The organism is Paucilactobacillus suebicus DSM 5007 = KCTC 3549 (assembly GCF_001434475.1).
Lineage (GTDB): Bacteria > Bacillota > Bacilli > Lactobacillales > Lactobacillaceae > Paucilactobacillus > Paucilactobacillus suebicus.
In genome coordinates, this window is the sequence record NZ_AZGF01000001.1 from 1 (window position 1) to 195,973 (window position 195,973).

The following is a 195,973-nucleotide window of genomic DNA, read 5'->3' on the forward strand; positions in this document are numbered from 1 at the left end:
GTTCAGTTTTCAAAGGTCTACCATGTCGCTCAATCACACGAGCAACGTTGATAATAATACTAAATACTAATTAACTTGTCAATAAGTATTTTTAAATTATTATGTTTCTAAACGTTGACGTATCAGTAATTGACAACAGTAAAAATATTACCAATATCGATAATGATTGTCAACATTTTTTTCAAGATAAATGAATTAAATTAGTTTTGGTATACATATCGTTATATATAATCTAATACCTAATTTCGCACTTCAACCATCTCGCGTCTTATCCTTATTGACTATTCACACGTTAATACGAATTTGCTTCACACATAAACGTTTTTAAATAGTGTCAAACCAACAAACGTCAAATTAGAGTTTTACAAGTAATCATTAATAGACCAATACACTATTTGTATTAATAATTTTAACTTAATTTTCATATATAAATCGATAAATACAAAAAAGAGATGGGTAATTATTACTTCCATCTCTTTTAAAGTATTAAAAAGTTATTTTGTAAAGCACCAAAACAAATCTATTCTTCCGATTCAGGTAACTCTCCTGCTTCATAAACATCAGAAACATCATCATTTGATTCTAATTCGTCAATCAAATGTTGATACTGAGACGCTTTATCTTCAGGCACCTTTGTGGTGTTTTCTGGAATCATTGTTAATTCAGCTGTATCCAGCTCATATCCCTTATCCTGCAATGCATCACGAACGCTTGCAAGATCACTAGGATCAGTAAAGATTTCAAAAGCACCATCTTCGGTATTCATGTCTTCAGCGCCTGCATCCAGCGCATCCATCAGCATTGTGTCCTCATCAGTATCAAGATCTTCTCTAAGAACAACAATATACCCACGACGATTAAACATATATGACACTGAGCCAGTCGCACCAAGCGATCCACCAGAATGTGTAAAAGCTGATCTCACAGCAGCAGCGGTCCGGTTCTTGTTGTCTGTTAGAGCTGAAACCATAACAGCAATTCCACCAGGTCCATATCCTTCGTATGTTATTTCGTCAAACTTGGCACCACCGGCACCCGTTGCCTTGTCAATAGCCCGTTGAACGTTGTCTTTTGGCATATTAGCAGAGCGCGCTTTTTCCATCACCAGTCGAAGTTGAGGATTGTTTGCTGGATCAGGATCACCTGCTTTAGCGGCTTGATATAAGTCACGTGAAATTTTTTGAAAAATCTTGCCACGCTTGGCATCTTGGGCGTTCTTTCGTCCTTGAATGTTATGCCATTTTGAATGTCCTGACATAGTAACTCCTCTTTTCTATATTTTTTCAAGTAAAACACATGCACGAAAATTGTAGCAAAATAGCTTTACAATTTCAAGATTTATTAATCAACTTCTTCGCGCTTATTTCTTAAACAAACGTGAAACAACTAGTAGTACAGCTCCAACAATGATAAACCCTAAACCATAAACCAATCCATTACCAAATATACTATTCGGTAGATCAGGTGATAGTGAGGATAGGGAACTTTGTGAACTCAGGATATCACTTCCAGTAACAGTGGCTACTTTCAGAAATAGTAAACTAAAAACACCGCCGATTAAACTAATCCATCCTAGACCTTGTAACAGAAAACGACGAATTAGTGCATAAATTGCCATGATCACTAATAAAATACCACTACCAGCCCATAAAACAGACAAGATTGTCTTAGCACTAGCCAATTCTCCCTCGAGATTAGTTAGTTCACTCGTATTCATTTGTTGATTAATAATCGAATTGAGACCGCTTTGCAACTCAGATTTCAGTGAACTAGACAAACCTGTACCAGAATATCCAACATCACTTAGTTTGTCGTTAACAAGCTTGTCAACACGATTGTAAACAGGCGTAAAATCTATACTGATTTCACGATCTGCGTATACATCCCCCACAGCATTCTCAATTAACTCGTTAGCAATTTTTTTAGTCATGATCTTTTCATCAAGACCATATTGCGATGCACTATTATTAACATCTGTAACAATTTCAGTGCCAATATCTGACTTTGCAATTTGCTTTGCTACGAATTTTTCATTCATCACCGTTTGATTTGCAACGCTTGCTAGCAAAAATATTGTCAGCAAAATAATCCCAATAAAGTTAAACAAACGATGATGTCTTGCAGGCTGCGATACCTGCTTTGTTTGATGTAGGCTCTCTCTTGATTGCAACTGTTTATCTACCTCGCCTATTACTTAGTTGAATCTCGTTTAATTAACCCATAAGGTAAAATAATATTGCGCTCATCAACTTCTTCACTATTCATTAATTTAGTTAACAAACGCATCGAAACAGCACCAATATCATATAAAGGTTGTGTAACTGAGGACATCTTGGGACGTGTTATCTCTGTGTACTTAGTATCATTAGTGGTTGTAACTTCAAAATCACTTGGTACCTTAACTCCTCGATCAGTCAATCCGTTAAGCAGTCCAGCAGCCAATTCATCATCACCAACAAAAGCAGCTGTGACATCTGAATCCTTTAAACTTGCGGCTAAATCATAGCCGGCCTTATATGAGCCATTCGTTTCAAATACAAGTTCTTCATCATAAGTCTGGTTGGCATCTTCGACAGCTTGTTTGTATCCAGACACACGGTACTCTCCATTGATTGCCTGGGACAATGGACCAGTCACAAGTGCAACCTTTTGACCACGATTTAGTAGGTTTGAAACTGCCTCCTTAGTGGCTGCAACGTAATCGATGCTAACACTTGGTAAATTATCAGAAATCCCCATCGATCCAGCAACTACCACCGGCATCTGTGCACGCTTAAACTCGTTTTTAATATCATCCCCAATTTTATTACCCATGAAGATAATACCATCAACTTGCTTTGCTAAAAGTGTATTGACCACTTGTAGTTCTTTACTACCGTTTTCATCCGAATTAGCAAGAATAATATTGTATTTGTACATCGAAGCAATATCATCAATACCAAGAGCTAACTGAGCAAAAAAAGCATTCGTAACATCCGGGATAATAACCCCAACCGTTGTTGTCTTTTTACTTGCTAGCCCACGTGCGACTGCGTTTGGACGGTAATCAAGACGTTCGATTACTTCAAGAACTTTTTTACGAGTAGCAGGTTTAACGTTGGGATTACCATTAACAACCCGCGAAACTGTCGCCATTGAAACGGCTGCTTCCCTAGCCACATCATAAATTGTAACTGTTTGTTTTTCCATTTTGATTAAGCCCTTTCTTTATTGATCTAATCAGTTTTCATTTTCTTTCATAACTCAAACAATATAGCAGATAAATGAAAATATTTCAATCCGTTTTCACTAATTTTCGTGAAAATGAAATATTTTATTTATGCTACAATAGAAAAGATTAAATTTAAAGGAGCGAGATACATGACACAATTAGAAAAAGTGCAACAAACAGTTGCTGACCTGAATCTGGACGTCGCTTATCTCAGCGATCCAATGACAATCAACTACCTCACCGGATTTGGTAGTGACCCAATCGAACGGGTTTTAGCCTTATTAGTTTTTCCTGACCACGATCCATTCATTTTTGCACCTGCTCTAGAAGTTGAAGCAATTAAAGATACGGGATGGAAATACCCTGTTTACGGCTATCTTGATCATGAAAAACCATTTGATATCATTACAACTCAAATTAAAAAACGTAATCCAAACCCCAAAAATTGGGGAATAGAGCAATCTCAATTGACGGTTGATCGTTTACACTCACTGACTGACCAATTTCCAAAGGCAGATTTCAGTCGTGATTTAACACCCAATATCCAACAACTAAGGTTAATCAAAACCGAAGACGAAATTAAAAAATTGGACGAAGCTGGTAAATGGGCTGATTTTGCTTTTAAAGTTGGCTTTGAAGCTGTCAAAGTTGGCCAATCAGAACAACAAATTGCTGCCACCCTTGAATATGCATTAAAGCAACACGGAATTATGCAAATGAGTTTTGAAACTCTCGTCCAAGCGGGAGCTCATGCTGCAGAACCACACGGTGCAACATCTGTTAACAAAGTTAATGGAGACGAGCTAGTATTATTTGACCTTGGAACTGTCTATGAAGGTTACATTAGCGATGCATCTCGCACAATTGCAGTTGGCAAACTGAATGAAAAGCAACAGGATATTTATAACGTCTGCCTAGAAGCACAATTAACTGCCCAAGCTGCTGCTAAACCCGGAATTACTGCTGCACAACTTGATAAAGTGGCGCGAGACATCATTGATAAGGCCGGTTATGGCGAATACTTTATCCATCGTCTTGGACATGGTATGGGTATGAGCGAACATGAATTTCCTTCAATCATGGAGGGCAACGACTTAGTGCTCGAACCAGGAATGTGTTTTTCAATTGAACCAGGCATATATATACCTGGCGTGGCCGGTGTTCGAATAGAAGATTGTGTTCACATAACTGACAATGGCTGCCTACCATTCACACATACTTCAAAAGATTTAACATTTATCGGATAAAATAAAAAAGCACCCGTGGGGGTGTTTTTTTATTTACTCTTTATTTTCGTTTTCAGAATCGTCATCCTCAGTTTTATCAATGACAATATCATCATTGCTATCACCAGTGTGACCAGCAGACGCAAGCTGTTCGCGAATTGATTGAGTCTGCTCATCAAAGTTATCATTGTTAAAACGAGAAATTGCTTCATCTTTTTTCTCGCCGATTTTTTCGCCGGTTTCTTGAACTTTTGATTGAATACTTTCTTTGTATTCATCAGCATTATCAAACAAATCTTCTGCACTGTCTTCAGCTAACATCATGTAGTCAATTGCATTATCCCTAAGATCCTCTAAAGTATCCTTAGCAGTTTGACGCAGTTGTTCTTTTCTACCTTCCGACAGTGTGCGATATGCCGCATATGCGATGGTCGATCCAATAAATAATCCAGCCAATGTTTTTTTCATTGTACTTTGTCCTCCTTAAAGTAAATGTGGACTAAATTTCACTCTTCTTTGCTTTTTTGGCACGATGATGCTTCCAAATGCTTTCAACAACCGTCTTACCAACCGTGGCCGCAATCCCAGTGCCCGCAGTTTTCTTACCACTAGACTTAAATCTGTCAGTAACTTTATGGGTAGCATCATTCAACTCTGAAACGCTGGTTCCTAAATCAGCTACAGCTTGGAACGCCGGGTCAACAGTTGCTACTTTTTTATTAACATCTTCTAGTAATTCGTTAGCATTACTTAAAATTACTTCGACTTCCTTGCTTAACGCGTCTGCGTCACTTGTAAGAACCGCCACACTACTCTTGGTTTCCTTAAGCGTGGCACTTAATCGAACTAAAAATACACCGATAAAAAGCACTAACACAAAAAAGGCAATTGCGGCAATTAACCCTGCCAGTTGTCCCATTGTCATGTATGTTCCCTCCTTAAAAATCATGTATTTGTATGGTTAAGCATATCACGTTACAAATTTCACCGCAATTAAATATAAAATGCTGTAAGATATCATATAGGAAGAATAACTAAATCAAAAAATGACCACATTAAAAACGGAGGTTCGTTGTTTTGAACGACTTATTTTTAACATCGTTAAATTCTAGCATTACAAAACAAACTAACAGTTTTACATCATCAATAACTAGTATCAGATGGCAAACAATTGGTGAACATTTGTTAAGCAAAATTCTTATTATTATTGGCATCACGATCGCTTTTTTTATCATACTATTGATCGGTCGCCTACTAATCAACCGTACTTTTAAACGCTATCTGGCGAAAACTATGCTAACTACAAATCGGACAAATACAATCAGATCGCTCACCCTGAATATTTTCCGATATACATGTTTTTTCTTCTACCTGTATGCACTTTTATCAGTAATCGGCGTGCCCGTCGGAACTTTAATCGCCGGTGCAGGAATCTTTAGTATCGCGTTAGGACTTGGTGCTCAAGGATTCGTTAGTGATGTAGTAACAGGATTTTTTATTTTACTGGAACAACAAATTGACGTTGGCGATGTAATTCAAATTGGTACAATCAAGGGAACTGTCACTGCGCTGGGTATTCGGACAACTCAAGTAACCAGTTCTGACGGAACACTTAACTTTATTCCCAACCACAATATTACAATTGTTAGTAACTTTTCACGTAATAACATGCGAGTGCAGATCGACATCAGAATTGATTCAAAAGCACCACTTCAAGAAATCAACGAAACAGTTGAACAAGTTAACGAACAATTAATTGACAAATATCCAGAAGTTAAGAGTGAGCCAGAAATTGTTGGTACAACCATGAATGAAAACAATCAATTAGTATTCAGAATCACAATGACAGCTGCTAGCGGTACTCAAGAAACCGTCAGGAGTGGCTATCTAGCGGCGTACTTGAATGAATTAAGAAATAAAAATATTACGTTGATGCAATCAATCAATAAAAATCAAGATCAGTAATCAAAAAATCCGCCTCCACAAGAGCATAAGCTCAGTGAAGGTGGATTTTTTTATTTAATGGTTGTAAATCGATGCGTTAAATATCCTGTAATAGCTTCAACTCCTGGTTCAATTGCATCAGTGTTGGGAGCCATCCGTTCACTATGAAGTGAGTAAGGACTATCAACACCTAACCAAAACATAGTACCTGGAATTTTGGAAATTAAATAACCAAAATCCTCACCTGTCATTGCTGGCTTTGTTTCAATGAAATTAACACCTTCAGCGTGACTCATATAATCAATAAAATCAGCTGTAATTTCTTGATTATTTTCCACTGGCAAATAACCACCTTGGTGTAAATTTAAATCGACTTGACAACCATACGTCAAGGCAACCCCTTCAGCAATACTTCTAACACGTTTTTGCATCAACGCATTATTTTCTTGGGTCAATGCCCTGATTGTTCCATCAATGTGAGCGTGCCCCGCAATCACATTACCGGTTTCTCCAGCGTTCAAATGTCCGAGTGTCACGACGCCACCCTGAATTGGATCAACGCTACGACTAACAACTGTTTGAATTTGCATTACGAATGCACTAGCGGCAACAACCATATCGTTAGCGTTATGTGGATATGCTGCATGACCACTCTTGCCGTAGAAATCAGCATGAATTTCACAAGTTCCGGCAAATAGTGTCCCGTTCAAACAACCAATTGTACCAGCAGGTAACTGTGGATTGTCATGAAACGCATAAATTTCATCTGGCATCCATTCATCTAGTGCTCCACTTTGGTACAACTGCATTCCACCACTATGGTTTTCTTCCGAAGGTTGAAAAATGAATACCAAATCGTAATCAGGTTGATGAGTGGCAAAATAGCTCAAAACACCCAACGCAACCGTCATGTGAATATCATGTCCACATGCATGCATTTTACCCTCATTTTTGGACTTATAAGGTAATCCAGTTTCTTCAGTAACTGGTAACGCATCAATATCCGTACGATACCCAATTCTTTTGCTGTGATCATGACCATTTACCTTTACCAACAAAGCAGTCGGCAATTTTTCGACATTTTTAACTGTCAAAAATTCTTGTGGCATTTTTGCAACAACTTCACTTAAATACTCATGAGTTTGATACTCCTCGAGTCCAAGCTCAGGATACTGGTGAAGATGACGGTAAATTGATAATAAATTGTCTTTTGACAACGTCATTTTTTCACCACTCCTATAGTTTGCGAAGTTCATCCATTAATTCAGTTTTACTCTTAGTTTTGTCATCGATATCCTTAATTTTACGAGCTGGAACCCCCGCAACAACAGTGTTTGCAGCAACATCTTTGGTGACAACAGCGCCGGCACCAACCACAGCACCCTTGCCGACATGTACTCCTTCAAGCACAACACAGTTAGCGCCAATCAAAACATCATCTTCAACAATGACCGGTGTTGCCGAAGGTGGTTCGACCACCCCTGCTAACACCGTACCAGCGCCGATATGACAGTTTTTACCAACAATTGCACGACCACCTAAAACAGCACCCATATCAATCATTGTTCCATCACCAATTTCAGCACCGATATTAATTTGAGCTCCCATCATGACAACAGCATTATCGCCAATAAGAACTTGTTCGCGAATCACAGCACCCGGTTCGATTCGCGCATTAATTTCTTTCATATCAAGCAATGGCACACCAGAATTCCGACGATCGTTTTCAATTTCGTAATCGTCAATTTGACCCTTGTGGTCTTCTAAGAACGGCTTAACATCCTTCCAATCACCAAAGATTACACCACTCTGATCATTAACAAATGGCCGAATGGCAGCCGGAAACTTAATGTCTCCTAATTTACCACGCAGGTATACCTTAACGGGTGTCTTTTTTTCTGAATTACCGATGTAGTCGATGATCGCTTGGGCATCTAATTTAGCCATACTTTTACTCCCTCTCAGTTATCATTTTAGAATCTTTGCTTATAATATCATATTCCTCGTCCATATCATGAACAAGGTGGTTAATAGCTTTAAATAGTTCTCTTCTTGTAACTATACCAGTAAAATCGCCATTTTCTGCAACCACTGGTAAGAATGGTTGATCAGTTAGCAAATGCAAATCCTGCTCGACATCGTATGGATCCGCTATGGTTGGTGCATCTGTCTGCATAACGTCAGCAACCTTAATACTTTTTAATTTTTCAACATCGATTGACTCTGTTTCAAACATCTGTTCTGTAATCATTGGTAGTGACAACAGGCCACGATATTTTCCGTCATTATTTAAAACAACAATTTTGGCATACTTAATCTTTGTTAATACCAAAAATGCGTGATACAAATTGTTCGATTCTAGAACATTGGCCACTACTGCTGCCGGAATCAAAAATTTTTCTTGATTCTCTGTCAACATTCCTTTAATCGCTGAGTTAATCATTGAGAACTCTCCCTTCGATAACTCTATTGTAGCTAAATCATCGTCAGATGAATACTAAAATCATCGTATTAATATAACTTTTAACTTTGCCACCAATTATCAGTTCTTTAGACGTTTAAAATTAAATTTTAATTCACTAATTGGTCTCATGACACGATCGTAATATTGCACCGAAAAATTATTAGTATCAACAGTCACAATGCAAAACGTCCCGCCAATTGATGCGTACTCGCCTCTTGGCAGACTAATACTGCCAGGATTAACAAATAAAATGCCCTCATGTTCTGTAACTGCTAACCTATGCGTATGGCCAAATGCTACAATATCAGCCTGCTTTTCCTGTGCCAATAGCGACAGATTGTTCATCGTAAAATTAACATTTTGTAAGTGACCATGTGTAACCAACACTTTGACATCGTTGATCTCACGTTCCTGCATTTCAGGAAAATGTTGACCATAGTCATTGTTTCCCTGAACACTTGGCATGATTTTAAATAGTGGATCATCTGTCGCCATTTCAGAGTCGCCACAGTGAACCATTAAATCAACTTGCTCATTGTAATGTGCAACGATATCTTCGATAATTGTGCGATCTCCATGGTTATCACTGACAACCAGTAATTTCATTAAGCATTCCACCAACTTTCAAAATTAATCATCAGTTGGCGCATGGCTCGGCCACGATGGCTAATCGCATTCTTTTGTTGGTCAGTCAATTCAGCCATGGAACTTTCTGTTTCTGGAACGTAAAAAACTGGATCATAACCAAAGCCATTTTCACCATGTCGTTCCATTAAAATGCGACCACTGACATTACCATCTGCGACTAATTTACTACCGTTTGGTTTCAACGCCACAAGGGTTGTATGAAAGTGTGCCGTCCTTTTAGAATCAGGCACACCACGCATGTTAGTCAGTAACTTATCAATATTAGCTTCGTCATCGTGATCGCCTGCATATCTGGCAGAATGAACTCCCGGTTCTCCATCCAACGCATCAACTACTAGCCCTGAATCATCAGCAACCACAGGCAATTTGGTGGCATTAACAACGGCTTGTGTTTTAATCAGGGCATTTTGCTCAAATGTTGTCCCATTTTCATTAATGTCAAATGGTATATCAAAATCAGCAAGTGTCTTAACGGTAATATTCCATGGCTCAAATAGTTCACGATATTCGCGAGCTTTATTCTGATTATTAGTTGCAACGACAATCGTATCCATTATTTAATCACCTAATTTAATATTTGAAACATCAAGCATGTCATTTTCAAGCCATTTGCTAGCAACCGCACGAAAATCATTAGGATTGCCAGTTGTGAAATAAACTGTTTTTGATGTATTTGCGTCAGATTCAGCATTTAAATCTATTAATTTACTTTTAACATACTCAGCTGTTGCTGCACCCGCATCAATCATTGGTATATCATAGTCAAGTGACCGCTTAATTTCATTTGCCAATAGTGGGAAATGAGTACAGCCAAGAATGAGAGCATCCACTCGGTGTTGATTGAAATATTGCATTTTCTGGGTAATCACCGACTGAGAATGTTCCGTGCCCATTTGATTTTTTTCAACCAAGGTGACAAACTCTTGCGTTGCTAATCCAATGACGTTAACACTTGAATCAAGATCGTTAATCTGGCGACTATACGCCTTACTTTCAATCGTCTTATTAGTTCCAATAACACCAATTGTTTGATGATGTTCTAACTTTAAAGCTGCATGACTACCAGGACTGATTACACCAATTACTGGAATTGGTAATTGTGCACGCAAATAATCAAGTGCAGCTGCGGTCGCAGTATTGCAAGCAATAATCATTAGTTTAATATCGTAGGTCTGTAAAAAATGAGCGATTTGCAGGCTAAATTGTTGTATTTCTTCTGTTGAGCGCGTGCCATAAGGCAACCGTGCCTGATCTCCCACAAATACAATGGATTCATTTGGCAGTTCCTTTTGAAGTACTTTAACAACCGTTAAACCGCCAATTCCTGAGTCCATTACGCCAATCGGACGTTTATCCATTCTTAATGTCCCCTCTCGAAAAATCTCTGAAACTTAATTATTACGTTCTATTCATTTTTTTTCAAGCAAAATCATCTAATTTAATCTTTAACGTTTGAAAATTACCTGTATAATAGTGATTGATAAAATAAAGGGGTGCACTTATGTCTGAACCATCATATGCAAAATTACTACACAGTAACGCTGGTCTTCCACTGGAAGTGCTTAGAGATATTTTAATTCCAGCCATCCTGGGAAAAGAAACAGATGGTATTTTATACTGGGCCGGCAAAGATTTAGCCCGCCAATTTCCTGTTGAGACTGAAGATGATGTCAGCACCATTTTTAGTCAACTAGGATTTGGTGATATCAAGCTGCAAAAGAAAAATAAAAAGCAACAGGTATGGATAATGTCAGGAGGTTTAGTCACAGACCGCCTAGCACTGGACAAAAACAACTTCACCTTAGAAGCTGGCTTTTTAGCACAACAGATCGAGCTACAAACAAATGCTACATCTGAGGCGCAAATTACGGAAAAGAAGAAAAATAGCGTTGAAATACTAGTTCAACACAACTTAAAAGATACTTTAACTGATATTGAACCTACAAAATACATCACAGTAGAAAACAGTACTGAAGAGTCTGATAGTGATGATCATGACAAATAAATAACAAAAGAAGTACCCAACAACAATTCAACTCTGAATTCTTATTGGGTACTTTTAATTAAGTCTATTTTATTTTACAAGTATTGGTCTAAAATCTTTTGTAATTGTTCTTTAGAGTGATACCCCACGATAGAATCAACAACCTCACCGTCTTTTTTTACAAGTAGAGTAGGAATACTCATAATACCAAATTGCTGTGCGGTGTTAGGATTTTGGTCAACATCCATCTTATTAAATGTAACGTTGTCCATTTCCTGAGACAATTGTTCTACAACAGGAGACTGCATCCGACAAGGACCACACCATGTTGCCCAAAAATCAGTTAATGTTACACCTTTTGCTGTATCGTTTTCAAAAGTTTGATCTGTAGTCACTGCGACTGCCATATCAAGTACCCCCTTATTAATGATTGTAACCAGTGTACCAAATGTTAATCAAAATACAAACATTTTTGCTTACTAAAAATCAGCTAACTTACAAATTATAAGAAAACAATCGTTGCACCATCACCACCAGCATTAGGTGCAGCGTATTCAAATGATTTAACCCGTGGATTACTTTGCAAGTACTCATGGGTACCCTTGCGCAATGCGCCGGTACCTTTACCATGAATAATCGTCACTGATGGCAGATTATTCAAAATGGCATGGTCAATAAACTGTTCTACTTCATTCATAGCCGCCTCATAGCGATGTCCTCGTAAATCAAGTCTAGCTGACGTTTGCCGTGTTTGTTGTGTCCGAACCATTGGTCGTTTAGGCTGCTTAGCCTCTTGTTCCGAAATGTTTTTTCGATCCGTTCTTTCCAAATCGGACTCGTTAACTTTCATTTTCAAAATACCAAGCTGAACTTCCCAGTCATCCTTACCCATTTTCCGGGTTAATTCTCCATATTGCCCATATGATTTAACTAGTACGGCATCCCCAACTTTTAGATCATGTTTACGTTTTTCACGCTGTAAGACTTTATTCTTTTTCAGTTTAGGATCGTTCATGTGCAAAGCATTCAACTGTCCCTTTGCATCAATTAATTGATTTTCTTTAACGTTAGCACCCTGTTGTCTTTCTAACTGACGCAAATGACTAATAATCTGATCCGCTTTTTGTCGTGCTTGTGCAACCTCATGATTGGCTTGCACTCTGGCTTGATCTTGCATTTGATCGCGATTAGCCTCAAACTGGTCTAGCTTTTGTCTCAATTCTGTTTGCAAATCTGTTGCATCGGCCACCTGATGTTCCAATTCCAGTTCATGCTCATGAGCCTTTTTACGTTGCTCGACCAAATCACCGATCATCTTATTTAGATCCTGTGAATCATCATCCGTTAATGATCGAGCCTCACTAATGATCTCTGAACTAATACCAAGACGTTGTGCAATTTCAAACGCATTTGAACGCCCTGGAATTCCCAATAACAAACGATAAGTCGGCTGCAATGTTTCTTGATCAAACTCCATGCTAGCATTAATTGTTTGATCACGATCGTAGCCATAAACTTTAAGCTCTGGGTAATGAGTGGTGACCATTACGTAACTATTTTTCACACCAATTGCATCAAGAATCGACATGGCTAGCGCAGCTCCTTCCTTCGGATCAGTACCGGCGCCCAATTCGTCAAGTAATACCAAGCTACGACTGTCTATGTGATCAAGAATTGATTTGACATTTTCCATGTGGCCAGAAAAAGTACTGAGATTTTGTTCCAGTGACTGTTCATCGCCAATATCAGCAAAAATATCACCAAATACGCCGATTGAACTTTCTTCTTCTGTTGGGATATATAAACCAGATTGACCCATTAATTGAATTAGACCAATTGTTTTAAGCGTAATGGTTTTCCCACCGGTATTTGGTCCAGTGATAATAATTGCTTTGTATGCATCGCCAATTTCGATATCATTAGCAACCATTTTTTTAGGATCAATCAACGGGTGGCGTGCACGCTTTAAATTAACATGATTTTGCTCACTTACGATTGGTTTAGTAGCATTCATCTCGTGAGCAATTGCTGCTTTCGCATTTAGAAAATCCAAGTGGCCCAAGATTGTCTCATTGTGTGCAATCTCAATTCTGTACGGTGCTAAAGTTGAAGATAATTCGGCTAAAATACGACGTTCCTCGTGACGTTCATCAATTTGTGCTTCTCTAAGTCGATTATTTAATTCCATTACTGCTTGTGGTTCAATAAATAGGGTTAAGCCACTTTGACTTTGATCATGAACGACACCGCCAAAATGATTACGATAGTTTGCCTGAACAGGTAAAACATAGCGATCATTACGCATGGTGACAATTGAATCACTTAAATACTTAGACTCCTTGCCACGAGTATAATTTTCCATTCTCTGCCGAATTAGCGCTTCAGTCTGTGTTATCTTTTCACGCAATCCATGCAATTTTGTCGATGCTTCGTCCTTTAAACGGCCATCATCCTCCACAGATGATACTAGCTGCTTTGTAATCGATGGGATAGTGACCAATTCATCAACATAATGTTCTACTGCCTTAATATCAATTTCTTGTTGCCGTAGTTTTTCGAAAAAATCCTTAGTACTAGCAGACGCCCGAAGTACGCGAGCAATTTGTGCTAGTTCGGTCCCATTTAAAGTCGCCTTAATCTTCAACCGTTTAAGTTGTTCAGATATATCACTCAATTGTGGAATTGGCATACCACCATTCAAACGCAATATTTCAACACTAGCCGTTGTCTCCCCTAGCAGTTCGTTAACGGTCTCATAATCAGATGCTGGAGTGAGTGATGCCAATTCTTTTTTTCCAGCAGCAGAAACCAAATATGGAGCAATTTGGTCTTTAATTCTGTCGAACTCCATTGTTTCTAAAATTTTTTTATTCATTATCAATTTCCTTTATACATTAGTGACCTGCAAGCCAGTTGCCAATCATCTGAGTTAATAGTGGCGTGTTATTAATAATCCACTGTGCAACTACAGAATTTGTAATTTGATCTTGCCACCATTGATTTGGAATAATTTGAAAAACCGTCAACAAAAGAAAAATTGTGACATAAACTAATGCCAAACTAATTAATCCACCAGCAAATGCATTAGCTTGATGAATTACGGGTAGCTTAGTAATCAAATTAAATTTTCTAACGATGATGCGACAAATGGCCATAATCAATATAAAAATAACTAAAAAAGCGACACCATGGTAAAAAAATAAATTGCCATCCGTGCCTACACTAGTATTGTTGCCAGTTTGTTGATTTGAACTAATAATTGGAAAAATATTGGCCAAAAACGAGCCAACCGAAGTTGCAAAAATTTTGGCTCCAATAATTGCAATTAAATAGCTAACTAAGTTTAAAACCATGCGTAAAAGGCCACGACGAGAACCATAATGGTAACCTAAAATCAAACAAACGCCAATTAAAACTGTTACTACCATTTCATCATTCCTTCTGCTGTTTTTTCACATTATTTAATTCTTTTTGCTTATTAATTCGGTCAGAAACCGCATTAAACGCAAGCAAATTAGCACGTTGAAGCGGTGTTAAATCGGGATTATTATTTTTTAGAAAATGAAGCTGTTCATTTACTAACTGTTCAGCAGCACGTACTTGTTCAAGAGAACCCGGTCCGGCGATTGTGTACTCTTCATTATCAATTTTTATTTTGTATCGTTTTTTTTCGTTATCACTCATTGTGTGCCTCCTACAAAGACTATCTGTCATATTCTATCATTATCGTTTTTTAATTACTATCGTAAAGATTATGCTACACTTAGTACATCAAACTTAAAGGGTGTTTATTTACTTATGCAAGCTGTTATCAATGTTCCTACATCTCAACTAACCGTCTTAAAAAATGCTTATGAAGGCTACTTAAGTGGCGCACCAGCTGGCGCCGTCTTTAGAGCCAAAATCCATGGAACAACAATTACAGGTTACAGATCTGGAAAGGTTATGTTCCAAGGATCTAACATTGATTCGCAGCTAAATCGCTGGCAGTCAATTTCAGTAGTTTCAAGTTCGAAAAAATCGAGCAATCATCGTAAAGTCCCCGTCACAAGCTTGCCCACTGATTTTGAATCATGGTCGGTACTCGGTTCCGATGAAGTGGGTACAGGTAGTTATTTTGGCCCATTGACTGTGGCTGCCGTGTACGTGGATCAAAATCATTTAGAAAAAGTAAAAAGTCTTGGCGTTCAAGACTCCAAAAAATTAACTGATCCTGAAATTATCAAAATGGCCAAACAAATCTTAACATTTGCACCGTACCACGTTGTAAATTTGATGCCCGATAAGTACAACCAACTAATGAATCAGTACCATAATCAAGGGCAGTTAAAGGCCTTTTGCCACAATTTAGCACTACAAAAAGTCCTCCAAAAAATTAGCCCCACAATTCCTGACGGGATCCTAATTGACCAATTTGTAGCACCAAACACTTATTACCGCTACCTTAAGGGACAAAAAGTAATCGTTAAAGATGGTGTCTATTTCAAAACTAAAGGCGAACAGGCCCACCTATCAGTGGCAGCTGCGTCAATTGTCGCCAGGTATGTTTCATTGCAAGCTATGGATGAATTAACTCAAAACGCAGGCATCACATTACCAATTGGTGCAGGTAATGCTGTCGATCAAATCGCAGCAAAGTTGATTCACCGCGGTTTACCACTAGGAAATTTTGCCAAAATCCACTTTGGTAATACTGAAAAAGCAAAAGAAATTGCAGCTCAACTATAATTTAATTAAAAAGAGGACTCACGCCATTAATCCCGGTGTGAGTCCTCTTTTATTGGGTTTGGCTATGCGTCAAAGTTACCATCATCATCTAGGAACGTGTTTAATACTTCTTCAACCATATCCCATTCAGCATCGTCCTCGATTGGTTCTAGTTCTCCTTCACCCTTGCCATCTTCGTCATGGTAAGCATACGCTTGAATATCGACCTGATCATCGTTTTCGGCACTTGCAGGATACAACAATATATACGACTTGCCGAAGTCTTCAGAATCAAAAGTAAAAAGGACTTTGTAGAGTTCCTCATTACCTTGATCGTCAACTAATGTGATAAAATCATCGTTTTGTGCTTCTTCGCTCATATAAAATCCCTCACAATTCTTTTGTTAGTTTGCCATGTCGATCAAGATAATTTTGTAAGATCAAACTGGCTGCCAGCTTATCAATCACTTTTTTTCTTTTTTGACGTGAAGTATCAGCCTCTTCAACTAACATTCTTTGGGCTTCAACCGTAGTCAGCCGCTCATCCTGATAGTCAATCGGCAATCCAAATTTATCAATCAGTAAATCACCATAATGGTGCGATGCATCGACACGTGGGCCCTCAGTATTATTCATATTTTTGGGTAATCCTAAAACGAAGCCACTAACTTGATTTTTTTTAACAAGTTCAGATACCCGTGACAATCCAAATTCTTCATTTTCTTCATCAATCGGGATAATTTCAACGCCCTGCGCCGTCCAACCAAGCGGATCACTTAGCGCAACGCCAACCGTCTTTGAACCAACGTCTAAACCCATTAATCGCATTTACTACCCCTCGTTTGTCTTCAAATATGATCGTACTAATTCCTCGATAATTTCGTCACGTTCATGTTTCCGAATCAAATTACGCGCATCATTTAAACGCGGAATGTATGCTGGATCGCCGGAAAGAAGATAACCAACAATTTGGTTAATCGGATTATATCCCTTTTCCTCCAGTGCCTGATACACCGTATTCAATGTATCGTGAACATCCTTTTGATTCTTATCACTAAAATCAAAAAACATTGTTTTATCAGTCGCCAATTAGTACACCCCCAGTGTTACAACTATTCTCAGGTTAATTTTACTAGAACAACACAGAAAGTACAATCAATCTAGACTGATGTAATTGATTCGTAATAGTCACAATCTTTTCTTAAGTTAACTGTTTACTAATTCAGAAAATCAGCCGCCTGACTTAATGCATCCTCAATACCCGCTGGATTTTTACCACCTGCTTGGGCCAAGTTTGGTCGACCACCACCGCCACCGCCAATTGACGGAGCAATAGCTTTAATCAAATCTCCAGCTTTAATACCTTGTTTTACCTTTTCATCACTAACTGCCACAAGTAGGTTAGCTTTGCCATCCACAGCTGTCGCTATAACAAGAACATCCGATAATTGTTTGCTTCTCCAAGTATCAGCTAGCTGACGCAGTTGTTGCATTCCTGGAACCTTCACTTGCGCAGCAATTAAAGTACCTTTGCTTGTATCTAAAACATTACCAAACACGTCATTTGCTTGTTGAGAAGTTAACTTACCTTGCAGACTTTCGTTTTGTCTTTCAAGTTCCTTTATCTGTTCTTGAAGCAACTCAACTTTATGTGGAATTTCTTTTACTTGTGGTGCCTTTAAAATATCAGCAGTCTGTGCCAAAAGTTCTTCTTTTTCATGAAGCAGATCATATGCGTCACTAGCAGTAACTGCTTCAATTCGGCGCACCCCGGCGCCAACTCCACCTTCAGAAACAATTTTGAAGATTCCAATTTCGTTCGTGTTTGTTACGTGATCACCACCACAAAATTCAGTGTTAAAGTCGCCAATCTTAACCACACGAACTCGATCACCATACTTCTCGCTAAACAGCGCAATCGCACCCATTTCTTTGGCAGAATTAATATCAGTTTCCACTGTTTCAATTGGGATCTCACGCCAAATCTGTTCGTTAACCATCTGTTCGACCTTTTTTAAGTCTTCATCCGTAACCGAGCCAAAATGGTTAAAATCAAACCGCAGATAATGATCCTCAACAAGCGATCCAGCCTGTTGCGTGTGCCCCCCGAGAACATTTCTCAATGCTTGGTCGAGCAAGTGAGTTGCAGTATGATTTTTTTCGATTTTGAGATGTCGTGTCCGATCAACAACCAGTTTATAGCGAGCGCCCTTCTTCAATGGTTTAGACAACTCAACGGTGTGTAAGTTCTGACCATTTGGCGCATGTTGTACATCCGTTACTCGGCCGACTTTAGCACCGTGATTATCAATAATATCACCAGTATCCGCAACTTGGCCGCCCATTTCAGCGTAGAATGGTGTTTCACTAAAAATTACGGCACAAAGACCACCATCAGGTTCTGCCGTATCGACAATCTGATTATTCTGTGCAACAGCCAGCACTTTACCACCGTCAATCGACAACTGATTGTAACCGACATATTGGCTATCTTCCTTAAAGTCTGTCCATAGATCACTTTGAACACCCATCGACTTAGCAGAGCTGCGTGCCTGACGAGCACGATTTTGCTGCTTAGTCATTTCGGCTTCAAAACCAGCTTCATCAATTTCAATACCAGCATCTGCAGCATATTCCCGTGTAAGTTCAATTGGAAAACCATAGGTGTCGTATAGTTTGAATGCTGTTGCTCCATCAACTTCGCCGTGATTTGCTTTCTTCGTGTCATCAATTACTTGGTTTAAAAGGGCCAATCCATCGTTGAGCGTGGCATTAAAGCGGTCCTCTTCAGATTTAATAACTGAAGCAATATAGTCAGCGTTCTGCAACACTTCTGGATAATAAGATTGCATGATTTCTCCGACAGTTTTGACCATCTCATACAAGAATGCATGATTAATACCAAGCTTCTTACCGTTAACAACGGCTCTTCTAATCAAACGACGAATTACGTATCCACGACCAACGTTTGAAGGTAATGCACCATCCCCAATGGCAAAAGTAATTGCACGAATATGGTCAGCAATAACTTTAAAGGCCACATCATCTTCACTATTATCATTGTATTTTTTTCCATCGCTTAACTGTTCCGTTTGCCTGATCAGGGGTAAAAACAAATCAGTTTCAAAGTTGGTACGAGCATGCTGGAAAATCGAAACCATTCGTTCTAATCCCATCCCCGTATCAATATTTTTATGTGGCAGGGGTTCATAGGTATCTTCAGGAGTATGGTTATATTGAGAAAATACAATATTCCAAACTTCCAAGTAACGCTCGTTTTCACCACCAGGGTAATTTTCAGGATCATCCTCTGATAGGTTGTTCATTTCTTGACCACGATCATAAAAAATTTCTGAATCAGGACCTGAAGGACCTTGGCCGATATCCCAAAAATTATCTTCATCTTCATAAATATGATCGGCTTTTACACCTAATGACTCCCAAATTTTCCTAGTTTCCTTATCTTTTGGATAAACTGTAATATAAAGTTTTTCTGGATCAAGGCCAAACCACTCATCACTTGTTAGCAACTCCCAAGCCCAAGGAATCACTTCTTTTTTAAAGTAATCACCGACGGAAAAATTACCTAACATTTCAAATAACGTGTGATGTCGAGCGGTCTTACCAACATTTTCAATGTCGTTTGTTCTAATACTCTTTTGGGAACTAGTCAGTCGCGGATTTTCAGGGACCACTGATCCATCAAAATATTTTTTCATGGTAGCAACACCAGAATTTATCCAAAGCAATGTTGGATCATCTACCGGAACAAGTGATGCACTAGGTTCAATTTTATGTCCGTGTTGTGCAAAAAAATCTAAAAACATCTGTCGAATTTCACTACTAGATAGTTCTTTCATTCTTCTTACCTTTACTTTCCGTTTAAAATACAAAAACCACCATTGCTAGCAAAGACGCCCTGAAGCGCGGTACCACTTTGCTTGCAACGATGGATTTCGTTTACCACTTAATCTCGATAATGCTGAGTCGCATGTGTCCATTTACTTGCTGAGGAGCACTCCAAACCAACAGTCGTTTTTTTCACCATCCAAAACGTCTCTATAACCAGTTAGTTTTAAAGCATATCTCAGTTAAACCACAAATATTATAGTCGATACAGTCTTCATAAGTCAACGCGATGATTTTTTCTTGTTACGTTTAGCCTGTCGCACTTCGTGACGCTTTTCTAGTTTACGCTTCTGACGTTCCTGTTCTGAAATAGCACCTCGAATTTTTTTCTTGTAACCAGGCTTGACTTTTTTCTTTGTTTTTTTAACAAATCCCTTTAACGTTGGATCAAGTTCTGCTTGCTTCGCTTTGCGATGATCCCTACGATTTCGATTGTAGGTATCTGCAATTTCACCATTCTTAATTTCTTTTGGTTTAAAAGCAATGCCCATTTTTTCAAGTTCAGAAACCTGCTGATCGTTATCCGGTTCGTATAATGTGATTGCTGTTCCAGACATTTTATTGCGTCCCGTTCTGCCAACACGATGAATGAAAAATTCTAGGTCAGTTGGAATGTCATCGTTGATAACAAGTGATACTCCCTCAATATCAATTCCTCGCGCTGCCAAATCTGTTGCCACAACAAATTGAAAATCTAAATTATGGATTTGACGCATCACACGTTTTCTCTCACGTGGGGTCATTCCTCCGTGAATTTTAGCAACCTTGAGATTGTGCTTTAATAAATAATCGGTAATTTCGTCAACTCTAGTCTTAGTATTCGCAAACACTAACGCTAAATAGGGCTCGCCCATTGTCAACAGTTGGTAGATGATATGTTCTTTACTTTTCCCCTTAGTTGACAATAACCAGTTATCAATCGTTGGACTAATCACAGCAGATGAAGGAATTTCTTCAATCACTGGATTACTCATATACTTTTTCAAAAATGGTCTCAATTTTTCAGGAATTGTAGCTGAAAAGACCAGCATTTGCACATCTTCCGGGAGACTGCCGGCAATTTTATCAACTTGATCCAAGAATCCCATATCCAGAGTCATATCAGCTTCATCAATTACAAAGTGTTGTGCTTCATGAACATCCAGTGCCTGTTCCTTAATCAAATCCATAATTCTGCCCGGTGTTCCAATCACAATCTGTGGTTGTTGGCGTGAAAGTTGCTCAATTTGCCTTTTTTTATCCGTCCCGCCAACGTAGTTATGAACAATAATTAAATCATCTGAAAAACCAACAATTTGCTTTGTGGCATCATATATTTGGTACGCTAGTTCACGACTAGGCGTTGTAATAACAACCTGAACACTTTTTTTATAAAGTTGTAATCCATCAATCAACGGAAGTAAAAAAGCATGCGTTTTGCCACTACCGGTTTCAGATTGCCCAACCACGCTATTGTTCTTTCGAATAATTGGAATCAATTTTTCTTGCACTGGTGTTGGGGTGACAAATTGCAAATCTTCGAGTGCTTTGTTGATAAACGGCTGAAAGTTATAAGTTGTAAATTTCTCAGTCATCAATTTTCTCCCTTACTGCTATCCTTAGTTAATTGGTCTAATTCACTAATAATTTGGTTGATTTCAGCCTCATCTTTGGCCTTGGCACCACTTGCCAATGGATGACCACCACCATCATGAAGCTTAGCAACCTCGTTGATGGGATCAGTCTTAGAACGCAAGCGCACACGGTATGTGCCATCATCTTGTTGAACAAAAATCGCCCATAACTTAACGTCTTTAATTTTTCCTGGAATAGGAACAACTCCTGACGTTCCAGCTTCCTTCAAATCAAACTTGGCTAAAACATCCTTAGTCAGTTTTAAGTACGCTGCACCATGATCTAAAATTGTTAAATTTTCATACACGTACGCAGATAATCGAGCAACTGGAAGGCTCAGTTCGTTTTCATGCTGACCAATTGCCGCATTATCTGCACCCAAATCCATTAAGCCAGCAACAACACGCATTGTATGAGACGTTGTCGCTGGGTACAAATAACGACCTGTATCACCAATAATGCCCGCTAACAAAGCGTGGGCCGCATGCTTAGGTAATGTAAGTTCGTCACTGAATTTTTCATAAAAATCGTAAATTAATTCAGAAGAACTCGAGGCCTCGGGTTCTACCCACATGATGTCACCGAATGGTTCATCATTTGGATGGTGATCAATCTTAATCAGTTCTGCACCCTGATCAAAGCGGCGATCATCAATTCTAGGAGCATTAGCAGTATCGACAACAATGACCAATGCATCATCAAATTCCGCATTGTCTATTTCGTCCATTTCACCAATCCAGTCGAAACCTAGAATATGTTTTCCCACAACGTGGATTGTTTTATATGGAAATGAAGCCCTTAAAATTTCTGCCAGCCCAATTTGTGATCCAATTGCATCTGGATCAGGGCGTTGATGACGATGAATAATAATTTTTGAATATTTTTTTATTTGTTTAAAAATTTCGTCCATTTCGTTCATAATAAAGTGTCCCTTCTAGTATGGATCTTACGTAAACCGTTCCTTAGTATACAGGTTATGATCCTGACTTTCAAACGCTGAAAATCTCGTTATTAACTACGGTTCCATAATGGTAGTGTAATGTTTTCAAAAAGTAACGGATCAAGATTGGTAACCGTAATTCCAAGTAATCGGACCGAACTTTGTTCATGATTTAGTTCGTCCCTCAAAGAATTCGCAGCTCCAAATAATGTTTCAGCATTATTTTCAAAGTAATCAACTTGGGTCAATCGTTTAGTAATTGTCGTAAAATCCTGATAACGCACCTTCAAAACGACCGTTTTACCATGTTTTTGATTTCTTTTCAAAGTTTCTACAACTAACCCGGCCAAATAGCGTAATTGATTTGTTATTTCTTCATCACTGGTTAACGCCTTATTATAAGTACGTTCCTTGCCAATTGATTTACGATCGCGTTGATATTCGACAGGGCGGTCGTCAATCCCCCTCACTCGTCGATAAAGTGTGTAACCAAGTTTACCAAATGATTGCATTAATTCTGCTTCGCTTCGATCAAACAAATCCTGTCCGTTCATGATCCCTATATCATGCATTCTAGGAACCGTCTTTTTACCAACACCTCGAAACTTTTCAATTGTCAGTCGCATCAAAAATTCATGTACATCCGATGGATTAATAATAGTAACACCAACAGGTTTGCAGTAATCAGATGCTAATTTGGCCAAAAACTTGTTGTAAGAAATCCCGGTTGAGCACGTTAAATGAACTTTATCATATATTTCCGCTTGCATCTGATGAGCTAATTGAACGGTATTTTTAATTTTTGGCTTATTTTCTGTTACATCTAAATATGCCTCATCCAAAGCCACATATTCAATTTTATCGGTGTATTCATGAAAAATTTGATGAATCTGGTTAGAAATTTCACGATAATGAGGAAAATCAGGTGTTTTAAAAACTGCTTTGGGTGCTAATTTAAGCGCTTCTTGCGCACTCATCGCGGAATGCACACCAAATGCACGAGCCACGTAGTTAGCAGTTGTTACAACGCCATGACCACCATTTTTTCGTGGATCATGTGCAATTACTAATGCTTGGTCACGTAATTCAGGATGATCACGCATTTCAATGGACGCATAAAATGCATCCATATCGATATGAATAATATTTCTAGAAGCATCGACCTTTAATTGTTCGGTCAAGTAATCCACCATAATCATCCCCCTATCGTCAAAAAAACACAGCCCGATTTCAGTCAATGAAATCAACCTGTGTTTTTAATTTAATTACTTAGCTTCTTCGTCCTTTGATTCAGCATCATCGCTAGCTGCATCATCAGCACTTTCCTCAGAAAAATCATCAGCTGATTCACTTGTTTCTTCAGCAGATTCTGATTCAGCGACTGGAGTGGTAGTTGCTGGCTGGTTGGCATCAGGTCTAACAACTGATGCAATAGCACTTAAATCAAAAGTAAGGTAAATACCTTCACAGTCTAATGTAACTGTGCGTTTGGCTGAGTTAACTTCATCAACGACACCATGAAGACGACCAATTGTAATCACTTCATCGCCCTTTGATAACTGACTAACCATATCTTGGTGTTGCTTTCTTTGTCTCTGTTGAGGTCTGATCATCAAGAAATACATGATGGCAATCATACCTACAATAACAATAATTCCTGAGTAGTTCATCTACATTGACACCCTTTCAAATTTGCTAACTATAACTGTATCAAAAATCACACTAAATTGCCAATGGATTAGAAATTTCTGGCGTTTTCCTTGTTAAAGCCATATTTTTCAAATACCATCTCACGAAAATCGAGGACACGATCTTCCAAAATAGCTTCGCGCAAATCTTGCATCAAATGAATTAAGAAGTATAAGTTGTGGTAACTAGTAAGCCTTAATCCAAATGTTTCGTTCACATGAAGTAAATGACGAATATAAGCTCTACTGTAATTACGGCACGCGTAACAATTACATTCAGGATCGATCGGATTAAAATCATGTGCATATTCTGCATTTTTGACAACCAATCGTCCGTGAGAAGTCATACAAGTACCATTTCTTGCAATTCTAGTCGGTAAGACACAGTCAAACATGTCGATTCCGCGCATGACACCATCAATCAGTGAATCGGCAGTCCCAACTCCCATAAGATAACGGGGCTTATCCTCTGGTAGGAACGGTGTGGTCATCTCAAGAACCCGATTCATCTCTTCTTTTGATTCGCCAACAGACAAGCCACCTACGGAATATCCGGGAAAGTCCATGCTAACCAAATCGTGTGCACTTTGCTGACGAAGTTTCTTAAATCCAGCGCCCTGAACAATTCCGAACAAGCCCTGCCAGTCCGGATTCTGATGAGCCTTCAGTCCACGTTCCGCCCACCTACTAGTGCGCTCAACGGATGCTTTAATGTAATCGTACGTTTCAAAATACGGCGGGCACTCATCAAAGCTCATCATAATATCTGGACCGAGAGCATTTTCAATTTGAATGGCCTTTTCCGGCGACAAAAACATGGTAGATCCGCTAACTGGATCTCTAAACCGAACACCATCTTCCTTAATGTTACGATGCTCAGCCAGTGAAAAGACCTGGAAACCTCCTGAATCAGTCAAAATGCCCTTATCCCAATTCATAAATTTATGCAGTCCACCGGCTTCTTCTACCAATTTTTCCCCAGGTTGAAGCCACAAATGGTAGGTGTTGGCCAAAATAACACCGGCACCCATCTCATCAAGTTCCTCTGGAGCAATACTTTTGACAGTTGCTTGCGTGCCAACCGGCATAAACATGGGTGTCTTGAAGGTTCCGTGCGGTGTAATCAATTCACCCGCACGAGCACCAGTATGCTTGTCCTTCTTGATTAAACGATATTTTACTGCTGGTTCCATACATTCCTACCCTTCGTAATATTACTTGATAAACATTGCATCCCCAAAACTAAAGAAACGATACTTTTCTTCAATCGCGTGTTTGTACGCATTGAGAATTGTATCACGTCCAGTAAATGAAGCAACTAACATGACTAATGTTGACTTTGGTAAATGAAAGTTTGTAATAAATGCATCGACAACTTTCCAGTCATATCCTGGCTTAATAAAAATATCCGTCCAGCCTGAATCAGCCTTGATTTCACCGTTGAATTTCGTGCCAATTGTTTCCAACGTGCGAATTGATGTTGTACCTGTTGCTACAATTCTGCCACCGTTCTTCCGAACGTCATTCAACACTTTAGCTGACTCTTCATCCAACCGATAAAATTCGCTGTGCATTTTGTGGTCTTCAATTTTTTCTTCATCAACCGGTCTGAACGTTCCCAAGCCAACATGTAAAGTTAAGTAAACAAGTTTAATCCCCTTGTCTTCCACTTTTTGCAATAGCTCCTTAGTCCAGTGTAATCCGGCTGTAGGAGCAGCGGCTGAACCATTCTCCTTAGCATAAACCGTTTGATAACGTTCTGGATCATCAAGCTTTTCCTTGATATATGGTGGTAACGGTGTTTCTCCAAGTTTCTCCAAAATTTCCAAGAAAATTCCATCATAATGAAACTCAATCATGCGGCCACCATGTTCAAGTTCTTCCGTAACTGTGGCAGTTAATTCACCATCGCCGAACTTAATTACCGTGCCTGGTCGAATTCTTTTGGCAGGCTTTACTAATGTTTCCCATGTGTCACCTTCAGTGTTGTTCAGTAGTAATACTTCAACATGACCGCCAGTGTCTGGCTTGATGCCATATAGGCGTGCAGGCATAACACGTGAATTATTCATTACTACTGCGTCGCCTTCATGCAATTGATCAATAATATTATAAAAATGTTTGTCTTCCATTTCACCGGTTTTGTGGTCTAAAACCAATAGACGAGATGCATCTCGTTCCTTAATTGGTGTCTGAGCAATTAGCTCATGTGGTAAATCATAGTCAAAATCATCAACAGTCAGTTCAGTCATTATTTTTCTCCTCTTTTATCTGGATATTCTAATCCTAAATGAGTATAGGCAGCCTGAGTGGCAACCCGTCCGCGCGGTGTCCTACTTAAAAAGCCAATTTGAAGTAGATAAGGCTCATACATCTCTGCAATTGTATTTGCCTCCTCACCAATATTAGCCGCTAATGTGTTTAGTCCAACGGGTCCTCCACCATAGTAATTAATAATGGTCGTCAATAATTTATTATCGACTTCATCCAAGCCACGTTGATCAACTCTAAGCATTGTTAACGCAGACGATACAATCCCCTTATCAATTGAATCATGTCCACCAACTTGGGCAAAATCACGAACTCGCTTAAATAATCGATTAGCAATTCTGGGTGTTCCGCGTGAGCGCAAAGCTAACTCCTTTGCCCCAGCCGTTTCAATCTCGGCATTAAATATGCCAGCGGTTCGCTTAACAATCTGTTCCAACTCAGCGGGCTCATAATAGTTCATATGTTCAACAATACCAAAGCGATCGCGTAATGGTGCTGATAAAACGCCTGCCCGCGTTGTCGCTCCGATCAGTGTGAATGGTGGTAACGGAAAATGAACTGGATGTGCAGTTGGTCCCTGTCCAACCACAATATCGATATAATAATCTTCCATAGCTGAATATAGCATTTCCTCAACAATTTTAGGTAACCGATGAATTTCATCGATGAATAGCACATCACCGGCCTCTAACTCATTCAAAAGTGCAACTAAATCTCCGGGCTTTTCAATTGCTGGTCCACTAGTCGTTTTGATATTAACGTGCATTTCATTGGCAATCACCATCGCCAAAGTTGTTTTACCTAATCCAGGTGGGCCATAAAGCAAGACATGATCTAATGCTTCCTCACGTTCACTGGCAGCCTTGATGTATACCGATAATTCACGTTTAATTCTTGATTGACCAATATACTCACTCAGCAAGCGGGGCCTTAAAGAAACCTCAAGAGACTCCTCTTGCTCATCATTGGTTTGCGAAGACATAATTTGATCGTCATCCATTCAAGTCCCCTCCTTCCTACTTAGTTAGCATTACCAGTCCTTGTCTCAGATAATCATCCGTAGTTGTCGTTGAAAGTTTTCTCAACTGCTTAGCAACCTTTTGAACTTCTTTTTCTCTATAACCAAGAGCACTCAATGCTGCCAATGCATCTGCTAATTCAGGCTGATCATTAGTAGTTTTTTGAGGTGTATTAAACAAATCTGGTTCATTAAGCTGCTTAATTTTATCCTTCAGGTCCAAGATAATTTGTGAAGCAGTCTTTTTACCAATTCCCGGGAATTTTGTTAAATAAGCAACATCGTTACCAGCAATAGCATTGATTAGACCGCTATGATCAGTATTTGCTAAAATTGCCAATGCACTTTTGGGCCCAATACCAGAAACATTAATGAGTTTTTCAAATAGCTCTTTTTCTTCCTGATCATAGAATCCATACAAAGCGATATCGTTATCACGAACCGCTTGGTATACAAAGATTCGAACGGTTTGTTCACGACTTTCCTGATATCTATATGGATTTGCCGTCATTAACTTGTAGCCAACACCATTAACATCAATCACTACAAAACTAGGATTGACTATTGTGACATAGCCTTCAAAATATTCAAACACTGGTTATTCCCACCTTTTTTATGCATCTTTCTAATTGTATCATATGAAAACACAGCGACCTAACCATTATTACAATTAGAATTCGTGCTCGTCAAAATCACCAGCATATGGGTCATGGCTATCTTGAATTCGCTTGAACATTCGTTCAAGTTCAGTGTTATCAAAGTGAATAAGAACCGGTCTACCGTGAGGACAATTAAACGGATTTTCACAGGTTGGTAATTTTGTTAATAGCGCTTTGGCTTGCTGATCATCCAAGTAATGATTGGCTTTAATTGCACGCTTGCAGCTCATCATGATAGCTGTTTTTTCTCTAAATTGAGCAACTGTCAAATGACCATCTTTAATAATCCAGTCAATCATTTCACGAATTGTGCTTTCCTCTTGACCTTGTTTAATCCACGTTGGGTGTGAATGAACAACGAAACTATTTTGTCCAAACGACTCCAAATGTAACCCAACATCACTTAATACATCCAGGTGGTCACTGATTGTTAGAACGTCCGTGGTCGAATAATCAAGAACTAGCGGAATAAGCAAATTTTGCTGATCATCACTAACTTCTCCAATTGCTTTTCGATAATATTCATAGTTAATACGCTCTTGTGCAGCATGTTGATCAACCACATATAATCCGTCGGAAGATTGAGCCAACAAAAAGGTGCCGTGCATTTGTCCCAAATATTCTAAATTTGGAAAGCGCGGTTTATCCTGTTGTTCTTGACGTGCTAAATCGAGCTCCTCACTAACCAGTTTGTCCGTCGTTTGCTGATTAATTGCTTCATTTTTTTGATACTTTGCATCAAATGCCTGCATCATCGGTGTATTTAACTGGTTTCGATTAGTGATAATAATCGGTTCAACTTCTGCATCACTTTGAGCTTCATCTTCTGTTGTTGGATCAGGAACAGTTCCCGATAAGTGTGGTGAACTCCCGTCATACGTTGTTGATGCTTCGTTCAAGTCACGTTGCAGTGCACCGAAATCAATTTGATCGGCGGCTGGCATATCTTCCAATACATCAGGAATCAGATTTTGTTGTGCCATTACTTTTCTGATTGCACCAGCAATCAACTGTTGCAACTGGCCTTCCTTACTAATTCGCACCTCTTTTTTGGCAGGATGTACGTTAACATCTATAAGAACCGGATCTAATTCAATCAGCAAGACGCTTAAAGGATAGCGACCAATCATTAACTTGGATCCGTACCCCTGAATAATTGCTTTTGTTAACTGAAAATTGCGAATATACCGATGATTAATAATAATCGAGATATATTGACGAGATGATCTAGTAATCTCAGGAAACGAAGTGTAGCCACTGATTGAAAAATCTGGGTCTTCATCGCTGAACGGTACCATTTTTCTAGCATTTGTAATTCCATAAATTGCCGCGATAACCTGTTGTAAATTTCCATTACCAGGTGTCCGCAATAACTCTTTTTCATTGTGAGTAAATGAAAACGCAACATCGGCGTGTGCTAATGCCAGTCGATCAATGATATCAGAAATCTGTGCTAGTTCTGTTTGAGGTGACTTCAGGTACTTTAAACGCGCTGGTGTATTGAAAAACAAGTCACTCACAGTGATATCAGTTCCTGGCCTCGCAGCAGCCGGTTTAGTACTTAGAATCTCTCCACCTTTAATATGGATCATCGTGCCCCTGTCATCATCGGCTGCTGTCGTTAAGACAACGTCAGCTACGGAAGCAATACTTGGTAATGCTTCGCCACGAAACCCCAATGTTTTAATTCTGAATAAATCATGCGGATCAGCAATTTTACTGGTGGCATGTCTTTTAAAAGCAATTTCGACATCATCGGGTAAAATTCCGTCCCCATCATCAATGATTCTAATTTGGCCTAACCCTGACTGAGTCACAATGATATCGATTCGATTGCTGTGGGCATCAAGTGAATTTTCAACTAACTCTTTAACAATGGATGCCGGTCTTTCAATCACTTCGCCAGCAGCAATTTGATCAGCTAATACATCGCTTAATTCGTGAATTTTACTCATGAGTGAATTCCTTTCTTTTTGATTTATTGTAATTTTTGTTGCCACTCATACATCTTATTCATAACATCCATTGGTGTCATGGACATCAAGTTAAGACGTTTTAACTGATCCAGCACTTGATCAACATTTGGGTCAACATCAACTGGATCAAAAAGCGCTAATTGAGAAGCTTCTGTTTTACCTTTAGGATCCTCATCCGACTTTTCTAAATCAATTTCTCGACTAACATTTTCAGCCTGTGATTCTACATGGTGAACTTGCTGATTATCTAATGAAGCTGCTCTGCTTTCCAAACCAGTTAAAATCTCATTAGCTCTTTTCAGTAATGTTTCTGGCATGCCAGCTAGTTTTGCAACATGAATACCGTATGATTGATCAGCGGCCCCGTCCTCAACTTTATGCAAAAATACTAGTTCGCCATTTTTTTCGACCGCACCGACGTGAACATTTTTTAACTCAGCCAAAGTATCTTCAAGAACCGTTAATTCATGATAATGCGTTGAAAATAACGTCTTTGCGTGGACACGATTATGAACAAACTCAATAATTGCTTGTGCTAAAGCCATTCCATCATATGTGGCAGTTCCACGTCCGATTTCGTCAAATAGAATTAGACTATTTTCACTCGCGTGAACTAGGGCATTATTTGCTTCCTGCATTTCCACCATGAAAGTACTTTGACCAGAAATCAAATCATCAGCAGCTCCAATACGAGTAAATATTTGATCGAAAATTGGCATTTTTGCTTTTTTCGCAGGAACAAAACATCCCATTTGAGACATAATGACCGTCAAGGCTAACTGTCTCATGTAGGTGCTCTTACCTGACATGTTAGGCCCAGTGATTAACAGAATATTAGTCTTCGGGTTCATTGACACGTCATTTGGAACATACTCTTGGTGACCCATGAATTTTTCAACTACCGGATGTCGTCCTTCAGTTATTTCTAAATCATGAGACTTAGTATATGTTGGCCTAATAAAATGATACGTTTCACTAACCACAGCAAAACTTTGTAATACATCTAGTTCAGCAACCCGTTTAGCCAGTCTTTGCAAACGATCAATTGATTCTTTAACTTGATCACGCACATCAGCAAAGAGTTGATATTCGAGGGCAGTCGATTTATCCTGGGCCTCTAAAATCAAAGTTTCTTTTTCTTTGAGTTCTGGCGTTGAAAATCGCTCTGCATTGGTTAAGGTTTGCTTTCGCTCATAGCGATCGTCTGGTAACTTATCTAAGTTGGCTTTGGTGACCTCAATGTAGTATCCGAAGACATGATTAAACCCAATTTTCAGGTTATTGATTCCCGTATTTTGCCGTTCCTGTGCTTCAAGTTTAGCAATCCACTGCTTACCATTTTTCATTGCATCACGATATTCATCAAGCCGATCGTTATAGTGATCCTTGATCACTCCTCCATCCGTTACAGAGATTGGTGGTTCCTCCGCAATTGATTGATCTAGCAAGCCAACAATGTCTTCTAGTGGGTCCAGTTGTTTCATTAGTTCATCAAAAACCGGTGAGTTAAGAGATTCCAGAATATAGCGGACCTTAGGTATTTGTTGCAAAGACGTTTTTAATTGAATCAGGTCCCTGCCGTTCACGCTACCGTATGCTACTCGACCAGCCAGACGTTCCAGATCGTACACCTTTGTCAGTTCATCTTGTAAGTTACTTCTTTCAAAGTAGTGATCTAGTAGCTCCTGAACTTTATCCTGTCGTCCTTCAATCGACTTTCGATCTAGTAACGGGCGATCCAACCACTGTTTAAGAAGACGACCGCCCATTGCAGTTTTAGTTTCATCAAGAAGCCACAATAATGTTCCTTGTTTCTTACCACTTCTGATGTTATTCGTTAACTCTAAATTATATTTAGAATAATGATCCATCTTCAAAAAATATGACGGTTCATATGCTACTGCTCGTTGCAAATGAGCCAAGCTCCGTTTTTGTGTGACGGTCAAGTATGTTACTAATAGACTAACAACCTTAACTTCAGACGAACTATCTAAATCTTGCGTTAAGTAACTGACTTCAGAAGATTGCACAGTTTCACCTTGATGTGATATTAAAATCCCTTGTTCGTTAAAAAAGTTCAACAATGAATCTTCAAGTGTATCATCAACCACAACTTCCTTAGTTCTGAGGTTAATCATTTCGTTAATAAGCGAGTCACGATTGTCTAACACACTAGTTTTTAATTCACCAGTTGATAAGTCCGTGTATGCCAAGGCATAACTTTGGTCCTCAATCACCAGAGCAGTCAGGTAATTATTATCTTTTGCTTGTTCGCCAGACATATCCATTTGCGTTCCTGGCGTTACTAATCGCGTTACCTCTCTTTTGACCATTCCCTTTGCTAATTTAGGATCTTCCATCTGTTCGCAAACAGCAACTTTATATCCCTGGTCAATCAATATATCAATATAATTTTGAACCGCATGGTGAGGCACCCCGCACATTGGGATTGGAGTTTGCGAGTTTTTATTTCTTTGGGTTAGTGTTAACTCAAGTAACTGTGAGCCCTTAATCGCATCATCATTAAATAATTCATAGAAATCGCCCAATCGATAAAACAGGAACGCGTCTGGGTACTGATCCTTAACTGCTTGATACTGCTTCATCATTGGTGTCTCTTTCGTCGCTTGTGCCACTTACTTCACCCCACAAAATTAATACAACAATTTTACCACGTTTTGACTTAAATTTTAGTTATTTAGCACTTTCAGTATTTAATAACAAATAAGGATTGAAAGAGGTTCTCACCCCTTTCAACCCTTATTTTGCATAATCTACAGCTCGAACTTCACGAATAACGGTAACTTTAATGTGACCAGGATATTCAAGTTCTTTTTCAATTTCTTGCTTAATATCATGCGATAATTCTGTAGCTTGTAAATCAGAAATCGTCTTTGGCTTAACAATGACCCGAACTTCTCGTCCAGCTTGGATCGCGTAACTATGATCAACACCCTTATGACGGTTTGCAATGCTTTCTAGCTGTTTCAACCGTTGGATGTAATTTTCTAAGGACTCACTTCTAGCACCTGGTCGTGCACCAGAAATTGCATCAGCCGTTGCCACTAACACAGCAATAACTGATTCTGGTTCAACATCACCATGGTGAGATGCAATTGTGTTAATTACAACTGGATTTTCCTTATACTTAGTGGTTAACTCTACCCCAAGTTCAACGTGTGAACCTTCTACTTCATGATCAACTGCTTTACCAATATCGTGTAATAACCCCGCGCGCTTAGCTAATGTAACATCTTCGCCAAGTTCAGCAGCTAATATTCCTGCTAACTTAGCAACTTCAATTGAGTGATCCAACACGTTCTGACCATAACTGGTCCGGTACTTCATCCGACCAATGATCTTAATTAAATCTGGATGAATGGAATGAACTCCTAAATCAAAGACAGTCTGTTCACCAGTTTCACGTAATTGCTGATCCATCTCTTTTTGAGCCTTTTCAACGGTCTCCTCAATACGTGCCGGATGAATACGGCCATCTTGAATTAGTTTTTCAAGAGCAATCTTGGCAATTTCACGACGAATGGGATCAAAGCCGCTTAATACAACGGCCTCTGGAGTATCATCAATAATCAAATCAATTCCAGTCAGTGTTTCAAGGGTCCTAATGTTGCGACCCTCTCGACCAATAATGCGCCCTTTCATATCATCGTTTGGTAGTGTAACAACGGATACTGTGGTCTCTGAAACCATATCAGCTGCACTACGTTGTATTGCACTAACTATCAAATCCTTAGCCTTTTTATCGGCCGAAGCAGCAGCTTCCTGCTCACTATCACGGATCATGACTTCCCGTTCATGCTTTAATTGTTTCTTCATGTCGGTCAAGATTTCGTTCTTGGCATCCTCTTGTGACATTTCTGCCACTTTTTCTAATTCCACCTGGCGTTGGTCAATTAATTCTGTTACTTGTTGTTGATCTTTTTGAATTTGCTCCTCGTGCTTACTAATTTTAGTTTCACGTACACTTAAAGCATTTTCTCGTTTTTCAAGGGCATTATCCTTGCGATCAAGTGTCGTTTCACGTTGTAATAACCGGTCTTCTTGCTTTTGAACTTCTGCACGACGACCCTTTAACTCATCTTCAACGCCTTCACGATACTGATGACTTTCTTCCTTAGCCTCTAGAATTGCTTCCTTTTTGGCAGTCTCAGCTTCTTTTTTCGCATCAGAGATAATTCCTTCGGCACTATTGCGAGCCTGGTTAACTTGTCGTTCATACGAAGTCTTTTTAACCATGTAGCCCACAATCACTCCGACAACAATAGCGATCACGGCGAGAATTATGCTAATTGCATTCACTTTTTCACCTCCGCATCAACTATAAAATTGCTGTTGGTCAAATAATCTTTTTAATTTAACGTGTTAATTGATTATTTACACTGTACCAATTCTAATATTGCTTGTAAATCATGTCAACTAATTGTCAATTCAATTGCTACAAAAAAACAGTTAGCAATTAATAACTTGCCAACCGTTTATCTTTTTTAGCTCTCTGCGTCATCAAGATTTAATTCACTCGGATCCGATTCAACAGTGGTATCGGCATCCATGCCGTACGCAACACGAACTTTGTTCATTAATTCGTCCATTGTATCTGGGTGATCCGCTAAATACTGTTTTGCATTTTCGCGACCTTGACCAATTCGATCATCCCCGTATGAGTACCAGGCACCACTCTTATTAACCAAATCTTTTTCAACGGCCATGTCTAGCAGTTCACCAGTCTTAGAAATCCCATGACCATACATAATATCAACTTCAGCACGACGGAACGGAGGCGCAACCTTGTTCTTAACAACCTTTATTTTAGTTCGGTTACCAACAACATCGGTGCCGTCTTTAATTTGTTCAGCGCGACGAATTTCTAGTCTAATCGTTGAATAAAACTTAAGTGCGCGGCCTCCGGGTGTTGTTTCAGGATTACCGAACATAACACCAACTTTTTCACGAATTTGGTTAATGAAAATTGCAATTGTTTTAGTCTTATTGATTGATCCTGAAAGTTTACGAAGTGCTTGAGACATTAATCGAGCTTGCAGCCCAACATGCGCATCCCCCATCTCACCTTCAATTTCAGCACGTGGCACTAAGGCTGCGACCGAATCAACAACAACAATATCAACTGCGCCACTAGTAATCAGTGCATCCGCAATTTCAAGTCCTTCTTCACCCGTATCTGGTTGAGACAACAGTAAATCATCAATATTTACTCCAAGTGCCTCAGCATATTGAGGATCCAATGCATTCTCGGCATCAATGTACGCAGCTGTGCCACCTTGATGCTGTACTTCAGCGACTGCATGCAAGGCAACCGTCGTTTTACCTGAACTTTCAGGGCCATACATTTCAACAATTCGTCCACGAGGGTATCCTCCGACACCCAACGCATCATCTAATGCCAACGAGCCGCTGGAAACTGTGGCGATTTGCATATCAGCTTGGTCGCCCATTCTCATAATGGACCCCTTACCGAAATTTTTTTCAATTTTTCTTAGGGCAGCATCAAGCGCTGCCTTACGTTCATCAGCCAATTGAGTTCCTCCTTAAAATAGAAGCTTTATCCTTCATCAATAATATCAGTTATGTTTCAAAAATCAAGAGAAAGTCGAACAAAAGTTCGTATTTTTCATTTTAATTCTAAATAAAGTAAGTACAATACTTGCCAAACACTTTTTTCTCTAATCGTTTGTCGATCATCGGTGGCCGGTAGTGAAAGTTGCTTAGTAATGGTGTGTCCATCTTTTTTTGAAATACCAACCCAGACAGTTCCAGGAACTTGGTTCTCCAAACTATCTGGTCCTGCTACACCAGTAAAAGAAACACCATAATCGGCATCCATAATTTGACGACTTCTTTCAGCCATCTCGATAGCAACGGGTTCGCTAACAACTCCATATTCCGAAATAATGGAGTGATCTATGCCTAGTATTTTTTCCTTTACATCATTAGCGTAGGTCACAAATCCACCATTAAACACGTTTGACGCACCACTAATTGTACAAATCGTTGCCTGAAATAACCCAGCCGTCAAACTTTCAGCCGCAGTGATGGTTTGCTGATGCTCCTTTAATTTGTCGACAACCAACTGTGCTAAATTATCTTTTGCATCATCACTTAAATAGAAATTAGCATATTTGTTTATTAGCTGCCGCTCAATTGAGGTAATTTCATTATTCATTGACGCATTCGTGGCAGTCAATCTTATTTCAATGGCATGAGCTTGTGAGTAGGAACCAATTGAAATTAAAGGTGTCGCCATTGCAATTTTTTCCGCACCATCCATTAACTCAGATTCGGAAATTCCTGCAAAGTACAACGATCTAGAAACTATATGCGTATTCAATGAATACTGCTTTATCAACGCAGACTTTAACGCAGTTTCAAACATTGCCTTCATTTCTACCGGAGGTCCTGGTAAAACGACAACATCTGCACCATTTTCATTTATATAAAAATCCCCAATTGCCAACCCAGCTGGATTCTGAAGAATCATAGCACCATCCAAATATTCAGCTTGTTTACGATTTGTGTCTACCATCACACGTTTCTGTTTATCAAAATAATTGGTTATTTTGGCCATTTGAGACGCATCTGTTAGTAGCCTTACATTCAGTGCTTTAGCGACTCCTTCTTTTGTCTGATCATCGGTTGTCGGGCCAAGGCCACCACATAAAATGACGATATCTGCCCTATTAAGTGACTTTTTTAGTGTTTCAGAAATCCTATTAATATTATCTCCAATAACCGTCTGATAATGGGTATCGATTCCCAAATCAGCCATTTGACGTGCCAAATAGGTGGCGTTAGTATTGTTAATTTTACCAAGCAGTAATTCTGTACCAACAGTGATTATTTCTCCCTGCATTATTTGCCCTCCTAAATAATAATTACGAGACAACTTAAATTCTACCTCTAAAAACAAAAAAAGGAAGGATTGCCGCTCAGCGTCATCCATCCTCTAAAGTAAAAATTATTTTAATCCATCTGAAAACACCGATCGACCCTTAATAAAGTAATCGATCCCGGAATAAACAGTGAAGAACAAGCAAATATACAGCATGATTTGACCAAAAGGAATATTAGCCCATGCAAAGAAAACATTGTGAAGAAGTAAAAACGAAATTGCGATAAACTGGCTAACGGTTTTGATTTTGCCTGGCATTTTTGCTGCCATAACTTCCCCATTAGTCTCAACAATTAACAGTCTAAGTCCGGTAACTGCAAGCTCACGCCATATAATCACAACCGATACCCAAGCTGGAACAACACCCATTGACGTCAACACAATAAATGCCGTCATCACTAAAATTTTATCAGCTAAAGGATCAGCAAACTTGCCGAAATTAGTAACCAGATGATTTTTACGGGCAATGTGCCCATCTAAATTATCAGTAATACAAGCAATAATAAACAAAACTGCCGCTATCAATTCAGCAACTGGGATGGTTGCTCCACCAAATGTAACGCTTCCCCAATTAAGTGGCAAAACCAGTAATAGTAGGAAAAATGGCACTATGCATAAACGCATGACAGTTAATTTATTTGGTAAATTCAAAAAAAAGCCTCCTCATTATTCCCATTAATTTGATTGTGTACTAGAAGATGAACCTGCACTTGATGAACTTGCACTTGATGAACTTGAACTAGTCGTCGAAGATGTAGAACCATTTAAGTTCAAAGTAACCTTGCTGACGTTTGGATACTCATTATCTTTAGTAGCGTTAATAGTCTTACCATTCAATTTCAATGTTGTGTATTGAGCGTTTCCAAGGGAGATAACAACCTTTTTGGCGGATGAACTAATTTTAACGGTCTGGGACTCATTAGCACTCAATGTCTGACTTAGTTGAGGCGTACCATCAGTTGTGACCGATATCCACGCACGCTTAGTCGGCGTAATCTTTAATTTTAGATCACTTGAACTAGCACCTTTAACTGTGAATACAGCAGCACTAGATGTCTGTGAAGTTGCATTCAAGCTCAGCTTACTACTCTTCGAAGAGGTTGATTCCTTCGTCGAAGAAGAATTTTTACTGCTCGTTTTACTACTCTTTTGACTACTTTCACCAGATACAGATACTGAGCTACTGTCAATATTGTTGTTATCAGAACTTGAACTACGCCCATGCAAGGCGGTTAACCAAATCACACCCAAAATAACAAGAATTACAACGGCAATAATAATTGTCGGCAAATATTGACGAACTCGGTCAAGGGAATCGGTATTTTTCCTCGTTTGTCCCGCCCGTGTCTCAATTGCACGTGACATGTGTTCCGAATACTCTGTTGACTTACTTTTGGGTAATTCATCGTCGTAGTCACGCAGCAACTCATCCCCGTTTAGTTGAACAGTGTCTGCGTATTGCTTAACGAATGCACGAACATAAAAATCTCCAGGCAACTCATTAAAATTTTCATCTTCAATTGCAATTAAGTATCTCTTTTGAATCTTAGTTGCCTTTTGAAGGTCGTCTAACGTATACCCCATGGATACGCGCGCATTACGTAATTTCTTTCCAATTTCAATTTTAGAATTTTCTTCTGCCATGAACACTATTTCTCCAATACTTTTATCTTGTGTACGCCGTCGACAGTATAGCATATTTCAGCCATTAATTATTTAAATTTAGCTTAATTTGAATGCCGTGGAACAACTTGGTAAACAGAAATTCCCTGTGATTGAATGAATTCTTTTGCAATTACATATAGATCATCAATCTTAATTGATTCTAGAACTGTAATTTCATCAAGTAGATTAGTTCCACCAAACAATTTACCTGCATATCTATTGGCGATTGCTTCAGGTGAGTCAAGTAATGCAATCATTCTGCCAAGCATGGCACGCTTAATATTGTCAAATTGTGAAGCAGCCGCCTCGATTTGCTGATGCGCACTCTCCAAAATACCAATGATTTCATCAGCAAATCGTTCAATATGATCAGTATCACTACTGAAATACGCAAAATGAAAACCTCTTTGCATTTCAAAATTGTAGCTGAAAGAATCATCAATAATTTCGTTATTATATAGGCGTAAATAATTATCTACGGTATCGTCAAATAAGATATCAAGCAATAGTTCTACCCCAAGCCGATATCTAAGTCCCGCTTCACCTGCCGCAATTTGTTCTAATCCACGAACACCAACCATCACTTTGGGCCTAGTAACATCCATCTCCAAGGTTCTGAAAGGAATGACATCCTTTCCGCTTGGGTCGTTTAATTCAAATCTGACTTCAGGATTACTTGGTTCATCAAAATGTTTCTTACTTTGATTGTCTTTAACGCATTCAATAGCTTCTGCGGGATCAACGTTGCCAACAATGAATAGATTCATATTATGTGGCTGATAGAACGTGTCATATGTTGAATACAGTGTCTCCGAGCTGATTTTATCGATTGATTCCACGCTTCCAGCAATATCAACATGCATTGGATCATGGGGATAAAGATTACCAAGCATCCCGAAATAAAGTCTCCAATTGGGATCATCATCATACATCTTGATTTCTTGGCCAATGATGCCCTTCTCTTTTTGAACAGTCTGAGAAGAAAAATATGGTTGTTGGACAAAATCAAGCAACACATCCAAACTTTCGTGAATGTGTTCCGTCGTTGAAAATAGGTAGCTAGTTTGAGTAAAACTAGTAAATGCATTGGAATCTGCACCTAATTCTCCAAATAAATCAAATGCATCATGATCAATTTTTTCAAACATTTTATGTTCCAAAAAATGTGCAACTCCATCAGGTACCGTGACAACCTCATCACTGCCGGTAGGCACAAACGTCTGATCTATCGAACCATAATCAACAGTTAAAATTGCATATGTTTTATGAAAATATTTTTTCGGTAAAACTTGGACAACCAGCCCATTTTCTAACGTTTCATCATAAATTGTTTCATCGTACTTTGAATACGAGTGCTCATTCATTTTTCAAATCTCCATTTAAATAATACACTGCCTGCAGCTTTAGTTTAGACGCAACTCTCACCACATCTGCACTCGTGACTTGATTAACTTTTTCAACTACATCATCTGGTTCCTGATGTAATAATGAATCCGTCAGCTTCCGTTCAACAATGTTACCAGCCGTGTCCAAACTGGTTTTGTATTGATTTACTAATCCTTCTTTAACTTCTCGCATCAATTCATCACTAAATTTACCAGCAATGATATCATCAATCTGCTCTTTAATTAGCGTACGTGCACGATCATAATTAACGTTTTGAATACCAGTTTGAATTGATAACATCCCACTAAAACTATGATATTGGCTCGATGCATAATAAGCCAAACTTTCCTTTTCTCGTACATTTACAAATAATTTAGACAGAGGTGACCCGCCTAAAATACCGTTCATTACAACAGCAGCGTAGTGGTCTTTATCCAAAAAACAAACTGGCAACTCATATGCCAAGTTTAGCTTTGATTGGTTCAACGCTTGAGTCTCTTCTTCGTTAACAGCCTCATCTTTTGGTTCCTGACGATACATCAACTTATCATTATCAAAATGACGGGGTGCGAATTCAAACTGTTTAAACTGGTCGATTACGTGATTTTCATCAACATCACCTAAAACCACAATATTAATTTTGTCGTGACTAACCATATTATGATAGACTTCAACTAATTTTTCGGCAGTTAACGATTCAAGATCGTCTAGCCTACCAAAGCTGGGAATCTGCATAACAGAATTTTTATCAAAGTAAAGTTGACGAAGCTTAGTTGCAGCGTAGTACTGCTTGTCATCATCTAAAGATTTAATTGCACTATAAAGATTAGCTTTTTGTAGGTTAAAGGTTGGTTCATCAAACGAACCATTATCAATTAGTGGATTAAACAGCATTTCATGAATTAAATCAATCGTTCGATCCAATAAACCATCAAACGCATACTGATCATTAATAAAACGAGCTTTTAATCGAACTGTATGCATCGTCCCAATTCGTGCTACTCCAGTTCCAACGTCAGCACCATATAGCCGTGACAACTGTCTTGCTAATGCCGTTTGCGTAGGATATTTATGGGTACTGGTTTCAAGCAGGTCTCCAAGTAAACTCCTAGCTGTCGTGTTATCAGCAGTTTGAGGTGTCCCAAAGTTGACAATAATTTGGTTATTTTTGAACTGTGATGTTTTGATAATATGTAACTCAACACCATCTGTTAGTCGAAAATCCAATACAAATCCTCCATCTACATCTCACTACCTTGTATACCATCCCGGCAGGAAAAAAATCGTCGATTATTCACCAAATAAGCGGTGGTTCAACTACATTAAAACCGATGTCTCACATGTTAAATAATGATACGTTACTTCAGTTAAAAATACAAACCAAATTTAAAAAATGAAATTTTGATTAAAAAAATCGGTTCCACAGAATTGTAACTACGCCGCCTGTTTGCTATGATGTTAATTAACGAAAAGGAGAGAGTGAATCGTGAAGGTTATTAAATTTGGCGGAAGCTCATTAGCTAGTAGTCAACAATTAAAAAAAGTAATTGATATTGTAAAAGATGACCCAGCAAGACGCTGTGTGGTCGTATCGGCACCCGGGAAACGCAATCCTGCTGATACCAAGGTAACTGACCTGCTAATTCGTTATGCGGAACACGTTATCTCAGGTAGTGATTACGAAAAAATTCAGGGAGAAATTATTTCGCGATATCAGGAAATAGCACTTGGGTTCTCATTAACACCCGAAGAATTTGCACCAATTAAACGGGCAATCTTGAATCTTCCCCTCAAAAAATATAAAAACAATACATACCTGATGGCGGCATTTAAAGCCCATGGTGAAAAATTAAATGCGCAATTAATCGCTCGTGTATTTAATATCGTTGGCATTGCAGCTCAGTATCTTGATCCAAAGGACGCAGGTATGGTAGTTACCGACGTCCCGGATGACGCCCAGATTCTACCTGAAAGTTATGCAAACATGCGTAAATGGCAGAACAACGCTAATGTTCTAGTAGTACCTGGCTTTTTCGCTTACAACGAAGAAGGTGCGATATGCACATTTTCACGTGGTGGATCAGACATCACAGGAGCAGTGATGTCTCGTGGCCTAAATGCTGACTTATATGAGAACTTTACCGATGTTGATGCCATCTACTCGGTTAACCCAAACATCGTCTCGCACCCCCACGCCATCGCTCATATGACGTTCCGAGAAATGCGTGAATTATCATATGCAGGATTTTCGGTCTTCCATGATGAAGCATTAATTCCTGCAATTCAAGGAGACATTGCGGTCAACGTTCGTAATACCAACCACCCTGAAGCTCCTGGAACAATCATATCAGCACGAATCAAACCGAATAAGGAATATCCAGTTCGCGGTATTACAGCTTCAAAACATTTCTGTGGCCTTTATATTAGTAAATATTTATTGAATAAAGAGGTCGGTTTTACCCGTAAGGTGTTGGATGTATTGTACAAATTCAACATCAGTTACGAACACATGCCGTCTGGAATTGACGATATTACAATCATCATGTCTGAAGACAATTTAACTCCTGAATTAGAGCAATCACTAATGTCTGAACTCCAGACAGCAATTCATCCAGACGAAATGCACATGATCCATGATTATGCAGTTGTGATGGTGGTAGGAGAAGGAATGCATGACACAATCGGTATCATGGCTAAGGCAACTAAGGCTTTAGCTCAGGCCGGTATTAGACTTCAAATGATTAACCAAGGCGCATCAGAGATTTCAATTATGTTTGGTGTTGCTCAGGATGAGGCTGATAGGTCTGTGGCAGCCTTATATGGCGAATTCTTTCAGCACGATTAAAAGAAATAAAAATATCTAAAAAATCATCACGTAATCTTCGTAAGCAGAAGATTGCGTGATGATTTTTTTTAAAGGATTGGTGCCACTAAGCGTGACAATTTTTGTTTTATTTTAATATACCTAGATTGATTTCGAAAATGTTCTTTCGTCAAAAAATCAGATTTTTGTTGATCGTGCAAAAAAATCAACTCCGTAGCATGTGCAAATTCTCGATCATATAAAAATGCATTTGCTTCAAAATTAAGCTTAAACGATCTAATATCCATATTGGCGGAGCCAATAGAAACAATCTTTCCATCAATAACGATCATCTTAGAATGCATAAATCCGTTTTGATAGGAGTAAATTTTACCACCTGCATTGATCAGTTCCTGGCAATAATACTCAGTTGCTCGATAAACAAACGGATGATCTGGCTGATCCGGAATAATCAGTCGGACATCGACTCCCGCAGTCGCTGCGATGGACAAAGCTTCCAAAACACTCGAGTCTGGAACGAAATACGGTGATTCAATGTAAATTTTTTTTGTCGCAATGGATATCATTTTGACGTACCCTTGTTTAATCTTTTCGCGATCGTCATCCGGGCCACTGGAGACAATTTGCATGCTGGTGGATCCCTTAGCAACTGTCTGTGGAAAATACTTTGCATCAAAACGAACCTTGTCCTTTTTGGTTGTCGCATTCCAGTCTAAAAAGAATCGACTTTGTAGTGACAAAACGGCATCCCCGACAACTCTCAAATGAGTATCTCGCCAGTAGCCAAATTTTTTCTTGCGGTTAAGATACTGGTCCCCTACGTTAAAACCTCCAATATATCCAGTTTTGCCATCTATAATAACTAACTTTCGGTGATCTCTAAAGTTCAGTCTAAGTGAAAACGGCAAAAATTTGGAAGTTAAAAACGGTTCAACCTGACCACCTAATTCAACCAAATGCTTAAATAACTTACGCTTAGAACCGTGAGATCCTAATGTATCGTAGATAACTCTGACGTGAACTCCATGCCTGGCCTTTTTTTCTAGTATCTTAACAAATTCATTACCAATTTGATCGTTATACCAGGTAAAAAACTCAATATTAATATGGTGTTTAGCTCGTCTGACATCTTCAAAAATGCTGTCGAACAATTTGTTACCATCTGTATATATTCGAACTGCGTTACGCTTTGTGAGCACGGCATTGTCAGTTTCTAGAAAAAGTCGTACCAGTTCACGTGCAGAGTTTGTCACTTGGTTTGCCGGCAATAATTCATGTTCATCGAATTGAAGCTTTTGGTTGGCAACAATCTGATCGATACCCAAACGCTGCTGCGCCTTCAAATCAAAAATTCGGCGATGAGACAATTTACGACCTGCAAATAAATACAACAAAAAGCCCACTACTGGAAGTACTAAAAGTACCAGCAGCCAGGCCCAGGTTGCGGAAATATCACGTTTTTCTCTAAATACAATAATGAATGCCGTAATCGTGTTAATTGCAAACACAACATCAGCCAAGATCCAAAAATCAATCACCACGATGACTGCCCCCGTCAATTATTAAACTTAGCATAACAATTGTCGCTGGATTTGTCACGGCTTTATGGCTTACCCAAGTAGTTACTTGAATCACCAAACCATTTTTCATTAATTTTCTTTAACTGTCCATCCTTTTGCATTTTTCCTAAAGCAGTATCAATCTTTTTCTTCATTGTGACGTCACCTTTACGCATCCCTACAGCAAAGTTTTCAGATTGAATTTTATTACTAAAATACGTTGAATAAGCTGAACTATTAGACTGGTGCTTAATATAGTATTCAGCGTAAACCTTATCCATCAAAATACCTTGAATTCGGTTAGCATTCAAATCAATAAATGCATCAGGAAATGTGTCGTACAAAATTGGTTTCTTCCCTTTGATCAAATCTTTAAGCATCTTAGGATTTTTATCCAGAACGTCGGAACCTGTTGATCCATTTTGAACGCCAAGCGTCTTACCCTTCATATCGGCAAAATCTTTAATATGACTCGATTTTTTTGTCACCAATATCTGTTTATTTTTCAAGTATGGTCGACTAAATAAAACCGCCTTCTTACGAGCACTGGTAATGGTATAACCATTCCAAATTAAATCAATCGTACCATTGTTAAGTTCCGTTTCCTTCATTGACCAATCAATTGTTTGAAAATCAACCTTAATCCCGTACTGTTTAAAAACGGCACGAGCTAAGTCAATATCATACCCAACCAACTTACCATTTTTTTGACGAAAGCCCATCGGTACGAAGCTATCATCCAATCCGATAACCACTTTACCACGACGTTCAATTCTGCTCCAAGTATCTTGCGTGTGTGCCTTTTGTGTGACACTCTCACACCCTGTCAGCATCAAACTAGGTACCAGCAACACAATTAAGAGAAGCCAAGTTTTCCACTTCTTTAACATTTTCTCTCCCCCTTAATTGCGATTATTTTTGGTTTAATTTATCAAGTGAGCTGACTTCTAGAATGTCATCAGCAATATTTTTGGCAAAGTCCATATCATGAGTAACAACCAGTTGCGTCATGCCATCTTCTTTTAAACCAAGAATCAGTTTTTCAACCTCACGCCGCAAGTTAGGATCAAGAGCAGAAGTTGGTTCATCATAGCAAAGGATTTTAGGATGCATTGCAAGAGCGCGGGCAATGGCAACACGTTGCTTTTGACCACCTGATAGTTGATATGGGAAAAGATCACCTTTCCCTTTTAATCCTAACTGTGCCAACAATTGTTCTGCCTCATCAAGTGCCTCATTCTTATCCTTTTTAAGAACCATAGTTGGTGCCAAAGTGATGTTATCAAATACCGATAGGTGAGGAAATAGGTTGAAATCTTGAAAGACAACACCGATAACACTATCAGTTGTATCGGTTCCTTGCGGATCAAATGACTTACCATCGATCAAGAATTCACCAGAATCAGCCTTTTCAAGTCCAGTTATGCAACGCAATAAAGTAGTTTTCCCGGCTCCTGATGGTCCAACAATACTCAATACTTCGCGGTCCTTAACGGTAACGTTCATGTTGTTTAAAATGACACGACTGCCAAAACTCTTTTTCAAATTTTTAATTTCTAACATTCTGAACCCTCCCGTTTACTTGTAATATGAATAGCGTTGTTCAACCTTGTGAAGTAGGTATGTGCAAATTCCAACTAATATTAAATAAATCACACCAACTAGCACCAGTGGGACCAAGGTAACATCACGTGATGTTGCAACATTACCGGCACGTAATAGATCACCAAGGCCAATCACGTAGACTAATGACGAATCTTTAATTAGGTTAATCACTTCATTACCAACTGACGGCAGAACAATTTTAACAACTTGTGGTATCACAATTTTTCTAATCGTTTGCCAGTAACTTAATCGTAGAACACGTGCACTTTCGTATTGACCATTATCAATCGATTGAAGTCCGCCCCTAAAAATTTCAGCGAAGTAAGCTCCATAATTAAGTATAAAAGCGAAGACAGCAGCATCATATCTTTGAAAAACGATGCCAATTATTGGTAAACCATAAAAAACAAATATTAATTGAAGCAGTAATGGCGTTCCCCGCATCAGCCACACATAAAAATCAAGTACCCATTTTAAAGGTTTAATCTTTGACGTGAGTCCCAAACTGACCACAATTCCCAAAGGTAACGAACCGATCAATGTCCAGAAGAATAATTGCAAAGTCAGGCTAGCACCTGAAAGAAGCGATGGTAGTATTTCAAATACATAATGTAATGACATCTTTTAACCTCCCAGTTAATATAACTTCTTATAATTTATAACAAAAGCGTTCTCTCGAACAATTAAGTTCAAGAGGACGCCTTACCGTGGTTCCACCCCTATTTATGACCATTTCACAACAATCACCTCAGCAAGTTTGATAAATAAAAAACGCCCTCACAATTCATAAATTGAATTGCGAGGGCGATATCCGCGGTTCCACCTCAACGTTACTGCACTTTCACAAGCACAGACTCAGCAAGTTTGTTCATCAAACTCAACGTGTTAACGGGGCTTCCCGAGTCTCCCTACTAAATTCAGGAAACTAACTCACAGATGTGATTCCATTCATCAGTCATACCTCGCTCTCAGCAACCGAAGCTCTCTGTCTTTAACCAACCAACGTACTATTCTGTTCATCGTTTTTTAACTTTTTAATTAACGTGTATTATCCTAATACACCGCAATTTAATTGTCAATCACTTAAATTAGAAACTATGATCTAGCTTCCTCATTATACCTGCTATACAGCAAGTAAAGTGGATAGTACAGAACAACAAAATAAATTAAATTTAGTGCCAGTGTCGGTGCCAAAGTGTACAAAACAAAGCTGCTAAAACTTGCGGAAGCAATCCCAATCACGGAATATGCAGCGTAGTTTAAAAACTCAAACACCGCAACATCAATAAAGAACACCATGAATGCCGTTAAAAAGCTGGGTGTAAAGTACTGGCCAATTACTCTGGTTAACCAAACGATTAGCGGAAATAAAACCATATACAGTCCTAAAATGCCAGAATAGTACAGGTCAAAACAAATGCCTGTTGCTACCGCAAAACCAGTTAACGGGATATGGACATCGTTTTGAAAGAAATACCCCAGCGCCAGCCATAATAATACTAGATGACTAACCATCGAATATGGGTAGCTAAAAAACACACCACTAAATATTTTGCTGAACGAACCATCCAAGAAAAAAGTAATGAATAGTCCAATTGGAAAAACAAATCTCAGTTTTGATAATCTATACATTCGTATTACCCCTATGAATCGAGTTCAGCAACCGTAACGATATTAATGTCGTTAAAGCTGGTGGCCGGTGTAATGTAAATCTTCTTTGCTAGTCCATAATCATCTTCACTGACTTTTGCAACTTTACCAACATACAAGCCTTTTGGAGTAACTCCACCCATTCCGCTTGTAATAACCTTATCGCCCTTCTTCAGACTAACCTTAGAAGTAACGTCACCCATTGTTAGCAATCCGGTAGACTTTTGATAGCCGGAAATAATACCGTTAACTGTCTTACCCGATTTATTTGTTATTTGAATGGCAAACCTGTTTGAAGCCTCATTGCTGTCACTAAGCAATTCCACTTTACTGTTTGTTTTGTTAACCTCTGAAATTCTACCAATTAAACCTGAGCCAGACATGACAGCCATATTTTTGCTAACTCCCGAAGTTTCACCTTTATCGATAATAAGTTGGTTTTGCCAAGATGAAGGCGTCCTAGTCATTACAGCAGCTGTGACAGTACTATAGTCTGTTAGTGAATGATTTAATTTTAGTTCTTTTTTAAGTTGTTTGTTTTCGGTAGTCAACGTTTGGTTTCTAACCTTAACCTGCGCTAACCCCGTCACCTGTTGTTTTAGTTGACGATTTTCTTGATAGGTATTTGTTAACTCAGAAATTGAATTAAAACCTGACTGCAACCCATTTGCAGGTAAGGCAACAATTGTGCTTGCAAAGCCAACTATGTCGTTACCAAATTGTTGAATCAAAGGTGGCGTTGCCCGCTTATTTCTCAAAACAACTGACCCACCCATTAAGCCAAAGCACACAACCAGAATAACGACAATTATTACTAGTCTCTGATTTGAAAAAAACTTACGCATTTTTATCCTCCAATGAAGTTACGGATTAATATTAACGGGGTTGGACAAAACATTAGTTTTGTGACCAACCCCGTCCCTAAATACCTTTATATCGCACGTTTAACACGTACAACTTATAGGCTATTTTACTTTTTCTTCATTACATCAATGCTCTTTAATGATTCTCCAGTTCCAATTGCGACACAGTCTAATGGCTCTGAAGCAATAAATACGGGAACCTTAGTTTCATTAGCAATGACTTCTGGTAAATGTTTCAATAATGCGCCACCGCCAGTAAGGACGATGCCGTGATCAATTACATCAGCAGCAATTTCAGGAGAAGTTTCTTCTAATGTTTCTTTAATTGCTGTAATGATTTCGGATACTACATCCTGAAGTGCCGTAGCAACATCGGTAGCTGAAACTTCAACAGTTTGTGGTAATCCAGTCACTAAATCGCGACCCCGAATCTCAGTACTGCCCATTTCACCAGCTGATTCAACAGAAGCAGAACCTTCATCCCACTTAAGCTTTTCAGCAGTTCTTTCACCAATCATCAAGTTCATGTGTTGGCGAACATATGAAATAATAGCCTCATCCATCTTGTCACCAGCCATTCTGATTGAACGGCTTGAAACAATTCCACCAAGTGAAATTGTGGCAACATCGGTTGTTCCACCACCAATATCAACAACCATGCTACCTGTTGGATCCATAACGGGTAATCCAGCACCGATAGCAGCAGCAAATGGTTCTTCAATTACATATGCATCGCGTGCGCCTGCTACACGAGTTGCATCAATCACAGCACGTTTTTCAACTTCGGTAACACCGCTTGGCACACACACCATTACATATGGTTTACCATTGTTTTTACCAAGTGCTTTTTCAATGTAATACTTCATCATTGCGACAGTTGTATCATAGTCAGCAATGACACCATCTTTCATCGGTCTAATTGCAACGATACTTGATGGTGTACGACCAATCATTTCACGCGCAGCCTCGCCGACGGAGATTACCTCTCCAGTTTTAGTATTTTTAGCAACAACTGACGGTTCGCGTAAAACAATTCCCTTACCATCAATGTACACAATCGTATTGGCAGTTCCTAAATCGATGCCAATGTTTTTTGTTCCGATTCCAAGCACGTTGTTTCTTCCCTTCATCATTTCAATCTGTTATATTCTTGCAATAATATCAGTATTATACCATAGTGAACTAGATCAGTCATAGATCTTTCTTACACAAGATACCGCATTTTGGCAAATTTCAAAATGAATGGTTGAGAACTTAACGAATTATTTACCATTTCAACTCATAAATCCTACAACATTTTCGATTCTTTCATGCTTAAATAATCCTTATCTCCAACGACAAAGCTGTCTAGAACCTCAATGCCCAGTAATTCACCACATTCAACCAATCGTTTCGTAAATTCGATATCATTTTCAGACGGTTTAGTCATACCACTGGGATGGTTATGAGCAATAATTATGGATTCTGCATGAGCCTCAATTGCTTCAGCGAAGATTTCTCTTGGGTGGACTGGACAAGTTGTTAAAGTTCCACGAAACACAACTTGTTGTCTCACAATCATGTGACGCACGTTTAAGCAAAACAAACACAAATTTTCTTGGTAATCATCTTGAAATTCATCAACCAAAATTTGACCAAGTTGGCTACTTGAATATATGTGCCCTAATATCGGTCTAGAAGCCTTACATACTCGTCGCCCAATCTCGATGCCTAGCATCAACTGCTGTAATTCTGTTGGCCATTTTTCTGCCACAGCTAAACGTTCTTGAGTATTTGCTGTTTTAAACTCTCCAAGATCAGCAAATGAATTCCAAAAGCAATCACTGAGTTTTTCCTCTTCACCAGGATATGCCGCCTTAAAAAATTTCTTAACTACAAGTTGATCACTCATTGATTTAAAATTTATGGTTTCATTCATTTAATATTCCTCCCGTATATAAGTTAATATACGAAAAGTTATTTACTAATCCTTGAAAAAATGACGAACATCCGAAATAAAATACAGTGATCCTGTAATAATTAAAATGTCATCCGCGGACAAATTATTGGTTAATTTTACTAACCCCTCTTGCCATGATGATGCAGTTTGAATTGGATTTTTCGGATGCTGTTTTGCAATTAATTCCTCAATATTGGCACTTGGACGTTTAGCCTTAGGGCCTGCAAATGACGTTACCACCAAGTGTACATTACTGATACCAGCTAATTCAGCAATCATGGCGTGTGTCTGTTTATCTGCTAAAATTGCCACCAATAAATACACATCACGATCACCAAAATCTCTCACAATTGTCGTTTTCATTGACTGCATTGCCGGTAGATTATGGGCCCCATCTAAAATAATTGTTGGCTCATCGTTAATTAATTCCATTCTACCCGGCCATGTGGTTTGTTTAAGCCCCTCATTTATAGATTTAACACTTAATTGCCAACCCATTTGATCCATAAATTGGACAAATGCAGCAATCGCCACACCGGCATTATTAACCTGAAATTCTCCAAATAAATTGATACTAAATATTTGCTGATGAATTTGATCATCGCTATATCTAATTTTCATGGACATCTCTTTGCTCGGTGCACGAGTAATTTCATATCCGTTTTTTGGCTCTATTAAAGGGACTTTTTGCTTGCTTGCCGTATGCCTAATCACCGTTAAGGCTTCATCAGGAAGATTGCCAATAATTATTGGGGCGCCACTTTTAATAATACCAGCCTTTTGGAATGCTATTTTACTCAGTGTGTCACCTAAAATATTCATGTGATCGTATCCAACAGTGGTTATCACCGAAATAACTGGCTGAATAATATTAGTTGAATCGTACAGTCCGCCTATTCCAACCTCCACAACAACTACATCAGGTTTAACATCCGCAAAGTACATAAACATAATAGCTGTCACAATTTCAAATTCAGTTGGTCCACCTTCAGGCAAAGTTTCATCCAACTGATCAACAATTTCTTTGACACGATTAGTGTAGTTAACCAAATCATCGTCATCAATTGGCTGATTGTCCAAACTAATTCGTTCGTTAAATCTAGTAATAAACGGTGACGTAAACGTGCCAACGCTGTACCCGTGCGCCATTAATATGGACCGTAAGAATGCGACGGTTGATCCCTTGCCATTCGTTCCAGTCACGTGAATCATTGTGAGTTTGTTTTGTGGGTTTCCCAACATTTCCATCAACTTGCGCATTCTTTTTAGAGTTGGAATTTTTTTAAATTGAGTTCTACCATGAATAAAATTCAATGCCTGCTCATAAGTATCGATCGCCATTGTTAAGCTACTCCTTTAATTAAACTAGTGCCTACAAACGTTAATAATACTCTTAAAACACGATTTTTTTACAAGTTTTGATAATATTCAAAAGGAGCTGAGTATCTTGGGTACCCAGCCCCTAATTTAAAAATTACAAAAATCTGATTATGCTTTATTAATTGATGCAAGTCGATCCTTTGCTGCACTTAGCTTCTGGTTCCATTCAGTTTGTTTATCACGTTCTGCATTGACAACACTTTCTGGAGCGTTAGCTACAAAATGTTCATTACCAAGCTTCTTAGCAGAACGATCAACTTCCTTGTTAAGCTTTTCAATTTCCTTATTTAAACGATTTTTTTCTTCGTCTAAATCAACCAATTCGGCCATTGGAATATAGACCTCTGCGCCAGTAATAATTCCCGTTAAAGCTAACTTAGGAGCAACCACATCGGTGCCAATGGTCAATTCTTCTGGGTGACAGAAACGATCGATATACTCGCGATTATCACTAAACACTTTTCCAAGATTTTCATTGTCCACCTTGATTTGAATATCAACAGGAGTTGACATTGGTGCGCCAGCTTCATTCCGAATATTACGAACAGCCTTGATTAACTCAATCAAATGTTCCATTTGTTCAGAAGCAGATTCATCAACAAAATCGTCATGAACAACCGGATAATCAGCGGTGACTAATGAGTCACCTTCATGAGGCATAGTTAACCAAAGTTTCTCAGTCACAAAAGGCATAATTGGGTGCATCAAACGAAGTGTTTGATCCAAAACGTAAGCCAAAATATTTTGCGTATCTGCCTTCGCTTGTGCATCCCCACTATTTAATTTTTCCTTTGACATTTCAATGTACCAGTCACAGAAATCATTCCAGATAAAGTTATGCAGAGCTCGACCGGCCTCACCAAATTCAAAGCTTTCAAAGAGTCGTGTAACTTCCGAAACTGTGTGATTCAACTGATTCAAGATATATCTATCTGCCAAATCCCACTTACTCTTATCAGGAAGAACTGGTTTTTCCATGTCACCGAGATTCATAATTACATATCTGCTGGCATTCCAAATCTTGTTAATAAAATTCCAGGCTGAATCCATCTTAGTGTAACTGAATCGAACATCTTGCCCTGGAGTTGACCCAGTAGCCAGGAACCAACGCAGTGCATCAGCACCATACTTCTGAATCACATCCATCGGATCAATTCCGTTACCTAATGATTTACTCATTTTACGACCCTGCTCATCACGAATTAAACCGTGAATTAAAACATTCTTAAATGGCCGACGACCAGTGAATTCCGTACTCTGGAACATCATTCTGGCAACCCAGAAGAAAATAATATCATATCCGGTAACAAGTGTATCTGTTGGGAAGTAGCGCTTGAAATCTGGGCTTTCAGTATCTGGCCAGCCCATTGTTGAAAATGGCCAAAGTGCACTTGAGAACCATGTATCTAGTACATCTTTATCCTGTTCCCAGTTTTCAATATCTTTTGGTGCTTCCATTCCAACGTATGTTTCACCTGTCTGTTTGTTATACCAAGCTGGAATTTGATGTCCCCACCATAACTGACGTGATATAACCCAATCATGAATATTTTCCATCCAAGAAGTAAAGGTGTTTTCAAAACGAGGTGGCACAAAGTCAACACGATCATCAGTATCTTGATTGTTTAGTGAGGCCTCAGCTAATGGCTTCATCTTGACGAACCATTGGGTTGAAAGGCGAGCTTCAACCTGAACACCAGTCCGTTCTGAGTGACCGACTGAATGGACGATTGGTTCAACACGCAACATGTATCCCTGTTCTTCCAAATCGTGAACAATTGCTTTACGAGCTTCAAAACGGTCCATGCCTTCATACTTACCGGCATTTTCGTTCATGCTGGCATCTTCATTCATGGTATTGATTCGCTTCAAGTTATGGCGATTACCAACTTTAAAGTCATTGGGGTCATGGGCTGGCGTAATCTTAACCATCCCTGTTCCAAAGTCAGGAGTAACATACTCATCAGCGATAATCTCCGCTTCACGATTAACAAGTGGTACTAAAACTTTTTTGCCCACTAACTCCTTGTATCGCTCATCACTTGGATGTACTGCAACCGCCACATCACCAAACATAGTTTCTGGACGTGTAGTGGCAATTTCAATATAGTCTTTACCGTTAAATGTAGTGCCATCTGTGAATGGGTACTTAACATGATAGAAGGCCCCTTCGTCATCCTGGTGAATCACTTCGATGTCTGAAAGTGCAGTTCTTGCCTGTGGATCCCAGTTAATAATGTATTCACCACGGTAAATCAAGCCTTTATTATATAGGTCAACAAAAACCTTACGAACTGCTTTATTAAGGCCCTTATCAAGGGTGAAGCGTTCGCGATCGTAATCAAGTGACAGCCCTAGTTTGGCCCATTGTTGATGAATGATATCTGCGTATTCATCTTTCCAATCCCAAACTTGTTGGACAAATTTTTTACGGCCTAAATCGTAACGAGAAACGCCCTGATCACGAAGACGTGCCTCAACCTTTGCTTGAGTTGCAATACCAGCATGATCCATTCCTGGTAGCCACAAAGTATCAAAACCTTGCATTCTCTTTTGACGAATAATCATATCTTGAAGAGTTGTATCCCAAGCATGCCCCAAATGAAGCTTCCCGGTGACATTCGGTGGCGGAATAACAATTGAATATTTATGTGCTTTTTTATCGCCGTTAGGCTTGAATAATCCTTGATCCAACCATTTCTGGTAGCGGCCTGATTCGACCGCTTGAGGATCATACTTAGTTGACATGTCTGTTTCTTTAGCCATGGAACCACTCTCCTTAAAATTTTATGTGTTTGCATCAACAAAAAAAAGAAACCCACCCTATAAAAAATAGGACGAGTTTCTCGCGGTACCACCTAAATTGGGTTTTATCCCCACTTAAATCATGTTAACGGAATTTATCCGGGATACCTTACTCGGTTCAGATATCCAGCTCACAAGCTACCTTCCACGTCAACAAGCCGAAAGTTTCTCACCTAACAACTTTCTCTCTTAACACATGTTGACCCGTACTCTCTTGTTCGATGCTTATTGACGTATATGATAGTCAATAATTTAAAGTGCGTCAAGCACTTAAATTAGTTTTTTTAGTGCGTTAATTGCAGCCAAGTAATTTGGCTCGTCAGTCTGTTCTTCCACAATCTGACGATAAATAATTTTACCAGCACCATCAACAATAAAGATTGAACGTGCTAAAACACCCTCGTTGGGAACAAGGAGCTTCATCTCATAGCCGAAGGATTCCTCGCTATCAGACATCATCTCCATTTGTTGTACATCCTCAGCAGCACACCATGCAGCCTGTTGCTTTGTCGTATTTGTTGAAACGGTGATAAATTTTACATCTGGGTATTGATCCATTGTCTTATTAAACTTTTTAGTTTGAATACTGCAAACTCTAGTATTAATATCTGGAACAACGCTAATCAATAATATCTTACCTAACAAGTCTCTAGTTTTAACTTTTTGACCCTCAGCATTAAAGACCTTAAAGTGTGGCAGTTCCTCACCAACTTCTGGTGGATTACCAACCAATGTTTCAACTTGACCCCGGCGTGTTATTTCCACAATCACGCACTCCTTCCTAACTCGTTTACCCAAATTATCATGGGATTGTACTAAAATTACAACACTTTTTCTGTGTTTGCAAGCTTGTTACTCACAATCCTAAAGTAATTCGGCAAATGCGTCAGCTTCTTCATTCAAAAATTCCTGACCAGCATGGACATCAGTGATTTTGACACCATCCAAAGCCTTTTGCATTAATCCCTCAACATCTAAACGTGATTCATACAATCGGGTACGTTCAAGATTAGGTTTTGTCTTTGGACTTGGTGGTGCAAAAATAGTACAGCAATCTTCAAACGGAAGAATAGACAGATCATAAGTATCTATATCTTCAGCAATTTTGATAATCTCTGTCTTATCAAGAGAAACAACAGGCCGTAGGATTGGCAACGTAGTGACGTCATTGATCGCCAACATGCTTTCCATCGTTTGCGATGCAACTTGACCCAGTGATTCTCCGTTAAAAATTGCCAGTCCATGTCGTTTGAGTGCCAAAGCAGCAGTTAAACGTAACATCATTCGACGTTGAACAGTCATTAAATAGCCTTCTGGGACCTTTTCTTTAACCGTTTCTTGAATTTCAGTAAATGGAACCTGCAAAAATTTGATTGTTCCACTATAACGGGCCAACTTACCTGTCAATTCTTCAGCCTTCGCTAAAGCTTGTTCGCTAGTATAAGGTGGACTGAAAAAATGGACCATTTCCATTGACACTCCACGCTTCATCCCCAAATATCCGGCAACTGGTGAATCAATGCCACCAGAAAGCATCAGCATTCCCTTGCCACCTGTTCCAACTGGGAGTCCGCCAGCACCATCAATTGTTTCACTTGATAAGAAAATACCATTGGCTCGAATTTCAACTCGAATAATCAAATCGGGATGATGAACATCCACAGTTAGTTCGGGAAAAGTATCTAAAATAACTCCACCCAAACGGGTATTCATTTCATTTGTATCCATTTCAAAATTGTGGTCCGAGCGACGGGTATTAATTTTAAATGTTTTACTGCCAGCCAGTTGCTCTTTCACCATTTGCTTAGCAGTTTCGGCAGTCGCTTCAAACGTTCTCTCTACCTGAACTGATGGCGAAAAGTTTTGAATGCCAAATACTAACTTTAGTCGTGCAACCACGTCGTCACTGTCAGCTCCGTTTAAGCTAACATGCAAGCGATCCCGGTTAGCATGAACTTTGACCTCTGGCAAATCATGTAACACTTTACGAACATTAGATCCTAAGCGATCAATAAACGATTTACGGTTCTTACCCTTGGTTGATAATTCGCCATATCGAACCATGATTTCACTATATTGCATTATTGGCCTCCTTCCTAGTTCATAATTTTCTTAAATTCTGAATATAATTCATCAAATACTTGATTAAACTTTTCAGCCTCGGCAAGTGTATTCTGATCTCCCAAACTAATTCTAACTGCGCTGGTTGAGATTGATTCTGGAATATTCATTGCTGTTAATGTACTGGAAGCCAAGTGTTTTTTTGAAGAACAAGCGCTAGTGGTTGAGATATAAATACCATGCTGTTCAAACGCATGAACGATTGTCTCACCTCGTACACCATTAATTGCAAAACAGAGAATATGTGGTGCAAATATATCTGCATCCTTCGAAAAAATGGTAATATTATCAAATTTTTCAACGTGATGTAAGATGGTTTGTTTAATTTTTAATTCTGTTTTAATGCTTTCTGATTCGCCATCAAGTAATAATCGCAGTGCTTTTGCCATTGCAGCAATCGCTGGAAGATTCTCAGTGCCACTACGTAAATTACGTTCCTGACCACCGCCAGACATCAAAGGTGATATTTTCTTGCCTTGGCGTTTGTAAATAAATCCAATGCCCCGAGGAGCATGAAACTTATGACCAGAAAATGTTACGAAATCAACTCGATCATTGAGAATTAAAGACTGAATCCCCTTGCCAATCCCTTGGACAGCATCAATATGAAAATGAACCTTAGGATAATCTTTCAGTACTTCAGCAACCTCTTTCAACGGTTGAATGGTACCAATTTCATTATTAACCGCCATCACAGAAACGAGAACCGTGTCAGAACGAATGGCATTTTTCAAATCTTCAACCGAAATTCTTCCGTTTTCATCAACTGGTAAATAAGTAATATCAAAGCCTAATGCCTTCAATTGCTCCATTGAGTTATGAATTGCAGGGTGTTCTACGGCGGTTGTGATTAAATGCTTACCAAACGCCTGCTTTTCAATTGCAGTTCCCTTAACAACCCAATTGTCTCCCTCTGTACCACCACTAGTAAACAAAATTTCACTTGGTAATACACCCAGAAGTTTAGCAATTTGAGCCCTCGACTGTTCCAATAAGTTCCAAGCAGACTCTCCAAAATTATGCAAACTCGATGGGTTTCCCCACACCTTTTCACTTACAGTTTGGTACGTGGAAAGGACCTCTGGTCGAGCTTGTGTTGTTGCACTATTATCAAAATAAATCATAATTATCCCTCTTTACGTGAGCACATTAATTACAAATGGGTAACGCCTGTGCAAGATATGCTCCCAGCGGGGATAGACCACCGTTCGCTGATTCGACTCAATTCAAACAGGCACTATTATACCAGACACATCAAGCGGTGAACAGTTTTTAAAACCACAAAAAAAGCATTGGCAGTAATTTGCCAATGCTTTTGGAAATTCGTTTCAATATTACAACTTGTTGTAGTATTCAACGATAAGTGATTCATCGATTTCAGCATCCATGTCTTCACGTTCTGGAATACGAACTAATGAACCTTCAAGTTTGTCAGCGTCAAATTCAACATATGAAGGACGACCAACCACAGCTTCAACAGCGCTCTTGATAATGACTAAGTCTTTTGACTTTTCGCGAACACCGATAACTTGGCCAACAGTTACTTCGTATGAAGGAATATCAACACGCTTACCATCCACTGTAATGTGACCATGGTTAACGAGTTGACGAGCTTGACGACGTGTCGTTGCTAAGCCAAGACGATAAACCATGTTGTCAAGACGACGCTCGAGCAATGCCATAAAGTTAGTACCATGGGTACCTTCCTTGATCTTGCCGGCGCGTACAAACAAGTTAGCAAATTGACGTTCTGTCATGCCGTATGTCATACGGAGCTTTTGCTTTTCTTGTAATTGCAAGCCATATTCTGAAAGCTTGCTACGACGATCGCGACCATGATCACCTGGTGCATATGGGCGACGAGCTAATTCTTTACCTGTACCTGATAGTGAAACGCCAAGGCGACGTGAAATACGCCAACTTGGTCCTGTATAACGAGACATATATATATCCTCCAAAATTTAATATGGAGTAAAATAATCCGATTGCGAGCTTGGTATTCGTGCAGATTGATTTGCAACGTTCACCTTTGCAGCCGCGGTTACTAGTTGAACCATGTGGCATCCCTCTGTTGACGAGCTTACCCACTCACTGCTGCATTATTTTACACAAAGAGTAGTATAACGTGTTTGATTAGGCAACGTCAAGGTGATTCATCAAAACTCGTGCAAATTCACTTAATTCTTTAGCTTCATCCTCTGAAAACCGATCAAAAACTTTAGAATCAATGTCCATGACACCAATTTTTTTACCATCTTCAGTAATTAATGGAACCACAATTTCAGCATTAGAATCGCTGTCACACGCAATGTGTCCTGGAAATTCGTGAACATTAGATACTCTGGTTACCTGATTATTTGCAAAGGCAGTGCCACAAACGCCCGCACCATTTTTGATATGCATACAGGCCACCTTACCTTGAAATGGTCCCAAAGCTAACTCGTCTTCATCCTCTTGATAAAGATAAAAGCCCGTCCAATTAACATCTTTCAATGTTTGCATCAGTAGAGCTGATGCATTTGATAAATTAGCAGTTACGTTTTGCTCATTGAATAATAGTGCATCCAATTGTTGGTTCATTAATGATAAATCTGTCATGAAAACTCTCCCATCCCAATAAGTTTAACGTGTTGGCACGTTTCGTCTATGTTATAATTTTTAATAAGATGATTTTAAAGGTTAGAGGCATAAAAAGCAATCATAAAGTTTCTTACATAAGGGTGGGATTTTAAATGTTGCAGGTTTTAATTGGGATTGTTGTCATCGCGCTGGTGATTGTCGGTGGTCTATACTTTTTTCAGCGAAGTGCAATTAATAGAATTAATGATTTACAGGCACGCAAACAGCAACTAGTAGAGCGCCGATTAGGACAGTCAATCAAAGACGGTTCACAATTAAGTTTAACTGGTGACTCTTTGGATCAGTTCAACGAGTTAAAGGAACGCTACCAAAAAGTTCATGATAAACAGTTTCCTCAAATTGATGAACTAGCTGACGAAACACGAAACGATGCGCATGGTATTAATTTTATTTTAACTAATCAAAAAATTAATCAACTAAGCGAATTAGTGTCAAAGGCGGAAGAAGAACTTAAAGCAGTTCAATCTTCACTGAAAGAACTTCAAAAAGTTGACCAAACTCACAAACAGGCAGTTTCTGAATTAGAGAAAAAGTACCAAAAACTAAGAAAAGAGCTGTTATCTGAAAACTTTCGGTTTGGCCCTAGCATTGATCAATTGGAAGAACGTTTGTCATCTCTTGAAGACCAATTTGATCAATTCAGCCAGTTAACAGCCAAGGGTGATCACTCAAAGGCACATGAGGTGTTAGTAGAATTACGATCACAGACCGCGGCCCTCGAAAAAGTGATTGCTGCTGTCCCTGAACAATTTGCAAAGCTGAATGTTACTTATCCTGATCAATTAACAGAATTAAATGCTGGCTACCAAAAACTATTAGACGATAACTTTAAATTTGCCGATGCCGACATCCAAACAGAAATTGAAAATATTGCTAAACAACGACAAGAAACGTTAGATAAGTTAGCTTCGTTGGATACAGACGCCGTATCTAAAGCAAATGATAGCATCGACCGTCAAATTGATCATTTATATGATGTCATGCAAAAAGAAATTGATGCTCGTCCCCAAGTCGAAAAATTAATGCCAGAAATCAGTAAGTTTGTCATACATGCGCAAAATCAAAATCATGAATTGTTGATTGAATTAGACCGATTAAGTCAAAATTATGCGCTCGATCACGCCGAAATAGAAACGACTCGTGGTCTTGCAGAACAAATTAAGGCAATCGAAAAGGACTATCAAGAGGATATTAATAATATTCGTGCGCACACCGCAATTGACAGTCAAGTGTTAAGCCGACAACAAGATGCTAACGAGAAACTAACACAAATCGAACTTCAACAAACTGAGGTTAACGATAGTGTCGCTGGCCTACAGGATGATGAAAAGAAGGCAAAAGATACTCTTAATAGATTTGCAACGGAAATTCACGCAATTAAGCGTCAGGTTGAGTTACTAAATTTACCAGGTCTTCCAAAGGAGTATTTAGATTATTTCTTTGTTGTAAGCGATGAAATCACTAAACTTGATCAAGATATCAACCGAATCAAGATTAACATGGAAGACATTACCAAACAGTTATTGATTGTCCAAGCTGATTTAGAAACATTGCAAGAAAAAACTGACGATATTCGAGACAGCTCGCAATTGACGGAACGTTTGTTACAATATGCTAACAGATTCCGTGAGAACAATGCTGAAGTCGATGCCGCTGCACAAAAATCTCAAGAACTGTTTAGTAAGGACCACGATTATGCGGCCAGTCTTGAGGCAATAGCAACGGTCATTGATAAAGTGGAACCTGGATCATACAAAAGACTTGAAAAAAATTATTACGATACTCAAGTTAAATAAAAGTAAATAATGAGGCTGAGAAAATTAAATTTCTCAGCCTCATTATTTATGGCAAAATCTATTCACCTATCAGCATTTTGTATACTGGTAGCATTGATACAATGGTATCAGTAATAATCGTCTGTTGTTTTTCACTTTCTAAAGAAAAAAATTGGTCATTTGAAGGCCACATTTTACCGACCAAAAATTCGCTTGTTTTTAAATTACTAAACTTACTAACAATGGCAGCCAGGTTTTCACTGGTATTTTTAACCACGGTTGATGTAGTATGGTCGTTACTGATACTCCAATTATTGCCCAAATAACTGACTAGTTTCTCACTTTGCATCACCCTGCTAGTAATGCCTTCTTGAACGCGCGCTTCTTGCAATACGTCTAGCCATACAAACATACAATCTGGCCAAAATCCGACTTCAAAATGAGGATCTTTTTTATACCCTTTCTTGTGTGGACCAAAAGCTACCCATGTATCGACCGGAGGATTAATTGTCCTTCGGAGGTGCTTTGCAATATGAGAATACACAATGACCCCTTTGTCCTGGAGTATCGGTTGCAGGGTACCAGCCAACTGTTCAAATTTTGGATCAATGATCGTCTTTATTTTTGTCATTCTGCCTTCTAGAGTACGATCATTAAATACATCGAAATCATTCTGATTAAACATTAACAATCACCCCACTTTCAAATTGAAGATGGTTAAATGTTATACTAATAATATAGAAAAAGAAAGGAACATCACAAATGTCATCAAATTCAGAAATACCAGAAGATAAGCATTTACAAGCGGCAATGTATGGCACGCTAAAAGTTAACCCAGATGAGCAGCGAAAATACCTGGGTACATTTCGCGAACGTGTAAGCTTAACAATTTCAATTGGTGAACTGGAACAAAATCAGTGGACTGAGGCATTTAAAAAAGAATTAGCTGATGAACATTCCGAAATCATCTTTTTCAATGGTAATATCGAACAGGAACATTTAAAAGAATATATTATTCTAGCTACAAAAGCGGGCGTTAATTTCACTCTAAAAACCAATCCTGAATACAAAACCGGCAGTGAAAATTTTGCAATTGTGATTGCTTCCAAAAAAGCAATTTACGTTGAACCGATCGATGTTGCCAAGAAATATGATCCAGACACACTGAATCAATCAAGTGAACCAAGCCCCAAAAAGTCATTTTTTGCTAGACTGTTTAATCACGATTAAAAATTAAGGAGAAACTATTTTGCAACAACCATTAGCATACCGGATGCGTCCAACAAAGCTCGATGAAATCGTGGGACAACAGCATCTAGTTGGTCCTGGTAAAATAATTGCTAGAATGGTGACGGCCAAAATGCTATCATCTATGATTCTGTATGGACCACCTGGCACTGGTAAAACCAGTATCGCCAGTGCAATTGCCGGATCAACAAAATATGCATTTAGAATGTTAAATGCTGCCACTGATTCAAAAAAAGATTTACAAATTGTTGCTGAAGAGGCCAAAATGAGTGGTACGGTCATCTTGCTACTTGACGAAATTCATCGATTGGATAAAACAAAACAAGACTTTCTATTACCACATTTGGAAAGCGGAAGAATTATCCTAATTGGCGCAACAACAGAAAATCCATATATTTCCATCAATCCTGCCATTCGGAGTAGAACACAGATTTTTCAAGTATATCCACTTTCTGAAGATGAAATGGAAAAAGCTGTTGATCGGGCCATTGAGGACAAAGAACGCGGCCTTGGAAAAATGAAAATTGACCTTAAACCTGAAGCAAAGCTTCAATTAGTCCGTGCAACAAACGGCGACCTAAGGAGTGCTTTGAACGGCTTAGAACTAGCTGCCAAATCAACTCCTGAAAATGATGATGGTGTCATTGAACTAACACTCCCAATTATTGAAGAAAGTGTTCAGCACAAAGCGCTATCCGCTGATAAAAACGGCGATGCCCACTACGATGTGATCTCAGCATTTCAAAAGTCAATTCGCGGCAGCGATACCGATGCAGCCCTACATTATCTTGCCAGATTAATAGAAGCGGGCGATTTACCGATTATTGCAAGGCGACTAATGATTATTGCGTACGAAGATATTGGTTTAGCAAACATGCCTGCTGCTAACAGAGCCGTGACGGCGGTGTTAGCAGCAGAGAAGGTTGGTTTCCCAGAGGCACGGATTCCTTTAGCAGACGCAGTCATAGAACTCTGTCTTTCTCCAAAATCAAACTCTGGTGTTACTGCCATTGATGCAGCAATCGATCAGATAAGAAGTGGTAATTTTGGTGACGTCCCTGATCACCTTAAGGATTCACACTATGCGGGTGCAGCTAAGTTAGGTCATGGTACCGACTATCTATACCCACATAATTACCCGAATGACTGGGTTAAGCAACAATATTTGCCTGATAAAATCAAACATGCTCAGTATTATCACGCAAAGGAAAATGGCCGATTTGAGACTGCTTTGTCACAACAGTACGATCAATTAACTAAAGCCCAGAAAATCAAAAAGAAAAATTAGTTAAATTGATTGCGCTATCATATACAACATGCTAACATATATATAGAAACTCTAAGGTGTACGCGTTGTTCATACTACAGTTTTGCCTTACAGTCTTACGACATCGGGGCTAGCACTAGTTGAGTGGATAACATGCCTTATCACTTGGTAGTTAGAAGTTTAACAGTCGTGCCCCACCTGTTTTTAACACAGGTCAACACTGACGAACGATTAACGGCACTACTGGAGTTTCGTTTATTTAAAATTAGATGAAGAGACGTAGGGAAAATTTGCTATGTCTCTTTTTTTTGCTATAAAAAAGGATCGGAAACTTAATTCCGATCCTTTTTAATGACTTTAATTTTTACTTATTACGACGACTCTTACTACTCTTAACGTAGTGATTCTCAAGATCAGTACGTACAACAAGAACATCACAAACAGCTGTCCTAGTTACGTATTCAGTGATTGATCCGATTAATAACCGTTCAACGGCATTCAAACCGGTAGCACCAATCATAATCAAATCGGCGTTCATTTCTTTAGGTACATCATGGGCAATAATCGTCTTTGGTGCACCATACTCAATGGTATAACTGACATTTGTCAGACCCTGTGCCTTGGCATCATCAACATACTTATCTAATGTCTTCTTGGCAGTTTCTGTAACTTGTTCAACCATTGATGTATCAAAACTAGAGATATTCTGAAAGGCGCGGGTATCCACAACGTGGAGTAACCGTAATTCTGTTTCTGAACCATTACGCTGAGCCACTGCAATAGCTTTTTTAAATGCTAGCTCGGCCTCCTCAGAACCATCGACTGGAACAAGGATGTGTTGGTATTGTTGTAACATGAATATTACCCCCCTACTTTGTTTGTACCTTTATTTTACGTTATTTATGAACAAAACACAAAGTAAATCCCTAATAAAGTCAGTATTGTTTTCGCTTTCACCGTTTATGATTTAAAAACCAAACAAAAGTGAACGATAGGAAGGTTCCTGAAAAGCAGCCAATCATAAGCATCACAACAATAAAACCGGTTGAATTTACCACAGCAGCCGCAATCGTTAAGCAACCAACAAGCAACATTTCAGTTCCCCATATTAAAACAGCTGTTTTAAAACCCTTACTGTTGCGCGGATCAAAAACTAAAAATGGCTTGTTTCTGTGTGTGACTAGAAAATAACCAATGTATAATGCGATCACCGCAAATAAGGTGGTTAACGCTTGTATCATCATCTGATTGTGTGTCTCCTCTTTGAATTTTACTTTTTATAGATATGCATTATAGCAAAAACTGGCTATTAACAAAAGCCTGCCCTCATGGTAAATCCATGATTTGTTGATCAATTTTTTGCTGCAAATCATGATGTTGACTGACAATACTAATGCTTTTAGCGATCTGTAGTGCTTTTTTTGCTTCAGTGACTACGCCCAATGATATATCAATTAATGATATTTGAAAATAGATTTCATCAACCGCAAAAATAGTCTCGATCTCTCTGCATTTTACCAATGCAAGATCAATCTGATGCCTGCTTTCTTTAAACATTTCCAATGAAAAACATAGTTTTGCTAAATTTATTCGCAAGAATATTAATTGTTTAGGGTTAGAACCGGTCACTTCATTTTTTAAAGCATCAATTGATTGCCTCGCTAACCTAATCGCTTGATCTTTATCATCGTGACGCATGTAGGAAGTACCAGCAGCTGTTAGTGCCAGAACTTGATATATATCATTGTCGGACGTGCCAAACTGATTAATAGCTAAATTGAAATTGAAAAGTGCTTCATCAGTACTTCCATCTTCAAGAAGCGTTAACATTCCCAATGAATAATAGTATCGCTGTTTGTCACGACTGGTACGTAACTGTTTAATTCGAATACTGTTTAACTGATCAGCTGCCATTTTGGCATCTTGATTAACAATAGCATCATCTACTTTTGCAAAAACATCCGTTAAATTACTATTATCATCTTCAATCACATCACCGATTGTAATACCAAGTCGCTCACAAATCTTAGTTAAAATCGTCATTCCAGGTAATTGATTCTTATTTTCTATCAAACTAATGGTCGCTTGCGTACAAATGCCACTCGCTAATTCACTTTGTGACAATCCACTAGCTTTTCGAAATGATTTTACTTTGTCTCCATGTAATTTCACTAGCAATTCCTCACTTACGTTAGATCAGTTGCAACAAGAAATTTTGAGCATCATATTTTAGACCATCATGTACGTTATCAACTTTATGTTGAATTAGCTGAGCATTATTGGTAATAATTCCATCAACATTCAACGCAACCATTCTTCTGGCAGCGTTAGGGGAATCAACAGTCCAGGCATAAATCTTAATATTATGCTCGTGAAGATACTGAACGTATGCTGGATTGATTGCATGATAATTCAATGAATAAAAATTAATTTGATTAGTCTGTAACCGACTTAGTACAAATGGTCGAATTAAGCCAAGATTACCTGTTCTGGATTCTTTCCTAAGTTGCTCAATAATTGAGTCATCAACAGAATGAATTGATAACTGATCAGAATCAATGTCTCGATGGTATCTCTTGGCAAATTCACGTGCAGACTGCCGTGAACTAATACCAACCTGTGGCTTAATTTCAACAATCAATTTAGTATGTGTCTGCTTAGCAACTCTTAGATAATCATCAAATGACGTTAGCGTGGTCTGATGACCATTTTCGCTTACTTTGATTTTCGTTAGACTACTTAATTTCTGATTCTTTGCCAATAGTGATCGATGTGCCAAATGATCTAAATTAGGATCGTGCAAACAAACAAACTTATGATCAGATGTTTCTTGAATATCCATTTCTACACGGTGAAAATGTTTACTGGTCTTCTTCAAACTACTAGCAGTATTTTGAACACCATTACCATTATCTACACCTCGATGGGCGATAATTTTAAGATCATAATTATTGGGATACTTTGGCTGAAAATGTCCCCAGCCAAAAATTGCTAATACACAAATCACTGCACCAATCGCAGGAACCTCCCAGTGACGATAAACTATATCAAATTGAAAATATCTGGCTAGCAATAAACTAACCGTACTTGCTAGGAGTAAGGTGCCACCGATCATCAATAGATAAGCTTGACCAATGGCAATCAAAATACCACCCACAACAACATCAATTAACCAAGAAATCACTGATTTTCGTAATGGTACCTGCTCGTAAGTTTTAGCTCCATCTATCCAACCGAAAATAACTGGCTGAACCGCCCACCATCCCAGGACAAACACCACATACATAATCAATAATATCAAAACAAGTAATAGCCGGTGAATGTAAATAAACTGAAGCACCACCGATGGAATTGGTAATGTTAAGATTAAATAGCTAGTAATACCTAGTCCACCTAGTGGCAAAATGATAATCCAGCTAAGCAGTAATAGTACCGTTAATTTAACTAACGATGAGCTCGTTACGAGCCTTAACTGAAAAGCAATCCAACCAGTCACAATTAAAAAACTAACAACTACAGCAATTGTTTTAACTACTAGATTCATATCAGTTGATAACAGCCAGTTATCCAAAATAATGAATAACCATAACAGTACCGTCAGTTCCCGTCGCTTCATAATTAATTTCACCCACCATATTATAAAGGGCACATGCTGTATTAAGCATGTGCCCATCCACCATTATGATTTAATTATACTTCTTTTCCCCAACATGTTCAGTGCCTAGTTCTTGGAAATCGTACTTAATTTGCTTGTTGCGTTTATACTCTGCAAAGCCATACTCAATAATCTTGTCAATTAAGTCAGAATAATTAATACCTGAAACATCCCACATTTGAGGATATAAACTAATATTAGTAAATCCTGGTAAAGTATTTGGCTCACTTAAGTATGGCACTCCATTGTGATCAACCAAGAAGTCAATTCTTGATAATCCCTTCATGCCAAGTGCTCGGTATGCATCAAGAGCCATTTTAGTGATTTCCTTGGTGAGTTCTTCTGGCAAGACCACTGGTAGTTCAAATACCACACCACTGGCATCCACGAATTTATTTTGATAATCGTAAAATTCATCACTATCAGGAACCCTAACAGCACCTAGCTTCGAAGCCATGGGCTTTTCATTACCTAAAATTGAAATTTCGATTTCCTGGGGATGTTCAACCGCTTTTTCCACCAAAATCTTAAAATCATATTTAAAGGCATCAGCCAATCCTTCTTCATACGACTTTTGATCTTCAGCACGATGAATGCCGACCGATGACCCTTGGTTAGCTGGTTTCAAGAATACACTTGCGCCTAATTCAGATTCAATCCGGTTCCAAGAATATTCCTCACGATTTTCTGGAGTAACTACCACGTACTGGGTATTGCGAATTCCAGCTTGATTAAGGATCTGCTTGGTAAAGTCCTTATCGAATGAAGCCGCTGACGCCAAAACCCCGGAACCGATGTAAGGTTTATTCAATAATTTAAATAAACCTTGAATAGTGCCATCTTCACCCAAATTACCATGGATAACCGGATAAAAAATATCGACGTCTCTAATTTCCTCTAATGCTAAAATCGGTGCCAGCGGATTACTCATATCAATCTTTGGATACTCATCGCTGACCACCTGATCTTCTGATTCACCGTTAAAAATTCGCTTAGAAGCCTGATGGCCAAGTAAAATGCCGTCCTTAGTAAACATAAACAAACTCACATCATACTTGTCCTTGTCCATTGCATCATAGATATTGTGCGCAGAGCGCTTCGAAACATCGTGTTCAGAGGAATTACCTCCAAACAGCAACGCAACGTGAATTTTCTTATTGTTTTGCATTATCTTTTCACCTATTCTCCGATTTTCTAGAACCTTAAGTTTACCATGGAAAATAGTCACTTGAGAACCATAAATAATAAATTTTACAATTTTCTAATCGTTAACTCATAAAGTTTTGACCACTGGCAATGTATTTAACGATTTCATCATCAAAGTTGCCGTTGATTAAGATGGCTTGCATTAGTCGAACATTGTTAAAAATTGTATTCCATTGTCCCTCACTTTGTGGTTGGTAGTTACTCATCATATCAGATCGCCAGGCCTTTAACTGAAGTAAGAAATAACTGCTGTAAAGGTGATTAGTTTGAGTCAGCCTTGATAGGTATGCACTAATTCGCTGAGGTTCGCCAAAAATTAGTGGCGTCTCAAGTCGTTTGTATCGTTCAATTAAAACCGTCATGAGAAAAATTTTGTCCGAACGAGCTAAATCATCTCGTTGCGACAATTCGTCCAAAACATTCCCAATATGGGTGTACGCGTGAGCCCATCCATTACGTTTTATAAATCCCCGTGTATCTGTTTCTAAAATAATATATATTGCAATTTGATCAACCAGCCGACTAAGCATGTCTTTATTTAAAAAGAAGTAGCCGGCACGATCACCATATAGCAAAGAAGATATCAATAAAACAGCGAAAGAACGCTGGAATATGCCGTTATTTTTTCGTTCATTAATATGGTCAAACATAACTTCGTCAGATAACAAATAATTAAAGGTCTGTGTCATCTGCTTTTTAGTCAGAACTTGATCTTCAAGCAGGTCATTAAATAAAAAATACACTCCTTGATCTCGTACTGCTGTATTGGTCGATCCAATATGGCCTAACAATGCCAGTAATTCTTCATTTGTAATTGCTTTTAATTCATGATCATTTAATTGACTGCGTAAGTCAGCAATCATGTCCAAAAAATCGCTCTCGTCATCATTTAAATAAACCTTAGTAGATCGATCCTTTTTGACTGATTCGATAATTTTCCCGACTTCATCCCCAAGGGATTGGAATATTTCACCCTGATTAACTTGAGAACGTAATTCTGTCAGTTGTTGTCGTATTTGTTGAATTTGCGTCATTGTGATTCCTTCCCTCGTTTAATCATTTATAGGTCAATATTATCACAATGAACCAACAATTAGGATTGATTCTATCCATAATTAATTTAATCACGTCGTAATTTCATTTTACTGCTGAAAACGTAAGACAATAACGTCATTAATGCACCCCAGATCAATATAAATATTGTAATATTGACTGGATTAATACCAATTGAATCAGAATAACCGATCATTAATTTAATAAATGGTGTCACATTACTTTGAAAATGAACAATTACCCGAACTATCTGAACTAGTAAAAAGAAAAATACAATTGGAACACCAATAACCACCGCTAACTTGCCACGTTTACTGAGAAGTGCCAGACCGTTTCCAATTGCTAAAAATGTTACCGCAAGAGAAAACAACGCTATCAAGTCAAAAACTGGTGCAACAACGTAATCCAAACCACTATTTCTATTGAATAGGCCCACATACAATGTCCCGCAAATCAAATGAGCCCTGCTATCAAAAATACCAGACAATAGATCAAGAACTAGAACAACTAGACTAAGCATAACTGTATTCTTAATTCGAGCAATCCAGCTGGTGCGCCTCGATATACCATTTTGAATCGCTAATTTAAAATTATCGTAATTAAAAATTAGTCCATCTGCCATCAGATAAAATACGCCGACAGAACTGCATGTACCGATAAATGACATCCAGTCCCACCCCAAAAAGTTAAATGATAGCGATCCACTAAACAATAAGCTGAAAATTGATGGCAAAAGATAGACAATCCCGATAAACCAAACATAGGTTAGTCCCAAGTGCATGAGCGAACTCTTAAAATTATAAAATGCTAATTTATTACTTTTGCTGTGCATCTGTATTCATCCCCCCGTTGGTTAGATTTACAAATAGTTGTTGCAAATCAAGATGGTCAATTGTCACTGAATCTGGAATTACTCTTGTCTCGTCCAAATCGCCATACACAGAAACCGACATTAAATTACCAAGTTTCTGTTGGCCAATGATATTTAATCCTGCGCTGTACTCCTGTACTGATTTTTGTGGACCAGTAATCGAATAGGAGTGGGCAACTAAGTCTTCCACGTCATCATCGTGGACAATCCTACCCTGATCTAGAATAAAAACATGTTCAACAATATTTGCCACCTCTTCAATTAGATGAGTTGAAATCAAAAATGTTCGCGGCTTTGCTTCATATGATGCAAGTAATTCTTGATAAAAAAGTTCGCGATGGTTAGCATCCAAGCCCAAAACAGGTTCATCTAGTAAAACGTAGTCTACAGGAACACAAAGTGCAGTAATCAGTTTAACAATCGAGTGATAGCCTGTTGAAAGCCGGCCAAATTTTGTGTCCAATTTTAACTGAAACTTAGCTGTTAAATCGTGTGCTAATTGCCAGTCAAAATCTCCGTAACTCATTTCGGCAAGTTCAAAAATCTTCTGAACTTTCAATCTTTCAGCATACATATTAACTTCGCTCATTAAATACATCTTAGTAAGTGCATCGTCATTTTCGATGACACTGTCGTCGCCCATTTTGATTGATCCGCTGCTGGGAAAAATACGATTAGTAATAATATTCAGCAAGGTACTTTTGCCGGCACCGTTGCGCCCTAGCAATCCATAAATTTTGCCAGGCTCAATTGTCATATTAACGTTGCTCAGCACATTTTCCTTACCAAAATGCATTGAAACATCATTAACGTGTAATGTCTTCATCTTGATACCCCCGTGAGATTAACTGCTCTAACTTATCCTGCGTCAGGCCTAATTTTTGTGCTTCTGAAACTAAATTCATCACGTAATCTGCGTAAAAGCTTTCTCGTCTCTGATTCATAATTCTGGTAGTTGCTCCTTGTTTTACAAACATCCCAATCCCGCGCCTTTTTTCAATTAAATCCTTGGCCACCAGTAAATTCATTCCCTTGAGGACCGTTGCAGGATTAATGTGAAATTGTTTAGAAATTTCAGTCGTTGACGGGACCTGTTCATCTTCCGCAAATCCGCCTGTAAAAATTGCTTCTTCTAGTTGTTCGGCAACTTGTAGGTAGATTGGCTCAGTGCTGTCAAAATTGAAGTGCATCCTAATCACCCCGTTTCGGATCTGAAAAAATAAGCTGCCGATAAATAACAATCGTGATCAAGTAATATAGTGCATAACACACAAGAAAAATAATTGTTATCGGAATAAACCCGTCATAAGGCGAAAACATTATTTCTGTAAACATTTGTAAGCCAATTGAAACGTACGTAACACCCAAAATCGCAGGAACTAAAAATAACACACCAATTTCCGACAGCAAAGCAACACTCATTTGTCGACGATTAGCACCTATTTTATGAAGAATTTGGTAGCGATGCAGATCAGCCTGTGCACCAGACAAAACTTTAAACATTAAGCAACTTGCTAACATAGTTAAAAATGCAATTCCTAAGAAGACACCCATGAACTCAAGGCCACCAAATAGTGCATTAGATGCCAGATAAGTGTCATAAGTATTGCTTGTCTTCGTGCCATTTCTCTGATCAACGGATTCGTACCGAGCAAGCTTTTTCAAAATTGGCAAACTTTGCCTAAAGCTTTTGACCCTAATCAATCGCAGATCACTGTGCTTACCAGCCTGTTGGTTAAACTTTTGATTGGTTAAAATAATGATTTCTTTGTTTTGAACCGTATCACTCTGCATGTCTTTAAACGCCATCTGCTCAGAGCCACTTTGTATCAGAGACATGGTGTCAACATTACGATATTTAGGCGTTCTAATCTTGTTTTGGTTACTCATTGCTTTGACCATTTGAAATGGTTGTTTTTTTAATTCAGCTTGATCGTAATAGACGTATTTCCCTTGCGTGATTTGATGATAGGTGACATCACGTGTCAAATCTAATTGGTTGATTAATTTTACCGCTTTTCGATTTGGATTAGTAAAATTCATTGTGTAAGCACTAGCACGAGAACTCATAATCGGAATCTGTCGGTAATAGCCAGTACCAACCGTTATTGCACCCAATGAGAGTGAAAATAAAATCGTTACCATCGTTAACATTTTGGTGTAGTTGCCAATTCTAAACTCCAACTGTCCCAGAGTAAAGACGCGTAAATGATGTCTTGCAAATGCGGAATGACGAATAAAACTTACCACGGTTGTTAATAACGAATTAATTACTAGGTAACTACCGAGGGTAATTGTAACAAGGGCAATTGGAATCGCCTTGATTTTGATATCATTGATATTAACCATGGAATAAAAACCGATAATTAGTAGGATAATTCCACTACCCGCCGCAATTAGAAGACTCGACGACTTAACGGCGCCACTTTCAACTTGTTGGTTTGCATGAATAACTTCATTTAAAGGCAGTCGGCGTAACTTAACAATAGCGACCAGCGAACAAAAAATTGCTAAACAAAAAAAGATGATTAAAGTGACAATCACTGGTTTAGGAGAACTAAAGCTGAGTCCTTTTAAGTGAACATCAAGGCGGCTCATGAGCGCATTACTAGCCCATTTAGTAACAAAAAAGCCAATGACAACACCAATAATGCTGGCCCCCATTTGAATCATCAAAGTTTCAATCAGAATTAATCGATCAATCGTGGCACGCTTAGCACCAAACGTCATTAACATACCGTAATCCTGCGTACGCATTCCCAGCCAAAAACTCTGAGCATACCAGACATACACAATGGTGATCAGGGTTAGCAGAACTAAACCAAAATAAAAAACTACCCCCACACTAGCCATACTGATATTTTGTTTAAGAAACTTTTGATCCGTGGCAAATGATGTAAACAAAAAAAAGATTGCTGAGCTAATAATTAATCCTGAAAATAAAATCAGATAATCGCCGAGACGGCGCTTAATTCCATTTAATCCCAATTTAAATAACATTATGCTCTCCTATCTGTAAGTCCCTAAATCATTCAGAATCATGCTATAAAATTCTGACCTAGATTGATTATCTTTTTCGATTGTTCGACCAATTTTGCCATCTTTAATCATCATGATTCGCTGGCAATATGAAGCGGAAAATGGATCATGCGTAACAAGCAAAATTGAAACCTGATTTTTGCGATTAATTTCTTCAAGTAGATCCATCATTGACCGTGCATTGTCGGAATCGAGCGCACCAGTTGGTTCATCCGCTAAAATTAGTTGAGGCTCATTCACCAGAGCTCTGGCAGCAGCGACTCGCTGCTTTTGACCGCCTGATAACTGTGATGGATATTGATTTAATAGTGTTTCAATTGATAGTTGCTGACTAATTTTTTTAATCATTTCGTTAGCTTGTGCTTTTTTAACACCTTGCAAATCAAGTGGCATCTCAATATTCTCGCGAGTCGTTAGCGTTTCAAGCAAACTAAAATCTTGGAAAATAAATCCCAGCTTTTGCCCACGAAATTCACTTAGTTCATTCTCAGATAATTGGCTTAAGTCCTGGCCATTGATAACGACTTTACCACTAGTTGGCTTGTCCAAAGTTGCCAATAAATTTAGCATAGTTGTTTTTCCAGAACCAGATGCGCCCATAATACCAACAAACTCACCTGTATTAACTTTAAAATCAACACCTTTCAGTGCTTCGTAGGCGGCAGTTTTCTTGCCACCATACACTTTATGAACTCCAGATACTTCAACAATTGTGTGATCATTCATTTTTTATTCCTCCACGTCAATCGGTTAATTACTTATGTAACTAACTATATATGTAAACGACTTAATTGTCAAATACAACATGAATATAAAAAAAGTGAAACTACCTTATTGCGGCAATTTCACACTAAAATTCGTTTTAATTTGATAGACTTTCAATCTTTTGTTTAATAAAGTTCGAAGCAGTAATTAACTGTCCTTGCTCTAAATCAGTTAGTTTAGCAACCATCAATGACCTGATACCAGATAATCCAATAATTGCAGGATAACTAATATACGTTTCAATTCCAGGATGGTAGACAGCAACTGGCATAACTAATCGCTCATCAGATAGAACAGCTTGAATTAGTTTTACCGTACACGTAGCAACAGAAAAATTAGAATACCCTCTACCGGAAAAACTAGACCATGCCTGCTGCTTAGCTGTCATTTCTAATTTTTCGAAATTTAGCTGATAATCATCATGAATGTCATTCATCGATCGACCACTAACACTAAAAGTTGACCAAGCAATAAAATTGGATTCTCCCCGCTCACCATAAACAAAGCCACTAACATTATGAGGTGATACCTGTAGTTGTTCGGCAATCACTGACTTGATTTGCTGGGTTTCAACACAAGTCCCAATTCCAAATACTTGATTTTGAGGAATGCTAACGGTTTTTTGTAAAATCGCAGTGCTGGCCTCATTAGGGTCATTCACATTAATAATCACCCCATTGAATTCCGAGCTTTTTATCTTTTCACCCACCTGTTGAGCGATGGTAACACTAGATGCAAAATCATCTGTTAGATTACCATTCTGTTTACTCTCAGTACTTCTAAAAGATGTAATAATGACATCCGCATTTTTCAATGCAGCGTAATCTTGAATTATTATTTTAGTTGATGTATTTAAGCTGGTGATCGTATTAACTAAATCATATTGTTGTGCTAAAGCTCGTTTATCGTCAACATCAATCAATACCAACTGATCCACAGTTCCTTTAGAAACGAGCGTATATGCTATTGTTTCGCCAACGTGCCCTAATCCAATAATACCGACTTTTCTCATTTTTTTATTGCTACTCCCAACTTCATTTAGTAATAATTTTCTTACAAAAAAAGGTTATGATCCATAATAGTTGTATTACTATTATGGATCATAACCTTTGAAAATCATATCATCAATTCTGATATTCTACTTTTTACCGTTAGGATAAACTGGGATCACAGCACCCTTGTAGTGTTTAAGAATCCATTGTTGAGTACTCTTAGATTGCAAAGCCTTCATCAATTTCTTAATTGCTGGCTTGTTCTTATCTCCCTTACGAACAGCGACAATGTTAGCATATGGCGATGAGTTCTTTTCAAGCGCAATAGCATCCTTAGTTGGGTTAATTTTGGCTTGTTCTGCATAATTAGCGTTAATTACAACAGCATCGCCTTCACCCTTTTCGTAGAACTCAGGCATTAATTTAGGTTCCAAATCTGTCTTGAACGTAATATTCTTCTTATTTGTTGCAATATCCTTAAACGTTGCAGTTGTAATCTTCGTACCTGGTTTCAAAGTAATCAAACCGGCATCTTTAAACAGAGTTAAGACACGACCGTAATCAGCAACGTTGTTACTTACCAAAACAGTGGCATTTTGTGGCAAGTCCTTAAGACTCTTGTACTTCTTTGAATAAACACCAATTGGTTCCAAGTGAACTTTACCAGCACTAACTAAAGTACCGTTGTTTTCCTTATTCCAGTTCTCCAAAAATGGAATATGCTGGAAGTAGTTAGCATCAAGATCGCCATTAGCTAAATCCTTGTTTGGTAATACATAATCTTGGAACACCTTGATTTTAAGGTTAATTCCTTCTTTTTTAAGTTGTGGTTGAACATGCTTTAAAATTTGAGCATGTGGAATGTTTGAAGCTCCCACTGTCAATGTCGTTTCTTTTGATGACGACGACTTCCCACATCCTACTAATAGCAAAGCAACCGCAGCAACGCTTGCTAAACCTGCAATCCATTTTTTCTTCATAATAATTCCCTCCTACAAGAATTTTATCGTTTATCAATGTGCTTAACAGCAAAGTCTCCCAAGTACTGAAATACAAACACAATCAACACAATAATGACAGTTGCCACTAACGTAACCGCATTATTTGAAGCTTGAAATCCATCAAGGTACGCTAGATTTCCAAGTCCACCGGCTCCAATAGCACCGGCCATTGCCGTATAACCAATCAGTGAAATCGATGTAACTGTGATACCGGATACTAGGGCTGGCATGCTTTCAGGCAATAATACTTTGAAAATAATTTGCCACCTCGTCGCTCCCATTGCTTCAGCGGCTTCAATGACTCCGTGATCAATTTCATGAAAAGCTAACTCAACCAACCTGGCATAAAACGGCGCAGCGGAGATAATCAATGATGGTAATGCTGCAGATGGGCCAATAATCGTTCCCATGATTACTTGCGTAGCTGGCAATAACAGAACAATCAAAATAATGAACGGTATCGAACGAAAGACGTTAACAAATGCTGCAACCACCCAGTTCAAAATTTTAACCAAAATTGAATTACTTGAGCTTGTTTCAAATAACAATAATCCTAGCAACGCACCTAAAATTGCAACAACGATGATCGAAACAACAGTCATCCAAATTGTTTCCCAAGTGGCAGAACCCATATCAGGCCAATTAACGTTACTTAGTTTAAAATATGAGGCAAATCCAGTTGTATTACCCACGCTTGATCACCTCCGTCTCAACACGCATCGTGTTAAAGTATTCAATTGCTCCATCCAAACTGTCATGATGATCACTTAATAGTTGAATGTAAAGAGAACCTAGGGCACCCTCTTGTGTCTGATGAATATTACCTTCAATAATGCTTAGATCAACATCAGGAAATTGACGAAGCATTTCTGACACAATCGGCAACTTTGCTTGATCTCCATGGAATGTTAACCGAATTATCAGGCCGTTTGGATACTTATCTAGCAGCTCACTAACCACTACCGTTGTATCATCTAAACTTGCACTTGATGTTTCTTGATTAACAAATCTCTTCGTAATTGCCTGTTGTGGATTCTTGAAGACATCTAGAACCGGTCCTTCTTCAACAATCTTACCTGCATCAAGAACAGCAACATGGTCACAAATTTTACGGATAACGTGCATTTCATGTGTGATTACAACAACTGTTAAATTTAGTTTCTTGTTAATGTCCACCATCAGATCCAACACTTCATCGGTTGTCTGCGGATCAAGAGCACTTGTGGCCTCGTCAGATAGTAAAATTTCGGGATCGTTGGCAAGGGCACGTGCGATACCAACACGTTGCTTTTGCCCGCCTGATAATTCAGACGGATAGGCATTTTCACGACCCTCTAGTCCGACTAGTTCAATTAATTTTTGTGCTTTTTCTTTTCTCTCATTCTTGGAAACTTTAGCAATTTCGAGCGGAAATTCAATATTCTCAAGTACAGTCCGTGACCACAACAAGTTAAAATGTTGAAAAACCATACCAATTTTTAAACGTTGATTTCGTAGGTCTTTACCTTTCAAGCTGCTAATTTCACTGCCGTTAATCGTCACGGAACCGGTTGTTGGAAATTCCAAACCGTTAAGCATTCGGATAATCGTACTTTTACCAGCACCTGAATATCCCACAATTCCGTATATTTTTCCATCAGGAATTGATAAATTGACATCCTTAACAGCATGAACGTCGCCTTCCTTTGCGTTGAATGTTTTCGAAACATTCTTAAATTCAATCACAACTGCATTCCTCCTTTACATACAAAAAAGCCTTTCATCCATAAAAAATCATTAGATCTTTCATCAGGACGAAAAGCTTTGCTTTGCGTGGTACCACCCAAGTTTGCAATAGTTTCACAACTACTGCCTTAACGAGTTAATAAAAACTCTCGCACGATAATGAGTGCAACCATCGCAAATTCATAATTGACTGTCAATTACTTATTTACAAATTAATAGTTTCGAGACCATATTCAACCGATGCCATCCGCCCACTTTCACCATACGTGAGCTCTCTTTTCGGATCACTACCGATTTACTCATCTCTGCAAATTAACATTTAATTAATGACGCTGACCAAAATTATACTGATTCGTAAAAAAGATGTCAAGCACCACGTTCCAATACTACTTAACAATCATAATCCAACGATCTTCTTCATTTCCAGAATTTAGGGTATCCGTAGATGAAGATAAATCAGGATTAACCGTCACAACCTTACCAGCAACAGGACTAGGAATGTCAGTAACCGCTTTTTCTGCTTCCACCGAAATAAATTCTCCATCAACAGTCAAAGTAGTCCCTGAATCTGGTAAGTCAATGAAATTAATCTGTCCTAGTTCATCGACACCCGTCGCACTAATTCCAATCTTGGTAGTGCCATCATCCTGTTTTTTGACCCAAAAATATTTATCTGTTTTTGCCAATTAGCCCATCTCCTAAATATTACCTAAACTGTTCCTTGTTGCTAAACATGTAGGAACGCTGATGGAATCTCATTGACATTATTAGGCCAACACCAATCATGTTGGCAATCAGTGATGATCCACCTGAACTGATAAACGGTAATGGAATACCAGTCAATGGTAATAGTCCGATACTCATCCCAATATTTTCAAATACGTGGAAAAGAATCATCATAATGACACCTGTCGATATATATGCATAGAATTCGTTTTTCGTATCAAAGGTTACTCGAATCATCTGATATATCAAGAAGAAATACAACAGAATCAGCAGAACACCGCCGATAAAGCCAAAATTCTCACCAATAACAGAGAAAATCATATCTGATTCACGAACAGGCACATAAACATTTGACTTATTGAATCCTGTCCCAGAAATACCGCCTGAGCCAACGGCCTTGATACTTTGCCACAACTGATACCCATTGTTCGAAGTATCCTGTGATGGATGCAACCAGGTATCGACACGAGCAAATTGGTAGGATTGGAACCCAACTTTTTCAAGAATCGAACGACCAAAATTAGTGGTAACGAACGCCAAGGCCGTCCCACCAATTACTGCAGCTCCAGCTGCGACGGGAACGATAATTCTCCAACTAATACCAGAAACCAGCAACATACCAGAAAAGATTGCTAAAAACACCAATGTGGTCCCAAAATCATTTTGAAAATGAAGTGAAATAATAATTGGTAAAAGCCAAGCAACCATTTTACCGATCAATCTCAAGTCCGAATTAATCGAATGTATTGGATAGTCACTATTGTGATTAGTGATTACTCGGCCCATCATCAAAATATATGCGGGCTTCATAACCTCAGCTGGCTGAAAAGTGACAGACCCAATCGCAAACCAACTTTTGGCGCCAGTACTAACATAATACGATCGACTATACAAAACCAGCACCGCAAACATTAGAAAGACCCCAAGCCAATATGCTATCGGAGCAACCTTCCATAATTGTTCTGAATCAAATTGCATAATTGCAATAATAGCAAGGGTCCCAATTACATACCATGCCAATTGCATTAAAACTGATTTTACAACGCTAGTTCCTGATGTATCGTGTGTTGCAGCAACATAGATGGAGGCTAATCCAATCAAGGCCAACAATAACACGCAAAAAATAATGCCATAATCAATTCGTGAGTTTTCTTCACTTTCGCGCGCACTTCGTTGCATTACTAACTCCTTTTGCTAAATAAAAATTGAACAGATCACATACAGTAATCATTATAAATGATTAATTATGAAGATGGTATTCTCGCAATACCATTTCTATTCCCTCATCAACCGACTTAGCTCTAAACTGTTCATGTTCGACAACTGCTAAAAATCGTTCGCCATCGGGACGCACTTCACCAATTTCTCTATCACCAATCATCACGACTGATATTTCGTCAGAATTGGATTTTCTTGTTTCAATCGTTACTTCGATTGTTTTATCTTTTTTGACACGTTTTCACCTTAATATTTAGTTTTTTGATTACGTAACAATGTAAAATGGTCAGGAACAGGATCGAACCCACCCTTAACAAACGGATGGCAACGCAAAACACGTGCAATTCCCATTAAAATGCCTCGATAACCGAATCGATCAATTGCTTGAATCATGTAATTAGAACAACTTGGTTGATAACGACAAACGGGCGGCCTTTTAGCAGACACTCCCCGTTGATATAAAACAATCATTTTTTTGAGAATATTAAGCACGATTATTTACGTTTCTTCCCTTTGCCACTAGTTTGCATGCGTTCAAGTAACTCACCAGCACCCTTTGCAACATTATCTAATGGATCCTCAGAGACCACCACTGGCACTTTAAGTTGCTCACTGAACAATTGGTCGATGCCGTTTAATAACGACGTACCACCAGTTAACATCACGCCACGATCAATAATGTCAGAAGCAAGTTCAGGAGGAACGGTCTCCAATACATTCATAGTTGCAGTGATGATCTGTTGCAACGTATCATGAAGTGCTTTTTCAATTTCATTTTCATCAATTTCAATTGCTCTTGGCATTCCACTAACTGCATCACGTCCGCGGACTTCCATCTTCTTTGGATCGTCAACTTTTAAAGCAGTTCCAACTTCCATCTTAATGTTTTCAGCAGAGTGTTCACCGATTACTAAGTTATGCTTACCCTTAATATAATTAACGATGTCCGTGTTCATACGATCTCCAGCCACACGTAGTGATTGACTTGAGACAATGTCACCCAGTGACAGAATGGCAATGTCACTCGTACCGCCACCCATATCAATAACCATGTTACCACTTGGTTTAAAAATATCTAACCCCGCGCCAATAGCGGCAACCTTAGGCTCATATTCAAGATAAACTTTGCCACCACCAGATTGTTCTGCGGCTTGCATAATTGCTTTTCTTTCAATCTCAGTAATATTTGTGGGAGCACAAATCATAATGCTAGGTTTCGACATGAATCCTTTAACATTCAATTTGTTGATAAAATACGTCAACATTTCCTGTGTTACATCAAAGTCAGAAATAACACCATCTTTTAAAGGACGAATGGCCCTGATGTTACTGGGTGTGCGACCAACCATACGATATGCCTCTGATCCGACTGCCAGAACTTTGTCGGTTTTTGTATCAACAGCGACAACGGATGGTTCGTTTAGCACAACCCCCTTTCCTTGAACATAAATTAGAACATTCGCCGTTCCAAGATCAATTCCGATATCCCTAGCCATTATGTTTCTCCCTTCAAATTTTTCGTTCGTATTATAACATATTTATTTTATTGCTCAACATTAGTCGACATGTCGCCTAATGATATTGTCGTTGAATCATCAACATCAACACGTGCAATTTCAGCGCCTAGTTTTTTCAACTTACCAGTAAAGTTGTAATAACCACGATCAAGATACTTCAAGTTGGTGACTTGCGTATATCCCTTTGCAACCAGGCCAGCTAATACCAATGCGGCAGCGGCTCTTAAATCCGTAGCGGCAACCTCTGCACCATTGAATTCCGTTGGGCCTTCAAGGACCGCACTTGAGCCTTCAATTGCAAACTTAGCATTCATTCGACGTAATTCGTTGAGATGCATGAATCGATTTTCAAAAACAGTTTCTTCAAGAATAGAAGTACCATGTGCACATAACTGCAGAACTGAAATTTGTGGTTGCATATCAGTTGGAAATCCTGGATGTGGCATTGTTTTAACGTTAGCCGGTAAGATAACTGATGTTCCAATCACTCTTACACCATCATCTTGTTCAACCACAGTCACGCCCATCTCTCTAAGTTTTGAGATCAATGGTTTATTGTGCTCTGGAATTGCATCTTCAATAATTACATCACCATTAGTGACAGCCGCGGCAACCATAAAAGTGCCTGCTTCAATCCTGTCTTGTACAACAGAATGTTCGCAACCATGTAAGAAAGTGACACCTTGAATTCTGATCGTTTCAGTACCAGCACCGTGCACGCTAGCACCCATTTTGTTCAAAACATTGGCCAAGTCAACAATCTCAGGTTCTCTAGCAGCGTTTTCAATCGTTGTGATACCGTCCGCAAGCGTGGCTGCCATCATAATGTTCTGAGTAGCCCCAACGCTTGGAAAATCAAGATAGATGTTACCACCGGTTAAGTGGTCCGCAAATGCTTCAACGTAGCCATCATGCTGTTCAATCGTTGCACCAAGAGCTTCAAACCCCTTTAAGTGCAGGTCAATTGGTCGAGATCCAATGGCACATCCACCTGGCATCGCCACTTTAGCATGACCACAACGAGCAAGCAGCGGTCCCATGACGACCATCGATGCCCGCATTTTTGAAACATACTCAAACGGTGCCTCCGAAGAAATTTTCTTTGACGCATCTAAAATCAATTGATTGTTTGATTCATCAAAATTGACACTAATGTTCAAGAACTTCAACACATTATTCATTGTGAATACATCAGAAAGAATTGGGACATTAGTTAACTTTACAACACCAGAAGAAGCTAAGATACTTGCAGCCTGAATAGGCAATACAGCATTTTTGGCACCTTCGATTTGAATACGACCTGAAAGCCGATTACCACCCTTAACAATAATTTTATCCATGAAGAATTCCCCCGACAGTCCGAAAGTTTATTTTAACAAGTAACCAAGATTTTGTAATGATCCAAAAAAGCTCATAAAAAAGCTTGCACAGCCGTACCCAATCGCAATCGACAATAACACTTTTAATAATGGCATGGTTTTAGGCGCCTGTCTAAATAAACGTTCAATATGTAATTCTTGAAGACACCTAAAAGTAATCCAGATAAATCCTAACTGGACAACAATCGTAATAATTGCATCGATTCCAATCGTTTTCATGTTAAAAGCTCCTTTGCAGTCATCATTCATGATAACATAATCGGTTTATATCTGTCTCTTGCCTTTACCAAACTTTAATAGTAAAAGCACACAAAAAAGAGGCCAAGTTATTATCACCTAATAACTCAGTCTCTTTGTAAGTTAAACGACTAATTTTCAGATAGCTTCAAACGGTTAATTGCCCGCTTCAAAGCCACTTCAGCACGTGCTAATTCGTCTTTATCAGAAACTTCCTTAGCATGCGCAATGTGTTGTTCTGCACGATCTTTAGCGTCTTGCGCACGTTCGATATCAATATCGTCAGGTGTTTCGGCACTGTCAGCAACAATTGTTGCCACGTTGTTTGAGAACTCAACAAATCCGCCGTTCACAGCGATTTCATCCTCGCTGTCGTCAAATTTAACTTTGACAGCATCGATTTTAAGACCGGCAACCACGGGAACGTGGTTAGCCATGACACCAATGTCACCACCGGTAGTCTTAAGGACAATCATCGTCGCGTCTTTTTTGTCATACACACTTCCATCAGGAGTAACAATGGTGACGTCTAATTTATGATCAGCCATGTCTATGCCCCCTAGTTAGTCTGTTGTAATTTCTTAGCTTTTTCCTTCACATCTTCAATGGGACCAACAAGACGGAATGCTTCTTCAGGAAGATCATCAAAGTCACCTTCAAGGATTTCCTTGAAGCCTTCAATCGTATCTTTCAAAGGAACGTAAGCACCTGGTAATCCAGTGAATTGTTCAGCAACACTGAAACTTTGTGATAAGAAGAATTGAATACGACGAGCACGACCAACGATCGTTTGCTCTTCGTCAGATAATTCATCCATACCAAGAATTGAAATGATATCTTGAAGTTCATGATACCGTTGCAAAACATGTTGGACACCTGTAGCAACATCGTAGTGTTCTTGTCCAACAATTTCTGGTGTTAAAGCAGTAGATGTTGAGGCAAGTGGATCCACGGCTGGATAGATACCTTGTTGAGTCAAGGCACGTTCCAAGTTAGTAGTGGCATCCAAGTGAGCGAAAGTTGTGGCAGGAGCAGGATCGGTATAATCATCGGCAGGAACATATACGGCCTGAATAGAAGTGATTGAACCCTTCTTAGTAGAGGTGATACGTTCTTGCAATTGACCCATTTCTGTAGCCAACGTTGGCTGGTAACCAACGGCGGATGGAATTCGACCAAGTAAGGCAGAAACTTCTGAACCGGCTTGGGTGAAACGGAAGATGTTGTCAATAAATAACAACACATCTTGACCCTTAACGTCACGGAAGTATTCAGCGATGGTCAAACCTGTCAGAGCCACCCGCATACGAGCACCAGGCGGCTCGTTCATTTGACCATAGACCATGGCCGTTTTCTCGAGAACCCCCGATGCCTTCATTTCATAATACATATCATTTCCTTCACGAGTACGTTCGCCGACACCCGTAAAGACAGAGATACCATTGTGTCCCTGTGCAATGTTGTGAATCAGTTCTTGGATAAGAACAGTCTTACCAACACCGGCACCACCAAATAAACCAACTTTACCACCACGAACATATGGAGCTAGTAGATCAATAACTTTGATCCCTGTTTCCAAGATTTCCGTACTGTTGTTAAGTTCATCATAGGCAGGTGCATCACGGTGAATTGGATTACGTTCTGCATCCGGACCAAATTCAGCGCCGCCATCAATTGGGTCACCCAAGACATTGAACACACGACCTAATGTATCATCACCAACAGGTACTGTAATTGATGACTCAGTGTTTTCAACATCCATACCACGTTGAAGACCATCAGTACCATCCATGGCAATTGTCCGAACAACGCCGTCGCCCATTTCAAGAGCAACTTCGACTGTCAGAGTTTTACCATCAGCAAGCTGAATCTTCAAAGCAGTATTGATATCAGGTAATGCATTGTCTAAGGGGAACTCAATATCGACAACTGGTCCGATAACTTGTACAACTTTACCAGAACTCATTTAGTTGTATCCTCCTCTTCTCAAAGATTTTTATTCAAGTGCAGCTTGACCACCAGTAATTTCAGTAATTTCAGTGGTGATCGCAGCTTGCCGCGCACGGTTATATTGCAATTCAAGACTAGCAATCAAATCGTCCGCATTATCTGAAGCAGATCTCATAGCGTTTGAGCTTGATGCATGTTCAGAAGTTTTAGCATCCAAAATTGCACCATATACAAGGCTTTCAGCATATTGAGGAAGTACTGCAGATAAAATATCTGTTTCTGAAGGTTCAAATTCATATTCTGGACCCACTTGATGTTCTTCTGAATCAGATTCAGTATCATCAACAGTTGATTCAAGTGATTCTTCAGAAATCGGCAACATCTTGTATGTTTGAACCCGGGACGAAATCCGGTTAACAAAGTGACTATACGACAAATATAATTCATCAAACACTTCGTTACCATACATTTCAGTTACTGTTTTAACGATTTCCCGGACATCCACAAATTTTGGAACATCATTGACACCAGAATATTGGTAAGCAATGTTCATCCCACGCTTTGTGAAAAATTCAGTTCCTGTGTTACCAACTGTTAGGAACACGGTATTGTCCTTGTTCAAATCATGTTCACGCATGAAGTCAAGCGTTGACTTGATGATATTACTGTTGTAACTACCAACTAGTCCACGATCTGAAGTAATGACCAAAATCCCGGTTTTCTTAACGGGCCGTTGCACAGCCAACGGAGAAACCGACGAATTTCCACCAGCAGAAACGAGATTAAAAATGTGAGCCTGTGCTAAATGTGAAATAACACCGTTAACTTTAGCAGCATATACTTGATACGTCTTCGTGTGTTTCTGAATCTGATTCAACTTTGAAGTTGATACCATTTGCATCGCACTCGTAATTTGACGTGTACTCTTAGTAGACGCAATCTTATGTTTAACAGCAGATAATGAAGCTGGCACTTAATCTCACCGTCCTTTCCTACCGGTCAATCCTATTTATTTGAATCCTTTGAAGCAACAGCCTTCTTATCTGAACTGCCTTGGAATCCTTCAGCAAATTCCTTCACTGCTGAATCAAGACTATCATCTTCAGGAAGCTTCTTTGTTTCCTTCAATGCATCCCAAACTTCTTGATGGTTGGCAGCCATAAAGGCAAACAACTCACTTTCAAAGCGTTGGATATCATCAATTTCAACGTCATCAAGGAATCCATGGGTCAAGGCATACAAAATCGTAACTTGTTGTTCTGCGGATTCAGGTTGGTGAAGTCCTTGCTTCAAAACTTCAACAGTCCGACTACCACGGTTCAACTTAGACTGAGTAGCTTCATCCAAATCAGAACCAAATTGAGCGAATGATTCCAATTCACGGAATGATGCTAAGTCCAAACGAAGTGTACCAGAAACTTTCTTCATGGCCTTGATTTGAGCATCCCCACCAACACGGGAAACAGAAGTACCAGCATCAATGGCTGGACGATTACCTGCATAGAATGAGTCAGAATCTAAGAAGATTTGACCATCAGTGATGGAGATAACATTCGTTGGGATATAAGCTGAAACGTCACCAGCTTGAGTTTGGATGATTGGCAAAGCAGTCATTGATCCGCCACCCAATTCATCAGATAACTTAGCTGCACGTTCCAACAAACGTGAGTGGGTATAGAAGATATCACCAGGATAAGCTTCACGACCAGGAGGACGACGAAGAATCAGTGAAAGTTCACGATATGCATCGGCTTGCTTCGTTAAATCATCATAAACGATTAACACATGCTTGCCGTTGAACATGAATTCCTCACCCATTGCGGCACCGGCATAAGGCGCGATGTAAAGCAATGGAGCTGGGTCAGAAGGGCCGGCATCGATAACAATGGTATAATCCATTGCACCGTAACGGCGAAGTGTTTCCACTTGGCTTCTAACAGTTGATTCCTTTTGTCCAATCGCAACATAAATACAAATCATGTTTTGATCTTTTTGGTTGATGATCGTATCCATAGCAATTGAAGTCTTACCAGTCTTACGATCACCAATGATCAATTCACGTTGTCCACGACCAATTGGTACCAAGGCATCAATGGCCTTAATACCGGTTTGAAGTGGTTCAAAGACACTCTTACGTTCCATAACGCCGGGTGCCTTTCTTTCGATAGGACGAGTTTTTTCTGCGTTGATCTCGCCTAAGCCATCCACTGGACGACCAAGTGGGTCAACAACACGTCCTAACATTGCATCGCCTACGGGAACTTCCATGATTCTACCGGTACGCTTAACGTTATCGCCTTCACGAATTCCAGTAAAATCACCTAAAATAACGATACCAACATCGTTACTTTCGAGGTTTTGGACCATTCCGTAGACGCCATTATTAAATTCGAGCAACTCACCAGCCATAGCATTATCTAGACCGTGCGCACGAGCGACACCATCACCAACGTAAGTAACAGTACCAGTTTCTTCAACTGATAGCTGATCTTCGTAGTTTGCTAATTGCTGCTTGATGAGTGAACTGATTTCCTCAGCCTTAATGCTCATAAATGTCTCACCTCTTTAAAAGATATTCATTATTTAACAAGTAAACGACGTATCTGTTCAATCTTTGAGCTGAGACTACCATCCCACGACTCATTGTTCGCGCGAATGACTACCCCGCCTAAAATCGAGGGATCAACTTTCTCAGTGAGAGTAATCTCATTAGCATCGATTTTCTTTGCTAAAGTCTCAGATAGTTGATCTTTTTGTGTCGCACTAAGCTTAACCGCTGTAATAACATCGGCATGAACTCGCTTGTTCTTTGAATCATACCGTCGTTCAAACTCATCAATAATTGCGACCATATCATCCATTCGGCCGTAATCAAAAACCATCTTAATCAAGTTGCTGACAACTGGGCTTGCACCCTCCGTCAACACTTTGAGAATTGATTGCTTCTCTTGAACTGATAATTCAACGCTAGTTAAGTAGTATGCTAAATTATCATTTGTTTGAAAAACATCGCGTAATTGCTTTAGTTCTTCAAATGTAGGGTCAAGTTGATCTTGTTCAACGACTAATTCAAACAATGCCTTAGCATAACGGTTTGCAATTGTCATTTTATCAAGACTCATCTTTACCCAACCCTTCAATGTAAGAATCAATTAATGCTTTTTGATCATCAGCATTTAACTCTTTGTGAATGATCTTGGAAGCAATCTCAATAGACAAGTTTGCAACATCGTTTTGCGCACTCTTCAAAGCATCTTGACGCGCTTGTTTGGCGTCTTGTTCAGCATTTTCTTTAAGTGCTTGCGCATCATTTTGCGCCGATGCAACAATTTGTGAACGTTGTTTCTCACCGCTTTGCTTAGCATTTCCAATGATCGTTGCAGCTTCTTGACGTGAGTTCTGTAATTCAGACTGACGCTTAGTTGCTAAATCACTTGCTTCGTTGCGTGATTGCTCAGCACTATCAATATCATTAGCAATTTTTTCTGCACGATCATGCATCATCTTGACAACTGGCTTCCAGGCAAATTTCTTCACTAATAACATCAAGATAACAAATGAAATTATGTAGAAGATCATATCACCTACGTACAAGCTGTTTGATTCAGCTAGAACACTTTGTGCAAACATCTATCGGCACCTCCCTATAAATGAATTTATTAATAACCTTGATTACTTGTTCATTACAAGGAAAGCAATAACAATTGAAATAATAGGCATAGCTTCAACAAGTCCGACACCTAAGAACATGGTCCCACGAAGTGAACCACCTAATTCAGGCTGGCGAGCCGTTCCTTCAATTGTACTTCCAATAACAACACCGTTACCAATACCAGCACCAATAGCGGCACCAGCAGCGGCGATTCCTGCAGCAATTGCTCCCATTATAAAATCCTCCTTAATGTGTGTTATTCCTCCGTAGAAACCTTCGAAGAAATATAAACCGACGTTAATGTTACAAAGACATAAGCTTGAACCGATCCAATAAAGATGGAGAAGCCTTGCCAAACAATTTCAAGAGGCAGGCTCACAATCATTGTCGGTATGCCATGAGAAAACGCCATTCCAGCAACCAGCTTCAATAGCAGTTCACCAGCATAGATATTCCCAAACAGCCGCAAACCTAAGGTAAGAAAGTTACTGAACTCTTCAAATAAATTGATCGGTAACATTGCGGTATACGGTGTACAAAATGATTTAAGATATCCACCAAAACCATTTTTGGCAACCCCGGCAAAATGTGTCAACGTCATAACAATCATTGCCATCGTCATTGTAATGATCGGATCAGCTGTTGGACTTCTCAAGATTTCATTTCCGTTCCAACTGATGTTGAACAGAAGTCCAAATTGGTTAGATACGAAAACAAACACAAACAGTACAAAAATCATGAAATTATAATGCGGTGCTTCATCAGCAGGCATTTGTCCACGAACAATACCATTAGTAAAGTCAATGATCCATTCAATAATATTTTGTCCTCCCTTCGGCTTCATTTGAAGCTTACGGGACAGGCCAAATAGTAAGAAAAATACTATTGCAAATACTATTAAGCCTGAAATTATGTTAGTCCAGTCAAACATGAGGCCGAAAAGCTTAAAAGTAAAAGCGTCACCACCCATGTATATTCCACCTCTTTTCTTTATAACAATTAATTTTGGTTGCGTTGTATACCGGAATATTATAAAAATACGCAAAAACGTACCCAGTAACATTCCAAAATACATAGCAAAATGATACCACCATTTCATGTAAATATCAAAAAAAATTCAAAATAAAAAGTATTCACTACAATGTTAATAAACACCGCTATGTCAATACTTTAATAAATAATTTACTTTTCACTAAACGCTTTTTGCGGAAGAATTAAATTTAAAACTATTCCTAGGACAGCCGCGACAGCCAGCCCGGAAAACTGATACTGTCCCAGTTGTAAATATGCATTTCCAATTCCGATTACCAGAATTGTTGAGCCAATCATTAAATTACGTTTTTGGTCGAAATCAACTTTCTTTTCGATCATCACCCGTAAGCCACTGGATGCAATTACACCAAACAATAAAAACGAAATACCACCAATAACAGGGCTTGGAATAGATTCAATCAATGTACTTAATTTACCGACAAAACTGAATAAAATTGCAAAGAAAGCCGCTCCGCCCAGAACATATACACTGTGTACCCGGGTTATCGCAAGTACCCCAATATTTTCACCATAGCTTGTCACAGGTGGTCCACCGACGAAACCAGCAATAATTGAAGCTGAACCATCCCCGGCGAGCGTATGATGTAGTCCTGGATCTTTAAAAAAGTCTCTACCGGTTAACTGATTTAACACCATTATGTGACCTAGATGTTCCGTCATTGTCACAAATGCAATTGGTGCCATACTGAGAATTGCTCCCCAGTAAACATGTGGGTGGTATGAAATAAATGGAATTTGAAAAGCCGGTAAACTAAACCAAGCTGCCTGCTCGACAGGTTTAAAATCAACAATGCCAAAGACAACTGCTACCAAGTAACCTACAACTATGCCTAATAAGATAGGAATTAACCCTAAAAATCCGCGTAAATACATATTAAAGAAAATCGTCACCAGTAAAGTAATCAAAGCCACTGCAAAGTATTTTATTTCATAGTTACCTGCAGAATTAAGAGTTGCATCTTTAGCTGCTGTTCCAGCAAGTGATAATCCGATTACCATGACAATTGGGCCAACAATGATTGGTGGCAAAACCCGATCAATCCAATCAGATCCAAACATGCTGACAATTAAAGCCACAATCAAATAAACTAATCCAACAGCTACCGTTCCTTGAGCAATCGCTGGATAACCAATCGTTTTCATCATCGCCATCATTGGGACAATAAATGAAAAGCTAGATCCCATATACGCTGGAATTTTAGCTTTAGTGATAAGAATATATAATAACGTACCAACACCCGAACTAAATAATGCGATTCCCGGGTTCAAACCGACTAAAATAGGCACGAGCACCGTCGAACCAAACATTGAAAACATGTGTTGAATTGATAAGCCCACCCATTGAGTGAGTTTAGGTCGATCACCAATATCAAGAACTACATTTCGTTTATCCAAGTCGCACTTCCTCCAAAAAAACAGCCTCAATCACCGTTCGGCGTTCAAGGCTGTTTCATGAATGATGCACAACTTAGCACTCATTTCATTACTTCCCTTGAGGCCTCACAGGACCAACTTAAAAGGACTTTCAAATTTATTAAAAATAAGTCTATTCTTTTTTAGAAGTACTGTCAACGTCGACTTTGTTCTTTCGCTTCGACATAACTAATGAAGTAATTGGCACGGTCAAAATAACACCAACGAAAGAAACTAGGATCATAATCATTTCTGATACAAAGATTTTATTATTAACGATTGAGCCAAATGAATATCCTAGACCGGCAAACCAGATAAATAATGCTAAAAAACCCCCAAAAAAGCCAAAAAACAAAGTATTAAAGGTTGTGCCAATGATACTTTCACCAACGGATAGTCCACTTCTGAATAATTGCTTGTCAGTACTATCAGGGTGCTTTTCAATAATTTCAGTTAATCCCGCTGAAATGGCCATTGCCGCTTCAGCAATCGCACCAAGCGTACTCAAGACTGTCGTTGTAATTGCCACATCGACAAAGTTAATGCCAATAAAAAGAGACATCCCTTCTAGATCTTCTGCATCTTCCTCGCCAAACCCCTGAACCATCGCAAAGTGTTCCACTGGGATAATCAACAGTATTAATATTATCAACACAATTAACGAAGCATAAAATGCAGTTTGCGTGGTCATAAGATCGTCTTCACCCATAAAAATCGTGATAGCTAGTATCACTACTCCTGTAAACAGTGTCACCGGTAACGTGGGTAAGTGAAAAGCAATCATAACTACCGCCATAAACAAAAAACCAAAGTTCAAAATAATACTTAAAAATGATTTCCAGCCTTGTTTACCGCCAATGATTATCATCAACACCATCAGTACCAAACCTAATCCACTAATCGTACTCATGAGATTTTCGCTCCCCTCTTACCAAGCAAGATACCCGCAAGAGCACTAGCCACCGGAATTGCCAATACAATACCAATACCGCTAATTAAACTTTGAACGGTTCCGAGTCCCATATTCATGGCAAAAGTATACCCCCAAGAATTACCATTCTTAAGATACAACAGACTCATCGTAAATGTATCCGCCATAAAAATCATGAATAAAACATTAATTAGTGGTCCCATAATAGACTGGCCGACACGTCTACCGGACAGAAATAGGCTCTTCGCTGTCACGTCAGGATTCAATTGCTTTAGCTCAAACAAGGTTGAGACAATATCAGTTGATTCATCCATTACCGCTCCTAAAGATCCTAACAATGTTTCCGCTAAAAATAGTGGCCGCGGTACTTGAGTAACATATTGCATCGACTCATAATACATGCCTCGCTCATGTGTTAACGAAAAAACCAATAAGCTAAGGCCCATTGCAACCGCAGTACCGAGAGTCGTTGCTCCCAAGGTCGCAAGCATTTTTTTTGATGGTCCCTGCACTATCAGCAGCGTTAATACCGCAAATACAAAGGATAGTGAGCCAAAAATCAGCATTACGTATGTTGCCTGCATCTTTAAATCCAACTGAATCGACAAGAAAAAAATAACTCCATTGAGCAACACACTTAACAAGGCCAGCGCGCCATTAAATCTCATAATTAAAAGAAGCAACACGACTACCAACCAAACTAAAAAGACTAATACCCGATCTCGTTTATAATCTTGAATTGTACCACCCAAATTATGCTTGGATCCTGACAGTTTAACGAATACTTGATCACCAATCTTAAACTTCTGATCCATTGCATGTGAATCGCTATATTGGTTAGTCAGTCGGACCGTCTGTCCTTTATACCTACCATTCATAATTTTTGCCTTGATACTTTGATTTACCAAATGATCTACATTATCAAAATTATCTTTTTGCCTTTGTGGTTTCCCATTTTTCACAGTTTGAACCTGTGCAATTGTTCGCTGATACAGTCCCTGATCGTGTGTAACGAACGTCATCGCTAGCACGCCTGTGATAATCACAATAAGTGCAACCACAATCGTATGTTGATTAACAAATTTCTTCATATTAGAAGGTTCCCTCTCCAATGTCATTTCAAGTTAACATTGTACCGCTGAAACATATTTTAGACATATTTAATTCAAATTCTTTAACTGATCGTAAGGATAATCTGCACAAGACAGATTAAAAAATCTATTTAGTTCAATAATTTACCGAATTTATTCTACAAAAAAAGGCTGAAATTTTCAGCCTTTTTTGTAAAATTTATTTTGTACCAAACAGCCGGTCTCCTGCATCCCCGAGTCCGGGAACAATATAGCCATCTTCGTTAAGTCTTTCATCTAATGCTGCAGTATATATATCAACATCTGGATGTGCCTCTTGTAGTGCTTTAACACCCTCCGGAGCTGATACCAAGCAAACAAACTTGATGTTTTCTGGCTTAGCACCACGTTTCTTCAATGCATCAATTGCCATGATAGCAGATCCACCAGTAGCAAGCATTGGGTCAACAACCAATAATTGACGCTGATCAATGTCAGAAGGTAACTTAACAAAGTACTCATGTGGCTTCAAGGTTTGTTCATCACGGTACATTCCAATATGTCCCACTTTAGCGGCAGGAATCAATTCCAAAATTCCATCAACCATGCCTAAACCAGCACGTAAAATTGGAATAATCGCAACTTTTTTCCCGGCGAGCTGTTTCTTAACCGTTTTTTGAATTGGTGTTTCCACTTCAACATCCTCTAATGGCATATCACGAGAAACCTCGTAACCCATTAGTGTTGAAATTTCATTAACAGTTTCCCGGAAAAATTTTGTGCCGACATTCTTATCACGAATCAACGTTAATTTATGTTGAATAAGTGGGTGATCAAGTACTTCAAACTTGCCCATGACAAATAAACACTCCTTTGAATTTCTTTTCTATTGTACCAAATATAAGTGGTCAAAATACGATTCTCACTAAAAATTAATTAATTTTATGTGCTTCAGTCAGTCGTTTAACTTCTGCAGCAACCTCTGCCATTACCTGATCATCGTCTGATTTTTTAATTACCCGTAAAATCAAATGCGCCACTTGTTGCGCATCACTTTCAGTAAAGCCTCTGCTAGTAATAGCTGGGGTTCCAAGGCGCAGTCCACTAGTCACAAAAGGGCTAAGTGGTTCGTTTGGAATAGATTCCTTATTAGCGGTGATATTGACACTGTCCAGCAGGTTCTGTAATTGTTTACCATTTAGCTTAGTTTTAGAAATATCGATTGTCATTAAATGATTGTCAGTGCCATCTGAAACAACGTGAACAAGGTCATCATTATTAAATACAGCTGCCATCGCCTGTGCGTTTTTCACAACCTGGTTAATGTAATCAGTAAACTCAGGTTGTAAATCCTCATAAAAAGCCTGCGCTTTGCCAGCAATTACATGTTCCAACGGTCCACCTTGTGATCCAGGAAAAACTGCCGAATTTAACTTTTTGGCAAACTTATTCTGACTTAAAATCATTCCTCCCCGAGGCCCACGAAGAGTCTTATGAGTTGTCGTTGTCACGACATCTGCAATTCCAACTGGACTAGGATGTGCTCCCGTGGCCACCAATCCAGCAATATGGGCCATATCAACCATTAAATAGGCACCAACTTGGTCAGCAATGTCACGAAATTTTTGCCAGTCAATAATGCGACTGTAGGCTGAAGCGCCGGCGACAATCAATTGAGGCTTAACTTCCATTGCTTGCTTCAAAATTTCATCATAATCAAGTAGTTCCGTTTCAGTATTTAACCCGTATCCATAGGCTTTGTAAAACTTACCACTAAAATTTACTGCAGCCCCATGTGTAAGATGACCGCCAGCATCAAGACCCATACCAAGAATTGTATCACCAGGTTTAAGCAAGGCCTGATAAACGGCAGCATTGGCCTGTGAGCCAGAATGGGGTTGCACATTAACATACTCCGCACCAAACAACCGCTGTGCATAATCGATAGCTAGCTGTTCAACTTCGTCAATGTATTGACAGCCACCATAGTAACGTTTGCCAGGATAACCCTCCGCATATTTGTTTGTTAATACAGAGCCCTGAGCTTCACGAACTGCATCAGACACAATATTTTCTGACGCAATTAATTCAATCGTATCTTCTTGTCGATGTTCTTCTTTTGTAATTGATGACCATAATTTCGGATCTTTACCTTGATAGTTCACTGACCTCACTCCTTTGTTAATAACCATTGTAATAAAAAAATCGGTCCAGACAATCCCTTTTAGTTATTTAATGAAGAAAAGTGAGCTCCGCCGGCAGATTTGTTTAGCCGATTCATGTAAGCCACCCCAAGTCCTTTATTTTCATAACCTTGAGCGAAAATTACTTTAATTGAATCTTGATCGTCAAATTGACGTAAACCTGCAAACAAGTTGGCACTAGCCTGTTCAATCCCACTACCTAATGAATACGAAGTGACATTTTTTAGATTAATAAAACTTTCTAGAATTTGATCATCTGCTAGGACACCGACTTGTTTTCCATGCTGCTTAACCCAATCGACTACCTTTGCCCATTCTTTAGCGTTATCAACGACATAAACCTGGGCACGTGGTGCGTAATGTTTATACTTCATTCCTGGTGCCTTTGGAGTCTCATTTTGGCCAACTTGATGATGATTTGTATCAATTGAACCAATGACCGCTTCTATCTGGGCCTGAGTCACTGCACCTGGACGCAAAATTACCGGTGTATCAGTGGACATATCTAACACTGTCGATTCAACACCAACCTTGGTTGGACCATCATCCAAAATGCCAGCAATTTTACCACTCAAGTCATGATACACGTGCTGTGCAGTTGTTGGGCTCGGTTTGCCAGAAGTATTAGCAGATGGGCCAACAATCGGTCGACCAGCCAATTTAATTAATTTCAATGTCGCCTGATTGTTAGGAAATCTAAATGCGGCCGTTGTAAGTCCACCCGTGACTGTTTTTGACAACACATCAGGTTTCAATTTAAAAATTATTGTCAGTGAGCCTGGCCAAAACTTAGCCATTAATTTACGAGCTGCGGGTGAAATAATCGCTGCATATTTCTCAACGGTCTCCACATCAGCAACGTGAACAATCAACGGATTATCACTAGGGCGTCCCTTAGCTGCATACACCTGTGAGACCGCCGTTTCATTAGTTGCATCTGAACCCAATCCGTATACTGTTTCAGTTGGAAACGCCACTAACTGGCCATTTGTAATCAAATCTGCAGCCGCTTGAATTTCATTAATTGAATAGATCTTAGTTTGCATTACTATCGCTCCCATTAAATACGTTTCTAACCATCACCATCCGCATTAAATCGTTAATATCATGTTTGGTAACCACATCGGCCTGCGGATAAGACCGTTTAAAGATTGATTCAACACTATTTTCCTGACGATATCCAGTCTCAGCGACAAACACACCGTCACGTGTTAGATATTGATAAAGTTGCGGTGCTATTTCATCATATATCGCAAGACCCTGGTGTTCTGCAAACAAAGCGATATGTGGTTCGTACATGATAACCGCTTCATCCATCATTTTAATTTCATCTGTGCCAATATATGGTGGATTACTGATAATCAAATCAAATTGATGATTTGCTTCAATTTGTTCAAACAAATCACTTTCAATAAAATGGACGGCTGCTTGAAGATGTTGTGCATTCCACCGTGCAACACTTAATGCATCTAAGGAAATGTCACTTGCCGTCACCTGCCAATTTGGTCTCTCAAGTTTGAGCGTAATTCCGATTACTCCGCTACCCGTTCCAATATCCAACACATTTAACTTTGTGCCAGATTTAAACATTTGTAAGACCCAATCAATCATTTCTTCTGTTTCACTTTCAGGAACGAGCACATTCTCGTTAACCTTAAAGTTTCTTCCGTAAAATGGTGCTTTCCCCACAATGTATTGCGCAGGCTCATGATTTAAAATCCGTTCTATCGCCTGTTTAAAAAAAGTGACTTCACCGTTACTCATAATTTCCCGGCGGTGCATTAACCAATCCGTGGTCGACCAATCATGAGACATCAACAAAACATACATTGGTGCATTTTGATCAACGTTTTTACCATTAATACACGAAGAAGCCCAATTAAGGGCTTCTTGGTAAGTCATTTGATTACTCATTTCTAAGTTGCTCCATCTTTTCTGCTTGGTCAGCAATAACCAATGCATCAATGATTTCATCGAGCTCGCCATTCATGATCCGATCCAGCTTATTTAAAGTTAAGCCAATTCTGTGATCCGTCACCCTGTTTTGAGGATAGTTATAAGTTCTGATTCGCTCAGAACGATCGCCAGTTCCCACTTTTGACTTACGCTGTTCGTTGTACGCACTTTGCTCCTTTTGCTGATAATAATCGTACACACGAGACTTTAAAATTTGCATCGCCTTCACACGGTTTTGTTGTTGTGAACGTTGATCCTGCATCGCCACAACAATTCCAGTCGGTAAGTGGGTCATACGAACCGCTGAAGAAGTCTTATTGATGTGTTGACCACCAGCACCGGAAGAACGGTAAACGTCTGTTCGAATATCCTTTGGGTCAAGATCAATATCGACATCTTCTGCTTCTGGCATGACACCAACAGTTGCGGTTGAAGTATGCACACGACCGGCAGATTCCGTTACAGGAACACGTTGAACACGGTGAGCTCCGTTCTCATACTTCAGCTTAGAATAAACGCTATCACCGGTAATCATCAGCACGATTTCCTTAAATCCACCGACCTCAGTTTCATTACGGTCAACGACTTCGATTGTCCAACCTTGTTTTTCTGCATAGCGACTATACATTTCAAATAGATCCGCTGCAAACAAGCTAGCCTCATCCCCACCAGCAGCTCCATGAATTTCCATAATAATGTTTTTGTCATCATTAGGATCTTTAGGAAGCAACAATACACGTAATTCCTGTTCTAGCTTTTCAAGTTGCTCCTTTGAATCAGAAAGCTCTTCTTTAGTCAATTCTTCCATCTCTGAATCTAGCTTTTCACGAAGCAACTCTTCGTCATCACTAATTTGCTGATTAATTTTTTTATATTCATTGTATTTTTCAACAGTGTCTCGCAGACTGCCTTCTTCTTTTGACAACTTCATAAATTTTTGTGTATCAGCAATTACATCTGGATCACTGATTAATTCATTTAATTCATCATAACGATCGGCCACTGCCTGTAATTTTTCAAATATCTCGTCCATTTTAACCTCCGGGGTTTACTTCAACTTTGGGTGAAAGTAATGTTTACGGCACACTGGATAGTATGACTCATTACCACCAATCATCACTTGTTGTCCTTCATAAACTGGTTTACCATCCAGTAATCGTAAATTCATGATTGCTTTCTTGGTGCAGAACCAGCAGATAGTCTTCATTTCTTCAATCTTGTCCGCGTAAATCAATAAATATTTTGATCCCTCAAATAATTGATTGCGAAAATCGTTTTTGAGGCCAAACGTCATCACTGGAATGTTCAACTCATCAACAATTTTGGTTAGTTCAATAATATGTTCCCTTTTAAGAAACTGAGCCTCATCTATTAGCACGCATGAAGCTTCAGGGTTTTCCCGTTTAACGTACTCAAAAATATTGGTGTCTTCCATGATTGGCACTGCTGAACGGTGCATTCCAATTCTGCTGGCAATTTCACCAACTCCAGCTCGATCATCAACGCCACTAGTCAAAATAATCACTGACTTGCCTTGTTCTTCATAGTTGTGGGCAACTTTCAAAATTTCAATTGACTTGCCAGAATTCATTGCACCATATTTAAAAAATAACTGGGCCACTTGTTTCACCTTTTTCTTTGCAGATTCTTTTATAGTATAACAAATTATGGTGTTGTAACAAATAATGTTTTGTATTCAATGGTTTTAATATTTGTGATTTTACTAAATTAACGCTAAAATGAGTCGTTAAATTAAATTATCAAGTATGCTTATCTAAACGTAATTAACTATTGGAGGAAGTTTTAACATGTCGATCAGAAGTACAGTGGCCGCTGCGGCCGGTAAATCGAGTTACTGGTTTCTGCACACATTTTTACACGGAGGAAGTTCACTGCCTGGCAAGATAACAACTGCTATCGACCCTAATATTCTAAATGCATTTGGCAAAAAATATGACGTTGTGATTATTACAGGAACAAATGGTAAAACGCTCACAACGGCGCTCAGCGTTCGTGTGCTCCAACAAAAGTATGACAGTGTTTTAACAAACCCAACTGGCTCCAACATGGAACAAGGAATTGTCACCACATTTATTACGGCTCATAAGTCAAAACGTGGCAAAACACTAGCAATTCTTGAAGTTGACGAAGCTAATGTCGTCAAAGTTACCAAGTACATCACTCCAATTGCATTTGTGTTTACTAATCTGTTCCGTGATCAAATGGATCGATACGGCGAAATCTATACCACTTACGATAAAATACTAGCCGGTGTTAAATTAGCACCTGACGCCACCATCATTGCCAATGGAGACGAACAAATCTTTAACTCGCGTGAATTACCAAACCCTATTATTTATTACGGCTTCAATCACGAATTAGCAAAAGACGTGAAGGCACCGGCAAATACTGATGGTTTACTATGTCCAAAGTGTAATCACATTCTGCACTATGGATTCATTACCTATGCTAACCTAGGTGACTACTTCTGCCCTCACTGTGGTTTCAGACGTCCTACCTTGAATTATCAAGTTAACAAGCTGATTGCCCAAACACCAACAAGTTCTACGTTTGAAATTGATCACCATGAATTTACAGTACAAATCGGTGGCCTCTACAATGTTTATAACGCATTAGCAGCGTATGCTCTTGGACGCTTTTTAGATGTATCCGCAGAACAAATTCAAACAGCATTTGCAGCAGATAAAAAAGTCTTTGGTCGTCAAGAAGTCATTGACGTTGATGGTAAAAAAGTCACTTTGATTCTGGTAAAAAATCCAGTTGGCTTAAACCAGGTTCTCGATATGATTTTAACTGATAAAGATCCATTCTCATTTGTTGCACTATTAAACGCCAATTACGCTGACGGAATTGATACAAGTTGGATTTGGGACGGCAATTTCGAAAAGTTACAACAACATGATATTCCAGCATTTATGACTGGTGGAGAGCGCTATAAAGATATCACCTTCAGGCTTAAGGTGGCTGGAGTGGATGATCCTGTCATTGAACCAGACCTGACCAAAGCAATCGATAAAATTAAAGATTTACCGACTGAAAAGGTTTATATTTTGGCAACTTACACTGCTGTGTTACAATTACGCAAACAGTTAGCTGATAAAGGCTACATCAAGGAAGGAATGGAAGCATAATGGCAACTTATTCATTGAATTTAGCACATCTATATGGTGATTTGCTCAATACCTATGGTGACGTTGGCAACATTCTAGCTTTGAAATACTATGCTAATCAAATGGATGCTGAATTAACCACAACGGTCATTAGTATTGAGGAAAGTTTTGATCCAGACAAGTTTGATATCGCTTTTTTTGGTGGTGGTCAAGATTACGAACAAATGATTGTCTCAAAAGACATTCAGACTAAAAAAGATGGTATTGAAAAGTTCATTAATGACGACAAACCGATGCTTGCCATTTGCGGCGGGTATCAGTTATTAGGCCACTATTATATCGGTGCGCATGGTGAAAAAATTAATGGGATCGGCGTTTTAGATCATTACACATTGAGCCAGGATAACAACCGGTTTATTGGTGACATTACTATTAAAAATGAACAAACTGGTGAGCTTTACCATGGATTTGAAAATCATAACGGCAGAACCTTTATTGGTAAAAGTGAGCAGCCATTGGGAGATGTCGTTTCTGGGCATGGCAACAACGGTGAGGACCAAAAGGAAGGTGCCATTTACAAACAGACCTATTGCTCATACTTCCATGGACCAATTTTAACCAGAAACGGTGAACTCGCCAAGAGAATGTTACTAAAAGCACTGCACAATAAATATCCCGATGCAGATTTTACGAATCAAGAACAGCTTGAAATTAAACCCACATTTTAATTAATAAACAGAGTTAACAAAATGAGCGATGTACAAATCAATGTACATCGCTCATTTTGTATTTCAGATAATTTTTAGTAGATTTTGTCAGTTAAATAGGTATTAATTAGTTGATGACGGCGTTTCAAAAATTCATCATTGTCAGCGCTAGGATGAACTCGATTCGATAACATGATGAATCCCTGCTTGGTAAACTTATCCAGCACCATCCAAGTACCAGTAAAGCCGGTGTGATAGACAACCATGTGATCATCTGCAGCACCGCTTTTTAATACTCGCCAACCAAATGTGCGTCCATGATAACCATCCATCGGTGTCTGATCTTGAAACAGTTGTGACATTGTTTCATCACTCAGCATTCCGTTTAGATTATTCTCTACAAATGCGTGACTAAATGTTTCCAAATCGTCAAGTGTACTAAACAACCCGGCACAACCACAATGTTCTCGCAAAATGTAGGCCTTAGGGTCGTGAACAACGCCACGAATTAAGCCACGTTCCTTTTGAATCTCAGTTGGTACGCAATTGGCAGCCACAGGCCGAAACGTCGAGTGACTCATTTGCAGTGGTTGTAAAATCTGTTGACTAATAACCGTTTGAACTGGTTGATGATAGAAGGCCTCTATAATCCAACCCAAGTAGATAAAACCAATGTCTGCATACTTTACATGCTGATTAAAGTCATCACCAACTGTCAGTCCCAACAATGCCTTAGTTAAATCAGCTGGCAATAAATGGTTACGATTAGGAATATAACCGGTAATGCCTGAAGTGTGTGTCAATAAATTGCGAACTGTCACTTGGCTATCACCAAAATCAGGCAGATAATCTTGAATATAATCATCAGCAGACAACTTGCCAGCTTGAATCAATTTCATTATCAATGTCGTCGTCCCAATTACTTTTGTTAGTGATGCGACATCGTACTGAGCTCCATGCCAAAGTGGCTGAACAGTCGGAATTAGTTGTGAATGGCCAAAAACCTCACTAACTTTCTTTTGACCATCAAAAATGACATATGAAACCCCAGGAACTATTCCGTCTTCCACTAATGCATGAAGTTGTTCAATTGTTTGGCTGTACTGACTCATGAAATCCTCCTAAATCTGATTTCCCAAAAATTGACTGTTATATAGATCCGCATAGAATCCATTTTGATCCATCAATTCGTTATGATTACCGGTTTCAACAATTTGACCATGGTTCATCACAATAATTTTTTCAGCATGCCGAATAGTGGATAAACGGTGTGCAACAACGAAACTAGTTCGATTTCGCTGTAAATTATTCATTGCAGACTGAATCAATGACTCGGTTCTAGTATCAACGGAACTGGTAGCCTCATCGAGAATCAAAATTTCTGGATCCGCAACAAAGGCCCTAGCGATTGTTAATAGCTGTCGCTGTCCTTGGGAAATATTCGATGCTGATTCATCAAGAATTGTATCATACCCCTCAGGTAGTTGACGAATAAAGCTGTCAGCGTGAGCATCTTGTGCTGCCTTAAAGACATCTTCTTTAGACGCATCCTCCCGACCATACTTAATATTGTCGTAGATTGAGCCGGTAAAGAGCCAAGTATCCTGCAAGACCATCGCAAAATGACGTCTTACCTCTTCACGCGACATGTTACGAGTTTCCGTACCATCCAGATAAATATCACCACCCTGGATATCATAGAACCGCTCGAGCAGGTTAATGATGGTTGTTTTACCTGCACCCGTTGGGCCAACAATCGCCACCATATGATTGCGTTGAGCATCTAAACTGAAATCTTTGATCAATGGATTTTGATCGTAACTAAACGAAACGTTCTTGAACGCAATCTTCATATCGTTAGCTGGTTGATCTTCAATCTTTTGTGTACTATCAATCATTTCAGGTTCATCGATCACAGCAAAAATTCTCTCCGCTGAGGCAATTGTAGCTTGAATTGTGTTGGTTAAATTGGCAATCTGGGTTATTGGTTGTGAAAATTGGTTAGTGTACTGCAGGAAAGCTTGGACATTACCTAGGCTAATCTGACCATGGGCAACTTCGATTGTTCCAAGAACAGCAACCATCAGATAACCCAAGTTTTTAATAAAGTTCATCATTGGATAAATTAAAGTTGAAAAGAATTGCGCCTTCCACGAAGACTTATAGTAAACTTCATTTTGCTTTTCAAATTTATCAACTTCATCTTGTTCGTGGTTAAAAGTCCGCACTACAGTGTGTCCGGCATACGTTTCTTCAACCTGGTCATTAATTAAACCAAGCGTCGCTTGTTGCCGTGCAAATAGCTTTTGTGATCGTGGTGCAATCACACCAACAACTAATAGACTCAACGGGATCGTAATCAGTGCCACCAGTGTTAATTTCCAACTAATGGTAAACATGATGTATAGAACGCCAAAAAATGTAAGCAGGCTAGTAACAATTTGAATTAAACTTTGTTGGAGCGTCCCGGCAATGTTATCCATATCATTAACTGCACGGCTCATAATGTCACCGTTGGAATGTGTATCGTAATAACTAACTGGAACCCGTTGCATCTTAGCCTTAAAATCTTTACGTAATTGATAAACTACTCGTTGTGAAATTCGGGTCATAACAATTTGCTGAACCACACTAAAGATTGCCGACAAGCCGTAAAGCACAGCAACAACAATAATGATGTGTAAAATCTTGTCAAAATCGATGGGATACTTAGTTACATGCATCCCCATCTTCATTTCCTTATAGCCTTTCAGCATGCCATTAAAAATCTCGGTAGTCGCTTTACCCAAAATTTTGGGCGCGTTAATTGATAAAATAACTGAGGCAGCGGCTAATATTACGGAAATGACCATACCAGGAATCCAACGACCCATATACTTGAAGAGACGGCCTGCTGTGCCCCAGAAATTATGTGGAGTATCAACTAAACCCTTAGGACTGCGATGATTACGCATTTGTGCCATCTCCTTCCTCAATTTGTGAATCAATAATCTGACGGTATGTTTTATTATTATCTTTCAGTTCTTGATGTGTGCCTTGGCCAACTACTTGACCATCTTCCATCACAAGAATCAAGTTAGCATCCGCAACAGTTGATACACGTTGAGCCACAATCACCGTCACAGCTTGCTGAACTTGTTGATCTTTCTTCAATGCCATTCTTAACTTAGCATCAGTCTTAAAGTCCAAAGCGGAGAATGAATCATCAAAAACATAGATACTAGCAGGCTTAATGATTGTTCTAGCAATTGCCAGACGCTGGCGTTGACCACCAGAGAAGTTGTCTCCATTTTGCTCAACTTCGGCATCCAGTCCGCCGCTTTCGTTAACGAAATCTTTTGCTTGAGCAATTTCAAGTGCCTTCCACATATCATCATCTGTGGCATCATCATTTCCATACAACAAATTCGATCTAATCGTGCCTTTAAATAAAACTGCCTTTTGTTGAGTAATCGAGATTTTTTCGTGGAGATCATGTTGAGAAACCTGACTAATTTCCACACCATCTACCTTGATAGATCCGTGGTCAATGTTAAATAACCGTGGTATTAAATTAACCAGTGTTGACTTTCCTGATCCAGTACCACCGATCACAGCAATTGTCTGGCCAGCTTGAACATCGAAATTAACATTGCTTAGTGCATTCTTTTCCGCACCACGGTACTTAAACGAAACGTCGTTAAAAGATAACGTTGCTGGTTTATTATCATCAAATGATAATTGCTGTTGTTCATCTACATCGCTAACGCTACTCTCGCGATTAAGAACTTGATTAATACGAGCAGCTGATGCTTGTGCACGGGGAACAAACACAAATACCATTGATAACATCATAAAGCTCATCAGAATTTGAGTGGCATATGTCATGAATGCAACCAAATTACCAACTTGCATCTGCATATCAGCAATTAAATGACCTCCTAGCCAAATAATACCAATATTTGTTCCACTTAAAATTAACGTCATCACCGGAAACATAAACGAAACAATCGTATATGCCTTTGTTGCGGTGTGAGTGTAATCTGTGTTTGCACCATCAAACCGATCCTGTTCAAACTTATCTTGGTTGAAGGCACGGATTACACGAACCCCAGTTAACCCTTCACGAAATACCAGGTTGATTCGGTCAGTCTTCTTTTGAATACTCTTAAATAATGGCACTGCAAAATACATAATGGCAACCACGCAAACTGCCAGAATTGGAATAGATATTGCGAAAATAAGTGTTAATTTATGCTCACGATTATAGGCTAAAAAGCCGGCTGCAATTAACATTATTGGTGACTGCAACATCATCCTTAAAATGGTCACCATCACATTTTGAATCTGAATAATATCGTTAGTTGTTCTGGTAATTAACGATGCATCCCCAAAGTCTGTAAATTCCCGGCTTGAAAAATTAACAACTTTTGAGAACATTTGCGAGCGCAACTTTTGTCCCACTTTCATCGCTTGGGTAGAAGCAAAATAAACATTACCACCTGCTGCAACCAGGCCAATTACAGAAACGATCATCATCTTAACTCCCTGATTCCAAATGTAAGATGTATCGTTCTTTGCAATTCCTTTATCAATCAAATCTGATGTAATTGTTGGCAAATACAAATCACAACTTACCTGTACCAGTAAGAAGATCACTGCCAAACAAACGGCCCACCAGACCAGATTTTTCCGTGCAATTTTTATCATCTATTTTCCTGCTTTCTAACTGATTCATTTAGTCGCATTGCTGTTTCAATGATGAGGTCATTTTCTGCATAATTGCTTGTAATGAATCAATTTCATTTTTTGAAAGTGAACCAAACATCCAGTCTTCCATTTGTCGGCGAGCTTTCATATTTTGTTTAACGATTTGACGCCCGTGGTCAGTAATCGTGACCCTAATGATACGTCGATCGTTGTCATCACGAATTCGATTAACAAGGCCATCTTTTTCCAGCTTTTCAAGCAAATCGGTCAATGACGCCGGTCGAATATCCATTAAGTCTGCCAATTCACGTTGAGCAATGTTGTTATTATCTATCAGTACACCCAAAACATGGCCCCGTCCATGATGAATTCCTTGTTGCGACTTGGTCTGATTTCTACCAACACGACGCATAGTTTGAATCATTTCAAACATATTTTTTGAAACCTTGCCGTATTGGTCATTTCGATCGTTCATGTCAATCTCCTTTCAAAAGCTTAGGTACCTAACGGCTTACTAAATTACACTTACTAATTGTAAAAGTCAATAATTTTAAAAGATTTGGTCGCAAAAAAACGGACCATCCGTAGATGATCCGTTAAATCATTAATAAAATTAGTCGACTTGATAAATCCAACCTTCTGGAGCTTCAACATCGCCAAATTGAATTCCAGTTAATGTATCATATAGTTTTTGAGTAACTGGCCCAACTTCTGTCTCACTATAGAAAACGTGTAACTGGTCCTTGTATTCAATACCGCCGATTGGAGCGATGACAGCTGCAGTACCCATTGCCCCAGCTTCTTTGAATCGATCAAGATCATCAATAAAGACGTCTCCTTCTTCAGTATCAAGGCCCAAACGATCCTTTGCTAAGAAGAGCAGAGAACGCTTAGTAACGCTAGGAAGGATAGAATCAGATTTTGGTGTCACAAACTTGTTATCTTTTGTGATACCAAAGAAGTTAGCAGAACCAGCTTCTTCAATCTTAGTATGTGTTGCTGGATCAAGATAAACAACATCTGAATATCCAGCCTTATGTGCTTGATCACCTGGCAGTAAACTTGAGCCATAGTTACCACCAACTTTACTTTGACCAGTACCATGAGGAGCAGCACGATCATAGTATGAAGTTGTAAAGTTAGTTGGCTTAACGCCACCCTTGTAATATGCACCTACTGGCATTGCAAAAATAGTAAGGATATATTCTGGTGCAGCATGAACACCAATCGTTCCACCAACACCGATCATCAATGGACGAATGTATAACGTACCGCCAGTACCATAAGGAGGAACATAATCTTCATTTGCTTTAACGACGCTCTTAACAGCATCAATGAACTTGTCAACAGGGAAAGTTGGCATCAAAAGACGTTCACAACTGTTTTGCATCCGTTTAGCATTTTGATCTGGACGGAATAGTTGAATATGGTTATCTTTAGTTCGATATGCCTTTAAGCCTTCAAAGTCAGCTTGGCCATAGTGAAGTGCAGTTGCACCTTCGCTAATATGTAAAGTTGAATCTTCAGTTAACTCACCATCGTCCCACTTGCCATCTTTCCAATGAGCAAGAAAACGTTTTGGTAAATCCATGTATTCAAACCCTAAGTTTTTCCAATCGATTTGAGATGGTGCTGGTGCTTTTGTCATTAGTAATGCCTCCAAAAAGTATGTATTGAACTCTCATATATCTAATGAGAATTTAATAAAAGTCTAGTCATAATAGCATGTTATGTCAAGTGTGTAATATAAATTTGTACGTAAATTGAGCCTTGAAGCGACGCAGTTTTACTAATATTGGTAAAAGAATTGAATGCCGTATAATTTTAGGTTGTAAAACAATGTTGTTCTAATTTTATGATTCAAATATCATTGAACAACACATAATATTAAAATTTTTGATATTTGCTTATTAAAATCACAAATAATACTCATCAGCAATAATTAACGCCGTTAGTGTTATTTAAAATACAAAAAAATCACATCCAAGTAAATTTGAATGTGATTTTTAAAATTCGTTATAAATGCCGTTATATCAACAATTATCACCCGCACGGGGATCGAACCCGTAACTCCGCCTTGAGAGGGCGACGTCTTAACCAATTTGACCAGCGGGCAAAAATACAATAAATAGTATATCTGTAATACCGGTCAGTGTCAAGAATTATTCAAACGATAGCTCAATTAAAAAAGCCTTTCTGTCCATCAAATGAGATGTTGTTATCCAAACATCATGAAAATTAGGGATTTCTCGTTTTGTCATTTCGTAAAAATAATCTAATAGATCACCGTTTTTTGCTACAAATCCCTCAGTTAGCCGATTAACCATTAGCTGCTGATCCGGAAAATAAATATCTTGATCCGCGACCTTAAAACTGTCAGAAATGCTAAGTGTTAATACATTACCGTACTTGAGCGGTTCAGTCTGCACCATTTCTGGGTGTGATTTCATATGAGTGAGAACATAGTAGATCGAATCAGAATTACTAGCCATCAAAAATGCCCCTTTCAATATTAACCAAATTCATTTTACCAAAAGATTTAGAAATTAGATAATTTTGATTTTTTTGAAAAATATGGTTGATTCTATTTAATTCGTTCTGTATAATTATTATCGTTCGTTAGCAATAGCGAAAGTGATTATTGGGTATTCGCCAAACTGGTAAGGCACCGGACTCTGAATCCGCAATTTACTGGTTCGAGACCAGTATACCCAATTACGAAAAGTTGGCTGTTATCATTAACGCTTAAAAGCGTTGGTATAACAGCTTTTTTTGCGAACAATTCCATTGGTATCTCAAATATTTCCACTAAAGTAATCTAGGCTTCATTTTAAATATTAATATAATTTTTTTATATATTATTGATACATCTTTCTTGATTTATATTTAGTCTAAGTGTATAGTCACTATCAATAATCAAGTTACTTCTCCAAACTTGATTATCCCCCTATTAAGTTTGTTTTGGACCATCACTCCGATAATTACTAAGCTGGTTAGTAATTTATATTTTTAGAATATTGATGTTCAACATTTGCTTTAATTAACTTCTAGAAAAGGACCGATCACATTCAGTGATTGGCCCTTTTTATTATCAAAAAATAGTTAGTAGTGACGTACTGTGCAGAACATCAACTAGTGATTGTGCACTGCTCAATTCAAGATGTAATGACATCATGACAGGGATTGAGATAAATGGAATAATGAATAGCGTAAATATTGAGAACCAACTAAACAGGTGCTCACCTTTAGACATTTTATTTCTTCGTTCGGGTGACACGTCGATAAAAGTTGGCAAATAGCCTAAGCCGTGAACAATCGCATTGTAAACCAAGTGAATAATCGCCCACGTTCCTAATATCAAGTATAGATTAAACCATCGTGAACCGACTGAGAACTCAGACGTAAATATGCTGGGCATATTAAGCCACATAACAAAAGTCATCGATAAAATTGCTAGCGATAATATTAAAAGTCCCCATTTTCTTTCCATACCTTTTTGTGCAGTCCGAGTCATGTCCTCAGTCCTTTCATTTTTTAATACTTGAGGATTATAGCACAGCAATTGCACGTATAAAACACTCTTTTTTTGTTTTTTTCGTGAACAAATGTGTTTGTGAAACACCGTACGTATACGTTTTCATAACATTTTCAACATTTTTTGTAACCGATTAATTATGATTATATCAATAAGGTTTATCTATCAATTTTATTTTTAATATTAATAACATTTCCAACAAAGTATTCAATTAATTCGTCAATAAATAATTTATTCACAAGGCTTTATTACGCATCTTATAAGTACTGATTGTCAGAACTACATAGAGTTGTAAACTGTATCAAAAGCTGTCTTTCATTACATAACCTACTTCCAGATCAGATATTTGTTGACGCTCACAAAAAATCACTCTCTATCCTAACTGGATGGAGAGTGATTTACGACACGTTAAAATAACGTGATATTTTGTTGCTATTTACAAATGTTCAGCAATGTATTCACCAAAACCACTAGTACTCAGCACATCGGCTTCAGAACTCGTTGCAAAATCTTCTGTCACATGTTTATTCTCGATTGCATTCCTAATTGATGACCTAATCAAATTTGCAACTTCTGGCCATCCCAAATAATCAAACATCATTGTTCCAGAGAGAATAATGGACGTTGGGTTAAGTTTATTTTGACCAGCAAACTGTGGTGCCGTTCCATGTGTTGCTTCAAAAATGGCATGACCGGTTTGATAATTAATATTACCACCTGGGGCAATACCAATACCTCCAACCTGTGCGGCTAAAGCATCTGAAATATAATCACCATTCAGGTTCATCGTAGCGACTACTTCAAAATGCTCAGGAAACAATAACGCCTGCTGAAAAAAGTTATCGGTAATTACATCATTAATAATTATCTTACCGTTACGTTTAGCTTCATTCAGAGCCTTATCTGCTGCTTCATTACCTTCAGCAGATTTAATTTTGTCATATTCTGGCATTGTAAAAATCTGATCTGCATATTCCTCTTGAGCTAATTCATATCCCCATTTTTTGAACCCGCCTTCGGTTTTTTTCATGATGTTACCCTTATGAACTAGTGTTAAAGTATGGCGATCATTTGCTAGCGCATATTCTAGTGCCGCTTTCACCAATCTCTTCGATCCTTCACTAGACACCGGTTTAACTGCAAAAGCTGCTGTATCTGGAAAACGAACTTTTTCCAGCTGTCCTTGCGTAGCTAATAATTTTTTTATCTCATCTGCTTCGTTACTACCAATATCTGCCTCGATACCCGCATAAATATCTTCCGTATTTTCTCTAAAAACATCAATATTAACTCGTTCCGGATGTGTTACAGGTGACGGTGTACCCGGATAGTAGGTCACTGGACGAAAACATGCGTATAAATCCAATTTTTGTCTCAACGTTACGTTAATTGAACGGTGGCCCTGGCCAATTGGGGTTGTTAGTGGTCCCTTAATCGCTACCAGATTATCACGTAATGCTTGTAGTGTCTCATCAGGTAGCCATTGGCCAGTCTGTTCAAATGCGGCCTCCCCTGCCATCAGAGGTATCCACTCAACTTTACGCGTACCCTGGTATGCTTTTTTTACGGCAGCATCAAAAACTATTTGGGCTGCATGCCATATTTCTGGTCCTATTCCATCACCTTCGATGAATGGAATCGTTGGATGATCACTTGTCTTTACTATCCCGTTCACTATCTGAATGCTTTTTTTGCTCATTTTCCTGACTCTCCTTTTCGTATCCCGGATAATGACGGTTAATTGGGCCAACATATTCTGACGACGGCCTAATCAAACAACCATCCGCCTGTTGCTCCATAATATGTGCAAGCCAACCTGCTGTTCTGCACGCCGCAAACATGGTTGTAAAAGTTGATTTATCCAACCCTAGGCAGTGATAAATAAGAGCGGTGTAATAATCGACATTAGGGTGGAGATGTGTTTTTTCAAACATATAATCTCTAATTTGCTCTTGTAAGTTGAAATATACTGAATTATTTGTGTTTTCTGCAATTTGTTCAGCAATACCACGTAAAATTTTTGCGCGAGGATCCCCGTCTTTATAAATTCGATGACCAAATCCCATGATTTTTTTCCCAGCGGCCATTCTTTCATTAACGTAATCAATTGGCTTTTGCCCGGTAGTTCTAATATCTTCCAGCATCTTAAATACCTGCTCATTAGCGCCACCATGAAGTGGTCCTTTTAACGCACATACAGCCGCTGTGAGGCAAGAATAATAATCTGCTTGAGTCGATGCGACCACCCGCGCCGTAAAAGTTGACGCATTAAATTCATGATCCGCATGCAATACCATGACGGTGTTGAACATTTTTACTTGCTGTGAAGTCGGGCAACGTCCTGTAAACAAATACATAAAGTTCTCAACCACACCCCACTGAGGATTAACTTTCATTAACTCTTGGTTATCCCTCAGTCGAATAATTGCGGCAATCGCCGTCAACATCTTTGATAAAATTCGTAACGGTTCATCGCGCTTAGGATTATTGTGTGTCGTCCCAAGTAATGAAACCGTCGTCCTTAAGATACTCATTGGGTGTTGTGGTTCCAGGGCAATGTATTTCATCAATCTGATTGTTTCATCTGGTAGAACCATATCAGATACCATTTGCTTGCGCACTTCCGTTAACTGCGTTTCCGTCGGTAATTTTTTGTGCCAGAGCAAGTAAACAACCTCTTCGTAAGGTGCTTGACTTAACTCCTGAATTGGATATCCAGCATAGGTCAAAATTGCGTCTTTGGTTGAACTAATTTTTGTTTCTGAAATAACAACTCCAGCTAATCCTTCCGGTAATTTCATTTTGTCGCCCCCTGACTCAGTCCTTTTGCTCATTAATTTTATCCTGGACAATCAACGGCAAAATCCCATCATGTTCATAGTATGTCCAATCAATTGGCGTATCGAATCTAACTCTAGTATCAAACTTAGTCGTTTTACCACCCTTTGAGGCTGTTACGTGGGCGATTTGTCCGTCTAATTCAATCGAAAATATCTCTGTCCCATCCAGCCCCAATTTTTCTGCAGTTTCTCCATCTTGGTATTCCAACGGAATCACGCCCATCATTGCCAAATTAGAACGATGAATTCTTTCGAAGCTTTCAGCAATAATTGCCTTAACCCCCAGCAGTTTAACTCCTTTAGCGGCCCAATCTCGAGACGAACCCATGCCATAGTCTTTACCCGCCAAAATTACTAATGGTGTCTTATCTTCAAGATACTTACGAGATGCATCAAAAATAGTCGTCTGTTCACCCGTTGGTAAGTATGTGGTAAAACCGCCAACTGTCCCCGGAGCCAACTGATTTTTTAGCCTAATATTAGCTAATGTCCCACGCATCATTACCTCGTGATTTCCACGTCGTGAACCATAAGAATTAAAATCACGAATACCGATTCCTTTGCTAATTAGGTAACGACCTGCTGGTGTTTTAGAACCAATGAACCCTGCTGGCGAAATATGATCCGTCGTAATTGAATTACCAACTTTTGCTAATGCTCGCATGCCATCAATACGACCAGGTTGATTCCCATCGCCATTAAAAAATGGTGGTGAAGCAATGTACGTTGATTCGCCATCCCACTGGTATGTGGCAGACGTTGGAGCTTCAAGAGCATTCCAAGTTTCATTTTGCTTAAAAATTGATTGGTAATTTTCAGAAAATTGTTTTGGTGATAAATACTTATTCGTCAACTCAGCAATCACATCATCTGACGGCCATAAGTCTCGCATGTACACTGGGTTTCCATTTTTATCATTTCCAATTGGCTGTGTAGTTAAATCAATATCACAGGTTCCAGCTAATGCGTAAATAACAACTAGTGGTGGCGAAGCCAAGTAGGTATCTTTAACAAGTGGATTAACTCGACCTTCAAAGTTGCGATTACCACTTTCTACGGCTGCAATCGGATATGGATCATTACTCAAACGTGTCTGCAGATCCTCTAGTAGTTGGCCAGAATTACCAATACAGGTTGTACAACCATACCCAACCAAATTAAATCCAATTTGATCCAAATATGTCTGAAGCCCCGCAGCTTTTAAATACTCGACTACCACTCTAGAACCAGGTGCAAATGAAGTTTTAACGTAGTTAGGTATTTTCAATCCTAATTCAACCGCTTTTTTGGCAATTAAACCGGCGGACAAAAGCACCTGCGGATTTGAAGTATTAGTACAACTCGTAATTGCAGCAATTCCCAAAGATCCAGGCCTAAGTTCAAACTTTTTATCATTAACTTCCACCGGATAAGCAGGTAGTTCACGCCTATCATCAAACTGCTGTGGCATCTGTGCTAGCTTAACCAAGTCTTGAGGCCGATTAGGCCCAGCAACACTACTTTCAACTGTTTCTAAATCTAGTGACTCATCTTCACTGTAATGACGAGTTTCATTATCGTTATAATATAAATGATTAGTCTGCGCATATTTAATTACCAAATCGATCAGATCAGATGGTCGATCCGTTAATTTAAGATAGTCAATCGTTTGATCATCGATTGGAAAGAACCCACAAGTAGCTCCATATTCGGGCGCCATATTAGCAATTGTCGCTCTGTAGGCTAACGGTAGGTTTTTTAGTCCTGGACCATAGAACTCAACAAATTTCCCCACAACTTGGTGTTTCCTGAGTAAGTTAGTTAGTGTTAACGCCAAATCAGTAGCAGTTACACCCGCTCCTAATTTTCCAGTCAATTTAACGCCAACAACCTTCGGTATCTGCATAAATGAAGTTTCTCCAAGCATGCTAGCTTCGGCTTCAATACCTCCAACACCCCATCCGAGTACACCTAGGCCATTGATCATGGTTGTATGGGAGTCGGTTCCCACCAATGTATCTGGAAATACTTCTGTTGTTCCATCATCTGCCCTCTTTTGCATGACAACGGTTGCCAACCGTTCCAAATTAACTTGATGAATAATCCCTGTGTCTGGAGGAATAACTGTTAAGTTGTCAAAACTATTTTGAGCCCATTTCAAAAATGTGTACCGTTCATTATTTCGTTCAAATTCCTTTTTTACGTTAAACGCAAATGCCGTTTCATCGCCTGAACGATCTACCTGTACTGAATGGTCGATCACCAAGTGTACTGGCACCTCTGGATTGATTGCCTGTACATCGCCGCCCTGTTTCGCAACGGCATCGCGCATTGCAGCTAAGTCAACCAACGCCGGAACTCCGGTAAAATCCTGTAAAATCACTCGCTCTGGCTTGTAAGCAACATCCATTGTGTGATGCTGGTCCCAATCAACTAATGCATCAAGTTCTTTTCCTTGAGTTTGACCATGATTGGCACGGCGAACTGCCGCCTCCAATAAAATTCTAATCGTGTATGGTAACTCGTTAACTACTTGATTATGAGCTGTCAAAAATCCGTCAATATCAGCATAATGATATGTTCGATTGTTTGACTTAAAACTCTTTTCAAATTTCGTATTTGTCAACTATTTCACCATCCTTAACTTCAAATGTTTGTCAATTAATTGTTTTTCTAATTTTATTCTCATTTAAATGACATACATTCAATCTAAAACAACTCAATGATGGCGTCAAGTAAGCCCTTTTTTCTTGTTTAAAATCATTCTAATTAAAATTTAATAATGATTTGAATTTACAAACTTTTATTAAGTATTTTTATGTATAACGTTAAATTATTAATGATTTCAATGTTTTAAATAAATTTATTTTTTTATTTTATTGGTAATAAAAAAAGGTTAAACATCAAGTCGATGTCTAACCCTTAGTTATTTTGACTTTATAATCGTGACCTTAAATCGTCACCGATTTTTTCAAATCCTGGTTTACCAAGTAATCCAAACATATTAGTCTTATATGCTTCAACGCCAGGCTGATTAAACGGATTAATACCATTTAAGTACCCTGAAATACCAATTGCTACTTCAAAGAAATAAATTAAGTACCCTAACGTAAATTCGTTTTGTTCTGGAATATTAACTGTCATTACAGGTACACCACCGTCCACGTGTGCAAGAACAACAGCTTGATAAGCCTTTGTGTTAACGTAATCCATTGACTTACCTTCCAGATAACCAAGACCATCAAGATCTGTATCTTCTTTAGGAATCTCGACATCATGATTTGGTTTGCCAACTTTAACAACAGTTTCCATCAAGGTTCTTTGGCCTTCTTGGATGTATTGACCTAATGAATGCAGGTCAGTAGAAAAGTTAGCTGATGAAGGATAGATACCCTTTTGATCCTTACCTTCAGATTCCCCCGCTAGCTGTTTCCACCATTCGGCAAACATCGTCATGGTTGGTTCGTAGTTTTCAAGTAATTCGGTAGTGTAGCCCTTACGATACAAAATATTACGGTAGGCTGCATATTGATAAGCTTCATTCTTAGTCAAGTCAGCATCACTGTAATCACCCTCGGCAGCCCGCGCGCCAGCCATTAATTGGTCAATATCGGCACCAGCGGCGGCGATGGGTAACAATCCAACGGCGGTTAGCACTGAATAACGACCACCAACGCCATCTGGAATGACAAATGATTCATATCCTTCAGCATCGGCTTCAGTCTTTAAAGCACCTTTTTGACGATCAGTCGTAGCATAAATCCGACTGTTGGCACCTTTTTCACCATACTTTTTGATCAATAGTTCCTTAAAGATTCGGAATGCGATCGATGGTTCAGTTGTTGTTCCTGACTTAGAGATAACGTTGACTGAAAAGTCACGGTCTCCAATTAATTGAATTAAATCGTGAACGTATGAAGAACTCAGCGAATTACCAGCAAATAAAATTTGTGGTGACTTACGGTCCTCGTCACGCTGTGCTTGATAGAAGGCACCATTTAAGAAATCAATAGCAGCCCGTGCGCCCAAGTAAGAACCGCCAATTCCAATCACAACTAGTACCTTGGAATCAGACTGAATTTTAGCAGCTGCTTTTTGAATTCGTGCAAATTCGTCCTTATCATAGTCAGTTGGTAGATGAAGCCAGTCAATGTAATCAGCCCCTGCTCCCGTACCTTTGCGTAGTTCATCATCGGCTGCACTAACCATGGCCTGGAGTTCGCCAAGTTCATTGTCGTGAACGAATGTCTTTAAACTGCTAGTATCAAATGAAATATGTGCCATCCATAAAACCTCTTTCTATTCTAATTAATTGGTATAGATAATATTATCGAAGCAATTTATTCCTTACAAACTAATATTCTACCCCGTTAGTGGCGCTTTCACAACCATAAATCAATAAAAAAAGAAATAATTGGTCTATATTAAACCAACTATTCCTTTTCTGCATCATTGATCGACTGGTGCTTTGCATGTTCACGATCTGGGAAGAATACTGTAAACGTTGTGCCCTTACCGTAGTCACTTTCAACATTAATAGTCCCTCCATGCAGATCAATCAATTGATGAACAATTGCTAGCCCAAGCCCAGATTCACCGTACTTAGTATTCATTCGTGAACGATCTGCTTTGTAGAATCGTTCCCAAATGTTTTTAACCTGTTCTTCAGTCATACCAATCCCGGTATCACTAACCTTAAATTCACTACCGTCATCAACTTGTCGGCCAGAAACCGTAATTGTGCCATTTTCAGTAAATTGAATAGCATTTTGAATGATGTTAAACAAGATTTGAACAAATCGGTCGTAATCCGCATATGTCATCACCGTTTCCGGAGTTTCAATCTTAATTTCATCATTTTGAGTAGCAGCCTTTTTACCAAGCTGAGTCGTCAGATTGTGCAACACATCTGCAGAATTAAACACCTTACGCGACATCGAAATTTGATTAGTTCTAATTTTTTCATAATCTAAATTATCGTTAACCAAACGAATTAAACGTTTAGTATCATTTTGCATCAGTTTGATACTATTTGCCTTATCCTCTTCAGGAATTGCATCATAGGCTAATCCTTCTAGCAATCCATTAATAGTCGTCAATGGTGTTCTCATTTCATGAGCCGCATCTGCCATAAATTGCCGACGACGATTTTCTTGTCTTTTGATTTCTTCTTGGGACGCCTGTAGTGAATCAGCCATTTTGTTAAAGTCTTCTGACAGATCACTAAGCTCATCATGACTTTTAACTTCCAAATTAACATCATAATTACCCTGAGCAATTTGGTGAGTAGCCAGTCTCATCTTATCAATTCTTCTCGTTGTCGACCTTGCTAGCATATAGCTAAGCAGCAAAGCAACCAACGATGACACGACAAACGCAATCCACAAATTTTCTCGAATTTGGGCCATATTACCCTGAATATCCGAAACGAAAGAACCAATGGAAACAACTGCAATCAGCTTTCCTTTGTAGAAGTAAGGCCTGATAACGTCAGTCATTAACGGTCTATCAGTGCTCTTAGTAGTATCTTTATTATTCTTCTTACTACCAGAACTCATATTCTTTGCGTTTGGTCGAGCAGGACGATCCATCATTTTATGGAGCGTCTCACCGGCCTTCAATTTCTTCCAGTCAGACTTAGTCAGCACAGCAGTGTACGTCGAGCTTGAGTAAGTAATCTTCTTTTTGGAATTATATATTGTAAAATGGACATTTTGCCTTTGCAGCAACTGAGCGTTGTTTTGAAGTGGCATGGTTGTTAGCCCTTCAAACTGCTGTGTTGATGTATCATATCGCATGGAGTCTTCAATCAGACTATCCGAATAATTTTGCAATTGCTTCCATTCATTCGTGTAGAGCATCCGATTGGTAACATTAATGAACATGATCCCAACAATTACAATTAACGTCAGAATAACCGCAAAAAAGCCCAGCATCTGCCGATAAATTAATTTCATTTAGTCGCTCCACTGTCATCAAATTTGTAACCAACACCCCAGACGGTCTGAATAACCTGAGGACCAACTTTTTCAATCTTTTGACGCAATTTTTTTATGTGAGCATCAACAGTTCGTTCATCACCATAATATTCATAGTCCCAAACCAGTTGCAACAACTGTTCACGTGAAAATACTTGCCGTGGCTTTTGCGCTAACGTCTTTAGCAAATCAAATTCCTTGGGTGTTAAATCTTGAACTTGTAGATCATTCAAGTAAACCTCACGAGTCTTCGTGTTCAATTTGAAATGATCAGTAATAACGTCAAATTGATTATCATCATTGCTAGGAGCCTGAGTGCCAATGGTGTTAAGTTCACTACGACGATACAATGCTTTAATACGAGCGATCAGCGTAATTGGACTAAATGGCTTTGTTACGTAGTCATCTGCCCCCATTTCAAGGCCTAATACCTGGTCACTTTCTGAATCTCGAGCAGTCAGCATAATGATCGGAACTGTTGGTGACATCTTTCTCAATTCAGCTGCAACTTGCATGCCATCCATCTTGGGCAAGTTTAAATCGAGCGTAACAATATCCCAGTCATTGACATCATCCTGGAACATCTGGACTGCCTCCTCACCATCGTAGGCAAAATGAGCGTCCCAATTTTCTTTCTTAAAAAACATCGCCATCATTTCTGACACTGACTTATTATCTTCAACCATTAATAATTTCATGAGTTAATCTCCTCCCGAAAGCGGATTATTTGTATTTAGTATACGGCTTTTAAGCTTTTTTTAATAGCTCGATTACCTTAACATTGAATAATTGTACTAAACACTTATAACGAATCATTGATCAGAATGTGAAGAAAAAATGATGATTAGCTAGAAAAAATCATAAAGACAATAGGATAAATCAATTCAATGTATAGCTAATATACTCATCAATAAAGCGTTGTACCCTCTCCTTATAGCGTTCTGGATCAACCCAGAAGCTTTCTGCATGGGTTGCATCCTTAACGATCCACTTTTGCTTTGGTCCACGAGTAGCTGCAAAATTTGCATCGACCATCGCCAATGGTACATAACTATCTTTTTCTCCATGAATAAATAAAATTGGTCGATAGTTATGTTTAAGTTGGTTAATTGATGATACTTGTTTTAGTTGGAAACCTTGTTTCATTAAATTAATCGCACTAACTGCTGGTAAAAATGGATACTTAGGTAAATGAAAGGTCTTCTTTAACAAATAACTCATTTCATCGTCAATGTTGGAGTACCCACAATCAGCAATAATACACCGCACTTGTTCAGGTAACTTTTCACCACTCAACATTTCCATTGTGGCACCACCCATTGAAACACCATATAACACGATTCGTGTTTCTTTACCATTGTAATCAATTAGCTTGTTAATCCAATCTTGATAATCCAATCGATCAAGCCATCCAAAAGAGATATATTTACCACTAGATTTACCATGCGCGCGATCATCCGGCATCAAAACATTGTAGCCCAACTCATGAAACATTTTGGCATAATTCGCCATGGTTTCACCGTTGCCCTTGTACCCATGTGCAATAATGACCGAATCAGTTGTTTGAATTGTAGCCGGCAGGTATGTGGCGCTCAATTTGATGTCATCGCTACTAGTGGTCACATGCCAAGTTTCAATTGGTTCAGCATTTAGCCAATTAACATAGTCATAATACTGGTCAGCATACTTTTGCTTTTCCGCAGACGTTTCCGGTACTTTATCAACTCTATTAAACGCAAAACTATACAGTTTTTCAGCAGCTCCCATGGTGCCGGCAGCCACTACTAAGGGAGCCATCAAACTCATTGCTGTCTTTTTTTTCAAATCAATTTCCTCCTTGCCATATGTCACTTCAATTATGCGTGTTTAATGAGCCATTTTACTATTACAATGTGGATTAGTCACTAACATCGGATAATTATTAACGCATTTTAATCAGTTTAAGTTATGATCTAAGATCAACTAATGACCAAATCATGTCTTTTTTTAAGATAAATAAAAAAGACGCTGACTCAATAAAAAAACTCTAAGCACTGTCATACCAGCTCTTAGAGTTACTATTCAATAATGCACAAAATCACTGAACATTATTATATGGAGATGAGGGGAGTCGAACCCCTGTCCAAGCATATCGCCATTCCAACGTCTACACTCATATCTCAACTATTTAAAGTTTCGCTCATCAAAACGCCGCTGATCAGGGCTCTCAAGATAAGCTAGTCCGATTAGTCTCTTCTGATTGCTACAGACTGAAGCTCACAGCGTAAGTTCACTAAAATTTAGGACCCAGTAACGAACCGTGAGCAAACCCGGCTGGATCTACACCCGCTGGTTATTAAGCAGCTAAAGCGTAAGAATTGTTATTATTTTTTGCAGTTATAATAAACTGAGCGTTTTTACGAAGCCGCAACCTTCGAAGCGCAGTTAAAACTCGACCTATACCTGTCGAATCCATAAACATCCCCATAAATACAACGATAATTGTACCACAAAACAAAGGTTCTGCCCACGAATATGGATTCAAAAAAAAGACCGAGAAGTTATCCTCAGTCTTATAAATTCAATTTATTTTAGTACCAGCCATTTGCTTCCCAGTGAGCTTTGGCAGCTGACCATGATCCGTAACGGCTTGAAACGTAATTATTAGCAACGCGTTCTTGGTTGGCTGCTGAATAGTCACCGCCAAGGTATGAACGGCTTAATTGGTACTTACCGTAGTAGTTACCATTTGAAGCAGTGTATGAGCCGCCTGATTCACGTCCAGCAATCCAAGCCTTAGCTGAAGCATCAGAGCCACTAGCTGAAGTAGTTGAAGTAGTCGTTGTTGTGCGTGCTGGTGCTTGTGTACTTTGAGTGTTGTTTGATGAAGATGTTACAGATGGTGTTGATTGAACTTCGGCCTGCGTAGCCTGCTTAATCTGACCGTCACTCTTAATCAATAACTTTTGACCTACATAGATTACATTAACATCGTTAATCTTGTTAGCTTGAGCTAATGAGTTAATTGAATTTGTACCACCAGCATAATTTGCGGCAATTTCTGAAAGGGTATCGCCAGACTTAACAGTGTAGATTTCATCGGCGTTAGCTGTGATAGCTGTTGCAGCAACCCCAAATGCTGCTGCGCCAAGCGTTGTTGCTGAAATCTTCAGTAGGTTCTTTTTAATATCCATAGTTTATATATCCGCTCCTATTATCTTTGTTATGTTCCCAAGTAATATTCAACGATGCATATAATAAACTATAGACATTACTAATCTGTAACACAGATATTTCTTTTTATATTAATTTTGTCATTTTAGTAACAATTAGAAATAATTATCAATAAATGCGGCTACCCCATCATCATCATTAGATAAGGTAACATCAGTACCTAGCCGTTTAATTTCTGGTTTACCGTTGGCCATTACAACGCCAACCTTGGCATTCTGTAACATTCCCGCATCATTCTCTGCATCTCCAAAAGCCATTAAATTACTAAAATCCCAACCATAATGAGATAGGAGTGATTTCAAGCCAACTGATTTATCCATATCATGATCCAAAAATTCTAGGATCTTAGGTTGTGATCGAACAACATGATACTGCTGATCCATTACTGGCGTAATTTCTGTTACCACACGATCCAAAATATCTGCATCAGTTGCCATCACCGCCTTTGTATAAGCTTGGTCTGGAATTTGATCAAAGCTTTGAGGTGTGAACTCAATATTAGCATTGAGCATTTTTTGGTAAACAGATGGTGTTAGGTCAGTAATTGGATACACTTGTTCAAAATCTAGAATATCTAATGGATATCCGCCATTGACACAAAAATCATGTAGTAAGCCTAGCTGGTCTTTTTGAATTCCTTTTTTAGCTAACGGAATACGGTCTGGATTTTGAATTACCAGTGCTCCATTAAATGTGATTGTATAATCTTCTGAATCAGTCAGACCTAGCTGTTCAATGTATTTCCAAATTGCATTAATTGGCCTTCCAGTACAAAGGACGACCTTGATACCCTCTTCAGTAATCTTTTTTAATGACGCTTCGTTTTTCGGGCTAATCTTTTTATCCGAAGTTAGCAATGTACCATCTAAATCGAGTGCTACCATTTTTATCATATTATTTAAGTTCCTCCAGTTATAAAAACAATTTTACATCATTTGGGACAAAAAAAGAGAAGATTCTGACCAATCTTCCCCCAATTTAACTTCTATTTTATGCTTACCGCTCATCTTCAGAATTTATTACCTCAGATGTGTTTTTTTCTGCCTCTTGTTTAACAATCAACTCACCAAAGTCTTCCAGTAACTGAATAACTTCTTGAGCTTTATCTTCTCCAAAGATTTGTACCCATCCAGAAAAACGATCAGTCACGTTATCACTAATTTCTGCTTCAACCCGCTTACCTTCCTTGGTTAAATGCAGAAATAATCGACGCCGGTCATTAGGATCAGCACGCTGATATACATATTTGTGCTTCAGCAACACCTTAATTTGACGAGAAATTGCGCTACGCGTGACCTGACGCTGATCAGCAATATCCATCAGCATTATTTTCTTTTGCGTTGCAATATCATGCAAAATCAAATACTGTTCAAACGATAAGTAATATTTCGTTGCTGGTTCCGAAATAAAACTATCAAGTGACTTAAGAGTCGACATATACAAATTAATAGCTTTGTTTAGTAAATCCTCAGAAGCCATCGTAATCACCTTTTTTCTTTGTTAAAATCAACCTAGACTCCATCAACACAACATATTAGCAAAAATCATCTTTCTCCATAAAATATGCTACATTTTGGACAATCTGTCAACTCATTAATATTTAGGGGCGTTAACTTTTGAATTTAAAACCAATTCATAAAATTGAACTTAATTTGCTTGAAACTTTAATTATGATTTGCCGCCAGTATTCGCTCAACTATTTTCTAATTGGCGGGTCGCTACTTGGCTCCATTAGGCATCAAGGGTTTATTCCATGGGATGATGACTTAGACGTTGGTATGCCACGTAATGATTACAACCAACTGTTAAAACTAGCGCCGGGCTTTTTGTCACATACATCCTATTTTCTTCAAACACCTTTTACAGATCATGACTACGGTTTGAGTTATGCTAAATTAATTGATACGGACACAAGTGTGGAAGAAATTAATAACATTAATAATGCGAAAAAGGGCATTTTCATTGATATTTTTCCTTTCGATAAGATACCCGATAGTTCGGCCGATAGATCTTCGCAAATGGCCAAGCTAAAAATGCTTGATGGCTCGATCATGGTTAGACTTGGCTACCATATTGTTGACACACCACTTTCGAAGCTTAGTAGACCACTCACTGTTAGGCAATACAACTCGGTTCGTCAGCTCAAACATCGGAGAGATAATGTCCTGCAGGAATATGACGATACAAACGGTTACCTAGTAAAAAATCTAGCGTCACAATATAAATACGAAAAAGAAATAATGACTCTTGATCAAATGAATAACTTGGAAACTCACATGTTTGAAAATCTTAGCGTTAACGTTCCAACTGATTATGATAACATTTTAACCCAACTATACGGTGACTACTTAAAACTGCCGAGTTCAAATACGCGTAACCCTAAACACTTTAAATATGTTGAAATTAACGGTTTAGAAATTATCTAGTTAACTTAAGCATTCAAAAAGAGCGAAATTTAAAATTTCGCTCTTTTTGATTAACTATTTTTATCTAACAACAATTACTGAACAAGGTGCGTTCTGAGACATGTAACTGGCCTGTGAACCGATAAAAATACTACTCTTATCTTGGGTTTCTGATCCGCAAACCAATAAATCTGGCTCAAATTGTGGAATAGTCTCTCTGACAATTTTTTTGCCAGGCTTACCTTCACCTAGAAATCCTTCCACTTCATCAACACCAAAATCTTTGGCTTTCTGAACATACAGATTAACCGCTGATTCCATCTCCTGCCGTCGTCCTTCAATAACATCAGGTTGGAGACTGTCATACACGCTTAAATCGTCTGTTTCTAAAATAGTTACAATGCCAAGCGGTACTTTATATGAATTAGCCAGTGTTACAGCATAGCAAAAGGCTTTTCGAGACGAACTTGAATCATCTTCATCGACAGCCACCAGAATTTTTTTAAAAGTCATTGGCTGTACGTCAAAATCAATATTACTATTACCCATTGAGAGCACCTCTAATTATCTTTTAAAATTTCTTTCACTACTAATCTTGTAAAGTAGATATTTCCCTTGTCGCTAGGATGAACACCATCACTTGCAAACCAACTGACATGATTAGCACTGTACTTGTGCCAGTCAACCACGTGCACGTTTTTATGTTTCTTCGCGGTTTGTTTAATTTCATTGTTAACAGTGTTCTGCCAATTTTTGGTTGGCACGTGTGCGGTTATCCAATAAACTTGACGCTTGCTACCAATTGCTGACAAAATTTGACTAATAGTTTGACTGCTAAGTGCTCCATTAGTTCCAAGATTAATCACAACAATGTGATTTAGTTGGCCCTTCTTCGCCATTCCTTCAATGACTTGAGGCGATTGATAACCCTGTCGCCCAACTTGCGCATTTACGTAAGCTTTTGGCATCACTTCTTGCAAATCAGCAGCACTATCTGCCATCACTGAATCACCAATAGCGGATACCTTCAGTTGCTTTGCTTTTGCAACCTGCGATTTTGTCAATCCATACTTCTTAGTAAGTGACTGTTTCTTCCCTGAGGGATTTGGTACTGGCTGTCCCTTTTGCAAGGCTGCATTATGTTCTTTAACTTGTTTTGAACTCTTATCAATTTCACTCTGAACTTGGTTAGGCTTCGGGGGCTGCGGTTTAATGACCATGCCAACGATAAACAGTATCGTCAGAACACTGACAACCAAGGTTCCCGTCCACGCTTTCCATCCACCATCCTTGGTAAAAATATGCCGAACATCACGAGTTAAGTTGTTCCAATTATAATTGCGTAATGGTTCTTCGACTAACCTGTAAGATACTTCACTGATTAATAAAATAATTGCTAGTTCAATTAAAGCATTAATAAATGGATGAGCACCCATGCTCTTAACCTGTGATTCGTAAAAAATCATAACCGGGTATTGATACACATAAATACCATATGATCTTTGACCAATCCACTTGAAAACTGGATTAGTCATCACAGCATTCATATGACCACCTGGATGTGCGATAACGGCCATTAGAATCATTGAAAAAATAGTGAATATGAACATTCCACCATAATATGTGAATGGTGATTCACCTGACATTTGAAAGTACATCACGAGCACAATTACTAAACAAATGATTCCCGTGATATCAAGAACCCGGGAAGAAGACCGATTAATATTTTGCTTCAACCTGTCAACCGGCCAAACCATCGCCAACCAGGCTCCCAAAAAGATTGCGAATGACCGAGTATCACTGCCATAATATGCTCGGTTAATATTAGCAGGATCGTACATAATGGCCATCAAAATAGCAGACACGACAGCCAAGCCAAGGACAATCCACTTAATAATTGATTTGCGTCTTATGATTGCAAACAATGCCAGCAGTACCAATGGCCACACAAAGTAAAACTGGCCCTCAATACTAAGCGTCCACATATGTGTAAATGGAGACTCACCAGCAAACCGATCAAAGTATGACTGGCCGTGACCAATCTCCCACCAATTATAAACCCAGAGCAGGTTCGTAACTACGACGCTTCGCAAGTCCTTAATTAGAACTCTTTGGAAAAGTGTGATATAAGCTGTACTTACCACCAACATGGTAATCAAGACTGGGTACAGCCGCTTAATTCGTTTAATGTAAAATTTAACTACCTTAACAGTACCTGTTCGTGAAATCTCACCAACTAGGCTACTGGTAATTAAGTAACCAGTCAACAATAGAAAAATCGGAACACCCAGGTAACCACCTTGTAAAGTGGCTGGAAGTAGATGATAGACAATGACCCCAATAACGGCAATTGCTCTTAAGCCGTCAAATCCAGTGATATATCGTCTCTTACCCATCCGTTGTTCCTCAAATGATGGATGCATTTGTTGCTCCCCTCAAAAATAACTACGACACATTATACTTCAATTCCCAATACATTAGTAGCAAAATGCAAGCTACCCAACGACCGATAAACAAATAAAAAAGCACCCCATTCAAATAGGATGCATATAGCTGCCCCGGTAGGGTTCGAACCTACGACCTCTTGATTAACAGTCAATTATTCTACCACTGAACTACGGGGCAATATTATTAAATTATCTGATGTATACCTCACATCAACTGCTCCGGCTGGATTCGAACCGGCGACCTTGACATTAACAGTGTCCTATTCTACCACTGAACTACGGAGCAATAAAAGCTAACTATGAAATTATAACCGGAATTCCAATTATTGTCAAAAACAATAATAACTAAATTCCAACTGCTCCGGCTGGATTCGAACCGGCGACCTTGACATTAACAGTGTCCTATTCTACCACTGAACTACGGAGCAATGATGTTAAACAACACCAATTATTATACAAGATGATACGGGTAAATGTAAAGATTTTTTTACGCAATGTGGTTTTCTTTTAGAATGCTATTAACAATCTCTTGAGCCTCATCATCTTTCTTCCATTCATCCCAATGGTCCATTGACTCATCTTGCATAACATAGTGTTCATTGACATAATCTTCATACTTAGCAACATTTTGTGAGTGTGGAATATTTAATTGCAATATTCTAACCTCTTTAATAAAATCACGTTCTGCTGCTAATTCAGCCCTACCATTTTGCACCATATTACCAATTTCAAAGTACTTAGTGCCATCTTTTCGTGTAATTTCTTCAATTATGTCTAGAACTTCATGCTGTGCCATGAGTAATTCACTCTCCTACGGAATAAAATAGTAACTTCAATTCTATTGAATTATCAACGCAATGTCAAAAAGCACAAAAAAATCACCGTTCGGGAAAAACGGTGATTGGCATAAGAGAGAAAGAGAATTGATTAGAAGGTAAATACTTAATACCTTACGACAATTATAATACCGCTTACTGAAAGCGCTGTCAACATCTTTCTCTCACAATTATTCAATTTTTTTTAGAAGTGCTCCTGCCTTGTGATCAATGATCACTGTTACATTGGGATGTGTTTGCAATACACTTGCAGGTACATCGATTGTCACCGGTCCATCAATCATTTGGTGAACAGCTTTTGCCTTTTTTTCACCGTATGCGACAAAAACAATTTCTTTTGCCTTCATAATTGTTCCAATACCCATGGAATACGCATATTTGGGAACTTCATCTGCATTATCAAAAAACCTGGCATTAGCATCAATTGTGGACTTCGTCAGTGCCACCTGGTGAGTACGTGAATCGAAACTTGTTAACGGCTCGTTGAAGCCAATATGCCCGTTTTGACCAATTCCCAGGATTTGCAAGTCGATCGGATGATCCTTAATTATCTGTTCATATTCATTTTCAACTTCTTGAGCATTAGGATTCAATCCATCCGGAATGTATGAATGCAAGAACTGCTTGTTGTTAAATAAATTTTGCTTCATAAAATAATGATAGCTTTGTGGATGATTGGGTGCCAAGCCGACATACTCATCCAAATTAATGGAAATGCTGTTAGAAAAATCTAGTTTGCTCTGACTTAACTGACGATAGATTTCTAGTGGACTACTACCAGTTGCTAATCCAAACACTCCTGGCTTATGTGATAAAATTTTTTTTATTTTTGCGACCGCAATCTGTGCCCCTTGTAATTGATCTTCCACCGTAATTATTTTCATTGATCAAACCTCTTCACTCTATTGGTATAGTCCAATGATAATTCATGTTAAACATCAAAGCAATAAGAAAGCCTTGGTAAATCAACATGATTTACCAAGGCTTTCTTATTTTTAATGAACAATTGCATTCAACAGTAGAACCATTAATAATCCAACGACGGAAATGATAGTTTCCAAAACCGTCCAAATTTTGAATGTCTGTTTAACAGTTAATTCAAAATACTCTTTAACCATCCAGAAACCAGCATCATTAACGTGCGATGCAGCTAAAGAACCGGCACCGATAGCAAGAGCCATCATAACTGGATCAGTACCAGTTGATGTCATTAAAGTTGAAACCAAACCAGCTGCAGTCATCCCTGCAACGGTTGCAGATCCAAGACAAACACGGAGTAATACAGCAATTAACCAGCCAAGGATAATTGGTGACATGTTGACGTTTGCCATCATGTGTTGAACAGCACTACCAACACCACCATCAATCAAAACTTCCTTAAAAGCTGCACCACCACCAATAATAAGAAGCAACATTGCAATTGACTTCACAGCATCAGCGATGGTGTTATTAATATCACCCATCTTCTTACCACGATGGAAGCCCATTGACCACATTGCAAATAGTAATGCGATCACCATGGCAACCATTGGATTACCAATAAATGTCATAAACGCAGAAAATCCATGCGGATTGGTTGGTGTTTTACCACCCTCAAATGCAATCGAATAGATAGTTGTTAAAGCCATAAAAATAACTGGAAATAACGATGTCAACGCAGAAATACCAAAACCTGGTGTTTCTTCAAGCTTAAATTACTTAACAGTACCAAAACCAGGTAATGACTTCTTAATCACAAAAGCATCAGGAGCAAACTTTTGCGCTAATTTTGTGAACAGTGGACCAGCCACGATCACACATGGGATGGCAACAACAATCCCAAGTAAAAGTTCTTTACCAATATTAGCACCCAACGCTGTGGCAACAGCTGTTGGTGCTGGTTGTGGAGGCAAGAATCCTTGAGCTGCAGAAAGTGCGGCAGCCATAGATATTCCCAAATAAAGCATAGGTACTTCGGCTTCCAAAGCAACAGAAAAAACAATTGGAATAACGACAACCAGACCAACTTCGAACATCAATGACATACCGATGATGAATGAAGCAATCACGATTGCGATTTGAAGCCGTTTCTTACCGAACTTATCAATCAACGTTCTGGCAATTCTATATGACCCACCAGCATCAGAAACTAGCCGGCCAATCATCGCACCGAATCCAAAGACAACAGCCAGCTCACCGATTGTTCCACCGATACCAGTTTCAATCGATGTGGCAATTTTTGCCGGGTTCATACCCAATAAAAGCGCCACCAAAATTGATGTAACAATCAAGGAAACAAACGTGTTTACTTTAAACTTAATAATTAAGACCAGTAAAAATACAATACCGATCAATAAAGCCACAAACTGCATAATTTTTCTCCTTATCACATTTACTTAAAATTGCAATGACAATAGATGCAATTATAGCAAACCGCTTTCAAATTTCAACATAAAAATGATAATTAATTTCAAACGGTTACACAAAATCATGTAAATTATTTTCGTAAGCCGTGACATCATTGCCATTGACTTATTTTATTAAATTTTGAAGAAAATGGTAAAAAATTTATCATTTTTACTAAAAAAACTTTTTTTACTACAAAAAAAGCAACTCTCAATTATCTAATCAAGAGTTGCACCAATGCATATTTTATTGTATTAAATTATATAATCATTAATGTACAGCTATACTACTGAACCGTAACTGACTTGGCGAGGTTACGTGGCTTGTCGACATCCAACCCCTTACCCAAACTAGTGTAGTATGCCAATAATTGAGCGGGAACAACACTCAATAATGGTGTCAATAGTGGATCAACATCCGGTAACACAATTGTATCATCAGCCTGTGCTAAATGCTTTGAAACAATCGTTAAGACGCTAGCCCCACGAGACACAACTTCCTGTAAATTACTACGAGTGAGCCCTGCAGTGCGGTCTTGAGTAATAATACCAATAACTGGTGTTTTGGACTCAATTAAAGCAATTGTTCCGTGTTTCAATTCTCCAGATGCGAATCCTTCAGCCTGAACATATGAAATTTCTTTTAACTTCAATGCTGATTCAAGAGCAACGGACCAATCGATTCCACGACCAATGTAAAAGGCGTTGCGTGGTGTAGCCAAGTAGCGTGACGCAATTGATTCAAGTTGATCCTTGCTATCAACAATTGCTTGCATTCCCACGGCAACAATTCCCAATTGTTGTTTTAAATCAAAATCGACAGCTTCCTGCTGATTTCTAGCCATTCCAAATGCCTTAGCAAGTACAGCTTGCACGGCAACTTGTGCAGTGTATGCCTTAGTAGAAGCAACTGCAATTTCAGGGCCAGCGTGCAACAGTAGCGTATATGAAGCTTCACGAGATAACGTTGACTTCGGTACGTTGGTGATTGTCAGACTTGGCCATCCCTGCTTTTTAATGTTAACCAAAACTTCACGGCTATCTGCGGTTTCACCACTTTGAGTGAGAAAGATGAAAAATGGTCGTTCTGACATGATTGGTTGTTCATACGCAAATTCAGATGAGATAAATACCTGTGTCGGGACCTTCGTCAATCGTTCAAACATCCGAGCACCAACTAATCCGGCATGATAACTTGTTCCCGCACCAATGATATAGAGGCGATCAGCCTTCTTCATTGTTTCAAGTAAGTCCTGATCAATTACGGGAACACCATCTTCGTTCAAATATTCCTGAACGATTTTGCGCATTACAACCGGTTGCTCATCCACTTCTTTTAGCATATAGAATGGGTAAGTGCCCTTATCTGCCGCACTGGCATCCATATCGACGCGGAAAGTATCACGTTTCATTTCATTTCCCTCAATATCACGAATGGTGATTGAGTCTGGTTTTACCAAAACAACTTCACGGTCTTGAATTTCCATAAAGGTGTGCGTTTGTTTTAACATCGCAACGGCATCCGAAGCGACAAGATTAAATCCGTCACCGACACCAACAAGTAAAGGACTCTTATTTTTTGCAACATATAACGTATCAGGCGTCTGGCGATCCATCAACACAAAAGCATATGATGAGTCATCACTAATCAAGTGAAGAACTTTCAAAAAAGCAGACTGTGTGTCCATTTTGTATTCAACTACAAACCGATCAACTAATTGTGCAATGACTTCAGTATCAGTTTGACTCTTAAATTCAACATCTGATAAATATTCTTCTTTTAACTGTTCAAAGTTTTCGATAACGCCATTGTGAACAAGGTAAAAACGTTCATCAGCTGAAAACTGTGGATGTGCATTAGTCTCGTTAGGAACACCATGTGTTGCCCAACGAGTATGACCAATACCAGCCGTTCCATGAATTTCATCGGTTAAAGCGTTCTTCAAGTTAGAAATTCGACCAACTCGTTTAACAAGATAATCATTACCGGTCTGATCGTTAACATAGATCCCAGCTGAATCATACCCCCGATATTCGAGACGCTCAAGTCCTTCGATTAGTACAGATACACTTTGACTTGTACCAGTAACACCAACAATTCCGCACATAATGCATACCATCCTTTGTTAAAAATCAATTAGTTGTAGCAATTAATTGGTATAGATTGTAAATTTTATTTAGTAACATTCGACAACTACATATAATAAAGATATTTAATATCAATGTCAACGAATTGATAGGATTGGTCTATATCTATTTAAAACGAATAATTTCTATTAAAAAAGCCCTCACCAGGTTAACTGTCGAGGACTGTTATTTAATTTAAATTAATCTAATACCTTTTTTGCCACATCGGCAATTCTAGTTACATATTGATGCACTTCATCCTTAGTTGGAGCTTCAGCCATGATTCGAAGTAATGGTTCAGTTCCACTAGGTCGAACAAGTACCCGACCGTCACCGGCCATATCATGTTCAACTTCGTCAATAATCTTAAGTAGATCAGGATTCTTCAATGCGGCCTGTTTATCGCTAACACGAATGTTGACCAATTCTTGCGGATATTCTGTGACCTCACTCGCTAGTTCAGACAGTGGCTTACCAGTTTGCTTCATTACTGACAACAACTGAAGAGCTGTTAACATCCCATCGCCAGTGGTATTGAAATCAAGAAAGATAATATGACCAGATTGTTCACCACCGAGATTATAGCCATTTTTGACCATTTCTTCGACCACATAGCGATCACCAACCTTGGTCTTTACACTAGTCATGCCTGCCTTTTCAAGTGCTTTATACATACCTAAATTACTCATAACAGTTGTCACAACTGTATTCTTCTTTAATCTTCCACGTTGGTCCATATAACGGCCACAGATATACATGATCTTGTCGCCGTTAACAATTTCTCCATTTTCATCGACCGCAATGCATCGATCACCATCACCATCGAATGCAATCCCAGCCTGTGCGCCTTGTTCCACAACAAACTTTTGTAAGGCCTCAGGATGCGTCGAACCGCGGTCTAGGTTTGTGTTCAATCCATCTGGAGACGTTCCAATTGTATCGAACTCAACGTCCATATCAGCTAAAAGCGTTGAGACAAAGCCACTGGTTGCACCATTGGCCCCATCTACCGCAATCTTCAACCCTGATAGATCATCTGAGACCGTTTGCTCCAAAAATTCAGTATATTTTAGGGCCCCTTCATGATAATCTGACACTCGGCCGAGACCTTGTGCTGATGGTCTTGGTAAATCATCGACAGGTGCATCAAGTAATTCTTCAATTTCCGCTTCCAACTCATCGGAAAGCTTGAATCCATCGCCACCAAAATACTTAATGCCATTATATTGAATTGGGTTATGCGATGCGGTAATCATTACACCTGCATCAGCTTCTTGTGCGCGAACTAAGTAAGCGACACCCGGAGTAGTAACAACCCCTAGTCGCAGAACTTCGATACCAACGGAAAGCAAACCAGCAATTAGAGCATTTTCCAGCATTTCACCAGAAATTCTTGTATCGTGTGAAACAAGAACTTGTGGTTGTTTACGTTGTGAATGTTGGGTTAATACATATCCGCCGGCTCGGCCAAGCTTAAATGCTAACTCCGGACTTAAATCCTCATTTGCGACACCACGAACACCATCAGTACCAAAATATTTTAATTCCATCTTTTCAGTTCCTTTTCTTTATATGCTTTTATTTTTGTGACGAAGAACTACTACTGTTTGACGACGAACTAGCGCTGGAAGAAGAACTACTGTTGTTGGATGAGCTTCCACTAGACTTTGAACTACTACCAGATGAAGAATTGTTGTCAGACGAAGAGTTGCTACTCGAGTCAGATTGCTTACTAATTGGCACTTTAACTGTCGTTGACGAAGGTGTAATTACCACATTGACAGTGTTGCCATTCTTATCCACTGCTTGAAGTGTAACGCTCTTTGACACATCTGATTTGTTCTTCTTTGACAAATTAACGGTTGCTTCTACATGATCAACTTTTTCAATTTCACTAACAGCACCGGTAATTTGCACGCTATCCGTTGAAGCCGTTGCTTTACCAACTTTGTAACCATCAGCTAATTGATTTTGATTAACCTTAACCTCAACTGGAATTGTTTCCGTTTTACGAGTCTGAATTGTCACGTTAATCGCTTTAGGTCTAATTGTATGTGTCAAATCATTATTAATTCCAGATTCCAAAATCTTAACTCTGTGTGTTCCAGCGCCAAGTGAACTCAGGTCCGCATATACTTTAAAGTTTTGTGTATTGGTTGTTGTAGTCACAAGAGCTGCAGGCCCAGAGATTTTAACCTTAACCGTTTCCGGATAACCCGTAACGACATATTTATCGCTATTAACTGTTAGATCAAGTGGCATGGTCACTGTCTTTGTCTTCGTTGATGTTAACGAAGTATTTTGAACACTTTGTGAACTCTGATGAGTTTTTTCAAGTTTACTACCATTCACGTATATAAACAGGCAAATGGCAAAAACTAGGGCAATAATCCGATAGAACCAGCGTGAATTGAATATGTTGCGTTTATCATCGTTATTTTTCATTTTTTGAACCTCCCTTGTTAAAGAGGCCTTCAACAAATTCAGCAAACGAATTACGATTTTCCGGTTCCTTTACATATAACTGATCACGAAGAAACTTAAGATAATCGTCACGTGTCATGCTACGTAATAATTCGTTGTTTTTTGTAATGGAGATTTCACCAGTTTCTTCAGATATTACCAGTGTCAAAGCATCGGTGACTTCGCTGATACCAACAGCTGCACGATGCCTTGTTCCTAATTCCTTTGGAATCAAGTTACTTTCCGATAAGGGTAAATACGCAGCGGCAACGGCAAGACGATTGTTCTTAATTATGACTGCACCATCATGCAGTGGCGTATTCGGAATAAATGTGTTAATGAGAAGAGCACCCGAAACGTCCGCATCGATTGGAATACCAGTTTCGATATATTCTTCAAGTCCAGTCTCCATTTGAATCGTAATTAGAGCACCGATTCTTCTCTTAGACATATATTGAAGGGCCTGGTCAAGCTGTCCAATCAGCTCCTCTTCCGCCTCATTTTCATGACGATTACGTGTTAACAGGGTACCGCGACCAATATGTTCAAGCCCTCTTCTAATTTCAGGCTGGAATATAACCACCATCGCTATGACGCCCCAGTTAATGATCTGATCCATAATCCAGGATACCGTTCCCAGACCAACATACCAGCTAACCAGTTTGACAATGATAATAACAATAATTCCGCGAAAGAGTTGGACTGCCCGCGTCCCACGCAGCATCATAATTAATTCATAAATTAAAAACCACACCACAAGGATGTCTACCAAGTGGATAACATTTTGCCACGTTAACAACGAGCTCCACTTAAATGCCATAGCATAACCTCCAAACCAAACTCAAGTAACATTATAGCATGTCATTAGAATAGATTTTCAACAAACCTTAGTTATGTCATAATTATTAATTAATTTCTAAAAGTTAAATCTTTTGTACTTAATACAATAATATTTGGTAAGCTAGTAAGATGTGAGGAGGAACAGCATGCACAAACTTAATATTAACTGGCAAATTCGTATCTTTTTTGCAATCTTTATGGTTGTTCTTGTTGTTTTTGCTAAATCACCATTTAATTTTTTAATTTTAAATACATTTTTGGGATACATACCGATAGAATTAGGATTTCATTTGACAAAATTTTCCTCAACAAAATCTTTGCTATTTTGGATTATTTTCATATTTTGGATCCTATTCTACCCAAACGCACCCTATATTTTAACTGATTTATTCCATCTATCACTACTCAATCCACATATTGGCAGCACTGGACTACTTAAATCTGATCCAAAAATGTGGTTCTACTTTAGCATGCTGATCATCAGTGCACTTTCATGCGCCCTTATAAGCTTCACTCAGTTAAAACAACTTGGTGATAAATTCAGCATGACTGTACTAAAAAAAATCCCCTTTGCCTCAGAGATTTTTATTACTTTAATGTGTATTCTCAGCAGCATCGGCATATACATGGGACGTTTCCTGAGAATTCACTCTTTTTATATTTTATTAACACCAACCTGGTTCTTCAAACAGATTATGTCAATGTGGTCAACGCGCATGCTGGAATTTACGTTGATTCTAACAATTATTCAACTGGTCATCATTTGGATAATGAATATCGCCGTCAAACTCAATCAGCCTCAAAATCCATCAGCATGATCATCTCGTTTTCTGAATAATTAACATATGATCTTAACCTTTGCGCAGTATTCTTACTGATTTTTCGCTGTTCTACCAATTGAATAATTACGTTTCTCTGTGCTGCTAACGCATCACTTTGCAAAACGTTAATTTGTTGTTGATAAGCATCCTGCGTATAACGCTTAGGATGCTTAATTCTTTCAATACGGTTCCGATAGCTAACGATTAAATGATATATCGCCTGACGATTTATTTGACCGTCCTCTGAATTAGAAACATGCTTTGATAATGCATTAATAGCAGCTTTTGCTGTTTCAATATCAATACGCTTCTGTTTAACCGGATCAATCGCCTGGTAGCCAACCCACCATTTAAACATTCTGACGAAACCGTGCCACCAAATAAACAGCTTTTTAACTGACCACCAGCGATTCCGTGCATTAAACTCGTGCGACAAACGTGTTTCAAGATTATCAACATGTTTCAAAGACTCATAATATTCGTCGGTCGTAATAAACTTTTTCTCTAGCATTTTTATCAGTGCGTCACGTTCTCCGTCAAATGCAATTTGACGTAACTCAATTTCTTGTTGCAAATACTCCTGCAACACTTCATCTGACTGAGAGTGTAACTGCAATTTACGCATTAATAGCTGGTAATTCAGCATTAAATCATATGCGGCTTGCTGATTATCCTCACGGCGCTGTTCCTCCACCGCCTGCACTGCCAACTGCATTAAGAAGTATCTTGCCTCACTATCAGTTAAATATTGATTTTTTTGTTCGTCTTCGTCCGGTTCATCATCACCATCATCATCCTGATCTGGGTCACTTCCACGGGTCAGAAATGAAAAGTCTGCTCGTGAAATTAACGGTAGCATGACAGCCGCAGCCACCATACTAACAATAATGACACCGGCAGCAATGAACAGCATTAACGACCTTTCTGGGAAAGCATTTCCATTTTTCAATAACAAAGGTACCGACAACACCCCAGCCATCGTGATAGCACCACGAACACCAGAAATACCAGCTAAAAACCCTGATTTAAGGCTGATTGTACGATCATGATGTTTGATTTTTTGGAAACATTCATAAATGATAATCCATGAAATGCGAATTACAAGCAAAATTAGCCAGACAATCAATACGTCTAGAAAGGCATTCCAGTTACTAATATCACTGCTCTTGATTGAATCAGTCATCGCAATTGGTAGTTCAATACCCAAAATTACAAAGACGATCCCATTCAACAGGTAAACAATAATATCCCACGTTTTTTCGGTCACTAGGAGTAACTCAGGCATCTCGTCAATAACCTGATTTCTTGATGAGGTATTTGACACAATACCGGCCGAAACAACGGCGATCACCCCTGAAGCATGAAAAAGTTCTTCGACAACAAGGTACACCACAAATGGTGTCATAATTTTGTAGGCAACATTAAAAATTACATCATTAATTCCTTGGTTACGCAAAAAATCTCGTACAAACTGAATCAAGATCATCACAGCAACCCCGGCAATTAACCCGACAGCTGCTGTATATAAGAAGTCTCCAGTTGCATTAACCAATGAAAAGTATCCGGTGGTAACGGCAGCAACTGCGTACTTAAATCCTATCAGGCCAGATGCATCGTTAATTAAACTTTCACCACTTACCAGATGTAAAATATTTTCATCCAATTTGGCACGTTTGGCGATTGATTGAACCGCCACTGGATCAGTTGGTGATAAAATTGCTGCCAGTGCAATTGAAACAGGTAACGGAATTCGTGGAACAAACAAGTAAATTAGGTAGCCACCCAGAATTGCCGTGACAAAGACGAGCACAATGGCATTGGCAAAGATTGGTCCTCTAAGTTTCCATAGTTCACGTTTAGAAAACTTACGACCATCATTAAATAGTAATGGGGCGATGAACAGCAGTAAAAACCAGTCGGTTTCGAGCGGTATTTGTACTTTAAAAAATAATGCTACAAGTAATCCTAGAAAGATTTGAATTAAACTGACTGGAATTTTTTTGATGTAATGGCTACAAACGTTGGAAAGCAAAACCAAGACAACTAGCAAAATAACGGCTTCCAAAATCGGCACTGTTGACATTCCTCCTTTTTATAAAAAAAGTGAGTGGTACAATGACCGCTCACTGACGTCCAATAACTCTAACCTCAGTTTCCAGATGTACGCCAAACTGGCGATATACTTCGGATTGGACATGCTTAATAACGTTGACATAATCGGTAGCGGTACCGCCACCAATATTAATGATAAAGCCAGCGTGTTTCTTTGATACCTGTGCTCCCCCGGACGTGTATCCCTGAAGTCCAGCGTCATGAATCAATCTTCCTGCAAAATAACCAACTGGGCGCTTAAACACACTGCCACAAGATGGCCATTCTAGTGGCTGCTTTTGTGCACGACGTTCGTTAAAATCATCCATTTGTGCTCTAATGGTCGCCACGGTTCCCGGTACAAGCTGAAATTCGGCGCTTAGAATCACTTGGTGATTATCCTGCACGCTACTATGACGGTAACCAAAATCCAACTCATCATTCTCGATAGTTTTGATTTCTCCTTCGCGGGTCATCACTGTCGCCTTTTTAACAACGTCTTTAGTTTCACCACCGTAGGCACCCGCATTCATAAAGACGGCTCCCCCAACGCTTCCTGGAATTCCAGCAGCAAATTCGAGCCCCGTGAGTCCAGCGGTACATGCGGCCTCACTGACTGCAATAATTGGTGCACCAGCCTGAGCGACAATTCGATCCGTTGAAACCGTAATTTGATTCATCTGTGTTAATATAATGACTAGACCAGCAATTCCTTTGTCATTAACTATTAAATTACTTGCATTGCCGATAACTGTTAAATCAATATCATTTTCGAAAGTGAAATCAACTAACTGCTGAACTTGCTCAATACTCGTTGGAAATGCCAGCCAGTCTGCCGGGCCACCAGTGTCAGTATTAGTGAAATCAGACAAGGCAGCATTACTAGTAATGTTTATTTCTGGAAATACTTGATCTAAATCTTTACGAGTTTTCAAATTACTCAATCCTTTATCATTATTAGTAATTATTGTACCATGAAATAGTAATCGACTAAAAACAATCGTATTTTTTAAATTATATTTATTTTATCATCGGAGGCTTTCACATGAAATTCATTTCCTGGAACGTAAATGGTCTACGTGCAGCCGTAACGCATGGATTTATGGACACTTTTAATCAATTAGATGCTGATTTTTTCTGTGTTCAAGAAACCAAATTACAATTAGGCCAAATTGACCTTAAACTGCCTGATAATTATTATCAGTATTGGAATTACGCGGACAAAAAAGGGTATTCAGGTACCGCCATTTTCACAAAGCACAAACCATTAAACGCATCACTGGGTATTGGTATAGATGAATTTGATCATGAGGGCCGTGTAATTACTCTAGAATATCCTTCTTTTTATCTCATCACTTGTTACACACCAAACTCTGGACAACAATTAAAACGGCTGGATTTCCGTCAAAACTGGAATAAGGCGTTTTTAGATTATATTAACCAACTATCAGCAAAGAAGGATGTTATTTTCTGTGGTGACTTGAATGTTGCACACGAGACAATTGATTTAAAAAATCCTTCTAGTAACCATCATGCAGCTGGCTTTACAGACGAAGAACGGAATGATTTTACCCATCTGTTGGAATCCAATTTTGTGGACACATATCGACATTTTTACCCTGAGGTCACTGAACAATACTCTTGGTGGTCATACAGATTCCACTCACGAGATCGAAACGCAGGATGGCGTATTGATTATTTCGTCACATCAACTGGCTTGACAGATCAGCTAGTAGATGCCAAAATTCATTCTGAGATTTTTGGATCTGATCACTGTCCGGTTGAACTTACAGCCAACATCGAACTAGATAAATAACTACCCGAGGTGAGCTTAATATGAATTTTGTTGCAATGGACTTTGAAACAGCCAGTGCCAAGCGAGCAAGTGCGTGTTCATTGGCACTTACGATTGTAAAACAAGATAAAATTGTGGATGAATTTTATTCTCTAATTAATCCTCAAACAGAATTTAACTGGCGTAACATTCAAGTCCATGGTATTCATGAACAAGATGTTAAGGATGCCCCCACCTTCCCCGAACTTTGGGAGCACATCCATGCACTATTTTCGCCAGATCAACTAGTTGTTGCACATAACGCACCATTTGATAATAGTGTTTTAAGAAAAAGCCTAGAATTCTATGATCTGCCAGCAGTCAAATATTTTACACTTGATACTGTTCGAACATCTCGACAATTACTACCAGGATTTTCTAACTACAAACTAAATACCGTCTGCTCAGAACTAGACATTGATTTGGAACATCATCATAATGCACTTGACGATGCCCAGGCCTGCGCCAATATTTTGATTTATCAATCCCAACATTTCGGTGCAACACCACTAAAGCAGTTCATTAAACCTATCAGATAGAAAAAAGCAAGAGATAAATTCTCTTGCTTTTTTATTTCTGTTTTTTCCAAAATATCTTTTAAAACATAATTTCCATATTTTGGACTTCTACTTGCCTATGATCTTTACTTACAGTATGAGTTTCAATTTCCTTAAATCCCATTTTTTGATATAGCTGAATAGCATGAATATTATCAATCATTACATCAAGCTTTAGGCCAATCAAACTACTGTAATTGCATCCCCATCCCCAATTCAATGCTTCATCAACAAGCGCCGTTCCTAACCCCTGATGCCAATAAGCCTTTCGAACTGCCAATCCAAGTTCTCCGAGTGGAGAACCTGGGACCCTAGAAACAGTCACAATCCCAATCGGTTCGCCATCAAGCCACGCCAACAATATTAAATTATCATCGGTTTGGCTAATTTTATCGATATTATCAGCTTCATCATCGACCGTTAATGTTGCGAATTCCGGTGATATTGTAAAAGTTGTAGATTCAACCTGCAACGCCCTTAGCAGTCCCAACACCTTAGCAGCATCTTTTTTATTTGCAATGTCAAAATTGACTTCGTCCGACATATCATTCTCCCAACTTTCGGACTATTTCATTAAAATGATCACCATGAGCATCAAACTTTAGTTTACGTATATTATCATCATCAGTTCTTGAAAAAGTGATCGATAAAAATTCATCGGGTAATTCTTCCTCAACGAATTGTGCCCACTCAACAACGCTAACGCCGTCTCCATCAAAATATTCATCAAGGCCCAAATCTGCACCGCCACCGTCTTCCAGTCGGTACACATCCATGTGATATAAAGGTAACCGGCCGTCTTGGTACTCACGAATAATTGTGAATGTTGGGCTTTTAATGGTTGCATCAATACCTAATCCAAGAGCTAAGCCTTTTGTGAATGTAGTTTTGCCAGCTCCTAAATCGCCATTCAAAACGATCACGTCTCCAGCAACCAAAGTTGATCCTAACTTCCGGCCCAATTCAATTGTCTGATCTCGATCACTAACCGTAATCAGCATAATCTCACCATACTTCTATTAAATTGATTGTGCGGCTGTTATTAAGGCAACCTTGTAGACATCTTCTTCGCTAGCTCCACGTGATAAATCAGAAATTGGCGCATTAAGTCCTTGAAGAATTGGCCCAACAGCCTCGAAACCACCAAGTCGCTGTGCAATTTTGTAACCAATATTACCAGATTGAAGATCAGGGAAAACAAAGACATTCGCATGGCCAGCAACCGCTGATCCCGGAGCCTTTTGTTCACCAACGCTCTCTACAAAAGCAGCGTCAAATTGTAACTCACCATCTAAAGCCAGCTTTGGATCCCCTTCATGTGCTAATTTAGTAGCTTCAGCAACCTTTGTAACCATCTCTCCTTTAGCAGAACCCTTCGTTGAAAAACTTAGTAATGCCACCTTGGGATCGATATCAAACATCTTTGCAGTATGTGCACTTTGAAGTGCAACTTCCGCCATTGTTGGTGCATCTAATTCAATATTAATTGCACAATCAGCAAAAACTAAGCGGGTATCACCTTTTTGCATCACAAAAGCACCACTAATGCGTTTACTTCCTGGCTTTGTTTTAATGATTTGTAATGCAGGTCTTACAGTGTCACCAGTTGGGTGAACAGCTCCAGAAACCATGCCATCAACCTCGTTCATATAAACGAGCATCGTGCCAAAATAGCTCACATCTTTAAGCATTTCGGCAGCTTGTTCAGGTGTATTCTTACCTTTACGGCGATCAACAAGTGCGTCAAGCATTGCCTGCTTCTTGTCTTCAGGAAAGTTTGCTGGATCAATCACTTGGATGCCAGATAAATCAAAGTTATTTTCATTAGCTGTTTGTTCAATCTGCGCCTGATCCCCAAGTAGTACTGGCTGAACAAGGCCATCGGCTTTTAACCTAATTGCTGCTCCTTGAATGCGTTTATCTTCGCCCTCTGGAAATACCAACGTCTTGTCTTGTCCCTTAATCTTTGATGCTAAGCCTTCAAATAGATCCATAATATCTACGCCTCCAGTTAATTACATTGCGTCATCACGTTCAACAGTATCTACCTTTTCAGGTAACCGCCAATCAATTGGCTTTTCTCCCATTGCCTCTAGTGCTTCATTTGTCTTAGAAAATGGTTTAGACCCAAAGAATCCTCGATTGGCCGACAACGGACTAGGATGAACTGACTGAAGTACAATATTTGTATCTGTATTAATCAGTTTGATCTTAGACTGCGCTGCACGTCCCCACAGAATAAACACCACTGGCTGTGCACGATCAGACAATGCCTTAATAGCTGCATCAGTCAACTGTTCCCAACCTTTCCCACGATGAGAGAACGCCTGACCATCCCTAACCGTCAAAACAGAATTCAATAATAAGACACCCTGTTTGGCCCATTTTTCAAGGTAGCCATGCTTAACTGGTTCATAACCCAAATCATTTTTTAGTTCTTTATAAATGTTTTGCAGTGATGGTGGAACTTGAACACCTGGCAAAACAGAGAAACTCAATCCATGGGCCTGATGCGGTCCATGGTATGGGTCTTGACCCAAAATGACCACTTTTACTTCACTAAATGGAGTCCAATTAAATGCTTCAAAAATATGATGCATTTCAGGATAAATGGTTTGATGTTGATATTCATTCTTCAAAAAATTGTGTAGTTGGGAATAATAAGCCTGATGAAATTCAGGCTCCAATACACCCCACCAATCGTTATGGATAAATGGTTTCATAATCACTAAGCACCTCACGTTTTATTCTAGCATATCCGCTTTCAAAATGATATTTTCTGTCAAATGAACAAAAACATGTTAATATAGTCCTAGCTACAATCTGATTTTTACTTAAAGGAGGGAGTCCATTGAGAACGCTGTACATCCATCAGCATACCAATGATTTGCGTGGAGCAACAACAGTCAAGGACGGCGATAACAATACCATTTACCTGCTCGTTGGTAAATGGGGCATGCGTCAAGATGTTCTTTCCCTCTATGAAACTAGTGGAGAACTATTGGCTGAAATTAAACAATTAACTCTAGGACTCCTACCTAAATTTGCGATCTTCCAAAATAATCGTCAGATTGGCGTCATTGGTAAATCACTAGGCTTTGTTCGTGAAGTAATTTATATTAGAGGACTCAATTGGATTATTGTCGGTAACGTAATTAGTGAAAGTTATAGAGTTTATCATGGCACTCAACTAGTATTTTCATTCAAATCACAAGTTCAAGATGGTCAAACCTACAGTATTTTGCAAGTTGCAGATGAAGATCTTGAACCGGTATGCGTCGTGATTTCTGCTGTATTGAATCACTGGGCACGTCGTTCTGATAAGATATCGATGCCTAAAAAGGCTGAAATGTTATTTAATAATAATTTGACTACTGATTAGTACATAAAAGGACCGAGAATTGAATTCTCGGTCCTTTTATGTACTAATGAATTCGCAAACAAATAATTACCTTGTTGATGTTTCATCACCATGAATAAAAATTGTTTTTATCTCCGAAATGAGCTCCGCAAGCACTGAGACCTAACGTCTAAGGGGCTTCCACGAATCAATCGCACAGTTCACGATTAATCCGTGGAAGCCCCTTAGACACCGGTCTCAAACCGTGCTTGCTCCGCTCTCTCTAATAATGTTTCATAACCCTCTCAATTTGACGATTCTGATCTCGCCTCTTGATGGTTTCACGTTTATCGTACTCGTGCTTACCTTTGACCACTCCTAACAATACCTTTGCATAGCCATGTTTGATGTACATTTTTAGTGGTACCAACGTAATACCCTTATTTGCGAGCTCACCGGTTAACTTTTGTAACTCTTTTTTATGAAGCAATAGTTTACGATTCCTTAATGGATCATGGTTAAATTGGTTTCCCTGATCGTACGGACTAATATGCACGTTCATTAACCATGCTTCCCCATTTCGCACTTGAGCAAATCCATCTCTTAAGTTTACTCTTTTTTCACGAACTGATTTAATCTCGGTTCCCGTTAGCGCAATTCCGGCCTCGTAAGTTTCTTCGATTGAGTAATCATGACGTGCTTTTTTATTCTGCGCCACCAAATTACTCGGATTTTCCTGATGATTATGTTTAGCCAACCTTAATCACCTCATCTCCGTTTTTGATTATTACCATTTCCCGAAGGACGACTGCCATCACGGCGTCTTGCTTGTCCACGATTGATTTGTCGATTATTGTTGTGACCATTGTTCCAGCTCTTTTTATGATCGTTAGTTCTATGATCACCGTTACGATGGTTGTTATTGCCGCCACGACGATGATCGTGACGATCATCATGTGGAACCCTCAACTTAGTTTTGGGTGCATCCTCTGGGCTAACTAGTTCAAAATCAACTTCTCGCTGATCTTTATCTACACGAACTAATTTAACTTTAATTTCTTGTCCAATTTGGAAAATTCGATGATATCGACGTCCAACTAACGCCATATGTTTTTCAACATATTCGTAATAGTCATCATTCATATTGCTAATGTGAATTAGTCCTTCGACAGTATTTTCCAACGCCACAAATAGCCCAAACTTCATAACGGAGCTAACAACCGCATTGAAAGTTTCTCCAACGTGATCTTCCATGTATTCAGCCTTTTTCATGCTGTCAACATCTCGCTCTGTATCAATACCACGACGTTCAGTTACCGAAGTATGTTCTGCAATTTCAGGTAATTGTTTCTCATACTTAGCCTGAGCATCATCACCAGTACCATGCTTAGCATACCATTTAATTAAGCGATGAACGGTTGTATCTGGGTAACGACGAATCGGCGATGTAAAGTGAGTATAAAAATCAGCGTCTAACCCAAAATGTCCCACAGATTCATCAGAATACTTAGCTTGTTTCATACTACGTAGCATCATCGTTTGAACCATTTGCTCTTCTGGAGTTCCAGCAACGTCTTTTAAAACGTTCTGGAGCATCTTTGGCTTCAATTTACTGATATCACCACGGACAGGATGACCAATAACGCTTAGAAACTCAAAGAAGTTCTTGACTCGTTCACCGTCTGGTGTTTCATGAATTCGGTATAGAAATGGTACATGTAATCGTTTGAAGTGTTCAGCAACAGTTTCGTTAGCGGCCAGCATAAACGATTCAATCATTCGTTCTGACAAACCACGGTCACGTAAAACAATATCCGTTGGATGTCCCTCTTCGTCAACCACGATTTTTGCTTCTGGAGCATCAAAATCAATTGCACCACGCCGATGACGCATTTTCACCAGAATACGATGCAAATCAGCCATATCTTCAAACATTGGTACTAACTCGCTGTACTTCTCCCGTGTTTTCTTGTCATGGGCTTCCAGAATTGCATTCACACCCTTGTATGTCATACGAGCATGTGACTTCATAACACTAGGGAAAATTTTGTGGTTAACTACTTTTCCTTCACTATTGATTTCCATTTCACAACTCATAGAAAGTCGTTCAACACCTGGGTTTAATGAACAAATACCGTTTGAAAGGCGACGAGGGAGCATTGGAATCACACGATCCGTTAGATAAACTGAAGTGCCACGATCATATGCCTCGCGATCTAACGGCGTGCCTTCCTGAACATAATGACTAACGTCAGCAATGTGTACTCCTAAATGATAATTACCGTTATCCATCTTCCAAGCAACCACAGCATCATCTAAATCTTTTGATTCAGTGCTATCAATTGTTACAAGTGGTTGATCAGTTATATCAACACGGTCCTTCTTCTCATCTTCACTAATCTCTTCTTCGATGTGGTCAGCCTGCTCAACAACATCTTCTGGAAATTCGTGAGGTAACTCATGTGCATAAACGATTGACAGAATATCAACGCCGGGTTCATCCTTGTTACCAATGGTTTCCTTAGCAACCCCAACCATTGTCTTAGGTTCTTCATTTGTTGGATAGCGTGTAACATCAGCTGTCACAACTTCACCGTCAGTTGGATGAATTCCTTGATCAGTAACGTAAAATTTGTAACTGGAGATCTTCTTGTCCTTTAAAACAATTTCTCCGATATAACCATTTTGTGCAGCTAACTTAAATTCACCAACTACTTTTTCATAATGGTGAGTAATGATTCTGGTGACTTGGCCCTCTGGTCCTTGTGATCCGTCAGGTTTACCAGGACGCAAGATATCAACTTCAACCTCATCCCCACTTAACGCGTGCATGGTATGGTCTGGGTTAACATAAATGTCTGGTTGATCAGGATCGTAGGCGACGAATCCGAACCCTTTATCATTGCCATGGAAAATTCCAGACAGCACTGGCTTCTTAGGTACCGCCTGAAACTCACCATTGTCGGTAACTTTAACTTCTTGTTCTCTTTCTAACTGTGCTAATGTTTGCACAATAGCAGGAAATTGATCAGCAGCCTTCATATTCAACTGTGTAGCAATTTTTTCTGCTGAAAAGCTTAATTCCGCGTTATCTTGCAAATGCTTTTGAATTTGTTCTTTTAAATTTATTGTCATTATCTACCTCAAAATATTGTCGTTAAGTATTTTAATACGTCAGTTTCTAACTGATGATGTGCTGAATTGACTGTTAGTACATGAGATGCATTTTCGTAAAAATAATAGTCTACTTTCTTACCGTAGGACGTTAACATTTTTTCCAACCTTGCGCCTGACTGCGAGCTAATCATCTCGTCTTGACCACCCTGTGCAATAAAAAACGGTTTAGAGATTTGCGACAATTCCCTACGAACTCGTGATGAAAACTGGTTAATTTTTCCTAGTTGAATTGGTAACCGTTGTTTGATCCACTTTACCGATTGATCGACTTGGTCTTGATCAAAATGCTGATCACGATATGTATGAGCCGCCATTTTAGGAAACATTTTAGGAACATTTGTGTCGTGATCACTAACCACTGGTGAAGAGAACACTCCACCTCCGGCTAATTTGCTGTCTTCTTCAAGCAGCCGCGTCGCAAAAATCCCTCCCAATGATAATCCAAAAACAGCAATTTGTTCATGTCCTGCTTGACGTAGTTGATCTACTGCATTCCTAGCATCCTGCAACCACTGTGTCGGGGACCCCTGAGTTAATATATCTTTAGGCTCACCAGTTGCATGCCCAGTAAAGATTGGGCCACATACAGTATAGCCATTTCTTTGTAAACACCTGCCCAACATTCTTACATCGTTGCTGCTTCCAGCGAAGGCATGCAGTAACACTACCGCTTGCGGACCTTTTTCAAATAAAAATGGCTCTGGCTGTCGCTGCATCTCATCAATTCCTCCTTAAAAAGCAAAAAGGCCCCCTGTTATTTACACAGGAGGTCGATACGTCTAATGCGACGACAGATAAATCAACGCTAACGCTAATATGAAGAAAATTGCGCCACAAATCGTAGTCGTAATCTGCATAACTGCTTCAAAACCACGAGCTTTACGTCTTGAAAATAAGTCACCAGCACCGCCAGTCAAAGCCGACATTGCATCGTTATTGTTCTTTGCTGGTTGCATCATCACACATGCAATGATCACAACGCAAAGAATTAGAAAAATTGTTAATAGTAAATTATACAAGGATAATCCTCCTAATTTTCACCCGCTGTACATCCTAGCTATTGTATCATAGCTCATTACATGATTCTAGTCTTAACCATTGATTTTTATTTTTTGAGCCGCATTTATAATTCTGACAAACGCACTATGTCGCATTCGAGGCGCCACAGAAACTAAAAGCGTATCACCAGCTTTTATTTCAGTGTCTCCGTGAGGAATAATTTGTCTCTCACCACGTTGTATAGAATACAGTAAGCAGCTTTCAGGCCAGTTAAAGTCTCTAACTTGCGTGCCATCAAGCATTGACCCGGCAAAAACCGTTGTTTGAATGACATCTTGCGTACTGTTGCTCAGATGCCTATCGCGCTTCAATAATTTATCCAACAGAGAAGCATAAATTGGTGATCCATTAAGCATATCAACAACTACATAGGCCACTAGTGACACAACCGCTAATGGCATTAAATGTTCCAAAGATCCTACCATTTCCGTAATCAGCAAAATGGCCGTAAAAGGTGCCTTTCCAATACCTGCAAAATAACCGGCCATTGCATAAATAATAAAATTAATGACAAATTTGCCAGGCATCAGTCCCAGTGAAACCATAATTGAAGCGTATAATCCTCCGATTACGGCTCCCAATGTCAGTATTGGTAAGAAAATTCCACCCGGCAAACCAGATCCGTAACTAATCATTGAAAAAACAAATCTTAACAACAGTAAGCCAACAAATAGCCAAATTGACGGATTAACATGATTAAAGCTAACAATTAATGAATTACCACCGCCTAAGGTCTCCGGCCACCACCAACCAATAAAAATAACAATGATAAATGGAACAACCGGATAGTATTCAGATGGTATTTTTTTCAACCAGCCATAAATTGAGTCCATGTGAAGCAAGTTTTCTTGATAGATGCGACCCAAAATACCAAGTACCACGCCTAACCCAATCAATTGGCCGTATTGTGCTAACGGGAGTGACTCGGAATAGTCCACATGTAATACAGGCGTTAACCCAAAAAAGTTTAGTGACACAAAGTTAGACGTGAGAGCACTAACAAAAGCAGATAACCACACAAGAGGTGAAAAATTGTGATACACCTCTTCAAGGACAAACATTGTACTAGCAATTGGCGCATTAAACGCTGCCGATAATCCCGCGGCAGATCCAGTCGCAATACAAATACGCCTGGCTAATGGTTCATCATGTCTTACTTCTGCAAAGCCTTGTCCCACAGCAGCACCAAGCTGAATTGATGGTCCTTCACGTCCCAAAAACAAACCTGACCCAATGGCAAGCACACCACCCACAAACTTCTGCCACAATACTGGCCACCAGGACTCCTCGTAATCACCTGACAATTGTCCCTCAATTTGTGGAATACCAGAACCTTTAATGGCTGGATTACGTTTAACTAGCCAACCTAAAAACAACGCAATAATTACCGATCCGGCCACCCATGGCACTAATAGCCACGCATTTTGATGCATCAATCGGTAAGCTACGGTTACTAGCTTTAATTCATACTCAATTAACAATCTAAAGGTACTAACAATCACACCAACCAAGACACCAATGATAAGTCCCCGTATCAATTGATTGGTTTTTGAACGATCTAGTCCAAATCTCATAATCTTTTCTCCTAAAATAATATGCCAACTCCTAGCATACCCCGCCACTCTCAACATTGAAAAGTGTTTTTTAATTATTTTTGAAAGAAAAAATTGTAGCAAAAAAAACGACCGATAAACGGTCGTTTTACACTAATTAACAATTACTTGTTAATAATGTTTTCGCGAGCATCTTCGCTCAAATTGTAGAATGAGTGGATACCCTTGTATTCAGCAACTGAATCAGTCAGTTGATCTTCAATACGCATTAATTGGTTGTACTTAGCAATACGATCAGTACGGCTCATTGAACCAGTCTTGATCTGTCCTGCATTAGTAGCAACAACTAAGTCAGCAATGGTTGTGTCTTCAGTTTCACCTGAACGGTGAGAGACGATAGCTGTATATCCAGCTTCCTTAGCCATTTCAATTGCTTCCATAGTTTCAGTCAAAGTACCAATTTGGTTAACCTTGATTAAGATTGAGTTTGCAGCACCCATCTTGATACCCTTTGCAAGGTAATCAGTGTTAGTAACAAAGAAGTCATCACCAACTAATTGAACTTTTTTACCAAGTTCACTGGTAATTGAAGCCCAGTCGTCCCAGTTGTTTTCGTCAATAGGATCTTCAACGGAAATGATTGGGTACTTGTCAATGATACCTTCAAGGTACTTAACGAAGTCAGGTGTATCAAATTCTTCACCAGTTGACCAACGTAACTTGTACTTCTTGTCATCGTCGTTCCAAAGCTCAGAAGCGGCAACATCAATGGCAATTGAGACATCCTTACCTGGCCTGTAACCGGCCTCTGTGATGGCCTTTACCAAGTATTGAAGTGGTTCTTCGTTGTTTGCAAAGTCAGGAGCAAAACCACCTTCGTCACCAACAGAAGTTGCTTTGCCATCAGCGGCAAGAAGCTTCTTCAATGTGTGGAAAGTTTCTGATCCCATACGGATTGCTTCCTTGATTGATGATGCACCAACAGGCATGATCATAAATTCTTGGAAATCAACCTTGTTATCAGAGTGAGCGCCACCATTGATAACGTTCATCATTGGAGTTGGCAATACGTGAGCATTGAAACCGCCAAGGTAGTTGTACAATGGTTGTTCAAGTTCATCAGCAGCAGCACGGGCAGCGGCGATTGAAACACCTAAAATAGCGTTAGCACCTAACTTACCCTTGTTTGGAGTACCATCTAACTTGATCATTGCCTTATCAATGGCAACTTGGTCAGTAACTTCGTAGCCAACAATTTCCTTAGCGATAACGTCGTTAACGTTAGCAACAGCCCTTAAAACGCCCTTGCCGCCAAAACGATCCTTGTCGCCGTCACGTAATTCAACAGCTTCGTGTTCACCAGTTGAAGCACCTGATGGAACGATACCGCGGCCAGCGCCGCCAGCTTCTGTATATAATTCAACTTCAACGGTTGGGTTGCCACGTGAGTCTAAGACTTCGCGTGCGTAAATATCTGTAATAAGTGACATTTAATGATTCTCTCCTCTAATTTAAAATTTGGAAAGCAGTTCCAGATTCATTGTATTATTTTGTGTAATTAAATACAACCTATTTCCATGAGATCATTTAAGTTTTAATGGGTAAGCCCATTAACGGTTAGTCCTTGATCTGAAAGTTAGCTAGTTTAATAAATGCCTCTGCATCTAAACTAGCATTACCTACTAGCACGCCATCAATGTTGGGCTTAGCCATCAATTCGTCAATGTTATCAGGTGAAACACTGCCACCATATAATACTCTAATTTTATCTGCAAGTTCATCACTATACACATCAGCAATAGTCTGGCGTATCAAATAACAGCCTTCTTCAGCCTGATCAGCACTTGCACTTTTACCAGTACCAATCGCCCAACTTGGTTCATATGCAACAGATATCTGCCCCACCTGATCATCACTTAGGCCACGAAGATCAGCTATGATTTGACTCACAACCCAGTGAATTGTATCACCGGCCGCCTCACGCCCCATTGTTTCATCGCAACACACGATAGGCTTTAAGCCAGCATCAATTGCAGCAAATACTTTTTTATTAATCATTTCATCTGATTCGTGAAAATAAAGTCGTCTTTCAGAATGGCCTAATATTACGTATGGTACGCCGATCTTTTTCAAAGCTGTTGGACTCGTTTCACCAGTATATGCACCAAACTGCTCATAAAAACAGTTTTCACCAATAATATCTAAAGGAGTATCCTGAGCCTTTTGCGCCATCGACTGTAAGAACAAAGCCGGGGCCGCAATCGCACTTTGAATCTTTTTAGGATCGGGCAGATGCTCTGAAACATCATCAATGAATTGAAGTGCTTCGTCTGCAGTTTTATTCATTTTCCAATTCCCGACAATAAACGGAATTCTCATAACGTCACCTCCATGACAACACACTAAGTATTGTACTGAATTAAACTACACAAAACCAGTAATGAGTCACAAAATTTTTATCAAAAAAGGCCGCATACCAATCATGGCAGCGGTCTTTTTAGTTATAAATTACTTTTCTGAAATAGCGGCGATACCTGGTAATGTCTTACCTTCAAGGTATTCAAGTGATGCACCACCACCAGTAGAAATGTGGGTCAAACTGTCAGCAACACCAAGTTGTTGAACAGCAGCTGTTGAATCACCACCACCAACGATAGTAGTTGCCTGATCCAATGATCCCAAGAACTTACCAATTTCAAGTGTACCCTTGGCGAAGTTGCTCATTTCGAACACACCCATAGGTCCGTTCCAAACAACAGTCTTAGCATCCTTCAAAACATCTTCGAACAATGCAATTGACTTAGGTCCAATATCAAGAGCCATGTAGCCATCAGGAATATCATTATCAACAATCTTGCTTTCAGAATCATTGTTAAATTCTTTAGCAACAACTGAATCAATTGGCAAAACAAGCTTATCGCCAGCTTTATCCATGATTTCCTTAGCTAAGTCAATCTTGTCTTCTTCAACTAATGAGTTACCAATCTTAATACCCTTAGCAGCGTAGAATGTATATGTCATGCCACCACCAACGATAACTTTATCAGCCTTGCTGAGTAAGTTATTGATAACACCGATTTTATCCGAAACCTTTGCACCACCTAAAATGGCAACAAATGGATGTTCTGGGTTATCAACAGCGTTACCAATAAACTTGATTTCCTTTTCCATTAAGAAACCAGCAGCAGTTTGTGGCATGTTTGAAGCAATTCCAACGTTTGAAGCATGTGAACGGTGAGCAGTACCGAAAGCGTCATTGATGAATACATCACCAAGTGAAGCCCAGTACTTGCCTAATTCAGGATCATTCTTTGATTCGCGCTTAACGTTTTCGCCATTCTTAACGTCTTCATAGCGAGTATTTTCCATTACCAAAACGTCGCCATTGTTCATCTTGTTAATTGCATCTTCAAGTTGTGTACCTTCTGTAGCTGGTACAAAAGTTACAGGCTTGTTGAGCAAGTTTGATAAACGTTCCGCAACTGGGCGCATTGATAATGCTGGCTTGTCTTCTTCCTTCTTGATACGGCCAAGGTGAGAAAGTAAGATTGCACGACCACCATGTTCGATGACGTACTTGATTGTTGGTAGTGCGGCAACAATACGGTTATCGTTACCAATCACACCATCTTTGATGGGCACGTTGAAATCAACGCGCATTAAAACTTTTTTGCCTTCTAATTGTAGGTCTTCAACAGTTAATTTAGCCATTGTAATCCTCCTTGATTGTCATACTTAAATTAAAAAGGTGAGAGGAGTCTACCTCCTCCCACCTTATGAAATAACACTAGAAATTAAAGTGTGGCGAACTTCAATAAAGTACGAACCATGTTGCTAGTGAAACCATATTCGTTGTCATACCAAGCAACAGTCTTAACTAATTGAGTGTCTCCTGCAGTTGTAACTTCTGTTTGTGAAGGATCAAATACTGAACCATGTGTGTTACCAATGATATCGCTTGATACGATTTCATCTTCAGTGTAACCAAACGCATCGTTACCTTCAGTAGCCTTCTTCATAGCAGCGTTGATTTCGTCAACAGTAACCTTCTTATCCAAAACAGAAACTAATTCTGTTAATGAACCGTCAACAACAGCAACACGTTGTGCGTGTCCTTGGAGTTTACCGTTCAATTCTGGGATAACTAAGCCAATAGCCTTAGCAGCACCAGTTGAATGAGGAATAGTGTTAACACTAGCTGTACGGTTGTTACGCATCTTCTTGCCACGAGGTCCATCAAGAATCATTTGAGTTGATGTGAAGGCGTGGATAGTAGTCATGGTACCAGCCTTGATACCAAAGTCTTCATTTAAGAAGTATGCCATTGGTGCCAAGCAGTTAGTTGTGCATGATCCAGCAGAAACGATAGTGTCGTTTGAATCAAGGATGTCCAAGTTAACACCAGGAACAACTGTCTTAATATCACCAGCAGGAGCTGAGATCAAGACACGTTTTGCACCAGCATCAAGGTGAGCTTGTGACTTTTCTTTTGAAGTGTAGAAACCAGTACATTCAAGAACAAAGTCAACGCCATCATTCTTAACCCAAGGAATGTTTTGTGCTTCGCGTTCTGCGTAAACTGGGTATTCTTTTCCGTCAACAACGATTCCACTTTCAGTGGCACTAACTTCACCAGGGAATGCACCGTGAGTTGAGTCATACTTAAGTAAGTATGCAAGCATTGAAGGTGTTGTCAAGTCGTTGATTGCGACCACTTCAATATCATTTGACTTTGCGCCTAATTCTTTAATACGACGGAAAGCTAAACGACCGATACGGCCGAAACCATTAATACCAATTTTTACAGTCATACTGCAATTTCCTCCTTTAGGAAAAAAGTTTTAGTTTAAAAAACGTACTTGTTAAGTATATCACGTCAAAGCAAATTATGACAGACTCATTAAAAAAATGTCATTGAAACCATCAAATATTCAACTCCGATGGATAGCCTTTCTCAACAGGTACAATTCACAACAGATACATGATATCCGAAAAAGACAGATTAGTAAAACAAATTACTCAAATAATAATGGATTTTTGAAAATAAGTAACAATTTCGTCACAGATACCGTCCAAGTAATGTGTCTGTACTAAATTCACTCTTGTTTTTTGATGCATTTTTAGGTATCATAATTATTTGTTAAGCGCCCTTAGTGTAATGGATCGCACGTAAGATTCCGGTTCTTGAGATCGGGGTTCGACTCCCCGGGGGCGCATAGTAAAAAAGCAAATGAGTACTGGACACCGTTAGCGGTATCCAGTACTCATTTTTGCCATAAATATTTTAAATCATCATAAAAATAAATCTCAACGATATTATTTTTTAATCATTACTATCAATTATTTTGTCTTAGTAGGTTTTAGTCTCAGCATGATATTCGATATCATCAAACTCATCATTCTCGTGAGCCTTAACATATGCAGTTGCTTCCTTATTAATCCGTTTCAAATCCACTCCCTGCATTCTTGCCGCAAAGATGCACCCGCAATAGCATTGACGATACACATCATATTCCTTGCACATTGCTACAGAGCGTTGATATCCACCACGCTTTTTGAAATCACTTGGCAAATAAGAGACGTCGTAAACATGTTGTACATCAAGACCTAATTTATTAATGACCTGAGAATCCTTATGTGGGCTAATCGTTAATGCGCTGCCAAAATAATCAAAATGCCACTCTTGGGCCTTTTTGGCAACTCGATCCAAACGATAATTATAGCAAAGCTGACATCTTGCGCCGCCTTCTGGTTCATTTTTTAAATTTTGAACTGCTTTTAACCACTGAGCCGGTTCATACTTAGCACTGATAAAAGTAACATGGTTGCCAGTTTGCTCGTTAAAATCTTCAATAAAGTGCTGCTGCACCAACTTACGACGCTCATACTCAACTCGCGGATGTATATTTGGATTATCATAATAGACCGTCACATCAGCAAATTTGGTTAAATATTCCAGTGTATATGTACTGCAAGGCGCACAGCAACTGTGTAGCAAAATTTTCGGTCGAATGGCCTCTCTCTGCCACCCCTTAATGACATTTTGCAAAATCAGATCATAGTTGATTTTCTGACCTTTTTCGAACATGTCTTTAATCTGATCATACTCAAGCATTTAACCATCCCCCTCGTTTGTTACTTATAGGTTCATTATACACAATAGACAGAGATTTTATGTCAATAGAAAACAAAAAAGAGCCTTTTCAGCTCTTTCCCATTTTTGATAATAATAGTGAAAGGTAAACCAAACAACCGCTTTACTTTCCATACCATTACCTTGGCTGTTGATTATTCTTGTAGTACTCCGGTGCACTTACACTGATTGGATGTTGTGCCAACCAATCAATAATTTGATCAGCTAAGCTATCACTCATTGGTGCTGCGGCAGCAATTTGCTGCTTTGAGATTTGGTTAACATGAACACCTGCCGTGATAGTTGCTGTACCTGCTATATGACCGCTAATTTTTTTAGCAATTCTAGTGCTTATAAAATCGTCTTTATGATATCGTCCATCATGACTAGGATAACGAATCGTTTGGATATTATCTTCATCCGTTACCATTGTCACCGTGCCAATATGCGGATGGTCACCACCAGTAACTTCAATCAGCAAATCATTGCCGATCACCGTTAAATGCGCATCGATAGTATATCCAGATTGAGTAACATTGAAGTTTGTAGTACTCTCCATCCAATTCCTCCAAAGCTAATTAAGCCCTGCTTTCAGCATACTTTTGTTTAATATAGTTTGCTGAAATTTGCAATTTTTCAAGTTCTTCATCAGTTAAGTGCAGTTGAACTTGCTCTAAGATACCATCGCGACCGACGATTGCCGGGTACGATAAGTAGGTACCATATTCTTCACGGTAATTAGACACCACCATTTGAGTATGTGCGTCACTGATAATCGTGTTTGCCAGACGAACAGCTGCCGTTGCGACACCATAATTCGTATATTTATTACCATGGAACACACGGTGACCACCAACAACAGACTCATGGTTTAGCTCCTCAAGATCAATGTTACGATCTTTAGCCAGCTTAACCATTGGTTCACCCAAAATATTGACAGTTGACCAGGCGGTAAACTGAGAATTACCATGTTCGCCCAAGTTATATCCTTCAACGGAACGCGGATCAACATGTAGTTTTTCTGAAACCGCTCGTCTCATTCTTGCAGAATCTAAGAGCGTTCCAGTGCCAATAACATGCTTCTTTGGTAACCCAGTAACTTCCTGATATATAGAAGTAATAACATCTACTGGATTGGTAATGACAACAATCTTACCATGGAAGCCGCTTTCTTTAATTTACTTAGCCACGTTTCGTGTTTGGACACGGGTAAATGGTAATTCAGCAAAGCGGTCATCGTTAGCATTATCCTGTAGCTTGATATTACCAATCGCCGAAATAATCACATCAGCATCCTCTAAAGCTGAATAATCATTTACAGTGATATTTGTGTGACTTTGCAAGTTGGCCATTGCATCTTCGAAATCAGTTGCATCTGCAACAACCTTTTTTTCGTTGGTATCGATCAATACCAAGTCATCAGCAAAGCCATCGGCAACGATATAATGTGCTACTGTTGAGCCAACATGACCCATTCCAATAACTCCAATTTTTCTAGCCATGATTTAATCCCTACTTTCAGACGTAAAATGTAAACCAAAAATATGTAGATCTATAAAAAAAAACCTTTCACAACCACGGTGAAAGGCATAAAACGGCCATTACTTAGCTGGCTTTGACTTTGCCCAGTTACGTAATGCTTCAATTTTCTTTTCTTTTAAAGCTCGCTTGTACTTAGGAGCAACGGGACGGCGTCCTTGAACACCATGTGGATGTGCTTTACGCATATGAAAATGCCTCCTTCAATTTCTTCAATCTTAATAATCAACATTCCAATTATATCGGTCTGGATGCCATAAATCAACCTTTTTCGAATCAAGTACTCTTCTAAGTTTGTTTGCTATCTATACCAATTATTTTTAATTAATTTAAAAACGCATGATTAAAAGGCTTTACAGAGTATACCAATATTGATATAATGACATTGTTGTTAGGTTACAACTACTTAACAGCCTATGGGAGGTGTAACTATGTCAGATAATTCGACAAGTTCACTTGACCAGTTAGCGGCTTTGAGAGAATTAAAAACAAATGATGATCGCGAAGAACTCGATCAGTATTGTGCCCAAAAGGAACTATCTTGGTTAAGCGAATCACTGAAGTAAAATGACATTCATGAAGTATGGCAACTACGCTTATCATCTTGACTGGATACGCAGCGTAAATTGGAATTATTCAAATTCATAGTTGCTGTGCTTTTTTTGTGCTCTCGTAATGGTATCACCCTATGAAATCGATTATAATTAAACTTGGTTAATAACCGATGCACCTGTTTAATAATTTATCAGGATAAAGTGAGATAAATTATTTGACCTTTATTGACCATGGCGTTAAACTACATTTACACGTTTAGCAAACGTCCTTAACAAGTGCTAAAAGGAGGCAACATCTATGAATTTAGTTCCAACAGTTATTGAACAATCATCACGTGGTGAGCGTGCCTATGATATTTATTCACGACTATTAAAAGACCGGATTATCATGCTTTCTGGCCCTATTGAAGACGACATGGCAAATTCCATCGTCGCACAACTCCTATTTCTTGATGCTCAAGATTCGACCAAGGATATCTACCTGTACATTAACTCTCCAGGTGGCGTTGTGACGTCAGGAATGTCAATCTATGATACGATGAACTTCATCAAGTCTGACGTCCAAACAATCGTTACTGGTATGGCTGCATCAATGGCTAGTGTCTTAGTATCATCTGGTACTAAGGGTAAGCGCTTTGGTTTACCACATTCACAAGTTTTGATTCACCAACCATCTGGTGGTGCTCAAGGTCAACAAACTGAAATTGAGATTGCTGCTACTGAGATCTTGAAGACTCGTAAGATGATCAACCAGATTTTGGCTGACAACTCAGGTCAATCAATTGAAAAGATCCAGGCTGATACGGAACGTGATCACTATCTATCTGCTCAAGAGGCGGTTGATTATGGTTTACTTGACGGTATCATGAGCAACAACAAAGATTTGAAGTAAATTTATCCATATTAAAAGTGATATCTCATTTTGAGATATCACTTTTTTGCTTTTAAATTCCCCCAATTTTTTCATCTCATTATGACTTAATAAATGTACAAAAATAACAGGGCAAGTGATAATTTTTTTTCAATCAGAAACTAATTATCAACTGTCCTGTTTCTTTGTTTAATCTAAATTTTTGCTTTACGCTGAAATTTCCGCATTTGGATCTTCTCGCAATTTATCTGCAAATGCATTGATTTTTCTCAGTCGATGATTCACACCTGACTTTGAAATTGGACCACCTGGAATTAACTCCCCTAATTCTTTCAAACTGACTTCCTGGTGAGACAATCTGGTTTCAGCAATCTCCCGTAACTTAGGTGGTAAGGTACCAAGTCCAACGGTTGCTTCGATCATCTTAATATTTTCAATCTGCTTATTTGATGCATTAGCAACCTTATCCATGTTGGCATTTTCGCAATTTACCAAACGATTAACTGAGTTTCTCATATCACGCATAATGCGCACATCTTCAAATTTCAGCATACTACTGGTTGCACCGATTAGTGATAGAAAATCTGCAATTTTTTCTGCCTCTTTTAGGTACACAATATATCCGCTACGCCGACTAGTAACACGCGCATTCAGATCATACTTATTCATCATTTCAGCAATCATTGTATTATGTTCTTCATACAGTGAATATATTTCAAGGTGATACCGAGAGGTTTCTGGATTGTTGACAGACCCACCGGCTAAAAAAGCACCACGTAAATAGGATCTAATCATCCCGTCGTCACTCAACAATTCAATGGGTACCTGCTCTTTAATCTGCATCCCCTGTAAAATACCTAAATCATCCAAAATGCTGGCAGCATCATACCTTAAGCGCACAATATAGAGATTATTTTTCTTCAATTTCATTTTACGCCGCACGACCAATTCACTTTCGGCTTTGTAAAAATCCTTCAGTAATTGATAAATACGCCTCGCAATTGCCGGGTTCTCTGTCTGAACATTCAATACAAGCTGATGATTAGCAATGTTTAAACTGCCGTTCATTCGAATTAACGCCATTAACTCTGCCTTGGCATTGTTTAAATGGACTTGTAGCCCGGTTAATTCCTTTTTTACTTCACTGGCATATGACATGTCATCACCCCTTAATCGTGTGACTGTTGCAACCGATTCATTAATTCATTAACGACTTTTTCACTATCATGGAAGGCACCATTATCCTTTAATTTCAAAAAGCTAGTAGATACCACCCGAACATCCTGATCACGCAGTCCTTGAAAATCATGTTTGACCGGCCTCGACAGTTCATTCCATCGTTGATAATCCATATAATCAGCAGGCACCGGTTCAGTATTCACCAAAATAGTATTAACAAAATTATGGCCAAGATGACGATTTAAAATGCGCACATGATCCGCATCTGTCATATTATCGGTTTCACCTTTTTGGGTCATAATGTTACAAATATAAACTACTTCGGCTGCTGTCTCACAAACTGCCTTGCCAACATTTCTAATCATTAGGTTAGGTAGAATGCTTGTGAACAAGCTCCCTGGTCCAATAACGATCTGATCGGCATTCAGAATTGAGTCAATTACCTCATCAACTGCCGCCGGTTCATGCCCATCTGTGTTGTCTGATGGTGTTACCCAAACGCGCTTGATCTCTTTATGGGCAGCCGTAATTTCGGACTCACCACTTAATTCACTACCATCTTTAAATTCAGCATTCAGCACCAACGGCTCGTTAGCTACCGGGTAAACATGACCATGAATATCCATCATTGAAGTCAATGCCTGAACTGCTTCGAAAATACCAGATTTCATCTCTGATAAAGCAGCAATCACTAAATTACCAATCGCATGACCAGCTAAAAACTTATCTGAACTGTCAAAGCGGTATTGAAAAACATCAAGTGCTAAGTCTGGCCAATCGGACAAGGCCGCTAGCACATTTCGAATATCACCAGGCGGCACAACGTTAATATAGTTGCGTAAGATTCCAGAAGAACCACCATCATCTGCCACTGTTACAATCGCTGTGATATCAACATCTTTATCCCGTAATCCACGCAAAATCACAGGCAAGCCGGTCCCACCACCGATCACAACAACTTTTGGCTGTCGTTTTTTTCTATTCATGACCGATTAGAGGACTCCTTTCTTTTAGCAACATCACGATGAGTGACATTGACTACGTAACTATCATTTCTAATGTCTTGTGCCAATCGATTAGTGATAGCCACAGATCGATGCTGTCCGCCAGTACAACCGATTGCAATCGTTAAGTTAGTTTTACCTTCCCTTTCATATCCTGGAAGGATGCTTTCTATTAAAGATTTAAACCGATCATAAAACTGCTGTGCATTATCTTGTGCAAACACATAATCGCTAACTGCCTTATCAGCACCAGTTAAATTACGTAATTCATCAACATAATATGGATTGGGTAAAAATCGTACGTCCATGACAATATCAGCATCTAGTGGTAACCCATATTTAAATCCAAATGACATCACTTCAACATGAAAAGTTGTTTCATGGTCAGTGTTAAAATTTTCAACAATTCGTTTTCGTAATGTTCGTGGTGTCAGATTAGATGTATCAATCATCATGCTAGCCCGATTTTTAATGTCACTAAGCAAATCACGTTCTTTTTCAATTCCAGCCATGACACGGCCTTGTGGTGCAAGTGGATGTGCCCGTCTAGTCTCCTTATAACGTGATACTAATTCTTCATCACTAGCATCCAAGAATAGTAGCTGCAAATCAGCGTCATCACGTTTTTTCAGTTTATCTATCGTTGGCACAATCAGATCATAGAATCCTTTTGAGCGCAAATCGACAACTAACGCAACCTTAGAAATGTCTCCTTCTTCCTCGATAATATCAAGAAACCGGGTCATTAAATTCGGCAACATGTTATCAACTACAAAATATCCAAGATCCTCAAAACTTTGAACAGCAACGGTTTTTCCCGCACCACTCATTCCTGTAATAATTATAACCTGCAGCTTTTTAGTCACTGTTGTGCCTCCCATTAAACTCATCCTCACAATTGTAACATACCTGGCGTGTCATTTTATAGTATTACAGTTTAAAATATTAGAAAAGCAATTATAATCGTTTTTTATGATTTTGTGCGCCAAAAATGGATTGAAGTCCATAAAATAAAGAACACCACATGTAAATCGTAAATTCACGATCGCGTGTGGTGTTCCCATTTATGTCAATATCTAATTTTAACGCTTTAGGCATCAATCAAGTTTTGTGCTCTAACTAAGTTTTTCTTAATCTGTGCAAAACCAGTACCACCCAATGAATTGCGTCGTTCTACCGCAACCTTGCTTTCAAGATCATGGTACACGTCTTCTTCAATTAGAGGTGAAATCTGCTTGTACTCTTCGAGCGTAATATCTTGTAGGCGTTTGCCAGTTTGGAGACCCTTTAATACAAGTTCACCAACAATTTCATGCGCTTGGCGGAATGGAATACCTTTACTAGCTAAATAATCTGCAAGTTCTGTGGCATTAGAAAAATCATTTTGAGTAGCCTCTTCCATTTTCTCCTTATGGATTGAAGCTGTTCCAATCATTTCGCCAAAAATTTTCAAACTTGGCAAAATGGTTTTAACAGTGTCAAAAACGCCTTCTTTGTCCTCTTGTAAATCCTTATTGTAAGCCAATGGCAATGATTTCATGACCGTCAGCAAGCCCATCAAATTACCAATCACTCGTCCGCTTTTACCACGAATTAACTCGGCCATATCGGGATTCTTCTTCTGTGGCATGATCGAGCTACCGGTTGAATACTTGTCAGATAGTTCCAAATAATTGAATTCAAAGCTGCACCACAGAATAACTTCTTCACAGAACCTTGATAAGTGCATCATCATGATTGAGGAGTTACTCAAAAACTCAAGTGCAAAATCACGATCTGAGACAGCATCTAAACTGTTGTGGTAAACATCACTAAAGCCAAGTTCCTGGGCACTAAATTCACGATCAATTGGAAAAGTTGTCCCTGCCAGGGCTGCAGCACCTAACGGTAAAATGTCTGCATGCTTCATATTAAATTCGAATCTTTCAACATCTCGCTGAAACATCTCAAAGTATGCTAGCAAATAATGTGCATATGAAATTGGCTGGGCATGTTGCAAATGAGTATAGCCTGGCATAATGGTTTCAACATTATCTTGCGCCAAATCCACCAGTACCTGTTGTAAATGCTTCAATTCCTTAACCACTTGTGGAATTTGATTCTTAACGTATAGATGAAAATCAGTCGCTACTTGATCATTACGGCTACGTGCAGTATGCAATTTTCCCGCAACAGGACCAATTTGATCAGTTAAAATTTTTTCGAGGTTTAAGTGAATATCTTCGTTTTCAACCGAGAACTTAAGCTTACCGTCGTGGAGTTGTTGGACTAAACTTTCTAGTCCTGCAACAATTTGATCTGCATCTTCTGCCGGTAAAATTTCAGTTTTTTTCAGCATTTTTACGTGAGCCAGTGAGCCCTGTAAATCCTCATCAGCAAGTTCCTGATCAAATGAAATAGACGCGCCAAATTCATCAACCCAGTGTGCTGCTTGCTGTGTAAACCGTCCACCCCATAATTTTTCAGTACTCATAATTAAATGCCATCCTTATCGTGCTTAGCCTTTTCTTGAACTTGTGCATAAACTTGAGTTGGAAGACCCCAAAGTTTAATAAATCCAACAGCAGCTTCCTGGTCAAATTCATCAGATGAAGTATAGGTAGCCAGGTTCTTGTCGTATAGTGAGTTAGCAGATTTACGTCCTTCGGTAATAATATTACCCTTGAACAACTTCAAACGAACAGTTCCGTTGACAACCTTTTGAGTATCCTTCAAGAATGCCTGCATTGCACTCATCAAAGGTGAGAACCACAGTGCGTTGTAAATAGTATTAGCCAGCTTTTGTTCAATTATTGGCTTAAAGTGAGCTAAATCACGTTCAAAAGTCAAATCTTCAAGGTCTTTGTGAGCGTGCATCAACACAGCTGCAGCGGGGGCTTCGTAAACTTCACGAGACTTAATTCCAACCAACCGATTTTCGATGTGATCAATTCGGCCAATACCATGCTTACCAGCAATTGCTTCAACTTCTTGAATCAATTCAGCCAACTTATACTTAGTTCCATTCAAGGCAACTGGTACACCTTGTTCAAAATCAATAGTCAATTCTTCGGGAGTATCTGGTGTGTTTTCAATACTGTTCGTTAAATCAAACGCATCTTCTGGTGCAGATGCCCATGGATCTTCAAGAATCCCACATTCATTAGCACGGCCCCAAAGGTTTTGATCAATCGAGTATGGACTATCCAAATCAATTGGAACTGGAACATTATGATCCTTTGCATACTTAATTTCCTCTTCACGTGACCAGTGCCAGTCACGAATTGGTGCTTCAATCTTTAACTCAGGAGCTAAGGCATGAATGGCAACTTCAAAACGAACCTGATCATTGCCCTTACCAGTACATCCGTGAGCGACAGCAGTTGCACCTTCCTGCTTAGCAATTTCAACTAACTTCTTAGAAATTAATGGACGTGAAAGTGCTGATACCAATGGATAAATTCCTTCATACATTGTGTGTCCTTGAAGAGCAATTAATGCATAATCATTCGCAAACTCTTCTTTTGCATCAATAACATATGCTTTTGTGGCCCCAACCTTCAAAGCCTTGTCATGAACAAAGTTAAGATCTTTACCCTTTTCACCAACATCGATACAAACTGCAATAACGTCGTATCCCTTGTCCTTCAACCAACTAATTGCGACCGATGTATCTAATCCACCTGAATATGCTAAAATTACTTTTTCATTTGCCATAATTATTACTCTCCTTACTCGTTGTTTATCATGTTTAGTATAATAGCATCATAATTTATAAAAATCAAGTATTTATACATAAATAATGTTAAAAAATCTGTTTTTATTCAAAATGTTGCAAAAATAGTCGTCATTAATTGAATATTAATTCTATATAAACGCACCTTTTTATGTAAAAAAAAATCGAAACCCAAATGGGTTTCGATTACTGGTAGTGCAGATTAAACTTCAACGCGCTTGAATGGATCAGATGAAATCTTTTCAGATAAAATCTTTTTAGCCCATTCTTGTGCTGAAAATAGAGAATGATCACGGTAATTACCGCAACTATCGATTGTCGTACCTGGAACATCTGACCACTTTGCAGTGGAAATAAATTCAAGTGATGACTTCAAAGCTTTAGCAACTTCAGTGGTATCATGTTCGCCCCACATAATTAAATGGAAACCTGTACGGCAACCAAATGGTGAGCAGTCAATCACACCGTCCATGCGGTCACGCAACAATCCAGCCAACATGTGCTCGATTGTATGTAATCCTGCAGTAGGAATAGCGTTAACGTTTGGTTGAACTAAACGCAAGTCAAAGTTAGAAATCTTATCTCCATGTGCGCCCTCTTCAACTGTAATTAAACGAACATATGGTGCAAGTACCTTTGTATGATCTAATTGAAAACTTTCAATTTTTGCCAATTACACTCACTCCTTATACTTTCATCTTCGTGACTCATTCTACCACTAACAATCAAAAGTTAAAAACAACAATTACGCCTTAACCTGACGCTCCTTGTCACGCACTAAAACTGGTTTCAAGTACTTACCAGTATAGCTTTCTTTAACTTCGGCAACCTCCTCGGGAGTTCCCGTTGCGACCACCTGGCCACCCCCAGCACCACCTTCTGGGCCAAGATCAATCAACCAGTCAGCCGATTTAACAACATCAAGATTATGTTCAATTACCAAAACAGTGTTTCCAGCATCAACAAGTCGCTGTAAAACATCTAATAATCGCTTGATGTCATCTGTGTGCAGTCCTGTCGTTGGTTCATCCAAAATATAAAAGCTCTTACCAGTAGACTGCTTATGAAGCTCAGACGCCAACTTCATTCGCTGTGCCTCACCGCCAGAAAGCGTGGTTGCTGGTTGGCCCATTTTCACGTATCCCAGTCCAACATCAACAATTGTCTGTAATTTACGGGTAATCTTTGGAATTGCGGAGAAGAATTGCAATGCTTCTTCCACGGTCATATCCAAAACATCTGCAATGTTCTTACCCTTATATTCAACTTCCAACGTCTCAGAATTATATCGTTTGCCATGACAAACTTCGCATGGTACGTATACATCAGGCAAAAAGTTCATTTCGATTTTAAGAATCCCATCACCGTGGCACGCCTCGCAACGACCGCCTTTAATATTAAAACTGAATCGACCTTTGGAATAACCGCGCATCTTAGCAGCGTTTGTTTGCGCAAATAAGCCACGAATATCATCAAATACACCCGTATAAGTAGCAGGATTACTGCGCGGAGTGCGCCCAATTGGTGCTTGGTCGATATCGATCACTTTTTCAATATTATTAATGCCACGAACCGTTTTATACTTGCCCGGCTTTTCAGAATTATGATTCAGTTTCTGAGCCAGTACTCGTTTCAAGACAGAATTAACCAGCGTTGATTTACCAGAACCTGACACCCCTGTCACTGCCACAAATTTACCCAGAGGAAAATCAACAGTGATATCTTTTAAGTTGTTCTCCGCCGCTCCCGTTAACGTTAGCTTCTTACCATTGCCAACGCGTCGTGAATCAGGAACTTCGATAAATTTCTTACCAGACAAATACTGACCAGTCAGTGACTTACGTGATCGCGAAACCTGCTTAGGTGTGCCGGCAGCCATTACTTCGCCACCATTATCCCCAGCTCCGGGGCCGATATCGACAATATAATCGGCCGCCCGCATGGTATCTTCATCGTGCTCAACAATAATTAGGGTATTACCAAGATCACGCATCTTCTTTAGAGAGGCAATCAGACGATCATTATCACGCTGATGCAACCCAATCGATGGTTCATCCAAAATATACATCACACCAGACAAGTTTGAACCAATTTGAGTAGCCAACCGGATTCGCTGAGCTTCACCACCTGATAAAGTTCGTGCAGAACGACTAAGTGTTAAATAATCCAAACCAACATTTTGCAAGAATTCTAGTCGATCGCAAATTTCCTTAATAATTGGACGAGCAATAACTTCATTTTGTTCCGATAACGTTAAGCTGCGGAAAAATGGTAGTTCATCACTTACCGGCTTATCAGAAACTTCACCAATATGCTGACCGTCAACCTTAACACTTAGTGCTTGCCGATTTAATCGATAGCCATGACACGATTGACAAGTTAATTCTGTCATATACTTGCGCATTTGATCACGGGTAAAATCAGAGTTAGTTTCATGATAACGACGCTCAACGTTATTCAAAACACCTTCAAACTTTGCATCCACATCACGAACACCACCAAATTCATTTTCATAATGAAAGTGGAATAGTGTATCACCATTGCCATACAAAATAATTTTTTGCTGTTTTGCTGGTAAATCTTCAAATGGTATATCCATATCAATTTCGTTTTGGTCACAAAACTGCTTCAACATCTCTGGATAATATTGTGAAGATATTGGATTCCATGGTAATAATGCGCCCTCTGCCAAAGTTTTTGTTCGATCAGGAACTACCAGATCCTCATCAACTTCTAACTTAACACCAAGGCCCTCACATTCAGGGCAAGCTCCTAGTGGTGCATTAAATGAAAACAGTCGTGGTTCCATTTCTCCAACAGTAAAACCACAAATTGGACAAGCGTATTGCTCTGAAAAAGCAATTGGCTCTCCCCCAATAATATCAGCGGTTGCGTACCCATCACTCAAACGAAGGGCTGCTTCAAATGAATCAAATAAACGCGAACGAATACCATCTTTAACCACAATCCGATCAATCACAACATCAACGCTGTGCTTCAAATTCTTGTTTAATTCAGGCACCTCATCAATATCATACGTTTCATCATCAACGCGCACACGAATAAAGCCTTCACGTTTTACCTTCTCAAAGGTCTTTTTTTGTCCACCTTTTTTATCTCTAACAATTGGAGATAATATTTGCAATTTAGTGCGTTCTGGTAGGTTAAGAACGCGATCCACCATTTGTTCAGGCGACTGACTGGTAATCGGTGTACCATCGTTTGGACAAATTGGCGTACCTACTCGAGCCCATAGCAGCCTTAGGTAATCATTAATCTCGGTAACCGTTCCAACTGTTGACCGTGGATTTTTAGATGTTGTTTTTTGGTCAATTGAAATTGCTGGAGATAAACCATCAATTGAATCAACATCTGGTTTATCCATTTGCCCTAAAAATTGGCGCGCATACGCTGAAAGGCTTTCAACATACCGTCTCTGACCCTCAGCATATAATGTATCAAATGCCAATGAACTTTTCCCAGAACCAGACAGACCGGTAACAACCACCAGTTTGTTCTTAGGAATTGTCACATCAATATTTTTCAGGTTATGAGCGCGTGCTCCATGTATTTTTATTTTATCGTTCGTTGCCAATTAAAGTTTTCCTCCTGTCTCTCTGTAGTGCAGACAGCTATTCAATCTTTGTCTTTAATTCCATGACTGTATCACGCAACGTTGCCGCTTGTTCAAAGTCCAGTCGCTTAGCGGCGGCTTTCATCTGTTCCTCAAGCTGGTGCAACATTTCTTGTTGGTCATCCTTCGCCATATCGGCAAAGTCTTGTTCGGTAAAGTCATCTTTCTTACCAGTATCTTCGGTTTCTTTTGTTACTACGATTGATGCACGAATTTCCTTCTTGATCGTTTTTGGAGTGATCCCATGTTCCTTGTTATACTCCTCTTGAATTTCACGACGACGTTTAGTTTCGTCCATCGCGGCCTTCATTGAATCGGTCACAGTATCAGCATACATAATAACCGCACCATTTTCATTACGGGCCGCCCGTCCAATTGTTTGAATCAATGAACGTTCATTACGCAAGAATCCTTCCTTGTCCGCATCAAGAATTGCTACTAGGGAAACTTCAGGTACATCAATCCCTTCACGCAACAAATTAATACCGACTAATACATCAAACTTGCCTAGCCGTAAATCACGAATAATTTCCGTTCGTTCAAGCGTCTTAATATCACTATGCAGGTACTTAACCTTTAATCCCAAGTCTTTCAAATAATCACTTAAATCTTCAGACATTTTCTTAGTCAAGGTTGTCACAAAAACACGCTCATTGCGGTCTACACGCTTATTGATTTCACCAACGAGATCATCAATTTGTCCCATAACTGGACGTACCTCAACAGTTGGATCCAGCAAACCTGTTGGTCGAATGATCTGCTGAACAACATGGTCCGTTCTCTCTTCTTCGTAAGGGCCAGGAGTGGCGGACATATAGATAACCTGGTTAATATGTTGTTCAAATTCTTTTAATTTTAATGGACGGTTATCAAGCGCACTGGGTAATCGAAAACCGTAATCAACCAACATTTGTTTTCGAGCTCGATCGCCGTTATACATCCCCCGAACCTGTGGCATTGTCTGGTGGGACTCATCAACAACCAACAGAAAATCTTTCGGGAAGAAGTCTAACAACGTGTATGGAGGCTCTCCAGGCTTTCGACCATCCATATGTCGCGAGTAGTTTTCAATGCCGGAAGTATATCCCATTTCACGTAACATTTCGATATCATACGTTGTTCTTTGCTTTAGCCTTTGCGCTTCCAGCAACTTACCAGCATCATCCAATACCTTGAGACGATCATCTAATTCGGTCTGAATGCCGTCAATGGCCTGCTCCATGATTTCATCATTAGTCATAAAATGTGTTGCAGGAAAAATTGAGACATGGTCACGATCACCAATTACTTCACCTGTTAGCGCATCGACTTCTCTTATTCGATCAATCTCATCCCCAAAGAATTCTATTCTCAATGCCCGTTCATCGCGCGATGCAGGGAACACTTCAACAACGTCTCCATGAACTCTAAAACGACCACGTTGGAAGTCAATATCGTTTCTTTCAAATTGGATATCGACTAGATCTGTTAATAATTTATTACGTTCAATTTGCATGCCGACGCGCAAAGAAAGAACATGATCCTTATACTCACGCGGATCACCCAAACCAAAGATACTTGAAACAGACGCCACAACAATCACATCGTTTCGTTCAAGTAACGAACTTGTTGCTGAGTGACGCAACTTATCAATTTCATCGTTAATTGATGAATCTTTTTCAATATAAGTATCACTTGACGGCACATACGCCTCTGGCTGGTAATAGTCATAATAACTAACAAAGTACTCAACCGCATTATTGGGGAAAAACTGTTTAAATTCACCGTACAACTGACCCGCCAATGTTTTATTATGGGACAGCACCAGTGTCGGTTTATTCACATTTTTAATCACGTTCGAAATTGTGAACGTCTTCCCAGTACCAGTGGCACCTAACAATATTTGTTCCTTAGTTCCATCTTGAATGCCCTTAGTTAATTGATTAATTGCATCAGGTTGGTCTCCGGTCGGCGAATATGGTGATACTAATTCAAATTTTTTATCAGGTTGACGATAAATCACAACAATTACCTCCCTAACTGAATACGGATAACTCACATAAAAAACGTATGAAACCACATACGTTCACTAATTGTCAATATAATTATTCGTTACAAACTCACATGTCTGTCAATCTTATCACACGAACATGTATTCGTCTAGTTGCTTGCTTTAGCTAGTTATTTTCATGCACAATTTGATTAGTAATCTTCTTTAGTTCTTCCTTATCACCAGCACTGTCAGCAATAAAATCTGGTAACACGGAATTAATAAAATACTGAACACTCGCCATTTGTTTAAATTCCATCAAGGTTTTTAAGCTTTCTCGATAGATTTCTACGTATACAGATTCAGGATTTCCTTTTTCGATTTCACCAAATGATTCGTACATCAGGTCAATTTTGTCGGCCACTGATAAAATTTGGCCCTCCAATGTATCATCTTTACTTTCAGATAGTCGGCGCCTGTATGCAGGTCTAAATTCCGTTGGTATTTCATTGTTAATAAAATTTTCAGTTAATGAATCTTCCACATCAGCAAGCATTTGGCGCAATTCAGGGGTGGCATACTTAACCGGCGTTTTAATATCACCAATAAATCTCTCCGCATAATCGTGATTCAACGCTTTTTCGTAAAGTGAACGCCAATCAACCCGGTTGCCAGCATTTTCTTCGACATCGCCCAGCATTTGAGCTGCTTGAGCAACCTTAAATGAATGAGCAGCAACCGTATGCTTCTCAAACTTAAAAAATCCCGGTGCGCGATCTAGCATTCCTAAATTACTCAAACTCTTTAAATATTGATGCATTCCCATTATTTTTCCTCCTTATGCAACAAAAGTCTGGAATGAAAATTCCAGACTTAAGTAGTGATCATTATTATTTACTAAATTCATTTAAAGCATTCTCAAAGTCCGTTAATTTTTGGTTAGCTGCCTCCAAAGAATCGGCATTGGTACCAACATAGAATTTAAGCTTAGGCTCAGTCCCTGATGGCCGAATGGCAATCCACGTTTCATCGTCCAAAATGTACTTCAAGACGTTAGCAACTGGTAAATCAAGTTTGCTGGTGGTTCCATTTGCGTCGGTTCTAGTCTGTGTACTGAAATCTTCAGTCGTCACAACTTGATGTCCAGCAAACTCACTAGGAGCTTCTTCGCGGAATTTCTTCATCAATGCTTTGATTTTTTCAGGGCCACCAACCCCTTCATACAACTGTGAGATCGTCTTTTCGCGGAAATAACCATACTCCTTGAAAAGTTCTTGCAGTCCATCGTATAAAGTCTTGCCTTGATGGCGGTAATAAGCTGCTACTTCAGCCAACAATACCAATGATTGAATTGCATCCTTATCATGGGCGAACGGCTTGATTAAGTACCCATAACTTTCTTCAAAACCAAACATGTAGGTATGTTCACCAGTGGCTTCAAAGTGCTCAATTTGTTGGGCAATGTATTTAAAGCCGGTTAAGACATTAATCATGGTGACACCGTAGCTTTCGGCAATCTTAGTCGCAAACTCAGTTGAAACGATCGACTTAACAGCTGCCGCATTATCAGGTAAATCATTGGCCTGCTTGTGAGCTTCCAGAATGTAATGAAGTAAAATAGATGCAATTTGATTGCCAGTTAATAGCTGATATTCACCGTTTGGTTGACGGACAGCCGTCCCGAGACGATCAGCATCTGGGTCAGTCGCAATCAACACATCAGCACCAATCTTTTTACCAAGCTTGATGGATAGATCAAAAGCGGCCGCATCTTCAGGGTTAGGCTTGGTAACAGTTGAAAAATCACCATCTGGCTTAGCCTGTTCAGCCACAATTTCGTAGTTAGTAAAGCCGGCATTTTGTAATGCCTTTTCACCAAGCATTTGACCAGTACCATGAAGTGGAGTGAACACTAACTTCATGTCCTTACCTTCTTCTTTTGCCAGCTCAGGATTAATGGTTACCGTCTTAACGTTAGCTAGATAGTCTTGGTCCACATCGTCACCAATAATAGTCATTGTGTGATCATCTTGTAGCTGCTTTTCATCAGCCACTTCAATCGTGAATAAGTCAGTAGCCTTGCGAACGTAGCTAGTAATTAAATCTGATTCCTTAGGTGGCATTTGACCACCATCTTCACCATAAATTTTATAACCGTTATATTCCTTTGGATTATGGCTAGCAGTAATCATGATGCCCGCATACGTCTTTAAATGACGGACAGTGAACGACAATTCTGGCGTCGGACGCAAGCTTTCAAATACGAAGCTTTTAATGCCATGGTGACCCAGAACACGCGCTGCTTCATGGGCAAATTCCTGTGAATGGTGGCGCGAATCAAAGCTAATTGCCACGCCGCGATTCTTAACTGATTGATCGAGAGTATCCATAAAGCTAGCTAATCCCTCAGTTGCTTGACGAACAGTGTAGATGTTCATTCGATTAATTCCAGGCCCTAGTAGTCCCCGCATTCCTGCAGTACCAAATGAAAGTGGTGTATAAAATGCATCTTCAAGCTGTTCATCATTACCTGTTAATTGATCTAATTCTTGTTTTAATCCGGACTCCAAACTTGGTTCATTTTTCCAAATTTGATACGTATCTTTCCAACTCACAAATTCTTCCCCCATCCGTTTACTTTTATCTCATTCAGTATACCGCACTTCTATTTTCAGATGAAATGAAATCTAATTTTGGTTTTAAAAAAAACAGAAATAAAGGCCCTCTGTTACCATAATATAAGATCCCCCAGACTAAAATTCTGAATGAATTTAATCTGGGGGATCTTATATAGCCGGTAGTGGCAGTTTAGACTAGCTACTTAGTAGTTTGGCCGATAATAATGATCTGTTTCCCGGTCTCACTTCAAATTGCAAATCAAAAAAACGTAAGCATAGACTCAACCGCACTATTTACCTACTTCTACTGTTTTTGCCTTCAACATTTCAATATAGTTGAACACACCTTGGCCAGCAATTCCGCCATCTCCAACAGCCGTAGTAATTTGACGTAACTTTTTATCACGGACATCACCGATTGCAAAAATTCCTGGTACCTTAGTCATCATTTGATCGTCAGTATCAACCCAACCATCATCGGTCAAAATATCGAGGTTTTTGAATGATTCAGTCATTGGTAATACACCAACGTAAATGAAAACGCCATTGGCATCAATTATTGATTCCTCACCAGTTTGATTATTTTTAATCTTTACACCGGCAACCTTCTGGTCGTCACCTTGAATTTCTTCAACGTTGGAATTCCAAACAAATTCCATTTTGTCGTTTGCAAAGGCACGATCTTGCAAAATCTTTTGTGCACGTAACTGATCACGTCGATGAATTACAGTGACCTTATCAGCTAACTGAGTGAGGTAGATTCCCTCTTCAATCGCTGAATCTCCGCCACCTACAACCACAACGTGCTTGTTTTTAAAGAATGCACCATCACATACCGCACAGTATGAAACACCACGACCGCTAAAAGTATCCTCACCCTTAACACCAAGCTTCTTATACTCAGATCCAGTGGCAATAATAACCGCTTTAGTTTCGTAAGTGTCCATATCCGTTTTAACAGTCTTTGTATCACCGTTGTCTGTAATTTCCTCAACGGTGCCAAATGCATATTCTGCTCCAAATTGAGTAGAACTATCATACATTTCCTTAGATAAGTCCGGCCCTAAAATTGACTTAAAGCCAGGATAATTTTCAATTTCAGCGGTGTTGTTCATTTGACCACCATAAACACCACGATCAAGCATCAGTACTGATAGGTTTGCCCGTGAAGCATATAGTGCAGCAGTCATACCACCAGGTCCTGCTCCAATCACAATTACATCATAATTTTTGGCCATTTTAGAGTCCTCCTCAATTGTTTCTCGCTAATGCGTTTAAGATACACTGATTTACTTTATTTGTCTAACTATCTGTTTCGTTTCATTAAAAAAATCCGGCATTACCAAATGTACCGGATTATTAATGCTATTTCTTGGTTGTTTTCTTACTATCTTCTTCATTCAATCGATGACTAAGATCTTTGATATATGATCTAAGCGCATCCTTAACCTCTGGATGACGAAGCCCATACTCGATGTTAGTCTGAATCCACCCAAACTTGTTACCGACGTCATAGCGATCACCCTTAAATTCTCGTGCAAACACTCTTTGCGTTTTATTTAAAGTATCAATGGCATCAGTTAGTTGAACTTCATTTCCCTTACCGGGTTTAGTTTTCTCTAATACATCAAAAATTTCTGGTGTCAGTAAGTAACGGCCAATGATCGCTAAATCACTTGGTGCATCATCAGGATTCGGTTTTTCAACAAAGTTAGAAACATTGAATAAACCTGGTTTAACCTCGTTATTTGGATTAATTACACCATACTTAGCCGTATCTTCATGAGGAACACGCATAACTGCCAGTGTTGACGCACCAGTGTCCTTATAACTGTCCATCAACTGACGGGTCAACGGAACCTTATCTCTCATCAAGTCATCACCAAGCATCACCACAAATGGTTCATCGCCAATAAACGACTTAGCAGTCAACACAGCATCCCCCAAGCCTCGCGGATGTGACTGGCGAATGAAGTATAAGTTGATGTCAGTTGTTTCTTGAACAAGCTTCAACATTTCATCCTTGTGTTTAGCTGTTAAATTAAATTCCAACTCCGGATTTGAATCAAAGTGATCTTCGATTGACCGTTTGCTCTTACCATCAACAACTAAAATATCTTCAATGCCTGATTTACGAGCCTCTTCGACAATAAACTGAATTGTTGGTTTATCAACAATCGGTAGCATCTCTTTTGCAAGTGCCTTGGTTGCAGGCAGAAAACGTGTTCCTAGTCCAGCAGCCGGAATAACGGCTTTTCTAACGGGTTTCATTTGGTAGGTTCTCCTTAAACTTTATTCAACTTCAGAAGTTACTTCGCGTTGCATCAAACCATGAATTGCGGTTTTAACATCAGCATCTTCATATAAAACTTGGTAGATTGCTTCGGTAATTGGCATTGAAACATTTCTTTGCTGTGCTAATTCATAGGCCGCCTTTGTGGTGTACACACCTTCAATAATCATCCCCATGTTATCCATCACTTCTTTTAGAGACTTGCCTTGACCAAGTTGATTACCGGCACGCCAGTTTCTTGAATTAACACTAGTCGCCGTCACAATTAAATCGCCAACACCTGATAGGCCGATGAAAGTAAATGGGTTAGCGCCAAACGCAACTCCCAATCTCCTAATTTCAGTTAAACCACGAGTAATCAAAGCTGCTTTAGCATTGTCATGAAATCCGAGCCCATTAATTATACCAGCACCAATCGCAATAATATTTTTCAGTGCCGCACCGAATTCAGTCCCAATGACATCATCATTTGTGTAAACTCGGAAATAATCATTACTGAACAATTTTTGAACAGTTTGTGCTCCTGCAAAATCAGCACATGCAGCAGTAACTGACGTCAAGTCTTTACGAGCAACGTCCTCTGCGTGACTAGGTCCGGACAAAACCACAATATCAGTTCGGTTAGCTTCATTAATCTCTTCTGTCAGCATTTCTGAAGGGCGCTTATAGGTGTTTTGTTCCAATCCCTTGGTGGCATGAACAATCAGTGGCCGTTGCCCCAACTTGGATAACAGCTGACCCAATTGCCCACCAACTTCACGGATTGCCTTGGTTGGAACAACAATCAATACAACCGATGCACCATCAACTGCTGACTGCATATCATCAGTCGCTTTTAACCGTTTAGAATATGTGAAATCCTTTATGTAACGTGGATTAACATGTTGTTCATTAAGAACCTTTACCTGTTCTGCATTGTGAGACCATAGAGTAACATCTTGGCCATTTTCTGCCAGTAAGTTTGCTAGAATACTTCCCCATGATCCTGCTCCAAGAACTGCTACCTTTTCCGTCATGTTTATTGAACCCCTTCCGGTTACAAATGAATTTTATTTTGTTTGAGCAATCTGTTCATCACTACCGTCCATATACCATGGTGATTTTTTCTGATGACGTCTGACAATGATCAATGTAATTGCTGTGACAAACAAAATCAATGACAGCCATTGAGACACGCGTAGAGATCCTAACATCAAACTATCAGTACGCATTCCCTCAATGACAAACCTGCCAGCTGAATACCAAATAACATAGGACAAGAACACTTCTCCGCGCTTAAACAAATGTAATCGATGCCGTAGACTGAATAAAACAATAAAACCTAGCAAATCCCACACCGATTCATATAGATAAGTCGGTACACGGTAGTGCCCACCAATGTACATTTGATTGATAATAAACTCTGGTAAATGCAATTTAAGTAGGAAAGCTTTACTTGTAATCACACCAAAAGCTTCCTGATTCATAAAGTTGCCCCAGCGCCCCATGGCCTGAGCCAAAATCACAGTTGGCGAAACCACATCAAGCATTAACCAAATAGATAGGTGATTGTATTTACAAAAAAAGTACATTACGGCAAAAGCGCCAATCAACGAACCATAAATGGCAATCCCACCATCCCAGACAGCAATAATTTGGTCTGTGTGTTGTGAATAATAGCCCCATTCAAAAATCACATAGTACGCGCGCGCGCAAATAATTGCTGCCGGCAGCGCCCATAGAATATAGTCATAAAAATGATCATCTTTAATTCCTCGACGACGACCCTCTCTAACCGATAATGTTAGTGCTATTAACACCGCACAAGCAATAATTGCGCCGTACCAGTGAATTTCAAATGGGCCAAACCGCAAAGCAATTGGATTAAGTGCTGCAACAACAGTATTTAAATGCATAAATCTTTAGTCCTTCTTTGAGTTTTCTTGAATTAAATTATTTAGGTTGTTATCAAATGTTTCTGTTGCATCATAGCCCATCGTTTGTGCGCGATAGTTCATTGCGGCTGATTCAATGATGATAGCCAAATTACGTCCAGTTTTAACTGGAATAGAAACTTTTGGCACAACAACATCTAATATTGTTTGGGTGTCACCACGATCTCCAAGTCGATCGAATTGAACGTCGGGTGCCCATGTCTCAAGGTGGACAATCAAGTCCACATCATCTTCTTGCATTACTGCCCCGGCGCCATAAAGCGTCATGACATCAATAATACCTATTCCACGAATTTCCATTAGATGTTGTAAAATTGCAGGAGCCGAGCCAACAAGCGTCTGTTCATCTTGTGCGTAAACCTCAACACGATCATCAGCGACTAGACGATGTCCACGTCGAACAAGTTCCAATGCTGTTTCACTTTTACCAACACCAGAATCACCGGTAATCAATACTCCAACGCCATTGATATCAACTAAAACTCCGTGGACTGATTGACGTTGTGCAAGCTTACCACTTAAATAAAACGTCATATTACTTAGAATTCGTGATGATGTCAGCTTCGTCCCCAAAATTGGAATTTTGTTTTCATCAGCTGCTTGCTTTAACTCATCAGGAACGGGCAAATTGGTGGAAACAACAAAAGTAGGTGTTTCGGGCGCACACATTTTGCGCATAACCATCAACAACTCATCATGGGTCATATTTTTTGCAAAAGAGGTCTCAGTAATCCCCAAAAGCTGGATTCGTGGAGCTGGATAGTACTTAAAATAACCCGTTAATTCAAGACCGGGACGTGAAATATCACTCGTTGTCACCGGCCGGTCCAAGTAATCTTCCCCTTGTAAAACGTTTAAACGAACGTTTTTTACTAAATCTGCTACAGTAACCTCATTTGCCAAAATAATCTCCTCCTTGCTAAAAAATCCTCTTAATTTCGACGACTAATAAAGTGACTTGAAATAATTGCGTTGCATACAGAAATGATAATCGCAACTAAAATCGACATTCCAAACGAAGAAAAGTGAAAGTTGGCTGAGCCAACAAAATACGAAGTTAACTGGAGCATTAACGCATTTAGTACAATACTGAATAATCCCAAGGTCATAACCGTAATTGGCAACGACAGAACAAACAGGATTGGCTTGATCAGTGCGTTCAATACGGCTAACACCAGGCTGGCAAAGAAAGCAGCAGTGATGCTAGTAACGTAAAACGCCCCGCTATGGGCAAAAAAACCTGCAATGGCGATAAATAAAATCGTATTAACAAAAATCCTCATCCAAAAGCCCATTAACGTTTCTCCTTTTCTTCATCATTTTCATCATGCTCGTCAACATCGTGCAGTACTTTCCTATCACTAGTCTTTTTCTCTTGCTGTTGGCCTTGACTACTGCCACCCATCAGAGAGCTAAAAAAGTCTGCCCAACCGCCACGATTAGGATCAGGTGGCATAATAACTGCCAATAAGATGTAGACTAAAATGCCTGGAAATCCGCGTAACAGTACCGAAATAATGACAAATCCAATTCGAAGATAGTTGGCATTGATACCAAAATATTCGCCAATTCCGCCTAGCACACCAGCAATCATCCTGTTACTAGATGATCGTGTTAGCCGTTTTTTTCGTTTCGATCTCATTCACGCATTCCACCTTATAATTTACTAGGTTTATCTTACTGTTTTCAAGGATTAAAGGCAACTAAAAGCCAGATTTTTACACCCTTTGAAAATTACATTTAACTAAACTTAAACTGTTTGAATTAATGAATTGACTTTATCAAATAATCATTTCATGTTTAGTACCCGCATGATTCATTATTTTTTGCTGAAACGTGGGTGACAAGTCAGACCACTGCCATGTAAGGCCAAAAGACAAATATCCACAGTACTTGGTCGTTCACTTATTTTTTACTGAAACGTGGGTGACAAGTCAGACCCTGCCATGTAGACCAAAAGGACAAATATCCATAGTGCGGATATCTGTCCTTTTGGTCTTACATAACTTGGTCTTTACGACTTGTCACCCACTCTACTTTAGTTAGTCCGGATTTTTCTGACTCAAACGCCATTGTAAATATGCATTGATAAACGGATCTAGATCTCCGTCCATTACCGCATTACCATCATGCGTTTCAAAATTAGTTCTATGATCTTTAACTAGCGTATATGGATGGAATACATACGACCTAATTTGTGAACCCCAGCCAATGTCTAGTTGTTCTCCTTGAATTTCAGCACGCTTCTTAGCTTTCTTTTCTTCTTCAAGTTCATACAATTTTGATTTTAACATGTTCATCGCCGTTTGCCTGTTTTGAAGCTGCGAACGCTGTGCCTGCGAAGACACCACAATTCCAGTTGGAATATGTGTGATACGCACAGCAGATGAGGTTTTATTAATATGCTGCCCACCAGCACCACTTGACCTAAACACATCAACTCTCAAATCATCGTCGCTGATATCCACGTTAGTTGAGTCATCCAATTCTGGCATCACATCTACCGAAGCAAACGATGTATGTCTTCGTCCGGCAGAATCAAATGGTGAAATTCTCACTAATCGATGAACGCCCTTTTCAGATCGCAGATAACCATACGCATTATGCCCCTTAATCAATAACGTAACACTTTTAATACCAGCCTCTTCACCGGCTTCATAGTCAGCAGTTTCCACTTCAAAATCATGTTGTCCAGCCCAGCGCGTAAACATTCTAAGCAACATTTCGCCCCAGTCTTGGGACTCTGTTCCACCAGCCCCTGGATGAATTTCTAAAATTGCATTATTTGCATCATAAGGTTCATTTAATAACTGTTCCAAGCGGTACTGCTCAAGCTTTTGTTTAACCGATTGTAGTTGATCATCAAATTCTTGCTGCATGTCTGCATCTGATTCTTCTTGCAGCAAACTCCATGTTACTCGCAAGTCATCTACACCGTCTCGTAAACCAACAAACGTATCTCGTTTTTCTTTTAATTGATTATTTTCTCCAATTAGTTCTTGTGCTTTTTGCCCGTCATTCCAAAACCCAGGTTCAGCCATTTTGGCCTCATTTTCTGCAATTCTTTCATCCAGAGCATCAAGGTCAAAGAGACCTCCCGAAGTTATCAACGCTGTGTTGCATATCTTCTATTGTTTTTTTTACGTCATTTACTTCCATTGCTTCCTCCAAATAATTTAGTCAAAAAAGAAAGCATAGAAAGAATCTCTTCCCCTACGCCTTCCGCAAAATATTAACGCTCAACATTCTGTCTAATTTCTGACTTCATGAATAATCTTGTTGTTTCATACTCAATGTCCGCAATCATTTCTTCAAACATATGGTAACCAGCGGTTTGATATTCAACTAACGGATTCAGCTGTCCATAACCACGGAGACCAACGGACTGTCGGAACTGATCCATTGAGTCAATGTGATCTGTCCAATGAGAATCGACCACTCTAAGCAGAACAACCTTTTCAAACTCAAGCATTTGAGCAGGATCATACAGTTGTTTTTCTTTATCTGCATATACATTCTTAGCAAAACCAAGTAACTTCTCAGTGATTTGCTCAGCAGACAATCCCTTTAAATCGTCAACTTTCAGTTCCCCCGGCTTGATCAAAACTGCTTCAGCAAAATCAACAATTTCATCAAGTTGCCAGTCTGATTGGCTACCAAGCGTGTGGGCATCAATTGCTCGCCTAATTGCCCGTTGAGCCATTGGCACAATAACGCCCTTTAAGGACTTATCTTCAGTAATCACTTGTTGGCGTTCTTTATAAATGATTTCACGCTGTTCACGCATTACATCATCATATTGCAAAACGTTCTTACGAGAATCATAGTTGTTACCTTCAACACGCTTTTGTGCTGATTCAACTTGACGTGACAACAACCTACTCTTAATAACTGCATCCTCATCACGTACATTCATCCGATCAAGGAATGCCTTAATGCGATCGCCACCAAAACGACGCATCAAATCATCTTCAAGAGATAAATAAAATTGTGAAACACCAGGATCTCCTTGACGACCAGAACGTCCACGTAATTGATTATCAATACGACGTGATTCGTGTCGCTCAGTACCTATAACTGCAAGGCCACCTACTTCAACAACACCAGGTCCAAGCTTAATATCAGTTCCACGACCGGCCATGTTGGTAGCGATAGTAACCGCACCCTTTTGGCCAGCATTTTTAACAATGTCAGCTTCACGAGCATGGTTTTTGGCGTTTAAAACAACATGTGGAATATTTTCATGATCAAGTAGTTGTGACAAATACTCAGAGGTTTCAACCGCCACAGTACCAACTAAGATTGGCTGTCCCTTTTCGTGCATTGATTTAATCCGGTTTGTAACCGCAGTAAATTTGCTCTTCAAAGTTGGATAAAGTAAATCAGGTTGATCATCACGAGCGACCGGACGGTTAGTTGGTATAGCAATTGTTTCCATGTTATAAATCTCACGGAATTCCTCTTGCTCCGTCTTAGCAGTACCAGTCATACCTGCCAGTTTTTTATACATTCTGAACAAGTTTTGGTACGTAATATTGGCCATTGTTTTGTTTTCTTCTTGGATTTCAACATGTTCCTTTGCTTCAATCGCTTGATGAAGTCCATCAGAGAAACGCCGACCTTCCATAATCCGTCCAGTAAACGAATCAACGATTAAAACTTCACCATCTTTAGAAACAACGTAATCCTTATCATTCAGCATAATATAGTTTGCGCGCAAAGCCTGATCTAAATGGTGAGTCAACGCTGTATTATCAGTATCATACAGGTTCTTTAAGTTGAAATACTTTTCACCCTTTTTAATTCCTTGATCAGTCAACGACACTGTTTTGGATTCCCAATCAATCTTATAATCGTCTTCTTCTTTCAAAGTTTTGACGAATCGATCAGTTCGTTGATACAGTTGAGACGTGCCAGTTCCTGGGCCAGAAATAATCAATGGTGTTCTGGCTTCATCAATTAAAATTGAATCAACCTCATCAATGATGGCAAAATTCAAGTCACGTTGAACTTGGTCTTCTTTATATACAGCCATATTATCACGCAAATAGTCGAACCCAATTTCACTATTAGTGGAATAAGTAATATCGCATGCATAGGCTTTCCTTTTATCGTCGGGACTGCTCTCTGCCATGTTCACACCAACAGAACAACCGAGCCAGTTATACAACTCACCCATTTCTGTAGCATCACGTTGTGACAAATATTCGTTAACAGTGATGACGTGAGCACCTTTACCACTAATTGCGTTTAAATAAATCGGCATGGTGGCAGTCAAAGTTTTACCTTCACCAGTCTTCATTTCTGCAATGTTACCTTCATGAAGGACAATGCCACCCATAATTTGAACATGAAATGGATACAAACCAAGCACACGCTTGGCTCCTTCACGAGAGACAGCAAAAGCTTCTGGTAATAGGTCATCCAGTGTTTCACCATCTTGATAACGTTGTCTGAACTCATCCGTCTTCGCTTTTAATTCTTCATCTTTCATTTTGCCCATCTGGTCAGCATATGCTTCAACCTTGTTGGCAATTTTGTTGATCCGTCTTAATTCACGGCGGTCACTTTCAATCCATTTTTTTAGTACGTTTGCCATTGAAAAATCCCTTCTACAATTGACTCTTAGGCAACTGTCATATGTGACAGCGCAATCGTTTCATTATATCGTTTATGACATCTTTTAAGTATCAAATTGTATTCTATCATTATTTTAAGTCAATGAAAACTAACTAGAACATAAAATATTCTTTGTTTTAGCGGTGTAAGCGCCTTTTTTTCAATAAGTTTTCATTTATATAACAAAAGAATCTGAAGTGCCCTATGCACTCCAGATTCTTTACGAATACTACTGGTTAAACCTACTAGTTTTCACTAGCTTCAATTAAGCCATACCGTCCATCGTTACGACGGTATACAATACTTGTTCCATTAGTCTCGGCATCTTCAAATACGAAAAAGTCATGTCCAAGCATGTCCATTTGTAAAATTGCTTCTTCGTTGTCCATCGGTTTAAGCGAAACTTGCTTTGTCCGAACAATCTTTAATTCTTCGTCCTTGTTAGTCTCTTCAGAACGATCATTTGGGGTGAACTCAAGGTTCTTATATCCCTTCTCACGAGACTTACGGTTGATCTTCGTCTTATACTTCCGAATCTGGCGTTCCAGCTTGTCGGTCACTAGATCAGCACTGCTGTACATGTCTGACGAGGTCTCTTCAGCGCGTAAAGTCAAGTATGGCAATGGAATCGTTACTTCAACCTTAGCGTCCTTATTGGAATAAACCTTCAAATTGATATGTGCGGTTGCTTCGACACTATTCTCGAAGTACTTCTCCAGCTTACTAATCCTCTTAGTTACATATTCACGAATTGAGTCTGTAACCTCGATGTTTTCACCACGAATGTTGAACTTAAGCATAGAACATCTCTCCCTTCAGTACAAGTATCCACTTGTCTGATAAAATAAGGACCACTAACTTGCTTATCCTTATGTATATTATAGATTAGTTTGTGCCCATAAACAATAATTAAGCAAGCGATTTCATAATTATTTTATCGTGCCAACGTTACACTACTGATACTCATTGGGCTCAATGTTAAAAGCAAATTTGCCGCATAATATATCGTTCTACCAGTTGTGTACACATCATCAACTATTAAAGCCCTTTGATGACTAATTTTCTTAGTTATTTCTACATCCCCTGACAGTTTAAACGGCTGTTTGGAACTCATTCTTTCTGCTCTATTCTTTTTGGATTGTCGTGTTTCTTTGCTACCATTTATAGTTTCAAGTGCCTCAATTAATCGTAAATTGCTTGTAATGCCAGTAACCTGGTTAAATCCTCTGGTTTGCCACGTTGACTTATTAATTGGAATTGGCACAATCACGTCTGGTTGTTGTTTTGATATTAGTTTCTCAAACTCTGTCGTAAAAACGCTACGTAAACGATAATCCCCAGTAAATTTATACTGTTTCATGTACTCATGCATGGCATCATTATATTCAAAAGCACTACGATTATTGATCACAAATCCAACTTGATGTTCCCACTTCTGACAATCTTCACACAAATCAATACTTTTTTGACTCCTACCACAACCGTCGCATCTAATTCCACCTAGGCGTTCAAATTCTTGATCACATTGATGACAAATTGATCTTTTTTTTATTTTCATTGGCAATACTAATTCTCTTAAATTAAAATCAATTTCAATTTGTGTTCCACACAATAAGCAATTCAATGCTGTAGCTTTCTCCCCTTTCGATTCACAAATCTAATTTGCGCACAAGCATCACTAACGTTGTTGGCAAATGAACTAATCCAATAAATTACATCCCCAGTTGGCCGAGACACAGATCGACCTGCTCTGCCAGCGATTTGGACCAATGCTGCTGTTGAAAATACTGCATCGTCAGCGCCGATAACAAATACATCTATCTCAGGAAACGTAACTCCTCGCTCCAATATTGAAGTTGTTACAAGAAAGTCGATTTCGTGATCACGCATTTTTTGTACCTTTTCGAGACGTTTTTCATCCACTGCGTGAACTGTTGTGACATTGATCTTTAATTGGCGCTCCAGTCCTTCTTTCACAGATGATAAATCAGCAACGTGTGGCACAAATAGTAGAAATCTACGTTTATTTTTCAATCGTTGCTTTAATGTTTGAATTAATGATCCTGGTAATTTTTTATTGCCAAGTTGACGACGCCAAGACGGTACCAATTTAAGTTTAATTTCTGGCAACAGGTGTCCATGATACCTTAAAGGGAGATAACTGATAGATAGCTCTTTTTTTCTCACCATTGCCATCAAATTTTCTCCAGGTGTTGCTGTTAAATATAAACAGCCTCCTTGTGGTTTGACAGCTTGACTGGCAGCAAAATAAAGCTGAGGATTTGAGGCATATGGAAATGCGTCAACTTCATCAATGATTAAATTGTCAAAAGCATGGTAGAATCTAAGCAGTTGGTGAGTTGTGCATATTGTCAATTGACGGTACTCGTATGATTCAGTCTGACGACCGTGAAGCAGGCAAATTTTTTGTTCAGCAAATGCTTGTTGCAACCTTGGGTACAGTTCCAAACATACATCAACCCGAGGAGAGGCTAATGCTATTCGTTCACCTCGCGCAATCGAATTGGCAATCGCCGTAAAAAGCATCTCTGTCTTTCCAGCACCAGTTACTGCCCACAGAAGGTGTCTTTTCTTATCACGCATGCATTCGTCAACTTTTTGTGCACAATTCAACTGTAGCGCTGAAAGCTGACCGTCCCACGTTAACGGATGTGTGTCCGCATTAAAGTCATTTGGTTCAGGAACATGATACAGATTTGTTAACGTTGACACTCTTCCTAACTCCATACAATTAGGACAAAAAAACTGATTATTAGGTAGTGATGCTATATTCTTAGCTGTCATTGAATTGCATCGATGACAACGAATCATCCTATCACCTATTGTCACAGATGGACTGATTTCAATGCGATCATCAACCACAAAACCGATTGGTAATTCTCCCTTCGTCAGACGGCGCCCGTAAAGTAAATTATCCATCCAACACACCCCTTCCATCTAAAACGTACGCTTTCAAAAAATAATTACATGTTTAAAAGGAGCTCTCATGTCAAATTCATATTTAACCATTGCTGACAATCACACCTATGAACAAATCATAAAAAAATCAAAATTTATCTGCTCCTTAGCAAGAATTCATTCTGAGGAGGATGCTAAATCATTTATTGAGAAAGTTGCTAGCAATAACCCTAAGGCTAATCACAACTGTTTTGCATATATGTTAGGTGATCATGATGAAATCCAACGGGAAAGTGACAATGGTGAACCAAGCGGTACAGCCGGCGTACCAATTCTGCAGGCATTACAACACATTGGCATTCACGATGTCGTTGCCGTTGTGACAAGATACTTTGGTGGCATCAAACTTGGAGCAGGTGGTTTAATCAGGGCATACAGTGGTTCAACATCAAATGCAATTCATGAAATTGGCTTAATTGAACGTGTATTGCAAGATACCCTTCAAGTTGAAGTTTCCTATTCACTTCATGATCAACTGCTTTACTTTTTGCAACAACAAAATATTTCAGTTGGCGATCAACAATACGGTGTTAACGTTAATATCACCATTTTTGTTAATCATGAAAAGTTGTCAGAAGTTATCAACGATTTAACTAATCAGTTTCATGATCAGTTAAATATTAAAGTTAAGACACCACGGTATAACGAAATCGCCTACGACATAAAAAAAGCTGAGGAACGTTAAGTTCCCCAGTTTTTTTCTGGATCATAAACTATTCTTTTAAATGATAATTGTACGTTGAAACAATAATGTTCTCTCGTGAATTAAGCAAAGTCCTTAATCTCAGACTAGTCTGGTTATGAAGCGCCATCTGCCAAGGATGCTTTGGCACGAATTGTGGAACCAACACAGTAGTCGAGTAGTTTCTAGCAGTTGCCCGCTTAGCAATCACATCAACAAACCGTAATGTCGGTGTCGCAATCGAACGATACGATGAATGAATATCAACAAACCGAACATCCGGAAATTCAGCCTTAAATTCATTAGCAGTTTTATGTTCCTTACCAGGATTTTCGTCAAAAGAAACATGCATTGCAATGACGTAATCACCGATTGAACGCGCATAGTTGATGGCACCGGAAGTAACCCGAGTGACATTGCTAACCAATACGATAACTGTTGAGCCTTCAAAATCCTTAATCTGAACCTTAGTTTTGCCCGCAACCCGTAGCTGCTTTGCCACTTTAATATAATGCTCATGGATTTTGTGGAACATGTACAAAAGAAGCGGCATGATGATTAGGTATGGCCATACGTTATCAATATGTTGCCAGAATAGGAACACAACCAAGCTAAGTGATATCAAAGCCCCTACTAAGTTAATAAACGATTTGCCCAGCCAGACGCCGTCTCTTGTCCTAAACCAGTGAATAATCATCCCTGATTGAGATAAAGTAAACGGTACGAAAACACCCACGGCATACAAAGGAATCAACAATGTTGTCTGACCATGAAAAATGCAGATTAATACAACGGCACCTAATGCTAATACAACAATGCCGTTTGAATATCCCAACCGATCCCCACGATCCATAAATGCGTGAGGCATAAACTTATCTTTTGCCAAGTTAAATGCCAAAATTGGAAAAGCTGAAAATCCAGTATTGGCAGCAACCGCCAAAATCATGGCAGTTGAGAGCTGTAATAGATAATACCCGACACCATGACCACCAAAAATTGTTGACCCAATTTGTGATAGTACTGTGACATGTCCATTAGGAACAATTCCTAAGTAAAAACTAAGAAAAGTAACGCCTGCAAAGAAGCTGGCTAAAATCAAACACATAATAACCAGTGTATTAGCTGCATTTTTTGAACGCGGCTTATTAAAATTTGGTACAGAGTTACTGATTGCTTCCACACCAGTCAATGATGATGACCCAGCTGAAAACGCCCTAATAAACAGTACAACAGTCATGCCTGGTACTGCAGTACCAATGCCTGCTGGAGCATGGTAAGCAATGTGTCCAGTCAATATATTAATGAAACCCCAAACAATCATGATCGCCATCATACCAACGAAGAAGTAAACTGGAATCGTCAATAAATTGGCGCTTTCACTCATTCCACGTAGGTTCATAGCCATGATTAGGAAAACGATCACTACCGAAATTAAAATAGAATACTTGTATAACGTCGGAATTGCCGAAGTAATTGCTTCGGTAGCTGACGTCGTCGATACAGCGACGGTCAGCATATAATCTACCAGTAACGATCCACCAGCGACTAAGCCTCCGTTACGACCCCAGTTAGTACTGGCAACAACGTAGGCACCGCCGCCTGTCGGATATGCGTGAATAATTTGCCGATAAGATAATGTAATTGCGAGTAGCAATATCAAAACAATGCCAGCAATCGGCAATGAGTACCATAAAGCCGCGGCCGACAATGTTACCAAAACGGTTGTAATCTGCTCAGTACCATATGCCACTGACGACAAAGCATCTGATGATAGTAATGCTAACGCCTTAAATTTAGTTAAATGTTGTCCGCCTTCATCTAAAGTCTTTAAAGGCTTCCCGATCAACAAGCGTTTTAGATAACGCCACATAGTAATTCTCCCCTCAATAAAAACGAATCATCAGCTATTGTACTACATTCAAATTTTGAATACTACCACAGATTTATATATCTTTGTCACACAAAAATCAATTAATTAGTTCACACCATCTATTGAGGACAAAAAAAGGTTCAGGATTAATCCTGAACCTTTTAAAGTTGTCTCATTGAATTACATCATGCCGCCCATTCCGGCACCACCTGCTGGAGCAGCAGGTGCGGCTGGATGTTCTTCAGGCTTATCAGCAACAACTGCTTCAGTAGTCAATAACAATGCTGAAACTGATGCAGCATTTTGTAATGCTGAACGAGTAACCTTGGTTGGGTCAACAATGCCGGCCTTAACCATGTCTTCGAATTCGTTGGTAGCAGCGTTGTAACCAATACCAGCTTTTTCGTTCTTTAAATGTTCAACAATAACTGATCCTTCAAAACCAGCATTCTCAGCAATTTGACGAACTGGTTCTTCAAGAGCACGCTTCACAATCTTAATACCAGTAGCTTCATCGCCTTGGGCATCAGATTCAAGTGCGGCAACATCTGCAATGACGTTAACAAGCGCTGTACCACCACCAGATACAAATCCTTCTTCAACGGCAGCACGAGTGGCATTCAAAGCATCTTCAATACGATACTTCTTTTCTTTTAATTCAGTTTCAGTTGCGGCACCGACACGAACAACTGCAACCCCACCAGCTAACTTAGCTAGACGTTCCTGAAGCTTTTCTTTGTCAAAATCAGAAGTTGTGTCAGCAATTTGCTTCTTCAACAAATCTACACGTTCCTGAATTTGTTCCTTAGCACCAGAACCTTCAACAACTGTGGTGTTTTCCTTTGTAACGGTTACCTTACTTGCTTGACCTAATTGGTCAATAGTTGTGTCCTTCAAGTTCAGGCCAAGATCATCAGTAATTACTGTGCCACCAGTCAAAATGGCAATATCTTCAAGTTGAGCCTTACGACGATCACCAAATCCAGGTGCCTTAACAGCAACCACATTGAATGTTCCACGCATCTTATTCAATACAAGTGTTGGCAAAGCTTCGCCAGTGATATCATCAGCGATAATCAAGAGTGAACGGCTTTGTTCAACAACTGATTGAAGTAATGGCAAAATATCTTGAATGTTGCTGATCTTTTTGTCAGTGATTAAAATGTAAGGATTATCTAAATCAGCTTCCATTTTATCGTTATCAGTAACCATGTATTGTGATAGATAGCCACGATCAAATTGCATACCTTCAACAACATCTAAGGTTGTATCAACACCACGTGATTCTTCAATAGTGATAACACCATCGTTACCAACCTTTTCCATGGCGTTAGCAATCAACTCACCAACTTCTGGGTTAGCAGCTGAAATCGAAGCGATTTGAGCAATGTCATCCTTCGTCTTAACATCATGTGACATCTTGTGGAGGCCGTCAACAGCCGCACGAGTGGCGCTTTCGATCCCACGGCGAATACCAACTGGGTTAGCACCGGCAGTAACGTTCTTCATACCTTCATTGACGATTGATTGTGTCAAAACTGTAGCGGTGGTAGTACCATCACCAGCAATATCGTTAGTCTTTGAAGCTACTTCTGACACAAGCTTTGCACCCATGTTTTCGAAGTGATCCTCAAGATCAATAGCCTTGGCGATTGTCACACCATCATTGGTAATCGTAGGTGAACCATATGATTGTTCCAACACAACATTGCGTCCCTTAGGACCAATAGTTGTCTTAACTGTATCTGCTAATTTATCTACACCCTTAAGCATTTTGCTACGGGCGTCTTCAGAAAACTTTATTTCCTTTGCCATAATTAATTATCACCTCATAGATTTACTGTTAATTGTTTGCTTTAATTAGTCGACAATTGCGACAATATCTTTTTCATGAACGACTAAGAACTTGTCACCTTGATATTCAACTTCTGTACCAGAGTACTTGTCAAACAAAACAAGATCGTCTTTCTTAACTGAAGGAGCAAGCTTCTCACCGTTATCAAGGACTCTGCCTTCACCAACGGCGACTACCTTTGCAGTAGTTGGCTTTTCTTGTGCATTCGATGCCAATACAATGCCGCCGACTGTCTTTTCTTCTTCTTCTTGCGCTTCCAAAACAACGCGATCTCCTAATGGTTTTAACAAATCTATCCCTCCATCAAATTAATTTTTTAGCACTCGAACACCTCAAGTGCTAACAACATGATCTACTATATCATTTTCTCAACCAATTGCAAGAATTAACCTCGTAATGTTAAAAAAAGGTTAGCATTTAAGATTTTAACAACATAGTATCTGTAAATCTGACAATAGAAAACGAGCGTGCAAATACGCTTCCTGCAGTACATCAGGAAACAAATTCTACACGCTCGTTTAGATTATTCTTCGTCCTTTGGTTCTTCAGTTGGACCATAATGATCAATAAAATAAATTAAGGTTTGTAATTCATTAGTCAAATCTACATTTTGTACTCGAACATTGCTTGGTACAGCCAATCGGAGTGGCGTGAAATTCAAAATTCCCCGAATACCAATTTCAACTAGCTGATCTGTAACATTCTGAGCCTTCTCTGAAGGCACTGTCAGAATCACAACGTCAATTTGTTGTTCACGTAGTTGCTTATTCATGTCTTCCATGGCATAAACAGGAACTCCGCTTTGAACTGTGTTAATAATATCTTTATTGACATCGAATGCAGCACTGATTCGCATGTTGCCATTTTGATGAAAGTTAAAATGCAACAATGCGTGTCCAAGATTACCTACACCTACTAAAGCAACATTGGTCAACTTGTCCTGATTCAAAATATCCTTAAAGAAGTTCAGTAGGTCTTTAACGTCATATCCATACCCACGCTTACCTAGCTCACCAAAATAGGAAAAATCCCGCCTTATAGTGGCAGAATCAACTTGGATCGCTTCAGAAAGCTCGGTTGAAGACACACGCTGTTTATTTGAATTCAATAAGATGTTTAAATAGCGATAATAAATTGGCAATCGCTTGGCCGTCGCACGGGGGATCTTACGATCTGTCATGTTATTTTTCCTTCTTCCCAACTACTTTGTGAAACTCACTTTACTACTCATTCTAGCATAAGTCGTGATATTGTGAAACACTCTTCAATGCAAAAACAGGTTCCGCGGCAGAATAGTAGTAACTTGTGCTACAATTCATATAGCACGCATTTCGAAGCAAAGGATAAACTCAATGTTATTATTACAAACAAACAATGTGTCTCGTAGATTCGGTGCCGACACGTTATTTCAAAATGTTAATTTTCAAATTCAAGACCGCGGCCGTGTGGCACTGGTTGGCCGTAACGGGGCAGGAAAAACCACACTCTTAAAAATTATTGCTGGCATCAACCCACCTGATGATGGTGATGTCAGTTCGCGTAAAGATTGCAGCATTGGCTACCTAGCACAAGATCAAGGGCTAATTAGTAGCCAAACCATCTGGCAAGAAATGGACTCCGTATTTGCAAAGTTGCATGAACAGGAAAAACAAATTCATGATTTAGAACAACAAATCAGTACCATTGACCCCAGTGATCCGAATTACGCTGATACTTTAAGCACATATGATGCTATTCAAAACTCCTTCTCGCAAAGCGGAGGTTACACTTTTGAGGCTAAAATCAAAAGTGTGTTACATGGTTTTCACTTTGACGAGGATCGATACGACACTGTAATTAATACCCTTTCTGGCGGCCAGAAAACTCAAGTGGCACTGGCAAGGTTGCTACTACAAGAACCAGACTTATTAATCCTTGATGAACCTACTAACCACCTAGATATGCAGGTTTTATCTTGGTTGGAAGATTATTTAAGAAGTTATGATGGTGCTTTACTGTTGGTCTCACATGATCGTTATTTCTTAGATCGGATAGCTACTGAAGTATACGATTTGGAAAACCATACACTAACCCACTACACGGGTAACTATTCGTCGTTTACGGATCAAAAGGCAGATCGGTTAAAGACTGAATGGAGACAATACGAAAAACAGCAAACTGAAATCAACAAGTTGGAAGACTTTGTCAACCGCAATATTGTGCGAGCATCAACGACCAAACGCGCTCAAGCTCGTAGAAAACAGTTAGAAAAAATGGACCGACTAGATCGTCCTGAAGTTGATGATTCTTCTATTCACTTTACATTTAAGCAAGATCAGCCAAGTGGAAATATTGTTTTGACTGTTAGTGATGCATCGATTGGTTACGAAGATCGTGTTCTTGCAGATCCAGTCAATTTTGAAGTTCGTAAGCATCAACGAATTGCAATTATTGGTCCAAACGGTGTTGGAAAATCGACACTGCTCAAATCAATTTTATCAAAAATAAAATTGTTAACTGGTAATGCCAAATTAGGCGCAAATGTCTCAGTCGGCTACTACGATCAAGAACAGCAATTATTGCATCCCCAAAAGACGGTTCTTCAAGAAGTATGGGATGATTATCCAACTGTTGATGAGAAAGATATCCGTTCACTTTTGGGAAGTTTCTTATTCACAGGGGATGACGTTTTCAAACCCGTTAATGCACTTAGTGGTGGCGAAAAGGCCCGCTTACAATTAACGAAACTATCATTTGATCATGACAACTTTCTAATTTTAGATGAACCGACTAATCATCTTGATATTGATAGCCGTGAAGTACTAGAACAAGCCATTAATGAATTCGATGGTACCGTCTTGTTTGTCTCACACGACCGATATTTTATCAACCAAGTGGCAACTGATATTCTCGCACTGGCAGCTGATGGGACAAAACATTATGTTGGCAACTACGATGATTACCTAGATGAATTAGCTAAACAACAGGTCAATAATCCAACCATCGAAGTTCCAGAAGCACCAAGTACTGAGAAAAAACAGGCTCAGCAGTCTTTCCAACAAAATAAGGAACAACAAAAGCAACTTCGTAAACTTGAAAGAAATGTAGAACAATTTGAAAACCAAATGAGCAAGTTAGAGAAGCAACAGACTTCAATCGAAGCAAAAATGGCTGATCCAGAAATTGCTTCCGATATTGGTCAACTGACTGATTTGCAAAAAGAACTTGATGAAACAAAACAACAGTTAGATGACATCGAGGAACAATGGGCTGAGGCTGCTGAAGAGTTGGAAGATTTTAACGAAAATCACTAAAGGCAAAAGGTTGGGGCAAAAAATCCATATTGTCAGAATAATCATGCAATAAGCAACCGCCTCCGGCCAAATAAAGGCCCTCCGAAACTAAAATCCAAATTTGAGGATTTTTAGTTTCGGAGGGCCTTTATTTTCTGGACGTAAACCGTCTTTATTACCGCTCTCTAATCATACTAAAGTTCTAGTCCCGGTACAGCATTTAAATCCATATCCGCTAAAATATGATGATTGTAAGCTACATATCCAGCTGCGCCAATCATGGCGGCGTTATCACCACACAATTTAAGTGGCGCCTTAATCAGAGTTGTTTGTGGATGTAAAGTTTCAATATCTCTTTCTAATCGATCACGTAATCCAGCATTAGCGGCTACTCCTCCTGCAAGAATCAACTGATCTACTGGATATTGATCAAGTGCTCTCATGACCTTTTCGGCTAAGACATCAACCACACTCTGTTGAAAACTGGACGCTAAATCGTACTTATTAAGCTCGTCATCTCGCTGTTCTGCATTGTGAACGGTGTTGATAAACGCACTCTTTAATCCACTAAAACTAAAATCAAAATTATTTTCTTTTTCCATTGCTCTAGGAAAATGATAGGTGTCATTGCCTTCATGTGCCCAATCATCAATGACTTTACCTGCTGGATAAGTAACACCCAGTACTCGACCAATTTTATCATATGCCTCACCGGCGGCATCGTCCCTAGTTTCACCAAGAATTTGAAAATGATATTCATCCTCAATATAGACAATTTCGGTGTGCCCGCCAGACACCAATAGTGCCATTTGCGGAAAATGAAATTCACTAACAAACCGGGCAGCATAAATATGGCCGGCCATGTGGTTAACTGGAATAAGGGGCAACTGATGTGCCCAGGCAACTGCTTTAGCGGCAGTGACGCCAACCAGCAATGAACCTACAAGACCTGGCCCATAAGTTACAGCCACTGCAGTTAAGTCATCGTAAGTCACGTTTGCTTCCTCAAGTGCTTCATTTAAGCATCGAGTAACTTGTTCTATATGATGCCGACTAGCCACCTCTGGAACTACTCCGCCAAATCGTTTGTGACTATCAATTTGAGTAGCAATAATATTTGATAGAATCTTATGGCCATCTTCAATTACCGCGACACTGGTTTCATCACAGCTTGATTCAAAAGCCAAAATTAAGTTTCGTTTAGCCATATTATTCACCACCATCCTTTAGGTAACTCAACTCAAGCTGCATGTCCAGTGCATCTTCATGATCACCAAAATAATAATTTTTTTTCGTTTTACCAGGAATAAAGCCAATTCTTCGATACAGTCTTTGAGCAGATGTATTACTGACACGCACTTCCAAGCTCATAGTCTTCATATCAACCATTAATGATTTATGAATCATCTTTCTAATTAGATATCGGCCAACTCCTCGATTTTGAAATGAAGGCCTGACTGCAATGTTAGTAATATGGGCATCATTTTTTTGAAAATTAAATGAACAACCAATAAAGCCCAGTAACTGGTCTTTTTGTCGCACAACTAAATAAAGGCGATCCCTACTACGCCTAATTTCTTGTGAAAATGCTGATTCATTCCACGGAGTAGCACCATATACTTGCTGTTCTACTTGCAAGATTTCAGGAATATCAGTAATTTGAGCACGCGCAATGAAATAATTCTCACCGTTAATATTCTCAATTGCATTTTTAAATTGGAGCGTATCGGCAATGACCTGCCGTCTTTGCCGATTTTGACTGGTTTCAAACCACTCTTTAAACTTCTCGAACATAAGATTCTTTTGACTCTCCCGGATGCTTTTTTTGCCAGTTAAATTCTGCTTCAGTGATACACAAATAGTCTGGAATAAATTCATCAAGCTGTTTAACAGGTTCCGCATTCTCTCCAATTAAAGCAAGCTGATAAGCTGAAGGAATACCCAGACTTTGTGGCACGATCTTAACTAACTTCGGTTCGACTTCATCGTGAATAATTTGTTTAAAATCGTCAGTAATTTCGCCAACTAAATATACCTGCACACCACGCTGATTAATTTCTTTCACCAACTCATCTAAACTTGTATGGCGCTGGTCTAGCCAAGTATTAATCTTGCCATCATGTGCCATGTAACCACCTGCAAACACATTATTACGACGAGCATTGAAAATTGTAACGACAGGACGATCAGGCTCTGTTTGTGCAATCGGAGCGGCAACGACCTCAAGGCTTGATACACCAACTAAATCGATATCTAGTGTGTCTGCAAGTGTTTTAGCAGTTGTCACAGCGATTCTCACACCGGTATATGAACCTGGACCCTTAGCCACAACAATTCTGTCGAGGTCTGTTGGCCGCCACCCTGCGATCTTCATTAATTGATCAATAGTCGGCATCACAAAAATGCTGTGGTTTTTCGTCAAATTGAGTGTCGTTTCGCACAGCATTTGTTGGTCTTCAACCAGAGCAATACTTAGCGGATGGTTCGACGTATCAATCGCTAAAATTTTCATTTTTTGTCCCTTCGTCTTCAGTAATCTTTTTATACGTTCTTTTAATTAAGCCAACATTCATAGTAACACAAAGGTGTGAGTGAGCAACTATTTAATCGTTTTATCAGAAAAAATTAAGAGTATGATTTTCTAGATAAGTACTTAATTCATGTTTTACGGAAAATTACTTAATCAAAAAAGTGGGTTCTACAATATTTGGTACTGATAGATT

Annotated in this window: 181 protein-coding genes, 6 tRNA genes, 2 other RNA genes, 3 pseudogenes and 2 other annotated features; of the genes and pseudogenes, 22 read left to right on the plus strand and 170 right to left on the minus strand. The window is 39.1% G+C overall.

The window, feature by feature from the left end; all coding sequences use genetic code 11:
• Window positions 1-520 precede the first annotated feature (520 nt).
• From FD16_RS00005 to ccpA, 3 genes are all read right to left on the minus strand, one after another.
• A complete protein-coding gene (locus FD16_RS00005; protein WP_010622755.1) occupies window positions 521-1,258 on the minus strand; it encodes a YebC/PmpR family DNA-binding transcriptional regulator in 738 nt (245 codons plus the stop codon).
• A 102-nt stretch (window positions 1,259-1,360) separates the two neighbouring features.
• The gene (locus tag FD16_RS00010; RefSeq protein WP_010622756.1) at window positions 1,361-2,170 is read right to left on the minus strand and encodes a hypothetical protein; all 810 of its coding nucleotides are present in this window, start codon (window positions 2,168-2,170) and stop codon (window positions 1,361-1,363) included.
• 20 nt (window positions 2,171-2,190) lie between these two features.
• A complete protein-coding gene (ccpA, locus tag FD16_RS00015; protein WP_010622757.1) occupies window positions 2,191-3,189 on the minus strand; it encodes a catabolite control protein A in 999 nt (332 codons plus the stop codon).
• Between the two features lie 171 nt (window positions 3,190-3,360).
• Here ccpA and FD16_RS00020 point away from each other — a divergent pair, with 171 nt between their 5' ends.
• Window positions 3,361-4,458: a M24 family metallopeptidase gene (locus tag FD16_RS00020; RefSeq protein WP_010622758.1), complete on the plus strand. Its 1,098-nt coding sequence runs from the start codon at window positions 3,361-3,363 to the stop codon at window positions 4,456-4,458.
• A 33-nt stretch (window positions 4,459-4,491) separates the two neighbouring features.
• Here FD16_RS00020 and FD16_RS00025 read toward each other — a convergent pair whose 3' ends face one another.
• Entirely contained in the window at window positions 4,492-4,905 is a 414-nt protein-coding gene (locus FD16_RS00025) for a YtxH domain-containing protein (RefSeq protein ID WP_010622759.1), read from the minus strand.
• A gap of 31 nt (window positions 4,906-4,936) precedes the next feature.
• Window positions 4,937-5,362, minus strand: a complete 426-nt coding sequence (locus FD16_RS00030) for a DUF948 domain-containing protein (protein ID WP_010622760.1) — start codon at window positions 5,360-5,362, stop codon at window positions 4,937-4,939.
• Window positions 5,363-5,514: 152 nt separating this feature from the next.
• On the opposite strand from FD16_RS00030, the gene FD16_RS00035 reads away from it, so the two are divergent.
• Window positions 5,515-6,402 (plus strand): mechanosensitive ion channel family protein, encoded by an 888-nt coding sequence (locus FD16_RS00035; RefSeq protein WP_010622761.1) that lies wholly within the window; start codon window positions 5,515-5,517, stop codon window positions 6,400-6,402.
• Window positions 6,403-6,452: 50 nt separating this feature from the next.
• Here FD16_RS00035 and FD16_RS00040 read toward each other — a convergent pair whose 3' ends face one another.
• The 6 genes from FD16_RS00040 to murI all read right to left on the minus strand — a co-directional run bounded on the left by FD16_RS00040 (window position 6,453) and on the right by murI (window position 10,851).
• A complete protein-coding gene (locus FD16_RS00040; protein WP_010622762.1) occupies window positions 6,453-7,604 on the minus strand; it encodes an N-acetyldiaminopimelate deacetylase in 1,152 nt (383 codons plus the stop codon).
• Window positions 7,605-7,617: 13 nt separating this feature from the next.
• On the minus strand, window positions 7,618-8,328 hold the full coding sequence (gene dapD / locus FD16_RS00045; RefSeq protein ID WP_010622763.1) for a 2,3,4,5-tetrahydropyridine-2,6-dicarboxylate N-acetyltransferase: 711 nt from the start codon (window positions 8,326-8,328) through the stop codon (window positions 7,618-7,620).
• A gap of 4 nt (window positions 8,329-8,332) precedes the next feature.
• Entirely contained in the window at window positions 8,333-8,824 is a 492-nt protein-coding gene (gene cbpB, locus FD16_RS00050) for a cyclic-di-AMP-binding protein CbpB (RefSeq protein WP_010622764.1), read from the minus strand.
• Window positions 8,825-8,923: 99 nt separating this feature from the next.
• Complete coding sequence (locus FD16_RS00055) at window positions 8,924-9,451, minus strand: metallophosphoesterase (RefSeq protein ID WP_010622765.1); 528 nt, start codon at window positions 9,449-9,451, stop codon at window positions 8,924-8,926.
• Window positions 9,451-10,047 (minus strand): XTP/dITP diphosphatase, encoded by a 597-nt coding sequence (locus FD16_RS00060; protein WP_010622766.1) that lies wholly within the window; start codon window positions 10,045-10,047, stop codon window positions 9,451-9,453. The genes FD16_RS00055 and FD16_RS00060 overlap by 1 nt, the downstream gene beginning before the upstream one ends.
• Window positions 10,048-10,050: 3 nt before the next feature.
• A complete protein-coding gene (gene murI / locus FD16_RS00065) occupies window positions 10,051-10,851 on the minus strand; it encodes a glutamate racemase (protein WP_010622767.1) in 801 nt (266 codons plus the stop codon).
• 143 nt (window positions 10,852-10,994) lie between these two features.
• Between murI and FD16_RS00070 the strand changes: the two genes are divergently transcribed.
• Complete coding sequence (locus FD16_RS00070) at window positions 10,995-11,498, plus strand: DUF2507 domain-containing protein (RefSeq protein ID WP_010622768.1); 504 nt, start codon at window positions 10,995-10,997, stop codon at window positions 11,496-11,498.
• Window positions 11,499-11,572: 74 nt separating this feature from the next.
• Here FD16_RS00070 and trxA read toward each other — a convergent pair whose 3' ends face one another.
• The 4 genes from trxA to zapA all read right to left on the minus strand — a co-directional run bounded on the left by trxA (window position 11,573) and on the right by zapA (window position 15,161).
• Entirely contained in the window at window positions 11,573-11,884 is a 312-nt protein-coding gene (trxA, locus tag FD16_RS00075; RefSeq protein WP_010622769.1) for a thioredoxin, read from the minus strand.
• 95 nt (window positions 11,885-11,979) lie between these two features.
• Window positions 11,980-14,352 (minus strand): endonuclease MutS2, encoded by a 2,373-nt coding sequence (locus FD16_RS00080; protein ID WP_010622770.1) that lies wholly within the window; start codon window positions 14,350-14,352, stop codon window positions 11,980-11,982.
• Between the two features lie 19 nt (window positions 14,353-14,371).
• Window positions 14,372-14,905 (minus strand): CvpA family protein, encoded by a 534-nt coding sequence (locus FD16_RS00085; RefSeq protein WP_010622771.1) that lies wholly within the window; start codon window positions 14,903-14,905, stop codon window positions 14,372-14,374.
• Window positions 14,906-14,909: 4 nt separating this feature from the next.
• The gene (gene zapA, locus FD16_RS00090; protein ID WP_010622772.1) at window positions 14,910-15,161 is read right to left on the minus strand and encodes a cell division protein ZapA; all 252 of its coding nucleotides are present in this window, start codon (window positions 15,159-15,161) and stop codon (window positions 14,910-14,912) included.
• 114 nt (window positions 15,162-15,275) lie between these two features.
• Here zapA and rnhC point away from each other — a divergent pair, with 114 nt between their 5' ends.
• Window positions 15,276-16,205 carry a ribonuclease HIII gene (gene rnhC, locus FD16_RS00095; RefSeq protein WP_010622773.1) on the plus strand — a complete coding sequence of 310 codons (930 nt, stop codon included), beginning with the start codon at window positions 15,276-15,278 and terminating at the stop codon, window positions 16,203-16,205.
• 62 nt (window positions 16,206-16,267) lie between these two features.
• On the opposite strand, the gene FD16_RS00100 is transcribed toward rnhC, so the two are convergent.
• From FD16_RS00100 to yfmF, 21 genes are all read right to left on the minus strand, one after another.
• Window positions 16,268-16,564 carry a DUF1292 domain-containing protein gene (locus FD16_RS00100; RefSeq protein ID WP_010622774.1) on the minus strand — a complete coding sequence of 99 codons (297 nt, stop codon included), beginning with the start codon at window positions 16,562-16,564 and terminating at the stop codon, window positions 16,268-16,270.
• Window positions 16,565-16,574: 10 nt separating this feature from the next.
• On the minus strand, window positions 16,575-17,012 hold the full coding sequence (ruvX, locus tag FD16_RS00105; protein ID WP_010622775.1) for a Holliday junction resolvase RuvX: 438 nt from the start codon (window positions 17,010-17,012) through the stop codon (window positions 16,575-16,577).
• A 3-nt stretch (window positions 17,013-17,015) separates the two neighbouring features.
• Window positions 17,016-17,273, minus strand: a complete 258-nt coding sequence (locus tag FD16_RS00110; protein ID WP_010622776.1) for an IreB family regulatory phosphoprotein — start codon at window positions 17,271-17,273, stop codon at window positions 17,016-17,018.
• Between the two features lie 128 nt (window positions 17,274-17,401).
• Window positions 17,402-20,044, minus strand: a complete 2,643-nt coding sequence (alaS, locus tag FD16_RS00115) for an alanine--tRNA ligase (protein ID WP_010622777.1) — start codon at window positions 20,042-20,044, stop codon at window positions 17,402-17,404.
• Window positions 20,045-20,314: 270 nt separating this feature from the next.
• Window positions 20,315-21,667, minus strand: coding sequence for a DEAD/DEAH box helicase (locus FD16_RS00120; RefSeq protein WP_010622778.1), 1,353 nt, complete (start codon window positions 21,665-21,667; stop codon window positions 20,315-20,317).
• Window positions 21,667-22,626, minus strand: coding sequence for a DHH family phosphoesterase (locus FD16_RS00125; RefSeq protein WP_010622779.1), 960 nt, complete (start codon window positions 22,624-22,626; stop codon window positions 21,667-21,669). The genes FD16_RS00120 and FD16_RS00125 overlap by 1 nt, the downstream gene beginning before the upstream one ends.
• 92 nt (window positions 22,627-22,718) lie before the next feature.
• Window positions 22,719-23,840, minus strand: coding sequence for a DNA polymerase IV (dinB, locus tag FD16_RS00130; RefSeq protein ID WP_010622780.1), 1,122 nt, complete (start codon window positions 23,838-23,840; stop codon window positions 22,719-22,721).
• A 72-nt stretch (window positions 23,841-23,912) separates the two neighbouring features.
• Window positions 23,913-24,317, minus strand: a complete 405-nt coding sequence (gene yajC, locus FD16_RS00135) for a preprotein translocase subunit YajC (protein ID WP_010622781.1) — start codon at window positions 24,315-24,317, stop codon at window positions 23,913-23,915.
• 68 nt (window positions 24,318-24,385) lie between these two features.
• A complete protein-coding gene (tgt, locus tag FD16_RS00140; RefSeq protein ID WP_010622782.1) occupies window positions 24,386-25,528 on the minus strand; it encodes a tRNA guanosine(34) transglycosylase Tgt in 1,143 nt (380 codons plus the stop codon).
• 21 nt (window positions 25,529-25,549) lie between these two features.
• Window positions 25,550-26,587, minus strand: coding sequence for a tRNA preQ1(34) S-adenosylmethionine ribosyltransferase-isomerase QueA (queA, locus tag FD16_RS00145; RefSeq protein ID WP_010622783.1), 1,038 nt, complete (start codon window positions 26,585-26,587; stop codon window positions 25,550-25,552).
• Entirely contained in the window at window positions 26,587-27,606 is a 1,020-nt protein-coding gene (gene ruvB, locus FD16_RS00150) for a Holliday junction branch migration DNA helicase RuvB (protein ID WP_010622784.1), read from the minus strand. Before ruvB ends, queA begins: the two co-directional genes overlap by 1 nt.
• Before the next feature lie 16 nt (window positions 27,607-27,622).
• A complete protein-coding gene (gene ruvA / locus FD16_RS00155; protein WP_010622785.1) occupies window positions 27,623-28,219 on the minus strand; it encodes a Holliday junction branch migration protein RuvA in 597 nt (198 codons plus the stop codon).
• Between the two features lie 75 nt (window positions 28,220-28,294).
• Complete coding sequence (gene mutL / locus FD16_RS00160; RefSeq protein WP_029508418.1) at window positions 28,295-30,238, minus strand: DNA mismatch repair endonuclease MutL; 1,944 nt, start codon at window positions 30,236-30,238, stop codon at window positions 28,295-28,297.
• A 23-nt stretch (window positions 30,239-30,261) separates the two neighbouring features.
• A complete protein-coding gene (mutS, locus tag FD16_RS00165) occupies window positions 30,262-32,868 on the minus strand; it encodes a DNA mismatch repair protein MutS (RefSeq protein WP_033386136.1) in 2,607 nt (868 codons plus the stop codon).
• 151 nt (window positions 32,869-33,019) lie between these two features.
• Entirely contained in the window at window positions 33,020-34,579 is a 1,560-nt protein-coding gene (rny, locus tag FD16_RS00170) for a ribonuclease Y (RefSeq protein WP_010622788.1), read from the minus strand.
• Between the two features lie 185 nt (window positions 34,580-34,764).
• Window positions 34,765-35,811 (minus strand): recombinase RecA, encoded by a 1,047-nt coding sequence (gene recA / locus FD16_RS00175; RefSeq protein ID WP_010622789.1) that lies wholly within the window; start codon window positions 35,809-35,811, stop codon window positions 34,765-34,767.
• A 95-nt stretch (window positions 35,812-35,906) separates the two neighbouring features.
• Window positions 35,907-37,145 (minus strand): competence/damage-inducible protein A, encoded by a 1,239-nt coding sequence (locus tag FD16_RS00180; protein ID WP_010622790.1) that lies wholly within the window; start codon window positions 37,143-37,145, stop codon window positions 35,907-35,909.
• 105 nt (window positions 37,146-37,250) lie between these two features.
• Window positions 37,251-37,835: a CDP-diacylglycerol--glycerol-3-phosphate 3-phosphatidyltransferase gene (pgsA, locus tag FD16_RS00185; protein WP_010622791.1), complete on the minus strand. Its 585-nt coding sequence runs from the start codon at window positions 37,833-37,835 to the stop codon at window positions 37,251-37,253.
• Between the two features lie 24 nt (window positions 37,836-37,859).
• Complete coding sequence (locus FD16_RS00190) at window positions 37,860-38,828, minus strand: helix-turn-helix domain-containing protein (RefSeq protein WP_010622792.1); 969 nt, start codon at window positions 38,826-38,828, stop codon at window positions 37,860-37,862.
• Window positions 38,829-38,911: 83 nt separating this feature from the next.
• Window positions 38,912-40,213 carry an EF-P 5-aminopentanol modification-associated protein YfmH gene (gene yfmH / locus FD16_RS00195; protein ID WP_010622793.1) on the minus strand — a complete coding sequence of 434 codons (1,302 nt, stop codon included), beginning with the start codon at window positions 40,211-40,213 and terminating at the stop codon, window positions 38,912-38,914.
• Entirely contained in the window at window positions 40,206-41,462 is a 1,257-nt protein-coding gene (gene yfmF / locus FD16_RS00200; RefSeq protein ID WP_010622794.1) for an EF-P 5-aminopentanol modification-associated protein YfmF, read from the minus strand. Before yfmF ends, yfmH begins: the two co-directional genes overlap by 8 nt.
• Window positions 41,463-41,721: 259 nt before the next feature.
• Here yfmF and FD16_RS00205 point away from each other — a divergent pair, with 259 nt between their 5' ends.
• A complete protein-coding gene (locus FD16_RS00205) occupies window positions 41,722-43,080 on the plus strand; it encodes an aspartate kinase (protein ID WP_010622795.1) in 1,359 nt (452 codons plus the stop codon).
• Window positions 43,081-43,148: 68 nt separating this feature from the next.
• Here the strand turns inward: FD16_RS00205 and cls are convergent, their stop codons facing one another.
• The 15 genes from cls to FD16_RS00280 form a co-directional block, all read right to left on the minus strand.
• Window positions 43,149-44,600: a cardiolipin synthase gene (gene cls, locus FD16_RS00210; protein WP_010622796.1), complete on the minus strand. Its 1,452-nt coding sequence runs from the start codon at window positions 44,598-44,600 to the stop codon at window positions 43,149-43,151.
• Window positions 44,601-44,662: 62 nt separating this feature from the next.
• The gene (locus FD16_RS00215; protein WP_010622797.1) at window positions 44,663-45,508 is read right to left on the minus strand and encodes an amino acid ABC transporter substrate-binding protein; all 846 of its coding nucleotides are present in this window, start codon (window positions 45,506-45,508) and stop codon (window positions 44,663-44,665) included.
• Between the two features lie 22 nt (window positions 45,509-45,530).
• A complete protein-coding gene (locus tag FD16_RS00220; protein WP_056938509.1) occupies window positions 45,531-46,181 on the minus strand; it encodes an amino acid ABC transporter ATP-binding protein in 651 nt (216 codons plus the stop codon).
• A 15-nt stretch (window positions 46,182-46,196) separates the two neighbouring features.
• Window positions 46,197-46,844 (minus strand): amino acid ABC transporter permease, encoded by a 648-nt coding sequence (locus FD16_RS00225; protein ID WP_010622800.1) that lies wholly within the window; start codon window positions 46,842-46,844, stop codon window positions 46,197-46,199.
• 176 nt (window positions 46,845-47,020) lie between these two features.
• Window positions 47,021-47,252, minus strand: a binding site (T-box leader).
• Window positions 47,253-47,318: 66 nt separating this feature from the next.
• Complete coding sequence (mreD, locus tag FD16_RS00230; RefSeq protein WP_010622801.1) at window positions 47,319-47,855, minus strand: rod shape-determining protein MreD; 537 nt, start codon at window positions 47,853-47,855, stop codon at window positions 47,319-47,321.
• Window positions 47,856-47,866: 11 nt separating this feature from the next.
• On the minus strand, window positions 47,867-48,718 hold the full coding sequence (gene mreC / locus FD16_RS00235; protein ID WP_010622802.1) for a rod shape-determining protein MreC: 852 nt from the start codon (window positions 48,716-48,718) through the stop codon (window positions 47,867-47,869).
• 125 nt (window positions 48,719-48,843) lie between these two features.
• On the minus strand, window positions 48,844-49,848 hold the full coding sequence (locus FD16_RS00240; protein WP_010622803.1) for a rod shape-determining protein: 1,005 nt from the start codon (window positions 49,846-49,848) through the stop codon (window positions 48,844-48,846).
• A 176-nt stretch (window positions 49,849-50,024) separates the two neighbouring features.
• Entirely contained in the window at window positions 50,025-50,654 is a 630-nt protein-coding gene (locus FD16_RS00245) for a JAB domain-containing protein (protein WP_010622804.1), read from the minus strand.
• A gap of 45 nt (window positions 50,655-50,699) precedes the next feature.
• Window positions 50,700-52,016, minus strand: a complete 1,317-nt coding sequence (locus tag FD16_RS00250; RefSeq protein ID WP_010622805.1) for a bifunctional folylpolyglutamate synthase/dihydrofolate synthase — start codon at window positions 52,014-52,016, stop codon at window positions 50,700-50,702.
• Window positions 52,017-52,163: 147 nt separating this feature from the next.
• Entirely contained in the window at window positions 52,164-54,821 is a 2,658-nt protein-coding gene (locus FD16_RS00255; protein WP_010622806.1) for a valine--tRNA ligase, read from the minus strand.
• Between the two features lie 64 nt (window positions 54,822-54,885).
• Window positions 54,886-55,091, minus strand: a binding site (T-box leader).
• Window positions 55,092-55,130: 39 nt separating this feature from the next.
• On the minus strand, window positions 55,131-55,625 hold the full coding sequence (locus FD16_RS00260) for a thiol peroxidase (protein ID WP_010622807.1): 495 nt from the start codon (window positions 55,623-55,625) through the stop codon (window positions 55,131-55,133).
• Window positions 55,626-55,724: 99 nt separating this feature from the next.
• On the minus strand, window positions 55,725-56,942 hold the full coding sequence (thiI, locus tag FD16_RS00265; RefSeq protein ID WP_010622808.1) for a tRNA uracil 4-sulfurtransferase ThiI: 1,218 nt from the start codon (window positions 56,940-56,942) through the stop codon (window positions 55,725-55,727).
• Window positions 56,943-56,956: 14 nt separating this feature from the next.
• Window positions 56,957-58,105: a cysteine desulfurase family protein gene (locus FD16_RS00270; RefSeq protein ID WP_010622809.1), complete on the minus strand. Its 1,149-nt coding sequence runs from the start codon at window positions 58,103-58,105 to the stop codon at window positions 56,957-56,959.
• A gap of 210 nt (window positions 58,106-58,315) precedes the next feature.
• Complete coding sequence (rpsD, locus tag FD16_RS00275) at window positions 58,316-58,924, minus strand: 30S ribosomal protein S4 (RefSeq protein ID WP_010622810.1); 609 nt, start codon at window positions 58,922-58,924, stop codon at window positions 58,316-58,318.
• Between the two features lie 190 nt (window positions 58,925-59,114).
• Window positions 59,115-59,579: a GAF domain-containing protein gene (locus FD16_RS00280; RefSeq protein WP_010622811.1), complete on the minus strand. Its 465-nt coding sequence runs from the start codon at window positions 59,577-59,579 to the stop codon at window positions 59,115-59,117.
• A 134-nt stretch (window positions 59,580-59,713) separates the two neighbouring features.
• Between FD16_RS00280 and ezrA the strand changes: the two genes are divergently transcribed.
• Window positions 59,714-61,417, plus strand: coding sequence for a septation ring formation regulator EzrA (gene ezrA / locus FD16_RS00285; protein WP_010622812.1), 1,704 nt, complete (start codon window positions 59,714-59,716; stop codon window positions 61,415-61,417).
• A gap of 58 nt (window positions 61,418-61,475) precedes the next feature.
• Here the strand turns inward: ezrA and FD16_RS00290 are convergent, their stop codons facing one another.
• A complete protein-coding gene (locus FD16_RS00290; RefSeq protein WP_056938510.1) occupies window positions 61,476-62,081 on the minus strand; it encodes a DUF1054 family protein in 606 nt (201 codons plus the stop codon).
• Between the two features lie 77 nt (window positions 62,082-62,158).
• On the opposite strand from FD16_RS00290, the gene FD16_RS00295 reads away from it, so the two are divergent.
• From FD16_RS00295 to ssrS, 3 genes are all read left to right on the plus strand, one after another.
• Window positions 62,159-62,626 (plus strand): YueI family protein, encoded by a 468-nt coding sequence (locus FD16_RS00295; protein WP_010622814.1) that lies wholly within the window; start codon window positions 62,159-62,161, stop codon window positions 62,624-62,626.
• Window positions 62,627-62,645: 19 nt separating this feature from the next.
• Window positions 62,646-63,932 (plus strand): replication-associated recombination protein A, encoded by a 1,287-nt coding sequence (locus FD16_RS00300; protein ID WP_010622815.1) that lies wholly within the window; start codon window positions 62,646-62,648, stop codon window positions 63,930-63,932.
• Between the two features lie 45 nt (window positions 63,933-63,977).
• A non-coding RNA gene (gene ssrS / locus FD16_RS12510) (6S RNA) lies at window positions 63,978-64,165 on the plus strand.
• Window positions 64,166-64,275: 110 nt separating this feature from the next.
• On the opposite strand, the gene FD16_RS00305 is transcribed toward ssrS, so the two are convergent.
• From FD16_RS00305 to FD16_RS00490, 39 genes and pseudogenes are all read right to left on the minus strand, one after another.
• Window positions 64,276-64,767, minus strand: coding sequence for a universal stress protein (locus tag FD16_RS00305; protein WP_010622816.1), 492 nt, complete (start codon window positions 64,765-64,767; stop codon window positions 64,276-64,278).
• A 97-nt stretch (window positions 64,768-64,864) separates the two neighbouring features.
• On the minus strand, window positions 64,865-65,155 hold the full coding sequence (locus FD16_RS00310) for a hypothetical protein (RefSeq protein ID WP_010622817.1): 291 nt from the start codon (window positions 65,153-65,155) through the stop codon (window positions 64,865-64,867).
• A gap of 82 nt (window positions 65,156-65,237) precedes the next feature.
• Window positions 65,238-66,083 (minus strand): helix-turn-helix domain-containing protein, encoded by an 846-nt coding sequence (locus tag FD16_RS00315; RefSeq protein ID WP_010622818.1) that lies wholly within the window; start codon window positions 66,081-66,083, stop codon window positions 65,238-65,240.
• 19 nt (window positions 66,084-66,102) lie between these two features.
• The gene (locus FD16_RS00320; protein ID WP_010622819.1) at window positions 66,103-67,527 is read right to left on the minus strand and encodes a glycerophosphodiester phosphodiesterase family protein; all 1,425 of its coding nucleotides are present in this window, start codon (window positions 67,525-67,527) and stop codon (window positions 66,103-66,105) included.
• 70 nt (window positions 67,528-67,597) lie between these two features.
• A complete protein-coding gene (locus tag FD16_RS00325; RefSeq protein WP_010622820.1) occupies window positions 67,598-68,734 on the minus strand; it encodes a D-alanine--D-alanine ligase family protein in 1,137 nt (378 codons plus the stop codon).
• A 100-nt stretch (window positions 68,735-68,834) separates the two neighbouring features.
• Complete coding sequence (locus FD16_RS00330) at window positions 68,835-69,806, minus strand: DUF2785 domain-containing protein (protein ID WP_010622821.1); 972 nt, start codon at window positions 69,804-69,806, stop codon at window positions 68,835-68,837.
• A gap of 86 nt (window positions 69,807-69,892) precedes the next feature.
• Entirely contained in the window at window positions 69,893-70,657 is a 765-nt protein-coding gene (locus tag FD16_RS00335) for a hypothetical protein (RefSeq protein WP_010622822.1), read from the minus strand.
• Window positions 70,641-71,522 carry an ATP-binding cassette domain-containing protein gene (locus FD16_RS00340; protein ID WP_010622823.1) on the minus strand — a complete coding sequence of 294 codons (882 nt, stop codon included), beginning with the start codon at window positions 71,520-71,522 and terminating at the stop codon, window positions 70,641-70,643. The genes FD16_RS00335 and FD16_RS00340 overlap by 17 nt, the downstream gene beginning before the upstream one ends.
• The gene (locus FD16_RS00345; protein WP_010622824.1) at window positions 71,503-71,886 is read right to left on the minus strand and encodes a GntR family transcriptional regulator; all 384 of its coding nucleotides are present in this window, start codon (window positions 71,884-71,886) and stop codon (window positions 71,503-71,505) included. Before FD16_RS00345 ends, FD16_RS00340 begins: the two co-directional genes overlap by 20 nt.
• Window position 71,887: 1 nt before the next feature.
• Window positions 71,888-73,696 (minus strand): FtsX-like permease family protein, encoded by a 1,809-nt coding sequence (locus tag FD16_RS00350; RefSeq protein WP_010622825.1) that lies wholly within the window; start codon window positions 73,694-73,696, stop codon window positions 71,888-71,890.
• A gap of 9 nt (window positions 73,697-73,705) precedes the next feature.
• Window positions 73,706-74,461, minus strand: a complete 756-nt coding sequence (locus tag FD16_RS00355) for an ABC transporter ATP-binding protein (RefSeq protein WP_010622826.1) — start codon at window positions 74,459-74,461, stop codon at window positions 73,706-73,708.
• Between the two features lie 136 nt (window positions 74,462-74,597).
• Complete coding sequence (locus FD16_RS00360; protein ID WP_010622827.1) at window positions 74,598-75,512, minus strand: lactate/malate family dehydrogenase; 915 nt, start codon at window positions 75,510-75,512, stop codon at window positions 74,598-74,600.
• Window positions 75,513-75,638: 126 nt separating this feature from the next.
• The gene (locus tag FD16_RS00365) at window positions 75,639-76,472 is read right to left on the minus strand and encodes a MetQ/NlpA family ABC transporter substrate-binding protein (protein WP_010622828.1); all 834 of its coding nucleotides are present in this window, start codon (window positions 76,470-76,472) and stop codon (window positions 75,639-75,641) included.
• A 23-nt stretch (window positions 76,473-76,495) separates the two neighbouring features.
• Entirely contained in the window at window positions 76,496-77,125 is a 630-nt protein-coding gene (locus tag FD16_RS00370) for a methionine ABC transporter permease (protein WP_050899287.1), read from the minus strand.
• Between the two features lie 52 nt (window positions 77,126-77,177).
• Window positions 77,178-78,218, minus strand: a complete 1,041-nt coding sequence (locus FD16_RS00375) for a methionine ABC transporter ATP-binding protein (RefSeq protein ID WP_010622830.1) — start codon at window positions 78,216-78,218, stop codon at window positions 77,178-77,180.
• A 386-nt stretch (window positions 78,219-78,604) separates the two neighbouring features.
• On the minus strand, window positions 78,605-78,904 hold the full coding sequence (locus FD16_RS00380) for a glycine cleavage system H family protein (protein ID WP_010622831.1): 300 nt from the start codon (window positions 78,902-78,904) through the stop codon (window positions 78,605-78,607).
• Between the two features lie 19 nt (window positions 78,905-78,923).
• Window positions 78,924-80,123, minus strand: a complete 1,200-nt coding sequence (locus FD16_RS00385) for an FtsW/RodA/SpoVE family cell cycle protein (protein WP_010622832.1) — start codon at window positions 80,121-80,123, stop codon at window positions 78,924-78,926.
• Window positions 80,124-80,184: 61 nt separating this feature from the next.
• Window positions 80,185-80,382, minus strand: a pseudogene (locus tag FD16_RS12515) (DUF2969 domain-containing protein); the annotation flags it as partial.
• A 26-nt stretch (window positions 80,383-80,408) separates the two neighbouring features.
• Entirely contained in the window at window positions 80,409-80,633 is a 225-nt protein-coding gene (gene yidD / locus FD16_RS00390) for a membrane protein insertion efficiency factor YidD (protein ID WP_033386166.1), read from the minus strand.
• A gap of 23 nt (window positions 80,634-80,656) precedes the next feature.
• On the minus strand, window positions 80,657-81,658 hold the full coding sequence (gene mreB / locus FD16_RS00395; protein WP_010622835.1) for a rod shape-determining protein: 1,002 nt from the start codon (window positions 81,656-81,658) through the stop codon (window positions 80,657-80,659).
• Between the two features lie 47 nt (window positions 81,659-81,705).
• Complete coding sequence (gene murA / locus FD16_RS00400) at window positions 81,706-83,019, minus strand: UDP-N-acetylglucosamine 1-carboxyvinyltransferase (RefSeq protein ID WP_010622836.1); 1,314 nt, start codon at window positions 83,017-83,019, stop codon at window positions 81,706-81,708.
• Window positions 83,020-83,046: 27 nt separating this feature from the next.
• Window positions 83,047-83,277: a DUF1146 family protein gene (locus tag FD16_RS00405; protein ID WP_010622837.1), complete on the minus strand. Its 231-nt coding sequence runs from the start codon at window positions 83,275-83,277 to the stop codon at window positions 83,047-83,049.
• Between the two features lie 149 nt (window positions 83,278-83,426).
• On the minus strand, window positions 83,427-83,843 hold the full coding sequence (locus FD16_RS00410; protein WP_010622838.1) for a F0F1 ATP synthase subunit epsilon: 417 nt from the start codon (window positions 83,841-83,843) through the stop codon (window positions 83,427-83,429).
• Window positions 83,844-83,854: 11 nt separating this feature from the next.
• Window positions 83,855-85,261, minus strand: coding sequence for a F0F1 ATP synthase subunit beta (atpD, locus tag FD16_RS00415; protein WP_010622839.1), 1,407 nt, complete (start codon window positions 85,259-85,261; stop codon window positions 83,855-83,857).
• Between the two features lie 30 nt (window positions 85,262-85,291).
• Window positions 85,292-86,218 carry a F0F1 ATP synthase subunit gamma gene (locus FD16_RS00420; protein WP_010622840.1) on the minus strand — a complete coding sequence of 309 codons (927 nt, stop codon included), beginning with the start codon at window positions 86,216-86,218 and terminating at the stop codon, window positions 85,292-85,294.
• Between the two features lie 32 nt (window positions 86,219-86,250).
• Window positions 86,251-87,795 carry a F0F1 ATP synthase subunit alpha gene (gene atpA, locus FD16_RS00425; RefSeq protein ID WP_010622841.1) on the minus strand — a complete coding sequence of 515 codons (1,545 nt, stop codon included), beginning with the start codon at window positions 87,793-87,795 and terminating at the stop codon, window positions 86,251-86,253.
• A 29-nt stretch (window positions 87,796-87,824) separates the two neighbouring features.
• Window positions 87,825-88,367: an ATP synthase F1 subunit delta gene (gene atpH / locus FD16_RS00430; protein WP_010622842.1), complete on the minus strand. Its 543-nt coding sequence runs from the start codon at window positions 88,365-88,367 to the stop codon at window positions 87,825-87,827.
• On the minus strand, window positions 88,357-88,875 hold the full coding sequence (gene atpF / locus FD16_RS00435; protein WP_010622843.1) for a F0F1 ATP synthase subunit B: 519 nt from the start codon (window positions 88,873-88,875) through the stop codon (window positions 88,357-88,359). The genes atpH and atpF overlap by 11 nt, the downstream gene beginning before the upstream one ends.
• 42 nt (window positions 88,876-88,917) lie before the next feature.
• Entirely contained in the window at window positions 88,918-89,130 is a 213-nt protein-coding gene (gene atpE, locus FD16_RS00440) for a F0F1 ATP synthase subunit C (RefSeq protein ID WP_010622844.1), read from the minus strand.
• A 23-nt stretch (window positions 89,131-89,153) separates the two neighbouring features.
• Window positions 89,154-89,867 carry a F0F1 ATP synthase subunit A gene (gene atpB, locus FD16_RS00445; RefSeq protein WP_010622845.1) on the minus strand — a complete coding sequence of 238 codons (714 nt, stop codon included), beginning with the start codon at window positions 89,865-89,867 and terminating at the stop codon, window positions 89,154-89,156.
• Window positions 89,868-90,079: 212 nt separating this feature from the next.
• Window positions 90,080-91,345 carry a solute carrier family 23 protein gene (locus tag FD16_RS00450; RefSeq protein ID WP_056938511.1) on the minus strand — a complete coding sequence of 422 codons (1,266 nt, stop codon included), beginning with the start codon at window positions 91,343-91,345 and terminating at the stop codon, window positions 90,080-90,082.
• Window positions 91,346-91,496: 151 nt separating this feature from the next.
• Window positions 91,497-92,273: a YibE/F family protein gene (locus tag FD16_RS00455; protein ID WP_010622846.1), complete on the minus strand. Its 777-nt coding sequence runs from the start codon at window positions 92,271-92,273 to the stop codon at window positions 91,497-91,499.
• Window positions 92,270-93,385 (minus strand): YibE/F family protein, encoded by a 1,116-nt coding sequence (locus FD16_RS00460; protein ID WP_010622847.1) that lies wholly within the window; start codon window positions 93,383-93,385, stop codon window positions 92,270-92,272. The genes FD16_RS00455 and FD16_RS00460 overlap by 4 nt, the downstream gene beginning before the upstream one ends.
• Window positions 93,386-93,584: 199 nt before the next feature.
• Window positions 93,585-94,220: a uracil phosphoribosyltransferase gene (gene upp / locus FD16_RS00465; RefSeq protein ID WP_010622848.1), complete on the minus strand. Its 636-nt coding sequence runs from the start codon at window positions 94,218-94,220 to the stop codon at window positions 93,585-93,587.
• Window positions 94,221-94,296: 76 nt separating this feature from the next.
• Complete coding sequence (glyA, locus tag FD16_RS00470; protein WP_010622849.1) at window positions 94,297-95,529, minus strand: serine hydroxymethyltransferase; 1,233 nt, start codon at window positions 95,527-95,529, stop codon at window positions 94,297-94,299.
• A gap of 59 nt (window positions 95,530-95,588) precedes the next feature.
• Window positions 95,589-96,614 carry an L-threonylcarbamoyladenylate synthase gene (locus FD16_RS00475; RefSeq protein WP_010622850.1) on the minus strand — a complete coding sequence of 342 codons (1,026 nt, stop codon included), beginning with the start codon at window positions 96,612-96,614 and terminating at the stop codon, window positions 95,589-95,591.
• Window positions 96,604-97,482: a peptide chain release factor N(5)-glutamine methyltransferase gene (gene prmC / locus FD16_RS00480; RefSeq protein ID WP_010622851.1), complete on the minus strand. Its 879-nt coding sequence runs from the start codon at window positions 97,480-97,482 to the stop codon at window positions 96,604-96,606. The genes FD16_RS00475 and prmC overlap by 11 nt, the downstream gene beginning before the upstream one ends.
• Complete coding sequence (gene prfA / locus FD16_RS00485) at window positions 97,475-98,557, minus strand: peptide chain release factor 1 (RefSeq protein WP_010622852.1); 1,083 nt, start codon at window positions 98,555-98,557, stop codon at window positions 97,475-97,477. Before prfA ends, prmC begins: the two co-directional genes overlap by 8 nt.
• Before the next feature lie 15 nt (window positions 98,558-98,572).
• Window positions 98,573-99,145: a thymidine kinase gene (locus FD16_RS00490; protein WP_010622853.1), complete on the minus strand. Its 573-nt coding sequence runs from the start codon at window positions 99,143-99,145 to the stop codon at window positions 98,573-98,575.
• A 187-nt stretch (window positions 99,146-99,332) separates the two neighbouring features.
• Here FD16_RS00490 and FD16_RS00495 point away from each other — a divergent pair, with 187 nt between their 5' ends.
• Both FD16_RS00495 and FD16_RS00500 read left to right on the plus strand, forming a co-directional pair.
• Complete coding sequence (locus tag FD16_RS00495; RefSeq protein WP_010622854.1) at window positions 99,333-100,676, plus strand: Mur ligase family protein; 1,344 nt, start codon at window positions 99,333-99,335, stop codon at window positions 100,674-100,676.
• Window positions 100,676-101,383, plus strand: a complete 708-nt coding sequence (locus FD16_RS00500; RefSeq protein ID WP_010622855.1) for a type 1 glutamine amidotransferase — start codon at window positions 100,676-100,678, stop codon at window positions 101,381-101,383. Before FD16_RS00495 ends, FD16_RS00500 begins: the two co-directional genes overlap by 1 nt.
• A gap of 74 nt (window positions 101,384-101,457) precedes the next feature.
• On the opposite strand, the gene FD16_RS00505 is transcribed toward FD16_RS00500, so the two are convergent.
• The 7 genes from FD16_RS00505 to FD16_RS00535 form a co-directional block, all read right to left on the minus strand.
• Entirely contained in the window at window positions 101,458-102,474 is a 1,017-nt protein-coding gene (locus FD16_RS00505) for a serine hydrolase domain-containing protein (RefSeq protein WP_010622856.1), read from the minus strand.
• 9 nt (window positions 102,475-102,483) lie between these two features.
• The gene (locus FD16_RS00510; RefSeq protein WP_010622857.1) at window positions 102,484-104,316 is read right to left on the minus strand and encodes an ABC transporter ATP-binding protein; all 1,833 of its coding nucleotides are present in this window, start codon (window positions 104,314-104,316) and stop codon (window positions 102,484-102,486) included.
• Window positions 104,309-106,051: an ABC transporter ATP-binding protein gene (locus FD16_RS00515; RefSeq protein WP_010622858.1), complete on the minus strand. Its 1,743-nt coding sequence runs from the start codon at window positions 106,049-106,051 to the stop codon at window positions 104,309-104,311. Before FD16_RS00515 ends, FD16_RS00510 begins: the two co-directional genes overlap by 8 nt.
• Window positions 106,052-106,079: 28 nt before the next feature.
• Window positions 106,080-106,526, minus strand: a complete 447-nt coding sequence (locus FD16_RS00520) for a MarR family winged helix-turn-helix transcriptional regulator (RefSeq protein ID WP_010622859.1) — start codon at window positions 106,524-106,526, stop codon at window positions 106,080-106,082.
• A 138-nt stretch (window positions 106,527-106,664) separates the two neighbouring features.
• Window positions 106,665-107,699: a branched-chain amino acid aminotransferase gene (locus FD16_RS00525; RefSeq protein WP_010622860.1), complete on the minus strand. Its 1,035-nt coding sequence runs from the start codon at window positions 107,697-107,699 to the stop codon at window positions 106,665-106,667.
• Window positions 107,700-108,094: 395 nt separating this feature from the next.
• Window positions 108,095-108,167, minus strand: a tRNA-Glu gene (locus tag FD16_RS00530).
• A 46-nt stretch (window positions 108,168-108,213) separates the two neighbouring features.
• Window positions 108,214-108,543 (minus strand): hypothetical protein, encoded by a 330-nt coding sequence (locus tag FD16_RS00535; protein WP_010622861.1) that lies wholly within the window; start codon window positions 108,541-108,543, stop codon window positions 108,214-108,216.
• 150 nt (window positions 108,544-108,693) lie between these two features.
• Here FD16_RS00535 and FD16_RS00540 point away from each other — a divergent pair.
• Window positions 108,694-108,766: transfer RNA gene (locus FD16_RS00540), tRNA-Gln, on the plus strand.
• A gap of 376 nt (window positions 108,767-109,142) precedes the next feature.
• Here the strand turns inward: FD16_RS00540 and FD16_RS00545 are convergent.
• The 12 genes from FD16_RS00545 to FD16_RS00595 form a co-directional block, all read right to left on the minus strand.
• Window positions 109,143-109,565: a hypothetical protein gene (locus FD16_RS00545; RefSeq protein ID WP_155804399.1), complete on the minus strand. Its 423-nt coding sequence runs from the start codon at window positions 109,563-109,565 to the stop codon at window positions 109,143-109,145.
• 457 nt (window positions 109,566-110,022) lie between these two features.
• Complete coding sequence (icd, locus tag FD16_RS00550; protein WP_010622863.1) at window positions 110,023-111,285, minus strand: NADP-dependent isocitrate dehydrogenase; 1,263 nt, start codon at window positions 111,283-111,285, stop codon at window positions 110,023-110,025.
• Window positions 111,236-112,387, minus strand: coding sequence for a citrate/2-methylcitrate synthase (locus FD16_RS00555; protein WP_010622864.1), 1,152 nt, complete (start codon window positions 112,385-112,387; stop codon window positions 111,236-111,238). Before FD16_RS00555 ends, icd begins: the two co-directional genes overlap by 50 nt.
• 16 nt (window positions 112,388-112,403) lie before the next feature.
• Entirely contained in the window at window positions 112,404-115,031 is a 2,628-nt protein-coding gene (gene acnA, locus FD16_RS00560) for an aconitate hydratase AcnA (protein ID WP_010622865.1), read from the minus strand.
• 311 nt (window positions 115,032-115,342) lie between these two features.
• Window positions 115,343-116,689, minus strand: coding sequence for a glucose-6-phosphate isomerase (locus FD16_RS00565; protein ID WP_010622866.1), 1,347 nt, complete (start codon window positions 116,687-116,689; stop codon window positions 115,343-115,345).
• Window positions 116,690-116,838: 149 nt separating this feature from the next.
• Complete coding sequence (locus FD16_RS00570; protein ID WP_010622867.1) at window positions 116,839-118,362, minus strand: sensor histidine kinase; 1,524 nt, start codon at window positions 118,360-118,362, stop codon at window positions 116,839-116,841.
• Window positions 118,359-119,081: a response regulator transcription factor gene (locus FD16_RS00575; protein WP_010622868.1), complete on the minus strand. Its 723-nt coding sequence runs from the start codon at window positions 119,079-119,081 to the stop codon at window positions 118,359-118,361. Before FD16_RS00575 ends, FD16_RS00570 begins: the two co-directional genes overlap by 4 nt.
• 181 nt (window positions 119,082-119,262) lie before the next feature.
• The gene (locus FD16_RS00580; RefSeq protein WP_010622869.1) at window positions 119,263-120,207 is read right to left on the minus strand and encodes an alpha/beta hydrolase; all 945 of its coding nucleotides are present in this window, start codon (window positions 120,205-120,207) and stop codon (window positions 119,263-119,265) included.
• A gap of 268 nt (window positions 120,208-120,475) precedes the next feature.
• Window positions 120,476-120,848, minus strand: a transfer-messenger RNA (tmRNA) gene (ssrA, locus tag FD16_RS12520).
• A 105-nt stretch (window positions 120,849-120,953) separates the two neighbouring features.
• Window positions 120,954-121,556 carry an aggregation-promoting factor gene (gene apf, locus FD16_RS00585; protein ID WP_010622870.1) on the minus strand — a complete coding sequence of 201 codons (603 nt, stop codon included), beginning with the start codon at window positions 121,554-121,556 and terminating at the stop codon, window positions 120,954-120,956.
• A 135-nt stretch (window positions 121,557-121,691) separates the two neighbouring features.
• Window positions 121,692-122,489 (minus strand): Cof-type HAD-IIB family hydrolase, encoded by a 798-nt coding sequence (locus FD16_RS00590; RefSeq protein WP_010622871.1) that lies wholly within the window; start codon window positions 122,487-122,489, stop codon window positions 121,692-121,694.
• A gap of 103 nt (window positions 122,490-122,592) precedes the next feature.
• Window positions 122,593-123,075 (minus strand): MarR family winged helix-turn-helix transcriptional regulator, encoded by a 483-nt coding sequence (locus tag FD16_RS00595; protein ID WP_010622872.1) that lies wholly within the window; start codon window positions 123,073-123,075, stop codon window positions 122,593-122,595.
• Between the two features lie 137 nt (window positions 123,076-123,212).
• On the opposite strand from FD16_RS00595, the gene FD16_RS00600 reads away from it, so the two are divergent.
• Window positions 123,213-124,022 carry a LicD family protein gene (locus FD16_RS00600; protein ID WP_010622873.1) on the plus strand — a complete coding sequence of 270 codons (810 nt, stop codon included), beginning with the start codon at window positions 123,213-123,215 and terminating at the stop codon, window positions 124,020-124,022.
• 60 nt (window positions 124,023-124,082) lie between these two features.
• Here the strand turns inward: FD16_RS00600 and FD16_RS00605 are convergent, their stop codons facing one another.
• The 12 genes and pseudogenes from FD16_RS00605 to cdaA form a co-directional block, all read right to left on the minus strand.
• Window positions 124,083-124,550: a universal stress protein gene (locus FD16_RS00605; protein WP_010622874.1), complete on the minus strand. Its 468-nt coding sequence runs from the start codon at window positions 124,548-124,550 to the stop codon at window positions 124,083-124,085.
• Between the two features lie 11 nt (window positions 124,551-124,561).
• Complete coding sequence (locus tag FD16_RS00610) at window positions 124,562-126,424, minus strand: acyltransferase family protein (protein ID WP_010622875.1); 1,863 nt, start codon at window positions 126,422-126,424, stop codon at window positions 124,562-124,564.
• A gap of 130 nt (window positions 126,425-126,554) precedes the next feature.
• Window positions 126,555-126,626, minus strand: a tRNA-Asn gene (locus tag FD16_RS00615).
• A gap of 36 nt (window positions 126,627-126,662) precedes the next feature.
• Window positions 126,663-126,734 (minus strand) — tRNA-Asn (locus tag FD16_RS00620).
• 70 nt (window positions 126,735-126,804) lie between these two features.
• Window positions 126,805-126,876: transfer RNA gene (locus FD16_RS00625), tRNA-Asn, on the minus strand.
• Window positions 126,877-126,935: 59 nt separating this feature from the next.
• Window positions 126,936-127,244 carry a hypothetical protein gene (locus FD16_RS00630; protein WP_010622876.1) on the minus strand — a complete coding sequence of 103 codons (309 nt, stop codon included), beginning with the start codon at window positions 127,242-127,244 and terminating at the stop codon, window positions 126,936-126,938.
• A 210-nt stretch (window positions 127,245-127,454) separates the two neighbouring features.
• On the minus strand, window positions 127,455-128,168 hold the full coding sequence (nagB, locus tag FD16_RS00635; protein ID WP_056938512.1) for a glucosamine-6-phosphate deaminase: 714 nt from the start codon (window positions 128,166-128,168) through the stop codon (window positions 127,455-127,457).
• 111 nt (window positions 128,169-128,279) lie between these two features.
• Window positions 128,280-129,635, minus strand: a pseudogene (locus tag FD16_RS00640) (gluconate:H+ symporter).
• Window positions 129,636-129,955: 320 nt separating this feature from the next.
• On the minus strand, window positions 129,956-131,776 hold the full coding sequence (glmS, locus tag FD16_RS00645) for a glutamine--fructose-6-phosphate transaminase (isomerizing) (RefSeq protein WP_010622880.1): 1,821 nt from the start codon (window positions 131,774-131,776) through the stop codon (window positions 129,956-129,958).
• Between the two features lie 219 nt (window positions 131,777-131,995).
• A complete protein-coding gene (gene glmM / locus FD16_RS00650) occupies window positions 131,996-133,345 on the minus strand; it encodes a phosphoglucosamine mutase (RefSeq protein WP_010622881.1) in 1,350 nt (449 codons plus the stop codon).
• A 28-nt stretch (window positions 133,346-133,373) separates the two neighbouring features.
• Complete coding sequence (locus FD16_RS00655; RefSeq protein WP_010622882.1) at window positions 133,374-134,240, minus strand: CdaR family protein; 867 nt, start codon at window positions 134,238-134,240, stop codon at window positions 133,374-133,376.
• Window positions 134,230-135,078, minus strand: a complete 849-nt coding sequence (gene cdaA / locus FD16_RS00660) for a diadenylate cyclase CdaA (protein ID WP_010622883.1) — start codon at window positions 135,076-135,078, stop codon at window positions 134,230-134,232. Before cdaA ends, FD16_RS00655 begins: the two co-directional genes overlap by 11 nt.
• A 166-nt stretch (window positions 135,079-135,244) precedes the next feature.
• Between cdaA and FD16_RS00665 the strand changes: the two genes are divergently transcribed.
• Window positions 135,245-135,916: a DUF1361 domain-containing protein gene (locus FD16_RS00665; RefSeq protein WP_010622884.1), complete on the plus strand. Its 672-nt coding sequence runs from the start codon at window positions 135,245-135,247 to the stop codon at window positions 135,914-135,916.
• Here FD16_RS00665 and FD16_RS00670 read toward each other — a convergent pair.
• Both FD16_RS00670 and murB read right to left on the minus strand, forming a co-directional pair.
• Window positions 135,888-137,993, minus strand: a complete 2,106-nt coding sequence (locus FD16_RS00670) for a cation:proton antiporter (protein ID WP_010622885.1) — start codon at window positions 137,991-137,993, stop codon at window positions 135,888-135,890. The two genes, FD16_RS00665 and FD16_RS00670, sit on opposite strands and share 29 nt — an antisense overlap.
• A gap of 49 nt (window positions 137,994-138,042) precedes the next feature.
• Entirely contained in the window at window positions 138,043-138,954 is a 912-nt protein-coding gene (murB, locus tag FD16_RS00675; protein ID WP_029508422.1) for a UDP-N-acetylmuramate dehydrogenase, read from the minus strand.
• A 101-nt stretch (window positions 138,955-139,055) separates the two neighbouring features.
• On the opposite strand from murB, the gene FD16_RS00680 reads away from it, so the two are divergent.
• Both FD16_RS00680 and FD16_RS00685 read left to right on the plus strand, forming a co-directional pair.
• Complete coding sequence (locus tag FD16_RS00680; protein ID WP_010622887.1) at window positions 139,056-139,826, plus strand: exodeoxyribonuclease III; 771 nt, start codon at window positions 139,056-139,058, stop codon at window positions 139,824-139,826.
• 20 nt (window positions 139,827-139,846) lie between these two features.
• Window positions 139,847-140,383, plus strand: a complete 537-nt coding sequence (locus tag FD16_RS00685) for a 3'-5' exonuclease (protein ID WP_010622888.1) — start codon at window positions 139,847-139,849, stop codon at window positions 140,381-140,383.
• A 58-nt stretch (window positions 140,384-140,441) separates the two neighbouring features.
• On the opposite strand, the gene FD16_RS00690 is transcribed toward FD16_RS00685, so the two are convergent.
• From FD16_RS00690 to FD16_RS00705, 4 genes are read right to left on the minus strand one after another with little or no spacing between them, the layout of a single operon-like run.
• Complete coding sequence (locus tag FD16_RS00690) at window positions 140,442-140,945, minus strand: GNAT family N-acetyltransferase (RefSeq protein ID WP_010622889.1); 504 nt, start codon at window positions 140,943-140,945, stop codon at window positions 140,442-140,444.
• Window position 140,946: 1 nt separating this feature from the next.
• A complete protein-coding gene (gene tsaE / locus FD16_RS00695) occupies window positions 140,947-141,402 on the minus strand; it encodes a tRNA (adenosine(37)-N6)-threonylcarbamoyltransferase complex ATPase subunit type 1 TsaE (RefSeq protein WP_010622890.1) in 456 nt (151 codons plus the stop codon).
• Between the two features lie 18 nt (window positions 141,403-141,420).
• Window positions 141,421-142,395: a phosphate acetyltransferase gene (gene pta / locus FD16_RS00700; protein WP_010622891.1), complete on the minus strand. Its 975-nt coding sequence runs from the start codon at window positions 142,393-142,395 to the stop codon at window positions 141,421-141,423.
• A gap of 21 nt (window positions 142,396-142,416) precedes the next feature.
• Window positions 142,417-143,124 carry a uracil-DNA glycosylase gene (locus FD16_RS00705; RefSeq protein WP_010622892.1) on the minus strand — a complete coding sequence of 236 codons (708 nt, stop codon included), beginning with the start codon at window positions 143,122-143,124 and terminating at the stop codon, window positions 142,417-142,419.
• 128 nt (window positions 143,125-143,252) lie between these two features.
• Here FD16_RS00705 and FD16_RS00710 point away from each other — a divergent pair, with 128 nt between their 5' ends.
• Entirely contained in the window at window positions 143,253-143,783 is a 531-nt protein-coding gene (locus FD16_RS00710) for an LURP-one-related/scramblase family protein (protein WP_010622893.1), read from the plus strand.
• A gap of 241 nt (window positions 143,784-144,024) precedes the next feature.
• On the opposite strand, the gene smpB is transcribed toward FD16_RS00710, so the two are convergent.
• The 9 genes from smpB to gap all read right to left on the minus strand — a co-directional run bounded on the left by smpB (window position 144,025) and on the right by gap (window position 154,341).
• Entirely contained in the window at window positions 144,025-144,498 is a 474-nt protein-coding gene (gene smpB / locus FD16_RS00715; RefSeq protein ID WP_010622894.1) for an SsrA-binding protein SmpB, read from the minus strand.
• A gap of 11 nt (window positions 144,499-144,509) precedes the next feature.
• Window positions 144,510-146,876: a ribonuclease R gene (rnr, locus tag FD16_RS00720; protein WP_010622895.1), complete on the minus strand. Its 2,367-nt coding sequence runs from the start codon at window positions 146,874-146,876 to the stop codon at window positions 144,510-144,512.
• An 8-nt stretch (window positions 146,877-146,884) separates the two neighbouring features.
• Window positions 146,885-147,634 carry an alpha/beta hydrolase gene (locus FD16_RS00725; RefSeq protein WP_010622896.1) on the minus strand — a complete coding sequence of 250 codons (750 nt, stop codon included), beginning with the start codon at window positions 147,632-147,634 and terminating at the stop codon, window positions 146,885-146,887.
• Between the two features lie 63 nt (window positions 147,635-147,697).
• Window positions 147,698-147,937 carry a preprotein translocase subunit SecG gene (gene secG / locus FD16_RS00730; RefSeq protein ID WP_010622897.1) on the minus strand — a complete coding sequence of 80 codons (240 nt, stop codon included), beginning with the start codon at window positions 147,935-147,937 and terminating at the stop codon, window positions 147,698-147,700.
• 72 nt (window positions 147,938-148,009) lie between these two features.
• Window positions 148,010-149,551 (minus strand): ClC family H(+)/Cl(-) exchange transporter, encoded by a 1,542-nt coding sequence (locus tag FD16_RS00735; protein WP_010622898.1) that lies wholly within the window; start codon window positions 149,549-149,551, stop codon window positions 148,010-148,012.
• 143 nt (window positions 149,552-149,694) lie between these two features.
• Window positions 149,695-151,020, minus strand: coding sequence for a phosphopyruvate hydratase (gene eno, locus FD16_RS00740; RefSeq protein ID WP_010622899.1), 1,326 nt, complete (start codon window positions 151,018-151,020; stop codon window positions 149,695-149,697).
• A 127-nt stretch (window positions 151,021-151,147) separates the two neighbouring features.
• Window positions 151,148-151,909 carry a triose-phosphate isomerase gene (tpiA, locus tag FD16_RS00745; protein WP_010622900.1) on the minus strand — a complete coding sequence of 254 codons (762 nt, stop codon included), beginning with the start codon at window positions 151,907-151,909 and terminating at the stop codon, window positions 151,148-151,150.
• 129 nt (window positions 151,910-152,038) lie between these two features.
• Entirely contained in the window at window positions 152,039-153,241 is a 1,203-nt protein-coding gene (locus FD16_RS00750) for a phosphoglycerate kinase (RefSeq protein WP_010622901.1), read from the minus strand.
• A gap of 83 nt (window positions 153,242-153,324) precedes the next feature.
• Window positions 153,325-154,341, minus strand: a complete 1,017-nt coding sequence (gap, locus tag FD16_RS00755) for a type I glyceraldehyde-3-phosphate dehydrogenase (protein WP_010622902.1) — start codon at window positions 154,339-154,341, stop codon at window positions 153,325-153,327.
• Window positions 154,342-154,674: 333 nt separating this feature from the next.
• Here gap and FD16_RS00760 point away from each other — a divergent pair.
• A tRNA-Arg gene (locus FD16_RS00760) sits at window positions 154,675-154,746 on the plus strand.
• Between the two features lie 134 nt (window positions 154,747-154,880).
• On the opposite strand, the gene FD16_RS00765 is transcribed toward FD16_RS00760, so the two are convergent.
• The 4 genes and pseudogenes from FD16_RS00765 to FD16_RS13220 all read right to left on the minus strand — a co-directional run bounded on the left by FD16_RS00765 (window position 154,881) and on the right by FD16_RS13220 (window position 157,390).
• A complete protein-coding gene (locus FD16_RS00765; protein WP_010622903.1) occupies window positions 154,881-155,645 on the minus strand; it encodes an epoxyqueuosine reductase QueH in 765 nt (254 codons plus the stop codon).
• A 157-nt stretch (window positions 155,646-155,802) separates the two neighbouring features.
• A complete protein-coding gene (lpdD, locus tag FD16_RS00770) occupies window positions 155,803-156,222 on the minus strand; it encodes a prenylated flavin chaperone LpdD (RefSeq protein ID WP_010622904.1) in 420 nt (139 codons plus the stop codon).
• A 19-nt stretch (window positions 156,223-156,241) separates the two neighbouring features.
• A pseudogene (locus tag FD16_RS00775) lies at window positions 156,242-157,165 on the minus strand (L-lactate dehydrogenase).
• Window positions 157,166-157,264: 99 nt separating this feature from the next.
• Window positions 157,265-157,390, minus strand: a complete 126-nt coding sequence (locus tag FD16_RS13220; protein WP_010622905.1) for a hypothetical protein — start codon at window positions 157,388-157,390, stop codon at window positions 157,265-157,267.
• A gap of 243 nt (window positions 157,391-157,633) precedes the next feature.
• On the opposite strand from FD16_RS13220, the gene FD16_RS13225 reads away from it, so the two are divergent.
• Both FD16_RS13225 and clpP read left to right on the plus strand, forming a co-directional pair.
• On the plus strand, window positions 157,634-157,768 hold the full coding sequence (locus FD16_RS13225) for a hypothetical protein (protein ID WP_268869690.1): 135 nt from the start codon (window positions 157,634-157,636) through the stop codon (window positions 157,766-157,768).
• A 286-nt stretch (window positions 157,769-158,054) separates the two neighbouring features.
• A complete protein-coding gene (gene clpP / locus FD16_RS00780) occupies window positions 158,055-158,648 on the plus strand; it encodes an ATP-dependent Clp endopeptidase proteolytic subunit ClpP (RefSeq protein ID WP_010622906.1) in 594 nt (197 codons plus the stop codon).
• Between the two features lie 186 nt (window positions 158,649-158,834).
• Here clpP and whiA read toward each other — a convergent pair whose 3' ends face one another.
• From whiA to FD16_RS00890, 22 genes are all read right to left on the minus strand, one after another.
• Window positions 158,835-159,785, minus strand: a complete 951-nt coding sequence (whiA, locus tag FD16_RS00785; RefSeq protein ID WP_010622907.1) for a DNA-binding protein WhiA — start codon at window positions 159,783-159,785, stop codon at window positions 158,835-158,837.
• A gap of 11 nt (window positions 159,786-159,796) precedes the next feature.
• A complete protein-coding gene (locus FD16_RS00790) occupies window positions 159,797-160,792 on the minus strand; it encodes a gluconeogenesis factor YvcK family protein (RefSeq protein WP_010622908.1) in 996 nt (331 codons plus the stop codon).
• Window positions 160,789-161,676, minus strand: a complete 888-nt coding sequence (gene rapZ, locus FD16_RS00795) for an RNase adapter RapZ (RefSeq protein WP_010622909.1) — start codon at window positions 161,674-161,676, stop codon at window positions 160,789-160,791. Before rapZ ends, FD16_RS00790 begins: the two co-directional genes overlap by 4 nt.
• Before the next feature lie 224 nt (window positions 161,677-161,900).
• Complete coding sequence (gene argH, locus FD16_RS00800) at window positions 161,901-163,283, minus strand: argininosuccinate lyase (RefSeq protein ID WP_010622910.1); 1,383 nt, start codon at window positions 163,281-163,283, stop codon at window positions 161,901-161,903.
• A 2-nt stretch (window positions 163,284-163,285) separates the two neighbouring features.
• Window positions 163,286-164,506, minus strand: coding sequence for an argininosuccinate synthase (locus tag FD16_RS00805; RefSeq protein WP_010622911.1), 1,221 nt, complete (start codon window positions 164,504-164,506; stop codon window positions 163,286-163,288).
• A gap of 221 nt (window positions 164,507-164,727) precedes the next feature.
• Window positions 164,728-165,198, minus strand: a complete 471-nt coding sequence (locus FD16_RS00810; protein ID WP_010622912.1) for an S-ribosylhomocysteine lyase — start codon at window positions 165,196-165,198, stop codon at window positions 164,728-164,730.
• Between the two features lie 72 nt (window positions 165,199-165,270).
• The gene (gene uvrA, locus FD16_RS00815; protein ID WP_010622913.1) at window positions 165,271-168,120 is read right to left on the minus strand and encodes an excinuclease ABC subunit UvrA; all 2,850 of its coding nucleotides are present in this window, start codon (window positions 168,118-168,120) and stop codon (window positions 165,271-165,273) included.
• Between the two features lie 37 nt (window positions 168,121-168,157).
• Window positions 168,158-170,161 carry an excinuclease ABC subunit UvrB gene (uvrB, locus tag FD16_RS00820; RefSeq protein WP_010622914.1) on the minus strand — a complete coding sequence of 668 codons (2,004 nt, stop codon included), beginning with the start codon at window positions 170,159-170,161 and terminating at the stop codon, window positions 168,158-168,160.
• A 154-nt stretch (window positions 170,162-170,315) separates the two neighbouring features.
• The gene (locus FD16_RS00825) at window positions 170,316-170,954 is read right to left on the minus strand and encodes a YfbR-like 5'-deoxynucleotidase (RefSeq protein WP_010622915.1); all 639 of its coding nucleotides are present in this window, start codon (window positions 170,952-170,954) and stop codon (window positions 170,316-170,318) included.
• Window positions 170,955-171,018: 64 nt separating this feature from the next.
• Window positions 171,019-172,743, minus strand: coding sequence for a phospho-sugar mutase (locus tag FD16_RS00830; protein ID WP_010622916.1), 1,725 nt, complete (start codon window positions 172,741-172,743; stop codon window positions 171,019-171,021).
• A 293-nt stretch (window positions 172,744-173,036) separates the two neighbouring features.
• Window positions 173,037-173,984 (minus strand): thioredoxin-disulfide reductase, encoded by a 948-nt coding sequence (gene trxB / locus FD16_RS00835; protein WP_010622917.1) that lies wholly within the window; start codon window positions 173,982-173,984, stop codon window positions 173,037-173,039.
• A gap of 127 nt (window positions 173,985-174,111) precedes the next feature.
• Window positions 174,112-175,017 (minus strand): UTP--glucose-1-phosphate uridylyltransferase GalU, encoded by a 906-nt coding sequence (gene galU, locus FD16_RS00840; RefSeq protein ID WP_010622918.1) that lies wholly within the window; start codon window positions 175,015-175,017, stop codon window positions 174,112-174,114.
• Between the two features lie 21 nt (window positions 175,018-175,038).
• Entirely contained in the window at window positions 175,039-176,055 is a 1,017-nt protein-coding gene (locus FD16_RS00845; RefSeq protein WP_010622919.1) for an NAD(P)H-dependent glycerol-3-phosphate dehydrogenase, read from the minus strand.
• A 33-nt stretch (window positions 176,056-176,088) separates the two neighbouring features.
• Complete coding sequence (gene lgt, locus FD16_RS00850; RefSeq protein WP_010622920.1) at window positions 176,089-176,934, minus strand: prolipoprotein diacylglyceryl transferase; 846 nt, start codon at window positions 176,932-176,934, stop codon at window positions 176,089-176,091.
• A 6-nt stretch (window positions 176,935-176,940) separates the two neighbouring features.
• Window positions 176,941-177,876, minus strand: coding sequence for an HPr(Ser) kinase/phosphatase (hprK, locus tag FD16_RS00855; protein ID WP_010622921.1), 936 nt, complete (start codon window positions 177,874-177,876; stop codon window positions 176,941-176,943).
• Window positions 177,877-177,905: 29 nt separating this feature from the next.
• Complete coding sequence (locus FD16_RS00860; protein WP_010622922.1) at window positions 177,906-178,268, minus strand: phage holin family protein; 363 nt, start codon at window positions 178,266-178,268, stop codon at window positions 177,906-177,908.
• The gene (locus tag FD16_RS00865) at window positions 178,268-178,615 is read right to left on the minus strand and encodes a PspC domain-containing protein (protein WP_010622923.1); all 348 of its coding nucleotides are present in this window, start codon (window positions 178,613-178,615) and stop codon (window positions 178,268-178,270) included. The genes FD16_RS00860 and FD16_RS00865 overlap by 1 nt, the downstream gene beginning before the upstream one ends.
• 400 nt (window positions 178,616-179,015) lie before the next feature.
• Window positions 179,016-180,132, minus strand: a protein-coding gene (gene prfB, locus FD16_RS00870) for a peptide chain release factor 2 (RefSeq protein WP_155804404.1) whose coding sequence is annotated in 2 segments (ribosomal slippage) — window positions 179,016-180,071 and window positions 180,073-180,132 — 1,116 coding nt in all. Because the reading frame shifts where the segments join, the coding sequence is not laid out codon by codon here.
• 73 nt (window positions 180,133-180,205) lie between these two features.
• Entirely contained in the window at window positions 180,206-182,572 is a 2,367-nt protein-coding gene (gene secA / locus FD16_RS00875; RefSeq protein ID WP_010622925.1) for a preprotein translocase subunit SecA, read from the minus strand.
• Window positions 182,573-182,837: 265 nt separating this feature from the next.
• Entirely contained in the window at window positions 182,838-183,392 is a 555-nt protein-coding gene (gene hpf / locus FD16_RS00880) for a ribosome hibernation-promoting factor, HPF/YfiA family (RefSeq protein WP_010622926.1), read from the minus strand.
• 134 nt (window positions 183,393-183,526) lie between these two features.
• Window positions 183,527-184,150: a ComF family protein gene (locus FD16_RS00885; RefSeq protein WP_155804406.1), complete on the minus strand. Its 624-nt coding sequence runs from the start codon at window positions 184,148-184,150 to the stop codon at window positions 183,527-183,529.
• Window positions 184,151-184,212: 62 nt separating this feature from the next.
• Entirely contained in the window at window positions 184,213-185,532 is a 1,320-nt protein-coding gene (locus tag FD16_RS00890; protein ID WP_010622928.1) for an ATP-dependent helicase ComFA, read from the minus strand.
• 67 nt (window positions 185,533-185,599) lie between these two features.
• On the opposite strand from FD16_RS00890, the gene FD16_RS00895 reads away from it, so the two are divergent.
• Window positions 185,600-186,256: a YigZ family protein gene (locus tag FD16_RS00895; protein ID WP_010622929.1), complete on the plus strand. Its 657-nt coding sequence runs from the start codon at window positions 185,600-185,602 to the stop codon at window positions 186,254-186,256.
• 28 nt (window positions 186,257-186,284) lie between these two features.
• On the opposite strand, the gene FD16_RS00900 is transcribed toward FD16_RS00895, so the two are convergent.
• The 4 genes from FD16_RS00900 to FD16_RS00915 form a co-directional block, all read right to left on the minus strand.
• Window positions 186,285-188,123 carry an APC family permease gene (locus tag FD16_RS00900; RefSeq protein WP_010622930.1) on the minus strand — a complete coding sequence of 613 codons (1,839 nt, stop codon included), beginning with the start codon at window positions 188,121-188,123 and terminating at the stop codon, window positions 186,285-186,287.
• 180 nt (window positions 188,124-188,303) lie between these two features.
• Window positions 188,304-189,938 carry a chaperonin GroEL gene (gene groL / locus FD16_RS00905; RefSeq protein WP_010622931.1) on the minus strand — a complete coding sequence of 545 codons (1,635 nt, stop codon included), beginning with the start codon at window positions 189,936-189,938 and terminating at the stop codon, window positions 188,304-188,306.
• 45 nt (window positions 189,939-189,983) lie between these two features.
• Window positions 189,984-190,268 carry a co-chaperone GroES gene (groES, locus tag FD16_RS00910; protein ID WP_010622932.1) on the minus strand — a complete coding sequence of 95 codons (285 nt, stop codon included), beginning with the start codon at window positions 190,266-190,268 and terminating at the stop codon, window positions 189,984-189,986.
• 233 nt (window positions 190,269-190,501) lie between these two features.
• Window positions 190,502-191,158, minus strand: coding sequence for a redox-sensing transcriptional repressor Rex (locus tag FD16_RS00915; RefSeq protein ID WP_010622933.1), 657 nt, complete (start codon window positions 191,156-191,158; stop codon window positions 190,502-190,504).
• A gap of 172 nt (window positions 191,159-191,330) precedes the next feature.
• Here FD16_RS00915 and FD16_RS00920 point away from each other — a divergent pair, with 172 nt between their 5' ends.
• Window positions 191,331-193,271: an ABC-F family ATP-binding cassette domain-containing protein gene (locus tag FD16_RS00920; RefSeq protein WP_010622934.1), complete on the plus strand. Its 1,941-nt coding sequence runs from the start codon at window positions 191,331-191,333 to the stop codon at window positions 193,269-193,271.
• Window positions 193,272-193,444: 173 nt separating this feature from the next.
• Here FD16_RS00920 and tsaD read toward each other — a convergent pair whose 3' ends face one another.
• Genes tsaD through tsaB form a run of 3 tightly spaced genes read right to left on the minus strand, consistent with a single transcriptional unit; the run spans window position 193,445 to window position 195,762 of the window.
• Window positions 193,445-194,458, minus strand: a complete 1,014-nt coding sequence (gene tsaD / locus FD16_RS00925; RefSeq protein WP_010622935.1) for a tRNA (adenosine(37)-N6)-threonylcarbamoyltransferase complex transferase subunit TsaD — start codon at window positions 194,456-194,458, stop codon at window positions 193,445-193,447.
• Window position 194,459: 1 nt separating this feature from the next.
• Window positions 194,460-195,044 carry a ribosomal protein S18-alanine N-acetyltransferase gene (gene rimI, locus FD16_RS00930; protein ID WP_056938513.1) on the minus strand — a complete coding sequence of 195 codons (585 nt, stop codon included), beginning with the start codon at window positions 195,042-195,044 and terminating at the stop codon, window positions 194,460-194,462.
• Window positions 195,028-195,762, minus strand: coding sequence for a tRNA (adenosine(37)-N6)-threonylcarbamoyltransferase complex dimerization subunit type 1 TsaB (tsaB, locus tag FD16_RS00935; protein WP_010622937.1), 735 nt, complete (start codon window positions 195,760-195,762; stop codon window positions 195,028-195,030). The genes rimI and tsaB overlap by 17 nt, the downstream gene beginning before the upstream one ends.
• Between the last annotated feature and the right edge of the window lie 211 nt (window positions 195,763-195,973).

Coding starts and splice junctions, on each gene's coding strand:
- FD16_RS00005 (WP_010622755.1), bottom strand. CDS start 1,258: ATGTCAGGACATTCAAAATGGCATAACATTCAAGGACGAAAGAACGCC.
- ccpA (WP_010622757.1), bottom strand. CDS start 3,189: ATGGAAAAACAAACAGTTACAATTTATGATGTGGCTAGGGAAGCAGCC.
- FD16_RS00020 (WP_010622758.1), top strand. CDS start 3,361: ATGACACAATTAGAAAAAGTGCAACAAACAGTTGCTGACCTGAATCTG.
- FD16_RS00025 (WP_010622759.1), bottom strand. CDS start 4,905: ATGAAAAAAACATTGGCTGGATTATTTATTGGATCGACCATCGCATAT.
- FD16_RS00030 (WP_010622760.1), bottom strand. CDS start 5,362: ATGACAATGGGACAACTGGCAGGGTTAATTGCCGCAATTGCCTTTTTT.
- FD16_RS00040 (WP_010622762.1), bottom strand. CDS start 7,604: ATGACGTTGTCAAAAGACAATTTATTATCAATTTACCGTCATCTTCAC.
- dapD (WP_010622763.1), bottom strand. CDS start 8,328: ATGGCTAAATTAGATGCCCAAGCGATCATCGACTACATCGGTAATTCA.
- cbpB (WP_010622764.1), bottom strand. CDS start 8,824: ATGATTAACTCAGCGATTAAAGGAATGTTGACAGAGAATCAAGAAAAA.
- FD16_RS00055 (WP_010622765.1), bottom strand. CDS start 9,451: ATGAAATTACTGGTTGTCAGTGATAACCATGGAGATCGCACAATTATC.
- FD16_RS00060 (WP_010622766.1), bottom strand. CDS start 10,047: ATGGATACGATTGTCGTTGCAACTAATAATCAGAATAAAGCTCGCGAA.
- murI (WP_010622767.1), bottom strand. CDS start 10,851: ATGGATAAACGTCCGATTGGCGTAATGGACTCAGGAATTGGCGGTTTA.
- FD16_RS00070 (WP_010622768.1), top strand. CDS start 10,995: ATGTCTGAACCATCATATGCAAAATTACTACACAGTAACGCTGGTCTT.
- trxA (WP_010622769.1), bottom strand. CDS start 11,884: ATGGCAGTCGCAGTGACTACAGATCAAACTTTTGAAAACGATACAGCA.
- FD16_RS00080 (WP_010622770.1), bottom strand. CDS start 14,352: ATGAATAAAAAAATTTTAGAAACAATGGAGTTCGACAGAATTAAAGAC.
- FD16_RS00085 (WP_010622771.1), bottom strand. CDS start 14,905: ATGGTAGTAACAGTTTTAATTGGCGTTTGTTTGATTTTAGGTTACCAT.
- zapA (WP_010622772.1), bottom strand. CDS start 15,161: ATGAGTGATAACGAAAAAAAACGATACAAAATAAAAATTGATAATGAA.
- rnhC (WP_010622773.1), top strand. CDS start 15,276: ATGCAAGCTGTTATCAATGTTCCTACATCTCAACTAACCGTCTTAAAA.
- FD16_RS00100 (WP_010622774.1), bottom strand. CDS start 16,564: ATGAGCGAAGAAGCACAAAACGATGATTTTATCACATTAGTTGACGAT.
- ruvX (WP_010622775.1), bottom strand. CDS start 17,012: ATGCGATTAATGGGTTTAGACGTTGGTTCAAAGACGGTTGGCGTTGCG.
- alaS (WP_010622777.1), bottom strand. CDS start 20,044: ATGAAAGAACTATCTAGTAGTGAAATTCGACAGATGTTTTTAGATTTT.
- FD16_RS00120 (WP_010622778.1), bottom strand. CDS start 21,667: ATGACTGAGAAATTTACAACTTATAACTTTCAGCCGTTTATCAACAAA.
- FD16_RS00125 (WP_010622779.1), bottom strand. CDS start 22,626: ATGAACGAAATGGACGAAATTTTTAAACAAATAAAAAAATATTCAAAA.
- dinB (WP_010622780.1), bottom strand. CDS start 23,840: ATGGTGGATTACTTGACCGAACAATTAAAGGTCGATGCTTCTAGAAAT.
- yajC (WP_010622781.1), bottom strand. CDS start 24,317: ATGAACTACTCAGGAATTATTGTTATTGTAGGTATGATTGCCATCATG.
- tgt (WP_010622782.1), bottom strand. CDS start 25,528: ATGGAACCAGCAGTAAAATATCGTTTAATCAAGAAGGACAAGCATACT.
- queA (WP_010622783.1), bottom strand. CDS start 26,587: ATGACTGAACTGACTGTTGATGATTTTGACTATGATTTACCACATGAG.
- ruvB (WP_010622784.1), bottom strand. CDS start 27,606: ATGGATGACGATCAAATTATGTCTTCGCAAACCAATGATGAGCAAGAG.
- mutL (WP_029508418.1), bottom strand. CDS start 30,238: ATGAGTAAAATTCACGAATTAAGCGATGTATTAGCTGATCAAATTGCT.
- mutS (WP_033386136.1), bottom strand. CDS start 32,868: ATGATGAAGCAGTATCAAGCAGTTAAGGATCAGTACCCAGACGCGTTC.
- FD16_RS00180 (WP_010622790.1), bottom strand. CDS start 37,145: ATGCAGGGAGAAATAATCACTGTTGGTACAGAATTACTGCTTGGTAAA.
- FD16_RS00190 (WP_010622792.1), bottom strand. CDS start 38,828: ATGGCAGAAGAAAATTCTAAAATTGAAATTGGAAAGAAATTACGTAAT.
- yfmH (WP_010622793.1), bottom strand. CDS start 40,213: ATGAATGAGCACTCGTATTCAAAGTACGATGAAACAATTTATGATGAA.
- FD16_RS00215 (WP_010622797.1), bottom strand. CDS start 45,508: ATGTTAAAGAAGTGGAAAACTTGGCTTCTCTTAATTGTGTTGCTGGTA.
- FD16_RS00220 (WP_056938509.1), bottom strand. CDS start 46,181: ATGTTAGAAATTAAAAATTTGAAAAAGAGTTTTGGCAGTCGTGTCATT.
- FD16_RS00225 (WP_010622800.1), bottom strand. CDS start 46,844: ATGTCATTACATTATGTATTTGAAATACTACCATCGCTTCTTTCAGGT.
- mreD (WP_010622801.1), bottom strand. CDS start 47,855: ATGTATAGATTATCAAAACTGAGATTTGTTTTTCCAATTGGACTATTC.
- mreC (WP_010622802.1), bottom strand. CDS start 48,718: ATGCGTAAGTTTTTTTCAAATCAGAGACTAGTAATAATTGTCGTTATT.
- FD16_RS00245 (WP_010622804.1), bottom strand. CDS start 50,654: ATGAATGAAACCATAAATTTTAAATCAATGAGTGATCAACTTGTAGTT.
- FD16_RS00250 (WP_010622805.1), bottom strand. CDS start 52,016: ATGGCGATCGATACTTATGAGCAGGCATTGAATTTTATTCATGGTAGA.
- FD16_RS00255 (WP_010622806.1), bottom strand. CDS start 54,821: ATGGCTAAAGAAACAGACATGTCAACTAAGTATGATCCTCAAGCGGTC.
- thiI (WP_010622808.1), bottom strand. CDS start 56,942: ATGCAATATAGTGAAATCATGGTTCGATATGGCGAATTATCAACCAAG.
- FD16_RS00270 (WP_010622809.1), bottom strand. CDS start 58,105: ATGATTTATTTTGATAATAGTGCAACAACACAAGCTCGACCAGAGGTC.
- rpsD (WP_010622810.1), bottom strand. CDS start 58,924: ATGTCTCGTTATACAGGACCAAGTTGGCGTATTTCACGTCGCCTTGGC.
- FD16_RS00280 (WP_010622811.1), bottom strand. CDS start 59,579: ATGACAGATTTATCATTAATGAACCAACAATTGGATGCACTATTATTC.
- ezrA (WP_010622812.1), top strand. CDS start 59,714: ATGTTGCAGGTTTTAATTGGGATTGTTGTCATCGCGCTGGTGATTGTC.
- FD16_RS00290 (WP_056938510.1), bottom strand. CDS start 62,081: ATGTTTAATCAGAATGATTTCGATGTATTTAATGATCGTACTCTAGAA.
- FD16_RS00295 (WP_010622814.1), top strand. CDS start 62,159: ATGTCATCAAATTCAGAAATACCAGAAGATAAGCATTTACAAGCGGCA.
- FD16_RS00305 (WP_010622816.1), bottom strand. CDS start 64,767: ATGTTACAACAATACCAACACATCCTTGTTCCAGTCGATGGTTCTGAG.
- FD16_RS00310 (WP_010622817.1), bottom strand. CDS start 65,155: ATGATGATACAAGCGTTAACCACCTTATTTGCGGTGATCGCATTATAC.
- FD16_RS00320 (WP_010622819.1), bottom strand. CDS start 67,527: ATGAAGCGACGGGAACTGACGGTACTGTTATGGTTATTCATTATTTTG.
- FD16_RS00325 (WP_010622820.1), bottom strand. CDS start 68,734: ATGCAAAACAATAAGAAAATTCACGTTGCGTTGCTGTTTGGAGGTAAT.
- FD16_RS00330 (WP_010622821.1), bottom strand. CDS start 69,806: ATGACGCAAATTCAACAAATACGACAACAACTGACAGAATTACGTTCT.
- FD16_RS00335 (WP_010622822.1), bottom strand. CDS start 70,657: ATGCACAGCAAAAGTAATAAATTAGCATTTTATAATTTTAAGAGTTCG.
- FD16_RS00340 (WP_010622823.1), bottom strand. CDS start 71,522: ATGAAGACATTACACGTTAATGATGTTTCAATGCATTTTGGTAAGGAA.
- FD16_RS00345 (WP_010622824.1), bottom strand. CDS start 71,886: ATGCACTTCAATTTTGACAGCACTGAGCCAATCTACCTACAAGTTGCC.
- FD16_RS00350 (WP_010622825.1), bottom strand. CDS start 73,696: ATGTTATTTAAATTGGGATTAAATGGAATTAAGCGCCGTCTCGGCGAT.
- FD16_RS00355 (WP_010622826.1), bottom strand. CDS start 74,461: ATGAATGATCACACAATTGTTGAAGTATCTGGAGTTCATAAAGTGTAT.
- FD16_RS00360 (WP_010622827.1), bottom strand. CDS start 75,512: ATGAGAAAAGTCGGTATTATTGGATTAGGGCACGTTGGCGAAACAATA.
- FD16_RS00365 (WP_010622828.1), bottom strand. CDS start 76,472: ATGAAGAAAAAATGGATTGCAGGTTTAGCAAGCGTTGCTGCGGTTGCT.
- FD16_RS00370 (WP_050899287.1), bottom strand. CDS start 77,125: ATGGGTTCTGCCACTTGGGAAACAATTTGGATGACTGTTGTTTCGATC.
- FD16_RS00385 (WP_010622832.1), bottom strand. CDS start 80,123: ATGCAACGAAGTGCGCGCGAAAGTGAAGAAAACTCACGAATTGATTAT.
- yidD (WP_033386166.1), bottom strand. CDS start 80,633: ATGATTGTTTTATATCAACGGGGAGTGTCTGCTAAAAGGCCGCCCGTT.
- mreB (WP_010622835.1), bottom strand. CDS start 81,658: ATGGCTAGGGATATCGGAATTGATCTTGGAACGGCGAATGTTCTAATT.
- murA (WP_010622836.1), bottom strand. CDS start 83,019: ATGGATAAAATTATTGTTAAGGGTGGTAATCGGCTTTCAGGTCGTATT.
- FD16_RS00405 (WP_010622837.1), bottom strand. CDS start 83,277: ATGAAAACGATTGGAATCGATGCAATTATTACGATTGTTGTCCAGTTA.
- FD16_RS00410 (WP_010622838.1), bottom strand. CDS start 83,843: ATGGCTGATCATAAATTAGACGTCACCATTGTTACTCCTGATGGAAGT.
- atpD (WP_010622839.1), bottom strand. CDS start 85,261: ATGAGTTCTGGTAAAGTTGTACAAGTTATCGGACCAGTTGTCGATATT.
- atpA (WP_010622841.1), bottom strand. CDS start 87,795: ATGAGCATTAAGGCTGAGGAAATCAGTTCACTCATCAAGCAGCAATTA.
- atpH (WP_010622842.1), bottom strand. CDS start 88,367: ATGAGTCTTGATAAAATGACAATTGCAAACCGTTATGCTAAGGCATTG.
- atpF (WP_010622843.1), bottom strand. CDS start 88,875: ATGTTTGCACAAAGTGTTCTAGCTGAATCAAACAGCTTGTACGTAGGT.
- atpE (WP_010622844.1), bottom strand. CDS start 89,130: ATGGGAGCAATTGCTGCAGGAATCGCCGCTGCTGGTGCCGCTATTGGT.
- atpB (WP_010622845.1), bottom strand. CDS start 89,867: ATGGGTGGTGACGCTTTTACTTTTAAGCTTTTCGGCCTCATGTTTGAC.
- FD16_RS00455 (WP_010622846.1), bottom strand. CDS start 92,273: ATGAGTACGATTAGTGGATTAGGTTTGGTACTGATGGTGTTGATGATA.
- FD16_RS00460 (WP_010622847.1), bottom strand. CDS start 93,385: ATGAAGAAATTTGTTAATCAACATACGATTGTGGTTGCACTTATTGTG.
- upp (WP_010622848.1), bottom strand. CDS start 94,220: ATGGGCAAGTTTGAAGTACTTGATCACCCACTTATTCAACATAAATTA.
- FD16_RS00475 (WP_010622850.1), bottom strand. CDS start 96,614: ATGCAAACTAAGATCTATTCAATTAATGAAATTCAAGCGGCTGCAGAT.
- prmC (WP_010622851.1), bottom strand. CDS start 97,482: ATGAGTAATCAAATGACTTACCAAGAAGCCCTTAATTGGGCTTCTTCG.
- prfA (WP_010622852.1), bottom strand. CDS start 98,557: ATGGACGAGATATTTGAAAAATTACAGGCAGTGGCCGATCGTTATGAT.
- FD16_RS00495 (WP_010622854.1), top strand. CDS start 99,333: ATGTCGATCAGAAGTACAGTGGCCGCTGCGGCCGGTAAATCGAGTTAC.
- FD16_RS00500 (WP_010622855.1), top strand. CDS start 100,676: ATGGCAACTTATTCATTGAATTTAGCACATCTATATGGTGATTTGCTC.
- FD16_RS00505 (WP_010622856.1), bottom strand. CDS start 102,474: ATGAGTCAGTACAGCCAAACAATTGAACAACTTCATGCATTAGTGGAA.
- FD16_RS00510 (WP_010622857.1), bottom strand. CDS start 104,316: ATGCGTAATCATCGCAGTCCTAAGGGTTTAGTTGATACTCCACATAAT.
- FD16_RS00515 (WP_010622858.1), bottom strand. CDS start 106,051: ATGATAAAAATTGCACGGAAAAATCTGGTCTGGTGGGCCGTTTGTTTG.
- FD16_RS00520 (WP_010622859.1), bottom strand. CDS start 106,526: ATGAACGATCGAAATGACCAATACGGCAAGGTTTCAAAAAATATGTTT.
- FD16_RS00525 (WP_010622860.1), bottom strand. CDS start 107,699: ATGACAAAAGCACCAGCACCATCTCAAATCGATTGGAAAAACTTAGGG.
- FD16_RS00535 (WP_010622861.1), bottom strand. CDS start 108,543: ATGGCTAGTAATTCTGATTCGATCTACTATGTTCTCACTCATATGAAA.
- FD16_RS00545 (WP_155804399.1), bottom strand. CDS start 109,565: ATGACTCGGACTGCACAAAAAGGTATGGAAAGAAAATGGGGACTTTTA.
- icd (WP_010622863.1), bottom strand. CDS start 111,285: ATGAGCAAAAAAAGCATTCAGATAGTGAACGGGATAGTAAAGACAAGT.
- FD16_RS00555 (WP_010622864.1), bottom strand. CDS start 112,387: ATGAAATTACCGGAAGGATTAGCTGGAGTTGTTATTTCAGAAACAAAA.
- FD16_RS00565 (WP_010622866.1), bottom strand. CDS start 116,689: ATGGCACATATTTCATTTGATACTAGCAGTTTAAAGACATTCGTTCAC.
- FD16_RS00570 (WP_010622867.1), bottom strand. CDS start 118,362: ATGAAATTAATTTATCGGCAGATGCTGGGCTTTTTTGCGGTTATTCTG.
- FD16_RS00575 (WP_010622868.1), bottom strand. CDS start 119,081: ATGAAATTATTAATGGTTGAAGATAATAAGTCAGTGTCAGAAATGATG.
- apf (WP_010622870.1), bottom strand. CDS start 121,556: ATGGATATTAAAAAGAACCTACTGAAGATTTCAGCAACAACGCTTGGC.
- FD16_RS00590 (WP_010622871.1), bottom strand. CDS start 122,489: ATGATAAAAATGGTAGCACTCGATTTAGATGGTACATTGCTAACTTCG.
- FD16_RS00595 (WP_010622872.1), bottom strand. CDS start 123,075: ATGGCTTCTGAGGATTTACTAAACAAAGCTATTAATTTGTATATGTCG.
- FD16_RS00605 (WP_010622874.1), bottom strand. CDS start 124,550: ATGGGTAATAGTAATATTGATTTTGACGTACAGCCAATGACTTTTAAA.
- FD16_RS00610 (WP_010622875.1), bottom strand. CDS start 126,424: ATGCATCCATCATTTGAGGAACAACGGATGGGTAAGAGACGATATATC.
- FD16_RS00630 (WP_010622876.1), bottom strand. CDS start 127,244: ATGGCACAGCATGAAGTTCTAGACATAATTGAAGAAATTACACGAAAA.
- nagB (WP_056938512.1), bottom strand. CDS start 128,168: ATGAAAATAATTACGGTGGAAGATCAATTACAAGGGGCACAGATTGCG.
- glmS (WP_010622880.1), bottom strand. CDS start 131,776: ATGTGCGGAATTGTTGGTGTTACTGGTACAAGTCAAAGTGTATCTGTA.
- glmM (WP_010622881.1), bottom strand. CDS start 133,345: ATGGAATTAAAATATTTTGGTACTGATGGTGTTCGTGGTGTCGCAAAT.
- FD16_RS00655 (WP_010622882.1), bottom strand. CDS start 134,240: ATGAAAAATAACGATGATAAACGCAACATATTCAATTCACGCTGGTTC.
- cdaA (WP_010622883.1), bottom strand. CDS start 135,078: ATGGCATTTAAGTGGAGCTCGTTGTTAACGTGGCAAAATGTTATCCAC.
- FD16_RS00665 (WP_010622884.1), top strand. CDS start 135,245: ATGCACAAACTTAATATTAACTGGCAAATTCGTATCTTTTTTGCAATC.
- FD16_RS00680 (WP_010622887.1), top strand. CDS start 139,056: ATGAAATTCATTTCCTGGAACGTAAATGGTCTACGTGCAGCCGTAACG.
- FD16_RS00685 (WP_010622888.1), top strand. CDS start 139,847: ATGAATTTTGTTGCAATGGACTTTGAAACAGCCAGTGCCAAGCGAGCA.
- FD16_RS00690 (WP_010622889.1), bottom strand. CDS start 140,945: ATGTCGGACGAAGTCAATTTTGACATTGCAAATAAAAAAGATGCTGCT.
- tsaE (WP_010622890.1), bottom strand. CDS start 141,402: ATGCTGATTACGGTTAGTGATCGAGATCAGACAATTGAATTGGGCCGG.
- pta (WP_010622891.1), bottom strand. CDS start 142,395: ATGGATCTATTTGAAGGCTTAGCATCAAAGATTAAGGGACAAGACAAG.
- FD16_RS00705 (WP_010622892.1), bottom strand. CDS start 143,124: ATGAAACCATTTATCCATAACGATTGGTGGGGTGTATTGGAGCCTGAA.
- rnr (WP_010622895.1), bottom strand. CDS start 146,876: ATGACAATAAATTTAAAAGAACAAATTCAAAAGCATTTGCAAGATAAC.
- FD16_RS00725 (WP_010622896.1), bottom strand. CDS start 147,634: ATGCAGCGACAGCCAGAGCCATTTTTATTTGAAAAAGGTCCGCAAGCG.
- FD16_RS00735 (WP_010622898.1), bottom strand. CDS start 149,551: ATGAGATTTGGACTAGATCGTTCAAAAACCAATCAATTGATACGGGGA.
- eno (WP_010622899.1), bottom strand. CDS start 151,020: ATGTCACTTATTACAGATATTTACGCACGCGAAGTCTTAGACTCACGT.
- tpiA (WP_010622900.1), bottom strand. CDS start 151,909: ATGAGAATTCCGTTTATTGTCGGGAATTGGAAAATGAATAAAACTGCA.
- FD16_RS00750 (WP_010622901.1), bottom strand. CDS start 153,241: ATGGCTAAATTAACTGTTGAAGACCTACAATTAGAAGGCAAAAAAGTT.
- gap (WP_010622902.1), bottom strand. CDS start 154,341: ATGACTGTAAAAATTGGTATTAATGGTTTCGGCCGTATCGGTCGTTTA.
- FD16_RS00765 (WP_010622903.1), bottom strand. CDS start 155,645: ATGCTTGAGTATGATCAGATTAAAGACATGTTCGAAAAAGGTCAGAAA.
- lpdD (WP_010622904.1), bottom strand. CDS start 156,222: ATGGAGAGTACTACAAACTTCAATGTTACTCAATCTGGATATACTATC.
- FD16_RS13220 (WP_010622905.1), bottom strand. CDS start 157,390: ATGCGTAAAGCACATCCACATGGTGTTCAAGGACGCCGTCCCGTTGCT.
- FD16_RS13225 (WP_268869690.1), top strand. CDS start 157,634: ATGTCAGATAATTCGACAAGTTCACTTGACCAGTTAGCGGCTTTGAGA.
- clpP (WP_010622906.1), top strand. CDS start 158,055: ATGAATTTAGTTCCAACAGTTATTGAACAATCATCACGTGGTGAGCGT.
- whiA (WP_010622907.1), bottom strand. CDS start 159,785: ATGTCATATGCCAGTGAAGTAAAAAAGGAATTAACCGGGCTACAAGTC.
- FD16_RS00790 (WP_010622908.1), bottom strand. CDS start 160,792: ATGAATAGAAAAAAACGACAGCCAAAAGTTGTTGTGATCGGTGGTGGG.
- argH (WP_010622910.1), bottom strand. CDS start 163,283: ATGAGTACTGAAAAATTATGGGGTGGACGGTTTACACAGCAAGCAGCA.
- FD16_RS00805 (WP_010622911.1), bottom strand. CDS start 164,506: ATGGCAAATGAAAAAGTAATTTTAGCATATTCAGGTGGATTAGATACA.
- FD16_RS00825 (WP_010622915.1), bottom strand. CDS start 170,954: ATGGGAATGCATCAATATTTAAAGAGTTTGAGTAATTTAGGAATGCTA.
- trxB (WP_010622917.1), bottom strand. CDS start 173,984: ATGGCCAAAAATTATGATGTAATTGTGATTGGAGCAGGACCTGGTGGT.
- galU (WP_010622918.1), bottom strand. CDS start 175,017: ATGAAACCCGTTAGAAAAGCCGTTATTCCGGCTGCTGGACTAGGAACA.
- FD16_RS00845 (WP_010622919.1), bottom strand. CDS start 176,055: ATGACGGAAAAGGTAGCAGTTCTTGGAGCAGGATCATGGGGAAGTATT.
- lgt (WP_010622920.1), bottom strand. CDS start 176,934: ATGCATTTAAATACTGTTGTTGCAGCACTTAATCCAATTGCTTTGCGG.
- FD16_RS00860 (WP_010622922.1), bottom strand. CDS start 178,268: ATGGGCTTTTGGATGAGGATTTTTGTTAATACGATTTTATTTATCGCC.
- FD16_RS00865 (WP_010622923.1), bottom strand. CDS start 178,615: ATGAGATCGAAACGAAAAAAACGGCTAACACGATCATCTAGTAACAGG.
- secA (WP_010622925.1), bottom strand. CDS start 182,572: ATGGCAAACGTACTAAAAAAATGGATTGAAAGTGACCGCCGTGAATTA.
- hpf (WP_010622926.1), bottom strand. CDS start 183,392: ATGCTTAAGTTCAACATTCGTGGTGAAAACATCGAGGTTACAGACTCA.
- FD16_RS00885 (WP_155804406.1), bottom strand. CDS start 184,150: ATGAAAATAAAAAAAAGATCAATTTGTCATCAATGTGATCAAGAATTT.
- FD16_RS00890 (WP_010622928.1), bottom strand. CDS start 185,532: ATGGATAATTTACTTTACGGGCGCCGTCTGACGAAGGGAGAATTACCA.
- FD16_RS00895 (WP_010622929.1), top strand. CDS start 185,600: ATGTCAAATTCATATTTAACCATTGCTGACAATCACACCTATGAACAA.
- FD16_RS00900 (WP_010622930.1), bottom strand. CDS start 188,123: ATGTGGCGTTATCTAAAACGCTTGTTGATCGGGAAGCCTTTAAAGACT.
- groL (WP_010622931.1), bottom strand. CDS start 189,938: ATGGCAAAGGAAATAAAGTTTTCTGAAGACGCCCGTAGCAAAATGCTT.
- FD16_RS00915 (WP_010622933.1), bottom strand. CDS start 191,158: ATGACAGATCGTAAGATCCCCCGTGCGACGGCCAAGCGATTGCCAATT.
- FD16_RS00920 (WP_010622934.1), top strand. CDS start 191,331: ATGTTATTATTACAAACAAACAATGTGTCTCGTAGATTCGGTGCCGAC.
- tsaD (WP_010622935.1), bottom strand. CDS start 194,458: ATGGCTAAACGAAACTTAATTTTGGCTTTTGAATCAAGCTGTGATGAA.
- rimI (WP_056938513.1), bottom strand. CDS start 195,044: ATGTTCGAGAAGTTTAAAGAGTGGTTTGAAACCAGTCAAAATCGGCAA.
- tsaB (WP_010622937.1), bottom strand. CDS start 195,762: ATGAAAATTTTAGCGATTGATACGTCGAACCATCCGCTAAGTATTGCT.